Source organism: Maribacter sp. 1_MG-2023 (assembly GCF_030547005.1).
Classification (GTDB): domain Bacteria; phylum Bacteroidota; class Bacteroidia; order Flavobacteriales; family Flavobacteriaceae; genus Maribacter.
Map to the genome: position 1 here is coordinate 1 of NZ_JAUOPN010000006.1, position 230,686 is coordinate 230,686.

General features: G+C 34.6%; 198 protein-coding genes, 1 tRNA gene and 1 pseudogene (1 of these 200 cut by a window edge). 111 read left to right on the forward strand and 89 right to left on the reverse strand.

The features are described 5' to 3' along the window. Nucleotides 1–46: 46 nt before the first annotated feature. Nucleotides 47–607 carry a mechanosensitive ion channel family protein gene (locus Q4500_RS08345; protein ID WP_303599231.1) on the forward strand — a complete coding sequence of 187 codons (561 nt, stop codon included), beginning with the start codon at nt 47–49 and terminating at the stop codon, nt 605–607. A 92-nt stretch (nt 608–699) separates the two neighbouring features. On the opposite strand, the gene Q4500_RS08350 is transcribed toward Q4500_RS08345, so the two are convergent. Continuing rightward, the gene (locus tag Q4500_RS08350; protein WP_303599232.1) at nt 700–2,184 is read right to left on the reverse strand and encodes an IS1182 family transposase; all 1,485 of its coding nucleotides are present in this window, start codon (nt 2,182–2,184) and stop codon (nt 700–702) included. Between the two features lie 394 nt (nt 2,185–2,578). Between Q4500_RS08350 and Q4500_RS08355 the strand changes: the two genes are divergently transcribed. From Q4500_RS08355 to Q4500_RS08365, 3 genes are all read left to right on the forward strand, one after another. Then, complete coding sequence (locus Q4500_RS08355; RefSeq protein WP_303599234.1) at nt 2,579–2,977, forward strand: hypothetical protein; 399 nt, start codon at nt 2,579–2,581, stop codon at nt 2,975–2,977. A gap of 784 nt (nt 2,978–3,761) precedes the next feature. Continuing rightward, entirely contained in the window at nt 3,762–4,211 is a 450-nt protein-coding gene (locus tag Q4500_RS08360) for a hypothetical protein (RefSeq protein ID WP_303599235.1), read from the forward strand. Nucleotides 4,212–4,295: 84 nt separating this feature from the next. Continuing rightward, nucleotides 4,296–5,588 (forward strand): alginate export family protein, encoded by a 1,293-nt coding sequence (locus Q4500_RS08365; protein WP_303599236.1) that lies wholly within the window; start codon nt 4,296–4,298, stop codon nt 5,586–5,588. 246 nt (nt 5,589–5,834) lie between these two features. On the opposite strand, the gene Q4500_RS08370 is transcribed toward Q4500_RS08365, so the two are convergent. The 4 genes from Q4500_RS08370 to glp form a co-directional block, all read right to left on the reverse strand. Beyond that, a complete protein-coding gene (locus Q4500_RS08370) occupies nt 5,835–6,440 on the reverse strand; it encodes a radical SAM protein (RefSeq protein WP_303599421.1) in 606 nt (201 codons plus the stop codon). Between the two features lie 256 nt (nt 6,441–6,696). Continuing rightward, nucleotides 6,697–7,095 carry a molybdenum cofactor biosynthesis protein MoaE gene (locus Q4500_RS08375; protein ID WP_303599238.1) on the reverse strand — a complete coding sequence of 133 codons (399 nt, stop codon included), beginning with the start codon at nt 7,093–7,095 and terminating at the stop codon, nt 6,697–6,699. A gap of 18 nt (nt 7,096–7,113) precedes the next feature. After that, nucleotides 7,114–7,476, reverse strand: coding sequence for a winged helix-turn-helix domain-containing protein (locus Q4500_RS08380; protein ID WP_303599239.1), 363 nt, complete (start codon nt 7,474–7,476; stop codon nt 7,114–7,116). A gap of 10 nt (nt 7,477–7,486) precedes the next feature. Next, a complete protein-coding gene (gene glp / locus Q4500_RS08385) occupies nt 7,487–8,668 on the reverse strand; it encodes a gephyrin-like molybdotransferase Glp (protein ID WP_303599240.1) in 1,182 nt (393 codons plus the stop codon). Nucleotides 8,669–8,963: 295 nt separating this feature from the next. Between glp and Q4500_RS08390 the strand changes: the two genes are divergently transcribed. The 9 genes from Q4500_RS08390 to Q4500_RS08430 all read left to right on the forward strand — a co-directional run bounded on the left by Q4500_RS08390 (nt 8,964) and on the right by Q4500_RS08430 (nt 19,051). After that, nucleotides 8,964–9,197: a hypothetical protein gene (locus tag Q4500_RS08390; RefSeq protein ID WP_303599241.1), complete on the forward strand. Its 234-nt coding sequence runs from the start codon at nt 8,964–8,966 to the stop codon at nt 9,195–9,197. An 11-nt stretch (nt 9,198–9,208) separates the two neighbouring features. Next, on the forward strand, nt 9,209–11,536 hold the full coding sequence (locus tag Q4500_RS08395) for a molybdopterin-dependent oxidoreductase (RefSeq protein WP_303599242.1): 2,328 nt from the start codon (nt 9,209–9,211) through the stop codon (nt 11,534–11,536). Between the two features lie 3 nt (nt 11,537–11,539). Beyond that, nucleotides 11,540–12,256 carry a cytochrome C gene (locus Q4500_RS08400; RefSeq protein ID WP_303599243.1) on the forward strand — a complete coding sequence of 239 codons (717 nt, stop codon included), beginning with the start codon at nt 11,540–11,542 and terminating at the stop codon, nt 12,254–12,256. Then, nucleotides 12,246–12,878 carry a multiheme c-type cytochrome gene (locus Q4500_RS08405; RefSeq protein WP_303599244.1) on the forward strand — a complete coding sequence of 211 codons (633 nt, stop codon included), beginning with the start codon at nt 12,246–12,248 and terminating at the stop codon, nt 12,876–12,878. Before Q4500_RS08400 ends, Q4500_RS08405 begins: the two co-directional genes overlap by 11 nt. A gap of 10 nt (nt 12,879–12,888) precedes the next feature. Further along, entirely contained in the window at nt 12,889–14,016 is a 1,128-nt protein-coding gene (locus Q4500_RS08410) for a 4Fe-4S dicluster domain-containing protein (protein ID WP_303599245.1), read from the forward strand. Nucleotides 14,017–14,107: 91 nt separating this feature from the next. Further along, nucleotides 14,108–15,340 carry a sulfate reduction electron transfer complex DsrMKJOP subunit DsrP gene (gene dsrP / locus Q4500_RS08415; RefSeq protein ID WP_303599246.1) on the forward strand — a complete coding sequence of 411 codons (1,233 nt, stop codon included), beginning with the start codon at nt 14,108–14,110 and terminating at the stop codon, nt 15,338–15,340. A gap of 325 nt (nt 15,341–15,665) precedes the next feature. Then, nucleotides 15,666–17,246: an NAD(P)/FAD-dependent oxidoreductase gene (locus Q4500_RS08420; RefSeq protein ID WP_303599247.1), complete on the forward strand. Its 1,581-nt coding sequence runs from the start codon at nt 15,666–15,668 to the stop codon at nt 17,244–17,246. 79 nt (nt 17,247–17,325) lie between these two features. Then, entirely contained in the window at nt 17,326–17,679 is a 354-nt protein-coding gene (locus tag Q4500_RS08425) for a hypothetical protein (protein WP_303599248.1), read from the forward strand. A 226-nt stretch (nt 17,680–17,905) separates the two neighbouring features. Then, nucleotides 17,906–19,051, forward strand: coding sequence for an alpha/beta fold hydrolase (locus Q4500_RS08430; RefSeq protein ID WP_303599249.1), 1,146 nt, complete (start codon nt 17,906–17,908; stop codon nt 19,049–19,051). 121 nt (nt 19,052–19,172) lie between these two features. On the opposite strand, the gene Q4500_RS08435 is transcribed toward Q4500_RS08430, so the two are convergent. Beyond that, the gene (locus tag Q4500_RS08435; protein ID WP_303599250.1) at nt 19,173–19,829 is read right to left on the reverse strand and encodes a helix-hairpin-helix domain-containing protein; all 657 of its coding nucleotides are present in this window, start codon (nt 19,827–19,829) and stop codon (nt 19,173–19,175) included. Nucleotides 19,830–20,115: 286 nt separating this feature from the next. Here Q4500_RS08435 and Q4500_RS08440 point away from each other — a divergent pair, with 286 nt between their 5' ends. The 6 genes from Q4500_RS08440 (at nt 20,116) to Q4500_RS08465 (ending at nt 24,790) form a co-directional block, all read left to right on the forward strand. Beyond that, a complete protein-coding gene (locus Q4500_RS08440; RefSeq protein ID WP_303599251.1) occupies nt 20,116–20,445 on the forward strand; it encodes a helix-turn-helix transcriptional regulator in 330 nt (109 codons plus the stop codon). A gap of 73 nt (nt 20,446–20,518) precedes the next feature. After that, entirely contained in the window at nt 20,519–20,986 is a 468-nt protein-coding gene (locus Q4500_RS08445) for a DUF6428 family protein (protein WP_303599252.1), read from the forward strand. A 21-nt stretch (nt 20,987–21,007) separates the two neighbouring features. Continuing rightward, nucleotides 21,008–21,640: a low molecular weight phosphatase family protein gene (locus tag Q4500_RS08450; protein WP_303599253.1), complete on the forward strand. Its 633-nt coding sequence runs from the start codon at nt 21,008–21,010 to the stop codon at nt 21,638–21,640. A gap of 2 nt (nt 21,641–21,642) precedes the next feature. Further along, complete coding sequence (arsB, locus tag Q4500_RS08455) at nt 21,643–22,698, forward strand: ACR3 family arsenite efflux transporter (protein ID WP_303599254.1); 1,056 nt, start codon at nt 21,643–21,645, stop codon at nt 22,696–22,698. 253 nt (nt 22,699–22,951) lie between these two features. Further along, on the forward strand, nt 22,952–24,085 hold the full coding sequence (locus tag Q4500_RS08460) for an MBL fold metallo-hydrolase (RefSeq protein WP_303599255.1): 1,134 nt from the start codon (nt 22,952–22,954) through the stop codon (nt 24,083–24,085). A 42-nt stretch (nt 24,086–24,127) separates the two neighbouring features. Next, on the forward strand, nt 24,128–24,790 hold the full coding sequence (locus Q4500_RS08465; protein WP_303599256.1) for an SDR family NAD(P)-dependent oxidoreductase: 663 nt from the start codon (nt 24,128–24,130) through the stop codon (nt 24,788–24,790). Nucleotides 24,791–24,800: 10 nt separating this feature from the next. On the opposite strand, the gene Q4500_RS08470 is transcribed toward Q4500_RS08465, so the two are convergent. Further along, nucleotides 24,801–25,958, reverse strand: coding sequence for an integrase core domain-containing protein (locus Q4500_RS08470; protein ID WP_303599257.1), 1,158 nt, complete (start codon nt 25,956–25,958; stop codon nt 24,801–24,803). 220 nt (nt 25,959–26,178) lie between these two features. On the opposite strand from Q4500_RS08470, the gene Q4500_RS08475 reads away from it, so the two are divergent. The 3 genes from Q4500_RS08475 (at nt 26,179) to Q4500_RS08485 (ending at nt 30,396) form a co-directional block, all read left to right on the forward strand. After that, complete coding sequence (locus tag Q4500_RS08475) at nt 26,179–26,994, forward strand: DUF6503 family protein (protein ID WP_303599258.1); 816 nt, start codon at nt 26,179–26,181, stop codon at nt 26,992–26,994. Nucleotides 26,995–27,194: 200 nt separating this feature from the next. Continuing rightward, nucleotides 27,195–28,922: a cytosine permease gene (locus Q4500_RS08480; protein WP_303599259.1), complete on the forward strand. Its 1,728-nt coding sequence runs from the start codon at nt 27,195–27,197 to the stop codon at nt 28,920–28,922. Continuing rightward, complete coding sequence (locus tag Q4500_RS08485; protein ID WP_303599260.1) at nt 28,915–30,396, forward strand: mannitol dehydrogenase family protein; 1,482 nt, start codon at nt 28,915–28,917, stop codon at nt 30,394–30,396. The genes Q4500_RS08480 and Q4500_RS08485 overlap by 8 nt, the downstream gene beginning before the upstream one ends. Here Q4500_RS08485 and Q4500_RS08490 read toward each other — a convergent pair. Further along, the gene (locus Q4500_RS08490) at nt 30,393–30,794 is read right to left on the reverse strand and encodes a hypothetical protein (RefSeq protein ID WP_303599261.1); all 402 of its coding nucleotides are present in this window, start codon (nt 30,792–30,794) and stop codon (nt 30,393–30,395) included. The two genes, Q4500_RS08485 and Q4500_RS08490, sit on opposite strands and share 4 nt — an antisense overlap. Nucleotides 30,795–30,887: 93 nt before the next feature. On the opposite strand from Q4500_RS08490, the gene Q4500_RS08495 reads away from it, so the two are divergent. The 8 genes from Q4500_RS08495 (at nt 30,888) to Q4500_RS08530 (ending at nt 44,141) form a co-directional block, all read left to right on the forward strand. Beyond that, nucleotides 30,888–32,399: a PAS domain-containing sensor histidine kinase gene (locus Q4500_RS08495; protein ID WP_303599262.1), complete on the forward strand. Its 1,512-nt coding sequence runs from the start codon at nt 30,888–30,890 to the stop codon at nt 32,397–32,399. A gap of 3 nt (nt 32,400–32,402) precedes the next feature. Next, on the forward strand, nt 32,403–33,455 hold the full coding sequence (locus tag Q4500_RS08500) for a response regulator (protein ID WP_303599263.1): 1,053 nt from the start codon (nt 32,403–32,405) through the stop codon (nt 33,453–33,455). A gap of 68 nt (nt 33,456–33,523) precedes the next feature. Then, complete coding sequence (locus Q4500_RS08505) at nt 33,524–34,360, forward strand: universal stress protein (protein WP_303599265.1); 837 nt, start codon at nt 33,524–33,526, stop codon at nt 34,358–34,360. Between the two features lie 178 nt (nt 34,361–34,538). Then, entirely contained in the window at nt 34,539–37,370 is a 2,832-nt protein-coding gene (uvrA, locus tag Q4500_RS08510; protein ID WP_303599266.1) for an excinuclease ABC subunit UvrA, read from the forward strand. Between the two features lie 42 nt (nt 37,371–37,412). Continuing rightward, a complete protein-coding gene (locus tag Q4500_RS08515; protein ID WP_303599267.1) occupies nt 37,413–38,099 on the forward strand; it encodes a TIGR00730 family Rossman fold protein in 687 nt (228 codons plus the stop codon). An 8-nt stretch (nt 38,100–38,107) separates the two neighbouring features. Continuing rightward, nucleotides 38,108–40,957, forward strand: a complete 2,850-nt coding sequence (locus Q4500_RS08520) for a metalloprotease (protein WP_368389739.1) — start codon at nt 38,108–38,110, stop codon at nt 40,955–40,957. A gap of 157 nt (nt 40,958–41,114) precedes the next feature. After that, a complete protein-coding gene (locus Q4500_RS08525; RefSeq protein ID WP_303599268.1) occupies nt 41,115–43,526 on the forward strand; it encodes a thiamine pyrophosphate-dependent enzyme in 2,412 nt (803 codons plus the stop codon). Between the two features lie 237 nt (nt 43,527–43,763). Then, entirely contained in the window at nt 43,764–44,141 is a 378-nt protein-coding gene (locus tag Q4500_RS08530; protein WP_303599269.1) for a DoxX family protein, read from the forward strand. A 3-nt stretch (nt 44,142–44,144) separates the two neighbouring features. Here the strand turns inward: Q4500_RS08530 and holA are convergent, their stop codons facing one another. Then, entirely contained in the window at nt 44,145–45,146 is a 1,002-nt protein-coding gene (gene holA / locus Q4500_RS08535; RefSeq protein ID WP_303599423.1) for a DNA polymerase III subunit delta, read from the reverse strand. A 26-nt stretch (nt 45,147–45,172) separates the two neighbouring features. On the opposite strand from holA, the gene Q4500_RS08540 reads away from it, so the two are divergent. From Q4500_RS08540 to Q4500_RS08550, 3 genes are all read left to right on the forward strand, one after another. Then, a complete protein-coding gene (locus Q4500_RS08540) occupies nt 45,173–45,619 on the forward strand; it encodes a type I restriction enzyme HsdR N-terminal domain-containing protein (protein WP_303599270.1) in 447 nt (148 codons plus the stop codon). A 12-nt stretch (nt 45,620–45,631) separates the two neighbouring features. Beyond that, a complete protein-coding gene (locus Q4500_RS08545) occupies nt 45,632–46,633 on the forward strand; it encodes a glycosyltransferase family 2 protein (RefSeq protein WP_303599271.1) in 1,002 nt (333 codons plus the stop codon). Between the two features lie 100 nt (nt 46,634–46,733). Then, nucleotides 46,734–47,588, forward strand: a complete 855-nt coding sequence (locus Q4500_RS08550) for an OmpA family protein (RefSeq protein ID WP_303599273.1) — start codon at nt 46,734–46,736, stop codon at nt 47,586–47,588. A 76-nt stretch (nt 47,589–47,664) separates the two neighbouring features. Here the strand turns inward: Q4500_RS08550 and Q4500_RS08555 are convergent, their stop codons facing one another. Beyond that, on the reverse strand, nt 47,665–48,288 hold the full coding sequence (locus tag Q4500_RS08555; RefSeq protein ID WP_303599274.1) for an L-threonylcarbamoyladenylate synthase: 624 nt from the start codon (nt 48,286–48,288) through the stop codon (nt 47,665–47,667). A gap of 45 nt (nt 48,289–48,333) precedes the next feature. Next, nucleotides 48,334–50,661, reverse strand: a complete 2,328-nt coding sequence (locus Q4500_RS08560; RefSeq protein WP_303599275.1) for an ATP-dependent helicase — start codon at nt 50,659–50,661, stop codon at nt 48,334–48,336. Between the two features lie 208 nt (nt 50,662–50,869). Between Q4500_RS08560 and Q4500_RS08565 the strand changes: the two genes are divergently transcribed. From Q4500_RS08565 to Q4500_RS08580, 4 genes are all read left to right on the forward strand, one after another. Beyond that, on the forward strand, nt 50,870–52,180 hold the full coding sequence (locus tag Q4500_RS08565) for an amidohydrolase (RefSeq protein ID WP_303599276.1): 1,311 nt from the start codon (nt 50,870–50,872) through the stop codon (nt 52,178–52,180). A gap of 5 nt (nt 52,181–52,185) precedes the next feature. Then, nucleotides 52,186–53,742: an FMN-binding glutamate synthase family protein gene (locus Q4500_RS08570; protein ID WP_303599277.1), complete on the forward strand. Its 1,557-nt coding sequence runs from the start codon at nt 52,186–52,188 to the stop codon at nt 53,740–53,742. A gap of 25 nt (nt 53,743–53,767) precedes the next feature. After that, nucleotides 53,768–54,538 (forward strand): hypothetical protein, encoded by a 771-nt coding sequence (locus Q4500_RS08575; RefSeq protein WP_303599278.1) that lies wholly within the window; start codon nt 53,768–53,770, stop codon nt 54,536–54,538. Nucleotides 54,539–54,621: 83 nt separating this feature from the next. Beyond that, nucleotides 54,622–55,140: a hypothetical protein gene (locus Q4500_RS08580; RefSeq protein WP_303599279.1), complete on the forward strand. Its 519-nt coding sequence runs from the start codon at nt 54,622–54,624 to the stop codon at nt 55,138–55,140. Between the two features lie 94 nt (nt 55,141–55,234). Here Q4500_RS08580 and Q4500_RS08585 read toward each other — a convergent pair whose 3' ends face one another. Next, nucleotides 55,235–56,149, reverse strand: a complete 915-nt coding sequence (locus tag Q4500_RS08585) for a patatin family protein (RefSeq protein ID WP_303599280.1) — start codon at nt 56,147–56,149, stop codon at nt 55,235–55,237. 2 nt (nt 56,150–56,151) lie between these two features. After that, nucleotides 56,152–58,221: a M1 family metallopeptidase gene (locus tag Q4500_RS08590; RefSeq protein ID WP_303599282.1), complete on the reverse strand. Its 2,070-nt coding sequence runs from the start codon at nt 58,219–58,221 to the stop codon at nt 56,152–56,154. A gap of 78 nt (nt 58,222–58,299) precedes the next feature. On the opposite strand from Q4500_RS08590, the gene recG reads away from it, so the two are divergent. Continuing rightward, on the forward strand, nt 58,300–60,405 hold the full coding sequence (gene recG, locus Q4500_RS08595) for an ATP-dependent DNA helicase RecG (protein ID WP_303599283.1): 2,106 nt from the start codon (nt 58,300–58,302) through the stop codon (nt 60,403–60,405). Nucleotides 60,406–60,473: 68 nt separating this feature from the next. Here the strand turns inward: recG and Q4500_RS08600 are convergent, their stop codons facing one another. Then, nucleotides 60,474–60,911 carry a DUF3592 domain-containing protein gene (locus Q4500_RS08600; RefSeq protein WP_303599284.1) on the reverse strand — a complete coding sequence of 146 codons (438 nt, stop codon included), beginning with the start codon at nt 60,909–60,911 and terminating at the stop codon, nt 60,474–60,476. A 172-nt stretch (nt 60,912–61,083) separates the two neighbouring features. Here Q4500_RS08600 and leuC point away from each other — a divergent pair, with 172 nt between their 5' ends. The 4 genes from leuC to leuB all read left to right on the forward strand — a co-directional run bounded on the left by leuC (nt 61,084) and on the right by leuB (nt 65,905). Then, nucleotides 61,084–62,496: a 3-isopropylmalate dehydratase large subunit gene (gene leuC / locus Q4500_RS08605; protein ID WP_299325568.1), complete on the forward strand. Its 1,413-nt coding sequence runs from the start codon at nt 61,084–61,086 to the stop codon at nt 62,494–62,496. Between the two features lie 99 nt (nt 62,497–62,595). Further along, the gene (gene leuD / locus Q4500_RS08610; RefSeq protein WP_299799348.1) at nt 62,596–63,192 is read left to right on the forward strand and encodes a 3-isopropylmalate dehydratase small subunit; all 597 of its coding nucleotides are present in this window, start codon (nt 62,596–62,598) and stop codon (nt 63,190–63,192) included. 83 nt (nt 63,193–63,275) lie between these two features. After that, complete coding sequence (locus tag Q4500_RS08615) at nt 63,276–64,793, forward strand: alpha-isopropylmalate synthase regulatory domain-containing protein (RefSeq protein ID WP_299325564.1); 1,518 nt, start codon at nt 63,276–63,278, stop codon at nt 64,791–64,793. A gap of 56 nt (nt 64,794–64,849) precedes the next feature. After that, the gene (gene leuB, locus Q4500_RS08620) at nt 64,850–65,905 is read left to right on the forward strand and encodes a 3-isopropylmalate dehydrogenase (protein WP_299325562.1); all 1,056 of its coding nucleotides are present in this window, start codon (nt 64,850–64,852) and stop codon (nt 65,903–65,905) included. Between the two features lie 74 nt (nt 65,906–65,979). Here the strand turns inward: leuB and Q4500_RS08625 are convergent, their stop codons facing one another. Continuing rightward, the gene (locus Q4500_RS08625) at nt 65,980–67,248 is read right to left on the reverse strand and encodes a serine hydrolase (RefSeq protein WP_303599286.1); all 1,269 of its coding nucleotides are present in this window, start codon (nt 67,246–67,248) and stop codon (nt 65,980–65,982) included. 203 nt (nt 67,249–67,451) lie between these two features. Next, nucleotides 67,452–68,651, reverse strand: a complete 1,200-nt coding sequence (locus Q4500_RS08630) for an MFS transporter (protein WP_303599288.1) — start codon at nt 68,649–68,651, stop codon at nt 67,452–67,454. A 252-nt stretch (nt 68,652–68,903) separates the two neighbouring features. On the opposite strand from Q4500_RS08630, the gene Q4500_RS08635 reads away from it, so the two are divergent. Further along, entirely contained in the window at nt 68,904–71,057 is a 2,154-nt protein-coding gene (locus Q4500_RS08635; protein ID WP_303599290.1) for a TonB-dependent receptor, read from the forward strand. 110 nt (nt 71,058–71,167) lie between these two features. Beyond that, nucleotides 71,168–71,806 carry a M48 family metallopeptidase gene (locus Q4500_RS08640; RefSeq protein WP_303599291.1) on the forward strand — a complete coding sequence of 213 codons (639 nt, stop codon included), beginning with the start codon at nt 71,168–71,170 and terminating at the stop codon, nt 71,804–71,806. A gap of 36 nt (nt 71,807–71,842) precedes the next feature. Here Q4500_RS08640 and Q4500_RS08645 read toward each other — a convergent pair whose 3' ends face one another. The 11 genes from Q4500_RS08645 to Q4500_RS08695 form a co-directional block, all read right to left on the reverse strand. Further along, nucleotides 71,843–73,429, reverse strand: a complete 1,587-nt coding sequence (locus tag Q4500_RS08645) for an NADP-dependent glyceraldehyde-3-phosphate dehydrogenase (RefSeq protein WP_303599292.1) — start codon at nt 73,427–73,429, stop codon at nt 71,843–71,845. A gap of 92 nt (nt 73,430–73,521) precedes the next feature. After that, complete coding sequence (gene ilvA / locus Q4500_RS08650) at nt 73,522–74,787, reverse strand: threonine ammonia-lyase (RefSeq protein ID WP_303599293.1); 1,266 nt, start codon at nt 74,785–74,787, stop codon at nt 73,522–73,524. 156 nt (nt 74,788–74,943) lie between these two features. Continuing rightward, nucleotides 74,944–76,419 carry a ketol-acid reductoisomerase gene (ilvC, locus tag Q4500_RS08655; protein WP_303599294.1) on the reverse strand — a complete coding sequence of 492 codons (1,476 nt, stop codon included), beginning with the start codon at nt 76,417–76,419 and terminating at the stop codon, nt 74,944–74,946. Between the two features lie 39 nt (nt 76,420–76,458). After that, a complete protein-coding gene (gene ilvN, locus Q4500_RS08660; RefSeq protein WP_036153906.1) occupies nt 76,459–76,977 on the reverse strand; it encodes an acetolactate synthase small subunit in 519 nt (172 codons plus the stop codon). 63 nt (nt 76,978–77,040) lie between these two features. Further along, nucleotides 77,041–77,619: an O-methyltransferase gene (locus Q4500_RS08665; RefSeq protein WP_303599295.1), complete on the reverse strand. Its 579-nt coding sequence runs from the start codon at nt 77,617–77,619 to the stop codon at nt 77,041–77,043. 21 nt (nt 77,620–77,640) lie between these two features. Continuing rightward, entirely contained in the window at nt 77,641–79,374 is a 1,734-nt protein-coding gene (gene ilvB / locus Q4500_RS08670; RefSeq protein WP_303599296.1) for a biosynthetic-type acetolactate synthase large subunit, read from the reverse strand. Between the two features lie 93 nt (nt 79,375–79,467). Further along, complete coding sequence (gene ilvD, locus Q4500_RS08675) at nt 79,468–81,144, reverse strand: dihydroxy-acid dehydratase (RefSeq protein WP_303599297.1); 1,677 nt, start codon at nt 81,142–81,144, stop codon at nt 79,468–79,470. Nucleotides 81,145–81,534: 390 nt separating this feature from the next. Beyond that, nucleotides 81,535–82,374, reverse strand: a complete 840-nt coding sequence (locus Q4500_RS08680; RefSeq protein WP_303599298.1) for a biotin-dependent carboxyltransferase family protein — start codon at nt 82,372–82,374, stop codon at nt 81,535–81,537. After that, nucleotides 82,367–83,104, reverse strand: a complete 738-nt coding sequence (pxpB, locus tag Q4500_RS08685) for a 5-oxoprolinase subunit PxpB (RefSeq protein WP_303599299.1) — start codon at nt 83,102–83,104, stop codon at nt 82,367–82,369. The genes Q4500_RS08680 and pxpB overlap by 8 nt, the downstream gene beginning before the upstream one ends. Beyond that, a complete protein-coding gene (pxpA, locus tag Q4500_RS08690) occupies nt 83,101–83,844 on the reverse strand; it encodes a 5-oxoprolinase subunit PxpA (RefSeq protein ID WP_303599300.1) in 744 nt (247 codons plus the stop codon). Before pxpA ends, pxpB begins: the two co-directional genes overlap by 4 nt. After that, nucleotides 83,845–85,038 carry an Nramp family divalent metal transporter gene (locus Q4500_RS08695; protein ID WP_303599301.1) on the reverse strand — a complete coding sequence of 398 codons (1,194 nt, stop codon included), beginning with the start codon at nt 85,036–85,038 and terminating at the stop codon, nt 83,845–83,847. It abuts the gene before it with no gap. Between the two features lie 214 nt (nt 85,039–85,252). On the opposite strand from Q4500_RS08695, the gene Q4500_RS08700 reads away from it, so the two are divergent. After that, a complete protein-coding gene (locus tag Q4500_RS08700) occupies nt 85,253–85,699 on the forward strand; it encodes a hypothetical protein (protein WP_133687347.1) in 447 nt (148 codons plus the stop codon). Nucleotides 85,700–85,709: 10 nt separating this feature from the next. Then, a complete protein-coding gene (locus tag Q4500_RS08705; RefSeq protein ID WP_303599303.1) occupies nt 85,710–86,273 on the forward strand; it encodes a hypothetical protein in 564 nt (187 codons plus the stop codon). Between the two features lie 27 nt (nt 86,274–86,300). On the opposite strand, the gene Q4500_RS08710 is transcribed toward Q4500_RS08705, so the two are convergent. The 5 genes from Q4500_RS08710 to Q4500_RS08730 form a co-directional block, all read right to left on the reverse strand. Beyond that, nucleotides 86,301–87,836: a YifB family Mg chelatase-like AAA ATPase gene (locus Q4500_RS08710; RefSeq protein WP_303599304.1), complete on the reverse strand. Its 1,536-nt coding sequence runs from the start codon at nt 87,834–87,836 to the stop codon at nt 86,301–86,303. Nucleotides 87,837–87,838: 2 nt separating this feature from the next. Next, the gene (locus tag Q4500_RS08715) at nt 87,839–90,232 is read right to left on the reverse strand and encodes a penicillin acylase family protein (RefSeq protein ID WP_303599305.1); all 2,394 of its coding nucleotides are present in this window, start codon (nt 90,230–90,232) and stop codon (nt 87,839–87,841) included. 108 nt (nt 90,233–90,340) lie between these two features. Beyond that, nucleotides 90,341–92,305 (reverse strand): cytochrome c biogenesis protein CcdA, encoded by a 1,965-nt coding sequence (locus Q4500_RS08720; RefSeq protein WP_303599306.1) that lies wholly within the window; start codon nt 92,303–92,305, stop codon nt 90,341–90,343. Beyond that, nucleotides 92,302–93,612 carry a tRNA lysidine(34) synthetase TilS gene (gene tilS / locus Q4500_RS08725; RefSeq protein WP_303599308.1) on the reverse strand — a complete coding sequence of 437 codons (1,311 nt, stop codon included), beginning with the start codon at nt 93,610–93,612 and terminating at the stop codon, nt 92,302–92,304. The genes Q4500_RS08720 and tilS overlap by 4 nt, the downstream gene beginning before the upstream one ends. A 76-nt stretch (nt 93,613–93,688) precedes the next feature. Further along, nucleotides 93,689–94,225 (reverse strand): NADPH-dependent FMN reductase, encoded by a 537-nt coding sequence (locus tag Q4500_RS08730; RefSeq protein ID WP_303599309.1) that lies wholly within the window; start codon nt 94,223–94,225, stop codon nt 93,689–93,691. Nucleotides 94,226–94,354: 129 nt separating this feature from the next. On the opposite strand from Q4500_RS08730, the gene Q4500_RS08735 reads away from it, so the two are divergent. Continuing rightward, nucleotides 94,355–95,539 (forward strand): heparan-alpha-glucosaminide N-acetyltransferase domain-containing protein, encoded by a 1,185-nt coding sequence (locus Q4500_RS08735; RefSeq protein WP_303599311.1) that lies wholly within the window; start codon nt 94,355–94,357, stop codon nt 95,537–95,539. Between the two features lie 73 nt (nt 95,540–95,612). Here Q4500_RS08735 and lpdA read toward each other — a convergent pair whose 3' ends face one another. Next, entirely contained in the window at nt 95,613–97,019 is a 1,407-nt protein-coding gene (gene lpdA / locus Q4500_RS08740) for a dihydrolipoyl dehydrogenase (RefSeq protein ID WP_303599312.1), read from the reverse strand. 48 nt (nt 97,020–97,067) lie between these two features. Continuing rightward, nucleotides 97,068–97,526 carry an Lrp/AsnC family transcriptional regulator gene (locus Q4500_RS08745; protein ID WP_303599313.1) on the reverse strand — a complete coding sequence of 153 codons (459 nt, stop codon included), beginning with the start codon at nt 97,524–97,526 and terminating at the stop codon, nt 97,068–97,070. 150 nt (nt 97,527–97,676) lie between these two features. Here Q4500_RS08745 and Q4500_RS08750 point away from each other — a divergent pair, with 150 nt between their 5' ends. The 11 genes from Q4500_RS08750 to ribB all read left to right on the forward strand — a co-directional run bounded on the left by Q4500_RS08750 (nt 97,677) and on the right by ribB (nt 108,712). Further along, nucleotides 97,677–98,897: an aminotransferase class I/II-fold pyridoxal phosphate-dependent enzyme gene (locus tag Q4500_RS08750; RefSeq protein WP_303599315.1), complete on the forward strand. Its 1,221-nt coding sequence runs from the start codon at nt 97,677–97,679 to the stop codon at nt 98,895–98,897. Between the two features lie 75 nt (nt 98,898–98,972). Next, entirely contained in the window at nt 98,973–100,451 is a 1,479-nt protein-coding gene (nhaC, locus tag Q4500_RS08755) for a Na+/H+ antiporter NhaC (protein ID WP_303599316.1), read from the forward strand. Between the two features lie 222 nt (nt 100,452–100,673). Continuing rightward, a complete protein-coding gene (locus tag Q4500_RS08760) occupies nt 100,674–101,318 on the forward strand; it encodes a peroxiredoxin (protein ID WP_303599317.1) in 645 nt (214 codons plus the stop codon). A 69-nt stretch (nt 101,319–101,387) separates the two neighbouring features. Continuing rightward, entirely contained in the window at nt 101,388–101,702 is a 315-nt protein-coding gene (locus Q4500_RS08765; RefSeq protein WP_303599319.1) for a thioredoxin family protein, read from the forward strand. Then, nucleotides 101,683–101,940, forward strand: coding sequence for a hypothetical protein (locus tag Q4500_RS08770; RefSeq protein ID WP_303599320.1), 258 nt, complete (start codon nt 101,683–101,685; stop codon nt 101,938–101,940). The genes Q4500_RS08765 and Q4500_RS08770 overlap by 20 nt, the downstream gene beginning before the upstream one ends. Before the next feature lie 121 nt (nt 101,941–102,061). Beyond that, the gene (gene tpx / locus Q4500_RS08775; RefSeq protein ID WP_303599321.1) at nt 102,062–102,565 is read left to right on the forward strand and encodes a thiol peroxidase; all 504 of its coding nucleotides are present in this window, start codon (nt 102,062–102,064) and stop codon (nt 102,563–102,565) included. A gap of 15 nt (nt 102,566–102,580) precedes the next feature. Continuing rightward, nucleotides 102,581–102,946: a diacylglycerol kinase gene (locus tag Q4500_RS08780; RefSeq protein ID WP_303599322.1), complete on the forward strand. Its 366-nt coding sequence runs from the start codon at nt 102,581–102,583 to the stop codon at nt 102,944–102,946. A gap of 64 nt (nt 102,947–103,010) precedes the next feature. Next, nucleotides 103,011–105,401: a DNA translocase FtsK gene (locus tag Q4500_RS08785; protein WP_303599324.1), complete on the forward strand. Its 2,391-nt coding sequence runs from the start codon at nt 103,011–103,013 to the stop codon at nt 105,399–105,401. Nucleotides 105,402–105,414: 13 nt separating this feature from the next. Further along, complete coding sequence (locus Q4500_RS08790; protein ID WP_303599326.1) at nt 105,415–106,059, forward strand: outer membrane lipoprotein carrier protein LolA; 645 nt, start codon at nt 105,415–105,417, stop codon at nt 106,057–106,059. Between the two features lie 26 nt (nt 106,060–106,085). After that, nucleotides 106,086–107,573 (forward strand): LptF/LptG family permease, encoded by a 1,488-nt coding sequence (locus Q4500_RS08795; RefSeq protein WP_303599424.1) that lies wholly within the window; start codon nt 106,086–106,088, stop codon nt 107,571–107,573. Between the two features lie 2 nt (nt 107,574–107,575). Next, nucleotides 107,576–108,712: a 3,4-dihydroxy-2-butanone-4-phosphate synthase gene (gene ribB, locus Q4500_RS08800; protein WP_303599328.1), complete on the forward strand. Its 1,137-nt coding sequence runs from the start codon at nt 107,576–107,578 to the stop codon at nt 108,710–108,712. Between the two features lie 4 nt (nt 108,713–108,716). On the opposite strand, the gene Q4500_RS08805 is transcribed toward ribB, so the two are convergent. The 3 genes from Q4500_RS08805 to Q4500_RS08815 all read right to left on the reverse strand — a co-directional run bounded on the left by Q4500_RS08805 (nt 108,717) and on the right by Q4500_RS08815 (nt 112,898). Further along, nucleotides 108,717–109,910, reverse strand: coding sequence for a DegT/DnrJ/EryC1/StrS aminotransferase family protein (locus Q4500_RS08805; RefSeq protein ID WP_303599330.1), 1,194 nt, complete (start codon nt 109,908–109,910; stop codon nt 108,717–108,719). Between the two features lie 39 nt (nt 109,911–109,949). Next, on the reverse strand, nt 109,950–110,705 hold the full coding sequence (locus tag Q4500_RS08810; protein ID WP_303599331.1) for a sulfite exporter TauE/SafE family protein: 756 nt from the start codon (nt 110,703–110,705) through the stop codon (nt 109,950–109,952). Between the two features lie 66 nt (nt 110,706–110,771). Beyond that, nucleotides 110,772–112,898, reverse strand: coding sequence for a thioredoxin domain-containing protein (locus tag Q4500_RS08815; protein ID WP_303599332.1), 2,127 nt, complete (start codon nt 112,896–112,898; stop codon nt 110,772–110,774). A 232-nt stretch (nt 112,899–113,130) separates the two neighbouring features. Here Q4500_RS08815 and Q4500_RS08820 point away from each other — a divergent pair, with 232 nt between their 5' ends. The 3 genes from Q4500_RS08820 (at nt 113,131) to Q4500_RS08830 (ending at nt 116,926) form a co-directional block, all read left to right on the forward strand. Then, the gene (locus Q4500_RS08820) at nt 113,131–114,102 is read left to right on the forward strand and encodes a succinylglutamate desuccinylase/aspartoacylase family protein (protein WP_303599333.1); all 972 of its coding nucleotides are present in this window, start codon (nt 113,131–113,133) and stop codon (nt 114,100–114,102) included. A 395-nt stretch (nt 114,103–114,497) separates the two neighbouring features. Beyond that, complete coding sequence (locus Q4500_RS08825; protein ID WP_303599334.1) at nt 114,498–114,914, forward strand: Fur family transcriptional regulator; 417 nt, start codon at nt 114,498–114,500, stop codon at nt 114,912–114,914. 44 nt (nt 114,915–114,958) lie between these two features. After that, on the forward strand, nt 114,959–116,926 hold the full coding sequence (locus Q4500_RS08830; protein WP_303599335.1) for a heavy metal translocating P-type ATPase: 1,968 nt from the start codon (nt 114,959–114,961) through the stop codon (nt 116,924–116,926). 232 nt (nt 116,927–117,158) lie between these two features. Here Q4500_RS08830 and Q4500_RS08835 read toward each other — a convergent pair whose 3' ends face one another. From Q4500_RS08835 to Q4500_RS08850, 4 genes are all read right to left on the reverse strand, one after another. After that, nucleotides 117,159–119,354: a PepSY domain-containing protein gene (locus Q4500_RS08835; RefSeq protein ID WP_303599336.1), complete on the reverse strand. Its 2,196-nt coding sequence runs from the start codon at nt 119,352–119,354 to the stop codon at nt 117,159–117,161. 319 nt (nt 119,355–119,673) lie between these two features. Next, entirely contained in the window at nt 119,674–120,159 is a 486-nt protein-coding gene (locus Q4500_RS08840) for a DUF2271 domain-containing protein (protein ID WP_303599337.1), read from the reverse strand. 51 nt (nt 120,160–120,210) lie between these two features. Next, nucleotides 120,211–121,713: an ankyrin repeat domain-containing protein gene (locus Q4500_RS08845; protein WP_303599338.1), complete on the reverse strand. Its 1,503-nt coding sequence runs from the start codon at nt 121,711–121,713 to the stop codon at nt 120,211–120,213. Between the two features lie 4 nt (nt 121,714–121,717). Then, nucleotides 121,718–122,623, reverse strand: a complete 906-nt coding sequence (locus Q4500_RS08850) for a DUF6607 family protein (protein ID WP_303599339.1) — start codon at nt 122,621–122,623, stop codon at nt 121,718–121,720. A 115-nt stretch (nt 122,624–122,738) separates the two neighbouring features. On the opposite strand from Q4500_RS08850, the gene Q4500_RS08855 reads away from it, so the two are divergent. The 18 genes and pseudogenes from Q4500_RS08855 (at nt 122,739) to Q4500_RS08940 (ending at nt 142,907) form a co-directional block, all read left to right on the forward strand. Further along, the gene (locus Q4500_RS08855; protein ID WP_303599340.1) at nt 122,739–124,853 is read left to right on the forward strand and encodes a TonB-dependent siderophore receptor; all 2,115 of its coding nucleotides are present in this window, start codon (nt 122,739–122,741) and stop codon (nt 124,851–124,853) included. A 36-nt stretch (nt 124,854–124,889) separates the two neighbouring features. Continuing rightward, the gene (locus Q4500_RS08860; RefSeq protein ID WP_303599341.1) at nt 124,890–125,513 is read left to right on the forward strand and encodes an HmuY family protein; all 624 of its coding nucleotides are present in this window, start codon (nt 124,890–124,892) and stop codon (nt 125,511–125,513) included. A gap of 236 nt (nt 125,514–125,749) precedes the next feature. Beyond that, the gene (locus Q4500_RS08865) at nt 125,750–126,217 is read left to right on the forward strand and encodes a type II secretion system protein GspG (protein WP_303599342.1); all 468 of its coding nucleotides are present in this window, start codon (nt 125,750–125,752) and stop codon (nt 126,215–126,217) included. Between the two features lie 463 nt (nt 126,218–126,680). Beyond that, the gene (locus Q4500_RS08870; RefSeq protein WP_303599343.1) at nt 126,681–127,268 is read left to right on the forward strand and encodes a hypothetical protein; all 588 of its coding nucleotides are present in this window, start codon (nt 126,681–126,683) and stop codon (nt 127,266–127,268) included. Nucleotides 127,269–127,482: 214 nt separating this feature from the next. Next, on the forward strand, nt 127,483–128,082 hold the full coding sequence (locus Q4500_RS08875) for a GNAT family N-acetyltransferase (RefSeq protein WP_303599344.1): 600 nt from the start codon (nt 127,483–127,485) through the stop codon (nt 128,080–128,082). 346 nt (nt 128,083–128,428) lie between these two features. Further along, on the forward strand, nt 128,429–128,818 hold the full coding sequence (locus Q4500_RS08880; protein ID WP_303599345.1) for a hypothetical protein: 390 nt from the start codon (nt 128,429–128,431) through the stop codon (nt 128,816–128,818). 240 nt (nt 128,819–129,058) lie between these two features. Continuing rightward, nucleotides 129,059–129,952: pseudogene (locus tag Q4500_RS08885) on the forward strand (alpha/beta hydrolase fold domain-containing protein); the annotation flags it as partial. Nucleotides 129,953–130,020: 68 nt separating this feature from the next. Further along, nucleotides 130,021–130,812, forward strand: coding sequence for an SGNH/GDSL hydrolase family protein (locus tag Q4500_RS08890; protein ID WP_303599346.1), 792 nt, complete (start codon nt 130,021–130,023; stop codon nt 130,810–130,812). Between the two features lie 280 nt (nt 130,813–131,092). After that, nucleotides 131,093–132,439: an OsmC family protein gene (locus Q4500_RS08895; RefSeq protein WP_303599347.1), complete on the forward strand. Its 1,347-nt coding sequence runs from the start codon at nt 131,093–131,095 to the stop codon at nt 132,437–132,439. A 270-nt stretch (nt 132,440–132,709) separates the two neighbouring features. After that, nucleotides 132,710–135,028, forward strand: coding sequence for an aminotransferase class III-fold pyridoxal phosphate-dependent enzyme (locus Q4500_RS08900; protein WP_303599348.1), 2,319 nt, complete (start codon nt 132,710–132,712; stop codon nt 135,026–135,028). Between the two features lie 336 nt (nt 135,029–135,364). Further along, nucleotides 135,365–136,837: a sulfatase gene (locus Q4500_RS08905; RefSeq protein WP_303599425.1), complete on the forward strand. Its 1,473-nt coding sequence runs from the start codon at nt 135,365–135,367 to the stop codon at nt 136,835–136,837. Nucleotides 136,838–137,716: 879 nt separating this feature from the next. Beyond that, a complete protein-coding gene (locus tag Q4500_RS08910) occupies nt 137,717–138,292 on the forward strand; it encodes a YoaK family protein (RefSeq protein ID WP_368389740.1) in 576 nt (191 codons plus the stop codon). Nucleotides 138,293–138,454: 162 nt separating this feature from the next. Beyond that, a complete protein-coding gene (locus Q4500_RS08915) occupies nt 138,455–139,132 on the forward strand; it encodes a hypothetical protein (RefSeq protein WP_303599349.1) in 678 nt (225 codons plus the stop codon). Nucleotides 139,133–139,229: 97 nt separating this feature from the next. After that, entirely contained in the window at nt 139,230–139,499 is a 270-nt protein-coding gene (locus Q4500_RS08920) for a hypothetical protein (protein ID WP_303599350.1), read from the forward strand. 44 nt (nt 139,500–139,543) lie between these two features. Beyond that, nucleotides 139,544–140,323 carry a HipA family kinase gene (locus tag Q4500_RS08925; RefSeq protein WP_303599351.1) on the forward strand — a complete coding sequence of 260 codons (780 nt, stop codon included), beginning with the start codon at nt 139,544–139,546 and terminating at the stop codon, nt 140,321–140,323. Beyond that, nucleotides 140,313–140,696 carry a DUF3037 domain-containing protein gene (locus Q4500_RS08930; RefSeq protein ID WP_299799281.1) on the forward strand — a complete coding sequence of 128 codons (384 nt, stop codon included), beginning with the start codon at nt 140,313–140,315 and terminating at the stop codon, nt 140,694–140,696. The genes Q4500_RS08925 and Q4500_RS08930 overlap by 11 nt, the downstream gene beginning before the upstream one ends. Nucleotides 140,697–140,707: 11 nt before the next feature. Further along, nucleotides 140,708–141,748, forward strand: coding sequence for a M14 family metallopeptidase (locus Q4500_RS08935; RefSeq protein WP_303599352.1), 1,041 nt, complete (start codon nt 140,708–140,710; stop codon nt 141,746–141,748). A gap of 139 nt (nt 141,749–141,887) precedes the next feature. Then, entirely contained in the window at nt 141,888–142,907 is a 1,020-nt protein-coding gene (locus Q4500_RS08940; RefSeq protein WP_303599353.1) for an adenosine deaminase, read from the forward strand. On the opposite strand, the gene Q4500_RS08945 is transcribed toward Q4500_RS08940, so the two are convergent. The 3 genes from Q4500_RS08945 to Q4500_RS08955 form a co-directional block, all read right to left on the reverse strand. Beyond that, the gene (locus tag Q4500_RS08945; RefSeq protein ID WP_303599354.1) at nt 142,894–143,118 is read right to left on the reverse strand and encodes an ATP-binding protein; all 225 of its coding nucleotides are present in this window, start codon (nt 143,116–143,118) and stop codon (nt 142,894–142,896) included. The genes Q4500_RS08940 and Q4500_RS08945 overlap by 14 nt on opposite strands. After that, a complete protein-coding gene (locus tag Q4500_RS08950) occupies nt 143,108–144,238 on the reverse strand; it encodes a GAF domain-containing protein (protein WP_303599355.1) in 1,131 nt (376 codons plus the stop codon). The genes Q4500_RS08945 and Q4500_RS08950 overlap by 11 nt, the downstream gene beginning before the upstream one ends. 322 nt (nt 144,239–144,560) lie before the next feature. Further along, a tRNA-Ser gene (locus tag Q4500_RS08955) sits at nt 144,561–144,645 on the reverse strand. Between the two features lie 158 nt (nt 144,646–144,803). Here Q4500_RS08955 and Q4500_RS08960 point away from each other — a divergent pair. The 5 genes from Q4500_RS08960 (at nt 144,804) to Q4500_RS08980 (ending at nt 150,091) form a co-directional block, all read left to right on the forward strand. Then, nucleotides 144,804–145,811 (forward strand): glycosyltransferase family 2 protein, encoded by a 1,008-nt coding sequence (locus Q4500_RS08960; RefSeq protein ID WP_303599356.1) that lies wholly within the window; start codon nt 144,804–144,806, stop codon nt 145,809–145,811. A gap of 82 nt (nt 145,812–145,893) precedes the next feature. Further along, nucleotides 145,894–147,810, forward strand: a complete 1,917-nt coding sequence (locus tag Q4500_RS08965) for a BatA domain-containing protein (protein WP_303599357.1) — start codon at nt 145,894–145,896, stop codon at nt 147,808–147,810. Nucleotides 147,811–147,836: 26 nt separating this feature from the next. Beyond that, nucleotides 147,837–149,096: a dihydroorotase family protein gene (locus Q4500_RS08970; RefSeq protein ID WP_303599358.1), complete on the forward strand. Its 1,260-nt coding sequence runs from the start codon at nt 147,837–147,839 to the stop codon at nt 149,094–149,096. A 1-nt stretch (nt 149,097) separates the two neighbouring features. Beyond that, nucleotides 149,098–149,427: a hypothetical protein gene (locus Q4500_RS08975; RefSeq protein ID WP_299799266.1), complete on the forward strand. Its 330-nt coding sequence runs from the start codon at nt 149,098–149,100 to the stop codon at nt 149,425–149,427. Between the two features lie 4 nt (nt 149,428–149,431). Continuing rightward, a complete protein-coding gene (locus Q4500_RS08980; protein WP_303599359.1) occupies nt 149,432–150,091 on the forward strand; it encodes an alpha/beta hydrolase in 660 nt (219 codons plus the stop codon). Here the strand turns inward: Q4500_RS08980 and Q4500_RS08985 are convergent. Both Q4500_RS08985 and Q4500_RS08990 read right to left on the reverse strand, forming a co-directional pair. Next, nucleotides 150,088–150,582 (reverse strand): hydrolase, encoded by a 495-nt coding sequence (locus tag Q4500_RS08985; protein ID WP_299324839.1) that lies wholly within the window; start codon nt 150,580–150,582, stop codon nt 150,088–150,090. The genes Q4500_RS08980 and Q4500_RS08985 overlap by 4 nt on opposite strands. A gap of 2 nt (nt 150,583–150,584) precedes the next feature. Continuing rightward, entirely contained in the window at nt 150,585–151,361 is a 777-nt protein-coding gene (locus Q4500_RS08990; protein ID WP_303599360.1) for an MBL fold metallo-hydrolase, read from the reverse strand. Nucleotides 151,362–151,531: 170 nt separating this feature from the next. On the opposite strand from Q4500_RS08990, the gene Q4500_RS08995 reads away from it, so the two are divergent. Further along, nucleotides 151,532–152,986, forward strand: a complete 1,455-nt coding sequence (locus tag Q4500_RS08995) for a TonB-dependent receptor (RefSeq protein ID WP_303599361.1) — start codon at nt 151,532–151,534, stop codon at nt 152,984–152,986. A gap of 77 nt (nt 152,987–153,063) precedes the next feature. Here Q4500_RS08995 and bcp read toward each other — a convergent pair whose 3' ends face one another. Further along, nucleotides 153,064–153,516 (reverse strand): thioredoxin-dependent thiol peroxidase, encoded by a 453-nt coding sequence (bcp, locus tag Q4500_RS09000; RefSeq protein WP_303599362.1) that lies wholly within the window; start codon nt 153,514–153,516, stop codon nt 153,064–153,066. Nucleotides 153,517–153,571: 55 nt separating this feature from the next. Between bcp and nth the strand changes: the two genes are divergently transcribed. Next, a complete protein-coding gene (gene nth, locus Q4500_RS09005) occupies nt 153,572–154,234 on the forward strand; it encodes an endonuclease III (RefSeq protein WP_303599363.1) in 663 nt (220 codons plus the stop codon). Nucleotides 154,235–154,249: 15 nt separating this feature from the next. On the opposite strand, the gene Q4500_RS09010 is transcribed toward nth, so the two are convergent. From Q4500_RS09010 to Q4500_RS09025, 4 genes are all read right to left on the reverse strand, one after another. Continuing rightward, complete coding sequence (locus tag Q4500_RS09010) at nt 154,250–154,393, reverse strand: hypothetical protein (RefSeq protein ID WP_303599364.1); 144 nt, start codon at nt 154,391–154,393, stop codon at nt 154,250–154,252. Nucleotides 154,394–154,465: 72 nt separating this feature from the next. Further along, nucleotides 154,466–155,047 (reverse strand): RNA polymerase sigma factor, encoded by a 582-nt coding sequence (locus Q4500_RS09015; protein WP_133673739.1) that lies wholly within the window; start codon nt 155,045–155,047, stop codon nt 154,466–154,468. Between the two features lie 400 nt (nt 155,048–155,447). Continuing rightward, a complete protein-coding gene (locus Q4500_RS09020) occupies nt 155,448–155,591 on the reverse strand; it encodes a hypothetical protein (RefSeq protein ID WP_299324852.1) in 144 nt (47 codons plus the stop codon). A 74-nt stretch (nt 155,592–155,665) separates the two neighbouring features. Further along, nucleotides 155,666–156,247, reverse strand: coding sequence for an RNA polymerase sigma factor (locus tag Q4500_RS09025; RefSeq protein WP_073246503.1), 582 nt, complete (start codon nt 156,245–156,247; stop codon nt 155,666–155,668). 243 nt (nt 156,248–156,490) lie between these two features. Here Q4500_RS09025 and uvrA (Q4500_RS09030) point away from each other — a divergent pair, with 243 nt between their 5' ends. After that, a complete protein-coding gene (gene uvrA / locus Q4500_RS09030; protein WP_303599365.1) occupies nt 156,491–159,271 on the forward strand; it encodes an excinuclease ABC subunit UvrA in 2,781 nt (926 codons plus the stop codon). 162 nt (nt 159,272–159,433) lie between these two features. Then, entirely contained in the window at nt 159,434–160,642 is a 1,209-nt protein-coding gene (locus tag Q4500_RS09035; RefSeq protein ID WP_303599366.1) for a hypothetical protein, read from the forward strand. 69 nt (nt 160,643–160,711) lie between these two features. On the opposite strand, the gene Q4500_RS09040 is transcribed toward Q4500_RS09035, so the two are convergent. Next, a complete protein-coding gene (locus Q4500_RS09040; protein ID WP_303599367.1) occupies nt 160,712–161,584 on the reverse strand; it encodes an RluA family pseudouridine synthase in 873 nt (290 codons plus the stop codon). 190 nt (nt 161,585–161,774) lie between these two features. On the opposite strand from Q4500_RS09040, the gene Q4500_RS09045 reads away from it, so the two are divergent. After that, complete coding sequence (locus Q4500_RS09045; RefSeq protein ID WP_368389742.1) at nt 161,775–162,764, forward strand: AI-2E family transporter; 990 nt, start codon at nt 161,775–161,777, stop codon at nt 162,762–162,764. Here the strand turns inward: Q4500_RS09045 and Q4500_RS09050 are convergent, their stop codons facing one another. From Q4500_RS09050 to Q4500_RS09065, 4 genes are read right to left on the reverse strand one after another with little or no spacing between them, the layout of a single operon-like run. After that, entirely contained in the window at nt 162,765–164,195 is a 1,431-nt protein-coding gene (locus Q4500_RS09050) for an oligosaccharide flippase family protein (RefSeq protein WP_368389743.1), read from the reverse strand. Nucleotides 164,196–164,218: 23 nt separating this feature from the next. Continuing rightward, complete coding sequence (locus tag Q4500_RS09055; protein ID WP_303599369.1) at nt 164,219–165,490, reverse strand: glycosyltransferase family 4 protein; 1,272 nt, start codon at nt 165,488–165,490, stop codon at nt 164,219–164,221. Beyond that, nucleotides 165,490–167,925 carry a YfhO family protein gene (locus tag Q4500_RS09060; protein ID WP_303599370.1) on the reverse strand — a complete coding sequence of 812 codons (2,436 nt, stop codon included), beginning with the start codon at nt 167,923–167,925 and terminating at the stop codon, nt 165,490–165,492. The genes Q4500_RS09055 and Q4500_RS09060 overlap by 1 nt, the downstream gene beginning before the upstream one ends. A gap of 32 nt (nt 167,926–167,957) precedes the next feature. After that, nucleotides 167,958–168,212: a DUF4834 domain-containing protein gene (locus tag Q4500_RS09065; RefSeq protein ID WP_303599371.1), complete on the reverse strand. Its 255-nt coding sequence runs from the start codon at nt 168,210–168,212 to the stop codon at nt 167,958–167,960. A gap of 87 nt (nt 168,213–168,299) precedes the next feature. On the opposite strand from Q4500_RS09065, the gene Q4500_RS09070 reads away from it, so the two are divergent. Further along, complete coding sequence (locus tag Q4500_RS09070; protein WP_303599372.1) at nt 168,300–169,385, forward strand: transporter; 1,086 nt, start codon at nt 168,300–168,302, stop codon at nt 169,383–169,385. An 88-nt stretch (nt 169,386–169,473) separates the two neighbouring features. Continuing rightward, nucleotides 169,474–170,592 (forward strand): GTP cyclohydrolase, encoded by a 1,119-nt coding sequence (locus tag Q4500_RS09075; protein ID WP_303599373.1) that lies wholly within the window; start codon nt 169,474–169,476, stop codon nt 170,590–170,592. A 68-nt stretch (nt 170,593–170,660) separates the two neighbouring features. On the opposite strand, the gene Q4500_RS09080 is transcribed toward Q4500_RS09075, so the two are convergent. The 3 genes from Q4500_RS09080 to Q4500_RS09090 all read right to left on the reverse strand — a co-directional run bounded on the left by Q4500_RS09080 (nt 170,661) and on the right by Q4500_RS09090 (nt 175,217). Next, nucleotides 170,661–171,920 (reverse strand): aminotransferase class I/II-fold pyridoxal phosphate-dependent enzyme, encoded by a 1,260-nt coding sequence (locus Q4500_RS09080; protein WP_299799252.1) that lies wholly within the window; start codon nt 171,918–171,920, stop codon nt 170,661–170,663. Between the two features lie 119 nt (nt 171,921–172,039). Further along, nucleotides 172,040–173,080 (reverse strand): PLP-dependent cysteine synthase family protein, encoded by a 1,041-nt coding sequence (locus Q4500_RS09085; protein ID WP_299324888.1) that lies wholly within the window; start codon nt 173,078–173,080, stop codon nt 172,040–172,042. A 79-nt stretch (nt 173,081–173,159) separates the two neighbouring features. Next, nucleotides 173,160–175,217, reverse strand: coding sequence for a S9 family peptidase (locus Q4500_RS09090; protein ID WP_303599374.1), 2,058 nt, complete (start codon nt 175,215–175,217; stop codon nt 173,160–173,162). A gap of 126 nt (nt 175,218–175,343) precedes the next feature. Between Q4500_RS09090 and Q4500_RS09095 the strand changes: the two genes are divergently transcribed. Then, a complete protein-coding gene (locus Q4500_RS09095) occupies nt 175,344–175,670 on the forward strand; it encodes a YbaB/EbfC family nucleoid-associated protein (protein WP_299799249.1) in 327 nt (108 codons plus the stop codon). A gap of 41 nt (nt 175,671–175,711) precedes the next feature. Then, a complete protein-coding gene (locus tag Q4500_RS09100) occupies nt 175,712–176,164 on the forward strand; it encodes a thioredoxin family protein (protein WP_299799248.1) in 453 nt (150 codons plus the stop codon). Nucleotides 176,165–176,600: 436 nt separating this feature from the next. Here the strand turns inward: Q4500_RS09100 and Q4500_RS09105 are convergent, their stop codons facing one another. Further along, nucleotides 176,601–177,701 carry an OmpA family protein gene (locus Q4500_RS09105; RefSeq protein WP_303599375.1) on the reverse strand — a complete coding sequence of 367 codons (1,101 nt, stop codon included), beginning with the start codon at nt 177,699–177,701 and terminating at the stop codon, nt 176,601–176,603. 192 nt (nt 177,702–177,893) lie between these two features. Between Q4500_RS09105 and Q4500_RS09110 the strand changes: the two genes are divergently transcribed. Next, on the forward strand, nt 177,894–178,208 hold the full coding sequence (locus tag Q4500_RS09110) for a DUF1508 domain-containing protein (protein WP_303599376.1): 315 nt from the start codon (nt 177,894–177,896) through the stop codon (nt 178,206–178,208). On the opposite strand, the gene Q4500_RS09115 is transcribed toward Q4500_RS09110, so the two are convergent. Beyond that, nucleotides 178,201–179,223 carry a low specificity L-threonine aldolase gene (locus Q4500_RS09115; RefSeq protein ID WP_303599377.1) on the reverse strand — a complete coding sequence of 341 codons (1,023 nt, stop codon included), beginning with the start codon at nt 179,221–179,223 and terminating at the stop codon, nt 178,201–178,203. The genes Q4500_RS09110 and Q4500_RS09115 overlap by 8 nt on opposite strands. A gap of 18 nt (nt 179,224–179,241) precedes the next feature. Continuing rightward, nucleotides 179,242–181,650 carry a zinc-dependent metalloprotease gene (locus Q4500_RS09120; protein ID WP_303599378.1) on the reverse strand — a complete coding sequence of 803 codons (2,409 nt, stop codon included), beginning with the start codon at nt 181,648–181,650 and terminating at the stop codon, nt 179,242–179,244. Between the two features lie 194 nt (nt 181,651–181,844). On the opposite strand from Q4500_RS09120, the gene Q4500_RS09125 reads away from it, so the two are divergent. The 7 genes from Q4500_RS09125 (at nt 181,845) to Q4500_RS09155 (ending at nt 189,814) form a co-directional block, all read left to right on the forward strand. Next, nucleotides 181,845–183,308, forward strand: a complete 1,464-nt coding sequence (locus Q4500_RS09125; protein ID WP_303599379.1) for a circularly permuted type 2 ATP-grasp protein — start codon at nt 181,845–181,847, stop codon at nt 183,306–183,308. Nucleotides 183,309–183,317: 9 nt separating this feature from the next. Beyond that, a complete protein-coding gene (locus Q4500_RS09130; protein ID WP_282076027.1) occupies nt 183,318–184,265 on the forward strand; it encodes an alpha-E domain-containing protein in 948 nt (315 codons plus the stop codon). Nucleotides 184,266–184,293: 28 nt separating this feature from the next. Then, nucleotides 184,294–185,145 carry a transglutaminase family protein gene (locus Q4500_RS09135; protein WP_303599380.1) on the forward strand — a complete coding sequence of 284 codons (852 nt, stop codon included), beginning with the start codon at nt 184,294–184,296 and terminating at the stop codon, nt 185,143–185,145. A gap of 64 nt (nt 185,146–185,209) precedes the next feature. Continuing rightward, nucleotides 185,210–186,311, forward strand: a protein-coding gene (gene prfB / locus Q4500_RS09140) for a peptide chain release factor 2 (RefSeq protein ID WP_244534070.1) whose coding sequence is annotated in 2 segments (ribosomal slippage) — nt 185,210–185,275 and nt 185,277–186,311 — 1,101 coding nt in all. Because the reading frame shifts where the segments join, the coding sequence is not laid out codon by codon here. A 62-nt stretch (nt 186,312–186,373) separates the two neighbouring features. Then, entirely contained in the window at nt 186,374–186,718 is a 345-nt protein-coding gene (gene arsC / locus Q4500_RS09145) for an arsenate reductase (glutaredoxin) (protein WP_282050269.1), read from the forward strand. An 87-nt stretch (nt 186,719–186,805) separates the two neighbouring features. Beyond that, on the forward strand, nt 186,806–187,321 hold the full coding sequence (locus Q4500_RS09150; RefSeq protein ID WP_073246461.1) for a hypothetical protein: 516 nt from the start codon (nt 186,806–186,808) through the stop codon (nt 187,319–187,321). After that, nucleotides 187,322–189,814 (forward strand): TonB-dependent receptor, encoded by a 2,493-nt coding sequence (locus tag Q4500_RS09155; RefSeq protein ID WP_303599381.1) that lies wholly within the window; start codon nt 187,322–187,324, stop codon nt 189,812–189,814. A 64-nt stretch (nt 189,815–189,878) separates the two neighbouring features. Here Q4500_RS09155 and Q4500_RS09160 read toward each other — a convergent pair whose 3' ends face one another. Next, nucleotides 189,879–190,052 carry a hypothetical protein gene (locus Q4500_RS09160; protein ID WP_091904107.1) on the reverse strand — a complete coding sequence of 58 codons (174 nt, stop codon included), beginning with the start codon at nt 190,050–190,052 and terminating at the stop codon, nt 189,879–189,881. Nucleotides 190,053–190,222: 170 nt separating this feature from the next. On the opposite strand from Q4500_RS09160, the gene fumC reads away from it, so the two are divergent. Then, nucleotides 190,223–191,623, forward strand: coding sequence for a class II fumarate hydratase (gene fumC, locus Q4500_RS09165; protein ID WP_303599382.1), 1,401 nt, complete (start codon nt 190,223–190,225; stop codon nt 191,621–191,623). A 68-nt stretch (nt 191,624–191,691) separates the two neighbouring features. Here fumC and Q4500_RS09170 read toward each other — a convergent pair whose 3' ends face one another. After that, nucleotides 191,692–192,579, reverse strand: coding sequence for a hypothetical protein (locus Q4500_RS09170; RefSeq protein WP_303599383.1), 888 nt, complete (start codon nt 192,577–192,579; stop codon nt 191,692–191,694). A 153-nt stretch (nt 192,580–192,732) separates the two neighbouring features. Here Q4500_RS09170 and Q4500_RS09175 point away from each other — a divergent pair, with 153 nt between their 5' ends. Both Q4500_RS09175 and Q4500_RS09180 read left to right on the forward strand, forming a co-directional pair. After that, nucleotides 192,733–193,191, forward strand: coding sequence for a GNAT family N-acetyltransferase (locus Q4500_RS09175; protein ID WP_303599384.1), 459 nt, complete (start codon nt 192,733–192,735; stop codon nt 193,189–193,191). Nucleotides 193,192–193,201: 10 nt separating this feature from the next. Next, nucleotides 193,202–194,023 carry an MBL fold metallo-hydrolase gene (locus Q4500_RS09180; protein ID WP_303599385.1) on the forward strand — a complete coding sequence of 274 codons (822 nt, stop codon included), beginning with the start codon at nt 193,202–193,204 and terminating at the stop codon, nt 194,021–194,023. A gap of 131 nt (nt 194,024–194,154) precedes the next feature. On the opposite strand, the gene ettA is transcribed toward Q4500_RS09180, so the two are convergent. The 3 genes from ettA to Q4500_RS09195 form a co-directional block, all read right to left on the reverse strand. After that, nucleotides 194,155–195,846: an energy-dependent translational throttle protein EttA gene (gene ettA / locus Q4500_RS09185; protein WP_303599386.1), complete on the reverse strand. Its 1,692-nt coding sequence runs from the start codon at nt 195,844–195,846 to the stop codon at nt 194,155–194,157. Nucleotides 195,847–195,911: 65 nt separating this feature from the next. Continuing rightward, nucleotides 195,912–196,088 carry a CAL67264 family membrane protein gene (locus tag Q4500_RS09190; protein ID WP_299324942.1) on the reverse strand — a complete coding sequence of 59 codons (177 nt, stop codon included), beginning with the start codon at nt 196,086–196,088 and terminating at the stop codon, nt 195,912–195,914. 76 nt (nt 196,089–196,164) lie between these two features. Then, nucleotides 196,165–197,136 (reverse strand): Gfo/Idh/MocA family protein, encoded by a 972-nt coding sequence (locus Q4500_RS09195; RefSeq protein ID WP_303599387.1) that lies wholly within the window; start codon nt 197,134–197,136, stop codon nt 196,165–196,167. Nucleotides 197,137–197,208: 72 nt separating this feature from the next. On the opposite strand from Q4500_RS09195, the gene Q4500_RS09200 reads away from it, so the two are divergent. Continuing rightward, nucleotides 197,209–198,837 (forward strand): acyl-CoA carboxylase subunit beta, encoded by a 1,629-nt coding sequence (locus Q4500_RS09200; protein ID WP_303599427.1) that lies wholly within the window; start codon nt 197,209–197,211, stop codon nt 198,835–198,837. Between the two features lie 17 nt (nt 198,838–198,854). Here Q4500_RS09200 and Q4500_RS09205 read toward each other — a convergent pair whose 3' ends face one another. The 9 genes from Q4500_RS09205 to Q4500_RS09245 all read right to left on the reverse strand — a co-directional run bounded on the left by Q4500_RS09205 (nt 198,855) and on the right by Q4500_RS09245 (nt 210,849). Next, nucleotides 198,855–199,610, reverse strand: coding sequence for a hypothetical protein (locus tag Q4500_RS09205; protein ID WP_303599388.1), 756 nt, complete (start codon nt 199,608–199,610; stop codon nt 198,855–198,857). 112 nt (nt 199,611–199,722) lie between these two features. Further along, nucleotides 199,723–200,052, reverse strand: coding sequence for a carboxypeptidase-like regulatory domain-containing protein (locus tag Q4500_RS09210; RefSeq protein ID WP_303599389.1), 330 nt, complete (start codon nt 200,050–200,052; stop codon nt 199,723–199,725). Beyond that, nucleotides 200,053–201,798, reverse strand: coding sequence for a hypothetical protein (locus tag Q4500_RS09215; protein WP_303599390.1), 1,746 nt, complete (start codon nt 201,796–201,798; stop codon nt 200,053–200,055). It abuts the gene before it with no gap. 76 nt (nt 201,799–201,874) lie between these two features. Next, the gene (locus Q4500_RS09220) at nt 201,875–204,073 is read right to left on the reverse strand and encodes a YfaP family protein (RefSeq protein ID WP_303599391.1); all 2,199 of its coding nucleotides are present in this window, start codon (nt 204,071–204,073) and stop codon (nt 201,875–201,877) included. A 118-nt stretch (nt 204,074–204,191) separates the two neighbouring features. Continuing rightward, complete coding sequence (locus Q4500_RS09225) at nt 204,192–205,538, reverse strand: M24 family metallopeptidase (protein ID WP_303599392.1); 1,347 nt, start codon at nt 205,536–205,538, stop codon at nt 204,192–204,194. Between the two features lie 97 nt (nt 205,539–205,635). Beyond that, complete coding sequence (locus Q4500_RS09230; protein ID WP_303599393.1) at nt 205,636–207,717, reverse strand: von Willebrand factor type A domain-containing protein; 2,082 nt, start codon at nt 207,715–207,717, stop codon at nt 205,636–205,638. A 93-nt stretch (nt 207,718–207,810) separates the two neighbouring features. Beyond that, the gene (locus tag Q4500_RS09235) at nt 207,811–208,881 is read right to left on the reverse strand and encodes an AMP-binding protein (RefSeq protein ID WP_303599394.1); all 1,071 of its coding nucleotides are present in this window, start codon (nt 208,879–208,881) and stop codon (nt 207,811–207,813) included. A gap of 4 nt (nt 208,882–208,885) precedes the next feature. Continuing rightward, nucleotides 208,886–209,806 carry a CPBP family intramembrane glutamic endopeptidase gene (locus Q4500_RS09240; RefSeq protein ID WP_303599395.1) on the reverse strand — a complete coding sequence of 307 codons (921 nt, stop codon included), beginning with the start codon at nt 209,804–209,806 and terminating at the stop codon, nt 208,886–208,888. Beyond that, complete coding sequence (locus Q4500_RS09245; protein WP_303599396.1) at nt 209,797–210,849, reverse strand: o-succinylbenzoate synthase; 1,053 nt, start codon at nt 210,847–210,849, stop codon at nt 209,797–209,799. Before Q4500_RS09245 ends, Q4500_RS09240 begins: the two co-directional genes overlap by 10 nt. A 45-nt stretch (nt 210,850–210,894) precedes the next feature. On the opposite strand from Q4500_RS09245, the gene Q4500_RS09250 reads away from it, so the two are divergent. Next, a complete protein-coding gene (locus Q4500_RS09250) occupies nt 210,895–211,689 on the forward strand; it encodes an SDR family oxidoreductase (RefSeq protein ID WP_303599397.1) in 795 nt (264 codons plus the stop codon). Nucleotides 211,690–211,691: 2 nt separating this feature from the next. On the opposite strand, the gene Q4500_RS09255 is transcribed toward Q4500_RS09250, so the two are convergent. From Q4500_RS09255 to Q4500_RS09295, 9 genes are all read right to left on the reverse strand, one after another. Further along, nucleotides 211,692–213,662 (reverse strand): sensor histidine kinase, encoded by a 1,971-nt coding sequence (locus tag Q4500_RS09255; RefSeq protein WP_303599398.1) that lies wholly within the window; start codon nt 213,660–213,662, stop codon nt 211,692–211,694. Between the two features lie 402 nt (nt 213,663–214,064). Continuing rightward, nucleotides 214,065–214,829, reverse strand: a complete 765-nt coding sequence (locus tag Q4500_RS09260) for a LytTR family DNA-binding domain-containing protein (protein ID WP_303599399.1) — start codon at nt 214,827–214,829, stop codon at nt 214,065–214,067. Nucleotides 214,830–214,861: 32 nt separating this feature from the next. Next, complete coding sequence (gene menA, locus Q4500_RS09265; RefSeq protein WP_303599400.1) at nt 214,862–215,770, reverse strand: 1,4-dihydroxy-2-naphthoate octaprenyltransferase; 909 nt, start codon at nt 215,768–215,770, stop codon at nt 214,862–214,864. Continuing rightward, on the reverse strand, nt 215,770–216,378 hold the full coding sequence (locus Q4500_RS09270; protein ID WP_073246421.1) for an SPOR domain-containing protein: 609 nt from the start codon (nt 216,376–216,378) through the stop codon (nt 215,770–215,772). The genes menA and Q4500_RS09270 overlap by 1 nt, the downstream gene beginning before the upstream one ends. A 169-nt stretch (nt 216,379–216,547) precedes the next feature. Next, nucleotides 216,548–217,384: a S1 RNA-binding domain-containing protein gene (locus tag Q4500_RS09275; RefSeq protein WP_303599401.1), complete on the reverse strand. Its 837-nt coding sequence runs from the start codon at nt 217,382–217,384 to the stop codon at nt 216,548–216,550. Nucleotides 217,385–217,476: 92 nt separating this feature from the next. Then, on the reverse strand, nt 217,477–217,821 hold the full coding sequence (locus Q4500_RS09280; protein ID WP_303599402.1) for a DUF2853 family protein: 345 nt from the start codon (nt 217,819–217,821) through the stop codon (nt 217,477–217,479). Nucleotides 217,822–217,855: 34 nt separating this feature from the next. Then, a complete protein-coding gene (menD, locus tag Q4500_RS09285) occupies nt 217,856–219,607 on the reverse strand; it encodes a 2-succinyl-5-enolpyruvyl-6-hydroxy-3-cyclohexene-1-carboxylic-acid synthase (protein WP_303599403.1) in 1,752 nt (583 codons plus the stop codon). 49 nt (nt 219,608–219,656) lie between these two features. Further along, nucleotides 219,657–220,769, reverse strand: a complete 1,113-nt coding sequence (locus Q4500_RS09290) for a chorismate-binding protein (protein WP_303599404.1) — start codon at nt 220,767–220,769, stop codon at nt 219,657–219,659. Between the two features lies 1 nt (nt 220,770). Next, nucleotides 220,771–221,193: a PaaI family thioesterase gene (locus Q4500_RS09295; protein WP_303599405.1), complete on the reverse strand. Its 423-nt coding sequence runs from the start codon at nt 221,191–221,193 to the stop codon at nt 220,771–220,773. Nucleotides 221,194–221,257: 64 nt separating this feature from the next. Between Q4500_RS09295 and Q4500_RS09300 the strand changes: the two genes are divergently transcribed. Both Q4500_RS09300 and Q4500_RS09305 read left to right on the forward strand, forming a co-directional pair. Continuing rightward, nucleotides 221,258–221,902, forward strand: a complete 645-nt coding sequence (locus tag Q4500_RS09300; RefSeq protein ID WP_303599406.1) for an alpha/beta hydrolase — start codon at nt 221,258–221,260, stop codon at nt 221,900–221,902. Beyond that, nucleotides 221,899–222,456, forward strand: a complete 558-nt coding sequence (locus Q4500_RS09305; RefSeq protein ID WP_303599407.1) for a GNAT family N-acetyltransferase — start codon at nt 221,899–221,901, stop codon at nt 222,454–222,456. Before Q4500_RS09300 ends, Q4500_RS09305 begins: the two co-directional genes overlap by 4 nt. Before the next feature lie 2 nt (nt 222,457–222,458). Here Q4500_RS09305 and Q4500_RS09310 read toward each other — a convergent pair whose 3' ends face one another. Both Q4500_RS09310 and dnaK read right to left on the reverse strand, forming a co-directional pair. Continuing rightward, nucleotides 222,459–223,388, reverse strand: coding sequence for a hypothetical protein (locus Q4500_RS09310; RefSeq protein WP_303599408.1), 930 nt, complete (start codon nt 223,386–223,388; stop codon nt 222,459–222,461). Nucleotides 223,389–223,490: 102 nt separating this feature from the next. Continuing rightward, entirely contained in the window at nt 223,491–225,395 is a 1,905-nt protein-coding gene (dnaK, locus tag Q4500_RS09315; protein WP_303599409.1) for a molecular chaperone DnaK, read from the reverse strand. 186 nt (nt 225,396–225,581) lie between these two features. On the opposite strand from dnaK, the gene Q4500_RS09320 reads away from it, so the two are divergent. The 3 genes from Q4500_RS09320 (at nt 225,582) to Q4500_RS09330 (ending at nt 229,677) form a co-directional block, all read left to right on the forward strand. After that, complete coding sequence (locus tag Q4500_RS09320; protein WP_303599428.1) at nt 225,582–227,006, forward strand: L-serine ammonia-lyase; 1,425 nt, start codon at nt 225,582–225,584, stop codon at nt 227,004–227,006. Between the two features lie 89 nt (nt 227,007–227,095). Then, nucleotides 227,096–229,021: a DUF294 nucleotidyltransferase-like domain-containing protein gene (locus tag Q4500_RS09325; RefSeq protein ID WP_303599410.1), complete on the forward strand. Its 1,926-nt coding sequence runs from the start codon at nt 227,096–227,098 to the stop codon at nt 229,019–229,021. Next, nucleotides 229,021–229,677, forward strand: coding sequence for a PolC-type DNA polymerase III (locus Q4500_RS09330; RefSeq protein WP_303599411.1), 657 nt, complete (start codon nt 229,021–229,023; stop codon nt 229,675–229,677). The genes Q4500_RS09325 and Q4500_RS09330 overlap by 1 nt, the downstream gene beginning before the upstream one ends. Before the next feature lie 2 nt (nt 229,678–229,679). Here Q4500_RS09330 and Q4500_RS09335 read toward each other — a convergent pair whose 3' ends face one another. Beyond that, nucleotides 229,680–230,636, reverse strand: coding sequence for a phosphoribosylaminoimidazolesuccinocarboxamide synthase (locus tag Q4500_RS09335; RefSeq protein WP_303599412.1), 957 nt, complete (start codon nt 230,634–230,636; stop codon nt 229,680–229,682). Nucleotides 230,637–230,644: 8 nt separating this feature from the next. Then, nucleotides 230,645–230,686: the final stretch of a PhoH family protein gene (locus Q4500_RS09340; protein WP_299799211.1), read on the reverse strand. 912 nt of this gene lie beyond the right edge of the window; 42 of the gene's 954 nt are visible here — the last part of the coding sequence; its start codon lies off the right edge, out of view; the stop codon is at nt 230,645–230,647.

Sequence of the window (230,686 nt, forward strand, 5' to 3'; positions counted from 1 at the left end):
GTTTTTCATCGTGACAGTTTGAATTTAAAGTTAGTAAATTCGAATTATGAACTGTCCTATTTTTAGGGAAGCCTACAATAGGGTTAAGGTTCTAAATTATAATGGCACCATTGAATCTATTGGAATTAGGTCTACACAAATAAGATTGCTTACAGGTCCATTAGTCTCTATTCCAAATGAAAAAATGGCATCTGTTGAAATTGAAAATATTCAAGCCAGACGATTTATCAGAAGAGATTTTGATATCAGATTGAAACATGATTCGCCATATGAAGAAGTCGATAAAATTGTTGGGATGATACGAGATATATTATCAATTCCCGATAGTGAAGAAAATCATCCTAATCAAGCTATTAATGATCCTGATTATCCACCCAAGGTATTTTTTAATAACATCAATGAAGATTCCTTTAATATCTTCATACTATATTGGCATTTTCCACCTAATCATTGGGAGTATATGGAGCATGCACAATATATTATTATTAAGATCATTCAAGAATTGAATGAATCGGGAATTGAGTTTGCATTTCCTACTCAGATGTTACATTTAACTGATGGTGTTAACATACCTAAAGATCAAGATAAGCATAAAATAAAAAATTAATACTGGCTACAACAACAGTAACCGTTGCACAAGTCATTAATCCCTAAAAAAACGGATTTATACAAGCATCTTTACGGGGCTTTTTTTTTCGCTCAGAAAGGGAAAGTTAATTTTGGACGCTTTAAGGAAGGACCGAACAGTAATTCAAAGGCACTTTTGACAAGTGTTGCAAAAGCGAATGTTCCTACCCCACTTTCCACAAGTTTTTGGTCGAATTTCAGGTACTTTTTCATATTATAGGCAATGGCCGATAGGTGCATTACCTTGTTCGCCTGTTTGATCCCGATGGTATTTATCTTGCGCATGCCCATGAACTGGGTCAAGGTGCCAAATACCGGTTCTACCGTGCTCTGGCGTTTGCCCTTCATATACCTGCCTTGTTTACTGTTGACCCTGACTATGTTTCTCTGATACTCAGCTCTATAATACGTAACACTAAACTTCTTCTCTTGTGCGCTTTTACCTAAGCAACTGCTACGCATTGGGAAATCGATACAAACCTGTTTTCTAGCACGATACTCTTTCTTCTTAGTCTTAGTGCGGTAATCTAAAAATTCCTTGGTAAAGGGGATAACCTTACCCTTTGGGCATATATAATGATCTGCTGTTTCATTATAAATGAAGTCCGTTGGCCCGCCTTTGTAAGTACCGTGGGGAGGAATGAAACTCTTTAACCCCTGGTTTTCTAAAAATGCATAATTCTCCCCGCTACTATAACCTGTATCGGCTACGCAGTTTTCAAACACTAAACCTTGTTTCCATAATCTCCTTTGTAAGCGTTGTACTATATCTTGTAATTGCTGGTTGTCTTTGCCATCGGCATGGTACGCTTTAATATCCGTTATCACATGATGTGTCGTATCTACACTCAATTGTGAAAGGTAGTTCAGCTTTCTGGCCTTACCGGGTTTTACACTTATCCTGGCATCGGGATCCGTTGGGCTATAATGTGTTTTGTTACTGGTATACTTGGCTCCCTTGTTGCCGGCACAAGGCCTTTGGTCCTGGTCCTTCGCCCATTTCCTGTTACGGCCCTTTATCACGGAGAGCCCATTATCGTTGGCGGTAACACTTCGTTGTCCTTTATCCGACTTATCGTCTTTACTCTTACGGTGGGGCGCTTCTTTATCCATCGAACTAAGGGCACGTACCTTTCTAAGGTGCTCGTCAAGTTCATCTTCCGGTACCTTGAGCTCCAAGGTATCCATAGAAGCGTTCGCTTTCACGGGCGCACTGTCGATTGCCTGGGTATCACCGCTGACCATTCCCTTTTCAACACACAACTCTAAAACATTCGTGAACACTTCCTCGAATACCGACTCGGAGAACAGTTGGCGGGTACGGCTTATGGTAGAATGCCATGGCAGCTCCTCGTCGATATCGTAGCCTATGAAATATAGAATATCCAAGCGCATGGAACAATGGTCGATAAGCTTACGGTCGCTGATGATGTTCTCCAAGTAGCCTACCAGACATATCTTGAAGAATACAACGGGGTCAATGCTCTTCTGGCCGCTCTCACCATAATAGGGACGAGTAAGCATATAAAGAAATTCCAAATCCAGGACGCCTTTCAAACGCCTTTAAAAATTGTTCTTGGGAATGCGTTCGCTCAGTTGAAATTGTGCAAAAAGCTTTTCCTGATACTCCTTCTTTCCCTGCACACCTAAAATTACGATCGTTCTCCCTATTGGCAATGATCACAACCCGTTTTTTTCCTAACTTGTGCAACAGGCACAACATGTATAATTAATTGCTAGGTCACCGCCGACTTACGAACATTACTTCGGAATATTCTATCTGTGATTTATGTGCTAACTTTCGTTCATAACTACGTAACTTAACATACACAACAAAGTAAAAGACAGATTATTTTTTTTTAGAATTCAGAAAGAGCAATAAGAAAAAATCAATCAATTTTCATATAGGGTTTTTCCATTCTTAGTTATTATATAATCAAAACATGATCTTATGAAAAAACTAATGGTATTGACTTTGACAATGATTTTGATATTCAGCTGCGATCCTGTATCTGATATGGAAGCTAATATTGAAAATTTGACTTCTGAAAACCTAACGATAGAATTTATATCCTTTGATGTAAGTTCAAGTATAATATTACAAATTGCTCCAAATGAAATTCAACTCTTCCAAGAAAGTTTTGATATTGGAAGTACATTTCTTGAACCTTCACTTGTGGAATACGACTCTGTAGTTATTAAAAATCAGTTGGATGAGGTTCTAAAGGTGTACAAACCAAATGACACCAATAGAAATATTTATAACATAGATAGCTATTGGATAGCTAGTGAACCATCAAAAAGATTTTTCAAATACGAATTTGAAATAAATGACCAGGATATCGAATAAACTCTTTTACCAACAAAAAACCTGGGTAAGAAACAAACAAATGCTATACTTAACTGAGACACTATTCTTCTAAGCTCATAGATTCTAAAATCAGATTCTAAGGCTTTTTTTATTATTATATTATCTGTTTATGTAGTTAATCAATGCAACGAAATAAATATACTTGAAATTACCTCTAACCTTCATTATCTCTCCTTTAATATCGCTTTGGTTTATATAATTATCCTATCATAAAACAAAGTAACAAACATATTTTAATAGTTTTTGGGAATCTAATTATGAAAATTAGATTTGAAAAATGGAAAGTACGAATGGCGAACAAGCACTTATGAATATTGAATTTTAATTAACACCAAGTGATTTTGATGTCTTGAAAATAGGCGAAAAATATCTATACTTTGTAAGGAGTTTAAAAAACATAAACAGCAGGTACATGAATAGAATATTCAGATTGAGACTAGTTAAAGTTAAAAGATTAATGCAGGATATTTCACTTCTTAGATTGCGGAATGCAAATGTTATTAAATTCTGTCACAACACTAGCTCTTCCTCACCGCAGACCAATACCCCATACCATTTCAAAAGTTCTTTGTAGCCCTTCATTTTATTGAAAATATCGACACAGAACCAATATTACTTAACTAGCTTTTTATTTTGAAAACACCATGATAGAGATAATTTAAATTTTGAAACATCGAAGCCCAAACTATGTTTACATACTTTTTCGGTTATAATAAATTACAAATTACCTGCGATAATCCAAAAAATAAATAACTTGCAGAATATGGGAATATTCGACTTTAGGGATGCTAGTAAACGAAAGAAGAAAAGTGATAAGATTACTTTGGAATGTAGCCCAAAAGAGATACATCTTAATAATGTACTCATTAGTTTCCCTACCAACTACACAGTTCTAAAAAGTATATTGGGAGAGGCATCACGTATTGAACCTATTAAACAAACAAAAAACAACGTCTATTTATGGGATGACCTTGGCATCTACTGCTCAACTCCTAATCCTGAGAAAATGCTGATGTTACTCTTAGTAGAAGATAACAGATATGGGCTAGGTCATCAGCCCTTAACTAATTTTAAGGGTATAGTTACAATCGACGGTGAACCTATTGCTGAAAGCATACAAAATGTTGATGTAGACAGGCCCTATATGTTACGCTCAATTATAAAAGAGGATAAACAAGTAGCTATTGCTCTTGGCTGGAATCCAGGTGTTTAGAATATATTTTAAAAGTGACAAATGTCATTTTTATTAAAGTTCAAATAGCGAACCTTTGTTGCCAAATATGTTAAATCAACTATTATGACCATACAAAGATCTCATATAGGTATTCTATTTCTACTTATTTTCAACGTTATCCCTATAACAGCACAAACCCTAGAAGTAGATGCAGATTTAAGAGCACGCTTTGAATATCGCCACGGATTTAACAACCTCTTCCCTAATGATGCCGATCCAGCTGCATTTGTAAACCAACGTACGCGTCTTAATATTGGGTATACTGAGGAAAAATTAAAGCTATTTATTGCTGTACAAGATGTGAGTACTTGGGGAGATACCCGACAGGTATTATCGGTAGATGGTAATGATTCTTTCTTTTTGTTTCAAGCTTGGGCCCAATTAAAGTTCAATGAAAATTGGGCCACCAAATTAGGTAGACAAGTAATTTCTTATGATGATCAACGTATTTTTGGTGGCCTGGACTGGGCAATGCAAGGACGCTTTCACGATGCTGCAATCATAAGCTATAAGAAAGATGAATTCATGCTTGACCTAGGTGGAGCCTTCAGCCAAGAATCCACTCAAAACGAAGGAACAGCATATAATATTCAAGGTTTTTTTACTTATAAATCTATGCAGTATGCCTATCTAAAGCAATCATGGCAGAAAAGTTCTGTGAGTTTTCTTTTTCTAAACACAGGTTTTCAAGATTTTACAGGTGATGCTAATGATATTGCAGACGGCGTTTCTTATAGACAAACTACAGGTTCTTACTTTAAATTTCCTATTCAAAACATAGATTTAGCTGGTAGTGCCTATTATCAATTTGGAAAAGCAAATGCAACAACAGATTTAGCTGCCTATCAATTGGCTTTAGAGGCTACTTATAAATCTAATAAAATTCTTTACGGATTAGGTATTGAACTTTTAAGCGGAACAGACCAAAACGGTGACTCAAAAAATAAATCGTTTTTTCCTCTTTATGGCACAAATCACAAGTTTAATGGATTCATGGATTATTTTTATGTAGGTAACCATGCTAACAATGTTGGACTTAATGATGTGTACGGAAAAGTTGTTTTTACCACAGGACAAAAATCAAACCTATTGCTCAAAGGTCATTATTTTAGCGCCAACGCAGATCTTACCGGTGATGCAGATGCTTATCTGGGAACAGAATTAGATTTGGTATTTACACAGGTCTTAATGAAAAATGTAAAATTAAATGTAGGTTATTCTCAAATGTTTGCTTCAAATAGTATGTCGCTAATAAAAGGCGGTAGACCAAGTGATAATACCAACAACTGGGGCTGGGTTCAGCTAACCATCAACCCAAATCTTGTTAAAACAAATTTGAGTAAAGCATCAAACTAAGCATACAACTACCTCAACATGGTAAAGCTGCAATCCAAAAGATTGCAGCATATTTTATCCACCATTAGCAACCATACCCCGATTGTAATGAGAATCTGAATTCTTAAATTTTTCTAGAGTATCCATACCGTTACGCATTTTTTGCTTTGCCTGTTACGCTTTCCCAATTATTGTAGTTATTGATTTTCCTTCACGAAGAGGTGTAAGTAATTCAAATTCCGTGGCAGAGAACAAACAATTCTTAAGTTACCCGTTTACAGTTAAGCGTATTCTATTACAACTATCGCAAAAAGGATTGGTTACAACAGAGCCTATGACTGCAAAAGTGCCCTTATAACCCCTTATTTGAATATTTTTGGCAGTATCATTAGGTACATCATTAAGTCTTGAATAACTGCTAGTATCATACTTATTGTACACTTGTTGCCATACCTCTTCAGTTGAAACAAGTTTTTCCAAATTCCTGTTATTACCATCAAATGACGTAAACTCAATAAAACGAATCTGCACCGCGCAATTTTTGATAAGTACTATAAAATAGATAATCTCGTGTTCATTAAAATCTTTTATTAAAACACAGCTTATTTTTACCTCAAAGCCCTCATTTACCAATATATATTGTATAGACCTTTTTAAAATAGTGCCTACGGGTTCTAAAAGTATGTGAACATTGTTCAAAATATCTAGGCTTACATTAATTTTTTTAAGTTCTATTTTCTTAAAAGTATCAATAAATTTATCTACGATTACACCATTGGTGGTTATTGCCAATTCTATAGGAAGAGAAGCCAATTTCTCGATGATCAAAGCTGCATCCTTTCGTACTAAAGGCTCGCCACCCGTAAAGCTTATTTTGGTAACTTAATTATTCACAAACTCTTTTGCAATAACGTAGATATCCTCATACGTCATAATATGAGATTTTGGAGAAAGTGGAATACCAGTTGCAAGCAGGCAATACGAACAGCGTAAATTACAACGTTACGTAAGCGAGATGCGTAAGTAGGTATATATTCTACCAAAATTATTGGTAAGTATGGTTTTAAATGCGGTGTCTAACATATGATTAATTATTTACTTTCCATTGAAAGGATTGATCTTCAAAAATTTATTTTCCAAAAACAGGCACTTCTACTTTTATAGCTTCCACCACATATTCTAATGCTTTAAAGACTTCTTTTCTTCTAGGAGACGAGACAAAAACAAACAGACATATTTCTCCTGATTTTACCTCTCCCATACTGTGGTATATATGCATACATGTAAGGTTGAATTTATCAAAAGTAGCTTCTCGTATGTCATGAAATTTCTTATTTGCCATATCTTCATATGCCGTATACTCAATAGCTGCAACTTTTTTATCATCTACAACATCTGCCCGCACTTGGCCTAGAAAAATATTATGCGCACCAATAGAAGTTTTAGATTGATGTTTGGCAATAGATTCCGCTATAAATGACGAAGAAATTGCGCCTGGTTTAAATACGTTTTTATAAATAGTGCTCATGGGTCTAATTCTAGTTCTTTACTCTAATTTTGTATCTTTTAAAATTTCGTTTAGCATTTCAAATTCTTGATCCAAAAATTCCCAACACTTTTTGTTAATTATATCAAAGGCTACTATTAGTTTTTTGCCATAGGGTGTAATAACCGTCCCTCCTCCTTTTTGTCCACCAACTGATGTTGTTACGACAGCTTGCTTTGCAGATCTGTTTACAGCATCTACCAAAGTCCACGCTTTCTTATAAGACATGCCAATAGACTTTGCTGCTTTTGATAATGAGCCCAGTGTTTCAATTTCCTTTAATAGTCGAACTCTTCCCTCTCCTACTAAAACATTATCCCCTACTTCTATCCAAATCCTACTTTTAATTTTATAATCGCTCATAACAAACAGTTTATTTAGTGGGCAGTAATATGGTTTTTACATTTTGACCTTTTTTAATTTCTGTAGAGTTTTTAGGTAAACAAACCAGTGCATTGGCATCTCCAAAAGCACGTATCATAGCAGAACTCTGTCCTCCTAAAATCATAATTCCGGCATCTTCTATTCGCGCTTTTAGAAATTGTGCTTGAGTTCCTTTTACCGAATAGTCAGATAACAAAGGCAAAAAAATACTTGGTAGTTTCATATGTTCTGCACCTTCGTACTTCTTTAAAAGAGGATACACATAAATATAGAAACAACTAAGCGCAGCGGCAGGATTACCGGGGAGTCCAAATATTGATGTTCCTTCCTTCATTCCAAAAAATAGTGGTTTTCCGGGCTTTTGTTTCACCTTATAAAAAATCTCTTGTACGCCAATAGCATTAAATGCTTTTCCAACATAGTCATAATCTCCTACTGATACACCACCTGTAACAATTACAATATCATGTCTTTTGATGGCAGCTTTTAATACATTTTTTGTTTTATCATAATCGTCCTTAATAATGAGAACCAAGGTATTTTTATAACCTAATTCTTTTAACACAGCGGTTAGCATAGCGCCATTAGATTCGTAGATCTCACCATAACACAACTTAGCACCTGGACTTACAAGTTCGTTACCCGTAACTAAAATGGCTATTGACGGCTTTTCACAAACCGTAATTTTAGTAACACCCAAACTGGCCAAAAATCCTATATGAACTCCCTTAATTGTAGTTCCTTTGTTCATGGCAATACCACCTGCTTTAATTTGCTCTCCTTGGGGCCTGATGTTCGTATTCACAATTAGAGATTCTTCAATGGTAATTTTACTGCCATCTACGATTACCTTTTCTTGCATTACAACCGTGTTTGCTGTAACGGGCACTGGAGCTCCCGTAAAAATGCGCACAGCTTCTCCCTTATTTAAAGTTAGATTGTTATTATCACCTGCCTTTACTTCACCTACGATAGTGTAAAAAACATCATCTCCTATATGTAAAGCATAACCGTCCATAGCAGATTGCCTAAAAGGAGGCATATCTATTTCTGAAATTACATCTTTGGCCAGAACATAATCTAGTCCATCACTAAGGTCAACTTCAAGAAATTTCGTATTAATGGAGCCATGTAATAAAACCAATTCTATGGCTGTAGTGGTATCTATCATTAGACTTGTGTTATACTTGCTTTAAATCTTATTATGTAAACATTTAAAACCTAATTCAATTTTAAAATCAATATTTTTTCTAAAAAAATATTAGTTGTGCCCTTGTAATAAGTATCAATTTCAAGAAATGATGAACACAAAAATCGTTATTTCCATTCAAATATAACGAGTGATTTATTACGATTTCTATGATATTAATCATCTTTTTAAACACTATGCTTTACTATTTTTATTAAATTGTTAAACAACTGTTAAAGAAAATTAATAGTTCTCACCCTTAAATGACCGACCAAAAATGCCCATTAAAAGTTATCTAGCTCACCCTATCGCAGGAAGAAAAGAAGAATTAATGACCGCATTAGTTACTCTTGGACAATGCGAAGTTATTCCTGCTGAGAACCAAAACATTTTGGCATTGGTTACCGATACCCAAAACGAAAAAGAAGACGAAATACTAAAAGAAAAAATTGAAGCCCTAAGCAGTCTAAAATTACTTGCCTTAGTTTCTGGTTTTAACACCTCTCAATAATTTATATAGCTATGTACGATTCTGTAACAAATAGAAGGAGTTTTATAAAAAAAATGGCAATGTTGTCTGCAATTACAGCGGCTGCATCTATGTTTCCAGGTATTGTATTTGCCAGGGAACAAGAAAAAGGAATTCCTGAAAATGCAAAACTAGATTGGAAAAAAGGTCCGTGTAGATTCTGCGGCGTAGGTTGTGGCATACTTGTAGGTACTGAAAACGGAAAAGCTGTTGCGGTAAAAGGTGATCCAAACTCGGCAGTGAATAAAGGGTTATTATGTGTAAAAGGATACCACCAGATTATGTGTATTCAATCTAAAGACAGACTTGAAACAGCCTTAGTAAAGAAAAATGGAAAATACGTAGAAACCCCATTAAGTGAAGCTTTAGATCTAGTTGCCTCTAAGATGAAAGAATCAATTTCGCAGAACGGTAAAGATTCTGTAGCCATGTATACTTCCGGCCAGTCTACCATACCAGAAGGCTATATTGCTTCTAAATTTATGAAAGGAGCTATTGGAACCAATAATCTAGATTGTAATGCACGCCTTTGTATGGCAAGTGCCGTTACAGGGTTCTTAACCTCTTTTGGGGCAGATGAGCCTATGGGTTGTTATGAAGATATTGATCACGCAGATTATTTTGTTACCTGGGGTAATAATATGGCAGAAATGCACCCGGTGTTATTCTCTAGAATGTTGGAACAAAAAACGAAACGTGGTGCTAAAATTATAGATTTTGCTACACGAACTACACGTTCTAGTACGGCATCTGATAGGTCTATCTTATTTGAACCGCAGACAGACTTAGCGGTGGCTAATGCTATTTGTTATGAGATCATAAAAAACGGTTGGGTAAATAAATCCTTTGTTGAGAAGCATTGTAGCTTTAGTAAAGGTCTTACCAATATTGGTTACGGTTTAGAAGACAAGTTTAAGTTTACTGATAAGCCAGAGAAAATAGATTTTGAATCTTATAAAGAATTTCTAAAAGATTATAGTCCAGAGAAAGTATCTAAATATTCTAAGGTATCGGTTAAGGACATTAAATATCTAGCGGCTATTTATGGTGACCCCAATAAAAAAGTAGTATCCTACTGGTGTATGGGAATGAACCAACACACTAGAGGAACATGGATGAACAATCTTGTTTACAACATTCATTTACTTACAGGTAAAATTTCACAACCTGGCAACGGGCCCTTTTCATTAACAGGGCAGCCATCTGCTTGCGGTACCGCTCGTGAGGTGGGAACCTTTACACACAAACTACCACACGGTTTAGTAGTGAATAAGAAAGATAGAGAAATGGCAGCTAAAATTTGGAAAGTTCCTGTAGAGCGTATTCCATCTAAACCTACCTATCATGCCACTGAAATGTTCCGAGCTGTAGATCGTGGAGATATTAATTTTATATGGGTACAAGCTACCAACCCTTTAGTTTCATTACCTAAGACCAGCCGTTACCGACCAGCAATGGAAAAGAAATCTTGTTTTGTTGTTGTTTCAGATGTATTCCCTACACCTACTACAGATGTAGCAGATGTTATTTTGCCGGCCGCTTGGCACATAGAAAAAGGTGGACTTTATGGTAATTCTGAGCGAAGAACACAGTATTGGCAGAAAATGGTTGATGCTCCAGGAGATGCAACACCAGATACTTGGATGTTTATTGAAGTAGCAAGACGAATGGGGTTTGAGGGCCTATTCCCTTATAGCAAAGAAAATCACGTAGAAGAAATATATTACGAATACAGACAATTTCATGAAGGTGCAGAACACAGTATGGCACCACTTGAAGTTTTAAAGAAAGAGTCTGGGGTTATATGGCCTTATGTAAACGGCAAGTCTACTCAATGGCGTTATAATGCAAAATATGACCCCGCTTGTTCAAATGATGAAGACTTCCATTTTTATGGTAAACCAGATGGTAGAGCCGTAATCTGGCAACGTCCTTTTGAAGATGCACCAGAGAAACCAAATCAAGAATATCCATTCTGGTTAAATACAGGGCGAGTTGTAGAACACTGGCATACAGGATCTATGACACGTAGAATTCCAGTACTACATCAAGCAATGCCTAATGCTTATGTAGAGTTTCACCCAGATGATGCGAAAGCTTTAGGAATTAGGAACGGAGAAAACATTAAAGTAAGCTCTCGCCGTGGTTCTTGCACCTTACCAGCATCTATTAATGAGAGAGGTTTACCAACCAAAGGGCAAGTATTCGTTCCTTTCTTTGATGAAAATATGTTAATTAATGATGTAACCTTAGACTCGTTCTGCCCTATTTCTAAAGAACCAGACTATAAAAAATGCGCGGTTAAAGTAGAAAGAGCATAGATTATGAAAAAGAGACTTGGAATCATATCGTTTTTTGTCATAATCTTCATAGCGTTTATCGTTGTTTGGAACTATAGCTATGAACAAGGGTTAGAAGAAGCTTATATACCCATTATCGAAACACCAACAGGAAATTTCATTCCCTCAGAAAGTGGTGTTTTTAGACGATTTGATGATGCAGGTATAGATTATCTAAATATGCCTGTAGATGAAAATCATCAACGAACGTTAGATACATATTATGATAATAGAGCATATCCAGGTGCTCCACCTAGTATTCCTCACCCGGTAATAAAAGAGCGAAGTTTTGGAGGCAATACCTGTATACAATGTCATCAAAATGGCGGATTTGTAGAAAAATTTAATGCCTATGCCCCTGTTACACCGCATCCAGAGATGATAAACTGTCGACAGTGCCACGTTACTAAGAACACAACTAGTAATTTTATAGAAAATGGCTTTGAAAAACCAGAACCACCAAAAGTAGGTGAAGGAGCAAACAATGCATTAGTAGGAAGCCCGCCAATGATACCACATCAATTACAGATGAGAGAAAGTTGTATTTCTTGTCACGGAGGACCAAGTGCCCCTAAAGAAATAAGAGTTTCGCACCCAGACCGGATCAATTGTAGACAATGCCATTTACCAAAGCAAACTGAGCAACCAAATATTGATACGAATACATTTTTAAGACAATTCGAAAAATTAAATGAAAAATAGAACGCTAATATATCTTGTAGTATTACTTCTAGGGGGTACCTTAATTTCTTGCAAAGAAAAAGAAGGAGAATACCACTCCATATCCGATAAAATAGAAGCAGAAAGTAAACCATACCACGGTAACCTGACCTCAGATGAGTTATTAGTTGATACAGAACTAATAAAAATTACCGAAGGGGAAAATACCTTTCTAATTCCAGAACGAAAAAGTCAAATAAAATCATTTGCCTGTATCGAATGTCATAGTAAACCGTTATCTGAAATGGCAGGTACAGACATACAAAAAGCACATTGGGATATTAAACTGAGCCATGCAAATGGCGATGCCATGAACTGTGCAACCTGTCATAACGGTTCGAATATGAACAATCTAAACAGTTTAACAGGTAAAGACATTGATTTCAACTTAAGTTATAAAATTTGTTCGCAATGCCATTCTAATCAGTTTGAAGATTGGAAAGGTGGCGCTCACGGTAAAAAAGTAGCTGGATGGGCTCCGCCCCGAGCATCTAATACCTGTGTAAACTGTCATAATCCACACAGTCCAAGTTTTGAAAAAAGATGGCCCGTACAATTCAATACAAAAACGGCTATAGAACGTAACGAAGGTTTAGATCATTAAACATAAAGGTATGAGTGATAATAAAAAGTGGTACTCTCTAGACCTAGGTCTAAACAATAAAAAAGAATCATCAGGTACTTGTGGTTGCGGTAAAACAGAAGGTAGCTGTAACAGCAGTCCTAAAGAAGAAGAACTAAGCGCCGATGAGTTTTACGAGGCTGCCATTAATGCATCTATTGGTGAAGAACGCCACCGAGATGGTTTTGAGCAGGTTTTTGATGTAAAAATGGACAGAAGAAGTGCCTTCAAAAAACTAACTGCTAGCCTTTTAATTGGCGCTGGCGCAGTTACTACTTCATGTAGCGTAACCACCGGAAGCGATACCAAAGAAAAAGCTCAGATAGATTGGGAAGAGCAGTTTAAAGGAAACTATAAACTAATGACCGATGAGGAGAAGCAAGGCACCATAAATAGACTTATGCGTTCATATGAATTAAGAACGCATAAGAAAATAAACATGACAGCAGAAAATGCGGCAGAAGATGTACTCTTTGGCTATGCTTTCAATATTTCAAAGTGCCAAGGGTATATGAATTGTGTAAGCGCCTGTGTAGAAGAGAACAACCAAGACCGAAATTCTGAAATGCAATACATCCGTATTCATGAGATGAAAGATGGTGAAGGTTTTAAATTCAATAAAGCTGATGATAACTATTATCACGAGGTACCTGCAGAAGGCCATTTTTATATGGGAACGCAGTGTTTTCATTGTGATAACCCGCCTTGTGTAGAAGTTTGCCCCGTTCAGGCTACGTGGAAAGAAGAAGACGGTCTTGTGGTTATAGATTATGACTGGTGTGTTGGCTGCCGTTATTGTATGGCTGCTTGCCCTTACGATGGCAGAAGATTTAACTGGAGCAAACCTGAAGTTCCTGAACAAGAAGTTAACAAAAATCAACATTACTTAGGGAACAGAATGCGTAAAAAAGGTGTCATGGAAAAGTGTACATTCTGTGTGCAACGCACGCGTAAAGGTAAAAATCCTGCTTGTGTAGAAGCATGCCCTACAGGTGCCCGTATTTTTGGTAACCTATTAGATCCTGATAGTACCATACGTTGGGTATTAGAAAATAAGAAAGTATTTAGGTTGAAAGAAGATTTAGGTACAGAACCTAAATTCTGGTATTTTATGGACTAACACGTATAGTGTTTATTAAAAGAAAGCACATAAATCGAAACGTTCAGAATATATTAAAAATTCTGTAGCGGTTGGTTTAAAATAATATAAAATGGGAACATTTAAAGTTTTTAAAAGTTTGGTTATAGATAGTTTAGATACTATAACTAAGGGATCTAAACGATATCACTTATGGATGGGTTTTTTAACCTTGGTAATGCTTATTGGTATGTATTGTTATTCTATACAATTAGAGGAAGGACTTAGCGCTACGGGAATGTCTGACCGCGTTAGTTGGGGGTTATACATTTCTAACTTTACCTTTTTAGTGGGTGTTGCGGCAGCGGCAGTTATGCTAGTAATGCCAACCTATGTTTTAAAAGACCTTGATTTTAAACAAGCCGTCTTAATTGGTGAGGGCCTAGCAGTAGCTGCACTAATTATGTGCCTAGCGTTTGTTGTCGCCGACATGGGCGAACCCTCTGTACTATGGCATATGATTCCTGGAATAGGGGTTTTTAACTTCCCTAACTCCATGTTAACTTGGGATGTTATTGTTCTAAACGGCTATCTATTTATAAATATTAGTATTCCCTTTTATATTCTATTTAAGCATTATCAAAACAAAGAAGCTAAGAAAAGTGTCTATGTTCCCGGTGCTATTTTATCTGTATTTTGGGCTGTGGGAATACATCTTGTAACCGCATTTTTATACCAAGGTTTACAGGCTCGTCCATTTTGGAACAATGCTCTATTAGGACCTCGTTTTTTAGCTTCGGCATTTGCTGCAGGCCCTTCACTAATTATTTTAATTCTAGCAATTATTCGTTCGTTTACCGCCTTCAAAATAGAGGATAAAACAATCAAAAAAATAGCGATGATCGTAACCGTGGCGGCTCAAATAAATTTGATTATGCTTATTTCAGAGTTGTTTAAAGAATTTTATGCTCCTACGCATCATAGCGAAAGTGCCTATTACCTATTCTTTGGCCTACACGGCAAAAACGCACTTTTACCTTGGATCTGGACTGCCATTCCCTTGAACGTTCTTGCAACGGTTCTGCTTACTTTTAACAAGCTAAGAAATAACCTCAAAGTTTTGTACTTCTGTTGTTTTATACTCTTTGTAGCTATATGGATAGAAAAAGGCTTCGGTTTAATAGTTCCTGGTTTTATACCTGGACCTTATGGAAAAATAGTAGAATATTTACCTACGGGTGTAGAAATTGGCGTAACCATTGGCATATGGGCTCTAGGCGCATTTGTTTTTACTATTCTTGCCAAAACGGCTATTGGTATTGAGTTAGGTGAGCTTTATTACAAAGACAAAAATACTTCGACATAATAAAGCTTGATAAATATTTTAGTTTTTTAGTAAAAAATAAAATGGTTGAAATAGAGATAAGTTTAACAATCGTATACTACAGTGAAAATTTATCATAATAAAATGCCCTGACCAGAGATTCTTTTTCCAATTCACAAAACATGATTATGAAGATTTTAATAAATTGGTGTATGCAATGAAATAATTAAAAATTAATGTAAATATCAAAAAGATTGATAATAATATAAACTTCTTACCTCAAAACCTTTCTCGCATATATTCAGGGGAAAATAAAAAGTTGGCTTCCCTTTCATAATTGCAATAACTAAACCATTGAAAAAGTCATATGATTCAATCCTATAAAAAGAAGCCGAAATTACAAGAAAAATATGATAGTATTGTTATAGGATCCGGAATGGGAGGTCTCGCTACTGCCGCAATTTTAGCTAAAGAGGGTCATAAAGTACTTGTTCTAGAAAGGCACTATACCGCTGGTGGTTTTACACATGTTTTTAAACGTAAAGGTTACGAGTGGGATGTTGGCATACATTATATAGGAGAAATGCAGCGTGAAACCAGTCTTTTAAAGAAGTTGTTTGACTACATCACAGACGGCGAATTAAAGTGGGCAGATATGGGTAATGTTTACGACCGCATTATCATCGGAAATAAACATTATGATCTTGTAAAAGGAGCTAAAAATTTTAAAAAGCAGATGATTGCTTATTTCCCTGAAGAAGAAAAAGCAATAAACAGCTATGTAGATTTAGTTTTTAAGGCTGTAAAAACAAGTAAAAACTATTATATAAGTAAAGGCATAGCACCTATTTGGAATACCTTATTTGGTAAATATCTTAAAAAACCATTTTACAAATTTTCAGACAGAACAACCTATGAGGTTATAAGTTCATTAACGAGCAACGAAACGCTAATAAAGGTCTTAACCGCGCAATATGGCGATTATGGTTTACCGCCAAAACAAAGTAGCTTTTCTATGCATGCTTCTGTAGTGCGTCATTATTTTGATGGTGGTAGTTTTCCGGTTGGTGGATCTTCTCAAATTGCAAGAAAAGTCGATCCAGTAATTACAGCTTCTGGTGGCACCATTTTGGTAAGTGCCGAAGTAGCAGAAGTAATTGTTGAAAATAACAAGGCTGTTGGTGTCCGTATGAAAGATGGAAAAGTATTTCATGCAGATAATGTAATTAGCAATGCCGGTGTAATGACAACCTATAACAAGTTATTACCATCAACTACAGTACAAAAACATCGACTAACCAAACAATTACAAAAGGTAAATAGATCGGTAGCACACGCCAGTTTATATATTGGTTTAGAAGGGACACCTGCAGAACTAGGTTTACCAAAAACCAATTATTGGGTATACCCAGAAAACGGAGATCATGACACCTGCATAAATAACTATTTAAAAGATATGTCTCAACCTTTTCCGTTAGTATATCTTTCTTTTCCTTCAGCGAAAGATCCAGATTGGTCGAATCGCTATCCTACAAAAAGTACTATTGATGTTATTACTTTGGTGCCCTATGAAGCTTTCGAAGAATGGGAAGGCACACCATGGAAAAAAAGAGGCGCAGAATATGAAGCCAAAAAAGAAGAATTTGCACAACGGTTATTAAAAGAAGTTTATAAACAACTACCACAAGTTGAGGGTAAGGTAAATTGCTACGAATTATCTACTCCCCTAACTACACAACATTTTATAAATTATAAGAAAGGGGAGATTTACGGTCTAGACCACACTCCTGCTCGATATAGACAGTCATTTTTAAAACCAAAAACCCCTGTCAAGAATTTTTATTTAACGGGACAAGATATTGTAACCGCAGGCATTGGTGGCGCACTTTTCTCTGGCGTACTAACTACCATGGCAATTACCGGTAAAAATATTTTAAAAAAGGTTTAAGATTTACATCAAATAGAACCACACGAATTAAATTTAGATATAGGTTAACTTTTTGTATTGCCTATTTAAATTAATTAGAATGAAAATAGATGTTGATACGACGGTATTGTTATCGGATAAAAGATTTCAATTTGGTCGCTTAGAAGTAACTGAAAAACTTAAAGAACTCAAGAAAGAAGGTTTGATTGACGAAAATCAAATTGAGAAAATATTGAGTGAAGATATTTTGTTAAAGATGAAATACAGAACTTATAAAAAATGTATTCGACAAGTATTCATCGCTATGCTTTTAATAGGTATTGGTTTAGGACTTATACATAATTCCCCACTATTCTACTCAATTATCGTTGGTGGAATAATTTTATTTATAAGCTCATTTTTTGGGATTCTATCTAATAAATTGACGAAAAATCAAAAGTTATATTTGAACTAAAAAGTACATTCTAAATTTGAAAACATAATTATCTCTAAGTGTTTTTTCGCAAAAGCCGTAAAATATTTAATTCTCAAATCATAACAATATGCGCCGATAGTCTATTCACCATAAATAGTCAATACCTCATTACAGCACTTTTAAAACTTCATGTAGTCTTTACATACCGCCACCCTACTATATTGCTGAAATATTGTAAATTACTAGAACTAAACACAAACCAAAAATGAAAAAGTTCTACTTTGCTTTCTTAGCAATTTTCTCTTTATCGCTCTCCGCCCATTCTCAAACGATAGATACGCTAGTAAATGTGGGCGGTCTCAACATGCATTTTAATATCATTAAAGGAGAAGGAACTCCGATTCTTTTTGAAGCCGGTGGCGGAGATGATAGTTCTGTTTGGACTCCTATTTTAGAAAGGATACATCAAGTTACCGGCACTACATTAATAACCTATGACCGATCAGGTTTCGGACAAAGTGAATTGAATCCGGCATTGAAGAACGATTCAGATTTCGATATTGAAAACGGAATAAAGGAATTAGAAACCGGACTTGCAAAATTAGGATACGATGATGATATCATTTTGGTTTCACATTCCTATGGCGGTCTCTATAATCTATTATACGCGAATAAACATCCTAAGAAAGTAAAATCGATTGTTTTAATAGATGCTACGCTAAGTGATTTTTGGAATGATGATTTCTTAGCTATGAGAGATATGTTTGTTGACATAAACACCATACCAAAGGGTACCGGCGATTATTACCTGAATTTTAATTACAATGAAATTATGCGTTCATTACGAAACACGCAGTTTCCTGAAAATATTCCTGTTACAAATATTTTTCCAGATAAATCCGCTCCAGTATATCCAGAAGAATATGCTAATAGATGGAAAAAAGTACATGTAGATTTAGGCAATAAAAACAACAATGTAACCAATATTATAGCTGAAAGCAGTGGTCATGCTATTTTTAATGATAATCCTGGTTTAGTTATCAACGCTATAGTTAAAGTCTATGTAAAAACACTAGACGAAAATCAACAAAATGTAGTCTTACAAAAGGCTTTGGACAATGCAATTGACTTAACAATTGTAACTAAGGTCCATAATCGTTCAGAACACGACTTAAATACATTGGGCTACTCCTTTTTACAAACCCAAAAATTGGACAAAGCGCTAGACGTATTTAAAACAACCACCATATTATTTCCAGAAAGTGCCAATGCTTATGATAGTTATGGTGAAGCTTTGTTGATAGCAGATAAAAAGACTGAAGCTATTGAAATGTATGAAAAATCTATAACCTTAAACCCTAATAATGAACACGGAAAAGAGATGTTGTTGAAATTGAAAAAAAATAATTGAGCAAATAAGCTTTAATCAAAAATCACACATAAATCATTTAAAATCAGACCAATGTACATACAGCAAACAAAAAGCCTTAAGATCTATTCTTAGGGCTTTTTGTTATGAATAATTTTTGTAATTATTTACCACCGTCCAATTTATCTTGTAAAGTTTTTAATTTATCCCAATCTCCAGAAGTAGCTAATTTAGCTTGCTTTGGCCATGAACCGGGTTTATGCATGGTATAACGTGGACCAGCTTCTTTTAGAATTTGTTCAAGTGTCTTTACAGACGCCCCAGCTAATTTTTCAAAAGTTCCGATACCCTTATCAGTTAAAATAGATGCAATTTTTGGTCCAATACCTTCAATCTTTTTTAAATCATCTTTCTTAGCCTTAGCCGTAGATTTTTTTGCCACTGGTTTTTTAACTGCTGGTTTCTTAGCCGTTGCTTTTTTAACCGGTTTCTTTTTCGCCGGCAAAACAGTTAAATCTACAACGCTATTATCTATACCTGAATACGGTGATGGCACGTATGCATCAGCTGCATAATCATTAAACCAGCCTTTATCTTCGCTCAAGTATCTAAACTCGTAACGTTTACCAGTTTCTAGTTTTATGCTTTTTACATAAGACCCATTCTTTTTTTCCATTCGGTAAGAACTATCATTAGTTTGCCAATCATTGAAATCTCCCAATAATATAACATTTGCTGCGCTAGGGGCTTCATTCTCCCCAACAGTAAACGTAACGGTAGTATGCGTACCCTTTCCTTTTGTCTCTTTTGTTAATGCCATTTTTCTGTAGTGTTTTAATTCTAGATAAAAGTTACATAGAAATTACTCATTTTCAAAAGTTTGCATAAAGTAATTAGAATATTTTACCAATAAGGTAAGATTTTAACTGATCCTAAATCTTTTTATTAAAGGAATGGAAACATATTATTAATTCTCTGTTATGATTGTAGTTACTTTGAGATAATGAATTAAAAAATGTTGGTGCGATTCCAGAAAAAAAACAATTTATTTACTTCATTATATTTTATATATCGTAATATTGCAATGAAACAATTAAGTTAAAAAAATGGGATTAGCAAAGACAGAGATGTTTACCAATGAGCAGAACAAGATTTCTATGTTCGCAAAAGCCTTTGGTCACCCTGCACGTGTTGCTATATTACAGCATTTGTTCAAGATAGACACTTGTATTTGTGGCGATTTGGTCAGCGAAATAGGCTTGGCACAACCTACCATATCTCAACATCTTAAAGAATTGAAGAATTTAGGATTAATAAAAGGTAATGTAGAAGGTACTAGCGTTTGTTATTGTATAGATAAAGACAACTGGTCTAGCATGAAAGATATTATGGCGCAATTTCTAGATCAAGATATCTCTAGCAACAGTTGCTGCTAAAAAAAAATTAACATGATTAATCGTTTTATTGCGATAAATAAATAATAGAAATTAAAATTTAAAACATAGCATTATGAGACTATCAGAAATTAAAGAGCTTTTAGGACAGTTAGACACCATAGGGTTTCAATTACCAAATGGTGAATTGGTACCCAATCATTTTCACGTAACCGAAGTTGGTAAGATCACCAAGAATTTTATTGACTGCGGTGGTACTGTTCGTAATGAAGAAGTTGCCAACTTCCAATTATGGAATGCCAATGATTATGATCACAGGCTTCACCCAGAAAAACTGATCAATATTATTAAACTATCGGAAAAGGTTTTAGGGATAGATGATTTGGAAATTGAGGTGGAATACCAAGGACAGACCATTGAAAAATTTGGGCTTGATTTTGACGGTACTTATTTTACATTGACTTCTAAACAAACAGACTGTTTGGCTAAAGATAATTGTGGCATTCCTGAAGAAAAGCAAAAAGTAAAACTTTCGGATATTAATAATGAACCATGTTGTGCACCTGATGGCAATTGCTGTTAACCTTTAAATAAACCAAAGAAAATGATTACTACAAAAACGAATATGTTACCTGAAATTGAGAGTTTAATAAAAGAATTAAATACCGATGCTATTACAGCAGATCGTAAAGTTGTTTTACAACCATTGGTAGATTACATTCAAGAGAAAACAAACGCCAGTGAAGAAATCAGAATAAATTTCATCTGTACTCACAATTCCAGAAGAAGTCATTTATCTCAAGTTTGGGCACAGACTATGGCAAACTATTACAGTATTAAAAATGTGTTTTGCTATTCTGGTGGTACAGAAGCTACTGCCCTATTTCCAATGGTGGCGGAAACATTAAAGAATCAAGGTTTTCAGGTTCAAAAATTATCAGAAACCACTAATCCGGTTTATGCTATTAAGTATTCTGAGAACGAGCATCCGGTAATTGGTTTTTCTAAATCTTATGAAGATTCTTTTAATCCGTCAGCACAATTTGCAGCAGTCATGACATGCTCTCAAGCAGATGGCGGCTGCCCTTTTATTGCAGGAGCAGAAAAAAGAGTTCCTATAACTTTTGAAGACCCTAAGGCATTTGATAACACTCCGCAGCAGGCAGAGAAATATACTGAAAGAAGTATACAAATTGCAACGGAATTATTTTACATATTCTCACAAATCAATAAGTAAAAATGGCTTCTAAAAAATTAAGTTTTCTAGATAAAAACCTAACATGGTGGATTTTTGCCGCCATGGCGCTTGGTGTCGGTATAGGGTACTTCTTCCCTACCTTCCCTGATTTCATTAATTCATTTAGCAGTGGCAGTACAAATATTCCTATTGCTATTGGGTTGATATTAATGATGTATCCGCCACTGGCAAAGGTTAATTATGCATTGCTGCCTAAGGTGTTTAGAAATACCAAAATACTATCTATAAGCCTTATTTTAAACTGGATTATTGGTCCTGTTTTAATGTTTATTCTAGCCATTACCTTTTTATCAGATTACCCAGAATATATGGTTGGTCTTATTCTTATTGGTCTGGCGCGTTGTATTGCTATGGTATTGGTGTGGAACGACCTAGCGGAAGGTAGCAGCGAATATGGAGCTGGTTTAGTTGCCCTAAATAGCATCTTTCAAGTATTTGCATATAGTTTCTATGCTTGGCTGTTTATAACCGTGCTTCCGCCCTATTTCGGTTTTGAAGGTGCCATAGTAGATATATCTATTGGTACTATTGCGGAAAGTGTCGCCATCTATTTAGGACTACCATTTTTATTGGGAATCTTAAGCAGGCTAATATTAGTAAAATTAAAGGGAGAAGAATGGTATACTAATAAATTCATACCTGCAATTTCACCAATGACGCTGATTGCACTGTTATTCACCATTGTCATCATGTTCTCTTTAAAAGGAGAATTAATAGTTGAAATACCGATGGATGTGCTCATCATTGCAGTCCCGTTACTTATCTATTTCACCTTAATGTTCATTATCGGATTTTTCTTTACCAAAGCAACTGGTGCAGAATATGATAAAACAGCATCAGTAGCATTTACAGCAGCCGGAAACAATTTTGAATTAGCAATTGCTGTTGCCATTGCGGTATTCGGACTCAATTCTGGTCAGGCATTTGCAGGAGTAATCGGTCCGCTAGTTGAGGTCCCTGCACTTATATTTTTAGTTCGGGTATCCTTTTGGTTAAAGAAAAAATACTTTGATAATCCGAAACCTAAAACAGCATAATTTTTAAAAATTACATAACGAATTTAGATAAGGTCAGGTTTTAATACCTGACTTTGTTTTTTTGATTATTACCTGCATTGTGGATACAATTACTACTCATAACGTTAATGACATTATTTAACTTTCATAATCACTATTAAAACTCGTTTCTCTGAAAAATACAATTACATCGATGAACTATCTTTGCATAAATATATTTAGAAGTACGACATCAGGTTCAGGTACAAAATGAGCCGCGGTCAAATAACATTATATGATCAAAAGAATTATTAAAAAAATAATGATAACAACCTTATTAATAATTGCCGTACTGGCAATAGTTATTTTAGCATTCACCAGTTTTTACCCAAGCTTCGGTGGCGATAGTACCAAAGGTCAGAAATTAGCCTACGAGCAGTCTCAACAATTTAAAGAAGGTAAATTTCGTAATGTAAAACCGGTACCAGAAGATTTAGCCTTTTCTGACAAGCTTAGTTTAGCCTACAAGTTTTTCACTACCCAAGTGCCAAATGGTCGCCCTAAGGCAGATTTAGTTCCGCAAAAAATAGATTCTGTAAACATTGCAGATTACAGCGGAGAAGCAAGAATGATTTGGTTCGGACATTCTTCTTTCTTATTACAGATTAATGGAAAAAATATTCTAATTGATCCTATGTTCGGTGCAGTAGCAGCCCCTCACCCGCTTTTAGGCGAAAAACGATTTAATAAAGAATTCCCCATAGCAATTGAACAACTACCACAGATTGATGCAGTTATATTTTCTCATGATCATTATGACCATTTAGATTACGAGTCTGTTTTAAAAATTAAGGATAAAACCAATCATTTTTATACTCCGCTAGGTGTTGGTAATCATTTAACTGCATGGGGAGTTTCTTATGCTAAAATCACGGAGATGGATTGGTGGCAAGAAACACAATTCGGAAATCTAAAATTCGTCTGTACACCGGCACAACATTTCTCTGGTAGAGGATTAAACAATGCACAAAGTACATTATGGAGTTCTTGGGTAATCTCATCAGAACATGAGAATATCTTTTTTAGCGGCGATAGCGGTTATGCCGATCACTTTAAAGAAATAGGAGATAAATACGGACCTTTTGACCTGGCGCTAATGGAATGCGGTCAATACAATCAAATGTGGTCAGATATTCATATGATGCCCGAAGAAACCGCGCAAGCAGGTATCGATGTAAAAGCAAAAAAAATAATGCCAATTCACTGGGCAGGATTTAAACTTGCCTTACATGAATGGACAGATCCTATTAAAAGAGTTGAAGCAAAAGCAACTGAATTAAACCTACAGGTAATTTCTCCACAAATTGGGCAAGAGATTATTGTAAAAGATTCTATGAACAACTATGGTGATTGGTGGAAAGGACTGTAATTCACTAATTATTCAAATTACCTAATCAAAAAAAAAAGCGCAATGAAATTAGAAAATAAGGTAGTCAACGTAACAGGAGCCTCACGAGGTATCGGACAAGAAATTGCATTTCTATTAGCAGAAAATGGTGCTAAAATAGTAGTCAATCATTCAAATAGCACAAAAGATGCAAACGCTACTGTGGCTAAAATTAAAAGTAATGGCGGAAACGCTATTGCCATAAAAGCAGATGTAAGCGATAGAGATCAGGTAACTCAGCTATTTGACCAAACTATAGAAGAATTTGGTAAGGTAGACGTGTTGGTAAATAACGCTGGTGTCATGTTCAATAAAAAATTGAAAGACAATACTCAAGAAGACTTCAACAAACAGTTTGATGTAAATGTAAAGGGAGTCTTCAATATGTTACAAGAGGCTGACAGTAAGTTATCAGATAATGGCAATATCATAAATATATCGTCTACTACGGTAAAATTGATGTTCCCTACTTACGCTTTATACTCCGCCTCAAAAGCCGCGGTAGAGCAGATGACCAGAGTGTTTTCTAAAGAAATAGGAAGGGGAATACCTGTAAACGCCCTTGCACCCGGACCAACAGAAACAGAATTATTCTTAAATGGAAAATCAGAAAAATTCATTGATAAATTAAAGGGCATGAATGCTTTCGACAGATGTTCGTTAAGAGACATAGTTTACACAAGTTAAAGATTAGGGTTTACACTAAATTAGTTTCTAACCTTGTAGATTCTTGTTTGTTTCTTAGGTTTCTTTGATCAAAGAAACCTAAAAATACATTTCTGTAAAAGACTTTCCAAATGCCGTTACCTATATCCTCTATAGCTACATATTTTCCTTTCAGAGCTGCCGATACATATACCCAATAATATGATTTCCATCTTACAGCACCACTTTCGGTTACTTTAAGAACTTTATACTTGGTATCATAGTCAAAGTTTGGTATTCTTTCCGGAAAAGGTCTGGTAGAAAAGTCATGTATATCAGCTGGTGTTTTCATCTCTAATGCTTCATGTGGCCTTATGTTATTATACTCTTTTACAAAATGATTTAATCGACGCTGTTGTGCCTTTAAATCAAATGCAGATGGTTTAGCGCAGGCCGCTTTCAGATCACGGTGCATACGTTCATGTCTTCCATTTTGTTGCGGACTGGCAGGGTCCGAAAACACAGGAGAAATACCAAGTTCAATAAACCAATAAGATAGTTGAGTAAATCTTTGAATGGCCCTGACCGAACCAAAAGGACTTCCATTGTCCGTATGTATTTGTTTAGGAATGCCATATATTCTAAAAACCCTTTTAAATTCAGCCTTGGCAGATTTTAGATTTTCTTTATAGTGACCTTTGGCTGTGAACAAGAATCGGCTTCTAGAGTCAGCAATAGTAAGTGGGTGACAATAGATTTTATTGCCCATTAAGAACTTACCTTTATAATCTGTACTCCACACTTCATTACAGGATTGAGGGTCAAAAATAGGGTGTACCGGTTTTACTCTTCTCATCCTTTTTTGAGGACATACTAAACCGTTCCTTTTAAGAATGTTATGAACCGTAACCACCGAAGGAACTTCTTGGGCTGTAAATTCTTTAAACAATAATTCTCTTATTTTCTTAGCTCCCCAAAGCTTGTATTTCTTTTTTAATTTTAAAATACTTTCAACGATATTCTCCTTGGTTGCATTTGGGTATTTTCCAGGAGCTCTAGAGTGTTGTTTTAGTCCTTCAAATCCTTGATTTTCAAATCTGCTTATTAATTTATAAGCAGTAGGTCGAGAGATTTTAAAACTTTTACATAATTCCGTTATGGTATACTTTCCTGTACGCCATTCACAAATAAATTCGATTTTTTGTTCCATTATTGTTGTTACTTTCCAAGGCATGATAATTTGATTTTCATCTCAAATTAACTCCTAAAAAAGTGTAAACGATGTGCCTTTAACGTACCCAGATTGGCACAACCGATAGATATCTCCAGAGTAGCACTATTTTTAGCAAGCGATGAATATAAATGGATTTCAGGTCAAGTTATCGCTGCAAATGGTGCATTAATTTAATCTCACATTTAAAGAACTATACATGAAATTTAAAATAGCTACCCTGCTGGTATTTAGTATTATAATAACTTCTTGCAAAGGCGAACAGATTGTTAAAAAAGAAACTATCAAAACTCCTGAATTTACAAACAAGGGGCAAGAATTGGTTTCAAAAATGCTTGAAAAAGTTGGCGACTATAAAACGCTTCGAACTAAAAAAGATGTCGTTTACACATATACTTACCAAACTCCCGATAGCAAAACAGATATCTCAACAGAGAAATACATTTTCGATGGTGAATTATCTTATGGAAAATACGAACAACATCAAAGAACCTTAAGTGACTTACAGGGCACAATTGAACAAGGTTATGATGGTAAAGAATTCTGGTTAAAACATAACGGTAAAATACTAAATGATAGCATTGCCTTAAAACGAGTTGCGTTTAACAGACCTACTAATTTTTATTGGTTTACCATGTTTCAAAAACTAATGGACCAAGGAGTTGCTTATGAGTACATTGGTGAAAAAATAATTGACAGTTTAACCTATGACGTGGTTAAAGTATCTTTCAATTTTGGAGACGCTAATCCTACAGATATTTATCAGCTTTACATTAATAAGAACACAGCTCTTGTTGATCAATTTCTATTCACTGTAGCAGACTTTGGTGCAATGGAAACTCCAAATTTAATGAGCTTAGAATATGAAGATGTTGACGGAATGCTTTTCCCTACTAAGCGAAAATATAAGAAATCTACTTGGGAAGCCGAAGTTAACGATGCACCATGGATAACTGTTAATTGGTCTAACATAAAATTCAATAACGGATTAAAAAGAACTGAATTTGAAAAATAAGTAACTATTTAAAACCACATCTGCATAAAACCTTAATTAATTGGCTTAGGTAAAGAATTTGAAGATTAACAAATTTTATTAAAAGGTTCTTAACAAAATTAAATACATTGCAGGTCTGTTTAAAAACCAACAAAGGCTTAAAACCCTTTAAACAGTACTCAACTTTGTCTTAATTAACAACCTAACTACCAACTCAACTTATGTCAGTAAACAAAGACTACTCCACGTTTGAAAACTTAAACGAAGAACAATTACCTGTTTCAAAACATAAGCTACATGATTGGACCCATTTTGCAGGCTTATATGCTGCAGAACACGTAGCAGCTACAGAGTTTGTGATTGGCGCTACGTTTGTAGCACTTGGTGCAAAAACAATGGACATTATTCTTGGTCTATTAATCGGTAATATTTTAGCAGTACTAAGCTGGACACTTATTACCTCTCCTATTGCTGTAGAAACAAGATTAAGTTTATATACTTACTTAAATAAAATTGCAGGAGATTCTATGACCAAGCTTTATAATTGGGCTAACGTCATTATTTTCTCTGTAATATCGGCAGCCATGATTACCGTTTCTTCAACTGCCGTTCGATTTGCTTTCGATATACCCGCACAATTAAACTGGTACCCCACAAATTTGTGGTTTGTACTCATTGTATTCTTAGTTGGTGTAGTTGTCGTATCAATTGCGTTATACGGATTTAATGCTGTATCAGAATTTTCAGGCATATGTGCCCCTTGGTTATTCGTAATGTTCACCAGTGGCGCAATGGTTTTACTACCTGCTCTTTCTTTAGATGTTTTAGGAACAACATTACCAAACGGTTGGAACGATTTAATATCGCTCGGAGATCAATCTATATGGACAGGAGTTGATAGTGCCGGCGAACCCGGCATTGGTCTTATAGAAGTCATAGGTTTTGCATGGGCGGCAAATTCAATAACACATTTTGGTTTGATCGATATGGCGTTATTACGTTTTGCCAAAAAGAAATCTTACGCTCTAGCGACTAGTACAGGTATGATGTTTGGGCATTATGTTGCATGGATTGCTGCAGGTATTATGGGAGCCGGTGCTGCTGTAATAATAGGCAAAACAATAGTTGAACTTGATCCGGGCGATGTTGCATTTTACGCGTTAGGTTGGTCTGGTTTCGTAATCGTAATCGTAGCAGGCTGGACAACAGCAATTACTAATTTATATAGAGCGGGCCTTGCAGCACAAGCCATTTTTTATAATCATTCACGTAAAAAGACAACTATTGTTGTTGGTTTAATCACTATTGCCATAGCCTGTTTCCCATTTGTTTTTTCACAGATTTTACCCTTATTAACCTATGCAGGTTTATTGGTAGTACCCGTTGGTGCAATTGTATTTGCAGAGCATCAAATATTCCCAAGGATCGGATACACACGCTATTGGTCTCAATACCGAAATTTAACGTTTAGTACACCCGCTATTGTTTCATGGGGGTTAGGATTGGTTTTCGGTTTTGGACTAAATGCTTTTAATGTAATGTCTTTCTTCTATTTGTTTATTCCAACATGGATTTTCACTATCGGAGTTTATACTTTGTTAGCTGGTCGCTACGGAGCAAAAGAGAAATATCCTGAGGCGGAAGAACAAGAAAGAATACGCAATGAAAAAATTGTCGATTTTCAAGAAGAAAAAAGCAAATTAGAAACAACACCAAAGAAAGATACTACCGTATTCTCAAAGATTTTGAAGTTGGTATCTCTTGTTGCCCTTATAATTACGTTGATATTGGCAGGTATTGTTTTATTCGACAGCGCAAATGAGAATAGCTATATCAACAATAGAGAACTATTTTATACGTATGCATTTATTTGTACGATTGCTTATTTCGTTACTGCATACTGGGCATTATTACGTGTAAAATCAATAAACAAAGCTAAAAATGAATAAAGAAATCATGTTGAACAAAGAGAATTTAGCAACGTTAAGCAAGCAAGTTCCAATTCCTACATTTGATAGAAAATCTCTAAAGGCAGGAATTGTGCATGTTGGTGTTGGTGGTTTTCATAGAGCACACGAAGCATATTACACGCACCTCTTACAAGAAAAAGAAGGTGCATCTGATTGGGGAATTTGTGGTATTGGTCTAAGAAAAGGAGATCAAAAAATTCATGATGTTCTTCAAAAACAAGACGGACTTTACACACTCATTATAAAGCATCCTGATGGTAAAATAGATTCACAAATAATTGGCTCCATTATCGACTTTAAACTTGGTCATGACACTCCCGATGTAGTTATTGACCAAATGGCACATCCTGATACCAAAATAGTTTCCTTGACCATTACAGAAGGTGGTTATAATTTTAATTCGTCAACGGGTGAATTTGATTTTGAAAATACAGATGTACAGCACGAATTACAACATCCAAACAGCCCTAGAACCATTTACGGATTTTTAACTGCTGCCATTAAGAAAAGAAGAGCGTCAGGCTTATCTCCTTTTACTGTAATGTCTTGTGACAACATTGAACACAATGGTGATGTTACCAGAAAGATGCTACTTGCTTTCGCAAACAGACAAGATAAAGAACTGGCTGCATATATCGAAAAGGAAGTCTGTTTTCCAAATAGCATGGTAGATCGTATTACACCTGTCACCACACCTTCGGACATTGAATATTTAGAGAGTACATATGGTTTAAAAGACGAATGGCCTGTAACATGTGAGCCTTTTATTCAATGGGTAATTGAAGATAATTTTTCTAACGGCAGACCAGAATTTGAAAAAGTTGGCGTGCAGTTTGTTCCAGATGTTAAGCCGTATGAAAAAATGAAACTTCGTTTATTAAATGCAGGTCATTCTGTACTTGGGCTTTTAGGCGCTATTCATGGTCACCCAACGATAAATGCCTGTATGGAAGACGAGGTATTCGTTACCTATTTAAGAGCGTTCATGGATCAAGAAGCTACACCGGTTTTAGACCAATTAGAAGGCATAGATTTAACGGCATACAAAGACAGTTTACAAGAACGTTTTGCGAACCCTAATATTAAAGATAGCGTAAGCCGAATCTGCTCTGAGAGTTCTGCAAAATTGCCAAAATTCTTAATTGCTACCATTCAAGATAATATAGCGAATGGTGGAAGCATTACCTACGCAACTTTAGTTATTGCGGCATGGTGCTATTACAGTGACAAGGGAATTGATAAAAATGGAAACGCTATTGAAATCATTGATGCCATGCAAGATCAACTGCATGTGACAGCAAGCAAAACAGAAACTGATCCTTTAGCCTTTATTAGACTAGAATCATTATTTGGAAACTTAATAAATGAAGAAAAATTCACCAAACTGTATAGCAAAATGGTTCAGGAAATATACAAAGATACTGACATTAAGAAACTGATGAAACAAGCTTAATTTAATAGTAGTTCTATTTTAGCTAATAACATTAACTCAGACTTATTATTACCTGAGAATGAACTTGCAATAGCCTTGGCCGTCTTTTTGGTCAAGGTTTTTATTTTATCTGAAAATGCATGTGGGTGAATTTTGTAAAATTCCTTGAACTCATCAAAACACTCTTTGCTATCTTTTTCAGACTCCATTAAAACATCAAACACAATTTCAATTTGATTAGCTGCATCGGTACCATAACGGTCGGTAAAATCATCAATATACAGCCAATCTTCTTTTACATACTCCTTAACTTTTTCCCATTCATTGTTATGCACAGTACCATCACTTATGGCAACGGCATAGAACAGTTTTCCTAAATTTTCATAGAGTCCGTTCATTGTTTTCGCAGTATTTTCCATTTTATCTTGTTTTAGCTGAATACCTAGTAAAAATATGAAGTAGGATATAATTTTAATATGACAAAAATCAGTAGTAATCGATATATTTGATATATGCGGGATTTTCAAAAAAATAGTGACATATTCAATTTACTTTCGGAAGGTGTTTCAGAAGGTATTATCGTTGTAAATGCCGATCAAATTATTGTAGCTACAAATACCTCGTCTCTACAAATGTTTGGGTACGAAAAAGGCGAACTAATTGGCAAGCCTTTAGATATTCTAATTCCTAGTAGATACCATGCCGGTCATGATGCCCATGTAGATAATTTTATCGCAAAGAGCGATAAACGCCAAATGGGGCATGGAAGAAATCTATATGGCATATGTAAAGACGGAAAAGAGTTTCCTGTCGAGGCAGGTTTAAATCCGTTTGAATTCTATGGCGCTACCTATGTAATGGCATTGGTAATCAATATTACAGAACGTAAGAATAGAGAGGAAGAATTAAGCCACTGGGCACGTATTTTTGATGAATCGCTGAATGAAATTTTTATTTTCGATGCCGATACGTTTAAGTTTTTAAATATAAATAAAGAAGCGCAAAGAAATATAGGGTATTCATTTGAAGAGTTATACAGAATGACTCCGGTAGATATTAAACCAGATATGGATATTTCTGAATTTAATACATTGATAGCTCCATTAGTTAATGATGAAACCGCAAAAGTAAAGTTCGAAACCAGACATGGAAGAAAAGACGGAACTTCGTACCCAGTTGAAGTACATCTACAACTATCGAAACTGGGAAAAGAAAAAGTATTTGTTGCCTTTATTCTAGATATCACAGAGAGAAAAAATTATACAGAAAACTTAGAAAAAATAGTAGAAGAACGTACCCATCAACTAACAGAAGCGCTCGCTGTTGAAAAAGAACTGAACGAACTTAAAACGCGTTTCTTATCATTAGTATCACATGAATTTAAAACACCTTTAAGCAGTATACTAACGTCTATCACCTTACTCGGTAAATATACCGAAACAGACCAACAGCCAAAAAGAGATAAGCACGTAACCACTATTAAGAATAAGGTAAAATATTTAGATACCATACTTAATGATTTTCTATCTGTAGAACGATTAGAATCCGGTAAGGTGAATTATAAAATCGAAGAATTTCCGCTTAGTAAAACAGTTAATGAGGTTGTATATAACGCAAACATGTTACTTAAATCTGGTCAACAAATACGTTACCCAGAAAACATTGACGAATTAAATATACAATTCGATGAAAAGACCTTAGAATTGGCGCTATCCAATTTAATACATAATGCTATCAAGTACTCTCCAGAAGATTCCACCATTAATATAAAAGTTGACATAAAAGATACAGGTTATGCCATTAGCGTCATTGATGAAGGCATTGGTATACCAGAAGAAGAGCAAAAACACATATTTAATCGTTATTTTAGAGCAGAGAACGCTTTATTGACCCAAGGCACCGGCATTGGTTTAAATATTGCAAAACAACATATAGAAAACTTAGGTGGCAGTCTTGAGTTTTCAAGTGCAGAAAGTAAAGGGTCAACATTCACCCTAAGTATACCTAAACTAAAAATCAACTAGAAGATGAAAAGAATTTTATTGATTGAGGACGATAAAGCCTTACGAGAGAATACAGAAGAACTTTTAGAATTAGCGGGTTACACAGTTATGACGGCATCTAATGGAAAAATAGGTATTTCAGCTGCAATTGAAAATTTACCTAACATTATCATTTGCGATATTATGATGCCCGAGGTTGATGGTTATGGTGTACTTGAAAATCTTTCCAGTAATAAAAAAACGAAGCACATACCATTCATTTTTCTATCTGCAAAAACCGAGCATAAAGAAATTAGAAAAGGTATGGACCTTGGGGCAGATGACTACCTAACCAAGCCCTTTGATGAAGAAGATTTAATGAGTGCGGTAGAGAGTAGATTAGCCAAAGCTGAGCTTTTGTTACGTATGCAAGATGAAACTTCAAAAGAACACGGCGTTTCTGAAAATGAAATGCGAACCATTCATGAACTTAAAAACTTCTTTGATGATAATGGCGAGGTGGTAAATTTCAAGCAAGGAGAAAATATTTATGAAGAAGATAACCGTTCTAACAAAATTTATCTTGTTTTAAAAGGACTTGTAAAATGCTACAATATGGATCCCGACGGAAAAGAGCTGATTACATCTTTAGCTAAGGCAGATGACTTTTTAGGCTTCACCTCTTTTTTAAACAATGTACCCTATCAAGAATCTGCTACAGCATTAGAGGATGTTGAATTAGCGGGTATTTCGAAAGAAAACTTAAAAGAAATACTTAACGAAAACAAGACCATTTCTATGGAGCTTATGGAGCTTTTATCTGCAAATATTTCTAACATAAAAGCTCAGTTATTACAAATGGCCTATAGTTCTGTACGCAGAAAAACAGCACAAACCTTGTTACAATTTGCCGATGTTATGAATACAAAACCATATGAGCCCATTAGAATTTCACGTAATGATCTTGCCAGTGTGGCAGGTATAGCGACCGAAAGTTTAATACGCACATTATCTGGTTTTAAAAAAGAAGGCCTCATTACTATCGAAGGTCGCAACATTCAAATCATTGAAATAAAAGCATTACAATATGTAAATTAGACGATATCTGATAAATATCATTTATCACGTTTCATCAACCATTTACTTTTGCATAGTAAGTCGATTGAATGAAACATATTTTAATTCCCACAGATTTCTCTAGCAATTCATGGAATGCGCTTGAATATGCAGCAAATCTGTTCACTAATGAGCAGTGCATATTTTATATACTACACGTAGATGAATTAAGCAATTCAGATATTCATGGTAATTCTTTATTGGTGCTGACTAAACCAAATAGAATCTCAGCTAAAGAAAAATTACAAGTACTTTTCAAAAAAATATCAAGTTTATACCCTAACCCGTTGCATCAATTTATTGCGTTAGAAGAATATGGCATTTTAATTGACCATGTCAAAAAAACGGTAGAAGCCAAAAATATTGATGTAATAGTAATGGGTACAAAAGGAGCCACAGGGTTGAAGACTTCAGTTATAGGTGCTAATACGGGTAATGTAATAACTAAGGTAGCTTGTAATGTATTAGTAATACCTGAAAATACGATTATAAAAAAACCAAGTAAAATTGGTTTTCCAACAGATTTTAACCTGTTCTACACCTACCCTATTTTAAATTCTATTACAGAGATTCTTGAAATTTCGAAAGCCAATTTAGATGTTATTCACATGACACAATCAAAACCAAATTTTTCAAATTCTCAGGTAATTAACCAGGCTTATTTACATGATTATTTAAAAGAGCTATTTATTGACCACCATAGCTTTAATCATATTCTAGGTAAAAATGTTAGAGACTCAATATTAGATTATATCACAGAAAATAAAATTGAAATGCTGACAATGGTTGCAAAAAATTTAAACTTGTTTCAGCAGATTTTCTTTAACAACTCAATTGAAGAACTAAGCTACCAAACTTCAGTACCATTATTTGTAATGCATGAATAAAAGCTTGTGAACTTTACTATTATTTTTATTCCATTTGTAATTTGATGGCTATAAAATACTATTACACCTCAATAAAGCCATTGCATGAATAATTTAAGACATTCTGTCTTTTCAAAGAACTTAAGAACATATGTAATTAGCACTCAAAATCGTACTTTTGCAACTTTGCTATGAATACATGATTAATTTTGAAGAAAATATAGAAGTTAAGGGCGCACGCGTTCATAACCTTAAGAATATAGATGTTACCATACCCCGAGACAAACTGGTTGTTATAACTGGCTTATCTGGTAGTGGTAAATCTTCATTGGCTTTTGACACTATTTACGCAGAAGGGCAAAGACGTTATATCGAAACTTTTTCTGCATATGCCAGACAATTTTTAGGAGGTTTAGAACGACCAGATGTTGATAAAATTGATGGTTTATCTCCTGTAATTGCCATTGAACAAAAGACGACCTCTAAATCGCCAAGATCTACGGTTGGTACAATTACAGAAATATATGATTTCTTAAGACTACTTTTTGCCCGTGCAGCAGACGCACATAGCTATAACACAGGCGAAAAAATGGTGAGTTATAGCGATGAACAAATTAAGAATTTGATCATTGAATCGTATAACGGAAAAAAAATAAACATACTTGCACCGGTAATTAAATCTAGAAAAGGGCACTATCGAGAACTATTTGAACAAATTGCGAAGCAAGGTTTTGTAAAGGTTCGGGTTGATGGTGAAGTAAAGGATATCGTCAAAGGCATGAAAGTGGATCGTTATAAGGTTCATGATATAGAGATTGTCATTGACCGATTGAAAGTTGTTGAAAGCGAAGATTTTCATAAACGTTTATCAGAAACTATAAATACAGCCATGTATAGTGGCGACAATGTATTAATGGTTTTAGAAGAAGGTACTGATCTACCGAGATATTTTAGTAGAGATTTAATGTGCCCTTCTACGGGCATCTCCTATCCTACCCCTGAACCTAATACATTTTCATTTAACTCGCCAAAAGGCATGTGCCCCTATTGCAGTGGCTTAGGTCATGTGTACGAAGTAAATGAAAAGAAAATATTCCCTAATAAGAAACTATCTATTAAAGGTGGCGGAATAGCCCCATTAGGAGATTATAAAAAATCTTGGGCATTTAAACAGATAGAGACTATTGCTGAACGCTATAATTTTCAAATAACCGATCCTATAAATTCTATTCCAGCTGAAGCTATTGAGATTCTTTTAAATGGCGGTAAAGAAAGTTTCGTAATAGACTCTAAAACTTTAGGTGTAAAACGCACTTATAAAATTGATTATGAAGGAATTTCTAATTTCATAAAAAATCAATTTGAAGAAGCTGCTTCCACTTCAATTAAAAGATGGGCTAAAGAATATATGGACAGAATTACGTGTCCGTCATGTACAGGTTTCCGTCTTAGAAAAGAATCGCTATACTTTAAAATAGAAGATAAAAATATTGCAGAGTTAGCTAATTTAGATATTGTAGAATTAGCAGCTTTCTTTAATGGTTTAGACAAAAAGCTTACTGGCAACCAGTTGAAGATTGCTGAAGAAATCATAAAAGAGATAAGTACTAGAATACAATTTCTACTAGATGTAGGTCTAGATTATTTATCATTGAACAGAAGCTCTAAATCGTTATCTGGTGGTGAAGCACAACGTATTCGACTAGCGACCCAAATTGGATCGCAATTGGTGGGTGTACTTTATATTCTAGATGAGCCAAGTATCGGTCTACACCAACGAGATAATGAACGATTGATCAAATCATTAGAATCTCTTAGAGACATTGGTAACTCCGTTATCGTAGTTGAACATGACCGCGATATGATAGAAAGAGCTGATCATGTAATTGATATTGGTCCGAAAGCAGGTAAAAACGGTGGCGAAATTATATCTCAAGGTACGCCTGAAGAATTAAAGAATGTACATACGCTTACTGCCGATTATATAACCGGTGTAAAAGAGATTGAAGTCCCGAAAAAGAGAAGACCCGGTAATGGCAATGAAATTGTATTATCTGGTTGTACTGGTAATAACTTAAAGAATGTAACCGTCAAATTTCCTTTAGGAAAAATGATTGGCGTTACTGGAGTATCCGGTAGTGGTAAATCAACTTTAATAAACGAGACGCTTTATCCAATAATGAACGCCCATTATTTCAATGGCGTTAAAAAACCAATGCCGTATAAGAAAATTAAGGGGCTAGAGCACATCGATAAAGTTATTGATATCAACCAATCGCCTATTGGCAGAACACCAAGATCAAACCCTGCGACATATACCGGTGTATTTAGCGAAATACGTTCACTGTTCGCAAAAACTACTGAAGCAGCTATTAGAGGTTACAAACCTGGCAGATTCAGTTTTAATGTAAAAGGTGGGCGGTGCGAAACGTGCCAGGGAGGCGGACTAAGAGTTATCGAAATGAATTTCTTACCAGATGTTTACGTAGAATGCGAAACCTGTAACGGCAAAAGATTTAATAGAGAAACATTAGAAATTCGTTACAAAGGCAAGTCCATTTCAGATGTTTTAGAAATGACTATTAACGAAGCTGTATCATTTTTTGAACTTATTCCGAAAATACATCGTAAGTTAAAGACCATTCAAGATGTGGGCTTAGGTTATATATCTTTAGGGCAACAATCCACTACCCTTTCAGGTGGTGAGGCGCAACGTATAAAATTGGCAACAGAACTTTCTAAGAGAGATACAGGTAATACCTTCTATATTTTAGATGAGCCTACAACCGGACTTCATTTTGAAGATATTAGGGTTTTAATGGATGTTTTGAATAAATTAGCTAATAAAGGAAATACTGTGTTAGTTATTGAACATAATATGGACGTAATTAAAATGGTAGATTATATCATAGATATCGGTTACGAAGGCGGACGCTCAGGTGGTCAGTTAGTAGCCAAAGGTACTCCCGAGCAAGTTGCAAAAGACAAAAAAAGCTACACGGCAAAGTTTTTAAAGAGAGAATTAAAATAATAGTTGGATAAAAATCCATCTAAATAGAATATAAAATAAAGAATGAGATCAGAAAAACATCATAAAGGCTGGAACGAAATAAAGACCAATGACTCTTGGGCCATTTTTAAAATAATGGGCGAGTTTGTAAATGGTTTTGAACGCATGAGTAAAATAGGACCATGTGTATCTATTTTTGGTTCTGCAAGAACAAAAGAAGAAGACCCATATTACAAACTAGCAGTATCGATTGCAAAATCTATTGCAGAAGCAGGTTATGGCGTAATTACTGGTGGTGGGCCAGGTATAATGGAAGCTGGTAACAGAGGTGCCAACCTTGCAGGTGGTACATCTGTAGGTCTAAACATCGACTTACCTTTTGAGCAACATGACAATCCGTATATCGATAATGACAAGAGTTTAGATTTCGATTACTTCTTCGTAAGAAAGGTAATGTTCGTAAAGTACTCTCAAGGTTTTGTAGTAATGCCAGGCGGATTCGGAACATTAGATGAGCTATTTGAAGCTATCACCCTTATTCAAACTCATAAAATTGGAAAGTTCCCAATTATATTGGTCGGTAGCGAATTTTGGACCGGACTAATGGATTGGATTAAAGGCACTATGCTTAAAATGGGAACTATTAGTCCTGAAGATTTAAATCTTATTAAAATTGTAGATACAGAAGAAGAGGTTGTTGAAATTATAGATTCATTTTACAAAGGGCACAGCATGAGTCCTAATTTTTAATTCAGGACTTGACACACAATTTAAAATTACTTTTCTACCTGTGCATAGCAACATTAGTCGCTAATGTAGCTAATTGCTATGCACAGTATGATACAGACCTTACCGTTAACCTAAACGAGTATACCAATGAATTGGATATTCGTCAAGAATTCACCTATTACAATAAATCTAACTACAACTTAGGTGTCATTTATTTTAATGATTGGGCAAATGCCTATTCAGATAAAAACACAGGACTAGCAAAGAGGTTTGCCCAAGAATTTAAAAAATCTCTTCATTTAGCAAAAGCAGATGAACGTGGTAAGACCACTATTATTAGTGTTGTCGATGATTCTTATAACGGACTAGAATGGAACCGAACAGAAGGCAAAGATATTTTAAAGGTTAAGCTAGACGATGTACTATCCCCAAATACATCAACCAAAATTTTCATCACCTATAAGGTGAAATTACCACCAAACAAGTACACTCCTTATGGTTACAGCAGTAGAGGAGATTACTACTTAAAAGATTGGTATTTAACTCCGGCTGTATACGACGGTAAATGGCATTTGTATTCAAATAAAAATCTTGAGGATCTTTATATGAACGAAACTAATACCACCATTAATTTCAAATACCCCGATAGCTTATACTTAGCCTCTAACTTTGATGTAAATACAGAATCAAAATTCCCTAACGGGCAGTTTACCCAATTAAAAGGAAACTTACAGCGTGGTGGAGAAATTATTCTGAATACACAAAAAAACTTCTATACGCACAGAACGCCATACATGACTTTCTTGACAGACTTTAGCGCTCCAAGATATAGCACAATTGGTCAAGGTTTGTCAATAAATAAGGTTGCCAATTTTATTCACTCAAATCTTGGCGACTATCCTCATGATAAAATATTAGTTAGTGAGCTTGATTATAATAAAGACCCCCTTTATGGCATAAATCAACTCCCTTCATTTATACGCCCTTACCGAGAACAATTTCAGTTTGAAATGAAATTCTTAAAAACGGCAATCAACAGTATTTTAAGAGAAACCATGTTCTTAAATCCGAGAAAAGAACAGTGGCTAAACAGCGCTATCGCAAATTATTTGATGATAGCATATATAGAAGAATATTACCCAAATCAAAAATTAATGGGGAAACTTTCTAAAATTTGGGGCTTTAGAAGTTTTGAGCTGGCAAAGATGGATTTTAATGACCAATATTCATTTCTATACAATTTAACGGCCCGTAAAAACTTAGACCAAGCGCTTAAAACATCAAACGATTCACTTATAAAATTCAATCAAAAAATAGCAAATAAATATAAAGCTGGTTTAGGCTTGGCATATTTAGCGGATTACATTGGTAAAGAACATGTAGACCAAAGTATTAAGACATTTTTTGAATACTATCAATTAAACACGGTAAAGGTTCATGATTTTGAATCTATTTTAAAACGTTCTACCGAACAAGATATTAATTGGTTTTTTAAAGACTATGTTTCAACGGATCGTAAAATTGACTTTAAGATCAAAAAAGTAAAGAAAGAAAAAGATTCATTACATGTAACTATTAAAAATAAAGAAGGCACTAACGTACCTATTTCTGTTTTTGGTCTTAAAAAAGATTCGGTAGTTTCTGAATATTGGTTTAAAGATATTGAGCTAGAAGAAACCTTCGCTATACCAAATAATGAAGAGGATAGACTGGTATTAAATTATGACCAAAAAATACCAGAATTCAATCAACGTGACAACTGGAAATCATTAAAAGGGTTTTTATCAAGTAACAAAAAACTAAAGTTCACTTTCTTCAAAGATGCTGAAAATCCATATTACAACCAGGTATTCTATGTTCCTGTCTTGAGTTTTAATGTTTATGATGGATGGACCCCAGGTATGCGTCTGTATAACAAAACCTTACTAGAAAGACCATTTGTGTATGATTTCTCTCCCTCCTACTCATTCAGAGAAAAAGCTTTTGTTGGTTCAGGTAAATTCAGTTATAGAAAATACTTAAGTAAAAGCGGATTATATGTCGCGCAATATAACATTAGCGCTGGTACATCACACTTTAATGAAAACTCTAGATATTCATCTATAACACCATCTTTGAGTTTTGGCTTTAGACCAGCAGATTTATTGTCGAATAAAAGAGAGTTTCTATCCTTTAGGTACGTAAACATTTTTAGAGATTTCGACCCAACACTTTTAAGTCTAGCGAATGATCCAGAAAACCCAGATTATAGTGTTTTTAATACACGCTATTCTAGCAGAAACAACGGTATAATAGATTACAAATCATGGTTCTTAGATTTTCAATTAGCAGGCAATTTTAGCAAGCTGTCGTTTGAATATGAATATCGAAAATTATTTGAGAACAATAGACAATTGAATCTTAGATTTTTTGCAGGTAAATTTCTTAGCAACAAAACAGAGACAGATTTCTTTAGCTTTGCCCTTGACCGCCCTACAGATTATCTTTTCGATTATGGCTATTTAGGTCGATCAGAAGATTCTGGTATTTACAGTCAACAGATTATTATAGCCGAAGGCGGATTTAAATCTTTCTTGGATCAACAATATAGATTCTCTAATGATTGGATTGCGACCGTCAACGGTAGTTTCAATCTATGGAAATGGATCGAATTATATGGTGATGCAGGTTTGGTTAAAAATAAAGGGCTTGATGGTAAGTTCGTTTATGATTCTGGCGTACGTTTAAATCTAGTAACCGATTACTTTGAACTATACCTACCAGTTCACTCTAATAATGGCTGGGAAGTTTCACAACCCAACTACGGTGAAAAAATACGTTTTATCATTACGGTGAGTCCGAAAACTTTGACAGGACTATTCACAAGAAAATGGTTTTAAACTATCAATTCTCAATACGGATAGTAGTTTTTTCAACTTAAATTCAGATATTTTCAATAAAATACCAAATTTGTTGAAAAATATGGAATAAATTAACGGGTAACAGCGTTGCTAAAAAGTACTTGATTCGGTAATTTTGTAAAAACACGTATACTACATGGATGTTTCTTCTAAAACCAGTAATGATATTTCTTTTGAAGATTTCAAAGAACAAATTATCAATGACTACGAAATTGCTTTCTTAAGTAGAACCTGTAGCTTACTAGGAAGAAAAGAAGTCCTAACGGGCAAAGCAAAATTCGGAATCTTTGGAGACGGAAAAGAGCTACCTCAATTAGCCATGGCGCGTTCTTTTAAAAATGGTGACTTTAGAAGTGGTTACTATAGAGACCAAACATTCATGATGGCATTAGGTCTTTTACAGCCAAAAGAATTCTTTCACGCATTGTATGCAACAACAGATATAGAAAAGGAACCTATGAGTGCCGGTAGGCAAATGGGCGGTCACTTTTTAACGCATAGCTTAAATGCAGATGGCAGTTGGAAAGATTTAACAAAACAAAAAAATAGTAGTGGAGACATTTCATGTACAGCAGGGCAAATGCCACGTCTTTTAGGACTGGCTCAAGCATCTAAAGTATATAGAAATCAACAAGGTTTAGATAGTGCAAAGTTTTCTGTAGATGGAAACGAAATTGCTTGGGGTACCATTGGTAACGCAAGTACTAGTGAAGGCATGTTTTTTGAGACTATAAATGCTGCAGGTGTTCTACAAGTACCTATGGTAATTAGTGTTTGGGACGATGAATATGGTATTTCTGTACCCGCAAAATTTCACACTACAAAAGAAAATATTTCAGAAATTCTATCTGGTTTTCAAAGAACTGAAACCGAAAAAGGATACGAAATCTTAAGAGTAAAAGGTTGGGACTATACTGCATTAATGCATGCCTATGAAAATGCTGCAGACATTGCAAGACAAGAGCATGTACCTGTATTAATTCATGTAAACGAATTAACACAGCCTCAAGGTCATTCTACATCTGGATCACACGAGCGTTATAAAGACAACCAACGTTTAGAATGGGAACGTGACCATGATTGTAACAAACGTTTTAAAGAATGGATTATAGAATCTGGCATTGCAACTACCGAAGAACTTGAGTCTATTGAAAAAAGAATTAAGCGTACCGTTAGAGAAGCTAAAAAACAGGCTTGGGATGAGTATTTGAAAGACAACCTAACTGAGAAGTCTGTATTAATCAAAATAATAGAAAAAGCGGCTTCTAAAAGTGCCAACAAGAATTTCATTAATAAATTAAAGAATGATCTAATTGCAGTTGAAGAACCACTTCGTAAAGATTTGGCAATTTCAGCAAGAAAATCTTTACGTTATTTACTAGGAGAAAATACGCAAGAAAAGCAAGATTTAATTCAATGGACTTCTACTTTTCTAAAAGAATCTCAGCATAAATTCAGCTCGTATCTTTATAGTGAGAATGATAAAAAAGCGACCAACGTTACCGCCATTACTCCTGTATATAATGACGATGAAGAGCAGGTAGATGGTAGAGTTATTCTAAGAGACAATTTTGACAAGCTCTTTGAAAAATACCCTAATACTTTAATTTTCGGAGAAGATACTGGTGCCATTGGTGATGTAAACCAAGGTCTTGAAGGCATGCAAGAGAAATATGGTAAAATACGCGTTGCAGATACCGGTATTCGCGAAACAACGATTATTGGTCAAGGAATAGGTATGGCGTTAAGAGGACTTAGACCTATTGCCGAAATTCAATATTTAGATTATATATTTTACGCGCTATCTACTCTTACAGATGATTTAGCAACTTTATTATATAGAACAGCTGGAAAACAAAAAGCACCGTTAATCATTAGAACAAGAGGTCACAGACTAGAAGGTATTTGGCATTCAGGATCAGAAATGGGCGGATTAATACATTTATTGAGAGGAATGTATATTTTAGCCCCAAGAAATATGACACAAGCTGCCGGTTTTTACAATACACTTTTAAAGAGTGATGAACCTGCATTGGTTATAGAAAGCTTAAACGGTTATAGATTAAAGGAAAAGAAACCTAAAAATCTAGGTGAGTTTTGCACTCCGATCGGTAGAGTTGAAACCATTAAAGAAGGTAGTGATATTACATTAGTTTCTTATGGATCAACATTACGTATCGTTGAAAAAGCAGCAAAAGAATTAATTGAGGTTGGTATTGATGCCGAAGTCATAGATGCACAAACGTTATTACCATTTGATATTGAAATGGAAGTACTAGAAAGTGTTAAAAAGACAAACCGTTTATTAGTAATAGATGAAGATGTACCTGGCGGATGTTCTGCATATCTTTTAAATGAAATAATAGAAAAACAAGGTGCATTTGAGTATTTAGATAGTAAACCGCAAACATTAAGCGCAAAAGCACATAGACCTGCTTACGGTACTGATGGTGATTATTTTTCTAAACCGAATAGAGAAGATATTTTTGAAAAAGTATATGCAATAATGCATGAAGTCAATCCTGATGACTATCCGAAATTACGCTAATAACGACAATTTTTAAGTAAGAAAAATCCCATATATACTGGGATTTTTTTATGCCATAATTTCTTGTTTAAAAATATTTAAATAATTTAATGAAAGCTCACAATCTCTTAACATGTTGAAAACTAAGCGAACTCAAAATTTCATTTTAAAAAACAAATGATTTAACACTATAGGAGCACAAACAAATCTCGAAAAAACAAAAAAAATCGATACTTTTAAAGGAAATAATGAGTATTCATGAAAAACACTTTATTAAAAGACATAGGTCTAGCTTTTTTTAGAATAGCAATTTCAGCCATGATGTTAACCCATGGTCTTCCAAAATTTCAAAAGCTTATTTCTGGAGATTTTAAATTTGCTGATCCTTTTGGTATTGGTGAAACTCCTTCATTATTTTTAGCTGTAATCGGTGAATTTATTTGTCCTATTTTAATAATTATAGGTTTTAAATCGCGTTTAGCAGCAATACCGGTAGCCATCACTATGGCAGTCGCAGCATTTATCACTCATGGTGCAGATGATTTTAGTACAAAAGAAAAGGCTTTATTTTACTTAGTAGCTTTTGTTACTATATCATTATTAGGTCCGGGTAAATTCGGAATAGACAAAAAGTAATCGCTATACTATTTTATAAAGTAGTTCTTTAAGTAAATCAGATTCCTTCATTGGTGTTGCCCCTACTCCTTTTCCTTTTAAATCCATTTCACGAAGACTAGAAATGATTCCGCTAACTTTCTTCATCGGGTAGTTACGTGCCGCAGTTTGTATTTCACTTACAAAATATGGGTTAATACGTAATGCACTAGCCACACTTTTAGGCGAATGATCTGAAAGTCCGTGATACTGTAATAACTGCGTAAAAAATGAATGTAGTAAGGTAATCGTTAAAATAAACGGATTGTCTTTCGGGTTTTGAGCAAAGTAGTTGATTATTTTAGTCGCTTTCACGATGTCTCTATCACCAATAGCCCTTTTCAATTCAAAATTATTATAATCTTTACTAATACCAATATGCTCTTCAATATGCTGAGGGTTTATCTCGGTCTGTTTGGGCAGAACTAATTTTAGCTTGTCAAGCTCTTTGCTAATTCTACCTAAATCGGTACCCAAATATTCTACCAGCAATAAAGCAGCCTTGTGAGATATGGTGTATCCACGGCTTACCAAATGCTTTCTTAGCCAATCGCTCACCTGATTCTCATATAATTTTTTACTTTCAAAAACTACTCCGTTCTTTTTAATAATCTTGTGTAGCTTTTTACGCTTATCTAACTTCTTGTATTTATAACAAATAACAAGTACAGTAGATTGCTGCGGATTCTCTGCATACGAACAAAGATTCTCTATAGTACGCGAAAGATGTTGTGCCTCTTTTACGATAACCACTTGCCGTTCGGCCATCATTGGGTAGCGTTTGGCATTACCAACAATATCTTCAATAGATATATCACGACCATAAAGTACCATTTGGTTGAAACCCTTCTCTTCTTCGGTCAACACATTAGCTGCTATATAATCAGAAATTTTATCAATGAAATACGCTTCTTCCCCATACAGGAAATAAATAGGACCAATCTGCCCTTTCTTAATTGCATTGACTATTTGTACGGCTTCATCCATTAAGAAAAAATCATCAACTTTGTATAATGCAGCCACTAAATTTCCCTAGCTACACTTTCAGGGTCAAAAATAGCGAAAATAGAACCTTGATCTTTGACGTTATACGTAAAAAATTTTTGGTTCTTACTCCCGAAGAGTGGGTAAGGCAACATGTCGTTCAGTTTCTTATACAAGAAAAGAACTATCCATTGAGCCATATTAACGTAGAAAAGCAAATAACACTTAATGGTTTAAAGAAAAGATATGATGTGGTCGTATTTAAACCTAATGGTGAATTGCACATACTAGTGGAGTGCAAAGCACCAGAAGTTTCAATATCTCAAATGACCTTCGATCAAATCGCTCAATACAATTTTAAATTGAACGCTACCTACTTGATGGTCACAAACGGACTCTCTCATTATTACTGTCAAACTGACTTTGTTGCGGAAAAATATGAATTTATGCAAGAGATTCCTGATTTTAGCCGTTAATTTGCGATCGTTTTGAAGATAGCCGTAGTCATATTAAACTGGAATGGTGAAGTGCTTTTAGAAAGGTACTTGCCTTCTGTTATCAATTATTCTGCTAATGCAGATATATACGTAGCAGATAATGCTTCAACAGACGGCTCTGTCGCATTTGTCAAAGCCAACTACCCAACAGTAAAAATCATTCAGAATACAGAAAATGGTGGTTTCACCAAGGGCTATAATGATGCTTTGGTACATGTAGACGCAGACATCTTTTGTTTATTGAATTCAGATGTAGAAGTTTCCCCTAATTGGCTTACTCCTATTAAAGAAACATTTAAGAATGTACCCGAAGCAGCTATCATTCAACCCAAAATTTTAGATTTACTTAAAAAAGATCATTTTGAATATGCCGGTGCCGCTGGCGGTTTTATTGACCAACTAGGATATCCGTTCTGTAGAGGTAGAGTTTTTCAGACTTTAGAAAAGGATGAAGGCCAATACAATGATATTCGAGAAATTTTCTGGGCAACAGGAGCCTGTATGTTTATCAAGAAAAAAGTTTTTCAAGAGTTAAAAGGATTCGATGAAGATTACTTCGCCCATCAAGAAGAAGTAGATTTATGCTGGCGTGCAAAAAACCATGGGTATAAAATATTTTATATAGGTACATCTAGAGTTTATCACTTGGGCGGTTCTACGTTAAGTAATATGAACCCGAAAAAGACCTATCTCAATTTCAGAAACACATTATTCTCCATCACCAAAAACCTTCCTAGAAGAAAAGCTTTCATCATTATTTTCTTAAGATTACTCTTAGATGGTATTGCGGCAATACGATTTCTTTTCCAGTTAAGATTCAAACACTTTTTCGCTATTTTTAGGGCACATTTAAGCTTTTACAGACAGTTTAGAAAAATGTATAAAAAGAGAGAAAAAACCCAATTTCTCAGAAATTATTACGCTACGAAGTCCATAGTATGGTCTTACTTCGTACATAAGATAAGTAATTTTAACATTTTAGTAAAAGATTAACTAACATGTCATGTAAATAACTTCGTAATTATATAATTTTGAAGTCGCTTAGATGCGAAAAATTGAGTAAACCACTAAATAATTATAATAGAATAGAATTATGAAAAAAGTATTATTAGGATGTCTTGCAGTAACGCTTTTACTTTCGTCGTGTGTATCTTCAAAAAAGTACGCTGATCTTGAAGCTAAGCACAAAAATGCACAAGATTTATTGAATTCAGCGACAGTAAAATTAAATGATTGTTTAGAAGAAAAAGCAACTGCTTCATCTAGACTACAAACTTTAGAAGATCAGAATTCGTTTTTGAAAGCAAACAATCAAGAGTTGATCAACAATATGGGTAACTTAACAACTTTGACTACCAAAGGTGCTGAGAACTTAGAAAAGTCGTTAGAGAGCTTACAAGAAAAAGATTTAACTATTCGTAAGTTAAATGATGCTATTACACGTAGAGATTCTGTAAACCTTTCTTTGGTACAGAGCTTAAAAGGTGTATTAGGAAACTTGGATGATGAGGATATCGAAATTAGCGTTGAAAAAGGTGTTGTTTTCGTTTCTATTTCAGACAAATTATTATTTAGCAGCGGTAGCTACAATGTTACTAACAGAGCTAAAGAAGTATTAGGTAAAGTTGCTAAAGTTGTAAACAACAAGCCTGATTTTGAATTCTTAGTAGAAGGTCATACTGACAACGTACCTTACAGAGGTAACGGTTCTTTATTAGACAACTGGGATTTAAGTGTTAAACGTGCTACTGCTGTTGTACGTATACTTCAAAATGATTTCAATGTAGATCCTAAGCGTATGACTGCTGCTGGAAGATCAGAATATGTTCCGATTTCTACAACTGAAAAATCTAAAAACAGAAGGACTCGTATCGTTGTTCTTCCAAAAATCGATCAGTTCTATAGCATGATTGAAGAAGGAATGAAAGATCCTGCAATTAACAAATAATACCTGATTAGTATATAAAATTAAAGCGGCTCAATTGAGCCGCTTTTTTTATGCTTATAATTTAGAAAAGAGAAATCTATATTATATCTAAACTTCCTTTACCCTCACGAAGAACTTCTGGTGATCCACCAGTAGAAACATCTATAATAGTAGAACCTACATTACCGCCATAACCACCATCTATTACAACATCTACAAGGTTATCCCATTTCTCATAAATCAATTCCGGATCAGTTGTATACTCTAATACATCATCTTCATCACGAATAGATGTAGATACTATTGGATTACCTAATTCTTCAACCAAAGCTTTAACAATACTATTATCTGGCACACGAATACCAACGGTCTTCTTCTTTTTAAATTCTTTAGGTAAATTATTATTACCAGGCAAAATGAACGTATAAGGTCCTGGCAAAGCCCTTTTCAATATTTTGAATGTTGCAGTATCAATTTGCCTAACATAATCTGAAAGATTACTAAGATCAGTACATATAAAAGACCAATTAGCTTTCGCCAATTTTATCCCTTTTATACGAGCAATTTTCTCCAATGCCTTGGTATTTGTAATGTCGCAACCTAAACCGTAAACCGTATCGGTTGGATAAATCACCAAGCCACCTTTACGCAATACCGCCACTACCCTTTTAATTTCTTTAGGGCTAGGGTTCTCTTCGTATATTTTAATGAATTCTGCCATTGTCTTTAGGTTTAAAAAACCTAGTTGATATTAAATATAATAAAACTATCCCAATACCTCTAACTTGGCAAAGCGTAGCAATAGTTTTTTAATATCTCCTTTATCGAACATTATTTCTGCCTTTCTATCATTACCTGAGCCTTCAATTTTCACCACCTTACCACGACCAAAACGGGTGTGATTAATTAGAGAACCCACAGTAAGGCTCGGATCAATTGTATTGGTATTACCAACAGGTTCTGACAATTGCGGTTTTAGTTTACGTAATTTTTTAAGTTGCCCTGTGTTAGGTTGACCAACAATTGGTGGTGTACCTCTTACCGGCTTATCTTGACGTAATCTACTCTTATCAACTTCTCCAAAAATATCAGCATTTATAAGCGGCTTATAACGGTAGCCGCCATCTACCGGAGTAAGATTTTCAACATATTTCTCATCTATCTCTTCTAAGAATCGACTAGGTTCTGCATCAATCAATTTACCCCAACGATATCTATTCTGGGTATATGTTAAATACGCTTGTTTCTCTGCCCTTGTCAAAGCAACATAGAACAACCTTCGCTCCTCTTCCAATTCACTACGTGTACTCATACTCATACCAGAAGGAAAAAGGTCTTCTTCCATACCTACAATATATACGTACGGAAATTCTAGCCCCTTTGCCAAGTGAATAGTCATCAATGCTACCCTATCGTCATCACCGGTATCATTATCTAAATCTGTCGCAAGCGCAACATCTTCTAAAAATTCACTAATGTTACCTGTTGCTCCATCTATTTCTCTTTGACCTTCTACGAAATCTTTTATACCATTTAAAAGCTCTTCTATATTCTCCATTTTACCAATACCTTCTGGAGTTCCATCTTTTTTAAACTCTAAAAGAACACCCGTTTTTTTGGCAACATGTTCAGACAACGCAAAAGCATCTGTAGTTTCATTCATGACCTGAAAACTTTTGATCATGGTAACGAAATCTTGAAGTTTTCGTTTTGTGCCAGAATTGATTTTTAGATCGATTCTGTCTATATTTTCCATTACTTCGAAAATAGAGCGATTGTAATGGTTGGCAGCAACCACTAACTTATCTAGCGTGGTACTACCAATACCCCTTGCAGGAAAATTGATTACCCTTTTTAGCGCTTCTTCATCTTTTTGGTTGATTACCAAACGTAAGTAAGAAAGCACATCTTTAATCTCTTTACGTTGGTAAAATGAGAGTCCGCCATAAATACGATACGGAATATCTCTTTTACGCAAGGCATCTTCCATAGCCCTAGATTGGGAGTTTGTTCTATATAATATACAAAATTGACCATTGGTCATTTGTTGCTGCATTCTATGTTCCCAAATAGAATTTGCTACAAACCTACCTTCTTCAGCATCTGTAGTACTTCTATGTATTTTTATAGCAGCACCATCGTCATTATCTGTCCAAACTACTTTTTCAATTTGGTTTTTATTTTTTCCGATTACGGAGTTCGCAGCGTTTACAATATTTCGGGTAGAACGGTAATTTTGCTCTAAACGATACATACCTACATTATCGTAATCTTTTTGAAAGTTCAAAATATTACTAATATTGGCTCCCCTAAAAGAATAAATACTTTGCGCATCATCCCCTACCACACATATATTCTGAAAACGATCAGCCAAAGCCTTTACGATTAAATATTGAGAGTGGTTAGTATCTTGATACTCATCTACCAATATGTATCTAAATCGATTTTGATACTTCGCCAACACATCAGGAAAACGTGTTAATAGCTCGTTGGTTCGTAGCAGTAAATCATCAAAGTCCATCGCACCTGCCTTATAACAACGTTCTACATAATTTTCGTATATATCACCTGTTCTAGGCTTTTTCGCCATAGCATCTTGCTCTACCAAATCTGGGTCATTACGATAAGCTTTAACAGTAATCAAGCTATTCTTGAAAGAAGAAATTCTATTTTGAATCTGCTTGTATTTATAAATATCCTTATCAAGCCCCATTTCCTTAATAATCGAAGCTAATAATCGCTGAGAATCTTGCGTATCATAAATGGTAAAATTGGCTGGATACCCCAGTTTATCTCCATCAATACGTAATAACTTTGCAAAAACGGAGTGAAAAGTTCCCATCCAAAGATTTTTTGCTTCAGCATTACCCACAATATTAGCAATACGTGCCTTCATTTCACGTGCTGCCTTATTGGTAAATGTTAATGATAAAATATTAAAAGAATCTACCCCCTGTGCCATAAGGTGTGCAATTCTATAAGTTAGTACACGAGTTTTACCCGATCCAGCACCAGCAATAACCATTAAAGGTCCGTCTTTATGTAAAACAGGAGCCTTTTGGGCATCGTTCAATTCATCTATAAATGAGCTCAAATTTTCTTTCTTTTAGTGACGTAAATTTAGCCATAATTGAGGGATAGTAAAAGTGAAGTGTTTTAGATTTGTAAACAATAGATGGTATTTCTTTTCATTTTGAATATATTTAAACTTTAATTCCGCAATAAAAGAATACCAGTTGATGCATTTAAGTCTTAAATGACCCACTGAAACATAGAGAACAATTTAATATTAAATACTGATTATGAGAAAACTAGGTTTATTGGCCCTCGTTCTTTTCGGTTTTACCGTTCAGGCACAGGGACCAAATCTTGAAAAAGACTATAAAGCTATAGAAAGCAAGGTGGTTGATTGGAGAAGAGAAATTCATCAGAATCCGGAATTAGGGAATCGTGAATTCAAAACAGCAGAAAAAATTTCCAAGCACCTAAAATCTTTAGGTATTGAAATTCAGACTGGCATTGCTCATACTGGCGTAGTTGGTATTTTAAAAGGAGATTTACCTGGTAAAGTGGTAGCATTGCGAGCAGATATTGATGCCTTACCTGTTACAGAACGAAATAATTTACCTTATAAATCTAATGTTACTTCAGAATTTATGGGTGAAAAAGTAGGTGTTATGCATGCTTGTGGGCATGATACGCATACTGCCATTTTAATGGGCGTTGCTGAAGTAATGTCTAAAAACAAAGATAAAATCAAAGGAACTATAAAATTCATCTTTCAACCAGCAGAAGAAGGGCCACCACCAGGAGAAGAAGGCGGAGCACTTTTAATGGTAAAAGAAGGCGTTATGAGTAATCCTAAGGTTGATGCCATATTCGGATTGCATATTAACTCTCAAACTCCTGTAGGAATTATAAAATACAAATCTGGAGGTACAATGGCAGCTGCGCAGAGCTTTACAATTAACGTAAAAGGAAAGCAATCTCACGGTTCTCAACCATGGTCGGGTGTTGATCCAATTTTGATCAGTGCTAAAATTATTGACGGGCTACAAACAATAATCAGTAGAGAAACTGACCTAACCAATGAAGCAGCAGTAATTACTGTTGGTAAAATTAAAAGTGGTGTTCGTTTTAATATTATACCAGAATCTGCAGAAATGATTGGTACTATTAGAACGTTAGACTATGACATGAAAGACAAACTTAACAAGCGTATGGTCGAAATGGTAAGCGATATTGCCAAAGCTTACGGTGGCGAAGCAACATGTGAAATTAAAGATGCTACAGATATTACATACAACAACCCAGAGTTGGTAGAACAAATGTTACCTACCATGAAAAGAGTAGCTGGCGATGCTAATGTACAATTTCAAAAAGCGGTTACGGGTGCTGAAGATTTCTCATATTTTCAAAGAGAAGCTCCAGGGTTTTTCTTTTTCTTAGGAGGAATGACCCCTGGTACTACAGAATCTTATCCACACCACACACCAGACTTTTTAATTGACGATAGTGGTTTACTTTTAGGAGTTCGTACACTGACAGAAATGAGCTTAGATTATTTAAACAGCGACCAAACACCGCTTTTAGATTTTAAAATAAAAGGATAATTTTGATGAACGGTTTTTTTAATACTTTTCCAAGTCCACCATGGTGGACTTGGATTTTTTTGTTTCTTTTCATAGTTGCCATTTGGGATATTTTTATTCAGAAACGGCACACCATAAAACATAACTTTCCAATTGTAGGGCACTTACGTTATTGGCTAGAAAGTATTGGTCCAGAGATGCGTCAATATTTTGTTGCTAACAATAGAGAAGAACTTCCTTTTAATAGAATAGAAAGAGGTTGGATCTATGCTTCGGCTAAAAAGGAAAACAATTATGAAGGGTTTGGTTCTGATCGAGATTTATATGCACACCAGCATATATTTATCAAAAACAGAATGATGGGTTACGAAGTACCTGCAGGACACCCAAATGCTGCAGAGCCTAACTTTATACCTTGTGCAAAGGTTATGGGTCAGCACAATAATCGCAGAAAACCATTTAGACCAGGTAGTGTTGTAAATGTATCTGCCATGAGTTTCGGTTCATTATCAGCTGCAGCTGTAGAAGCCATGAACAAAGGTGTTAAAAAAGCAGGAGCTTATCATAATACTGGCGAAGGCGGACTCTCACCTTATCATAAACATGGTGGTGATATTGTATTTCACTTTGGTACCGGTTATTTCGGTGTAAGAACCGAAGATGGCAATTTCTCTATGGAGAAAATGAAAAAATTGGTTGAAGACAATCCATGTATAAAAGCAATTGAAATAAAATTATCTCAAGGTGCGAAACCAGGAAAAGGAGGAGTTTTACCGGGAGCAAAAATCACTCCTGAACTTGCCGAAATTAGAGGTGTTGAAGTTGGTAAAGATGTATTATCACCAGCGACTCACAAAGCATTTTCTAATGTAAAGGAGTTAATGGCACTTATAGAAGATATTGCCAATGAAACAGGTTTACCCGTAGGAATTAAAGGAGCAATAGGAAAATTAGATCAGTGGGAAGAATTGGCTGATTTAATGGTTGAGACTGGTAAAGGTCCTGATTTCATTACTGTAGATGGTGGTGAAGGTGGTACCGGTGCCGCTCCCCCATCATTTGCCGATCATGTATCCTTACCATGGGTATACGGATTCTCTAGTTTATATAGAGTTTTCTTAAACAGACATCTTACTGAGCGTATTGTATTTATAGGTTCAGGTAAATTAGGTTTCCCTGCAAAAGCCGCCATGGCATTTGCAATGGGTGTAGATTGTATTAATGTTGCTCGCGAAGCAATGATGAGTATTGGTTGTATTCAAGCACAAGTTTGCCATACCAATACCTGCCCAACAGGTATAGCGACGCAAAGTAAATGGTTACAAAAAGGTATTAATGTGCCTTTAAAATCTGACAGATTAGCGCAATATTTTAATACGTTTAGAAAAGAGTTTTTAGAAATCACACATGCTGCAGGCTATGAACACCCTAGCCAATTTACGATGGACGATGTGCAAGTAAATGTAGATGATAACGACCTAAATAAAAGTTTAGCTTCTACTTACGGCTATAATAAAGCAAAAGTACCGTTCGGTGGAGTTCAACAATTAAAAGACTGTTCGTATCTTGGCAGCAAAATTTAGATTAACCTATTTAATGCATATTCATATGAAACGTTTTTTTATTTATTCAGCGATATTTCTTTTGGGACTAAGTACAATTCAAGCTCAGAAAAAAAGTGAACTGATCGAACAGAATCAAGAATTAAAATATAAACTAGATTCTATATCGCGAATGGTAAGTACATCTCAAAGAAATGAGAAGTTAGCTGACCAACGCTCAAATGAGTATCAATCTCAAGTGACAGAGTTGCAAGATGCAAACGCGACTTTAATGAAGAACTTAAATAGTTTTGCAGCCTTATCTAGTCAGAATTCAGAGAATATCAATAAGACCATGGCTGCTTTAGATAGAAAAGAAAAGCAACTAAAAGGAGTTACAGATGCTGTTGCCAGCAATGATTCAACTGCTGTTGTAATATTGACTAATGCTAAGCAAGTTTTAGGAGAAAATGCAAAAGTTGGTGTCGCTGATGGCTCTGTAATTATTTCTGAAAAATTAGGTTTTTTCTTTACCGACGGTGTTGGCGTTAATCCGTCAAGTGAATCAATCGGGTGGATAGAAAATGTGGCGAAGGTTGCAAACGCAAATCCTAATAGTGTTATTACTGTTGCTAGTTTAAATATCACTGGTGAAATGAATATTGCCATACAACAAGCGACAGCAATTGCTAGTATTTTAATAAAAGATTTTGGTGTAAAAGGTGAGCGAATTATAGCTGTTGCTCAAGATGGTGGCTTACGAGAATCACTACAAATTAAGTTTCAACCAGATTATAAAGCATTTTATGATATGGCTAAGGGAGACGCTAAAAATTAGATTACTTGTATTTCATCGATGAAACACTATACTAATTGAGAAATTTGGACGTTCTTATTTCATAATTAATAACTAATTAAAAAATGAACTCCGACCAAATTTTTCAACTTTTCGCTTATTTAATACCTTCAGTAGTTACTGGTGCCATAGCTTTCTATTTCTTTAGAATGCACACTAATAATGAAGAAGGAAGAAGACGTTTTCTTTTACATAAAGATTCTCAAAAAGATACGCTGCCAGTTCGCTTACAAGCTTACGAAAGAATGGCTTTATTTTTAGAACGTATTGCAATACCAAGCTTAGTTGTGCGTGTGGCACCACAAAGCGATGACAAAAATGCATACGAGAATTTATTGGTTAAAAGTATAGAAACTGAATTTGACCATAACCTTTCTCAGCAAATTTATCTGACCGATGAATGTTGGAATATTATTAAAGCAGCAAAAAGTGCAACGATTCAAATGATCAGAAAAGCAGCAATGAGCAACACAGAAACTGCAGATAAATTGAGAGAAGATATCTTAAATGAAACAATGGACAAAACTTCACCATCGGCAACTGCCCTAACTTTTGTAAAAAGGGAAATTGGCGATTTATGGTAGAAATTAAAATTATACTGAAATAAAAAAATGCTTTCCAGATGGAAAGCATTTTTTGTTTATAGCTATTACGTTAAAGCCTATTTCTCAAAGAACACTATTCATGCTCGTTGGGTTCTATTGGGTTTGTTTCTTCATTCTTATTTTTAGCATACAGATAACCTCTTTTCCACCATAAGGTCATTTTTGCCTTATCGAATATTAAAGAATTGGTTGTTAATATGGTAGGCGTATAAAAAAGATTGATAATGGCATTCTTTTGATTAGCAACCAACTTACCTATTCTAATGTTTTGGTTTTCAATTCTATCTAAGATAAAACTCATCATAGTAGTAATCAACTCGAACGGATTACGAGATGCCACCCTATTCATATAATTGACTTCAGTATGTAAAACAACAACATCTACTTCTGTTGCCCCCCTTTTAATTGCTTCTTCTATAGGCACAATACTACCTAAACCACCATCGGCATACTCACAGTAATTTTTACGAACCAAGCTCATAAACGGCGTGTAGTTGGCTGAAATCCAGATCCAATCGCAATAATCTTCGTAGGTACAATCTTTAATAGATTTGTACTCAACTTGATTTAATGATAAATTAGAGACTGTTATAATAACATCAGAATTACCATTTTTCAAAGTTTCAAACTCCTCTATAGTTAGACTGTTTTCAATTAGCTTACGCAAGTTTTCGCTTTCACCAAAAGTCTTTTTTCCTGTCATGAAGTTTCTAAAAACATTCCAATGATTTATGGAAATCTCTTCGTTACCACGTATATTCTTAACCAAAAACGGACAGTTATTAAAAATGCTCTTCTGATTTACATTAGAATATATTTCTTTGATTTTATCTAATTTACCCAGTGCTAAATGAGAAATTAGAAGACTTCCGGTAGAAGTACCCACAAAAATATCATACTTTCTTCCTTCTTCTTGTATTAGGTATTGGGCAACGCCACCTGCAAAGGCTCCTTTACTACCACCACCAGAAATAACCAATGCTTTCATTATTACTCTAATTTCGTTTTAAGATAACGCAAATCTGATGAATTTAGTTGATTTGCTACCTTTTCAATTTCTTTTTTCTGTTCTTCATCAATCCATAAGGCATCAAATAACTGTCTCGCATAGTTTCTAAACTGCCAAGAATGATGATTGGTTGCCTTTATCAAATTAATATAGGCATCGCCATTTAAGGCTTTAATTTCAAATAAATACTGAAACGCTGTTTGTCGAACTTCTGGATTATAAATAGCGCTCGTATAACCAACAAGCTCTCGATGATAATAAACACTTTCTGTAGGATTAAAATCGGGTGTAAACAATGCCAATGTTAGCCATAACAGTCGTACATTCTTATTTGGCAACCCAATAATATCTTTCGTCTTTTCTAAGAAAACACTTCTATCATAATCAAAACTGGACCATAGATTATAAAGCATTAATTCATTGGTAATATAACTATCATCTAATAACAACGGCTCTGAATACTCTTTTAAACCCTCTGGAATCTTGCTCATTTTCTGAGCTGCATATTGTCGTATTCTAATATCTTCACTAGCAATTAAAGGCAAAAGCTCTAATTCAGGAAAATCACCTTTTTGTTGAAGTAATTCTAACTTTAATTCAGTTGCTAAATCTTTGTCCTTAATAATGTCAGAATAAGTAAAGTTCTTCTCACCTTCTTCTTTTAAATCATAATACATTCTTAATGATGCACTATTTTTCATTAAATAATCCTTGGCATCATCCATTGGAAATACGTCTCCTTCTAACCAAATAGTTTTAAAATTACTTAAATCGTGATTACCAGCCTCCTCCATTTCAGTAATAAAATCAGCAACAGTCACATTTTGGAACTTATACGTATTTAGATATGTTTGAATTCCCGTTTTAAAATTTTCTTCACCTATTTCATCTTTAAGTATAGCCAATGCCCAAGCTCCTTTTTCATAGAAAGTAAGACTACTAGCTTTCGGGTTCAATAAACTCTCCCCTTCTCCCTTTTCAGATATCTCATTTAATATTGTAGCTGTATCAAACAATTTCCAATAAAAATAGTCGTCTCCAAAAATCTCCTTCTCAGCCAAATAAGCATAGTAAGTAGCAGAACCTTCATGTAACCAATGATGCTCGCTGTTCTTTTCGGTAACCAAATTACCAAACCATTGATGCGCCATTTCATGAGCATTAATGTTCACATAATTTCTATCAATAAACGAAGTGGAATCAATAACATAAGCATCAGAGAAAAAAGTAGCGCTTGTATTTTCCATACCGGCATATAAAAAATCATGTACAGGAACCTGCTTATAATCTTGCCAAGGATACCCCACGCCAATTTCATTTTCTAAAAAATCAAATATCCTTTTTGTATATCTATAAGTAGGTTCCACTTTTAGACTATCATTAGGGTAATAGTAATTTTCAATTGTTACTCCGCTATCAGATTTCAAAACTTGCTTATTGTAATTGCCCATAGCGAACGCCAACAAATAACTACTCATTGGTTTTTTCATATCAAATAACCAAATAGCATCTTCCTCATCATTATCAGTTTTTAAAAGTAGGTTACCATTCGCAATTACTTGATATTTTTTATCGGCTTCAATTGTAAAATCAAATTCTACCTTTTCTTCCATATCATCAAAACTAGGGAGCCAATGGCTGGTGTATTTTCCTTGCCCTTGCGTCCATATTTGTTCATTGCCTTCCACATCATCATCCCAACCAATGAAATAGACCGTTTGTTTGGGTTTCGCCACATATTCAAGAAACAGTTTATGCGATTCTCCCTTTTTGAATTTATGTTTAATGGAAATTGTCTTTTCTGTAGCAGTAAAAACTATCTTTTTCCCATCAAGTTCTACTTTTGAAAAATCCATATTCTTTGCATCAAAAAATACGGAATCAACATTTTGTAACACATTAAAACGATAGATCACTCCACCTTTTATCTTTTTCTCTTTAGGTAATGGACCTAAGTAAACCTTCCCTTTTATAAAATCTACTTTATCTTGATGTTGACCATAAGAACTGAAATAAAAACAAAGAATAAAGGCTAGAACTATTTTTTTCATACAAATTAATAAGCTAGTAGAAACTCAAATTTAATACTTTAGTTTGTCGCAATTCTACCTAAAGACTATTTTAGTGCCATGAACGCAAACTTCTTGCAAACCCCTGTTGTATACCTAAAAGGTGTTGGTCCAAATAGGGCTGAAACCTTAAAGTCTGAATTGGGGATTGAAACCTGTCAAGATTTGCTGAATCTTTTCCCAAATCGATATATCGATAAAACCCAATATTATAAAATAAGTCAGCTACAACGTAGCAGTGCCGATGTTCAAATTATTGGTAAAGTAGTTCACTTAAAAACAGTTGAGCAAAAGAAAGGTTCGCGCTTAGTAGCCCGTTTTAAAGATGATACCGGCGAAATAGAATTGGTTTGGTTTAGGGGACAAAAATGGTTGCGAGAAAATCTTAAGCTGAATATACCTTATGTCATCTTCGGAAAATGTAATTGGTACAATGGCACGTTTTCAATGTCACACCCAGAAATGGAACCTTTGTCTGCGCATGAACAAGGCACAAAAGTGTATATGCAACCCGTATATCCATCAACCGAAAAACTAAGTAATAAAGGTGTGACAAATAAGGTAATCAGTAAGATGTTGCAACAACTTTTTATAAAGATGAACGGCAAATTTTCTGAAAGCCTATCGGATAAATTGCTGTATGATTTAAAGTTGCTACCAAAACCGGCAGCATTATTCAATATACATTTCCCAAAAAGTCAAGAGTTGTTAGCGAAGGCGCAATTCCGCTTAAAGTTTGAAGAGTTATTTTATATTCAACTACAGCTGATAGGTAAAAATGTATCTCGAAAGAAAAAGATTAAGGGCTTCCCTTTCAATGAAGTGGGTGAATATTTTAAAGATTTTTACTCTAATAAATTACCTTTTGAACTTACCGGAGCACAGAAGCGAGTAATTAAAGAAATTCGTGCAGACCTTGGTAGTAATGCTCAAATGAACCGTTTACTACAGGGTGATGTAGGTTCGGGTAAAACCATCGTTGCCGTAATGACAATGCTTTTGGCAATTGATAACGGATTTCAAGCTTGCCTTATGGCACCCACAGAAATTCTAGCTAATCAGCATTATCAAGGTATTTCCGAATTGCTAGAAGGAACGGAGATTAACTGCGCATTATTAACAGGCTCTGTTAAAAAATCTGCACGTAAACCAATCCACGAACAACTTGAAAATGGAGAGTTGAATATTCTAATAGGTACTCATGCCCTTTTAGAAGATAAAGTAAAATACAAAAATTTAGGCATTGCCATCATTGATGAGCAACATAGATTCGGGGTTGCCCAACGTTCTAAGCTTTGGCATAAAAATGAGTTTCCGCCACACATATTGGTAATGACGGCAACGCCAATACCTAGAACATTGGCAATGAGTTTATATGGTGATTTAGATATCTCTGTCATAGATGAATTACCACCCGGGCGTAAACCTATAAAAACAGTACACCGTTATGATGCCAATAGATTAAAGGTTTTTCGTTTTATACGAGATGAAATTGAAAAAGGCAGACAGATATATGTGGTTTACCCATTAATTCAAGAGTCTGAAGCTATGGATTATAAGGATTTAATGGATGGTTATGAGAGTATAGCCCGCGATTTTCCACAACCGAAATATCAGATTTCTATTGTTCACGGACAAATGAAACCAGCGGACAAGGAGTTTGAAATGAACCGTTTTGTACAGGGCGAAACTCAAATTATGGTTGCAACCACCGTTATTGAAGTTGGGGTTAACGTACCTAATGCTTCAGTAATGATTATTGAAAGTGCGGAACGTTTTGGTCTTTCGCAATTACATCAGTTACGTGGTCGTGTTGGGCGTGGTGCCGATCAAAGCTTTTGTATTCTGATGACGAGTCATAAATTATCTAGCGAAGCTAAGACTAGACTAGAAACCATGGTAGCCACCAATGACGGATTTGAAATTGCAGAGGTTGATCTAAAACTACGAGGTCCCGGCGATATTATGGGAACCCAACAAAGCGGACTATTAAATCTAAAAATAGCCGATATCGTTAAGGATAACGATATCTTAAAATCTGCTCGTTACCACGCCTTGCAACTACTAAAAGAAGACCCATCTTTAAGTAAATCAGAGAATCTAATTATTAGACATATGTACGCCCAGTTGGTGAAGCATAAAAATATCTGGACATATATTAGTTAACAACAGTTTCATTAAAACAAACCCAATCGTTTGTTTCATAAAAGCTTAAAAAGAGACAATCATTTAGACTAATTATTAATTCGTGTGCGAAGTTCATAAATTGAAACAACAAACAATATAGAAGCTATTGTTATGAGCAATGAAGTAAATTTCCATAGATACTTGTTATCTATATAAACATTTTTTGGCTCATCAATATCATATTTCAAAAGCACACTTTCACCTATTTCATATGGTTTAAAATCTTGATAATTACCATTATTTAAGGTAAACTTAAAATTATCTTTTGTAACAAAAGAAAATGAAGGTGAGTATACTAGCTTTTTACTGCCAAATATTGCTTGTGAACTTTTTGTTTTTGAAAGATATTCAGTAATCACACCTTCTGTCTGAATTCCAGAATTTTCAACTTTTAACTTTCTATAAATTTGAGACCCTCCAAATATTAATAAAATCAAGCTACAAACTAGCATGATATAAACGAACAAAATACTATGATTTTTCATTATAATTATTAATGATATAAATTATTAAATTCACTTTGTTCAAAACGAAATAAAACCCTGAATATTTTAAAACTAACAGATAATTACATTTTGAACATCGTAATTTACAAGTGTGTTAATTTCTAAGAAACCCTTGTTTTTAATAGATTTGTGAACTTAGATTAGAAAGAATATGAGCGCAACAAAAACATTATTTGACAAAGTGTGGGATTCCCACGTAGTACATAAAATACAAGATGGTCCTGATGTACTGTTCATTGACAGACACATGGTTCATGAAGTAACAAGCCCTGTTGCTTTTCTAGGTATTAAGAATAGAAATATTCCTGTTATGCATCCTGAGAAAACATTTGCAACAGCTGACCATAACACTCCAACTATTAACCAACATTTACCGGTTGCAGATCCACTTTCTGCAAACCAGTTAAGAATGTTAGAAGAAAATGCTAATGAATATGGTATTTCTTATTGGGGATTAGGTCATGCAAAGAATGGTATTGTACACGTTGTAGGTCCTGAATATGGTATTACCCAACCAGGTGCTACTATTGTTTGTGGAGATTCACATACTTCTACACACGGTGCTTTTGGTGCAATTGCTTTTGGTATTGGTACATCTGAAGTTGAAATGGTATTGGCTACACAATGTATTATGCAGCCTAAGCCTAAGAGAATGCGTATTAATATTAACGGTAAAATGAGTAAAGGGGTTACACCTAAAGATGTAGCTTTATTTATCATTTCTCAATTAACGACTTCTGGTGCAACCGGGTATTTTGTAGAATATGCTGGAGAAATTTTCAGAGACATGAGTATGGAAGGTCGTATGACCGTTTGTAACTTAAGTATAGAAATGGGTGCCCGTGGAGGTATGATCGCTCCTGATGAAAAAACATTTGAATATGTAAAAGATCGCGAGTTTACTCCAAAAGGTGCAGATTGGGATAAAGCAATGGCATATTGGGAAACATTATATACCGATGAAGATGCCATTTTCGATAAAGAATTAACTTTTGATGGTTCTCTTATTGAACCTATGATTACGTACGGTACCAACCCAGGTATGGGAATGGGAATTTCAAATGATATTCCTATGGCAAATGACGTTCAAGGTGGTGCTACTACATACCAGAAATCATTGAAGTATATGGATTTCAATGAAGGCGATAGTATGATGGGCAAGCCTATTGATTTTGTTTTCCTAGGAAGTTGTACAAATGGTCGTATAGAAGATTTTAGAGCTTTTGCCTCTATCGTAAAAGGCAGAAAAAAAGCTGACAATGTTACGGCATGGTTAGTACCTGGATCTCATAAAGTTGAGGCTGCTATTAAAGATGAAGGAATTCTTGATATTTTGACCGAATCTGGTTTTGAACTTCGTGAGCCTGGTTGTTCTGCTTGTTTGGCAATGAACGATGACAAAGTACCTGCTGGTAAATTAGCGGTAAGTACATCGAACAGAAACTTTGAAGGTAGACAAGGACCTGGTTCAAGAACTTTATTAGCTAGTCCGTTAGTTGCTGCTGCAGCTGCCGTTACCGGTAAAGTAACTGACCCAAGAGAATTAATGGTAGAACTTGTGTAACAAGTTTACCTTTCGCTATTAGCCCTTGGCTTTTAGCACAATAACAATTATAATAATACAAGCTAATGGCTAACACCCATGAGCAAAAAGCTATAAAAAATGGCATACGATAAATTCGACATATTAACTTCAACTGCGGTTCCTTTACCTATAGAAAACGTAGATACAGATCAAATTATACCTGCACGATTTTTAAAGGCAACTGAGCGTGTTGGATTTGGGGACAACCTATTTAGAGATTGGCGTTACAATCAAGACAATACTTTGAAAGAAGATTTTGTTTTGAACCAAGATAAGTTCAGTGGTAAAATATTAGTAGGTGGTAAAAACTTTGGTTCGGGATCATCTCGTGAGCATGCTGCTTGGGCAGTTTATGATTACGGATTTAGATGTGTAGTTTCAAGTTTCTTCGCAGATATCTTTAGAGGTAACTGTCTTAACATCGGTGTATTACCTGTACAGGTAAGTGCCGAATTTTTACAGAAAATCTTTGATGCTACAGAAGCAGACCCAACTACAGAGTTAGAGGTTAATCTAAAAGAGCAAAAAATCACTTTACTATCAACAGGCGAAAGTGAGTCTTTTGATATTAACGGCTACAAGAAAAACAACATGCTTAACGGTTTTGATGATATCGATTATTTATTGAACATCAAAAAAGATATTGAAACATTCGCAGAGAGTACTCCGCTATAAACTCATATATCAAAACAATACAAAGCATTTACGTTAACTAACCCAATGCCATTTTTCAAATCGAAAAATGGCATTTAGAACACATGAAAAAAAGAAAGTTAGAAATAATGGATACCACCCTAAGGGATGGTGAACAAACTTCAGGCGTATCCTTTTCTGCATCAGAAAAACTGACCTTGGCAAAACTACTTTTAGAAGAACTGAAAGTAGACCGAATTGAAATCGCATCTGCTCGCGTTTCTGATGGAGAGCTTGAAGCTGTTCAGAAAATTACCGAATGGGCTGGTGAAAAAGGTTATTTAGAACGTGTAGAAGTACTAACTTTTGTAGATGGAGGTATTTCATTAGATTGGATGCAGAAATCTGGAGCGATTTCTCAAAATTTACTGACCAAAGGTTCCATGAACCATTTAAAGTATCAGTTAAAGAAAACTCCCGAGCAACATTTTTCTGAAATCGCCGAAATTTTTAAACAAGCCACAGAAAGAGGTATTATCAATAATATCTATTTGGAGGATTGGAGTAACGGAATGCGAAATTCAAAAGAATATGTTTTTGAGTTTCTAGATTTTCTATCCACTCAAAATGTAAAAAGAATATTACTGCCAGATACATTAGGTATTTTAACGCACACCGAAACATATGCGTATTTATCTGAAATAGTACAAAAGTATCCTAGTTTACATTTCGATTTCCACGGTCATAATGATTATGATTTGGGTGTTGCTAATATTATGGAAGCTGTAAAAGCTGGCTGCCATGGTTTACACCTTACCGTAAACGGTATGGGCGAAAGAGCTGGTAACGCACCTATGGCAAGTGCTGTAGCGGTTATCAATGATTTTTTGCCAGAAGTAGAAATTAGTGTAAACGAAACCTCTTTATATAAAGTAAGTAAGTTGGTATCTGCCTTTACAGGCTTTACCATACCGGCAAACAAGCCTATTGTTGGTGATAATGTGTTTACCCAAACTGCCGGTATACATGCCGATGGCGACAGCAAAAACAATTTATATTTCAGTGATCTAATGCCAGAACGTTTTGGCAGAAAAAGAAAATATGCATTAGGTAAAATGTCTGGTAAAGCCAACATTCAAAAAAACCTGCAAGAACTTGGTTTAACCTTAAACAATGAGGAATTAAAAAAAGTTACTGCACGTATTATTGAATTAGGAGATAAAAAAGAACGTGTTACTAAAGATGACCTTCCTTTTATTATTTCTGATGTTTTGGATACTGCAGATTACAAACAAAGAGTTTTTGTAAAATCTTACGTATTAACACATGCTAAAGGCTTAATGCCTTCCACTACCCTATCTGTAGAAGTAGATGGTAAAATATATGAAGCACATGCACAAGGAGACGGACAGTATGATGCTTTTATGAACGCTTTAAAAAAAGTATACATTGCAAAGAAGAAAATACTCCCAAAATTAACTGATTATGCTGTTAGAATACCACCAGGTAGTACTTCCGATGCATTGTGCGAAACAGTTATCACTTGGGAATTGGATGGAAAAGAATTTACGTCAAGAGGTTTAGATTCTGACCAAACGGTTAGTGCGATTAAAGCTACCGAAAAAATGTTGAATATAATTTAAACAGATTGCTTTACTACTTTTTATAAGTAGGTCTTAGCAACATACAAACACATCAAATGAAATTAGATATTGCCTTATTGGCCGGTGATGGTATCGGTCCTGAAGTTATTGATCAAGCAGTAAAAGTATGTGATGCCATTGCAAAAAAGTATGAGCACCATATTACTTGGAAACCTGCTCTTACAGGTGCAGCGGCCATTGATGCCGTTGGTGAGCCTTACCCAGATGAGACACATGAAATATGTGCAAATGCGGATGCAGTTCTTTTTGGCGCTATAGGCCACCCACGTTTTGATAATGACCCTTCTGCAAAAGTTCGTCCAGAGCAAGGGTTATTGAAGATGAGACAGAAATTAGGTTTGTTTGCCAATGTTAGACCAACCTTTACTTTTCCTTCTCTAATCGATAAATCTCCTTTAAAAAGAGAACGTATTGAAGGTACTGATTTAATAATCTTAAGAGAATTAACTGGTGGCATCTACTTTGGCGAACGAGGAAGAAAAGATGACAGTAATACCGCCTTTGATACTATGACCTACCAACGTTTTGAAATCGAAAGATTAGCTAAAAAAGGTTTTGATTTCGCTATGAAGCGTTCTAAAAAATTATGTTGTGTTGATAAAGCCAACGTATTGGAATCATCAAGACTTTGGAGAGAGACTGTACAGGCTATGGAAAAAGATTATCCAGAGGTGGAAGTTACTTATGAATTCATTGATGCGGTTGCAATGCGCTTAATTCAATGGCCAAAAGGATATGATGTAATCATTACAGCAAACTTGTTCGGTGATATTTTAACTGATGAGGCATCTGTAATTGCAGGTTCTATGGGACTTATGCCTTCATCATCTGTAGGTAGTAAAGTATCTTTATACGAACCTATTCATGGTTCGTATCCACAAGCAGCTGGTAAAGACATCGCTAACCCGTTAGCTACCGTACTTTCTGCAGCTATGCTTTTTGAAGATATGAATATGACAGAAGAAGCTGAAGAAATTAGACGCGTAGTCAACAAATCATTAGCAGAAGGTTACGTAACCGAAGATCTTGCCGATGGTGGCAAAAGTTATAAAACAAGTGAAGTTGGCGATTGGTTAGCTAGCAACATTTAAGAAATACACTATAAATAAAAATCCCTTTAATCTTTGATTAAAGGGATTTTTTATATCTGATAGCTACGGTTTACTTAAATACTTGTAGCTATTGCAATTTCTTGTTCATAAATACTTTTAACAATCGCACGTAAATCAGGAATTACGGTTTTAACCAATTTCGATGGTCCGTTGATTAGTACACAAATACCTAAATCCGAATCTGGAAAAAGTGCAATTTCATTTCTGTAGTTGTTAACACTACCACCATGATGCCAAATAGTTTCCTCAGGCGCATTCTCATTCTCTTTTACAGTGTGTATTCTCCAACCAAATCCATAACCTGAACTCACATGTCCTGGCCATTTTTGATAATATTTTCTATGACCATTTAATTCTACAAAAGGTTTAAATACCTGAGCCATATCTTCTCTAGACATTACATCAGGATTATGACCTAATAAGAAACGCATCCACTTAGCCATATCTTCAGAGTTTGCATTGATACCACCGGCAGCAATAGCATTATAGTAGTTATCTCTTGGCAAAACTGTTCTCAATCGATGACCTCTTCTAATATGTGGTAGCGCAATATTTTCATTTTGCATTAATGTCTTATGATCCATAGACACAGAAGTCATACCCAAGGGTCTAAAGAATTTTTCTTCTAAAAGCATTTGAATATCTTTTCCTGTTGCTTTCAACATCACTTCTTGTGAAACAGAAAACATGGCATTTTGATAGCTATATTGAGAACCGGGCTCGGCTATCGGATTTATTTTATCGAATTTTTCGCTAATCGAAGACATGGTGTAACCCGCCTCCACTAAATCTGTATAACTGTGGTATGGAGTTCCTGTAGTGTGAGAAAGTAAATGTGCTACTTCTATTTTTTGAGTATTCTGTTGATTACCAAAATGGAAATTTGGTAAATAATCTGCCACTTTATCATTTAGGTGTAATTTACCTTCGCTTTCTAAATTAGCAGCTAAAACACCGGTAAAGCCTTTTGAGATAGAACCTAATCTAAATAAGGTTTCCTCGTCTACCGTTTCACTACCATTAGAACTTCGCTTACCATATCCATCGGATAAGATAACGGAATCACCGTTTACTATACTTACACCTGCTCCTACGATATCACCAGCTGAAATAGCTTTATTGAAATAATCGGTTAAAGCATCTTTCAGTGCTTTTTGACGTATGTTATATAATTTGATTTCCCTTTTCTCCGCAAGAGTTTTTACGGCATTGGGGTTTGAAATAATAGCTTTAGAATGCTCTGGCTTAAATGAAGAAGCCGAAAGAACAAAAAGTAAAAGAACCATAATTATGGCTCCCAGAAATAGTTTGGTACGTGACACAGCATTGTAAGTTTTGGTACTCTAACAACGTGATAAAATGGATAAAATTACCGATGAACTACATAAAATGAAAAATTTAACAATCAAACCAACTGAGTACAAGGCAAGAAAATAAATTGAAAATAAGCATGCGGCTGAATATTTAGACAAAAAAAAGGAACCCCATTTTGAAGTTCCTTTTTTAAAATTTATAAAAATAAAGACTAACAGCTCATCGCCATTTTTCTATATTTAATTTCTTTTCTCTTTCTAGCTTTCAAAATAGCTACAGCGATTGCAACACCGGAAAAAGCTAAAATAGCGCCTACTAAACTAGAGTAAACAATTCCATACCCAAATGCTATTGGCAAGCCAGCTAAATAAGCCCCAGAAGCATTACCCATGTTAAACGCACTTTGGTTCATTGAAGAACCCAGCATTTCTGATCCTTTTGATGTTTTAATAATTGCCATTTGAATAGGTGTGGCTACAGTAAATGAAATTGCTCCAATAACAAAAGTCAATACCATTAATAAATATGGGTTAGTTGCAATAACCATATTCAACAATAAAATACCGCACATAACCGACAAGCTAATGATTACCGCTTTCAAGGGTGAGAATAACTCTGCCATCTTCGCACCTAAAAAATTACCAACTACCATACCTAAGCCAGCCAACATCATAGCGTAACCAACAAAATGGTTTGGCAAACCAGCGACATCTGTAATTAAAGGGGCTACGTAACTGTACCAAGCAAAGAATCCGCCTGTACCTATAGTGGTCAGTGCAATTAATGCCCAAAGTTCAGTATTCTTTAATCCTTTAGAAACACTTACTTTCTCTTCGGTTTCGTCTACTTCAATTTTTGGCATCCATAGGTAAATGCTTCCTAAAGCCAATAAACCAACAAAGCCTACTAGGTAGAAAGAAACACTCCAGCTGAACTGCTGCCCTAAATAAGTACCAATAGGCACTCCAATAACATTGGCTACAGTAAGACCGGAAAACATAATTGAAATAGCTTGCGCACCTTTGCCTTTTTTAGCCAATTTTGTAGCTACTACAGCACCGATACCAAAAAAAGCACCGTGCGGAATACCAGATAAAAATCTCATAAACAACAAACTGGTATAACCTGTGGCAAGTCCGGACAAGGTATTAAATACTGTAAACCATATCATTAATAAGAACAGCATTTTCTTAGGCGTAAGCTTAGAACCTAAGCCTGTTAATAATGGTGCACCTACTACAACGCCCAATGCATAAGCTGCAATAAAGTGACCTGCCTGCGGAATTGTTATTCCTAATGACCCAGAAACTTCTGTCAAAATTCCCATGATAACAAATTCGGTAAGTCCTATTCCAAAACCACCGATGGCTAAAGCAAATAATGCTTTCTTATTTGATTTTATAGCATCCATAACTTATAAATTTTAAGTTTAACATATATACTATAGGTTCTCAATCAATTTTAAAAAGACAAAGTTAAAACCAATATCCCGGTTAAAACACGCATGAATTACCATATTTATGTTAATAATTAACCGTGTGAATTGGCAACATATATTCAGTTTTTACAATTCAGTATAGAAATTCTACAACTGAGAAAATCAATTTATTCAAACCTTCAATTACGATTCATATTTGTGATATCAATCAAAATATAATCAACAATGAAGACGCTATTATTCTTATTACTTACAGTTTTATGTTCCAATGCATTCTCACAATCAACCATTTCGGGCAAAATTATTGATCAACAAGGCTTGCCAATTATGGGAGCAAGTGTCTATCTAAAAGGTACTTATGACGGTACTGCTACCAGTGAAGATGGCACATTTACATTTGAAACAACCGCAACCGGCTTACAAACATTAATTGCGTCTTCCATTTCATTTGAGACTTATTCTAAAGCAGATGATGTCACGAAGCTCAATACCATAACCATAAAACTCAAAGATGATGTGAATACCCTAGATGCCGTAACTGTAAATGCCGGAACATTCAATGCTGGCGACAACGCTAAGGTTACCGCATTAAAACCTTTAGATATTGTAACCACAGCAGGAGCTTTAGGGGATTTTGTTGGCGCTTTGCAAACATTACCAGGAACATCAAATGTTGCCGAAGACGGAAGGTTATTCGTTAGAGGTGGTGGCGCAGAAGAAACACAAATTTTTGTAGACGGTATGCGTGTATTTACACCCTACTCCCCTTCTGCAAACAACATACCCACAAGAGGTAGGCTATCTCCATTTCTATTTAAAGGAATTACATTTTCTACCGGAGGATATTCAGCTGAATACGGACAAGCCTTATCAAGTGTTTTACTTTTAAATAGTATAAACGAACCACAAGAAGAGAAAACTGAAATTTCTATTATGACCGTTGGCCTGGGACTTGGAAATACCCAAAAATGGAAGAAAAGTTCACTTAGCTTAAATACGTCCTACATTAATTTAGCTCCTTATCAAAAACTGTATCCTGATAATAATGAATGGCATAAACCTGTAGAATCTGTAGGTGGTGAAGCGGTATATAGATATAAATTCAATAACGACGGACTTTTAAAAGTTTATGGAGCATACAGTTCGGTAGACTTTGATCTAACACAAGAAGACATTAATGTAGCTGATGGTATTCGTTTCGGACTTAAAAATAGAAATCTGTACATCAACTCCTCTTACCAAGATTTCTTAGAAAAAGACTGGAGCATTGCAACAGGTATTAGTTTCGCCAATGACCGCTCTGAAATAAAATATAATAATTCTGACATCACAGATATTGAAAACTCGGCACATCTAAAAATCGCTTTTAAAAAGTTCTTTTCTAGTCGCTACAAATTGAACTTTGGGGCAGAATATTTCGCAACAAACTTCACAGAGAACTTCGAAGATTCTAATTTTGAAGACGATTATGAATTTGATAATAATATATTCAGCAGCTTTGTAGAAACAGATATTTTCTTTTCGAAAAAACTTGCTACTAAGATTGGAATTAGAGGAGAATATTCTGAGTTATTGCAAGAGTTTAATATTTCACCAAGATTATCATTAGCATATAAAGCCGGCTCAAACTCTCAATTCTCATTGGCATATGGTGAGTTCTTTCAAAATCCGAAAAACGACTATTTAAAGTATAATTCTGATTTTACTGCCGAGAACACAACTCATTATATTGCAAACTATCAGTATGTAAAAAACAAACAGATTTTTAGAGCTGAAGCATACTACAAAAATTACGGAAATTTAGTAAAGTATGATACTCCGTTCGCATTGCCAACTTCTACATATAATAACTCTGGAAGTGGATTTGCAAAAGGATTGGATATTTTCTGGAGGGATAATAAATCAATCAAAAATACAGAGTATTGGATGTCGTACTCTTACTTAGACACTGAAAGGGATTACCAGAATTACCCAACAAGTGCAACGCCTGATTTTGCATCAAAACACAATGCCTCTTTAGTAGTTAAACGCTGGATTGAAGATTGGAAAAGTCAAGTAGGTTTGAGTTATAATTATGCTTCTGGTCGCAGTTATACCGACCCTAACAAAGGAGGATTCTTAACGGAACAAGCAAAAAGCTTCAATTCGTTGAATGCCAACTATGCTTACTTAATCAGTCCGCAGAAAATATTATATCTATCTGTGAGTAACGTATTAGGAACTAAAAATGTAAACGGATATCAATACGCTGACCAAACCAATACAGATGGTTTATTTGACAGAAGAACCATTACCCCCGCTGCAGACCGCTTCTTTTTCATAGGTTTCTTTTGGACGATAAGTGACAATAAAGATGACAATCAACTAGATAACCTTTAAAAATTACAATTCAATACAAAGAACCTACAACTCGGTCATCTATTTTATCAAAAACAATGGAATAGAAAGATATTTGAATAACAATAAATAACATCAAAAAACTATACATTATGAAATCACTTCTATTAATTGCCTCGTTCATTTTTACACTTAGCTTAACTTCGCAAACGCCTTATGAAAAAGGGATGAATGAGGCATTTGCCTTATGGGAGCAACAAAAGAATACAGAAGCCGTACAACTATTTGAAAGAATAGCATCTGTAGAAACCGATAATTGGCTACCACCCTATTATGCCGGATTGATAGAAATAGTAAGCAGTTTTGGATTAAAAGACGAAGCGTTATTAAATACAAAGCTGACAAGGGCGAAAGAATTTTTAGATAACGCCTCGGAAATATCAGAAAACAATCCTGAAATAATGATTACATATGCGCTATTGAACACAGCCTACATTGCTTTTGATGGTGCAAAATACGGTATGACTTTGTCTGGAGAGAATGTAGCTATCTATCAAAAGGCACTAACAATTGCACCAAGCAATCCAAGAGTACTATTAGGTAAGACTGAATGGGATATGGGCGCAGCTAAATTCTTCGATAAATCTATAGCACCCTATTGTGAAGATGTTGAACGTGCCATTGTATTATTCAATGAAGAAGAACAAACGGTACCCTACTATCCATATTCCGGTTTAGAAAGAGCTAACGAGATCAGTGCTAATTGTAAAAAAGAAACCTCCCCTAATTAATAGGAGAGGTTTTTTTATAGTCTAAGTTAAAGACCTTTATAATATATAATCAGTACTCACAAAATTAGAAAGTTTGGCTTCCAATAAATTCTGAATAATTTCAGTATTTAACTCATTGTCTTTAAATGCAACAAAAGTTCTAATAGAGAACGAACGTAATGCATCATGAACACTTAAGGTTGCTTGTGCAGAATCTTTTCTTCCGGTAAATGGGTATACATCTGGTCCTCTTTGGCAAGAACTATTTAAATTTACACGACAAACCAAGTTTACCAAGGTATCTATTAATGGAGAAAGTGCATAAACATCCTTACCGAACAAGCTTACTTGTTGTCCGTAATTACTTTCTGCCATATCATCTAAAGGTTCTTCAATATCGGAGAATGGTACTATTGGAATTATTGGACCGAATTGCTCTTCTTGGTAAACACGCATATCTTTCGTTACAGGATATAGAACTGCAGGCCATATAAAATTATCAAAATGCTTACCTCCTTTTTTGTTGATGATTTTTGCACCTTTTGAAAGCGCATCATCAATTAAACCTTGAATATAGGCAGCCTTATCAGGTTCTGGTAACGGAGTTAATTTTACTTCGTCTTCCCACGGATTTCCAAATTTTAATTCATCTACTTTTTTAGCAAAGCTTTCATTGAATTTAGACCTAATCTCTTCATGAACATAAACTACTTTTAGTGCCGTACAACGTTGTCCATTAAAAGAAAGTGTACCGGCTAAACATTCATTTACTGTCAAATCTAAATCTGCATCTGGTAAAATAATTGCCGGGTTCTTAGCTTCTAGACCCAATACCAGTCGCAATCTATTACTTTTAGGATGTTGCTCTTGCAAGGCATTTGCAGATTTACTATTACCAATTAAAGCAAGTACATCTACTTTGCCTGTTTGCATAATTGGTGCAGCAACAGTTCTACCACGACCAAATAATATATTTACCACCCCTTTTGGAAAACTCGTTTGAAAAGCCTCTAAAAGCGGAGTAATCAATAAAACACCATGTTTTGCAGGTTTAAAAATTGTTGTGTTTCCCATAATGATTGCAGGAATCAACAAAGCAAAAGTTTCATTCAACGGATAGTTGTAAGGACCTAAACATAAAACAACACCTAAAGGTCCTCTTTTAATATGCGCATACACACCATCGTGTTTTGTAAACTTTGCAGCATCACGATCTAGCTGCTTATAATCTTCAATGGTATCTTGAATGTACTCAACTGTACGATCAAATTCTTTTTGAGAATCTGGTAACGATTTACCAATTTCCCACATGAGCAACTTAACAACTTCTTCTCTTTTAGTCTTCATTTTTGTAACGAAAACCTCCATGCATTCAATACGGTCTTTAACATGCATAGTTGGCCAAATTCCCTTTCCTTTATCATACGCCTTTAATGCTCCGTTTAAAGCATCTAAAGCTTCTGCTTCTTGTAAATCTGGAATGCTACCTAGTAAGGTTGGCTTGTATTCTTTTGTTGAAGAAATAGTAGAATATACTTCTGTAGTATCCCCTTTCCATTCTTTTAATTCTCCGTTGACCAAATAATGTTTTTGGTCTATAGTTGATGTAATTTTAAATTCTTCAGGAATTTTAATATCGCTCATTTCATTTTCTATTTTGCACTATGATTGATAATTGTATTATAGATTGATTTCTAAAAAATACTAGAAATTGAATCTGTTATATTAAAAGTAGTTTAAACCAAATATTCAAACAAGTCTGGTTTATCATTTATATATTCTCCATAGAAATTGTTAGATTTCATGCGTTCTATCAAAGGGTTCAAGTCCTCTGGGTTCTTTAATTCTATACCTACCACAGCCGGTGCATTTTCTCTACTCGATTTCTTTGAATACTCAAAATGGGTAATATCATCGTTTGGACCTAGAATGTCAACCACAAACTCTTTTAACGCACCTGGTCTTTGAGGGAATCTAATGATAAAGTAATGTTTTAGTTTTCCGTATAGTAATGCTCTTTCCTTAATTTCAGCCGTTCTGGTAATATCATTATTACTACCACCAATAATACACACTACATTTTTACCAGCAATTTCTTCTTTATAATCGTCTAAAGCTGCAATAGACAAAGCACCAGCAGGTTCAACCACAATAGCATCTCTATTATAGAGATCTAGAATAGTCTGACAAGCTTTCCCTTCATCTACCGTAATCATATTATCTAAATAATAGTTACAGATAGCATAGGTTAAGTTACCCACTTTTTTGACCGCTGCACCATCAATAAACTTATCTATATGATTAAGCGAAACTACCTCTCCGGAATCTATTGATGTTTTCATAGATGGAGCACCTTTTGGTTCTACCCCTATAATTTTGGTATTCGGCGAAAGTTCACTAAAAACACTAATAAGTCCAGATGCTAGACCACCACCGCCAATGCACACAAACAGATAGTCTATAGGTGTTTTTGATTGCGAAATCAACTCAAGACCAACAGTAGCTTGACCTTCTATAATTTTAGGATCATCGAATGGGTGTACAAATATCTTTTCATGTTTATCGCCATACGTTCTAGCAGCCAAAGAAGCATCATCAAAGGTGTCGCCTTCTAAAACTATTTCAACCCATTCAACACCAAACAATTTAGTTTGCTCTACTTTTTGCTTCGGTGTAACCGAGGGCATATAAATAGTACCCTTAATTTTTAAATGAAAGCAAGCAAATGCCACACCCTGGGCGTGATTACCTGCACTGGCACAAATGACACCTTTTGCTCGTTCTTCTTCGGTTAAAGAGCTTATTTTATTGAAGGCACCTCTAATTTTATAAGAACGTACACGTTGTAAATCCTCACGCTTTAAACGAACTTGACAGTTGTACTGTTTAGACAAACGTATACTTTCTGTTAGCGGAGTTACCTCTGAAATTTCAGAAATGGTTTGTGCAGCTTGTAAGACATCATCTAATTTTGGAAAATATGTCGGCTTAATCCCTTTCATATTATTTGCATTCTGTTATTAAAAAACTTATAACTCGAATAAAACCTAAATTGTCCGCTTGAGAACATTTCTTTTAAAACTACAACCTAATGGAGGGTGATAATTTTTAGAATGTACTCAAGCGGACAATCGGTATAGCTATAAAGGATTATAACTTTATACGATAGGCTTCATTGCCGTCATTGACTCACGTAAACGAGTACCAACTATTTCTACCGGATGCGTACGTAATGCCTTATTTATAGCAATTAACTGTGCATTATCAACGTCATTATCAATATCGCCAGAGAAATTAGTACCAATTACATCAGTATCTATTCCCTTCATGAAATCAGTCAATAATGGCTTACATGCATGATCAAAAAGATAACAACCATATTCTGCAGTATCAGATATAACACGGTTCATTTCAAATAATTTCTTACGAGCAATGGTGTTTGCAATTAATGGAGTTTCATGTAAAGACTCATAATATGCAGATTCAGCAATAATACCAGATTCTGTCATTGCCTCAAAAGCCAACTCAACACCAGCTCTTACCATAGCTACCATTAACACACCGTTATCATAAAACTCTTGCTCAGTAATCTCTAGACTACCTGCAGCTGTTTTCTCAAAAGCAGTTTCACCAGTTGCAGCTCTCCACGTCAATAAATTCTTATCATCATTTGCCCAATCTTCCATCATAGTTTTTGAGAAATGACCGGTCATGATATCATCCATATGCTTTTGGAACAACGGACGCATAATATCTTTTAATTCTTCTGATAATTCAAATGCCTTTACTTTAGCAGGATTAGAAAGACGGTCCATCATATGTGTAATACCACCATACTTCATTCCTTCAGTAATAGTTTCCCATCCGTATTGGATAAGTTTTGAAGCATAACCAGCATCAATTCCTTTCTCGATCATCTTATCGAAACAAAGAATAGAACCTGTTTGTAACAAACCACAAAGAATAGTTTGCTCTCCCATTAAATCTGATTTTACTTCAGCAACAAAAGAAGACATTAACACACCTGCTCTATCACCACCAGTACCAACAGCATACGCTTTCGCTTGCTCTAATCCTTTTCCTTGATGATCATTATCTGGGTGAACCGCAATTAATGTTGGTACACCAAAACCTCTTTTATATTCTTCACGTACTTCTGATCCCGGACATTTTGGCGCAACCATAATTACCGTAATATCTTCACGAATTTGCATACCTTCTTCGACGATATTAAAACCGTGAGAATACGAAAGTGTAGCATCTTTTTTCATTAAAGGCATAACCGCACTAACAACAGCAGTATGTTGCTTGTCTGGAGTAAGGTTAATTACAACATCGGCAGTAGGAATCAATTCTTGGTAGGTACCCACTGTGAATCCGTTTTCTGAGGCATTTACAAAAGATTGTCTTTTTTCTTTTATAGCAGCATCACGAAGTGCGTAAGAAATATCTAAACCAGAATCTCTCATGTTCAACCCTTGGTTCAACCCTTGAGCACCACAACCTACGATTACAATTTTTTTGCCTTTTAAAGCATTTACGCCATCTGCAAACTCAGCCGAATCCATGAAGCGGCATTTTCCAAGTTGCGTTAATTTATCTCTTAATGATAGCGTATTAAAATAATTGGCCATTTTGTATTTACTTTATTTGATTATTGTTATGATTCTTTATTAAAATTCTTTTAGTATCGCTGAAATTTTCATTTCATCTTTTGTAACCGAAATACGGCCAGAGCGTACAAACTGCATAATACCGTACGGTTTTAGTTGATCGTGCATTTCATCAATTTCATTTCTTCTACCGCTTTTAGCGATCACAAAAAAGTCTCTTGATACAGTGACAATCTGTGCATTATTATCTTTTATGATATTCTGAATTTGACGCTCGTCAAACAGAAGTCCTGATGCTATTTTGAACAAAGCAGATTCTTGATAAATAGTTTCATCATCAGTATGGTAATATGCTTTAATTACTTCAATTTGCTTCTCGATCTGACCGACAATATTATGCACCCATTTCTCAGTTGTATGAGCAACAATCGTAAATTTAGAAACATCATCAATCTCTGATTTAGAGACATTTAAACTCTCTATATTTATATGTCTCTTTAAAAATATACCTGATATTCTGTTCAGTAATCCAACATTATTTTCTGAATATACCGATATTGTAAACCATTTATTTTCCATAAGCTTTAATTACCTATTCCTTTCTTCAAAAGGATTTTATGGTGTCATTATAATTATTCTATACTATTTCTTTACGGCCATTATTAAGCCTGTAGACCAATTCATTTTGGTCAATTGTAAATCTTTACGTTGTTCTAAATACGCTGTCAGTTCAATCACATTATCTTCATGACCGGCTGGCCAATTTGGCTGTTTGGTCATATCATCTATAATGTAAAAGCCGCCAACATTTATCAAATTTAAAACCTCATCGATTTCACTGTACTTACCTGGCCAGGCATCTGCAAAAATCAAATCGAATTTTGCACCTGAATATTCCTTGATCCAATCAGCACCATCTTTGCAAACAACCTCAACTCTATCATCATCACCAAAATAACTAGAAGCGATAGAAATTAATTCTTGATCGTTATCTACGGATATCAATTTAGAATCAGCATCCATACCTTCAATCATCCAAGAAAGACTAAGACCAATACCAGTTCCAATTTCTAAAAAATTGCCATTTGGTTTAGAGGCTATTAAGGTTTTGAGAAAGCTACCAACGTACAGGTCTGAGGGCATCGTAAATCCGATTTCCTCAGATTTACGAGTTATCTCCGTATGTATTTTTGGAATGTCTTGTATGTTAGTATCGTTCATGAGATTATTCTTTTCTCTTATTTATTTCAATCTAACATCAGAAACCGAAGCTCCAGAAGGTATCATTGGAAATACATTATCTTCTTGTTCTACCTTAACCTCTAAGAAATAAGGTTCTTTAGAACCCATCATTTCTTGAATGGTAGATTTTAAATCTTTACGCTCAGAAATTCTTTTTGCCTCAATACTATAACCTTCAGCAATTTTTACAAAATCAGGATTCACCATAACCGTCGATGCATATCTTTTCTCAAAGAACAATTCTTGCCATTGGCGAACCATACCTAAATGCTCATTATTTAAAACAACAATCTTAACAGGTACTTTATGTTGAAAAATTACACCCAATTCTTGAATAGTCATTTGATAACCACCATCACCGATAATTGCAACCACTTCCCTATCCATGGCGCCCATTTTGGCACCAATAGCTGCTGGTAGCGCAAAGCCCATAGTACCTAGTCCGCCAGAAGTGATATTACTTTTAGACTGGGAGAATTTAGCATATCTACAAGCAATCATTTGATGTTGACCTACGTCAGAAACGATAACCGCTTTGTTATTTGATGCCAAATTAATTTCTTCAATCACCTCGCCCATAGTTAAACCTTCTTTGGTAGGATGAATATCATTTTTTATAATAGTATCGAACTCAATTTTATATTTCTCTTTGAAGATATTATGCCAAGCATCATGCTTATTTTCATTTACTAGTGGCAGTAACAACCCTAAAGTTTCTTTTGAGTTACCTAAAACCGCAACATCTGCATGCACATTCTTATTTATCTCAGCAGGGTCAATTTCAAAGTGAATTACTTTAGCTTGTTTTGCATAAAAATCTAAATTACCAGTTACACGATCATCAAAACGCATACCTATAGCAATTAGTAAATCGCATTCATTGGTCAAAACGTTAGGACCATAGTTACCATGCATACCTACCATACCCACATTTAATGGATGAGAAGTATCTAAAGCCGAAGCTCCCATGATAGTCCAAGCAGCAGGTATACCCGACTTTTCAACTAAAGATTTCAACTCTTGCTCAGCCTTACCAAGAATAACACCTTGCCCCCATACAATAAATGGTTTTTTGGCGCTGTTGATTAAATCTGCAGCTGCTTGAACAGCACTCATTTTTGGTTTTGGAACCGGCTTATAACTACGCACAGCAGTGCATTTCTCATAAGAGAAATCGAAAGCATCTATTTGTGCATTTTTAGTAATATCAATTAATACCGGACCTGGCCTACCAGATTTAGCAATGTAAAATGCTTTCGCCATTACTTCTGGTATTTCAGAAGCTTCGGTTATTTGATAGTTCCATTTCGTTACCGGAGTAGAAATACCAATAATATCAGTTTCTTGAAAAGCATCGGTACCAAGTAATTGTCTAGTAACCTGACCTGTAATACAAACCATTGGAGTTGAATCTATCTGCGCATCTGCAAGACCTGTTACCAAATTTGTTGCTCCAGGACCAGAGGTTGCTATTGCAACACCCACTCTACCTGAAACACGAGCATACCCTTGAGCAGCATGCGTAGCACCCTGTTCATGTCTAGTAAGAATATGAGTTAACTTATCTTGAAACTTATATAGTTCATCGTAGACCGGCATAATTGCGCCACCAGGGTAGCCATACATTGTTTCGACCCCTTCGGCCAACAAACAATGAATTATTGCCTCTGCTCCAGAAATCTTAATAGTTTTCTTGGAATCTGTACCTTTTTTCTTCTCTTTTACTGTTTCCATAATTAATAATCAAATTCAAGTATTGCATATAAGAGTTACAATAACCTGATATTAAAATCCTTCTAGAATTAATTAAAATCTAGCAGGTATTATTTAAAATTCATCGGTAACACAACCTTTAGATGCTGATGATACCATACGAGCATATTTGTATAAGCTTCCTCTTTTCACCTTTAACTCTGGCTGTTTCCAATTCTTTTTTCTTTCTGATAACTGCTCATCTGTTAGATTAACTGATATTTCGTTTTTCTCTGCATCAATGGTGATAATATCTCCATCTTCTAACAAACCGATTGCTCCACCTTCTTGTGCTTCAGGAGCAACATGACCTACAACAAAACCATGTGTACCACCAGAAAAACGACCATCTGTAATCAAAGCCACATCTTTACCAAGACCAGCACCCATTATGGCAGCAGTTGGCTTCAACATTTCTGGCATACCAGGACCTCCTTTTGGACCTTCGTAACGAATAACCACAACATCACCTTTTTTCACTTCACCTCTACCGATACCTGCATTCGCAAGAAACTCGTCGTTATATACTTTAGCCGGACCAGAAAAATACAATCCTTCTTTACCTGTAATTTTTGCCACAGCACCTTCAGTGGCAAGGTTACCATAAAGAATACGTAAGTGACCAGTTGCTTTTATAGGATTACTAAGTGGTTTTATAACTTGTTGGTGTTCTAATAAACCAGGAACATCAGCTAAGTTCTCAGCAATTGTTTTACCTGTAACTGTAAGACAATCTCCATGAAGCATATCATTTTCCAGCATAAACTTCATAACGGCAGGTACGCCACCTACACGGTGAACATCTTCCATTAAGAATTTACCACTTGGCTTTAAATCTGCCAAGAATGGCGTAGTATCACTAATTTTTTGAAAATCATCTAAGGTGAAATCTACATCAGCAGCTTTAGCTATTGCTAAAAAGTGAAGTACGGCATTAGTTGACCCTCCTAAAAGTGTCAGCAAACGAATAGCATTCTCCATAGATTTACGGGTAATGATATCGCTTGGCTTAATATCTTTTTCTAAAAGGCTTCTTAAAGCCTTACCAGAGTTTATAGCATCATATTGCTTATCTTTTCCAATAGCAGGGTTAGACGAGTTATAAGGCATTGCCATACCCAGGGCTTCTATAGCTGACGCCATTGTATTTGCGGTATACATACCACCACAAGCACCTGCACCAGGACATGCATTTTGAATTACACCTTTGTAATCCTCCTCATTCATAGTACCGGCAACCTTCTCTCCCCAAGCTTCAAAAGCTGAAACGATATCTAAGGTCTTATCTTTAAAACAACCCGAAGCAATAGTACCCCCGTATACCAATACAGATGGTCTATTTAAACGAATCATTGCCATTAGCGCACCTGGCATATTTTTATCGCAACCAACGACAGTAACCAAACCATCATAATTCATTGCTTGCACCACAGTCTCCATAGAATCTGCAATAATATCTCTCGAAGGTAAAGAATAACGCATACCGTATGTACCCATAGATATACCATCACTTACACCAATAGTATTAAATACAAGACCAACTAAGCCACTGCTGTTGACACCGACTTTGACCTCTTGAGCCAAGTCATTTAAGTGCATATTACAAGGGTTACCCTCATAACCTGTACTACCAATACCAATTAATGGTTTCTTTAAATCTTCTTCAGTTAAACCTATAGCGTAAAGCATTGCTTGTGCTGCAGGTTGTGTTGGATCTTGGGTTACATTCTTACTATGCTTGTTCAACTCCATAATATAATTCTCGTATGCTTATCTTGATTTTTAAATACTCCTTAATCAAAGATAAAAGTTTATAAAAATTTCTAATTTTAACAATAATTGACAATACAAATTCATTCAATCAAAAATGAACCTAAAAATTTGAATATCAAATACTTAAACAACAACTATATACCATATTCAATACTTTAAAACAGTGTATATTTATATGTAAAACATAAAAAAACCTGTATCAAATATATCTGATACAGGTTTTTCTAAAAATTAAAAAGCTATATCATCCCAGATTTGGAATGACAATGACTAGGTCAATATTTAGGTTTGATAATTTCATATTACAATAGTACTGATAATATAGATGATAAATAGCCCCTTAACAAAATCGGTTCAAAAAGTATCAAATTACACCAATTTAAAGCTAATAGCGTCTCCGCCCTTCTTTTGTGCTAGAATGCATATTGCCTTATCTGTTAATTGAACAGCTCTTAAATATCCGCCAGTTGTTTGTCCGTCTTTCATTAGCACAATTAATTTACCTGCAGGTGTTAATTGTACCGTACCAGGTATAGTTGCAGAGGTAAGCATTGAGAATGTATGTGGTGCTATCGTTTCTGTTAACTGATATGCCATTCTGTTATTCTCATGAGCGACAGTAAATGTTTTAGAGAAAATTTCTTCTAACTGTTTATCGCTCAATATATCGAATTCTGGTGCTTTGTTTACCTCTAGAACAGATTCATCTAAAAATGACGCCACCTTAATTTCTGATATTTTAGGTTGAAAATCTTCTACCACCGAAAAAGGAATAACATCATTATCAGTTAATCTATTGACTTTACTAATGGGTTTGTAAAATGATCTACTACCCAATATTTCTTTAGAAGTAAAACCACCCTTTACAGCAAGGTAAGATCTAAACCCTTTCTCTAAACGACCAAAAGAAAGGATATCACCTTTTTCTATCATATAGACTTTATAATTCTGAATAGGTAAATTATTAAGTGTAGCAGACATTTTTGCTCCACCAAGTGCCATAAAGGTTTCTTTTTCGAAGATGAGCGTTGGTCCTGTCATGGTAATCTCCAATACAGCCGATGACTCTTTATTCTCTAACAAAGAATTCACCTTAAAGACCGTCATTTCATCCATTACTCCAGATACGGGTACCCCTTTATTTCTATAATGGAATCTACCTGCATCTTGTACTGTGGTGTAAAAACCTGCTTTTAATACTTTAAGCATTTATCTTAATTTTTTCAGGTTTATATATTCCCACTTCTGCTTCTATTCTGTGAAGGTCATGCTCTGCTTTAGATATTTTATAAAATTCAATTTTATCGCCAACACTTACAAAACATGGATTCTCTTTGGATGCGTCAAAAATGGGCACTGCACAATTTCCGATGATATTCCAACCTCCTGGTGATTCTTGTGGATAGATTCCTGCCTGTTTACCTGCAATACCAACAGCACCTTTAACCACTTTTGATCTTGGTGTTGCTTTTCTAGGCAATTCTAACTCTTTATTAATACCACCTAAATACATAAAGCCCGGTAAAAACCCAATTCCGAATACTGTATAAGTCGCCCCAGTATGCAAGGCTATAATCTCTTCTTTTGTTTTATGAAAGTGATTGGCGACCTCTTCAAGGTCTAAACCGAATTCCAAATCATAACAAACAGGTAATCGCCATAAGTACCTATCTGGTTTTGGAGATTCTTTTAATTGTACATACCAGTTGTTGATATCAGCAGACAATTTTTGAAAATCGATCTGTTTTGTCCTATTAATAATTAGAAGTGAATTATAAGAAGGTACTAACTCCCACTCCTTATTTGTAAACACCTCTTTATTTAAAAACCGTTCAAAGTGTAATATTTTTTCTAATATGATTTCACTAACCTCATTTGGCCATTCAATTAAAACGGAATGTACTCCAAATGGTTTGATATGTATTTTAGGGGAATTCACGATTTTATGAGTAGATTATGATGAGGTAATTCATCTGAAAGATAAGCCAAAATTTTCAATACCGAAGGTGTATCGCCATGAATACAATAGGTATTTGCTATTATAGAAATATTATCTCCACTAACCGTTTTAACCTCCTTTTCGTAATACATTCTTAATAGATGAGCCAATACCTCTTTACCGTCGGTTATTAAGGCATTGCTTTCTTTTCTAGAAACTAAACTTAAATCAGTATTATAATTTCTATCTGCGAAGGCTTCAACTAAGACTTTAAATCCGTATTCTAAAGCCAATCTTTGAATAACACTACCATACGGAACATATAATACTGCGCCTTTTTTGAATTCTTCTATACCAGTTAAAAACGTTTTCGCTAGATGTTCGTCTTTAGCGATATCATTATAAAGTGCCCCGTGGGGTTTAATGTGATGCAATTCAATATCCATCTGACTACATAAAGACACAAACAAGTGCATTTGTTGTTTTATACTAAGAATTAATTCATCTTCAGACAAAGTCATCGATACACGACCAAAGTTTTCTCTATCAGGATATGATGGATGCGCACCTACCTTTACATTAAACTTCTTTGCCAATTTTAAACAGAATACCATACTCTCTTTAGAACCCGCATGACCACCACAAGCAATATTGCAAGAACTAATGAGTGGAAACAGGGCTTCTTCATTACCTATACCTTCCCCTACATCACAATTAATATCAATAAAATGTTTTGTCATCTATAAAAAGCCTAAAACGGTTAAGATACTTTTAGCACCTAATAAAACAGAAAGCAGAATAATCAGTATACCAAATACATTTTGCAATACACTGTTTTTATATTTACCCATAACACCAGCTCTATTTACTACCCACAATAGAAATACTGCGATAATGGGCAAAAGCAATCCGTTAGTAATCTGTGCAAATTTTATAATTTCAATAGGTTTAATTCCGAAGGATAAAAAGAACACTCCTAAAATTAAAATTGTTATCCATATCATTCTAAACTTAGCATCTTTAAAGCCGGCTTTCCAACCAAAACAACTATTTGCAACATAGGCAGCAGCCAAAGGTGCAGTAATCGCAGAAGTAATACCTGCCGCACACATACCTATACCCAAAAAATACAATGCAGCAGAACCGTATAAAGGCTCTAAGGCTTTTGCCATATCCATAACATTGTTTACTTCTGCAGAGTTGATGGCTGCAGCAGATATAATTATACTAACAGAAACTAGTCCGCCTAAAATTATTGAAACTAGCGTGTCTCGCTTAGCTAAATTTAAATCGTCTTTTGATTTCCACTTCTCACTTACCAATGCTGCATGCAGAAAAAGATTATAAGGCACTACGGTAGTACCAACCAAAGCAATTATAGTAAGAGTACCCTTTTCTGGTATTGTGGGAATAAACAATCCTTTAATAAGCTCCCATATATCTGGCTTGGTCAAAATTGCCGTCATTACAAACGATAAACTCATAATAAGCACAAGTACTATAAACACCTTCTCCAAAGATTTATAACTACCTAAGTACAATAATATAAAAGCCAAGCCACCTAATATAAAAGGATATAATTTACTATAAGTCATACCAAATAATGCCTCCATACCCAAGGTAGCGCCACCTATATTACCTGCTTCATAAGAGGCATTACCAATAATAATGGCAGAAAAGATTAATGCTATAACACTATTGCGTATCCAAGGATTATGAAGTTCTTGTTTGATTACATCTGCCAAACCCTTCTGAGTTACGATACCTAAACGGGCAGACATCTCTTGAAGAACGTAGGTTGCTATAATAGATAACAACATGGCCCACAGTAAACTAAACCCAAAATTGACTCCTGCCAAGGTACATGCCGTAACCGTACCAGGACCAATAAACGCTGCGGCTACCAGTACACCAGGACCTAATTTCTTAAACATCTAGTAAATTTATCGTTCTTGTAAATATAATTGGTTAATCTGAATATTCTCACCATACGTAGCATCAATTTCACCACAATTTTAACATTTCAAAATGCAGTTTATCTAAAAAAATGCAGTTCATCTAAAACTTAGATGTCGTTCATCGAGATTACATACTAATCCAAAAATAACTGGGTTATAGCTATCCCCAAACCTTAAACTTAACCTATTAATGATTTGCTTAGAATGTAACAAAGAACTCGGTTATTTAGACCACAAAAATGCAATGGAGAGTGCTGGCGTAGAGCTTTGCATGAAGCACCATGAACGTATTAAGTTATTGATTAATAAACACAATACACCTTTAGAAGCTATTCAGCTATATTATGCGCTGAAAGAAGCTGGTGTAAACCCCATGTTAGAATGGTGGGATGGTAAAAAATCTATCGATATTGCCATTTCTCGTGTAAAACTTAATATTGAAATTGACTCTGAATACGATAAGCTGACCGAACACGAGGCTATCAACAATTTAGAAGAAGCGATGCACTCCTTTAAAAATGGATTTACAACCATTAGAATTCCGCATATCGTAGTACGGTATTACTTAAATGAGACCGTAAACAATATCATCGGAATAATGCAAGGTCTAAAAGCCAACATTAAAGTTATTAACTAAAAAACCAGATATGGAAAATTCTAAAAAAGCATTTAGAAATCCGATTAGAGCAGCAATAGCTACCCTTTTAATCGGTGTGGTAATGCGAATACTTCACTGGCCGTTTTCTGAAGGAATTATTTTTATCTCCTTTGCAGCGATTCTTATTCTATACGGATTGCGCTTTTTTAAAAAGGAAGAAAAAAAGACCGTCGATTTAATTAAAATGGCATTGGTACTTTTCTGGACGACCAACGGACTATTAACAATTTTAGATTTTACCCATACCTTATTTTTTCAAATCGGTACCGCATTTACCTTCATTGCATGGTTTGCGATGGAAGGTACCTCTTACTTCATGTCTAAAGAAGATGGTGTTAAGAATAGCACGACCGAAATCATATGGAATTTTGTCATGGTAATCGGTGTAATTACCCTAATCTGTGGTGGTCTCATGAAATTATTAAGTTGGGATTACGCAATACCGACCCTTACACTTGGTCTTACCATTGTAACGAGTTACATACTTAAAGATATTTTTACAGCACCCAATAACAACGAAGACGATATTAATAATGAAGAGTTATATTCTTAAATGAATAACTCTTTATGAAGTAAAATTTTACCCCAACCAACCCTCTCTGTCGAGTGAACGGTATTGAATGGCCTCTGAAATATGATTACCGTTCAATGCCTGCTCACCGGCTAAATCCGCAATAGTTCTTGCTACTTTCAAAATTCTATCATAAGCTCTAGCAGAAAGGTTCAATCTTTCCATAGCATTTTTTAATAAAGCTTTAGACTTATCATCCAACTTACAATATTCACGAATCTGTTTCGTATTCATTTGAGCATTATAATGCACATTTTCCAATCCTTCGAATCTTGCTGTTTGTATTTCTCTTCCTGCTGTTACACGCTTTCTAATTTCAACACTCCCCTCTCCTTTTCGTTCTTCAGATAACTTTTCGAACGGAACCGGAGTAACCTCAATATGTATATCGATACGATCTAAAAGCGGGCCAGAAATCTTACTTAAATACCGTTGCATTTCTGCAGGAGATGAAGTAACCGGAGCATCTGGATCATTAAAATACCCACCCGGACTTGGGTTCATACTAGCCACCAACATAAAACTACTTGGGTAAGTTACCGTAAAACGAGCACGAGAAATAGTTACCTCTCTATCTTCTAACGGTTGGCGCATAACTTCTAACACACCGCGTTTAAATTCTGGCAACTCATCTAAGAATAACACACCGTTGTGAGAAAGGGAAATTTCACCAGGTTGCGGGTATGAACCACCACCTACTAAAGCGACGTCTGAAATTGTATGATGGGGACTTCTAAAAGGTCTTTGACTCATTAACCCCATATTCTTAATTTTACCAACTACACTATGTATTTTAGTAGTTTCCAAAGCTTCATGCAAAGTCATTGGTGGCAAAATAGATGGTAACCGCTTGGCTAACATGGTCTTACCAGCACCAGGTGGACCAATTAATATGATATTATGTCCGCCTGCTGCTGCAATCTCCATACAGCGCTTAATACTTTCTTGACCCTTAACATCAGAAAAATCAAATTCTGGAAAATCTAAACTCTTATAAAACTCTTCTCTGGTATCTATTATCGTTTGCTCAAGTGGAGTACCTTGATCAAAGAAGTCTAAAACTTGCTTGATATTATCAATGCCGTATACTTTCAAATCTCCAACAATAGCAGCTTCTTTTGCATTTGCAGTTGGCAAAATGAAACCGGTAAATCCTTCTTGTTGTGCTTTTATAGCAATAGGCAATGCTCCCGTTATAGGTTGCAAACTACCATCTAAAGACAGTTCTCCCATGATGATATACTTCTCAATATCTTCAGATTTAATCTGACTTGATGCCGCTAAAATTCCGATAGCCAAGGTAAGGTCATACGCAGAACCTTCTTTACGAAGATCTGCAGGCGCCATATTTATGGTGATTTTTTTACCTGGAATTTTATAACCGTTGTTCTGTAATGCAGCTGCTATTCTATAATTACTTTCTTTAATAGCATTATCGGGTAGTCCTACTAAATGATAACCGATTCCTTTATCGATATTTACTTCAACAATAATTGTTGTGGCCTCTACACCAAACACTGCACTCCCATAAACTTTTGTAAGCATTTTTAATCCTTTGGCTTAAATGTAAGGATTTCTTTACTCTTTTGAATTTCAATCTTATTCATCATCATTTTACGGAACTCCCCATTAACGTACATTTCCGCTTGATCTCTGTAGTGTTTACTAAACGGGTTACCAGATTGTCCTGTAGGTAAAATACTAATGCTATTCTCTACATCAGAGAAATCTATAATTCTTCTAGTAGAAGGACCAGAAGTCGTTTTGTAAAAACCAGTAGCGTCATAAGAAAATGCCTGATTATTGATTACTTCTCTAGTACCGTTCACCGGAAAAGGACCTACATTAAAAAAGGAACGCAAGGCTGCTATTTGACCAATAGGATGTGGATGCTCAATGCTATGCACTCTCTCCCATTGCCAATAATCCATGTTTTTACCAAAATCTTTTTCTAAAGAAAATACTGCCTCCATAAAAGACATATTTACTATATCTGCCATGGTCTCTTGAACATCGGTTGTATTTACATTATCTAGCCAAACAGACTCTTCATCTTTAGATAATGGTGCTATTAATCTTTTTGTAAAATGGGTACCTAAAAACTGTTTAAATAACTCCGCTTCCAATTCATCTTCAAAAGTATTCTCTAAAAAGTAATACACCCATCTATTATAAATAGTAGCCTCTATTGATGAAAGCTCATAGCCACCCTTCCACATTTTTAGACTGTCAATAGCTTTCAATCCATTTTCACTTAATAATGATACATCTAAATATTTAGATAAATTGGTGACAATTTCTGGATCTACAGCTGAAATAACATCTGTAATCATTTCACTTGCCGCGTTTAAATCCCAATCATTCTTGGGTTCTAACAACTGTACTATTCGTTTTCCCCTGTTTTCCGGTAAATAGTAACCTGGATATAACATACCTGCAATAGAATCTGGTTGATTGTTAGCTGAGTATACATAATTGCTAGGCGGATTTATTGCCTGCGGATTCTCATTAAAACCAATAAATTCTTTTTCTACCGGAAGTCCTTCACCAACCTCAAATATCAACTTAGTATTAATTGAATCAGGAATTTTATAAAGCTGAGCTGTGGCAAACCACGCTACATTACCGTCGTCATCTCCGTACATGATATTTAAACCTGGTGCATGAATTTTTGGTAAAGCAGCCTTAAACTCCGTAAGATTATTAGAATGGCTTAAACCGAATAAAGCATCTATAACTTTATTATCCATTTGAGTATATAACCATGACATGGCAATTGGTCTTTCGCCTTGCACTTGATCTGCAATTCCGTTCAAAATTGGTCCGTGGTTCGATTTTTTATACGAAAAGTTAATTTCAGATGAATCTTTTACTTTGAACTTCTTTGTAATAATCTCATAATCTACATACCCATTTTCAGATAAGTATTGATTCTCATTTTCAGGATTGTTCTGCTCGTAATAGAAATCAACATCATCGTTCTCAAACATGGTAATACCGTAGGCCAATTTTCTATTATGCCCTAAAAGTGGAAATGGTATTCCTGCTATATGATACCCGTACTTTGAGTACGTTGGGGCTTCAACATGAGCTTCATACCAAACAGATGGCTGAGAAAAACCAATGTGAGGATCATTAGCTAAAATCACCTTGCCATTCTTCGTTTTTTCAGGTGCAATTACCCAGCTATTACTTCCTTCAAATAACGGAATATCTAATACTCCTAATGCTTTATTGACAGCAGTTGTTAGGTTATCCTGAATAGAGTCTGACTGCGATGGGTTATAATTCTTTATCCACTCTGTTTCTGTACTTGAGCCAACATATAAATCCTTCAAGTATTCAGTTCCTAGTTTGGTGTTTATGGTAGTCAAAAGAGGATCTGTCTTGTGTGCCATTGCAAAACTAAAAGCCATATAGCCAATAGTATTGTAGATATCTTCTAAAACAAATTCTTTCTTTTCAATACCGGTAAGATAAAACTCAACAGGTGTTGGTCCTTCATTTATAAATTGATTAATACCATCTAAGTATGCTTTTGACAATATAACTCCGGCATCACTATCATTAACATTAGAGGCTGATATTTTAGAAGCATCTGCTATACCAAGTGATAAAAAGAATTTATCTGTTCCAATTAAATCGGCACCAAAAACTTCAGATAAACCACCACTGGCAATTCTTCGCAAAAGTTCCATTTGCCACAGACGATCTTGCGCATGAACATAACCTAAAGTTCTAAAGGCATCTTTTTCATTTTCACCATAAATGTGCGGAATACCGTATTCATCGTAGTATACTGTGACCTCTTTTTGAAGATCAACTAATTCTTTTTCACCAGAATAATCTGGTTTTAAGGTGTATGCGAATACACCGACAATAATAATCAGAAGGGTAATGATAACCAACAGGAATGCTCCTATTTTTTTTAATGTTTTCATAGTTCAGTTTGGGGGAATCGTTCCCAAGTTAAAACTATTTTTTACATTAAACACCTCGCAGCTCTGCTTTTTATTGACAAGTAGTCATCATCCTACAAAAATAATTGATTAATTATTATTTTTCAACCCTTCTAACAACCAGTTTTTATAGGTTGGTATATCTGTATTTTGAATAGAAGTATTAAGAACTTTTAAATCCGGAGAAAGCAATACGTAAAATGGTTGAGAGATAGAGCTGAAGTTTACATCTTGAAAGGTTCCCCATTTTTGGGCAATGTTATTAATTTCTTTAACCCGACCGCTATCATACTGAAAATTGAATTGTTCAGCTTCTGGCAATTCTTCTCGGTCGTCGGTATATAAAGAAATTAGCACATAATTATCCTTTATGATCGGAAATACCTCTGCATCGCTCCAAACATTTTCTTCCATCTTTCTACAGTTGACACAAGCCCAACCCGTAAAATCTAATAGAATAGGTTTGTTCACTTCTTTCGCATAAGCAAGACCCTCATCAAAATCTTTAAAACAATCGATACCTAAGGGACAATCACTTTCTTGTTCAAAAACGCTATAAAACTCTGGCGGCGGAAAGCCGCTTAACAATTTTAGGTTCGTAATATTAGTCACTCCCAATATCATATAAATTGTAAAAGCTGCACTGATAAAGGCAGCAACTTTTCTACCAAGAGATAACTTTTTAATAGGACCATCATGCGGAAATTTATATAATCCGAATAAGTACAATGTCATTGCTATTCCTAAAACAATCCAAATACCCAAGAATATTTCTCGTTTCAGAATACCCCAGTGACCAACTAAATCTGCATTAGATAAGAATTTTAAAGCCAAACCTATTTCCAAAAAGCCCAGCACTACTTTTACAGTGGTCATCCATCCTCCAGATTTTGGCAATGAATTTAACCAAGCTGGGAATAATGCAAACAGAGCAAAAGGCAATGCCAATGCTACTCCAAAACCGGTCATACCTGCCGTAAGATTAGATGCTACTTCACCTTCAGCCAAGGTAGTACCACCTAATAATCCTCCTAAAATAGGACCTGTACAAGAGAAGGAAACAATAGCCAATGTAACGGCCATAAAAAAGACACCTAAAACACCGCCTACCTTAGACGAGGCATCATCCATTTTATTTGCCCATGAGCTTGGTAAGGTCAATTCGTAATATCCGAAAAAAGAAAAGGCGAAGAATATAAATATCACAAAGAATAATAAATTCAACCAGACATTCGTAGCGATAGAATTCAGAATTTGAGAATCTACAGAGTCGAACAAATGAAATGGTAAGCTCAATAAAAAATAAATTAGAATAATAAAAAAGCCATAAAGCAATGCATTTACAATCCCCTTCGATTTATTCTGAGAATGTTTGGTAAAGAATGATACCGTTAGCGGAATCATTGGAAACACGCAAGGAGTCAATAAAGCTATTAATCCGCCAAGAAAACCTAACCCGAAAATCATCCAAATATTAGTAGTCCTGGCAATGTTATCTTGACCCTGAGTTAGAAGTTCCCTATTCTTTAAATCTAATCGTAATTCTTGCCCTAAAGCCGAACTTCTATCATCAACAGTCGCTATAACTGCTTCAGCTACAGAACCATCTAAGGTAAAAATGAAGTTCTTATCCATAGGGATACAAACCTCTTCACATACTTGAAAAAACAAATCAACATCGATTTGATTTATTGCTGAATCTACTATTTTAATACGCTGTGTAAAGGTCGCATCATCTTTAAAGTAGGTTTCCTCAACCTCAAAAACCTCACTGTATTCTTTTATAGTTTCACTCTCTTTTGTACCATCAATAAGTTCATATAAAGTACCGTTGCCATTATAAGTAAACTCGCTTGGCAAGGAGCCGAATTCAGATGTAAATTGAGAATACATGTGCCAACCATCTAAGATTTTGGCTTGCATTACCAGCTCATATTCCGATTCAGATATTTTATTAATCTGCTGTTCCCAAACTACTGGCTCATCTTCTGTTTGTGCAAAAACACCCAACGGTAACACAACAATAAATAGTAATAATGCAAAAAATCTAATCATGTAAATTCTATTTTTATAATATCTTGAGCAGTATCTTCAACTCTAAAACGATGGTCTGCGCGCATACCAATAACCCAAACAATTTGCCCTTCCGAGCATAATAGCCAAGTTTTTTCTTTAGACAAAACATCTACTTTTTCGTCTTTAAAAAATTTTGACAATTTCTTTTTCCGGTTTAAACCAATCGGATAAAAATAGTCGCCAGTTTTCCATTTTCTTACCGTCAGCGGATACTTTAATGCACTCTTTTGTACAAAGATTACATTATCAATATTATTATATCGTTCTGGTACTACCGAAAATTTCAAGTTTAACGGAAGATTCAAAGGTACTTCTTCTTCCGTAATCAGATACTCCTGAGCATCCAATTTACTTTCCTCGTTTAGAGTTAAAATTAATACATCACGATTTTTAACTAGTACATGAGTACTAGAAGACAATTGCTTACCCGAAAGTCCGTCTAACAATACTTCAAGATTATCCAATTCTTTAAATCCATAAGCACCAAACAAGCCATGTAAATAAGTTGAAAGCGGATGTAATTCTTTTAATTTTTTAATTTCAATTTCAAACCTATCTCCTTTATCAACAAAAAGATTTTTCTTTAATTTCTCAAGGTATGCCGAAGCAATAGTTTCGGTTTGTATTAAATAATCTAGCGTATTTTTAAAATTATCTGAAAAAGTAGGATGTAATTCATTCAACTTTGGAATAATCTCTAATCGAATTTTGTTACGTAAATATTTTGCATCGGCATTACTGGCATCTTCACGCCATTCCATTTTTTCTACCTGCGCAAAAGATTCCAGTTCTTGCCTAGTAAAAGGCAACAAAGGCCTTCGTATATCATTTATTTTAGCAGGTATACCCGTTAAGCCATCAATACCTGTACCTCGCGATAAATTGATTAAAAAAGTTTCTAAATTATCGTTGGCATGATGAGCAGTTAATAGATAAGTACCCTTATTTTCTTTTAGTAATTGATCGAACCAAGCATAACGAAGTTCACGAGCCGCCATTTGTACAGAAACTTTATGCTGATGTACATAGCCAAGAGTATCAAACTGGGTTACAAAGACCTCTTTTTCTATCTTTTTGGCATAATCACGTACAAAAACTTCATCGCCGTAGCTGGCTTTGCCACGCAATCTAAAGTTACAATGTGCTATAGAAAATTTTAAATTGACTTGGTGACAGAGCTCCACAAGCGCAGTACTATCTAGACCGCCACTACATGCAATTATGAAGTGAGTATCTAACAATTCTGGAAAAGAATCTTCAATATGTTTTTTGAATGCCTCTAACACGCAATAAAGGTAAGAAAGTCCCCTAGTTTAATAGGGAAGCCTAAGGTTTATTTAACTTATGCTCTTTTTTATAATTTTAAGAAATAGACTTTACAAAAGAAGCTACTTTAGCAGCATGAATTTTAGCCAATTCGGCATTAGTAATTCCTTTTAATTCATCAAAATTCTCGTTATAATGAGGTAACGAAAAAGATTCAACAACGGTACCCTGAAATCTAGCAATCATTTTTTCTGCCACCTCTAAAGCACCAATAGCACCACGGCCACCACCGGAAGTTGCCATCAATAAAATCTTTTTATCTGCAAGAAATTTAGAATCTATACGAGATAACCAGTCCATCGTATTCTTAAAATATGCGGACGGATAACTATTATGCTCATTTACAGAGATGATTAATCCTTTAGAATTCGCAATTTCGTTATTGAATTCCACCAAAGAATTCGAAAATCCGTTTTCCTTTTCCGCATCTTGGCTATACATCGGAAATGGATATTTAGAAAGGTCTCTTAACCTCACTTCTTCCCCTTTTACTAAGGTAGCTGTATGCTTAACCAATTTATAATTAATGGAAACTGAAGAATTACTACCTGCAAATGCTAAAATATAACTCATAGACCTATTTTAATGTGTGATTGCTAATTTAATCGAATTACTACAAACCTTAGTTATATTTTATCTAATTTTGTCGCTTTAAACATCCAAACATACTGTTTTATAAGTATATAGGATATAATTGTTATAATGAGCAACTCTAAGTCCAGATTGTTTTTTTTAGACGCCATTAGGGCGTGGGCTATCTTAATGATGCTACAGGGTCATTTTATTGATGGTCTGCTTGATAATGCCTTTAGAGACAACTCTAATTTGTTGTTCAATACCTGGAAATATTTTAGAGGAATTACTGCACCAGTATTCTTTACCGTATCAGGATTCATTTTTACATTCTTATTAATTAGATCGAAGCAAACCGGTTGGGCAAACCCAAGAGTTAAAAAGGGTATTAAACGCGGATTTGAATTATTGGTCATCGCCTACCTTTTACGAATGAACATTTTTGGCTTGTTCAAAGGTGAAATTTATGATTCGTTCTACCTCGTAGATGTACTGCACTGTATTGGTCTTTCATTATTGTTCATTATCGGATTTTACATTTTAACCTTTGCTAAGCAAAAATGGATTTTCCCAACAATTTTGGTATCTACCACCCTTCTATTGTTCATTTTAGAACCCATATATAAAGCATCTAGTTTTGAGTTTTTACCACAAGTATTCGCAAACTATTTAACGAAAGCTAATGGCTCAGTTTTCACTATTATACCTTGGTTGGGCTACGCTACAATTGGTAGTTTTATGTCCGTTTTATTTTCAAAATATCAAGACAGTAAAAACTTATACAATTATATAGTACCAGCTTACATCGCAACAGGATTGATTCTTATATTCCTTTCTTCAGATTTTTTCCTATCGGTGTATGATATTACAGGCATACAATTGTTTCAAGCTATAAATGACAACAACTACCTATTCATTCGTTTGGGTGATGTACTTATTGTTTTCTCCATATTCATTTTACTACGAAAACTCTTAATGAATACAACATGGTTAAGAATAGGTCAAAGCACTTTATCTATCTATATTATTCATTTCATCATTTTATATGGCAGTTTTACCGGCGTAGGTCTGTATCGCTTTTTTCATCATTCATTAAATCCGTATTTGGTTGTACCTGGTGCGATTTTGTTTATGATTGCGAGCACCTATTTAGCTTTAAAATATGAAGACCATAAAGCGGAATTAAAAGTAAACGTACGTGCTATTTTATCTTCTACAAGAATCTACTTAGAGCAATTTGCAATTATCGCTTTTGAAGTTTTAAGAACAGCTACAGAAAAGGTATTACGTGTGCTAGGTTTAATTAAAAACTAAGTTCACATTTTATTAAAAACAAAAAAAGGCAGCCAATTGGCTGCCTTTTTTAATATAAAAAATCATATTCTGATTAAACATGCAATGCACGATTGTCTGTAGCCGCTAATGCTGCTTCTTTGACCGCTTCTGCATATGTTGGGTGAGCATGACTCATTCTAGAAATATCTTCAGCAGACGCTCTAAACTCCATCGCAGTTACTGCTTCAGCAATTAAATCTGCACAACGAGCACCAACCATATGTACACCTAAAACTTCATCTGTCTTTTTATCCGCTAGGATCTTTACAAATCCGTCAGTATCCATACTTGCCCTAGCACGACCCAATGCACGCATTGGGAATTGACCTACCTTATATTCAACACCTGCTTCTTTTAATTCTTCTTCTGTTTTACCAACAGCAGCAACCTCTGGCCAAGTATAAACTACACCAGGTATTAAGTTATAATCGATATGTGGTTTTTGACCTGCTAATATCTCAGCAACCAAAGCACCTTCTTCTTCAGCTTTGTGAGCTAACATAGCACCTTTAATCACATCACCAATAGCGTAAATATTATCTGCACTTGTTTTCAAATGTCCATCAACAATCACTTTACCTCTATCATCAAGCTTTACACCTGCAGCATCAGCATTTAATCCGTCAGTATATGGTTTTCTACCTACAGCAACTAAACAATAATCACCTTCAAAAACAACTTCTTCTCCTTTTTTGTTATCGGCCTTAACGATTACCTGATCACCTTTTCTTTCAACAGACTTTACTTTGTGCGATAAGGCAAATTTCACTTTTTGTTTCTTCATCACCTTGGTCAACTCCTTAGAAAGCGCAGCGTCCATACCAGGAATAATACGATCCATAAACTCAACTACAGTAACATCTGCACCAAGTCTTTTGTAAACCTGCCCTAATTCAAGACCAATTACACCACCACCAATAACAATCATATGTTTTGGCACCTCTTTAAGCTCTAAAGCCTCGGTAGAAGTAATGATACGTTCTTTATCTAATTTAATAAATGGTAAAGTCGAAGGTTTAGAACCTGTAGCGATAATTACATTTTTCGCTTCAATTTCCTCTGTTTTACCATCGTTCTTTTTAATGTTCACATGCGTGGCATCTTTAAAACTACCAACACCTTCGTAAACGGTAATTTTATTTTTGTCCATCAAGAACTCAATACCCTTAGTAGTTTGATCAACAACGCCTTGTTTACGTGCAATCATTTTTTCCAAGTTTACTTTAATCTCACCAGGAATTTCAATACCATGCTCATCAAAATGTTTAATGGCATCTTCATAATGATGAGAAGAATCTAACATCGCCTTAGAAGGAATACACCCAACATTTAAACATGTTCCGCCTAGGGTGGAATATTTTTCAATTATTGCTGTTCTCATTCCTAATTGAGCACAACGTATTGCTGCTACGTATCCTCCAGGTCCTGAGCCTATAATGGCTACATCATATTGATTCATAAAATTTTAATTTTCTAATGTCCTACAAAATTAATACTATTTTTAGTTTTAAAGGGGTATAGCCGTAGAATGCTTTACCTCTTTTATGGTAAAAGAGCTTTGAGTACTACCAATATGATTCATGGTCGTCAATTTATTGACCATGAAATTTCGGTATGCATCCATATCTTGAACGTGAATTTTCAATAAATAATCATAATCCCCACTTAAATGATGACATTCTACTACCTCTTGTAAACGCATAACTTGAGCTTCAAATTGTGCTATATTATCCTTTACATGTTGCACAAGCTTTACATGGCAAAACACCGTAAAGTTCCTATCTACAATAGCTTTATCGACTAAGGCAACGTAACTTCTAATGGCACCAACTCTTTCTAATCTTTTTATTCGTTCATAAATCGCAGTTGTTGAAAGTCCTAATTTTAATGCATATTCCTTAGTTGTCTTCTTACTATCTGCTTGCAATAAATCTAAAAGCTTATTATCAATTTTGTCTAGTTTCATAATGAATATAATTCTGTCTAGTTGTTATAAAATACACAATAATAGATTAAAAATCTATTATAAATTAATATATAGTTTTAAAAACTAATAAAACAACTTCGTGTTGACAATTTTACACTCAAACGGTATTTTTACTGAAAACAACAACCCATGAGCCACAAAAACAGCAATGACTTACAAGACCTACAATACTTCGGAGAATATGGCGGAGTAAATCCTTCAATTTCCGATTCATCAACTTATACCTTCATATCGGCAAAAACAATGTTCGATACATTTGAAGGAAATACCGAGGGTTGTTATTTGTACAGTAGACATTCTACACCTTCAAATTTATATTTAGGCGAGGCACTAGCTGCTTTAGAAGGTACCGAGAGTGCAAATGTAACCGCTAGCGGTATGGGCGCTATTACAGCTGTAATTTTACAATTATGTAATGCTGGCGATCATATTATTAGTAGCAGAACTATTTATGGCGGTACGTATGCGTTCATGAAAAACTTCTTAATCAAATTCGGAATTAAAACTACCTTCCTAGACATTACAGATCTTGATGCCGTAGCAGCAGCTATTACACCAAATACTAAAATGATATACTGCGAAAGTGTAAGTAATCCGCTTTTAGAGGTTGCAGATATCTCAGCACTATCACGCATTAGCAAAAAAAATGAATTACCACTAATAGTTGACAATACTTTTTCTCCATTAACCGTTTCACCAGCAAAATTAGGAGCGGACATCGTTATTCATAGTCTTACAAAATTCATTAACGGAACTAGCGATTGCGTTGCAGGTGTTGTTTGTGGTACTACAGATTTCTGCCTTAGCCTTAAAGATGTAAATAATGGTGCAGGAATGCTTTTAGGCAGCACTCTAGATAGCATGCGTGCAGCTTCGATTTTAAAGAACATGCGAACGTTACATATTCGTATGAAAAAGCATAGTGAAAATGCACAATTCTTAGCTAAGAATTTTGAAAAAGACGGATTAAAAGTTGTATACCCAGGACTTCCCTCTCACCCAGGGCATTTGATTATGGAAGATCAAATGAATCCTGAATACGGATATGGAGGATTAATTACAATGGATGTAGGTACTTTAGAAAATGCCAATGCACTGATGGAATTAATGCAAGAAAGAAAATTAGGCTATTTAGCAGTTAGTCTTGGGTTTTACAAGACATTATTCAGTGCACCCGGAAGCTCCACATCTTCTGAAATTCCGTTAGAGGAACAAGAAGAAATGGGACTTGGAAACGGTTTAATTCGATTTTCAATTGGCTTAGATGATGATATTCAAAGAACCTACACCTTAATGAAAAAATGCCTTGAAGACCTTAATATACTGGATGTCAAAAGCATAAAAGCATAATCTTTCAATTATACAATGTGTTTGCACAACCGTTGCAGAAATCGTAATATTACGTAGAAACCAAACAATCTTTTAATGTCAGACCAAAATACCAATGAACACAGGGAAAACGAGCATATCGTTGACAATAAAGAATTAAGCATATTTGCCGCCTTAATTCCCGTTATAGCCCTAGTTGCTATGTTAGCATATAATGTTTATGTATTTGGTGATGACGCCCTAAGTGGCTCAAATCAGTTCATACTTTTATTGGGTGGTGCAGTTGCTGCTATTGTTGGGTTTGCTAATAAAGTCTCATATCAACAAATGATCGCCGAAGTAGAAGAGAACATTCGATCCACCACTGGTGCATTATTAATATTACTTATGGTCGGTGCACTGGCAGGCACATGGCTTGTTAGCGGTATTATACCCGCAATGATTTATTACGGACTTCAAATTCTTAATCCCACTATATTTTTAGCGGCTTGTGTAATTATTTGCGCTGTAATTTCTGTTGCAACGGGTAGCAGCTGGACAACATCTGCCACCGTAGGTATTGCATTAATAGGTATCGGCGAAGCATTAGGTATTTCTTTAGGAATGACCGCTGGTGCCGTATTATCTGGCGCATATTTTGGAGACAAACTTTCTCCATTAAGTGATACTACAAATTTAGCACCGGCAATGGCAGGTGGCGAATTGTTTTCTCACATAAAATATATGTTATGGACCACAGTACCGACAATTTCTGTAACGCTAGTTGTATTTTTAATTATCGGTTTTAGTTTAGAAACTAGCGGAGACGCAGATGTAGATGCTATACTGGCATCTATAGACTCCTCTTTTGATATTAACGGTTGGCTATTTTTGGTACCTGTAGCGGTTATATTTTTAATCGTTAAAAAGACTCCGCCGTTAGCAGCCTTATTAATAGGTACTTTATTAGCCGCTCTTTTTGCGTTGATATTTCAACCTAACGTAGTCGCAGGCATCACGGGAGCTTCAGAATTAACTTTTCAATCTGGATATCAAGGAATACTAAAAGCTATAACCGTTAGCACAGATGTGCCAACAGAAAACAAAGCCTTAAGTGATTTATTCTCTTCTAAAGGAATGACAGGTATGCTAGGTACCATTTGGCTAATTATCTGCGCTATGTTTTTCGGGGGAATTATGGACGGTATTGGTGCACTATCAAGAATCACCAAGTCCTTGCTTAAAATGGCCAAATCAACATTCGGTCTATTCTTTAGCACAGGTATAAGCTGTATCGTTTTAAACGGTACCGCATCTGATCAGTACTTGGCAATTGTAGTACCAGGAAAAATGTTCGCAAAAGCATTTAAAGACAGAGGTCTAGCTCCTGAAAATTTAAGTAGAACATTAGAAGATACAGGTACGGTAACATCAGTACTAATACCTTACAACACGTGCGGAGCTTATCATAGTGGCGTTTTAGGTGTTGGTGTAGCAGAATACTTTGTGTATGCCATCTTCAATTGGTTAAGTCCGATAATGACTTTCATCTTCGCCGGCTTCAATATTAAGATTAAAAAATTAGCTGCTAAATAATTTAAAAAACCGTTCTATCTTATTATCACTTCAAACAATAAGTTTCTAATGATCTGATAATTTTTAAGGTCAAAAATTACGTCATTCTTATTGAAATAGCCCTTTCTCTTTAGCTATTCAAAATAGTTATTCTTGCATTGAAAATTCTAATTTAGAAAGTCTGTAAACGCCGTGTCATGTCTTAATTTTGCTCTATAATTAATTATAAAACGAAAACATATTATGACATTTGTAGGAAAAAAATTCCCAAATCTTAGTGTTAACGCAATGAACGACATGGGCGACACTTTTAAACTTAATGTATTAGAAGAAGCTCAAAAAAATAATAAAAAAGTGGTTCTTTTCTGGTACCCAAAAGATTTTACTTTTGTTTGCCCTACAGAATTACACGCTTTTCAAGCTGCTATTGGTGAATTCGAAAAAAGAAACACTATCGTAATCGGTGCTTCATGTGATACTCCAGAAGTACACTTCGCCTGGTTAAGTACTGAAAAGGACAATGGTGGTATTGAAGGTGTTACATACCCAATATTAGCAGATAGTAACCGTAACTTATCTAGTGTTTTAGGCATTTTAGATATTCAAAATGAAGTGTACGATGAAGAAACAGGTACAGTTCAAGTAGAAGGTGACAATGTTACTTACCGAGCTACTTATATTATTGACGAAGAAGGTGTTGTTCAACACGAAAGCATCAACAATATGCCTTTAGGCAGAAACGTTGGCGAGTATTTACGTTTAGTAGACGCTTTAACCCACGTACAGGAGAAAGGTGAAGTTTGCCCAGCAAACTGGGAAGAAGGTAAAGATGCCATGTCTGCAAATAGAGATGGTGTTGCTAGCTACCTTTCCGCACACGCAAACTAATAAAATTCTAAACGAACATGAAGCTCTTGGCTCCATGTTCGTTTTATTAATCCTTAGATAACTTCAATTATGTTATTAGAATTAGAACAAGATAATTTACAGGAAATCATAGATAACAATCCCAATGTTGTAGTACAGTACTCAGCAACTTGGTGTGGTAACTGTAGAATAATGAAGCCAAAATTTAAAAAAGAAGCTTCGCAAAATGAGAATATTACTTTTGTGTTGGCAGATGCAGAAAAATTTCCTGAATCTAGAAAACTGGCAGATGTAAGCAACTTACCTACTTTCGCTTCTTTCGAAAAAGGAAAAATTAAAAATCAGGTTCAGACAAATAAGTACGACCTATTAAAAGATTTGATCAGTGAGATTACCTCTAATTAAATTACTGACAGAGTTTATTGAAGAAAAAGATAGCGATTACATTCTAGAAACAATCGAAACTTTAGAAGCGTTAACAGAGTTACCTTCTTTAAAAGATGAAGAGCTTGATGTAATTGGCGAATTAATTTCTAATATGTACGGCGCCATAGAGGTTGCGAACAGCATAGAGCAAGGCACCCCAAAGAAAGATGCTATGAATCAATTTATGCAGCGAGTTTTAGGCTCTATAGACAAATAATACCTATTTAAAATATACAAAGTCCTTTCAATAATGAAAGGACTTTTTTTTATCATATTCCCGCTCATTTCAACTTTATATTTTATAATTTCACACTCTCAATTATAAAATGATAAAAGTTATGGCTTCGGTTACACTAAAAGGAAACGAAATACACACATTAGGAACTTTACCTGCAAACGGCGGAAAAGCTCCAGAATTTCAACTAACTAAGAATGACTTATCTACCGTAAAACTTTCAGATTACGAAGGTTCTAGAGTAGTATTAAATATATTCCCAAGTGTTGATACAGGCACTTGTGCACAGTCTGTACGTCAATTTAACAAAGAAGCTGCAGAACTTGACAACACCATAGTTTTATGTATCTCTAAAGATTTACCATTTGCACAAGCAAGATTTTGTGGCGCAGAAGGGATCGAAAATGTTGAAATGCTTTCTGATTTTAAAGATGGTAATTTCGGAAAAGGTTATAACGTAGCATTCTCTGACGGGCCATTAGCTCCATTACTTTCTAGAGCAGTTGTTGTTGTTGATGAAAAAGGTAATGTATTACATACAGAGCAGGTAGCAGAGACTACAGAAGAACCAAATTACAAAGCAGCTTTAGAGGCTTTAATGAACTAATAATAAAGGACACTCATGCCCAAAGAAACCTTTTTGGTAAATCGTATTAAAAGTGTGGGCTTTGCCCTTAAAGGCGCCTTCCTTTTAATACGAACCGAAGCTAGTATAAAAATTCAAGTGTTCATTGCCATAGTAATGACTGCCGCTGGCTTCTACCATGATATTTCGAGTACAGAATGGATACTTCAAATATTTGCAATTGCAATTGTTTTAGGAATTGAAGGCATGAATACCGCTGTTGAAAAAATTGCAGATTATATTCAACCCGAATTTGATGTCAAAATCGGATTCATAAAAGATATTTCTGCAGGTGCTGTAATGCTAGTTTCAATAGCTTCTGCCATTGTCGGACTCATTATCTACCTACCCAAGATTCTATAGGTTAGTTCTTAGTTTTCACGTAGCTCATCGTAAATTTGTAATTTAGCATCAGAATTAAGTTTTAATGGCAAAAAAGGCAACTAAATCAAAGCCGAAACCTACTAAAAAGCGAACACCGTTTAAATTATCCAAACAGAATAAAATCATTTTGGGTAGTTTATTGATGCTCTTTAGTATTGCATTGTTCTTTTCATTTATTTCATTTTACTTTAACTGGCAAGATGATCAAAGTCTATTGTCTGAATTTAAAGACCGCAATGAGCTTGCAAAAAACTTACTGAACAAATTCGGAGCAAGCATTAGCCACTTTTTTATGTATAAGGGCTTTGGTGTAGCTTCATTAATTATTCCGTTTCTAATATGTATTACAGGTATTTACCTCTTTTTGGGTCTACCTTTAAAAGCATTGTTCAAAAAATGGATTTGGGGTCTATTATTCATTATTTGGATTTCTATTACCCTAGGTTTCTTTGCAACCACAAGCCCACTCTTAGGCGGATTGGTTGGTTTTGAAATGAACGATTTCTTACAAGATTACGCCGGTAAAATTGGCGTATTACTTTTATTGGTATTCGGACTCATATTTATTCTAGTTCGATTATTTGAAGTTACACCTGAAGGTATTTCATCATTCTTTAATTCTAGAAAAGAAGCTATTTCTACTGAATTTAAAGCCAACCAAGAACGCAAGGCAACTAAAAAGAAAGAACAAAAAAAGCAAGAAGATATTCTTACCACTTCATTAAAAGAAGAAGAAGCTCCAGTTATTTTAGACACCTATACCCATAAGGCAGAAATTCCTCATTTAGAAAAAGAAGAAAAAGCTAACAATTTTGAAGTAACTATACCAGAACCTGAGTCAGAAGAAACATTAGCAATGGAGGTTGAATCGGTTGTTGAAGAACCCGAAGAAATTGATATTCTTGCCAATAAACTTGTAGATGATTTTGGGGAGTTCGACCCTACCCTAGAATTAGGCAACTACAAATTCCCTACACTTGATCTTTTAGATTCTCATGGGGCTACAGGTGGCATTACCATCAACCAAGAAGAATTAGAGGAAAACAAGAATAAAATTGTTGAAACTCTAAAAAATTATAAAATCGGAATTGCCCAAATTAAGGCAACCATTGGCCCCACAGTAACATTATACGAAATAGTACCAGAAGCAGGTGTAAGAATATCGAAGATTAAAAATCTTGAAGATGATATTGCACTATCATTAGCGGCTTTGGGTATTCGTATCATTGCCCCTATTCCTGGTAAAGGAACTATTGGTATTGAAGTACCAAACAAGAACTCTTCGATTGTTTCTATGCGTTCTGTAATTGCCTCTAGCAAATTTCAAAAGGCAGAAATGGAGTTACCAATTGCATTTGGTAAGACCATTAGTAACGAAACCTTTGTGGTAGATTTAGCCAAAATGCCTCACCTATTAATGGCAGGTGCAACCGGCCAAGGTAAATCGGTAGGTTTAAATGCAGTACTTACTTCGTTATTATATAAAAAGCATCCGGCAGAGGTAAAATTCATTTTGGTCGATCCAAAGAAAGTTGAACTTACGCTTTACAATAAAATTGAACGTCATTTCTTAGCTAAACTTCCAGATTCTGAAGAAGCTATTATCACAGACAACACAAAAGTAATTCACACCCTAAATTCTCTTTGTATTGAAATGGATAATAGATACGAGCTGTTGAAATTAGCGATGGTTCGTAACCTTAAAGAATACAACACGAAGTTTAAGGCTAGAAAACTGAATCCGAATGACGGACACAAATTCTTACCATACATAGTTCTAGTTATTGATGAGTTTGCCGATTTGATTATGACAGCCGGTAAAGAGGTAGAAACGCCCGTAGCTAGACTTGCACAATTGGCGAGAGCAATTGGTATACATTTAATCATTGCGACACAAAGACCTTCTGTAAACGTTATTACAGGTATCATCAAAGCAAACTTCCCTGCAAGGTTAGCATTTAGAGTAACTTCTAAAATAGATTCAAGAACCATTTTAGATACTGCAGGTGCAGATCAATTAATTGGTAGAGGAGATATGTTATTTACACAAGGTAACGATGTCACCCGTATTCAATGTGCATTTGTTGATACTCCTGAGGTTGCTAAAATAACGGAATTCATTGGTAGTCAGCGTGCTTACCCAGAAGCACATGAACTACCAGAGTATGTTGGCGAAGATTCTGGCACAAGTCTTGATAATAATGTATCTGAAAGGGATGCAAAGTTCAGAGAAGCTGCTGAAGTTATCGTAATCGCCCAACAAGGTTCTGCCTCATTAATTCAACGTAAATTGAAACTAGGGTATAATAGAGCCGGAAGGATTATTGATCAACTAGAAGCAGCGGGAATTGTTGGTCCGTTTGAAGGTAGCAAAGCAAGACAGGTTTACGTAGCCGACATGATTGCCCTTCAACAAATATTAGATAATGAATAATATCATAAAAAAGATGAAGAAAATTATTATTGTATTTACGATTATACTTACAGCAACTTTTGCAAATGCACAAGGTTCTGATAAAGCCAAAAGTTTGTTAGATGAAGTATACAAGAAGGTTCAGAGTTATGACAATATCTTTGTGGACTTCAAATTCGATTTAAAAAATGCCGAAGCAGGCATCAATCAAGAAACTAGAGGCGATGTTACCCTTGCAGGCAATAAATACATGTTCAATTACTTAGGTTCTCAACAAATTTTTGACGGTAACAAAGTATACACCATCGTACCAGAAAATGAAGAGGTTACAATCGAAGATAAATCTGAGGATGAAAATGCAATGACCCCTTCTAAAATGTTGACCTTTTACAAAGAAGGACATAACTATGCTTGGGATATTCTACAGGATATTCAAGGAAGAAAAATACAATATGTAAAATTGACTCCTATTGATTCTGACAACGAAATAAAATCAAGATTATTAGGTATTGATATGGGCACAAAGCACATTTACAACTTAATTGAAACAGGTAAGAACGGTACAAAAACAACGATCACTGTTAATTCTTTTAAAACAGACCAAACTTTGTCCAAAACCTTATTTACTTTTGATGAAGCTAAATATAAGGATGAAGGTTATTTCATTCTAAGAAATTAGAACTATTGAGAATACTAGACCGATATATCCTATCAAGGTTCGTTTTTAATTTTGTCAGTTCGTTTGTAATATTGATGTTTATCTTCATATTTCAAACGATTTGGCTTTTTATTGATGATCTGGCGGGTAAAGGTTTAGATATTGTCATTATCGGTAAGTTCTTGTTTTATTTAATGCCAGATCTTACTGAAAAAGTACTCCCACTTACCGTACTTTTATCTTCCATTTTAACCTTTGGCTCTATTGCAGAAAATTATGAATTCGCTGCAATGAAGGCATCTGGTATTTCTCTGCAGCGTTCTATGTTGAGTTTAATCATATTTGTGACCATTTTAGGCGGAGTTACTTTTTTCTTTGCTAACAACGTTATTCCCCTATCACAACGAAAAATATACAACCTCCGCAGAAATATTGCCAAAGTAAAACCTGCAGCAGTAGTCTCTGAAGGCGTTTTTAGTGATTTTGAAGGAATGAATATTAAGGTGGATGAAAAATATGGTGATAATGATCGTTTTCTTAAAAACGTAATCATCCATAGAAAGTCTGCAAACAATCTGAACACTACCGTCATCAAATCTAAATCGGGCGAATTAATAAGTAGCGCAGACTCTGACGTTATCCAACTGGTATTAACAGACGGTCATTACTATGAAGACATCACTTCGAAAAGTAATGATAACAAAATGAAATTTCCTTTTGCTCAGGCAGATTTCGATACCTACACAATGAATATCGAAATTCCTGAAATTAATAATGATGATTTAGAAGAAGAGCGCGATATCAGTACTGATAAAATGAAGAATATATCGCGGCTTTCAAAAGATATCGATTCTTTACGTGGCGATAACTACCGTATTGTTCGTGCATTTTCTAAAAACATAGAAGGCAGAACTGGTATGTTTTCTCCTTTGGTTGCCAATAAAAATGATTCGACCAAAACGGATATGATCCGTAAAAAAGATTCTGCTTTAAATGCGAAGGCCAGTATAGCTATGAAAAATATAGCGCTGCAAGATTCTATAAACGATAATTTTCTTGTCCTTTTTCCAGACTGGCAACAGATTCAGATATTAAGTAGTGCAAAAAATGCCACGACTAGTATTTTAGGTACTGTAAGTGGTAAAAAAGAAGAAATGCAGAAGAGATATAAAATCTACAATATGCACATTCTTTCGCTTCATAATAAATATGCATTAGCGTTCTCATGTATCATTCTATTCTTTGTAGGCGCTCCATTAGGTGCTATTATTAGAAAAGGAGGATTAGGGTTACCTATGGTAATTGCCATAGTACTTTTCCTAATTTATTATTTCATAGGAGTTTTTGCAGGCAACTATGCAAAAGAAGGTAATATACACCCAATGTTAGGTGCATGGTTAGCAACGCTGATTATGCTGCCCCTAGGTGTTGTATTAACCAAAAGAGCAACAGAAGATAAAGGATTGATGGATTTCGGATTTATAGCCGATTTCTTTAAAAAATTATTTAAGAAAAAAGATAAAGCTGATTCTTAACCATGACAGATCTTAGTACAATACAATTGAATAGTATAGAAGAAGCGATTGAAGATATTCGCGCCGGTAAAGTAATTATCGTTGTTGATGATGAAAATCGTGAAAATGAAGGAGATTTTTTGGCAGCCGCTGAACTTGCTACACCTGAGACGGTCAATTTTATGGCAACTCACGGTAGAGGTCTTATTTGCGCTCCATTAACTGAAGGTCGTTGTAAAGACCTAGGCTTACATATGATGGTAAGTACCAATACCGACCCTTTAGAAACTGCATTTACCGTATCTGTAGATTTAAGAGGAAAAGGAGTTACCACAGGTATTTCTGCCGGTGATAGGTCTAAAACTGTTATAGCATTAACCGAGAGTGACACCAAACCCCATGATTTAGCGAGACCGGGACATATATTTCCATTAGTAGCTAAAGAAGGTGGAGTCTTAAGAAGAACAGGTCACACAGAAGCCGCCATTGATTTTGCACGATTAGCAGGATTACAGCCTGCAGGAATCATTGTAGAGATCATGAATGAAGATGGTACCATGGCTCGCCTACCCCAATTGGTAGAAGTTGCCAAAAAATTCGATCTTAAAATTGTCTCAATCGAGTCTCTTGTTGCCTATAGAATGGAACACGATAGCTTAATAGACAAAGAAGTTGATTTTGATATTACCACTCGTTTTGGTGAATTTAGATTACGAGCTTATAAGCAAACTACAAACAACCATATCCATATTGCATTAACTAAAGGTTCTTGGTCTTCGGATGAAAAAATCTTAACCAGAATCAACTCTACCCTTATCAACAATGATATTTTAGGAACGTTGACACATAACCCTGACGAAAAACTCGAGGATATGTTCAATAAAATCAACGAAGAAGGTAAAGGAGCAATTGTTTTCATTAATCAAGATTCAGAATCACTAAATCTACTTTCAAGATTAAAAGAGTTGAAAGAATTGCAAAAACAGGGCGTTCACAAAGCACCTAAAATAGAAATGGATAATCGTGACTTCGGAATTGGAGCTCAAATACTACACGATTTAGGTATTCACAAAATGAAACTAATGACCAACAGTAACCAAGCGAAACGCGTAGGTATTGTCGGATACGGATTAGAAATTTTAGAATATGTGAAGTATTAATGTTTTAAACAAACTTTTCTAATACCTCTTTCATTTTAGTAGCTCGTTCAACAACCTGTTCATCTGTCCAGCTTAGTTTTACAAGACATGAGATGGTTCTACCAATCCACGCATCAGATTTTGAGAAGTCTGATTGTGAATAGTCAGGTAACTGATTCACAACTTCTTGCGGCAACTTACCTAAAGATCTTTTATGGGTTAAATGCTCCCATTTTTTGTAGTAATGCCAGTTATTATCAAACCAATAAAAACACGAATCAACACCAGCCTCACCTAAAGCTGTATGTGCTTTTTTAGCTAATTCTGTAGTTGGCAAAAAGATAGAGATAAACGAAAAATTCTCCACCCCCCCTTTTGGTACTTTTCTAAATGTAATATTAGAAAGCGGTGATAAGGCATTTCTTAAAACAGTATAATTTTTCTTTTGAATGGATAAGAAATCATCCAATCGCTCAATTTGCGCACAACCCACAGCTGCATGTAATTCTGATATTCTAAAATTATATCCTAAAAACGGATGTGTTTCCGTTCCGCGATTATTACCTACATGATCATGACCATGATCGGAGTAGTGATCGGCATTTATTTTATATTGTTCGTTGTTGGTAATGATTGCTCCGCCCTCGCCACAAGTAATGGTTTTTACATAATCGAACGAAAAACAGCCGATATCACCATAACTACCCAACGGCTTATCATCATAACTACCTCCTATTGCCTGGCAGGCATCTTCTAACAGCAATAAATTATGTTTATCACAAATAGTCTTCAATGCGCCCAGGTCTGCCATAGAACCGCACATATGAACCGGCATGACTACTTTAGTTTTATCGGTAATAGCATTTTCAACTGATTTAGGACTTAAGGTTAAAGTTTCATCAACATCAACAAGAATGGGTATGGCACCAATAGCCAAAATAGATTCAAAACTTGCAACAAATGTAAAAGTTGGCATAATCACCTCGTCACCTGCACCAACACCTGCACTTGCAAGCGCAACCGTTAAAGCAGCAGTACCACTACTTACCAATTGTGCATACTTAGATTCCATGCGTTTAGATAAAGCAGCCTCAAGCTCTAATGCTTTCCAATGATTATTTCGCATGCCGTCAAAGCCGTAACGCATTAAAACACCTGAATCTAAAACATCTTGAACTTGACTTTTCTCACTCTCTCCAAACAACTCGAAACCTGGCATGCTATCGTATTTTATATTGTATTACAAATTTTGGTTAAATTATTGGTAAAACCAAAGTTTTACGGCTAGTATCGATACCATAAATATCAAGAACTTTTTCACGAAGCCATCACCCATATTTACGGACACCCTGCTTGCCACCCACGCACCGCTACCATTACCAATAGCCAGTATTAAACCAATTTTCCAATTTACTTGATCGTTCCAGGCAAATACAATCAATGCGGAAACCATATACATAAAAACAACAGCAACTTTGGTCGCATTAGAACGTACTAAGGTCATTCTATTTACATAGTGCAAAAATAGTATGATTATAAAGCCAAGTCCCGCATTAATGAATCCGCCATAAATTCCGAAAAAGAAAAATGATATAATACCAAGCCACAAATATTTACCGGTAAGCCGCTCTTGAATCTCTTTCATTCCAATTTTAGGTCCGAACGCTACTATTAGTACCACACAAATCATAACAATGGCGAGAATTCTATTAAAAAGTGCCCCACTGATATCAACCGCTAATCGAGCTCCGAGAATAGAACCGAAAAAAGCAGCACATCCTAAGTATATGTTAAAAGGGAATGTAGAAACGCCTTTACTTTTAAACCCCGCGGTAGCTATAGCAGTTTGAAAAATTACCGCTACCCTATTTGTACCGTTTGCTAATGTAGAAGGTAACCCCAGAAATATCAATATAGGTAATGAAAGAAGAGAGCCACCGCCAGCAATTGTATTGATAAAACCAACAACAAAACCAACAAGAATCAATAAAGGGTAGGCGTACCATTCTTCCATACAAAAAGCGCTATATACTCAAATAAAATAGCAATAAAAGTTATTAAAGATCAACTAATCATACACCTACCTAAACCCTTGGTAACCAAAAGATTTCATCTGACCAAAAACATCAGAAACTGTTTTCACAGGTAGTTTACAGGTATTATTCTGACATACATAAATAAAGGTTTCGTCTTCATCAAAACGATCTTTAAAAAGGGAAATATCACTCTCAACAGTAGAGCCGACGATAATTGAATTGACTATGTAGGCTCCACTCATTTCTAACAGAATACTTTTCGCATCGCTACCAACAACCACTATTTCATAAAAAGGATATGCTTGTTGCAAAAGCAAAGATCCCCAAGCGCCATAGCTTACAGCATGATTTTCAAAATCACTTGTAATCAATGCACCCATTACCTCTGCCTTTTTTAAATAATCTGTATTGTATTCTAAATGACCAATTCGTAAAAAATTCTGTGCCATAATAGCATTCGCAGATGGCACCACTCCGTCAGAAGTATTAATTATACTTGGCACCAAATCATTAGAAACATTATAATAGAACAACTCAGAATTACTCTTATATTTTTCTGAACCTATATTCATTAGCTCTTTTGAAGTCTGTAGATACGAGACATCTAAAGTAACTTCGTACAAAGCAAAAGCACTTTTGGCTAGAAAAGCATAATCTTCTAAGAATACCTCTTTCTGCTTACTATCTTTTGTATAAGAATGTACCAATTGAGCATCTTTATAATTGTACTCCTTTAAATAGTTAAATACAGACACGGCCTCAGTTAAATATTTTTCATCACCAAAAGCCTTGTACGCTTCTAAAAGTCCGTCAATTAAAAGAGCGTTCCAAGATGTCAAAATTTTAAAATCTTTGGTGGGCTTTTCTCTTTTTTGTCGTGCTTGATATAAAGTCGATTTCCAATTCTTCTTTTTCTTATCAAAGGCTTCTTCACTCAAATCGAACTCCTTTAAAAATTTATCTTTAGAAATGGTGTTGTTCAACACATAGTTTCCATCTTCCCAAACCTGACTATCCTCTATATTGAAATACTTAGAGAACAATTCAAAATCTTCACCTAACAACGTCTGCAGTTCTTCCTTCTTCCAAACATAATAGACTCCTTCTTCCCCGTTAGTATCAGCATCCATCGCGCTAAAATAACCTCCATCTTCATTTCTCATTTCAACCTTCAAAAACTTAAGGGTTTCCTCCACCTTAGTTTTGTACTCCTTATTTTCAGTCAACTTATAGGCTTTTGAAAGTAAATACACGAGTTGTGCATTATCATACAACATCTTTTCAAAATGAGGTACTTTCCATGTATTATCAGTACTGTATCTAAAAAAACCACCATCTACGTGATCATAAATTCCACCATGTATCACTTTATCCAACGTATTAATAACATGATTTTCAGCTTCGCTATCTTGTTGCAGCACGGCATAATCTAACAACATAGTCAAATTAGCAGGTAGTATAAATTTCTGTTGACCCAGGTTACCACCCCATTGTTTGTCCCAAAGAGTAGCCCATTCCGTAATTCCGTTTACAAACTTATCTGGTGTAATGGCATTTGCCAATTGTTTTGCTGGCTGATCATAAACCTCTTGAACGCCATCTGCCAACATGGTGGCATACTCCGTCATTTTCTCAGGGTTCTTTTTATATTCAGAACTGAATTTGATTAGAATATTCTTCCATTCTTCTTTCTCAAAATATGTACCCAAAAATACCGGACTCCCATTAGGCATAATAATAGCGTTCATAGGCCAACCACCCGTTCCGTTTACCAATTGCAATGCAGTTTGGTAGACCATATCAAGATCTGGCCGTTCTTCTCGGTCTACCTTAACACTAACAAACTTATCGTTCATCAGTTTGGCTACTTCGGTATCTTCAAAAGATTCCTCTTCCATAACATGGCACCAGTGGCAGGTAGAATACCCCACACTTAAAACCACTAGTTTATTTTCATCGGATGCTTTTTTAAAAACATCGTCTGACCAAGCGTTCCAATCTACAGGGTTATGTGCATGTTGTAATAAGTACGGACTGGTTTCATGTATAAGATCATTGGTGAATTCATGACTGTCAATTGCTGCATCATTACTTATATTCTTATTTTGATTTTTACAAGAACTTAAAATAAGCACACCAATAAAAACAAAAAACAAGCTATTAAATTTCATAAGTCTAAAATCTGAATATCAAAGATATATTTAATTTTTACGAATTACCGAAGAGATATATTTGAACAAAATTTAAACTGAAAAATAAGCAATACTATCTCATACATAAGTCATTCTAGAAAATAACTTTTTGAATACTATATACATGATTAAACACTAATTTTACCGATTAGAATATACCAAACTGAAACCTTTTAGGTTATAGTAGAAATCTTAATGTAGGCAATACAAGATGTTTAATAAAAAATATACACTTTTAGGAGAAACCATTCAGAAAGGCAAAGGTGCCCAATTGAATTTAGATATCGCAAAACTACATACCAGAACCAAAATTGAAGTGCCGGTAATTGTACAGCGCGGTAAAAAAGATGGTCCTACCCTACTCATTACAGGTGGTATTCACGGTAATGAAATTAACGGTGTAGAAATAGTTAGACAAATTGTTTCCAAAAAGTTCAACCGTCCAGAATGCGGTATGGTTATTTGTATTCCGGTGGTAAACATATTCGGATTCCTGAACCAGGCACGTCAATTTCCTGACGGTCGAGATTTAAACAGAGTTTTTCCTGGTACCTTAAGAGGATCATTAGCAAGCCGCTTTGCCTATCATTTAGTGAAAGACATTGCGCCGGTTATAGATTACTGTATAGATTACCATACAGGCGCTGATAGTCGTTTTAACGCTCCACAAATTAGAATTGATAGTGATGATGTTGACGGGTTAGCGTTAGCTAAAGTATTCGGTGCAGAATTCATTGTAAAATCTGCCGGAAGAGAAAAATCGTTTCGAGAAACATTGCATCAACTTGATAAAAAGGTACTGTTATACGAAGGCGGAAAATCGCTTCATATTGATAGTGAAATAACCGATACTGGTATTGTTGGCGCACTGCGGATGATGCATCATCTAGGTATGCGAAATTTCGAAGAAGAACTTTCTCATTATGCATTAAAAGAAACCGTTCCTAAATTGGTTCATGCCTCTAAATGGGTTCGAGCAAAACATTCGGGTATGTTTCACCCAACAATCAAAATCGGACAAGCAGTAAAAAAAGGAGAAGAAATAGGAAGCATTTCTGGCCCGTTCGGTTATTTTGAAAAGAAAATAAAAGCAAAAGAAACCGGATATGTAATTTGCATTAACGAATCTCCGATTGTGAATCAAGGTGATGCAATTTTTCACATTGCTTACGATATTGAATAGACATCAAACGCTTTTTGAATTTTCAAAAACCAAAGACTTAAAAGTTAAAGATCATCTGTAATTAAAATCTGCTATCTTACTGACTGAAGGATCATTAACCGCTCAACAAAAACCTGGGCTACTAGCTCAAAAATTGAGGTAACTAAAGATAAAACATCACCATTTTTCAACTAAAGAAAGACCATAATTTACAGATTTTTTAATCGGTAATCGCCATTTTCAAAAAATCACTTTCAGACACGTTATTTATCAAATTTTCAGCACTTTACAACAAAATAAAAGCACTTTTTAATACATTAAATTGCATAATTTAAAGTTAAAGATCCTCTCAAGTTGAAATCTTTTAAAACATTGATTACATTAGTGTTAAGCGTATTTTTAAACTCCGTTTTTGCATGACTGAAATAGAAAAAACATTAGATAATAAAAGTGTGCGCCCCACTGCTATGCGTATACTTATTTACAAATTCATGGCAGGCAAACAAAATGCCGTAGCACTTACCGATATTGAAAACGCTTTCGAAAAAGCGGAGCGTACAACGTTGTATAGAACTTTAAAAACATTTGAAGAAAAAGGCATTGTTCATCAGATAGATGATGGTACAAATATTTCCAAATTCGCACTATGTGAGCCCGGTTGTAATTGTGAGATTGATCAAGACTTACACCTGCATTTTCACTGTGGACAATGTGACAAAACCGTTTGCTTAACCGAACATAAAATTCCGCATATCAATTTACCCGCAGGCTATATTGCCGAAGATGCCAATTTGGTTATTAAAGGTATATGCGATTCGTGTAGCGACCATTAAATGCACTTCTGTTGCACGATCTCTTTTCAGACCTTGCAGGCATTATGAAAAAGAAGAAAATAGATTTACAGTCACTTACACAACCCCAAAGTTCATGTGGTCATTGCTGTGGTGACGAATATACGCACGAAGCACCACAACATACATCAAACTTTAAAATATATCTACCAGCAATTATCAGTTTTATCATACTGGTTATTGGTATGATGTTAGATTATTTTAAGGCATTACCATTCTTTAAAGGTTACGTACGATTGGCATGGTACATTATCGCATACATTCCCGTTGGCTTACCCGTATTAAAAGAAGGATGGAAAAGCATTAAAAAAGGGAATTTCTTTACCGAATTCTTTTTAATGGGTGTTGCTACTATCGGGGCTTTTGGTATTGGCGAATATCCAGAAGGTGTTGCAGTAATGGTGTTCTACGCAGTGGGTGAACTTTTTCAAAGTGCTGCGGTTAAGCGCGCTAAAGGCAACATTAAAGCTTTACTTGATCTACAACCAGATCAAGCCTTGGTTTTCCGTAATCATCAATTTATTTCTATATCTCCAGAAGAGGTTAATGTGGGAGAAAAAATACAAGTTAGAGTTGGCGAGAAAGTCCCGTTAGATGGTATATTACTCTCGGAAAAGGGATCATTCAATACCGCAGCCTTAACAGGAGAAAGCAAACCTGATGCCCTTAAAAAAGGAGATGCCATATACGGCGGAAGCATCAATTTAGACGGAGTAATTGAAATTGAAACCACAAAGGTTTTCAAAGACAGTTCTATTGCTCGTATTCTAGATATGGTACAAAACGCCACCGCTAGAAAATCAAAGACAGAACTCTTTATTAGAAAATTCGCAAAAATTTACACCCCAATTGTCACCTACCTAGCTATTGCACTAACCTTTCTACCTTACTTTTTTGTCGAGAATTATGTTTTTCAAGATTGGCTGTATCGTGCATTAATATTCTTGGTTATTTCTTGTCCGTGTGCGTTGGTAATTTCTATTCCGTTAGGGTATTTTGGCGGATTAGGAGCAGCTTCACGTAACGGAATTCTATTTAAAGGCGCATCTTTTTTAGACACCATGACCAAAGTGAATACGGTGGTAATGGACAAAACAGGCACTATAACAAAAGGTGTTTTTAAGATCAAGGATCTTATTAAAGATCAGATCTTTACCGAAGACGAATTCATGAAGTACTTGATCGCCATTGAAGAACAATCTACACACCCTATTGCAAAGGCAATTTTGGAATACAAGGCAGGCGGAGACAAGTTTAAAGCTACGGATGTTATCGAAATTGCCGGTAAGGGATTACGAGGAACAATTAACCAAAAATCGGTCTTGGTCGGTAATAAGGCGTTGATGATCGCGAACCAAATTGAAGTGCCCGCAGCAATTGATAACATTGTAGAATCTATCGTAATGATGGCGATAGATGGAAAATTTACAGGTTATGTGACCGTAGCTGACGAATTAAAAGATGATGCATTCGAAGCCATTGCCAATATGCGTAAAGCAGGTATTAATAAAATTATCATGCTTTCTGGAGATAAGGATTCCATTACCCAACAAGTGGCGAAAGAATTAGGAATTGACTGGGCAAAAGGCGGATTATTACCTGAAGAAAAACTAGAAGAAGTAGAGAAACTTAAAAAACAATCGAATACCAAAATTGCTTTTGTAGGCGACGGAATTAACGATGCTCCTGTTCTTGCTATTAGTGATGTAGGCATTGCTATGGGCGGACTTGGTAGTGACGTCGCCATTGAAACTGCCGATGTTATTATACAAAACGATCAGCCTTCTAAGATTGCTACCACAATCAAAATCGGGAATTCTACACGAAAAATTGTATGGCAAAATATTGCCCTAGCTTTCGGAGTAAAATTTATTGTTTTAGCTATGGGTGCCGGCGGATTAGCTACTATGTGGGAAGCTGTTTTTGCCGATGTTGGTGTTGCGCTTTTAGCAATTTTGAATGCAGTGCGATTGCAGAGGATGCAATGGAAATAACCATCATTACGAACGTAGTGAAGTAATCTGTTTATTGGTAGCCGAGAACTCACTTGGTGTAGAAATTCGGCAGATTGCTTCGTTGCGAAAAAGCTCCTCGCAAAGACGACTTCAGTTTAAACCCAACGTGATTACGAACACAGTGAAGTAATCTATCTACTGCCGACCTAAAACTAAATTGGCTCAGAAATTCAACAGATTGCTTCGTCGCAAAAAGCTCCTCGCAATTCGTCTAATAACAATCTGTTTTTAGCTGACCGCTCTTTTCAAAAGCTTCAAAACTGATTGTTTGGTTGCCTTGCAATATTCTTTCTAACACATCAAGAACATCATGTTGCATAGCCAGTGATCCACAAATCATTATTGTGCCATTTTGGTTAATGGTTTTCAACACTAACTCTTTTTGCTCTAAAACGACATCTTGAACATATTGCTTTTCACCTTCCCGGGAGAATGAAGTAAATACATTGATACTTTCATGATTTGAGACTTCTTTTTCCAAAACGGAATTATAAATCTCCATAGAAGCCTTTTCACGTCCTCCCCAGAACATGGATATATTCTGAGTTGTATTTTCAGAAATCATTCCTAAGAATGGAGCTATACCGGTGCCATTTGAGATGAAAATTGATTTTTTTGCATTTTTCGAAAAATGGAAGTCTTCATTTCGGTCTATAGCAACTTTTATAGTTTCGCCAATTTTTAATCCGAAGAGGTAATTAGAACCTTTCCCTAACTCGTGTTTTTTAATGCTAAGTAAAATAGTATCGTCAATTCTGGCAATTGAATATTGACGAACGGTATCATCATCATTTGGAAATACTTCTAACAAATCTCCCGAAGTGAAATCAACTTTAGATTTTGGCAGTAGTTTTAACAAGAACGTATTATCGACATTCAAATCGGTTCGCTCCAAAACTTCAAACTCAACTTTCTTATACTTTTTCTTTTTTAAAAGTGGTCTTTCTACAGGAATTGTGAATCCGACTTTATTAGAGAATTGAATCATCCAAAGTTCAAAAGAATCGAAATCGGCTTTATTAATTTTAAACAATGGCAATTGCTGTTGAAAATTCTTTGCTGATGCTATTTGATCATCTATCTCAATAGCGAACTTACAATAATCTGGATAATCTAACGAACCAAAACCAATTACCGAAAAATCGATTTTGTTCGGTTGTTGTATCCTCGAAAACAACTCAGAAAATTTACGGGCATTTGTTGGTGGCTCACCTTCACCATAGGTAGAAGTAAATATAATAATGTTGGTCGCCTTTGCGTATTCAGTATAGTCATTAAGCTCTGATAAATAGACTTTCTTTCCAACCTTTGTTAATCCATTATAAAATCGCTGTGCAAAATCGAATGCCGTACCACTCTCCGACCCTACTAAGATTATATACTCACATTCATCTTTATCTGTTATTTGCGTTATCCGTTTTGCTTTCTTTCTACGCTTCAACGTCATTGCAAAACCTGAATACATAAAAAACAGAATAGAGGCACTTGCAAGCAACAATACAATTGACCAAATGACATTACCCTCACCCGTATGCAAAACCAAACTTAGCCTTGAAGCCAATGTTACAAATGGGTAATCTGCACTGCGCACTATAGCGCCCGTTTGCTGATTTACATCAACCTCTTTATTCTGTAAAGCAATAAGGTAATATTCTTCTGGATCACTAGAAAAAGGAAATTCTACCTGTCTAATATCTGACAAAGTAGTTTCCTTAAAAAATGGAACATCGGTAATATGTTCATACACTTTAGAGGATGTATCAAGAGCAAAATCTTGTTTCTCAGCAACATTATCCGGCAATAAATTAAACTTCTCGGCGGATAGGTAAACTCCGGTAGAAGCAAGAATTATAATAGGAATAAAGAACCATCTACTTAATAGTACATGGTATCGTAACTCAAAATAATCTTTCTGGACTTTCGAAAATAATTTTAAGAATCCGCCTTGGCGCTTAGCAAGCAGCACAAGCCCGGTAACTGCAATAATACATAAGAGTAAAGAAATAAGACCAACGAAAAATCTACCTATACTTTTTAGAAATAAAGAACGGTGTACGTTAGTCGCAAAAGTATACATGTACGGTCGTTCTTCAACCTCACCTAATTGTTCACCCGTAATAGGATTCACATATATGTCTAATGTTTCCATATCCATAGTCAAAACCGAAGCCTTTACGAATCCTGATGATTCTACTTCTAATTCTAAAACCTCATCATAAGAATTCTTTAATGCATCTATAGTAGTTACCAATGATACTTCTTCCCAATTTTCTACCGCATAGCCTTTTGCTTGGTGAGAAATGGGCTCTACCGCTAAAATGATTCCGGTCACAGAAGCCACTATCAAGAATAGTGAAGAAACCAGGGCAAGCGTAAGATGACTAAAGCGCCAAATAGAAATGGTCATAAATGGAAATGTAATTTTGTGATCTTATTATTTTAAAAATTCCAGAATGTCTGTACTAAGACATTCTGGAATTTATAATTGTGATTGTAAAAAATAAACGCACTAACTGTAAAACGTTATTACGAACATAATAAAGTAATCTGTTTATTTGTAGCCGAGAACTCATACACTACATAAATTTGACAGATTACTTCGTCGCAAAATGCTCCTCGCAAAGACGTCATTCTGATTCATGGTCACGCAAAACTCACATGCAACTATTATTCAGCAGATTGCTTCGTCTAGAAATGCTCTTCGCAAAAACAATAATTTAAAACAATTACTGAGGCAACATACGTACGTAACGAATGAAACCTTGACCCTCTACTTTAGTGGTCAAGTTTTCTGTGGTTAACGGAAACTGAATATCATCAGCATAATACCCTTGATCCTCTACAGAAGTTTCAAAACGAAGACTATACCCTTTATCTATTTTATCCGTAGGAATTTGTAAAACATTTAAAGCACGTTCTCCGCCACTGATAGTTTCACCAGAAATAGCATCTATATTCGGTCGATTTTTTCCGTAGAATTTCCACCATTCTGTAATTTCACTATACCATTCGCTGTCTTTACCTTGAACGTAAATCGTTTCTACATATTCATTATCGGCATCAACAATAGATACGATTAAATAAGCACCTTCACCTGAATAATTTGTTAATTGTATTAGACACTTTACAGGAGTCTTATCTACAGGATTGAATGCGGTCAATAAGGACCCGACCAATAGAATTGCCGGAATATATTTTAAAAAATTGTTCATGTATATAAAAATTTGTTCTCTATAAGAGATTTATAAATATGATTTAGGATTCTATTGCTTTAAGAAATTAAGAGACGTATTCTCTTTTTGCAACAATTCGTTTTCACTAGCCAAATCATATACCGTTTCTTCAAAATCAGTTGTACTCTTTGCATCCGCACCTTTAGCAAGTAAGAATTTAAGCAACTTATCATTCTCTGCTTTCATTGCCGCTACATGTAAAGCAGTTAAACCTTCATCGTTCTTAGCATTGACATCGATATTAAAATCGGACACTTTTTTCAATAACTCAAGGTTATTTTTCTTAGCAGCCACATGATATAACGTATTACCTTCACCTTGAACGGTATTGAATTTTAATCCTTTTGACTTCAATAAAGCTAACTTAGCATCAAAAGCCTTGGCGTTTCTTTTATTATACGAATCTGCCAAAAAGTAAGCAGCCGTATTACCGGCAGTATCTTGAGCATTGATATCCGCTCCCTTACTTATTAAAAACTCAACCACATCTGCCTTGTTACTATGAGTCGCTAGCATAAGTGCAGTTTCCCCACTCTTGTTGGCAGCATTGATATCCTTCACATTTTTGGCTAATAATTGAACTATAGAAAGCTGGTTTCTAGCAGCAGCGTTTAAAAACGGAGTATTCCCCTCTTCGTCTGCTTGGTTTACATCTGCACCAGCATTTAAGAAGAGCTCAATAATAGCAGCATCTTTAGTACCAAAAGCTAAACGGTGTAACGGTGTGCTCCCATTTTTCTCTACAATATTAGGTTCCAAACCAAGACCTTTTAAATAGGTATAGACGGGCAAGCCATTACTGAATCCGCGGCCACCTTGCGATGCGAACATAAAAGCATTACCTCCATTATCATTAAGTGACTTGTAATCAACTCCCTTTTTAATAAGAAGATTTAAAAAATCTATATTTCCTTTTTTAGAAGCGTAGTTGAAAATTCCGTTACCATCCTCATCGTTACTATCTAAAGACAAACCTTTATCTAAAAAGAAATTCAATTCTTTTTCTGTTTTAAGAGAAGGTGCAGCCAATAGTAAAACATTAGCACCATGTTCATTTTTCTCCTCCACTAAATTCACACCTTTCTTTTCAAAAGCATTATAAATTGCAGGGTTTGTAAGTCCGGCATTTACACCAAAAGCAAGCGGTGTATAACGGTGACTGTCCAAAGCCGTAACCGATGCACCATTATCTAATAAAAACTGAACCAACTCAGCATCGCCAGCATACGCTGCCCAGTGTAAATAAATACGACTATCATGAGTTTTCTTATCTACAGCGTTACCTTCAAGAGATAATAAATATTTAACTACCTCTGTATCTGCCTTACTGGTAATTGCCAAAGTAGTAGCATCAAAAGAATTGCTATCCATCTCAGCAGGGTCATTACCCTCAGCGATTTTTTGTTTTATGGTAGCAACATCTGGATTACTCTTCCAAAATTTACGATCTATCAACTCATTTTTCTGCTGTGCAATACCAGTGAAGCTTACAAACAATAGAGCGGTTAAGGCTATTTGTTTTACGGTTTTCATGTTCTTATTTTTTTACAAATGATTCAATTACTTCTTCTATCTCCCCTTTTTGATCATATTCATCATCAAAAAGATACTTATACAATACTTTATTATCTACTTTCTGTTCTAAAGAAAGGTCTTGATTACGACCATATACATCATCCCACTTGGTACGCACTAAAGCCCATTTATCTGTATTTGATTTCCACCAAGCAGCTGCTGCGGCACATTTACTATCATCAACTTTTACATACGTATTATATCCCTTTTCTTGAGCAAGAATAACATCTTCTTTACCATCTTCACGAATTACCTTAGTATTATCTTGGTCATGCAACCACCCATAATCCGTTACTTCATGACGGTTACCACGAACGGTTAAGTTGTAATCGCTTCTGGTAGTATACTCACGCCTAGCTAGTGGCGCATCTGCAGTATTTTCCCAATAACTTTTACCATCTACATGAACCCAAGTAGAAGAACCCTCGTACCGCGGACTATCATCTACTTGAAATACTTTTTGGGTCCATTGCCCTTTTACCTGATCAGCAGTCAGCTTCTTAAATGTCCAAGTATTATCAGCATTGTAGGAGTACAAATCTGTATTCTCAAACAACCAATCTTGTCTCCAGTGTTTTACAATATGCGGATCAGCAGGGTTACCTACTTGTAATAAATGTTGAATAGAGATTTTATCGTCCTCGTCTGTTATTAGTTCTGCCCACTCTAACCCTTTATCTACTTTGGTTTTAGATGGTTTATATAGCGAGTCTGTACTATAGTTAAAGGTTTCTGAGAAGTTAAAAGTTACTTCATAACAACCGCACATGCTTTTTATAGCCTCGCGGTCTTTCCTCATTTTATCTTTTTGTGAAAAGGCACTTACAGAAATAACCAGTGCTATGGCAATAGAAATGGGTGTTCTCATTAGATTATTATTTATTGTTTTCTGGTTCGATGACAAAAATAGTTATTTTTATTTATTCTAAATAAGAATTGTTTATATATTTGTCGAGTATTAAGAATAATTCTAAATAAGAATAATGCGATATAAGTTTGTTCCCTACTTACTGCTTATTACCTATCAACTGACACTTGCTCAAAGCCAGGTAGAAAATGCTAAAGACTCTATTTTATCGCAACAACTAGATGAAGTTATTGTTACCGCAACTAGAACCGAGCGTCAACTATCATCTCTTCCCCTACCCGCTACCTTGGTGGGCAAAAAGCAAATTATAAAATCTGGTACAGTTCGTTTAAATGAAATATTGAACGAGCAAACAGGTATAATAACCGTTGCTGATGAAAGCGGATTTCAAGGCGTACAAATACAAGGTATAGCATCAGACTATATCCTTATTCTAATAGATGGCGTACCTCTTGTTGGTAGAAGTGCAGGTAATTTTGATTTAAGCAGATTAACCGTAGGGAATATCAAACAGATTGAAGTCGTAAAAGGTCCGGCGAGCTCTTTATATGGTTCTGAGGCCTTAGGCGGTGTGATAAATATTATTACGGAAAAACCACAAACAGAAGCCTTAAGTGGTAATGCATCTTACAGAATAGGAAGTTTCACTCAACAGGATATTAATCTAGATTTGAAACAAGCATTTAAAAAGTTTCGTTATGGATTTTTCGCTAATAGATTTTCATCTAACGGGTATGATCTAAATGAAGATGTAGAAGGGCAAACCGTGAATCCGTTTACCAACTACACTTTAAATGGTCGTTTGTATTATGATTTCAACGATAAACTATCCCTATTCACCTCCGCACGTTTTTACGATCAAAACCAAGATGCAGGTTTTACACTAGACAGTATACAATATATAGGTGATACCAAAGAACGTGAATGGAATACTCACGCTAGATTAGACCATAAATGGACCCCAAATCTTACCATGGCCTACGAGCTTTATTATACAAATTATATGGCTACAGAATTATTGGCTGATCCTATTTCTACAGATGTATTGAGTGATAGTGATTTTAACCAAAAACTATTTCGCCCAGAGGTACGTGGCAGCTACACCTTTGCTTCTGAAAACGAAAATAATACTGGGTTACAAAACGGAACTTTAACTGCTGGTATGGGTTTACAATTAGATGAGCTAGACAGAACATATTTTGATGAAACAGTCAACTTCACCTCTCAATACCTTTATGCACAGTACGATTTTAATCCTATTGAAAAGTTGAATATTATAGCCGGTGCACGGTTTGATAATCACTCAGAATACAACAACCAGTTCAGCCCTAAATTGGCTTTGCGTTACCAATTAAATAACAATCTATCGATCAAGGGTTCTGTTGGCTACGGTTTTAAAGCACCCGATTTTAGGCAGCTGTATTTCGACTTTACCAATTCTGCCGTTGGGTACACCGTACTAGGCTATAATGTAGCTTTAGACAAACTACAAGAGTTAGTAGAACAAGAACAGATCCTTAGTGTATTGGTTACCGAAGATGAACTTGACAAACCTTTAGAAGCAGAAAGTTCTATCGGGTACAACCTAGGTTTTAATCTAAAGCACGGTCGTGGAAATACAGAGGTAAATTTCTTTAGAAACGATTTCAAAAACTTGATAGATACACGCATTATCGCCCGTAAAATAAATGGTCAAAATGTATTCAGTTACATGAATTTTGATGAAATATATACCACAGGCTTTGAAATCAATTCAAGCTACAAACTTACCAATGAACTGAACATTAGTGCCGGGTACCAATTGCTATATGCTTTTGACAAGCAGAAAAAACAAGATGTAGCAGATAATCAAGTATTTGTGCGGGATGCTGAAAGTGGGCAGTCGGTTGCACTAGCACAGTCAGACTATTTCGGCTTGGTGAATCGCTCTCGACACAATGCTAATTTTAAGGTGTATTATGATATACCGTCTGCCAGTACCAATGTAAATATGCGTGTACTGTATAGAAGTAAATATGCCCAGTATGACACCAATGGAAACGACCTCATAGATAATTATGATACCAGTTTTATAGATGGTTTCGTAACCTTAAATGCAGCGATAAGCAAAATATTTTATAAAAATCTCACATTACAGGTAGGTGCAAATAACCTTTTGGACTATACCGATAACAATATCCCGACAATGCCGGGAATTCAAGGATACCTAAAACTAAATTATCAATTCTAACCCACCTGACCACGCGCAGGTATTAATTACATGACCATGACGAAGAACATTTTAGCAGTAGCATTTTTAGCAGTGGCATTCGCCTCTTGTAGCAACGACGATGACAGTACCCAAACAGAACCCTTATTAACTGAAACGGTAAGCAACCTATACGCCCCACAAACAGGAGGACAAGGCGAACCCGTTGGTGGCGAATTCACCAAATTCGATTTTGAAACAGGCGCAGAAACTACAAGTGATACTGATTGGGACATTGCCTTTAGAGGAACAACAATTGCTGTAAACGGTGGCGTTGCAACAGGTACGACAGATGAACCAACAAGAAACGGAGATGTTAGCGCTGCAATAGTAACTGGAACATTTACCAGTGTAACCTCTGCCGCTGACCTTACTTTCAACCAAGACTCAGAAACATCATTTGCCATACCAACAGGAAGCGATAATGGCTGGTACAATTACAATTCTGAAAGCTTTACCGTTACCGCTATACCTGGTAAAGTGTTTGTTTTTAAAACTACAGAAGGTAATTACGTTAAAGTGGAATTTATAAGCTACTACGAAGATGCCCCAGCGGTGCCAGATCCATTTACCGATGCAACACCATATTACACTTTTAACTATGTATACAACCCTAACGTTGGGGAAACTTCTTTTGAATAGTTTGTTTTAATTTAAGTTGTTTATAAAAGCTCGTCTGTAAAGACGGGCTTTTTTTATTTAGTATAAAGCAGTTGTTCATACAGTTTAAACTAGTACGGGTTTTCTTCAAATGTAATTTGGTATATTGGTAGTATAATATATATATATAACATATGTTTTATATATCTCATATTGGAAGGATATATAACATATGTTATATATTTAATTGTTGTAGCACATTTACCAAAACCAACTAAATGATTGAATTAATACTTTCGACTTTAGCAGAATTTGGACTAATTCACGAGGATTACAAACATCGGAAACGAATTAGTAAAAAAGAAAAAGAAGATGGTGTTAAAAGACCTATTCAGAAATATTTTCTACAACCGAGTTCAATTATGGTCATTTCGCTTTTATTAGTTGGAAGTATAAGCGCATTTCTATTTTTCGGTTATCAAAGAACGTCTATCTATCCTGATAAAACTGAAAAAGAAATAGCTGAAATTAGTGAGAGAATGGAAAATTGGAATGAAAAGTTCGGAAAATATCCAACGGACCTTAATGAATTAATCGGAAATAGTCCTTTGAGACAAGATTGGAAAAAAGACGCTTGGAATCGAGAATATGAATTTAAGGTTACGGAAAATGGACAAAGGTTTTTAATCACTTCTGCTGGTTCGGATGGAAAATTTAAAACGGAAGATGACATTAAATCGGAATAAAAGAGGTTTAAAAATTATTGGACTTTATATAATTAGCTTAGTCTGTATATCTTTCTATTTTTTAATGGATTACCATAACGTCATCTTTGTACTCTATGAAAAATGGGATATGAATCCCGATGGCAAGTTTACTACACTTGTTTTTACTGGATTACTTCAATATGGATTATTAATAGTTGGTATATGTATTTTTTCAACGCTGAGTTTTATTCTAATCAGAGGGAAAATTAAAAGCGAATAAATAAAAACGTGCTACAACAATGGCTAAACGTAATGCGGACTTTAAGGCAAAACCGAAAGGTCTGTGTATATTTATGAGGTCGCTAAATCTTATGGATTTAGCTTTGGACAAGAAAAAATAAATCTAAACAATAAGCTTTAGCTTCGTGTGCAGACGGAAACGAAAAGTTTCCTTACCACCGCACTACGCTTAGCCTAGCCGTTGTCATTAATTTTATAGAATTTGAGTTACACAATTATCATATTATTAGGATTACTATTAATCGCACCGATATTCATTGCGTATTATTATGATTACAAAACTGACCCAAAACAGTTTTCTTTCTCGGTTAAAACTTTGGGAAAGGGGTTGGGAAAAGGGATAATTTATATGGCTATTTATTTTGGAATAAATAAAGCTTATGAATTACTTGTTCCTCTAAATAAAAATCACGGAATGGAATTCAATTCTGAACGTGAACAACTAGGAATTCCTACTTTGAAATCAGATTGGAAAGTTAGTGATTATGAGTCTGAACAATTCACAACTTATTGGTGGAAACCGGAACCGAGAAATGGACATTTTAAAAAAATAATTGAGTACGGAATTTTGGATTCAAAAACGGAAACGGATTATTATCACAACGAAAATAAGAAAGGAACTTTTGCTTGGTCAAAATATGACTTTGACAAAAGGGAATTTCAATATTTTATGGAATTACCAAATGAAAAATTAGTTTCTGTAACTGACAGAGGTCAATTAAGAGTGGAGAAGCCAACTGTTGTGAAAAATGTAAGTAAATCTGAATTTGAAAATTATATTACGGAATAAAAACTAATGACAACAAAACCTAAACGTAATGCGGAGTTTAGAAAAAAATCGAAAGGTCTGTGTATATTTATGGAGTCGTTAAGTCTTATGGATTTAGCTTTGGACAAAAAAAGAAAAAGCAAAACAATAAGCTTTAGCTTCGTGCTCAGACGGAAATGAAAAAATTTCTTTGCCTAAACAATACAAATAAATTAAACACTGTAAGTAATTAAAAATGAAGCCAAAATTATTAAAAACAAAAATACAGCTTGAAAACGATAGTGTATTATTGCTGCCTTTTGAGAACGAACGAAATGAAGAGCTCAAAGAAATAATTTTCGATAAAGAAATCTGGGAATTTATGGGAATGAGTGTAAACAACGAACAAGGTTTAAAGAATTATATTTCTAAGACGATTAAAGATAAAAATAGCGGCTTGTGCTATCCGTTTTTAGTTATAGACAAACTAACCAATAAAGTCGCAGGTTGTACCAGATACGGCAACTTAAATACCTCTAGCCAAAAATGTGAAATTGGATGGACCTGGTACGGTACAGAGTTTCAAGGCACAGGTTTAAACAAAGCCTGCAAATATGAACTATTGAAATTTGGCTTTGAAGAAATTGGATTTAGAAGAATACAGTTTAGTTCAGACAAAGCTAACTTAAGGTCATTAAAAGCAATTGAAAAATTAGGCGCGCAAAAAGAGGGTGTTTTTAGAAACAATTACATCGCATCAAATGGAGAAAGTAGAACTGACGTCTATTTTAGCATCATTAAAAATGAATGGAAAGAACTTAAAGATGAGCTCTTTTCTGAATTTGAAACCTACTAAGAGATTTGTACTTTAAAATAAAAACCGGGTACAGTAACCCATAAAATGCATTGCCTTAGAATTTATTGAACAGAAATGTCGTATAGAAACAGCTTTAGATTCTACTAAATTGATTCTATATATGAATTATAACAGCAAAAAAGAACTTAACCGCTATACCATAATTTACTATCATCAAAATTCAATTTAAAAAGCACTGAAAAGTGAATACTTATATTCCTTTTATTCTTTTTTTCAATATTCATTTTAACGCACATTTTTTGACATTTGCTTCTGTACATATTATAAAGGAATACAAAATTCATTAATTTGGTAATTTAAAGTTTTACTCATCAATATTTAATTTATGCCCTATCAAGATGAATTTCTTATTTTCTGGAAACAAGTAACAGAAAGTGTTGAAGAAGGTAACTTTGCGAAACTAACCATGGCAAAAACCATTGGTAAGCCTAATTTGAGAAATATATTCGTAAGACCCATCTATTCTGAAAATGGCTTTAAAGTCTTGCTTAAATTACGTTATAGATCTAGAGAGACCGAAGACCAAACCGAAGAGCTTACTTTAGACGAGGCTTTTATCATCTTAAAATCTCATCTTAAAACATCTTTCTTGACAGTTGTATTATTTACCACAACAAAAGATGTGCTTTTCAAAGTTAATAAAAAGGGTGTTGGAAGTTTTACAGAAAACCCTCCGACTTTTAGCGATATTACTCAAGCTAAAATGGACGATTAGAATAGCTGGATAACTAATAAAATAATAGAGAAGATAAATCTTTAGAATTTCGCTTTGACCAGAAAAATGAAAAAAAAAAAAACCCAAAATATCGAAAAGTCCGTTCGGGCAAAAAAAAAAGATATCGCTATGTAATTTGCAGGAAACAAATGCTAGTTTGCTCCTAAGCTATTCATAGTTAAAACGCAATAAAATTCAACATTCTATTTATGTTAACAATATGCACTAACGAACAGTAGCAAAATAATGAAGCAAAGCTTATCGTACTATATTACACTGTTTGTCATTAAGCTAAAAGGCTTGAAAAAGATTTTTAGTATAGCCCCTATAGACTTCAAAAGAATCAGAAAAGAAGATGTAAAATATCCGAAAGGCAAGTTTTACAAGCAAAACAAAATACGGACTTTTAAGGTTTTAGATTCTTTAATTACTGAAGTAGGACGATATAAAAATTCTAAAAACCTTTTGATATTTATTCACGGTGGTGCATTTATTTCTGGTCCGGCTAAACATCATTGGGATTCTTTTAAAAAAATAGCTTCACAAACAGATTATAAAATTTGGATGTGCGATTATCCAAAGTCACCTGAAAACAAGATATCAATAATTTCAGAAAACATAGACTCTATTTACAATACTGCCTTAGACCAATTTCAAGCAAATAACATTTATTTAATTGGAGATTCTGTTGGTGGAACATTAATCGTCAGTTTAACCCAACGGCTGATATTAAAGGGCATTAAACTACCAAAAAAAATCATTTTGATTACCCCTGTTATGGATTCAAGTATGTCTAATTCTGAAATTGACAAAGTAGATAGTATTGACCCAATGCTTTCAAAAATCGGAGTATTAAGTGCGAAAAAAATGTGTGCCGAGAATAATGATTTGAAAAATGCTATGATTTCACCTTTATACGGAAGTTTTGCTAAGTTCCCGTATACAATTTTATTTATAGCAGAAAATGACATTTTTAATCCGGACCAAAAGTTAGCTGTCAAAAAAATTATTGATGCTAATATAAATTTCGAATTAATCGAAGGAAAAAATATGCCCCATATTTGGCCCTTCTTACCAGTAATGAAAGAAGCTAAAATATCTTTGAATGAAATTATCAATATTATAAATAACTAGCTAGTACATTCTAAAAGGTAATTATCATTAAAGAAGAAAAAAATCAATAATGCCAGCAAAATAGAAACATGAATATAAAATATATTTTAGGATCAATCATTACTATTCCGCTATTACCTATAATGTATTTTCAAGGTAAAAATATCAAAAAAACTGTTCCACGATTACCCGAAGCTGAAGGTACCAAAGGCTTATCAACAATCTCTTCTAAAAAGGTACTACGTATGCTAACTATCGGCGAAAGTACTATTGCAGGTGTTGGAGTTAAAACTCACCAAGAGGGCTTTACTGGCTCCTTGGCAGACGAATTGGCTATGAAACTAAATACAAATGTCGATTGGAAAGTTTATGCTAAAAGCGGGTATACTGCAAAAAAAGTAAACGAAAAAATTATTGATCTCATTACAGAAGAAGCTGTCGATCTAATTGTTGTCGGCCTTGGTGGTAATGATGCTTTTGAATTGAACTCACCTAAAAAATGGAACCGAGACGTTCGTGAACTTATCAAAAGCATTAAAGCTAAATTCAACGATGTGCCGATTGTATTTACCAATATGCCACCCATAAAAGAATTTCCAGCTTTTACGCCCATCATAAAATTTACCATTGGCAATCTGGTTAACATACTAGGTGAAGAATTAATTAGTATTGTAAAAGATTTTGACAAGGTGTATTACTACGCATTAAAACCTTCTAGCGAAGATTATATTGAAAGATTCAATTTAGAAATAGAACCTTCTGAATTTTTCGTTGACGGAGTTCATCCTTCAAAACGAACGTATCATATTTGGGCAAAAGATATTTCAAACTACATTACAGAATCGAAAGAAATTAAAGCCGCCATAAAGCATAACCTATAAATAATATATTTCTAAAATGTAATTAGAGTTTAAAAACACCTTCGATTTATTAAATATCAATTACAGGTTTTCTAAAAGTAAAATCGATTTATTCGACACCTAACATCTTAACAAACAAATTTCTAACTAAAAAATTCATTCTAACTTTTTCTTCTTGATCATAGATTTTGAAAAAACTTTTGCATAATCACAGCTACTGATTTCAGTCATATTTTTTCAATAGACTACAAAGTAACTTGCGATACTATTTATTTGTTTTTCAAACAATTAAACTACAATTATGAAGAATAAGAAGAATTTTATCCTCAAAGCTTTAGTAGCCATTTTGTCTATTATAGGTGTTGTAGCTGTAGTAATTTGGTTTTCTATGCCTAAAGAGCAGCGTAACATGATTTCGTTCATGATGTCTAAAGGAGAAAGCTATGACAACTATAAAGAATATCAAGTTATTGAACGCAATGATAAAGCCTTAGTTCCGGCATCTTTTGAACCTAGCGTGGTCGATACTATTTCTAAAAATAGCTATACAGTCGCAATCACAGAAATGGTAAAAAATGAAAAGTCAAGCATGCTTAAAAAAGGTATGGTTCAAACTTTAGGTATAGATGATTACACAGGGTGGCAGGTACTTGCCGATGAAGGTGCAGAAGAAGGAACTTATCCGTTCGGTCCATCACCACTTAGTTATTACACTGCAGGTATCGCTTCAAATTTACATACACAACTGCTGAAAGCGGCAAAAGAGAAAGATGTAGCATTAAAAAACATAAAAGTAGAAGTATTAAATAAATTCCGTTGGAACAAAATGTCATCAAGTAATGGAGCAGGATTTTTAGATGTAACTACTACCAATATTATTATTGATAGCGATGTATCTCAAGATAAAGTTCAAGGTGCAATAAACCTTGCCCTCCAAGCATGGACAGCAGGAAATGCCTTAAAAAATGAAACGGTTATAGAACCACACTTAGTTATTAATGGAGATAATTTTGACACTTATAAGGCAACACCAGGCACATCTGGTTCAGAAATATCTTATGATGCAGATTTCTTATTGACCTCTGTTACCAGCAGCGCTACGTTACCAGAATTTTTAGAGTTAGAAGTACCTAAAAACCAAGCAGCTTTTGAAATGCTAAATACTATGGATAATTTGGAATTTGAAATATTCGCTATTTCTGAATCAGCAAATAATAGTGAAAGACCTTATCTAACTAAAATAACTATTTCAACACCTTCTGAAGAAACATGGGAAATATATGCAGATGAATTTAGCGACAAAAATGATAAGCCTCTAGCACCTACCTCGCTTGAATATTTCACTTTGGGTACTGCGCTTTGTTTAACTTCACAGACGACATTAACGAGTGCTATGATGAATTTACAATATACCGATTACCGAGTTGAAGACCAGATTGATTTTAAACAAGAAGCTATAGATTCTACTCAAATGGTTGATCACATTGGTACAGTTCATTCATACATTTTAGTTGAATCAAATGAAACGCAGGAAAGATTAGAGTATTTTTATAAGAAATCTTTAGCATTATGTTTTGCAGGCGAAGGATTAAAAAGTGCCACTAAAATGAACACTCACATCTATTTGAACGGACAACCAATTCACTAGATCTGATCAGTTTAGGAAACAGTTTGATTTATCAAACTGTTATCCCGCTTAGCAAGAGCTTCATGCTCTTGCTGCTTTTTTTTATTTCAAATTCCTCATCATAGACTACCCCTAGCCTATAATTTCAACATTTTTTAAAAGTTTAAATTATGATAAAGTACTATATAGGTTATCATATTAATTCATGAAATCAAATAAAATATTTCCATTTCAATGATAACCTTAGGGGTTGTATATTTATGAGGTAGTTATATCCTAGATGGAGGTTCAATGAGAATATATGTTGATAATATTTCTAATGTGAATAGTTTTTTAAAAAAGGAATTCGGACTTCAAGTTATTGATTGTAAACAACTCGATGGGTACGATAATTGGAATTACCGCATTGCCACTTCAGATTCCTCATATATTTATAAAACCTATCAATACTCAGAAGTATCATTTGATATGGTAAAAGCAGAGAATGATACACTCTTATTTCTACAAAACGATTTTGAGCATAAAGTTCCAAAACCCATTCCATTTAAAGATGGTTCTTATCTAGGTACTTTTTCTATAAACGAGAAACCTTCTATATGTCGAATGCTTTCATTTCTAGAAGGTGAGTTTTTAGGCGATGTTTCTTACACAGTGCAATTAATTGAATCTCTGGGTGCTTTTCTAGCAGAATTAGATTTGAAACTAAAAGGGTTTAAAAATTATACGATACAGAGCAGACAATGGGAATGGGACCTTCAGTACTTTGATTTAAATAGAAAGTATATAAATGATATTAAAAACGCCACAAATAGAAATATTGTCCGTTATTTTTATAGTCAGTTTGAAGAAAATGTAAGACCACTTTTTCCTGAATTAAGAAAGCAGATCATACATAATGATGCCAACGAATGGAATATCCTGGTTCAAGAAAACCAAGTATCTGGCATTATAGATTTCGGAGATCTAGCTCATTCTTTTCTTATTAACGAATTAGCTATTGCCATCACCTATACGAGCTACGATAAAGAAAATCCGTTAGAGTGGGCTGTAGTATTACTAAAATCTTACCATCAAAAGCTGCCTATAGAAGCTAAAGAAATAAGTATTTTATATTACCTAATCGCTGCCAGGTTATGCACCAGTGTTTGTAATTCTGCACATGCAAAAAAGGTGAATCCAGATAATAGCTACGCATCGGTAAGTGAGCAATCTGCCTGGAAAATGCTATACAGTTGGTTGGCTATAAACCCCATAAACGCAGAAAATGAATTTAGAAAAGCAGCTAATCTCCCTATTAAAAAACCTGCATCAACTTTAAGTCTACTAAGTAGAAGATTCAAACACATTAGCCCTATTTTATCTACCAGCTACAAGGAGCCTATACATATGGTTAAATCTGCATTTCAATATATGTATGATGCAGAAGGTAATACGTTTTTAGATGCCTATAATAACATTCCGCATGTTGGTCATTCGCACCCTAAAGTCGTGAAAGCAGCGCAACGACAAATGGCGAAACTAAATACCAATACACGCTATATTTATGACGAATTAGCAGATTATGCAGAGAAATTATTAGAACACTTTCCGCCGAATCTGAATAAAGTATTTTTTGTGAATTCAGGTAGCGCAGCGAGTGATTTAGCAGTACGAATGGCAAATAATCACACGAAAAGGAATACCATGATGGTTATGGAATCTGGTTACCACGGCAACACTCAAATAAGCATAGACATAAGTGATTACAAATTTAATAATCCTAAAGGGCAAGGTCAAAAAAATCATATAATAAAAGCGACGCTACCAGATACGTACCGAGGCAAATACACAGCTGATATTGCAAATGCAGGTACACTGTATGGTAAAGATGCAGGTGCTCAAATAGCACAAAGTAAACAACCTATATCCGCTTTTATAAGTGAACCAATTTTAGGATGCGCAGGTCAAGTTCCACTAGCAGATGGCTATTTAAAAGAGGTTTACCCTGCTATTCGAGCACAAGGCGGCATTTGCATAAGTGATGAAGTACAAACAGGTTTTGGTAGATTAGGAGATCATTTCTGGGGATATGAAGCCCATGGCGTCGAACCTGATATAGTAATTTTAGGAAAACCCATCGCAAATGGCCACCCAATGGGTGCGGTGGTTTGCACACAAGAAATTGCAGCATCTTTTGAAAAAGGCGTAGAGTTTTTTAGCTCTTTTGGTGGCAACCCAGTTTCTTGCGCCATTGCAATTGCAGTTCTTGATGTTATAGCAAATGAAAAACTACAAGAAAACGCAAAAGTTGTCGGCGATTATTATAGATCTCTTTTAAAAGATTTGATGCTAAAATATAGCTGCATTGGCGATGTACGAGGTTCTGGACTATTTATAGGTGTTGACATCGTTAAGGATAATACCAAAACACCAAATACTGCATTAGCAAGCCATATTAAAAATGAATTAAGAAACAGGCATATTTTGGTAAGTACAGATGGTCCTTTCGATAATGTAATTAAAACCAAACCTCCTTTGTGTTTTAGTAAAGAAAATGCAGCGAAAATGGTTACGACGGTCAGTGCAATTCTGGATGAATATTATAATAATGGAGCAGTTTTTGATGTTTAAATAAGTATGAATAAAGCTGTCTTTATAATAAAACATAGCATTTGAAAAAAATTGAAATCAACACAACTTCTTATCCGAATAACGCTCATTGAAGTCTCTATATTATAGGATTATCCACATTTATGGAGTAATTAGTGTTCTTATTTTTATGGAATAAAATCTACACAAGAACAAATATGGTTTCTAGGTCAAAGAAAATGGTCTATGTATATTTATTGATTCATAAATTTTTACGGCCATTTGAAAAATAAATACACCTATTAACAACTTATCTTAATATCTCTTTTTACCATATGTTTATCTTATGCCCAAAAGAGAGCCAATAACAAACCAAACATATTATTTATTTCTGTTGATGATCTTAGACCTACTTTAGGTGTTTATGGCGACACGGTGGCAGTTACTCCGAATATTGATCAATTAGCTGGTGAGGGCATGACCTTTAGGCAAACATTTTCACAAGTAGCTGTTTGTGCACCATCTAGAGCTAGCTTAATGACAGGGTTGCGACCAGACTCGACACGTGTTTGGCATTTAGGTGATAAGTTTCGAGAAATACATCCGACGACAGTAACCATGCCACAGCATTTTTCAAAGTATGGATATCATACAGTTAATCTTGGTAAAATTTTTCATAATTATATGCCCGATTCGATTTCATGGAACGAACCTGATCTTAGACCTTCTCAATATCTTCAAAAAGATTGGTTAAAAAGAGATGGAGAAACATTTTATATCGATGCCGAAGTAAATAAATCTCAAGCTATAAAAAGAGACTCCTTATTAAAATTAAAACCAATTAGATACGCTGATGGTTGGAATACGGGTCCGGCTTGGGAAGCTGCCGATGTTCATGACACTCTTTATTACGATGGCGCACAAGCAGAATTAGCAAAAAGAACACTTACCCGTTTAGCAAATTCAGAAACTCCATTTTACATGGGCTTAGGGTTTTTTCGACCACATCTACCGTTTACCGCTCCCAAAAAATATTGGGATTTATATGACGCCAAAAACATTCCATTAGCTGCAAACCCCAACGTGCCAGAAAACGCACCTGGTCATACCATGAACTCAATGTACGAATTAAGACATTATGAGGGTTTCAATGCTATTGGGCATCCAGAATCTAACTATAAAATGGATGAACAAACCTCCAGAACTTTAAAACATGGGTATTATGCAAGCGTAAGCTACATTGATGCTTTAATCGGTAATTTGATATCACATTTAAAAAAACTTGAAATATATGATAACACAATCATCATCATCTGGGGTGATCATGGATGGAAATTAGGCGACCATAATAGCTGGGGGAAAATGACAAACTATAATATCGATTTACAAGTACCGATGATTATAAGATATCCTAATCAAGAAAACAGAGGGGCACAAACTTATGCCATTACAGAACTTATTGATATGTTTCCTTCATTATGTGAAATTGCAGGTGTTGATATACCATACTATTTACAAGGAACTAGTTTTGTTCCATTAATAAAAGAACCTGATCGCTCATGGAAAAATGCCGCTTTTAGCCAGTTTCACAGAAGACCAAAACATGCTGCAAACGGTAAGCGGTTTATGGGTTATTCTATGAATACAAGTAAATATCATTATATAGAATGGTACACCTGGGACCCTAAATCAGGTACTAGGGGCAAATTGACAAATAAAGAGTTGTTCGACCGTATAAACGATCCGCACGAAACTGTCAATATCGCATATAACAGAGAACTAAGCGAGGTTACGATTGCCTTATCCAAACAACTTGAAAAAGGTTGGAGACAAGCAAAACCCAATCTTTAAAAGTGAATTGATTATAATAATCAAGAAAATAGCATTATGATGGTTTTCAATATTTATAAATTAATATTATAAGGATTATATATCTTAGGCTCATAATACTTTGCATACTTTTTACGGTATGCATATCATGCAGAACCTCGACCAAAAAAGGGCGATATAGTAAAGAACGTAGATGCCTCACTTTTTCTTAAAAGCAACAGTTTATCTATAGACTCGGTAGGTTGTACATTAAGTGATGGCACCAAGATCAAATGTCTTAAAATAGCCACTTTTAGTATTCGTAAAGATCATGAAATAGGTACGTGGTGCCAGCATACCATTAACGACAGTGCGGATAATGGCGTCATATGGTTCAAAGATGGATAAATGTATGATCGTGATTTCATCAAAGAATTACCAAAATTGTATCATAACGATTTCTGGAAATTATATGACATTAACGGAGATATATTTAGAACGAATAGCTAAGAAAATTGCATTAAATTAATGGGTACATGGCTTTAAAGATGAATTTATTAATTATTGCATTGAATGTTTGCCAGAATATGTAAGTAACTTATCTAGCACCTATTAAATAGCTATAACTCCTTCTATATACTAGTAAGAACAGCTTAATTATAAAAAGCATAAACTCTAATTAGTTAATAATTTAAATATCTTTGTATTCACAGAAATCTTGCTAATAAATATTACAGCTTCATCAAAAACTAGCTACTTGTATGAAGTTAAAAAGTAGTTTTTGTTTGTATTTTTTTCGAGCACCTATTTAATTTTAAACGCAATGCTTAGACATCAAGGCAAAAGCAGAAAATTAAAGTACAATCTGCAAATTGCCACAATTTATCTTTTGTACCAGGCATTGTAAATGTCACGGGTTTTTTGGGATACAACCAATTAACCACTAATGTTACAGGGCATTTTGCACTTTTCATGAACGATGTTGCTAATTTAGAATTCTGGAAAGGCACGATTTATTTGCTCTATATTTTCTCTTTCCTCTTTGGATCCTTCTTCTCTAGTTTTCTGATTGAAAAATTTAGAAAGAATAAAAAATTAAATGTTTTTGTATTACCAACCGCAATCGAATGTCTAATTCTAATAGCCATACCCCCTTATAGTGATGCTTTTGAGATTACTAATTCAGATTTAATTGTTTGCTCTCTTCTATTTGCCATTGGTTTGCAAAATTCTTTCGTTACAAGAATTTCAAATGCAGTGGTTAGAACAACACACCTAACGGGACTATTTACAGGTTTAGGAATTGAGTTTTCGCAATTATTTTTTCCAGAGAGGCATCCAAATAGAGAAAAATTAAAATCTACTATTAAACTCCGCCTTTACATAATCTGTTTCTTCTTTCACGGAGGAATAACTGGCGGATTTCTGTACCTGCAACTTAAAATGGAATACACTATTTGCTGGCGCACTAATTTTATTGGCAAGTTTGTTCTATGATGATTTTAGATATCAATTTATACGTACCAAAAGAAAATATACGCAGCGTTGAGTTTTAATTACCCTTTTGAAACATTCAGTTATATTTTATAAAAAAGGATTGCGTAATTTTAAAAGTATTCTATAATTCTTTGAATATTAAAAAAGCTTAAACTAAAAACCATGAAACATCTACTCTCTACATTCCTTTTCGCTGCACTTTTGGTTTCTTGTAATTCATCAGATAAATCTAAATCAACATCTGCAGAAAGTTCAGATACAGACACAACTACAGAAGCTGTTGCAAAAATTGAAAAGCAATTAAAAACCATTGAAACAGATGAAGACCTTATTGCTACTGCATTAATGGCTGCACCTGCAGAAAGTAGAGCTACAACTAAAGTAATTGGTTATAATATGGCTGGTGAGTTCGTAACTTTAAAAGAAGGTGATAGTGAGTATATCGTACTTGCAGATGACCCAAAGAAAGATGGTTTCAACGCTGCTTGTTACCATAAAGACCTCGATGTTTTTATGGCAAGAGGTAGGACTTTACGTGCCGAAGGCAAATCTGCAGATGAAATTTTCGCAATTCGAGAAGCTGAAGTAAAATCTGGTGAAATTAAAATTACTCCCGGTTCCACATTACACATTTACTACGGGCCAAATGCTGCTTATGATATAGAAACGTCAAAAGTAGATGGAGCTAGACTTCGTTATGTGATATATACTCCATTTGCTACATCGGCATCTATTGGCTTACCAGAAACTCCGTCTGCACCCAATCACCCTTGGGTTATGAATCCTGGTACGCACAGAGCACATATAATGATTTCTCCACTTGAAAATGAAGTAGAGTAATACAAAGCGAGTCAAAAAACGTTAACCACATATGGTAAAACGAATACTAAATTACCTCAGCTGGTTTTTTGTAGCCATGCTTTTAGGGTTTCTACATATGCGCATAGTTTTAGGTGCACCACCAGAATCTGACGATGACAAATTCTCGTTTGCAAGTATGATATATGAATGGGCGTTAGTACAAGTTGGCGCAATCGTTGGCTGTATTATTGCACTTATATTCATTTTATTCGATGTATTTTATTTGAGCAACAAACTTCAAGGTAATAGCAAAGCAACGTTATTTCGTTTTATTATTATAATTACCATTGCCATTATCGTTTGCTCTACACATTACTTTTTAGAAAAAATTGCCAACGTCATTTAAGAAGTTATGTCTAATGATCGTTACACAAATACTATCTTAGCATTATGAATACACTTGATATTAGAACAGTAGATGTTGTTCAATATTTACAGCCCTTACGCGAAGGTGGCTCTATGCCTGCCATTGTAAAAGCCGACGACGATTTTCTCTATGTATTAAAGTTTAGAGGCTCTGGGCAAGGTGAAAAATCACTCATCTCAGAGTTTATTGGTGGCGAATTGGCACGTGCCATCGGGTTAAAAGTACCTGAGTTGGTATTTATGAATTTAGAAGATTCATTTAGGCAGACCGAACCAGACGAAGAAATTCAAGATTTATTGAAGTTTAGCGTAGGGCTTAACCTCGGTTTACACTTTTTATCTGGTGCAATTACTTTCGATCCTTTAATTTCTAAAGCAGATGCTATGACAGCTTCAAAGGTTGTGGTGTTAGATAGTTTAATTAGCAATATAGACCGTACCGCTAAAAATGCAAATCTATTATATTGGCATAATGAATTATGGGTGATAGATAACGGGGCAAGTTTCTATTTTCATCATAATTGGGAGACTTGGGAGAGTCACCTTACCAGAACATTTCCGTTTATAAAAGACCATGTGCTTTTACAACAAGCCACTGCCCTACCTAAAGCTGCTGCAGAAATTCAAAAATTTATCACTTTAGAAAAAATTACAGAGATTGTAACTAAAATACCTGAAGATTGGTTGACGAGCGAATCTGATGTATTAAATGCGGATGAAAAAAGAGCAGCCTATATTAAATTTATAACCACTAAGCTATCTATGATCAATGTTTTAGTTAAAGAGGCAGAAGATGCAAGATAGACATACCTTCAAATTTGCTATAGTTAGGATTGTACCTAAAGTTGAACGAGAAGAGTTCTTTAATGTCGGAGTTATTTTATTCTGTAAACGAACAAAATTTTTAGATATTAAATATCATATTAATGAGGATAAGCTAAATGCTTTTTCTCCAGAAATAGAATATGAAATACTGAATGATTATCTAAAAGCCTGGAAATTAATCTGTGAAGGGAAAGAAGCTGGCGGACCAATAGGAAAGTTAGATTTACCTGATAGATTTGGATGGTTAACAGCATGCAGAAGCACAGTCATACAAAGCTCTACTACCCGATCCGGACTCAGTACCGATCCAGAAAAAGAGTTAGAAGACATATTTAATAAGTACGTATTGTAGAAATTTAAAAGATGAAGAAAGCGGCATTACTACTCGTTATAACTATTAGCAATTTTATTCACGCCCAAAACGCGTTTGAAGCGAACTTTAGCGACACTAACAGACCAAGTAACAAAAACTTTTACGTAACATTTACTGACGATAAAAACAACATAGATTCTATACCTATTGTTATACTAAAGGGCAAAAAGACTGGTCCGGTATTTACTATGGTGTCGGGAGTTCATGGGTATGAATATCCTCCTATTATAGCAGCACAAGAACTACTGCAGGAATTAGATACAGATAAACTTACAGGGACATTAATTATTCTTCCAATGGCGAACCCTTCCGCGTTTTTTGGTCGTACTCCGTTTTTAAATCCGACAGATGGTGTAAATCTAAATAGAACATTTCCGGGGAGTAAATCGGGTTCAATTACAGAGCAAATAGCTAATTTCATTTCTAATGAAATAATAGCAAAAACCGATGTATTCCTAGATATACATGGTGGTGATGCCAATGAAGATTTATTCCCGTTTGCATGTTATTACAACAATACAGACAACCCAAAAGAAACGGCTATGGCTAAAAAATTAGCCGAAGCAAGCGGATTTAGTCATGTAGTGTCCTACTCATATAACCTCAAAAAAACAGAACCTGCCAAATACGCTTTTAAACAAGCTGTACAAGATGGTAAAATTGCTTTAAGTCTAGAAAGTGGCAAACTAGGGCAAGTACAAACCGAAGCGGTAGATTTAATAAAAACAGGAGTATATAATATGCTATCAGAAATGAACATGTATAACTCCGAAAATAAAAGTACTACAGATTTTAAAAACATCACAGAACAATCGTATTTAAAATCTGAATACCAAGGTATATTTACAAGTGATTTTAAAGCTGGAGATACGGTAACCGAAGGAGAAATTATTGGTCACATAAAAGACATTTTCGGTGTAACCTTAGCAGTATTAAAAGCACCCAATACAGGTATAATACTATACAAAATAGGCACACCACCAGTAAATAAGGAAGAAACAGTAATGTGTATTGGTTATAGAATAAAGTAGAAATAAAAGTTTTACATATAAAAAATGGTCATTTATTAACGCTATTACAGATCGCTCGCTTAAATTTCAAATAGAATAAGTAAGTTTATCAAAATATACTGACCTACATACCTCATAAAATTATTTAAATATCAGATAAATGCAATCATCAGAACTAAAAAAAATAATTCAAGGCATTCCAAAAACGGAACTCCATTTGCATTTAGAAGGGAGTTTTGAGCCAGAATTAATGTTCGAAATTGCAAAGAGAAACAATATCACTTTACCTTACGATTCTATAGAATCGGTTAAAGAAGCATACAAATTCAATAACCTTCAAGAGTTTTTAGATATCTATTATGCTGGCGCGCAGGTACTATTACATGAGCAAGATTTCTTTGATTTGACCTGGGCATATATAACCAAAGTACACAGTGAAAATGTAAAGCATGTAGAGGTGTTTTTTGACCCACAGACACATACCGAAAGAGGTGTTGCTTTTGATGTTGTGATAAAAGGAATTCATCGCGCTCTAGAAAAGGGAAAAAATGAATTAAATATATCTTACAAACTCATCATGAGCTATTTGCGTCATTTGAGTGAAGAAGACGCTTTTAAAACCTTAGAAGAATCGTTACCGTTTAAAGACATAATCGATGGCGTTGGTTTAGATTCTTCAGAAATGGGAAACCCGCCAAGTAAATTTGAAAAAGTATTTAAAGCGTCTGCAGCACAAGGGTATAAACTTGTTGCTCATGCAGGGGAAGAAGGTCCGGCAGATTACATCTGGGAAGCTTTAGATATTTTAAATGTAGAACGTATAGACCATGGTAATCGTTGTTTAACAGACGAAGCATTAGTAAAAAGATTAGTAGATGATAAAATTGCGCTTACCCTCTGCCCTACTAGCAATGTTGCCTTAAAAGTGATACAGAAAATGGAAGAACATCCTGTCGCTAAAATGCTTGATAAAGGAATTGTTGCAACAATACACTCAGACGATCCTGCCTATTTTGGTGGGTATATGAACGAGAACTATTACCAAACTGCTAAAGCGCTAAACTTAAGTTTAGAACAAATAGAGCAATTAGCTATTAATGGTTTTGAAGCAAGTTGGTTGAACGATGAATCTAAAAAACAGCACATCCAAGAAGTAAAGGATTATTTTAAATCGCTTTAGCTGGGAGCGGAATAAATAGTTCAAAAACAGCACCATTTCCAAGAGAACTTTCTACTCTAACTTGACCGTTATGGGTAGTTACAATTCGTTTTACAATAGCAAGACCTATACCAGTACCTTGATATTCTTCATCGCTATGTAATCGTTGAAAAATTTCAAAAACCTTACTTTCATATTTTTGGTCAAAACCAATACCATTATCAGATACCATTATCAGATACCGTTATATGAGAATAACGTTTGTCTTCCGCTAAATCAATTTCAGGATAATCTGCACCATCAACAATTTTACCCGTTACCTTTATAACAGGTTTATCTTCTTTTTTGGTAAACTTAATTGCATTAGTAAATAGATTGAACAGCAGTTGTTTAAACTGTATTGGTCTAACCGTAATTTCACAATCTTTAGGTATTTTAAGGACTGTTTTATGCTGCTTAAGTTCTTCGCTTAAAACATCTTTTACATCTAATACCAACTTTTTTAAAGAGACCGTTGTTAAACTGTTATCTATTGTTTCGGTAGCGCCGTAAGTCAATAAGTCTTGAATAAGATCCCTCATACGAGCAGCAGACCGATCAATTCTTTCCAATTTATGTTTACCAGCCTCTGTAAGATTATTAAATTCAATATCACTAACCTGAGAAATAAACATCTGTATTTTTCGCAGCGGTTCTTGAAGGTCATGACTACAAATATGATTAAAAGACTCCAAATCATTAATCATCAACTCTAGCTTTATAGTTTTGATTTCTAATTGATTGGTGCGCTGATAAACCTTCTTCTCTAATTTTTTTGAGAATTTCTTCAGCTTTTTATGTACTCGTTCAAGTTCTAACTTATTCTTTCTAAGCTCCAACAAGTTAATAACTTGTTCAGACAAAATATTCAGAGATTCTTTTTGACTATCTGTTAATTTTCTAGGCTTGTTATCAATAACACACAAGGTACCTAAAGGCAAACCACTTGCATTCTTTAGAGGGATACCAGCATAAAAAACAATATTAGGATTACCCGTTACTAAAGGATTATCATGAAAACGTTCATCTTCACGAGCATCTTCAGTCGTAAAAATAGGGTCACTACCGGTAATAGCATGCGCACAAAAGGCATCTTCAATAGGTGTTTCAGAAACTCCTAGACCATAATTAGATTTAAACCACTGTCTTTTATCATCTAAAAGTGTAATTAATGAAATTGGTGTCTGACAAATTTCAGCCGCTAGTTTGGTAAGGTTATCATAATCTTTTTCAGGCAATGTGTCTAAAATGGAATATGAATTAAGAAGTGCAAGGCGTTCTTTTTCCCTATCATGAATTTTGGCCTTTGTCATATAAAATTATGAAGAGGTGGTTTTTAAAGAAAACAAATATAATATGCCTATTGTATTTGATATCTTAAATATAATATAATCCTGTTAATAATTTATCGCTTAGAATATAGTATTGAAGATTAAAACAGGGTTTATATATGCCATATACAAATAGAAAAGAATTCAATTCGTGCATCCCTAAATCTACGAATCTGATAATAAAGCCAAAGACTTCTAACGTGACCTTTTGAACTTTTTCTTTTTCCACCCTTACAAAAGCTCGCTTTTGACTTCCGTAAAAAGAAAAAACTCAATATCAAAAGATATTGAGCTTTGCTCTAAGCGGAGAAAGAGGGATTCGAACCCCCGGAGGTGTGACCCTCAACAGTTTTCAAGACTGCCGCATTCGACCACTCTGCCATTTCTCCTGAGTGCCTCATCAGGTATTCCCTGAATGCGGGTGCAAATATATAAAGGTTTTCTTATCTATTAAAGCCTTTTCTTAATTATTTTTCAACTCATTTATTTCTATACTTTTCAAAGGAAATGAAAAGGTTGAAATTCAGTTATTTATTACCTTGCCGCAATGGTAAATTCGCTAGTAAGCATATTGATTCCTTTTAAGAATGTTGAAGATTATTTTGAAGAATGTCTGAAATCCATCCAAAGTCAGACCTATAAAAATTGGGAAGCCATTGCAGTAAACGATAATTCTAGTGACAACAGCTTACAAATTGCAAACAGATTTGCTGCTGAAGATAATCGGTTTAAAATATTCTCTAATGAAGAATCAGGCATCATAACAGCCCTTAGAAAAGCATACAGACATAGCAGCGGCAATTTTATATCAAGAATGGATGCCGATGACCATATGACCGAAGACCGTATTAAAGTAATGGTCGATTCTTTATTAAATGAAGGTCAAGGAACGCTCGCCGTTGGCAAGGTGAAGTATTTTTCTAAAGCGGGCGTAAACGATGGTTACGATCGCTATGAGAAATGGCTCAACAAGCTTACCGCTAGCGGAGAAAATTTCAAAGAGATATATAAAGAGTGCGTAATACCATCGCCCTGTTGGATGGTACATATAGAAGACTTTGACAAATGCGGCGCGTTTACGCCAAACCGTTATCCTGAAGATTACGACCTTGCTTTTCGTTTCTATGAATACGGCTTAAAATGTATACCCTGCTCCACTACCCTGCACTATTGGCGAGATTACGATAACAGAACATCGCGAACTAGCGAACACTATGCACAGAATTACTTTTTAGATATAAAACTGCATTACTTTTTAAAATTAGAATTCAAATCAAATGACAATTTAGTGGTTTGGGGCGCTGGTAAAAAGGGAAAAACTATTGCCAACTCGCTCGTAGAAAAGAATATTCCCTTTCATTGGGTTTGCGATAATGAAAAGAAAATAGGTAAAGATATTTATGGCGTACGACTTGAACACTACTCAGTTCTTCAAAATACAGAAAAAACTAAGTGTATTGTTACCGTAGCCAATGAAGAAGACCAGATAAGCATCAACTCTTTTCTTAAGGAATTGAATTTAAAACCCGCTATAGATTATTTTTTGTTTTGCTAACAAATCTTCATAAAAATAATAGTTGCATTCTCACAGGCTTCTAATTTCAAAATAATTATCTTTGGCATAAGCAAAATCAGGAATGCAATTTAAATATCCAGAACTTCTTTGGGGTCTTTTACTACTACTCATTCCTATCATTATTCATCTTTTTCAATTACGCCGATTTAAGAAAACACCCTTTACCAACGTAAAGTTCTTAAAACAAGTAGTTTCTGAATCTAGAAAAAGCAGCACATTAAAAAAGTGGTTATTACTTTTTACTAGAATGGGATTATTAGCAGCTTTAGTAATAGCATTTGCTCAGCCGTTTATTGCCAACAATGCAGCACTTCAAGAAAAAGAAACTGTTTTCTACCTAGACGATTCTTTTAGTATGAATGGGCAAATTGAAAACGGCAATCTCTTAAAAAATACGATACAAGATTTCATAAAATTTATACCCAACGACCAACGGTTTACCTTATTCACCAACAAGCAGGTGTTTAAAGATGTTGAAGTAAAAGATATTCAAAACGAGTTATTGAATCTTACCGTGGCTGCCGACCAATTGGGTGTTGCCGAAATTATTTTAAAAGGAAATACTTATTTCAGCGATAATGCTGCTTCTCAAAAAAACCTAGTGGTTATTTCAGATTTCCAGCAACGTATGGGAGACCTTAGCAAGGCTGATTCTACAAAAAATATCAATATTCAGTACATAAAACCATCTAACGCATCAATTACTAATACGTCTATTGATTCTGTTTTTATTGCCGAACGTTCTAATGACAATATAACATTGGTAACCCAACTGTCTACCAATGCTAAAGATGAAACTATACCTGTTTCTTTATTCAACGATAACAACCTAATCGCTAAAACATCAGCAAAATTTGATATTAGTGGTACCGCTGAAGTCGCGTTTACCATCAACGCCAACGATATGGTTTTAGGAAAGGTAACCATCACAGATACCGGCTTGGATTATGACAATCAATTCTTCTTTAACATTGACAAGAAATCAAAAATTAAGGTATTGGCAATTGGCAGTTCTTCGGCAAACTTTTTATCTCGTATTTATACCGAAGATAATTTTGACTTTATTTCAAGTACTTTAGAAAGATTAAACTATAGTACTATAGAGAATCAAGATTTGGTGATACTAAACGAGATTCAAAAAATACCTAGCTCACTTATTACAGCGCTTAAATCATTGAGCGCTAATGGCGGTAGTTTTGTTTTAATTCCGTCAATTGATGGTGACATAGCTTCTTATAACGAATTAGCATCCGCATATTTTAATAGCAAATACTTGAACGCAGTATCACAAGAGATTGCAATTTCAGATGTAAAGACAGCACATCCATTGTTTATGAATGTGTTTGATAAGAAGGTTAACGATTTTCAATTTCCAACTGTAAAAAAATATTTTAAAATAAACTCCAAAGCACCAACAGCACTTTCTTTTCAAAATAAAGAACCATTTTTAATAGGTAATAAAAATGGCTATTTTTTTACAGCAGCAATCAGTAGCGATAATTCAAATTTTAAAAATTCACCGTTAATAGTACCTGCCTTCTACAATATGGGTATGAACAGTTTAAAGCTACCGCCACTGTATGCAACTATTGGCACTGACGTTGAAATAGAATTACCGATTACCCTACAACAAGATGATATCATTAAAATCGCCAACGAAACCAATGAGTTTATACCGCAACAGCGAGTACTACCCAAAAAAGTACAGGTCAACTTTATAGAGAACCCTAAAGAAGCTGGCATCTATAAAATTATGTACAATGAGAAAAATATTAGACACATCAGTTTTAATAATAACAGAAAAGAGAGTGCATTAATTTACACTCCTTTACCAGAAAATAACAGCGATACATCACTCTCAAATTTCTTTTTAGAAAGTCAAAAAAACAATACCATAAACGAGTTTTGGAAATGGTTTGCTATTTTAGCATTGGCATTTGTTTTAATAGAAACGCTACTTCAAAGATTCTTAAAATAAACTAGTAACGAATCAGCCACAACCCTATGAATATACTTTTAAAATCAGTTACGGTAGTAAATGGAAACACAAAGAGTCTTCATTTAAAGAAAAGCGATATTCTTATTAAAAACGGAGTTATTGATGCCATTGAAACTACTATTGAACCAAGTGGTAAAACAAGGGTTATCAATATAAAGAACTTACATGTTTCTTTAGGATGGTTTGATAGTGGCGTTAGTTTTGGTGAGCCTGGGTATGAAGAGAGAGAAACTATTGAAAACGGATTGTTAACCGCTGCCAAAAGCGGATTTACAGATGTCATCTTAAATACAAGTAGCTATCCTACACCAGATTCAGCTTCTGATATTGTGTATTTAAAGAGTGCAGCCAAAGATCAATTAACAGGTTTGCACCCTTTAGGCAACCTAACTGTTAAAGGTGATGGCGAAATACTCGCAGAGCTTTATGACATGAAGAATGCAGGTGCATTAGGCTTTTATGATTACAAGTACCCGATGAAAAATGCCAACCTATTAAAAATTGCATTGCAGTACGCTCAGAATTTTGACGGACTCGTATTTTCTTTTCCGTTAGATAAAAGCATATCTGGAAAAGGAATTGTAAATGAAGGTATTACCAGCACCAAATTAGGTTTAAAAGGGATACCCAACTTAGCAGAAGAATTACAGATAGCGAGAGATTTATTTATCTTGGAATATACGGGCGGTAAGTTATTTATACCAACCATTTCTACAGCAAGTTCTGTAAAACTGATAGCCGATGCCAAGAAAAAAGGATTACAGGTTTTTTGTAGTGTAGCAGCTCACAACCTTGTTATTACCGATAGTGCCTTAGAAGATTTTGACACACAATATAAAGTAATGCCGCCACTCAGAACGGCAGCAGATATAAAAGCACTTCAAAAAGGAGTAAAAAATGGTACTATAGATTTTGTAACATCTGATCACACACCATTGAATGTAGAATTGAAGCATGTGGAATTTGACAATGCTGATTTTGGCACTATAGGTCTAGAAAGCACCTTTGGTATGTTGAACGAACTATTAGGTGTCGAAAATTCTATTGAACTGCTAACAAAAGGAAGATCAGTTTTCGGAATGAAAGAACCAGAATTAAAAGTTGGACAACCAGCAAACCTTTCTCTTTTTACTACAGATGACGCTTATGAATTTTCAGAAGATCAGATCTTTAGCTCCAGTAAAAACTCCATCGCAATAGGCAAACCAATGAAAGGAAAAGTAATTGGGTCTATTGCAAATAACCAATTAGTATTAAATAAGTAACATGGAGAAAGTTCCCGAAATACCCGGAAAAAAAACCGCCATTGTGGCCTACCTTACAATTGTAGGAGCACTAATTGCGATTAGTATGAATTCCGAACCAAAACACAAATTTGCTCGTTTTCACACAAGACAGGCTTTCGGACTTCATATTATCTTTCTTGCTTTTGCCATATTAAACGCACAATGGGGTAATGAGTATGGCTTTTATGGACTTTATATATTCTATATCGTACTTTGGTTTTACGCCTTTTTAGGCCTGTTGGCTAACAAAGAACAAGCGGTTCCCGTTCTGGGACCTTACTTTCAAAAATGGTTTACTTTTATAAAATAATATAATGACAACAGCTCCCCTATCTTTAGAACACATTATTAGGCCTTCTAGCCTAACCGATAAAAAACCACCTGTACTTTTTATGCTGCATGGTTACGGTAGTAATGAAGAAGATTTATTTTCTTTCGCACCAGAATTACCAGAAGAACTATGTATTATAGCCGTTCGTGCTCCTTATATTTTACAGCCTTATGGTTATGCATGGTACGCTATTAATTTTGATGATGAAAAAGGAAAATGGAGCGATGATGATCAAGCTATTGAATCTCGTGACAAAATCAAAAATTTCATTGATGAAGCCTGTTCTACTTATGGGTTAGATGAAAATAATGTCAACCTTTTAGGCTTCAGTCAAGGTACCATTCTAAGTTATGCAGTAGCCTTATCATATCCTGAAAAAGTAGAGAATATCATCGCTTTAAGCGGATATATTAATGAAGATATATTAATTGATTCTTATAAGGATAATAATTTTGACAGCCTTAATTTCTATTGCTCCCATGGCGATATGGATCAAGTGATACCGGTAGATTGGGCAAGAAAAGCACCCGAGTTATTGACAACCTTAGGTATAAAACATGTCTATGAAGAATTTCCTGCAGGGCATGGTGTTGCACCACAGAACTTCTACGCTCTTAAAAAATGGATTTCAGATAAAATCTAGTTGCTTTGAGTATATAATAAGTGATCAATTAAGGTGAAATCAACACCTAGGTCATCTTTTAATTCATACTTGATCAATAGCTCACCCCAATATTTACCATCAGAAAAGTCGGTAAGTATCCATTTATGATTTAATACTTTGATTTTATTAATTTTAAAATCGTTCTGCATTCCTTCATAGGGAACTAAAGGATTGTCACCTTTTTGAGCATTGGTTTCCAATAATTTATCGGCAACATAAGCTGCAGGATCGTTCAAATTTAAATGCTCGAAATATGCAAGTGCATCGTCATTGTTCTCTAAAGAGAAATACTGCATATCAAGCACCTTCAAAGAAGATCTTTGAACAGAATCTTTCAAATTTTCAACCTTACTTTCTAGCCTTGTAATTGTTTCAGCATTTGCTTTAGTCATATTACCACTGCTAACCACTAGGTATAAACAGATTAAGGATACAAATAGAAATAAGTAAAGGTATATTTTGCTCTTCATAGTTAAATAGTGATTGTTAAATTATCGAATGCCAAATGTACATTTTTCGGCAGTATTTTTTCTACTTCTTCGTGAAAACCAAGTAAGTGGCTAATATGTGTTAAGTATGCTTTATCTGGGTTAACTTCTTTTATAAAATCAAGTGCCTCTTCTAAGTTAAAATGAGAAATATGAGGCTCTAGTCTTAATGCATTAACAACAATAACTTTAGAGCCTTTTATTTTCTCAACTTCTTTCAGTTCAATCGATTTCACATCAGTTAGGTACGTAAAATCTCCCAATCTAAAGCCGAAGACCTGAAGTTCGTTATGCAAGACATTAATAGGCGTAACCTCGCTATTACCAATCTTAAATGGCTCGTTATTGTTAACTAGATTGATATCAACTGTTGGTGCACCAGGATATTTGTTCTTTTCTTGAAATATATATGCAAAACGGGTTTTTAAAGACTCCACTACCCTTTTGTGCGCATAAATAGGAATATTACCTTGTCTAAAGAAAAAAGGACGGATATCATCTAGACCAGCAGTATGATCCGAATGTTCATGCGTGTATAAAATGCCATCAAGGTGCATCACATTATGTGTAAGCATTTGCTGACGAAAATCTGGACCACAATCAATAACATAGTTACAATCATCCCAAGAAAGTAAAACTGACACCCGTAGTCTTTTATCCTTTGGGTTATCACTCAAACAAACCGGATGCGTACTACCAATAATTGGAATACCTTGAGAAGTTCCCGTTCCTAAAAATGTTACACGTAATTTGTTCATCATGTGCTACAAATTTAATTCCTTTTTAATAAAATCGGTAGTTCTAAATTATAAGATCGCTGTATTTAAAAGGGAATAAAAACAATAACCGAAACTTATGCCTTTTTTTTACCGCTATTGTCCAATGTCACAACCATTCTTTATAACTTTGTGAAAAGATAAACAGGTAAAAAATGGCATCGGTATTAAAAAGAGATAGTGTTTTTGAAAATATTCCCTCAATAAAAGCAAAAACCCTACGTATAAATCTGAATCCGGATATATACGGAACCTTCGCAGAAATTGGCGCCGGACAAGAAACCGCACGTCATTTCTTTAGATCTGGTGGTGCCTCGGGTACTATTGCGAAAGCAATGAGTGCTTATGATAAAGATTTTAGTGATGCAATTTATGGTACTGAGACAGATGGGCGATATGTAACCCAAGCTAGATTAAAAACCATGCTTGATTATGAAATGCAATTGATGGAAGAGCGTATTAGTCGCGAAAACCACCCAGATAGATTGTTCTTTTCATATGCAAATACAGTAGCAACGATTGATTTCTCTAAACGCTACAAAGGTCATGGTTGGATCGGTATTAGATATCAATTAGACCCAACACAGAAAGAATTTGACGAAATTATTCTTCATATTCGTTTTAAGCAAAACGAAGCACGATTACAACAAGAAACTTTAGGTATTCTTGGTGTTAACTTAATATATGGTGCATTTTACAAGTACCATAAACCAAAGAAAATGTTGAAATATCTATATGACCATATAGATAAGGATACCCTAGAAATTGATATGATTAACTTCTCTGGACCTAATTTCAAAGATGTTGACAACCGCTTAATGAGTTTACAGCTTATTAAAAATGACATGACAGATGCCGTCATGTTCGGTCCTGACGGCAATAACTTACTACCTGCGGCTGTACTTTATAAAAAGAATATTTTAGCCTTACGTGGTAGTTTTAGACCTGTAACCAAAGTGAATTTAGATATGTTTGAAAAGTCTTATGACATTTTCATTCGTGATAAAGGTGTTGATCAAAACAATACAATCGTTATTTTTGAGATAACGCTTTCTAACTTAAAAGCATCTGGTGAAATCGATGAACAAGATTTTATGGATAGGGCAGAATTGCTTTGTTCTCTTGGTCATTCGGTAATGATTTCTAAATTTCAAGAATATTACAAATTAGTAGAGTACTTTAATAATTATACTAAAAACAGAATTGGTTTGACCATGGGTGTAAACAACCTGGTAGACATATTCGACGAAAAATACTACCGTCATTTAAGTGGTGGTATACTAGAAGCATTCGGTAAATTATTCTTTAAAGATTTACAGGTGTATCTATACCCAATGAAGAACCCAGATACTGGTCAGATTATGACAAGTAATAATGTTAAGGTTCACCCACGTATGAAAGAATTGTACAAGTTCTTTAAATACAATGGCAAGGTTATGGACATCATAGATTACGAACCAGAAGTAATGCATATTTTCTCTAGAGATGTTCTTAAGAAATTAATGAACAATGATGAAGGTTGGGAAAAAATGCTACCGGAAGGAATTGCAGAAATCATTAAAAAAAGGCAATTATTTACTAGAAAAACAGATGATCAAGAAACCGAATAAGTAGTTGGTTCTTAAAATAGCAGTAACACAAAACGCCCATTTTATATGGGCGTTTTTATTTTGCAAAATACTAAATATCAATCTAATAGCTGAGCTGCGTGATCTTTAGTCTTCACCTTATCGATTACTTTAGCAACAATACCATCACCATCTACAACAAATGTTTTTCTATGAATACCATCGTACTCACGCCCCATAAATTTCTTCAATCCCCACACACCAAAAGCATTGATAACGGTATGGTCTTCATCTGCCAATAATGGAAAAGGAAATTCATATTTCTCTTTAAATTTTGCTTGTCTCTTTTCAGAATCTGCACTAACTCCTATAAGTTCATAGCCCTCAGATTGTAATTCTTTATAATTATCCCTTAAATTACATGCTTCAGCCGTACAACCAGGTGTACTTGCTTTTGGATAGAAAAAAACAACTAGTTTTTTACCTGAATAATCTTCTAACTTAATAGTATTACCGTCTTGATCTTTAGCAGAAAACGAAGGAACTTTATCACCAACTTTTAACGTATTCATAAATGAAGTTTTATAAATTTGTGTTTAAATATTTTCAATCAAAATTAAACAATTAATGACGAAAGCCGAAAAAATAGCATTTACAATTTCTACGCTTCAAGAGCTTTATCCAGAAATTCCTGTGCCTTTAGATCACAAAGATCCTTATACTTTATTAATTGCAGTTTTGATGTCAGCACAAAGTACCGATGTGAGAGTAAATAAAATTACTCCCCTTCTATTTGCAAAGGCTGACAACCCGTATGACATGATAAAATTAAGCGTGGAAGAAATACGTGAAATTATAAAGCCTGTTGGTTTATCGCCCATGAAAGCAAAAGGTATTCATGGATTATCTCATATTTTAATTGATAAACATAATGGTAAAGTACCAAAAGAACTTGAATATTTAGAAGAATTACCGGCTGTAGGTCATAAAACGGCAAGTGTTGTAGTATCGCAAGCTTTCGGTATACCTGCATTTCCTGTAGATACGCATATTCATAGATTGCTATATCGTTGGGGATTCACAAACGGAAAAAATGTGGTACAGACAGAGAAAGATGCAAAACGATTATTCCCTGAAGAAATTTGGAACGATCTTCATTTACAAATAATATGGTATGGTCGTGAATATTCACCAGCAAGAGGTTGGGATATGGAAAAAGATATAATTACAAAGACAATTGGTAGAAAAACAGTACTAAATGACTATTATAAAAATAAAAAAGCCCGCTAATTGCGGGCTTTTTTATTAATTCAAAAATATTTCGAATTCTAAATCTTCGTATTCAAATTCAAATAAAGCTTGTGAATAGCTCAATAAGAAGTTGATTGTCTTCGGACAAACTTTGTTAAATCCGGTCTGTTCTTGGTAATTAGAGTAAATTTTTTCCATACTTCCTACGTTGTTACAATAAAATAACGCCGCAAATTTGGAAATATTGTTTATTCTAATTTCTACACCATCCTAATTGGTAAGAACTATATTGTTTTTTTCAATGATTTTTCTAAGGTTGATTAAAGCATAACGCATTCTACCAAGAGCAGTATTAATGCTAACCCCTGTGTTTTCAGAGATTTCTTTGAAACTCATATCTTTATAGATACGCATTAAAAGAACTTCTTTTTGATCATCTGGCAACTCTTCAACTAATTGTCTTAGGTCAGAATCTATTTGATTTTTTATTAATTGTTTTTCAGCATTTAACTTATCATCCCCAATTACAGAGAAAATATTGAAGTCATCGCTACCTTCAAACATTGGCATTCTTTTGTTTCTTCTAAAGTGATCGATAATAAGGTTGTGAGAAATTCTCATTACCCAAGGTAAAAATTTACCTTCTTCACTATACTTACCTCTTTTTAAAGTTTTAATAACCTTAATAAAAGTATCTTGAAAAATGTCTTCTGTGATATCCCTATCTAAAACCTTAGAATAGATAAAACTAGTAATACGTTGATTGTGTCTGTTAATTAAAATTTCAAGGGCACCTTCGTTACCGCTGATATAATCTTTAACTAATTCTGAGTCTTCAATTTGTAGTTTCATACGAGTTACTTTCTTTAATTGGTTAAGCGTGGGAAATCTTTTAGTTAATTGGTTTGTTTCTTATTTCTGATATAAAACTAGAGAAAAGGGTCGCTGTAGGAAAAAGTATGTTGTCAAAACACGTATTTATGATGTGAAACATCGAAAAAGTATATTTCTACACAATAAATACAATTTCAGATAGTTCGGCAGCGAAATGTAGGAAAGGTAAAAATGACCTAAAAGCCCTTTATTATTAGCCCGGCATTACTATACCTATATATAAGGTAGTATTGAAAAACTAGTTCTCTTACAAGTAATAAGTTGGCTACAAGCAGTAAATAGCAGTACTAAACCCATTTAAAATCAAAAACCCCCTTAGGCAATGCCTAAGGGGGTTATATATATTTCTAGGATTATTCTAGTTCAAATTACTTTCAAACTGCAATCCGTCTACTTCAGTAATATTTAAAGACTTAGAATAAGAAAGCAAAAACTGAATTGTTTCAGGCTTAGCTTTTACCAATTTGGTCTTATTCTGGTCTTTCGTGTATAATTTTTCCATGTTACGTGTTGTTTAGGTTCATCTATAGAACGACACATGTATGAAGATAGTAGATCCACTCGACCTGCGACCTATTAATTCGTTAAAACTATATTATTGGCCTCTACTAGCTTTCTAAGGTTAATTAATGCGTAGCGCATTCTACCTAGTGCAGTATTAATACTAACACCTGTATTATCAGAAATTTCTTTAAAGCTCATATCTTTATATATACGCATCTCTAAAACTTCTTGCTGATCTTCTGGCAACTCTTTGATCATACGAAGCAAATCGGAATCTATTTGTTCTTTGATCAATTGCTTTTCTGCATTCAACTTATCATCACCTAATAATGAAAATATATTATAGCTCTCTTTGCTATTATACATTGGCATTCTATTATGTTTTCTAAAATGATCGATAACAAGGTTATGCGCAATACGCATTACCCAAGGTAAAAATTTACCTTCTTCATTATATGCACCTCTTTTTAGGGTACGTATAACTTTCATAAATGTATCTTGAAAAATATCTTCGGTTAGTTCACGGTCACCTACTTTAGAATAGATAAAGCCCGTAAGACGAGAATTATGACGATTAATTAGAGCCTCGATAGCTCTTTCGTCTCCTTGAATGTATTTTTTTACTAATTGGGAATCTTCAATTTGTACTACCATAACGTTACTTGTAGGGTTAAAAAGCAGCCCCAGATTCTAATGAATAAGGGTCTAATGGTTAAATTCTAACTTTTAAAAGTAATGTTGCGTTATAGGCTAATTGAATTTTTATGAGATCCCAAAGATATAAAAAAATAAATACTCTTATAATAATGTAAAAATTTCTTCTACTATTTTTAGATAAACGGCATTTTTTAGTTCAGAAAAAAGGCAAAGCGTATCTTTGTATCCTTAGATATTTGTATGCCTACACTCACCGAAGTAAATCCGAAAGAAAACATCATAATTAAAGGTGCAAAACTGCATAACCTTAAAAATATTGATGTCGTTATCCCTAGAAATAAACTTGTTGTAATTACAGGTTTGTCTGGTTCTGGTAAATCTAGTTTAGCTTTTGACACCTTGTATGCCGAAGGTCAAAGACGATATGTAGAAAGTCTTTCTTCATACGCAAGACAGTTTTTAGGCAAATTAGACAAGCCAAAGGTCGATTATATAAAGGGTATAGCCCCTGCAATTGCCATAGAGCAAAAGGTAAACTCTACCAACCCAAGATCTACGGTAGGTACAACTACTGAGATTTATGATTACATAAAGCTATTATATGCACGTATTGGTAAGACCTTCTCTCCTATTTCAGGTAAAGAAGTAAAAAAGCATACCGTTACAGATGTCGTAAATCATGTTAAAACATATGATGAAGGAACCAAACTGTTATTATTAGCACCAATAGTTATTCGCGAAGACCGAGATGCTCTAAAATCTTTAGAGTTATTTTCTAAACAAGGTTATGCACGTATAAAGTATAATGATAAGGTTCTTCGTATTGACCAAGCTCCTGAAGATATCAGTAAAAAGTTCGACTTAGTAATTGATAGAATCATCACCAAAGACGACGAAGATTTTTATAATCGTTTGGCAAATGCTGTAGATACTGCTTTCTTTGAAGGTAAGGGCGAATGCATCATTGAAGAATTGGCAGATGGCAAACAAACGCCTTTCAGCAATAAGTTTGAGTTGGATGGCATGACTTTTCTTGAGCCTAATGTTCACCTTTTTAGTTTTAACAATCCCTATGGTGCATGTCCTAAATGTGAAGGCTATGGTGATGTTATAGGTATAGATGAAGATTTGGTTGTACCTAATACTGCTTTATCTGTTTTTGAAAATGCCATTTTCCCTTGGCGAGGTGAAAGCATGAGTTTTTATCGTGATCAATTGGTAAACTCTGCTTACAAGTATGATTTTCCTATTCATAAACCTTGGTTTGAGCTTTCTGAAGCGCAACAGCAATTAGTTTGGGATGGTAATGCACATTTTATAGGTCTTCATAAGTTCTTCGGAATGTTGGAAGAGAAAAGCTATAAAATTCAGAACAGGGTGATGCTCTCTAGATATAGAGGCAAAACAAAATGTAATATTTGTAACGGAAAACGTCTGCGCCAAGAAACCGATTACGTTAAAGTTGGCGGAGCATCTATTTCATCATTAGTAGGTTTGTCCATCGAAAAATTGATTGTTTTCTTTAACGAGCTTAAGCTAAATGAAAATGATGCTACAATAGCGAAGAGACTTTTAGTTGAAATAAATACAAGATTAGGATTTTTAGATAAAGTAGGATTAAACTACTTGACCATCAATAGAAAATCGAATACCCTATCTGGTGGCGAAAGTCAGCGAATAAACCTGGCAACCTCATTAGGTAGTAGTTTAGTGGGTTCTATGTACATATTAGATGAACCTAGTATTGGTTTACACCCAAGAGATACAGAAAATCTAATAGAAGTTTTAATATCGCTACGAAACTTAGGCAATACCGTAATTGTAGTAGAGCATGATGAAGATATCATGAAAGCTGCAGATATGGTCATTGATATAGGTCCGGAGGCTGGTACACATGGTGGTGAAGTTGTGGCGCAGGGAACATTGAAAGAAATTCTAAAATCTAAATCTCTTACCGCACAGTATTTGAATGGTAAGATGGAGATTAAAGTTCCTAAAGAACGTAGAACTTCTAAAAACCATATTACTATTAAAGGTGTTCGAGAACATAACCTTAAAAATATCAATGTCACTTTTCCGTTAGATATGCTTACCGTGGTTACTGGAGTATCTGGTAGTGGTAAAAGTACCTTGGTAAAGAAACTGCTGTATCCTATTATATTAAAAGAAACAGGAGGTTATGGTGAAAAGGCTGGTCAGCATACATCTGTAGAAGGTAAATTCAAACATATTAAGCATGTAGAATTTGTTGATCAAAACCCAATAGGTAGATCTTCGCGTTCTAATCCTGTTACTTATATTAAAGCATATGATGATATCAGAAGTTTATATGCTGGACAAAAACTAAGTAAAATTAGAAACTACCAACCAAAACATTTCTCTTTTAATGTAGATGGCGGTCGTTGTGAGAAATGTAAAGGTGAAGGTGAAATTACTGTAGAAATGCAGTTTATGGCCGACGTACACTTAGAGTGTGAAACTTGTGGTGGTAAAAGATTTAAGAAAGAAGTATTAGAAGTTACTTTCAATAATGCCAACATTGATGATGTTCTTAATATGACCATCGACGATGCTATTCAGTTTTTTGAAACCGGAGAACAGACTAAAATTGTTACCAAACTAAAACCATTGCAAGATGTAGGTTTAGGTTATGTAACCTTAGGGCAGTCATCTTCTACCCTATCTGGTGGTGAAGCACAACGTATTAAATTGGCATCGTTCTTAATAAAAGGTAGTACAAAAGATAAAGCACTCTTTATTTTTGATGAGCCAACCACCGGATTGCACTTTCATGATATTCAGAAATTATTGAAATCATTTAATGCCCTTATTAAAAAAGGACACTCTATTGTAGTCATCGAGCATAATATAGAATTAATAAAATGTGCCGATTACATTATTGATCTCGGTCCAGGTGGTGGTGAAAATGGCGGCCAGCTACTAGCCGAAGGCACACCAGAAGAGGTGGTAAAAAGCAAAAAATCATATACAGCTAGCTACCTAAAAGAAAAATTAAAATAAAACATTTCCATAAACGAAATATTTAACACATACATAAACCCTTGATTATCATTAGTATAATCAAGGGTTTCATTTTTTGGCACGCTGTTTGTAATACACTAAGAGAATGTAAATAATTACATTTAGAACAACTGCCTAAGGGGCAGATCTAAACCTTATATTATGAAAAACTTAGTACTACTATTAACAGCGGTTATTTTTAGCACCACAGGTGTATTCGCTACAGGTATTAATGAAGATAAGGTTGCAAACAGCAATACTTATAGATACGATAACTCATTTATTTTTATAGAAAACGGAATTACATTTTCTGTTTATCCTGATGGTGAATTTGATTTTTATATCGAAAACCAAGTATCAGGAAGAAAAAACGGAGTAACATTTAACTCTGGTTACGATTATAGTCCTTTTGCTCAATACGATGATTATGGTGCAGTAATTCAGGTAGAGAATGTGCCTATCTTTTATGACTACTATGGTCGTGTAAGCGAAATTGGTGATGTAAATATCAATTACTCAAACAACAGAGTTCGTAGTGTAGGTAACATGAATGTTTATTATAACAACCGTGGTTTCTATGATTACCACACAGGGTATATCAATATATATAACAGAAGTTATGTTTACCGTCCATTTCATAGATGGTTTGTAAGACCTGCAGTTGGTTTTAGCTTTGTATACAATAGCCCATACAGAAGATATTATACTCCTGTTAGATATTCTTACTATAGCCCTTATAGAAACAACTATAGAAAAGCTTATGTAAATGTTGGTAATCAACATAAATACAACAAGGCTAGAAATAACAGATCTACTGTTTATAGAAATGATAAGCGTGTTGCAGTAAGAAACAATAAATACAGAAGTAACAGAACTGTTGCTAAAAGAGATAATGGTTTAAGAACGAACAGAACGTTGGCATCTAATAATACAGCAAGAGCAAATAGAAGCTCAACTGTAAACAGATCAACTACTGTTAGACGTAACAATACAAATAGTGGTAGAACTACTCAAAGCAGAACTGCTACAAGAAGTTCATCTAATAATGGTACGGTAAAAAGAAGTAATAGTTCTGCAGTGCGTAAAACGCCAAATAGAACAGTTACCAAAAGAGAAGTTTCTCGTACACCTAGAAGTACAACTGTAAAAAGAAGTACTACTACGTATAAAAAACCTGTTAGCAGAAGTGTAAATACTAGAACTGCAACAAATACGAGAACTCAACGTAGTACTGTATCTAGAAAAGCGACTAATAGTCCGTCTAGAAGTTCTGTAAGTAGAAGCTCTAGTTCAAGATCAGTAAGTAAAGCTCCTGATAAAAGCTCAAGTTCAAGAACAAGTTCAGCGACTAGAAGTAGCAGAAGAAATTAAAATAAGTTTTTAGGTTGGTTAGTTGTAAAGCGCCGTAATGATTAATTCATTGCGGCGCTTTTTCTATTCCTATAAATTTAATTGACCAGGAAAAAGTTTAGTGAATTTTTTAGGCAGTTTAGATTCAATATACATTTCTTCATTAGTAACAGGATGCTGAAACCGAAGTGACTTCGCATGTAAATACAATCCTTTTCCTTTTAATTCGAGTCCGGTTGAAAAATAAGTGGTATCTCCTAAAATAGGATTCTCAATAGATAATAAATGTTTTCTTAATTGATGTCTTCTACCGGTATGTGGACTAAGTTTTACCAAGTTAAGATATGAAAATCGCTCAGAGACAATTGATTCTAAAACCTCAAAAGAAGACTTAGCCGGTTTATCATCTATATTACTATTTATACTTCCTACGGTAGCCATACCTCCAATAGTTACCGCAAAATATTCTTTTTCAATTTTCTTATGTTCAAATAACTGATTCAACTTCGTTATTGCACTACTTGTTTTGCCTACCAAAAGCAAACCTGTAGTAGCATAATCTAAACGATGACAAGGTTGCGGACTAACAGCATCTACACCTGAACTATTCTTTAAATTTTGGGCTAGTGCGTTAGCTACAGTTTTAAATCCGTTACCGCTTACTAAAATTCCTGCAGGTTTATTGATAACTGCCAAGTATTCATCTTCATAAACTACTTCTAGTTTTAAAATAAGCCGAGTATTTTTTTCATACTCTGGCGGATGTTGATATACAATAGTTTCTCCACCAACAATCATAGTTGCAGTAGAAGCAATTAGCCCATCAACCAAAATGAACTTTTTCTTAATGGCTTTCTTTAAAGCAGATTTTGTCGATATACTCTGAAACACCCCTACCCCATATTCTTGCAATCTCTTTGGAGTTACATTTTCATTTACAATATGTATTTCTTTTTGTTGCATAATACTCCTCAAAGTTAATTAGGTTTTAGGCAATTTCTACTACATAAACTTTTGGACTATTAATAAATTGAAGTGAGTTAATGTTCCTTGGTATATAAACCTAATTTTCAGTCGATTCCAATTTCCTTCAGAAACAACCATGATGAAAAAGATAAACCATAAAATCCTTAGACAGCTAATCATATTGGCCTTGATTATATTTCTAGGCGGATTGATTATAAAATACATGTTACCATATATCTCTGGTGTACTTGGTGCGCTCACACTATATGTAGTTCTAAGAAAGTGGATGTTGAAACTAATTAATAAGGGATTAAAAAGATCCTGGGCAGCCATGTTACTAATTTTCGCAGCTTTCATTGGCATTTTCATTCCATTAACCGGTGCAGGTTTTATGCTAAGTTCACAATTGGGAGACTTCGCAGATAAATCTGAACAAGTTACCAAAGCCTTTAAAAGTCAATTATCACAAATAGAAAAATATGTACAGTATGATGTTTCTTCAGCTATTGACCCAGAACAAGCTTCTGGTTGGCTAACAGATAATCTTTCTGGTTTTGCAAGTGGTACATTTAATATTATTATTTCATTTGGTATTCTACTGTTTCTACTTTATTACATGCTAAAGAGTCCTAAACAATTAAAAGAATCTTTATTAGAATATATTCCATTAAGTAATAAAAACCTGGTTGCGCTAGGTAAAGAAATAGATAGTGTGGTTCGATCTAATGCAATAGCGATACCTTTAGTCGCGATTGCTCAAGGAATTATAGCACTTATTGGTTTTTATATATTCGGAGTAGACAATCCTCTTTTTTGGTTTGTAATTGTAACTATAGGGTCTATGATTCCTTTTATAGGAACATTCATAGGTATTTTCCCCGTATTTGTTTTAACGCTGGCTAGTGGAGACGATTTTCAAGCTTGGGGAATTCTACTTTATGGAATTCTAGTAGTGGGTATGACCGAAAGTCTCATTCGACTATTTGTTCTTAAAAAATTAGATAGCACCCACCCTTTGGTAACCTTGATAGGAGTTTTAATTGGTATTCCGTTGTTCGGATTTGTTGGATTGATTTTTGGTCCCTTAATTATAAATCTATTCTTAATAATTGTGAAAATTTACAAGCAACAATATGGCATTCAAAAACCAAATAAACAAAGGGTAAGTCAAATGTAATTAACGACCTAGAAACTTATTTAAAAATCCGTAGACATCTTCAGATATTTTAAAACGATAAAGAACACCAACATAGAAAATAGTCATAAGAATACTTTTGAGCGCTATGTTAATTATAGGATGAAAAGAAAATGAAAAGGTTGAAAAAATAGCGCCAACTACTATTAATAAGGCAAGCACCTTTAAAGTTTCATTGGTAAACGGTAGCATTTTAAATTTCGATTTTACGTATCCTAATTTTAGGGTATTGTAAATAAAGAAAGCACTAAAGCTTGCAATGGCAGCACCGTCGATACCATATTTCGGAATTAACCAAAGATTGAATAGTATAGCCAATACCGCCAATAACACTCCGAAAAATAAAATAGAACGGTAGTAATCTGAATTGAATAAGATAGCATTATTATTACCTAAAAGCGCATCATAAACTTTTACCAAACCTACCCAAAAGACAATCATGAATCCACCAGCATACTTATCTGGCAGCAGCTCATACAGTTCATTTAAGTTTAATAATATCAGCAAAAAAAGAAGACCGGATACTATAAATAAGGTTAATGAACTTTTTTGATATAATTGCGAAAGTGCAGAAGTATCCTTATTATTCAAATATGTAGCTGTTAGTGGATACGTTATCTGATGCATAGATTTTGAAGGTACCGCAATAGTAGATGCTATAAAACCGGCAACAGCATAAAAAGCAACATTCTCCAACTCCAGAAAGTTGTTCAGCATTACCTTATCTACCTCCATAAGTACAATTGCAGTAGATCCGCCTAATATTATTAAGGCGCTGTATTTTACAATAGTTTTCCAATTTTGTAGCGGGGTAAAATTTAATTTTGGCTTACGTAAAGAATACGCATACAGTTTCATAATTAAGGTTCGCACTAAGTAAAAACCGACCAAGGCATTGATAAAAAATTCAATATCAATAAATTTAAAATATAACAGGAGCAACAAAATGGTTTGACCAATTCTACAAAAAATCTCTTTCATAAAATTGCCGAACATAGATTTCATTCTAATTCTCGCCCAAGCATAAAAAACCTCAAAGTATGCCATTGCCATACCCGTTAAAAAGATATGCCAAACATAATCTCGAACGATACCGTTCTGTCTTGAAAGTAAATTACCGATGGCGTCATTAGCTACATAGCTTATTAAAGCTACAGGTATAATTAATACCAAGGGCAGTAACAGCATTAAGCTTAAAAAGGAATCTTGAGTTTTTTCGCTTTTAAAACTAGAATAGAATTTAACTAAGCTATTGGGTACACCAAATGCCAATATGGGGGTTAGCACAGCTGATACAGATAAAATTACCTGTATTAATCCGTAATTACTTGGCTGCATAAAATTGGTATACAAAAACAAGGTATTCGCTGCCCCAATTGCAAAACCAAAATAGGTTACAATTGTATTATTCAACGATTGTTTTAGTACGATACCCATTAAATATATTCGACCAATTTTCGGGTGAGTTCCCTTCTACTGTATTGCTCAATACTACCAGAACTTATCTGTAATTCACCTTTCTGAAAATCTTGAAACCAACTTAAAAGTACATTTTTCAATGCAATATCATCAGCATAGTCAAATATTCTTCCTGTTTCGGTTTCATTAACGATACCAGCAACTTCCCAACTTATAGGTCCCACACCTAAAATAGGACGCTTTGCCGCCATATATTCAAATAACTTACCAGGTATGATACCAATGGTATCTTGAGAGTCTATTTCTACCAATAATAAAACCTGCGAAGACTTTTGGTAAGCCAGCGCTTCTTGATGCGAAACATAACCTACAATTTCAATAAAATCTTGCAAACCTAATTCAGCGAGTGACGCAAGTATTTCTTCACTGACTACACCTATAAAGCGTAATTGCAAAGCATTCTTGAAATCAATATTTTCATTAACTAAATCTGACAATACCTTCCAAAGGTTTTTAGGGTTTCTACCACTTAACAATGATCCTATGTGAGCAATGGTAAATTTGGTGTCTAGTGTATCACTTACTACTACATCACCGTCAAATCCGTTCGTAATGACCTTAATTGATTTATTTGTAAGTTGTTTAAATTCTTGTTTCGTAGTATTACTAGTTACAATAATTTTATCGGCTGTGATTAAAACATCAGACTCTAACTGCTTATGTTTCTTTTCTGCTGATGATGTCAATTTTAGTTTTTTATGATACCCTATAGTTGTCCATGGATCACGGAAATCTGCAATCCAATTTAATGTTATGGTTTGTTTTAAATAGTACCCAATTAGGTGTACACTATGCGGAGGACCCGTAGTAATTATAGTATCTATACCCTCTTTTTCTAAAACATCTTTTAAATAAGTAACAGAAGGTTTTACCCAAAATTTTCTTGCATCAGGTATAAACAGATTACCCCTAATCCACAAAAGGGCTTTCTCTAAAAAAGATTGATTTTTAGTTTGAATAATTCCAGAACTAATACGCTTTGTTTTCTTACTAGAAAATATGGCCGCAATACGATATGGCTCTTTTATAGGATGCTTATAGATTTTTAAATCATCGGGAATATCTTGTAAAAAAGATTCATCTAAAAGTGGATAATGAGGATTCTCAGGAATATATAGTACCGGCTCGACACCAAAGTCTCTAAAGTATTTTACAAACTTTAGCCAACGTTGAACTCCCGGTCCGCCAGCAGGTGGCCAATAATAAGTAATGACCAGCACCTTTCTCATTATGCTTCCTCTTCTTTTTTAGATTTCCAAAAAGAAAAACCAAATCCACCAACAATAACCAGTCCTAATAAAATAGTACTCGCTAAAGTGATTTTACTTCCTGTTACGACAACATCTGGCTCAAATTTAAATTCTACCTTATGTTCGCCAGAAGGAATCTTAAGTGCTCTTAATACGTAATCAACTTTGAAGTAATCACTTTCTTTTCCGTCGATATAAGCATTCCATCCGTTTTCATAATACATCTCAGAAAATACTGCAACACCTTCATTACTATTCTTAGATGTATATGTCAAATGATTAGGCTCATAATCAATTAAAGTAATTGACGCCGTAGAATCTACTTGATAAGTCAATGGATAAATGTCAGAAAACTTAGAAGAATTAACAACCGCCACATTCTTAGTATCTAAACTATCTAAAGCCATTATCTCTTCATTGGCATTTGCAACAGATTGTAATTGAGAAACAAACCAAGCATTACCATTAGCATTGGGGTTTTCAATAGGAAAAGCATTACCCTCTTGATCTTGCCTGATAACATATTTAATGTTCATCATATTTAAAACCGACAAGTTGCCATTGTACACATGAAAATTAAACAAGTCTTGCATACCGGCAGGTTTGGCTGCGTGGTAGCCCGTTATACTTTGGTGAAAATATGCTGTTTTCGCAGAATCGAATCCGTCGGTTTGATCAAAAACACGGAATACTCCGTCATCCTTAGCAATTATTTTATCTGCTGTAGTTTCTTTAAAAGGTTCTAACATTTTACGTTTAGACACAAAATTGTCATTATTTACGTATCGTAAATCAACACCTACTAAATCAACCACAACCAACAAACCAATGGCAATTATCAAGAGGTTCATTTTCAATTTCTCTTTTAAATACAACCAAATCAATAACGCTGTACCCAGTGCAAAACCTAATGAGCGTAACAAATCGCTCGTATAAACACTCTTACGATCTAAACAAAGCATTTCTGGCAACTCTTCTAGACCTGTCATTCTCAAATTATCATCATTGACACCTACAAAGTGGAAAGCACCTTTAAACATTAATAAAACAACGCCTAAACCTAAAACAATTGCTGCTGCAATAGTTAAAGATTTCATTTTATCCGCTTGCGGAACTTTGTCCTTAAATAATTTATTTAAAGCTAAAATTGCCAATACCGGAACACAAAGTTCTAATACGATTTGTATGGATGATACCGCCCTAAATTTATCATATAAAGGAAAATAATCTATCATGAAATCAGTTAACGAACTAAAGTTTTTACCCCATGATAATACTAAAGACATAAGTGAACCAAAAAGTAGCCACCATTTATGTTTCCCTTTAACCAAGAATAATCCTAAAATAAATAGAAAGAATATAACAGCACCTAAATATGCCGGACCCGATGTACCGGGTTGTTCACCCCAATACAATGGTAAACCACTAACAAAATCTAATGCACTTGATCTAGCCAAGCCCTTATCAATTAAATAATTATAAGATTTTGAGTTCTCACCCAAATTCTCTTGACTTGCGCCACCAAAAAGTCTTGGCACAAATAAGTTTAAAGATTCTGTAATACCATAACTCCAATTTGTAATATAGGCTTTGCTTAATCCGCCAGTATCTTCTTTTGGAGAACCATCTGGGTTTATAGTCAATTCACTTTTACCCCGTGTACTCCAATCGGCATACTCTTTAGTAGCCATTAACCCTGTAGCATTGGCAGCAATACCTAATGTAACTGCTAATACTAATAAACCAACAGATGCGAAGAAGTGTTTTAACTGCTTATCTCTTATCGCATACACCAAATACACTACTCCTAAAATAAGCACCAATAACATAAAATAATATGTCATTTGATAGTGGTTGGCAGTAATTTCAAGAGCCATAGCCAACGCTGTCAAAACAAAGCCCCAGAGATATTTTTTTCTGAACACTAAAACTATACCTGCTAATAACACAGGTAAATATGCAACAGCATGTGCCTTTGCATTATGCCCTGCACCTAATATAATAATGAGGTATGTTGAAAAACCAAAGGCCAAAGCACCTACAATAGCTAGTCTATAATCTACTTTTAAACAACAAAGAAGAATATAAAAACCTATAAAATACAGAAATAGGTAATCTGCAGGTCTTGGTAAAAACCGAATTAAACGGTCTAGTTTTTTAATGTAGTTGTGTGGATAATTTGCCCCTAGTTGGTATGTTGGCATACCACCGAATGCACTATTTGTCCAATACGGTTCTTGATCATTCGATTTTCTGAAATCGTTCTGTTCCTTTGCCATACCCGTATATTGGGCAATATCATGCTGGTACATAACTTTACCCTGTAGTACTGGGCTAAAATATGCTAATGCAGCAATTATAAAAAATACGACAACAAAAAAATGGATGAAAAAGAATTTTAAGCCTTGCTTCATTTGCTAAATAAGTAGTGTTTAGACAAAGATAACTAGTCTAGCACTTCAAAGTCAATGTATTCACCTACTTTTTCAGAATCGTTCTTTTTCCGAGATGGTTTTTTATTGATAATAACACTTTCTTCTTCCTCTTGATTAAAAGGGCGTTGATTATCAAAAGCTTCTCTAAAATGAGATTCGGTTTTCTTGGCGGCGTAGTTCAATATTTTCGGCGCAAATAACTTTGCCAAAAATTTCAGCAAGTAATACACCAAAAGAATAATTAATATAGTTTTTAAAAAAGCCATTTATTCTTACTTAAGATATATCAAAAATACAATTATCACGTTGTATATAAAGAATCATACTATTAAAATAATTATAAAATCGTGTTCATGAATAGTCTTTTTGCCTACTCTAAATCATATCAATACGTATTAACCTTATTATTTCTTCTACCACTGGTGGGTATTTCACAGTACACAGATGTAATAAATTCTAATAGACCTGGAGTTTCGGTAAGTACCTATGCTGTAGGTAAAAACGTGGTACAAGCAGAAATGGGCTTGTTTTACGAACAGAAAGACCATACACTATTAAATACGGAATCTAATATTTGGGGAACCGATATTTCTTTGAGATACGGATTACTATTTGAAAAACTAGAATTGAATTACGAAGGTACTTTTCAAGACCAGAACCTTACTTACTTAAATTTCGACTTGGTTGCTAAGCGTAGAGATTTTTCTAGAAATAGATTAGGATTAAAGTTTCTTGTTTATGATCCATTTAAAAACCCTGAAGCAAATAAGCCAAATCTGTATAGTTGGAGAGCAAATAACAAATTTCAATTAAAGAACCTTTTACCTGCTGTTTCACTTTACGGTGGTGTAAACTTCGTACTAGGCGACAATCCGTTTTACATCGGCGAACCAACAATATCTTACCGAGGTATGATAGCTACTCAAAGTAGATTAACACCTAGGTTTGTATTGATTACTAATACGGCATATGACCGTATCACCACCGATGATCCAGAATTAAGTTATACAATTTCATTATCGCACGCCTTTAGAAACCCTAAATGGAGCGTGTTTGTTGAGCACCAAGGTATAGATAGTGATCGTTATTCAGATCTATTGATCCGTGGTGGTATCGCACATTTACTTAAAGAAAATCTTCAGTTAGATTTTAATATGGGTGCTAGTTTAAAAAATACACCAACTCGCATATTCTTTGGAATAGGAGGTTCGTATAGAATGGATTTTCATAAAGACAAGCTTAAACCAATTGAAGATCAAGACGCTGACCAAAATGGGGGAGCTATTGATAAGAAGGCGATGAAAAAGAAAAAGAAGGAAAACAAAGAAAAAGGAAGCGGTGCAGAAGATATTGACCTTGGACCTTCTAAAAAGCAACTAAAAAAATTAAAGAAAGCAGAAAAGAAGAAAAAGAAAGATAGTAGCGAGATAGACTTTTAACGAACCACTACTCTGCCCCATTTTTCATTCTCAACCACTTTAATTTGTTAATTAATATCACTAATATTGGCACTTCTAAAGAAGTTCAATGATCACACTACATGAAGCTAAAACAAAACAAGACTTAAAACGCTTTGTAACCTTTCCGTTTTCGCTATATAAAAACAATACCTATTGGGTACCACCAATTATTAATGATGAGCTGGAAAGCTTTGATAAAGATAAAAATCCGGTTTTCAAAGATGCAGAAGCATGGTTTTTTCTTGCAAAGGACGGAGATAAAATTGTAGGTCGTGTAGCTGCAGTGATCAATCACCTAGAAATCAATCAACAAAACGTAAAGAAAATGCGTTTTGGATGGTTCGATTTTATTGATGACCCAGAAGTTTCAAAAGCACTTTTAGATAAAGTTGCGGAAATAGGAAATGAACACAACCTAGAATACATGGAAGGCCCTGTTGGATTTTCAAATCTAGATAAGGTTGGAGTTCTAGTAGAAGGTTTTGACCATATTGGCACCATGATTACTTGGTACAACCATTCTTACTATCAAAGTCATTACGAAAATTTAGGCTTTGTAAAAGAAAAGGAATACATGGAAAATAAGTTTCCCGCTAAAAATGCAGATCCGGCTTTGTTTACCAGACTGAATGACTTAGTAAAAAAACGCTACGGATTAAAAGAAGTAAATTTTACCAAGACAAAAGAGGTGATGCCTATGGCAGACGAAATGTTCGACCTCTTTAATGCAACGTACGCCAACCTTTCTTCATTTGTACCAATTACAGAAATACAGAAAGCATACTTCAAGAAAAAATACATCAGCTTTATAAATCCTGAATATATAAAATTTGTTAAAGATAAAGATGATAAATTAATTGCCTTTGCGATTGTAATGCCATCATTTTCAGAAGCACTACAAAAAGCGAAGGGAAAGTTATTTCCGTTTGGCTTAATCCACTTATTAAAGGCTAAGAAGAATAGTAAAGATGTTATTTTCTATTTGATAGGCATAGATCCCGAATATCAAAACAAAGGAGTAACAGCTGTTATATTCAACGAATATCACAAAACATTTAATGAGAAAGGTATTGATATGTGCTACAGAACTCCCGAATTGGAAGAAAACTTGGCTATCAAGCAAATGTGGAAACATTTTGACCCTAAAATCTATAAGCGCAGAAGAACGTATAGAAAATCACTCTAAAAAAAAGACGAAAGCAAAAAGCCCGAAATCAAATGATTTCGGGCTTTTTAATATACTTTAATGAGATATTATTCTCCCATTGCTGCAGCTACAGCTGCTGATAATCTTTTGTAAGTACCATTTTGCAAACGCTCACGTATTGCAGAGAAAGCTGTTAAAGTCTCCTCTACATCTTGCAATGTATGTGTAGCAGTAGGTATTAAACGTAAAAGAATTAATCCCTTAGGTATTACCGGGTACACAACGATAGAACAGAAAATTCCGTGATTTTCACGTAAATCTTTAACTAAAGCCATTGCCTCAGGAATACTACCGTTAAGGTATACTGGTGTTACACAACTTGTTGTTGTACCAATATCGAATCCTTTTTCTTTTAATCCGTTTTGCAATGCATTTGTATTCTCCCAAAGTTTAGCTTTAAGCTCTGGTTGCGTACGTAACATATCTAAACGTTTCAATGCTCCTTTTACATAAACCATTGGTAATGATTTAGCGAACATTTGAGAACGTAGGTTGTATTTTAAATAATCTATAATTTCTTGATCAGCAGCAACAAATGCACCAATACTAGCCATAGACTTAGCGAAAGTAGCCAAATAAACATCTATACCGTCTTGTACACCTTGTTCTTGACCTGCTCCTGCACCAGTTTCACCTAAAGTACCAAAACCGTGAGCATCATCAACTAAAAGTCTGAAGTTGAATTTTTCTTTTAGAGCAACGATTTCTTTTAAGATACCTTGCTCACCACGCATACCAAATACACCTTCAGAGATAACTAAGATACCTCCACCAGTCTGCTCAGCTAATTTAGTAGCGCGCTCTAAGTTCTTTTGTAAACTTTCTGGATTATTATGCACAAACGTAAATCGCTTACCCATATGTAAACGCACACCATCAATAATACAAGCGTGGCAATCTACATCGTAAACTATAATATCGTCTTTAGTAACAAGAGCGTCAATTACAGACATAAAACCTTGGTAACCAAAATTTAGTAAGTAAGAAGCTTCCTTTTGTACGAAAGCAGCACATTCTTGCTCTAGTTGCTCATGAAACTCAGTATGACCACTCATCATTCTTGCTCCCATTGGGTATGCAGAACCATATTCAGCTGCAGCCTCACCATCAACCTTCTTTATCTCTGGAAGATTTGCTAAACCTAAATAGTCATTTATACTCCAGGTGATAACATCTTTCCCCTGAAATTTCATTCTATTAGAAATAGGACCTTCCAACTTAGGGAACACAAAGTATCCCTCCGCTTGTGAAGCCCATTTACCTAAAGGGCCTTTATTCGCTAAAATTCTATCAAATAAGTCTTTCATTGTTTAATTTGGATCTGTCTGCAAAAGTAAATAATTTTGATAAAAATTCATAAATTATTTATAATGCAAAAAAGTGGGCTATAAACCCACTTTTTATTTAATACTCTATTGTATAAAATTTACTTTATATATTGAATCTCTTGTGCCTCTTCAACTGTTTCAGTATTCAAGAATCCTTGATCTTCCATCCACTGATCACTATATATTTTACTCATATAGCGAGAACCATGATCAGGAAAAATACAAACTACGTTGCTATTTTCGTCAAATGTATTTAGTTCATCAAGTTGCTTAATAGCTTGCATTACCGCACCGCTAGTATACCCTACAAAAATACCTTCTGTTCTAGAAATTTCTCTAGCCGTATGTGCACTTTCAGCATCGGTTACTTTAATAAATTCATCTATAGCAGTAAAATCTGTAGCACCAGGAATAAGATTTTTACCCAAACCTTCTATTCTATACGGATAGATTTCGTTAGTATCTAATTTACCTGTTTCGTGATATTTCTTTAATACAGAACCAAAAGCATCAACACCTATAACTTTGATATTCGGATTTTGTTCTTTTAAGAAACGAGCTGTACCAGAAATAGTACCACCTGTACCGCTACACGCAATAAGGTGCGTTATTTGTCCGCCAGTTTGTTCCCAAATCTCAGGACCAGTAGATTTATAATGCGCTTCCATATTCAGCTTATTGAAATACTGATTAATATATATGGAACCTTTAGTTTCTTTGTGTAATCTTTTAGCCACTTCGTAGTACGACCTTGGATCATCCGCACTAACGTGCGCTGGACATACATATACCTTTGCTCCCATAGAGCGAAGCATATCTATTTTATCTGGAGATGATTTAGAACTAACCGCTAGTATACAATCGTACCCTTTAATGATACTTGCCATTGCAATACTAAATCCTGTATTTCCTGAAGTTGTTTCTATTATTGTGCTGCCTTCGGTAAGTATACCTGCTTTCTCTGCCTGCTCAATAATATGAATCGCAATTCTATCTTTAGAAGAGTGTCCTGGATTGAATGCTTCTACCTTGGCGTAAAAATTACCAGTAAGGTTTTCTGCTATTCTATTTAATTTAACTAGTGGTGTATTACCTACTAGTTCTAAAATATTGTTGTAAGCCCTGATCTCATTTTTCATAAGGGGGATATCAATGTTTAATTATTATATGAACGAAATTTGTTAAAATTTCTGATGCAAATTTACTGATTTTTTTCCACTATGCGATTTTTCCTTCTAAATCTAAAAGAAATGCATATTCCTTAGCCACCTCACGTAAAGACTCAAACCTTCCTGAAGCACCGCCATGACCTGCTTCCATGTTGGTATTCATTAACAATATACGGTTATCAGTTTTTAACTCTCTTAGCTTAGCAACCCATTTTGCAGGTTCAAAATACTGAACTTGAGAATCGTGTAACCCTGTTGTCACCAACATATTCGGGTATTCTTGAGCAATAACGTTATCATAAGGAGAATACGATTTCATATAATCGTAATAGTCCTTTTCGTTCGGGTTACCCCATTCATCATATTCGCCCGTAGTAAGTGGTATAGAATCATCTAACATTGTTGTTACAACATCTACAAAAGGTACTGCAGCTATTACCCCGTTATAAATATCTGGTTGCATATTTATAATCGCCCCCATCAACAAGCCACCTGCCGAACCACCCATGGCATATAAATGACTGGCACTTGTCATTTTTTGTGCAATTAAAAATTTAGAACAATCGATAAAATCCGTGAACGTGTTTTTCTTTTTCAACAACTTCCCAGTCTCGTACCATCTGCGCCCTAAGTATTCCCCTCCTCTAATATGAGCAATGGCAAATACAAATCCGCGATCTAGCAAGCTCAACCTAACGGTAGAAAAATAGGGGTCAATTGTTGAGCCGTATGATCCATATGCATATTGCAAAATGGGTGTATTTTCAGTTAAGACAGTATCTTTTCTATACACAAGAGACATTGGCACTTTTACACCATCTCTTGCGGTAGCCCATCTACGTTCTTCTTTATAATTGTCTTTATCAAATAGACCACCAAGTACCTCTTGTTCTTTTTTGATTTCCTTCGCCTTAGTTCTCATATTAAAATCAATAACAGAACTAGGTGTTGACATAGAGTTATAAGAATACCTCAAAATCTCAGTATCAAAATCAGGATTACTACCTACATAAGCTGTGTATGTTTCGCTTTTAAAAGGCAAAAAGTACTCTCCGCTACCATCCCAACGAATAATTCTAATTTTATTAAGTCCGTTCTCACGTTCAGAAAGCACATAGTATTCTTTAAAAATATCGATATCCTCTAAGAGCACCTCTTCACGATGGGCAATAAATTCTTGCCAATGCTCAGAAGAAGTTTCCTCTTCAGAAGTACGCATTAGCTTAAAATTCTCTGCTTTATCCTTATTCGTTAAAATATAGAAGCTATCCTCATAATGAAAAATAGTATATTCTAACCCTCTTTCTCTAGGCGAGAATACTTCAAACTCCCCATCAGGATTATCCGTAGAAAGAATTTGAAATTCAGAAGTTAGCGTACTAAATGAGCCTATTACCAAATACTTTTTAGACTTGGTTCGGTATACGAATGTGCTAAACGTATCATCTTTTTCGTGAAAGATCAATACATCTTCAGACGTCGGTGTACCTAATTTATGCTTGTAAATTTTATCTGAACGCAGCGTTACAGGGTCTTTGCGCGTATAAAACAGCGTTTGGTTATCATTTGCCCAAACACCACCACCTGTTGTATTCTCTATTTTATCATCTAAAATCAGGCCTGTTTCAAGATTTTTTATTTGAAGTGTATATTGCCTTCTAGATACCGTATCTACCCCAAAGGCAGCCAACTTGTTATTTGGACTAATAGCTATACCGCCAAGACTAAAGTAGTCATGACCTTTAGCCATATCATTACAATTGAATATAATTTCTTCAGTAGCTTCTAAATTTTGCTTAAATCTAGAATACAAAGGGTACTCCCCTCCTATTATGTAACGGGTACTGTACCAATAACCATTTAGCTTATAAGGCACCGAAGAATCGTCTTCTTTAATTCTACCCTTCATTTCTTGAAATAGAGACTCTTGAAAATCTTTGGTATGCTTTGTTAAAGAATCGTAATACGTATTTTCTGCCTCTAAATATGAAATAACATCTTTATTCTCCTTATCATTTAGCCAATAATAATTATCTAAACGAACATCATCATGTTTAACTAATTCTTTGGAAATTTTTTTCGCCTTTGGCGGATGCTTAAGAGCCATATGAACTTCTTTATAAAATAAGATGGCAAAAATAAGACTAATTCATAGACCCCCGTTTTATTAGCTTGAAAAACTGAAATACTCCTATTTTTAGTACTTTTACAACCTAAATCTAAAAATGATATTATGTTTGGAGATATGATGGGTATGATGGGAAAACTTAAAGAGACCCAAAAAAAAGTAGAAGAAACTAAAAAAAGATTAGACACCGTAACATTAGAAGAAAAGTCCAATGACGGTACCATATCAGTTACCATAACTGCAAACCGAGAAATTAAGAAAATCGTAATAGATGACAGTCTTTTGCAAGATAAAGAGCAATTAGAAGATTATTTAATACTAACTTTAAACAAGGCTATAAAAAATGCAACTAACGTTAACGAAACCGAATTAGCAGCTGTTGCTAAGGACGGAATGCCCAATATTCCTGGCATGGATTCGTTATTTAAGTAAGATTGGCAAGTTATTTGTAGTTAACCTTTTAAATATTAATTATGAAGTATATAATATTATTATTCATGATTCCACTAGTGGCTTCTGCACAAGCAGATTTTAATAGTGTAGATGATTCTAAATGGCTTACCAATTATGATTCTGCTATTTCAAAAGCGAAAAAGCAACATAAAAATGTACTAGTATATTTTACAGGTAGCGACTGGTGTCCGCCTTGTAAAATGTTAAAGACCGATTTATTCGATACTAACGAGTTTCAAGAATTATCAAGCAATTATATACTTCTATATATAGATGTACCTAGAAACAGAGATTTAATTTCAGAGAAGCAAATGGTTCATAACAAAGAATTGTTGACGAAACTGAATAAGAAGAAGGTATTTCCGATGTTTAAGGTAATAGATTCTAAAGGAAATGAATTAGATAAATTATCTGGCTACAGCATGAACGGTGTTATAGATTCTCATCTTAAACTTTTAGAAAAGAATAAGTAATAAAAATAATTACCAATATATAAAAAGGGCTTACATCATGTAAGCCCTTTTTATTTTTATATACCTCTGTAAACAAGATTTAAAATAAAGCTTTGACAAATATTCAATTCTCTTTACCATAATAACATAGATAACCTCAACGCTTACAACTTCATTATAAAGCTTAAACTCACCTCCTATATCTTATATCTATAGTCTAATAACAATATATCCAACTACATATCTTGCTAACTAAACCAAATCTTCGTACTAAAGCCTTAATACCATTATTATTAACCATGAAGCTATTTACGAAGAATCTTTATGACCATAACCTATTGTGTATAGATTACAATAGACCGTAAGTAAAAAGCATTGTACATAAAGAATGGCAACTTTAACGCATAAAAAAAGGGCTTACTTTATGTAAGCCCTTTTTCAATGAATAACTTAATTACTAGTTATTAATTAATCTAAATTGAGTTCTTCTGTTTGCAGCGTGCTCTCTTGCAGTACAAGAAACACCGTCACTACATCTGTTTAATAATTTAGTTTCACCGTAACCGTTAGCTACTAAAAGGCTAGAGTTAACACCTTTTGAGATTAAGTAATCTGCAACCGCCTTAGCTCTTCTTTCAGAAAGGTTTTGGTTAGAAGCTGCACCACCTTGAGAATCTGTATGAGAAGCTAATTCAACTTTAACACCAGGGTTTTGAGCTAATACAGGTAATAATCTGTTATCGATAATGCTTTTTGCCGCAGAAGTTAATGTAGCGCTACCAGAATCCCAGTTAATAGGTAATGCTTGGTACTCAACTAATGCACATTCTACTTCTTTCCATGTAGTTAAACCACCTTTTTCTTTTAAAACTTCTTTAGTAAGTGTAGTAGTTTTAGCAGGAACTATTTCTTCAACAGTGTAAGCATCTTTATCTAATACAGTTTTAGTAATTTCTCTGTATTCAGCAGGAATAATTTTCTCAACAACCGCTGCAGGAGAAATCAATACTGATTTAGTGTACGATCCATTTTTAGAACCTAATGGAGAACTCGTGGTAGATGCATCATTTGCAAGAACTTGAGTTGAAACAGTTTCAAATTGTGCAGGATACCCTTTATAACACCAGTATCTACAATCATCTGGATTACCAGACTCACAATCAGGAGCGGCAACACCTAACTCCCATTGAGCATAAGCTGGCTTTATTTCTAATGTTTGTGTGCTAGGAGAAAAAGAAGCAGGGATCACCTGTAAAGAATTTCCACCTCCTTTAGATACGTACGTTACAGTTTCTGTTCCCCACTTAGCAGGAACTACTGTTAGTACTTTTTCTTCTTCTCTCACTAATACACGTTCTGTAATTGTCTTAAATGTAGCAGGAATCGTTTTTAAAATTTTGTACGACGGATTCGTTGTAACAGTAGTTGTTTCATTTACATAAACATCTGGAGTTGTACAACGAACGTAACATTTACCAGGTTCTGGATTCGATGGCAAATCTTGTGCCATTGCAAAAGAAGCTGAAAATGCAACTGCTAGGAATAATACTTTTTTCATTTTGATAAGGATTTTAATAGTTAATATTTGGCAATTTATGTTAATATTTTAACATTTGAATAAGAATTACCTTACTTTTTGTAATCTTTTTCTTAATCAAAAGTTAAACGGATTAACTTCTCAATAGTTTAGACACAGCATTATTTAAAAAGTCACTAAAAAGCAGAGAAAATATTATTTATCTTTAGTGATATGATTAAGATTGACAAAAAAGAAGATGGATTTTATCAGTTTATATTAAAGTCTGATAATGGTAACACATTATTAAAGAGTGTATCGTTTAATACTGAGAACGAAATAGATAGCACCTTAAAGGATATTAAACTACTGAAGAACACCAATGGTAAATTGTTTGAACGCAAAACAAATACAGATGGTAAATTTTTAGTCGAATTAAAAAATTCTAAAGGAAAAATAATTGGCTCCAGCGGACTTTATTCCTCTGAAGCCGGTATGGAAAATGGCATTTTAAACATATCTAACAGCTTAGATATAGGTGTTAAATAAATTTTAATTGATTTAATAATTCGTTATGCATGTCATCTGTATAATCTAAATGGGTAACCATTCTTAACTTTCCTTGCCCCATTCCTATAATCAAAATGTCTTTATCTTTTAAGGTATTTACAAATTGTTCACTGGTCATATAAGATTCATCTATTTCAAAAATGACAATATTGGTCTCTATAGGCTCTACCTTTTTTATAAAAGATTTTGAAACTAATGCCTTTCCAATTTCTTTTGCCTTCTTATGATCGTCTGCCAATCTATCGACATTATTATCTAAAGCATATATTGCTGCGGCAGCCAAAAAGCCAGACTGGCGCATACCACCACCAAAAATCTTACGAATACGTAGCGCTTTATCCATATGCTCTTTAGTTCCAATCAACAAAGAACCTACCGGGCAACCCAAACCTTTGCTTAAACAAACACTAATAGTATCGAAAAGTTGACCATATTGCAATGCAGTCTCATTCTTTTCTACCATGGCATTCCATAAACGGGCTCCGTCTAAGTGGTAACCTAATTTATGATCATCACAGACTTTTCTGATTTTCTGTAATTCTTGAAAATCCCAACAAGTACCACCTCCTTTATTCGCAGTATTCTCTACACATACTAGAGAAGACAACGGACTATGATAAAAATCCGGAGGATTAATTGCAGCTTCTACCTGTGTAGCGGTCATTGTACCCCTTTCACCATCTACCAACCTACAAGAGACTCCGCTATTAAAACTTACTCCCCCACCCTCATAATTATAGATATGCGCATATTTATCACAAATCAATTGTTCACCAGGCTGCGTATGTAATTTAATTGCTGTCTGGTTGGTCATAGTACCACTAGGGAAAAACAACGCAGATTCCATTCCAAAAAGTTTAGCCGCTTTTTCTTCCAAAGCATTTACTGTGGGGTCTTCTTTAAATACATCGTCACCAACCGCTGCAGACATCATAGCATCTAACATGCCTGGCGTAGGCTTTGTTACCGTATCACTGATAAGATTAATTAGCATAAAAACTGTAAAATTGAATTAATGAAAACAACTCATCCCTATTGGTGAACCATCAGGAATCTTTGGTGAAGGTATCACTTTGAATAATTCTGGATGCTCACTAAATGTTTTTATTCTTTTCACCATTTCTGCACTAATTGCATTTGAACCTGAATCCTTATTAAATTGAGTACGCAACTCTTTTAATTTTTGAGATGCTATAGCATTTACTTGTGGATGCACATTTGTATGACCCGCCAAATTCATAATATGAAATAACACTCTAAAATTAATGGTGGTCTGAGCTTCGCTCAAATAAGCATCTTTCTGCTTCTTATTAATAGTCGCTGCAATCAATTTATTTAAAACCTCATCTAAACCAACATTACCTGTAGCAATTGCTTTTTGCTGAATTAGTCTTGATGCTTTCTCTGGATGTAATAAAAAAGTCAATGTCATATCTGATGCAGTTTCAACAGCTGACAATGGATCAAAAGAAACACCCGTTTTTCCATTAATAGATTCTCTTGTTCTTGGCGTACCAAAGGCACGTGGTGGAAACAAGCTTAACTTATCTTTAGGTATCGCGATCTCACTAGCATCTAAAGTTTTTAAAACTACTTTTAATGCTTGCTCTTGTATTGCTTTATCTGCAATAGCAACAACTTCTTGTCCGTCACCTTTTATAGCATAGTTATATTCTAATCCTCCTATAATTTTTGCTACACCTTCCGTTTGGTATCTATGAAAAAAATATAACGGCACAAATACATCTTCTAAAACTGAATATGGAGTACCATCTTGAATATTATCCGCAGAAAAATTAGCTATAGCCACTTTTCGTAGCTTCAACATATCATCTAATTCTTTACTAACATCAGGTCCATTATCCCATAAATGAGCTAATACATGGGCACTACCTTGTGGTCGTGCATCTTGATCGGTAATATAACGGAGTCCGTCTGCCTTGGCTTTATCTAAAATTTTGTTTAGACCATCTTTTTCATTTTCACCTTCAATAAAGTTCTGATACGAATAAGCTACTGTTACCTTATCCCAATCACCTATTCCAACTTCATAGGCATTTGCAAAATCAACTTTACCATCAATTAGTGAAAACTGCGGATGCGGATAATCCATAACAGATGCCTTGTTAGTTGTACTTGCTGCATAGTTATGCGCAAAACCCAATGTATGTCCTATTTCATGAGCTGACAGCTGACGAATACGCGCAATTGCCATTTCTAACATTGGCTGGTAGTTATCATCTCTTTCAGCAAAAGGTTTGTTCATTAATGCTTGGGCAATTAAGAAATCTTGACGTATTCTCAAACTTCCTAAACTTACATGCCCTTTCATAATTTCGCCAGTTCTTGGATCTGTAATGCTACTTCCATAACTCCAACCTCTTGTAGAGCGGTGCACCCATTGAATTACATTGTAACGCACATCTAAGGGGTCTGCATCATCTGGCAACATTTTTAACTGAAAGGCATCTTTATAGCCTATTGCCTCAAAAGCTTGGTTCCACCAACGACCACCTTCTAAAAGAGCAGAACGTACAGGTTCTGGCGTACCATTATCTAAATAATAAATAATTGGTTCAACCGCTTCACTAACTGCTGCCGTAGGATCTTTTTTCTCTAATCGATGTCTTCTTATAAATTGCTTTAAAATATTTGACTCAACAGGAGTCGCATAATCATAATAATTAAAAGGAGAAGAACCTGATCTAGGGTCAAATACACGTTTTTCATATTTATCATCTGGCAACTCGATAAAAGAATGGTGTTCTGCAACGGTAACCAAATTAGCATTCGGCGCAACACTTCTAATATATCTTCCTTTTGCTTGTCCTTTAAAAGTCATGGTAACATCAAACTCTACATTTTTTGGAAATGCTTTGGTCCTATCCAAAGCAAATGCACTTTTAGATTTATCTAAGCTATAAGAACCCTGTTCTGTTCTTTTTAAACGGTTAGAAACACCGTGAGCATCTTGCATTAAAAAATCGGTAATATCAATAACATATGTACCACCCTTCTCCTCTACAATAGGAAAACCGAATAAAACTGATTTTGCAAAAGCCTGCTCAACAGATTTGCGCTCTAATTCATTATCGGTAATCGCCCTATATTTCATATTTGGCTGAACCAACAATAGCTTGTTCCCAGCTTTCTTAAAAAATACTACTTGCTCATCTCCTAATTGACCTCGATCTAAACCAATGTCATTGCTGCCAATTCCACTACTTAAAGAGTAGACATATAAAAACTCTTCATTTAAATTGTCAACCTCTAAAAAGATTTTATCAGTATCACCATCGTAATAAAAATCATAAAGCCCCTCGTACTTAGTAAAGTTCTTCTTTTGATCACTAAACTGTGCAGATAACATATTAACAGATAGTAATACCAGCCCAACCAGAAGTGCGTAATTCTTTCTCATTTTCTATAAGTTTTGCTTAAAAGTATAGAAAAACTAATGAATGTAAAACAGCTGTGGCTAACTAAATTATAAATACTATACTTGTTAAAAAAGCTATCGAATAATTACAGAATAAAGAAAAATGCTATCGATTATTATAAAAATGTCATTTGTTTATTGCTTTTTATCATGTACCTTTTAACAAAAGAAAATATATGACCAACATTGAAAATCAAATTTTTTCTTCTTACCAAAGAAATCCAGATTTATATGATGAAATCTATGATAAGAATGGAAAAATTAAGGAGGTATACCAAAAACTATTCAACCTTTATGGCGAACATTCAATTATTGATTATGTATCATTAAACAATAAAGCCAAATCTTCTTTTTTCAATCAAGGAATCACTTTTCAGGTATACGGTGACAATAACGTACAAGAGAAGATTTTTCCCTTCGACTTATTTCCTCGAATAATAGCCCCCGTCGAATGGGATATTATAGAGCGTGGATCTATACAACGAAGTAAAGCTTTGAATTTATTTCTATGGGATATTTATCATGACAAGAAAATTCTAAAAGATAAAGTCGTTCCTATAGACCTTATAACATCTTCTGCGAATTACTTGGATCAAATGAACGGTGTAAATCCACCGGGCGGAATATACAATCACATTTCAGGTACAGATGTTATTAAACATAACGACGGTAAATATTATGTTCTTGAAGATAATATAAGGTGCCCCTCTGGCGTAAGCTATGTTATATGTAACCGAACAGCACTTAAAAAAGCCCTGTTTGGAGTATTCAATCACTACCAAACACATACAGTTACCAATTACGCAGAAAACCTTTTAGAACTTTTAGAATCAGCTAAACCTAAAGGGGTAGATATACCTAATGTAGTTGTCATTACCCCTGGCATGTATAATTCGGCATTTTATGAGCATTCATACTTAGCTAAAACAATGGGTGTAGAATTAGTAGAAGGTCGCGATCTTTTTGTGGAAAACGATTTTGTATATATGAAAACTATCAAAGGACCAGAAAGAGTCGATGTTATATACCGCAGAATAGATGATCAATTTATTGACCCCTTAGAATTTAACCCAGATTCTGTACTTGGTGTACCAGGCTTGTTCGCCGCTTATAAAAAAGGTAATGTCACTTTAGCAAATGCTCCAGGTACAGGTGTGGCAGATGACAAAGCAGTGTACACGTATATGCCACAGATCATAAAGTACTATTTAGACGAAGAACCTATATTAAATAATGTACACACCTACCATTGTAGCAGACCCGATGAATTAAAATATGTTCTTGAACATATTCATGAACTTGTTATTAAACCAGTAGATGAAGCTGGCGGCTATGGTATTTCAATAGGAAACAAGCTTACCAAAGCAGAAATAGAAAAGGTTAAAGCTGAAGTTAAAGCTAGCCCTAGAAAATATGTTGCTCAACCTATTATGTCATTATCTGTTCACCCAACCTATATAGACGACACAGAATCTTTTGAACAACGACACGTAGATTTAAGAACGTTTACTGTTCTTGGAAAGGATAAGGAATTTGTTTTAAAAGGAGGATTAACCCGTGTTGCCTTAAAAAGAGGCAATTTAATTGTAAACTCATCTCAAGGTGGCGGATCTAAAGATACTTGGGTACTAAAAAAATAAAGAAACTATATGTTAGCAAGAGTAGCCAATAACTTATTTTGGATGGGACGTTATATTGAACGTTCAGAACACGTAGCAAGATATTTAAATGTAAATTATTTTTCATCGTTAGATGCACCAAATCTAAAATCTCAAGACAGGCAGTTTGTATTACGCTCTATGTTATTCATGGTAGGTGACCCTGAAAAGGATGCAGAAAAATTTTTAAAAGAAGAAGATGTACTTTATAAAATTGGGCTTGACCCAACGTATGGCGCCTCTATAATAAATAATATAAAGTTTGCTAGAGAAAACGCCAATAGTGCTCGAGATTTAATTTCTACAGAGCTATATGAGGCCATCAACAAATTTTATCATTTTGTAATAAACTACCCAAAAGAGATATTTGTTAAAAACGGACTACATGATTTTACAACACATGTAGCAGAAATGACAGATATATTAAGAGGTAAAATAAGAGGAACACTTTTACATGATGCCACGTATGCTGTTATTTCAATGGGGATAAACATCGAAAGAGCTACTCAAATAACTAGAATGATCAATGCAAAATATAACGATGCATTACTTTCTCAAGATGGTGAAAACGATAGATTCAGCAAAAGTTTTGAATGGACCACTTTATTAAAATGTGCAGAGTCTTATGATATGATGCGCAGGTTCTATAAAAAGACCCCAACAAGCATCTCTACATTAGAGTTTTTAATTTTAAATCCTAATTGCCCTAGGTCTGTAATGAACTCTTTAAACCAGGTTAATCAGCATGTAAAGATGCTTAACCCCGAAAAGCGATATAATAAAGATTCAACTGCTTTTTTAATTGGCAGAGTCAGGTCTGAATATGAGTTTAAATACATTGAAGAAATAGACAAGGATATTAAATCATTTATAGAGAATATTCTTAAAAGTCTTGTGGACATTAGTGACAAGGTAGATGAGGAATTTTTTAGCTATTAGACGGGTTAAATAAGGTATATTTGTTCTTATGCCGAGAGAATTTGAGATTACTTATAATGCAGAGAATATTTATGATGATTGGGTGCATGATGCGCATTGGCAATTTTTAATAATTCCGGTAGAAAACGAAAGTCAATACGAGGTTGAGTTTGAGTTCGAAAACTCCTTATATGCGCATACTGAAGAATCTATAAACGGATATGGTTTTAAAACCCTTCGCATACATCCAAAGAAAAAATTTAAGAAAATAACTTTTGAAGCTAAATTCAAGTTTAAAAAGGAAGAAGTTGACCCGTACAATTTTAATATAAATCCGGATATTTCAACAGCCTATAACGAACTGCAAAGTTTAGATTTTAAAATAACCCATGAACGATATTTAAGGTTCACTTCGTATACAACGTTAGATAGCGCACAACAGCAACTATTTAAATTCAATACTTCAATTTCTATTTTCGATAATCTTGAAGCATTAAATCATTGGATTTTTGAATATATTAAGTTCACCACCGGTGTAACTGAAGTAGGCACGCTGCTAAAAGATGTCATTTCTAAGAAAAAAGGAGTTTGTCAAGATTTTGCTCATTTATTCTCTGCACTGGCGCGAATTAACGGCGTACCAACCAGATATGTTTCTGGATATCTTGATCAAGAAAGCGGCTATATGGGCGATTCTCAAATGCACGCATGGACAGAAGCATTTGTACCAGAAATTGGATGGAAAGGTTTTGACCCTACAAACAATATTTTAGCCAATACAAACCATATAAAAGTTTGTCATGGCAAAGACTACAATGATTGCTCACCTTTAAAAGGCATAATCCACTCGCATGGCAAGCATAAGACAGCACATTCAGTAACTGTAGAAAGCCATCAATAGGTAATTTAAAAATATCTTCCATCCTTATTTAAAAGAGTATTATTTTTACCCAAAATAGAATTGTATGAATATTAGTATGGACCATTACAAAGGTCTTATAGATCGCCTTGGTGCGTTAAGGAGGTATCTTTGACATTGATGCCAAATTAATAGAAATAGAGAACGAGCAAGAGAAAACCTTAGCACCTGATTTTTGGAACAATCCTCAAGAAGCACAGGCACATATGAAATTTATCCAATCTAAAAAACAATGGGTAGACGATTATAACGCGGCAGAACTTTTGATTGCAGATTTAGAAGTACTCATTGAATTTCAACAAGAAGGAGAAGTTACAGAAGCTGAAGTTGAAAGCCAATACGAAAAGGCTTTGAACACCCTAGAGAAGATGGAATTCAAGAATATGCTTTCTGAAGAAGGTGATGAATTACCAGCCGTACTTCAAATTACCGCAGGAGCAGGTGGTACTGAAAGCTGCGATTGGGCAGCTATGCTTATGCGCATGTACATGATGTGGGCAGAAAAGAACGGTTATAAGATCAAAGAACTCAACTACCAAGAAGGTGATGTTGCCGGTATTAAAACGGTTACATTAGAAATTGACGGTGAATATGCCTTTGGATGGTTAAAAGGTGAAAACGGCGTACATAGATTAGTACGAATTTCTCCGTTTGATAGTAATGCCAAAAGGCACACATCTTTTGCATCGGTATACGTTTACCCACTTGTAGATGATAGTATAGAGGTAGATGTAAATCCTGCTGACATAACTATTACCACCGCTAGATCTAGCGGTGCTGGTGGACAGAATGTAAACAAGGTGGAAACCAAAGTGCAATTAACCCACCACCCTACAGGTATTCAGATTTCTTGTTCAGATAGTAGAAGTCAACATGACAATAGAGCTACGGCAATGAAAATGCTAAAGTCGCAATTGTATGAGATAGAACTGCGTAAGAAAATGGAAGCACGACAAGAAATTGAGTCTTCTAAAATGAAAATTGAATGGGGCTCACAGATTAGAAACTATGTAATGCATCCTTATAAATTAGTAAAAGATGTAAGAACAGGTGAAGAAACCGGTAATGTCGATAATGTAATGAACGGCGATATTGACCAGTTCCTTAAAGCCTTTCTAATGATGATGGGACAAAGAGATGAAGAATAACATAGAGTATCCCAATTCATTTATTTTATGAATTGGGATTTCTAGTATTAAAATTAAATAGTATGATTAAAATATATCATAATTCTAGATGTAGTAAATCTAGAGAAGGACTTAAAGTACTTGAAGATTCTGGCAAGAAATTTGAAGTAGTAAAATATTTAGAAGATATACCAACAAAAGAAGAACTAAGAAATGTTATTAGTTGCTTAGATATTAAGCCTATAAATCTAGTTAGAAAATCTGAAGCAATTTGGAAAGAGAATTTTAAAAACCTATCCTTATCAGATGAAGAATTAATAGACGCTATGATAACATATCCTAAATTAATAGAACGGCCAATTGTAATAAAAGGCAATAGAGCTGTTATTGGCAGACCAGCATCGAACATTGATGCATTGCTAAAATAGAATTCACTATAATTGCTTAGAGAATTTTCTTAACAAAGTATTAACCATTTTCAGTTAAACCATAGTATAACTTTATAATCTAATCATATGAAAAACGTAATAAAATGTAGCAATCTAAAAGTATTAGCATTGCTATTAATTCTATTAGGAAGTTCTGAAATTTACGCACAATACGGTTATGGCAATAACGGTTATGGATCACGTGGCGGCTATGGTTATGGTAACCAAAGAAGTTCAATACCTCAGGCACAAACACCTGCTGAACCACCAAAACCTAAAACTGCCGAAGAATTAGTAGATGATGAAATGCCAAGAATTTCTGAAGCGCTTGCATTAAATGAATTTGAACAGGCTGTATTAAGTTCTGTTTTAAAGAAATATGTACAAGAGCGTATAGAAGCTCAAATATTAAAGCTACCGCCAGAAAAAATGGCTGAGGTATATGAGAATATTACTAAAAGGCAAGACGAAGAATTAAAAGCAGGTTTGCCATTAGAAAAGTATGAAGCTTTTGTTGCACTACAAAAAGATGGTGTTTCAAAAACTATCAAGAAGAATAAAAAGAAGAAAAAAGACAAACGAAAAAAATCTAAAACCGACTAAATGAAACAACTTTTCCCTTTACTCCTACTCCTAGCACTATCATTCAATTACACATATAGTCAAAGACCGGGGGGAGACCGGGAAAGAGGTCCAATAGTTATTACAGGTAAGGTTGTAGACAAAGATGACAACCTACCTTTAGAATATGCTACACTAGTACTACAAAGTGTAAATAACCCAGATAAAATTACTGGCGGAATAACAGATATTGATGGAAACTTCAAGGTAGAAACTACGCCTGGAAAGTATAATGTTTCCATCGAATATATTTCATACAAAACGTATAAATTACCTAACCAAACATTAACAGCCTCAAAAGATTTAGGTACTGTTAAATTGGCTTTAGATGTCGCTCAACTAGAAGCTGTTGAGGTCGTGGGCGAAAAAACCACCGTAGAGGTTCGTTTAGACAAAAAGATTTACAATATTGGTAAAGACCTAACCAATAGTGGCGCTACCATTACCGACGCACTAAACAATGTACCATCTGTTGATGTTGATGTTGAAGGTGCTATTAGTTTACGAGGCAATGCAAATGTTAGAATATTAATAAACGGAAAGCCGTCTGCCCTTGCTGGTTTTGGTTCTACCGATGCCTTAACACAACTACCTGCAGATGCCATTGAAAAGGTTGAGGTCATTACGAGTCCGTCTGCAAGATATGACGCCGAAGGTACCGCTGGTATTTTGAACATTGTACTTAAAAAAGAAAAAACACTTGGCTTTAATGGATCGGTAAATACTACTATAGGCTACCCTGTTAATAGTGGTATTTCAGTAAATGCAAATTTACGTACAGATAAATTTAATTTGTTCAATACTACGGGTTACAATTATAGAGACGCGCCTGGTAATGCGTTTTATGACAACACCTACTCTTCTGGTACTTATGACAGAATTATTGAAGACAGAGAGTACAATAGGCTGCGCAAAGGTTTCAATACAAATTTAGGTTTAGAATATTTTTTAACCGAATCTTCCTCTCTTACCGGTAGCGTATTTTATAGAACATCTGATAGTGAAGATGAAACAGGTAATACCAATCAAAGGTTTATCAATAATGCTTTAAACAGTGAAACATTTAGAACTGAAGATGAAACTGAAGATGACGAAAACTACCAATTCTCATTAAATTATGTAAATGACCTTGATGAAGATGGTCAGAAATTAACGGTAGATCTTCAGTACTCTAAGGGTAATGAAGATAAATTTTCTATTATTCAAGAAAATAACACCTTACCAAATGATGATTTAATCGTTTTGGAAAATGTTTATGAAAAAGAAACTGATAATGAATATTTAGTCCAGGCAGATTACGTGCTACCTATGGGCGATGCTCAATTTGAGGTCGGCTATAGAGGTACTTTTGAAGAAACAGGTACTGACTATCGTTTAGACTCTTTAAATCAAGTAACAGGACAGTTTGACATCAATGAAGATCTTACCAACTTATTCACCTATACTGAAAATGTAAATGCATTATATACCCAGTACGGAAATAAATTTGGAAAGTTTTCTTTTCTATTAGGACTACGATTAGAGAACACGCAATTAAAAGGTGAACTCTCTTCTCTTTATGACACCAGCGAATTAGAAGATCAATTAGGTGTTGATGTAGATGCGAATTTTGATAAAAACTACTTAGGTCTTTTCCCTACCGTAAATTTGATTTACGAATTGGCAGAAAATGAAAATATCTCTTTGGGCTACAACAGAAGAATAAACAGACCAAGAGGTAGATATGTAAATCCTTTTCCTTCTAGATCAAGTAGAACTAATATTTTTCAAGGTAATCCTGATTTAAATCCAGCATTTTCAAATGCTTTTGATATGGGTTATTTAAAAAGATGGGATAAAATTACTTTAACCTCTTCCATTTACTACCAAAGAGAAACAGACTCTTTTGAGCGTGTTCAAGAAGAAACCGGACAAACAACCACTGATGGTATAGAAATCATTAGATCTATTCCTATAAACCTATCTACTAACGATAGAATAGGTGTTGAAGCTGGGGTATTATATAGTGCAGCAAAATGGTTACGTTTAAATTCTAGTTTTAATTTCTTTCAATTCTCTACAGAAGGTGACTTTAATGGTGTTGACTATGGTACTACAAATACTAGTTGGTTTGCAAGGTTTAGCTCTAAAGTCTCATTACCTGCAAAGGTAGATTGGCAAACGAATGCATTTTATAGAGGCCCATCTTCTACAGCTCAAACAGAAAATGGAGGAATATTCTCTTTGAATTTAGCCTTCAGTAAAGATATTTTGAATGATAACGGCACGCTATCTCTTAATGTAAGTGACTTATTGAATTCAAGAAAAAGAAGCTCTTATACCGAAACAGAGTTCTTTACCTCAGATAGTGAGTTTCAATATAGACAACGCCAAATAACAATGGGCTTTGTATATCGTTTCAACCAACCAAAAGAACGCAACAGAGGCTCTAGAGGAAATGGCGGCAATGAAGGTGGAGAAGAAATTGAAGGATAGAAAACAGACAAAACAAGATACAAAAAAAAGGAGCCAATAGGCTCCTTTTTTTATACTGTATTATTTATACTTCTCTTGCGGCTTTTTTCTTGTCGCGTCTTTCTTTCAATAACTCTATAATGTTACCTCCTAACCAGTAAGGAACAACGAATAATAACAAAAACATCATTAACCAAAAACCTATGGTTAATATGGTTAAAAAAGCTAAAAATCCTAAATATTGGTCAAAATCAAACATATCTTATTACTTATATATTGCAAAGATACCATAAACGAATTATTTTTTGCAAACGTTATGCAAAATTAATTTCAATAATCTCAACAATGTTGTCACAATAAAAATAAATGTAAACCTTATTTTTGAAGTTATAAAATAAGTTAACTTAAGATTCATTAAAATATACTATTATGAAATTTAGAATCGAGAAAGATACTATGGGTAATGTCGAAGTTCCCAAAGACAAATATTGGGGAGCACAAACAGAACGTTCTCGTAACAATTTTAAAATAGGTCCAGTAGCCTCAATGCCGTTAGACATTGTTTATGGTTTCGCCTATTTGAAGAAATCAGCAGCTTATGCTAATTGTGAGCTTGGCGTTTTAGCAGTGGAGAAAAGAGATTTAATTGCACAGGTTTGCGATGAAATTTTAGAAGGCAAGCTTGATGACCAATTTCCATTGGTAATATGGCAAACAGGTTCTGGCACACAAAGCAATATGAATGTTAATGAAGTAGTTGCAAATAGAGCTCATGAAATTGCAGGTAAAGTAATCGGTGAAGGCGAGAAAACAATTCAGCCAAATGATGATGTAAATAAATCGCAATCATCAAACGACACTTTCCCTACTGGTATGCATATTGCTGCTTACAAAAAGATTGTAGAAGTTACTATACCTAGTGTTACTCAATTAAGAGATACATTACATAAAAAGTCCATCGAATTTAAAAATGTAGTTAAGATAGGTCGTACCCACTTAATGGATGCCACTCCCCTAACCTTAGGTCAAGAATTTTCTGGCTATGTTTCTCAATTAGATCACGGCCTAAAAGCTTTAAACAATACACTTGCTCATTTAAGTGAATTAGCACTTGGCGGAACTGCAGTAGGTACCGGACTGAATACTCCAGAAGGGTATGATGTTTTAGTAGCAAAGTATATTGCAGAATTTACAGGCTTACCTTTTATTACTGCAGAAAATAAGTTTGAAGCACTTGCTGCACATGATGCAATAGTTGAAAGTCACGGTGCATTAAAACAATTGGCTGTTTCTTTAAATAAGATTGCCAATGATATTAGAATGATGGCATCAGGACCACGTTCAGGTATAGGTGAAATTATTATTCCTGCAAATGAACCAGGTAGTTCTATTATGCCAGGAAAAGTGAATCCTACGCAATGTGAGGCGCTTACCATGGTATGTGCTCAAGTTATGGGTAATGATGTCGCTATAAGCGTTGGAGGTACGCAGGGTCATTATGAACTAAATGTATTTAAACCAATGATGGCTGCCAACATTTTACAATCGGCACAGTTAATTGGTGATGCTTGTGCTAGTTTTGAGGAGCACTGTGCTGCTGGCATTGAACCAAACCATGAAGTAATCAAGCAATTATTGAACAACTCACTGATGCTGGTTACCGCTTTAAATACCAAAATAGGATACTATAAAGCTGCAGAAATCGCAAACACTGCACATAAGAACGGTACAACCTTAAAAGTAGAAGCAATCAATTTAGGTTATGTTTCTGCAGAAGATTATGACGAATGGGTAAAACCAGAAAATATGGTCGGTAGTTTAAAAGACTAAAACCAAACTAATAGAAATGAAAAGTGGCGACCAATTGGTCGCCATTTTTTATATGCAATAAGGTAATCTTACTTCAACATGAATTTAGAAGTACCCAATAATTTTAATTGATCGTCATAAACATTCACCATGTAGTTACCGTCTTTGAAATCACCAGAAGGCTTACTGATATAATCACATACATCTAAAGACTTGTTTTCAAAGTAAAAACCAGTTTGCTTACTATAAGTAATAGAAGCTCCATTATCGTTAGTCATAGAATTACTACCACCAAGAACATTGCCTTGAGGATCTAAAACCTCAATAAAAAATTCTCTATCTCCAGCTTGTGCAATTACGTTATCAGCAACAGTAAAACAGATTTTAAACTTGTCAGTTGCTTTAGCTCTTTGTGTAGAAACCAATTTACCACTGTTACGTTCTTTTACTGCATCAACATTGAATTTAGATAAGTTCAAAGCAGAACCTTTTTCAACTACTTGTGCCAAGTTTGTATTTTGTACTACTAAAGAGTCATTAAAAACAGTTTGTTTTTCCAATTCAACATACGTACTATCACGTTGCATAGCAATTGCAGTATTTGATCGTGTCAACGAATCAACTTGCTTTAATAATTGCTCTCTTTCAGCTTTAAGAACACCAACTTGTCTTCTGTATCTAGATAAAGATCCGATATCAGCTTTCATTGTTTTTACAGAGTCAATATACTTTGCAATATTATCTCTTGCACTTACCAACTCCTCGTTAGTTGCATTGCTTTCTAAAATAGCCTTATCATATTCAGATTTTAAGCTATTTAAATCTTCTACTACCAATTCTTTCTCTTTCGAAAGAACAACTTCGGTCTTCTTTTTATCTTGGTAAAGACTTACTGTGTAAATGATAGTTCCTAAAAGCACAACACCTAAAAGAGCGGTCAAAACTTTTAAGCCATTGTTGTTTTTTGTTTCAGTCATAATTGTAAATTTAATAAAGTGTCTGTTTGTTCAGTTTATATACGTGGTAATTCAAATTTTAGATTTTTTAATGTTAAAATAATTTCTAAACCTTGGCAAGGACCATAAAATATGAAATAACTTAGATGACATCTATAACATTAACTAGAAATCATGCTTAGCATAGTACCTTACGAGGCTAAATATACTCAAAAGTTTAAAGACTTGAATATCGCTTGGATTACTGAGTATTTCAAGGTTGAAGCGAAAGATAAGAAGTTATTAGAACATAGTCAATCTACTATTATTGATAAAGGCGGATATATCTTCATAGGATTATGGAATAATGAACCCGTAGGATGCTTTGCTTTAATAAAAAAGACCCATAATCGTTTTGAATTAGGTAAGATGGCGGTTGACAAAACACATCAAGGATTACAGATAGGGCAAAAAATGTTAACCCATGCTATTAATTTTTCTAAAAATAAAAACTGGGAAACACTTGAATTATACTCTAGCACTAAATTAGACACTGCGCTGCATATATATAAGAAATTCGGATTTATAAATGTTCCTCTAGAAGATAATTTAGAGTACCTTCGATCCGATATTAAAATGGAACTAACACTTTAAACATAACATAATGAGAATAAAAGAATTGCTTGTTTTACTATTCGTTGTAACAATGGCTTTTTCATGCAAAGAGGTGAAAAAATCTGATACCGTAATTGATACTTCTGAAGAATTGGAAGAAAATAAGTCAGTAACTGATATCATCAAAGAGCGCAAAGCTGATGAAATTGAGATAATACCTATAGAACATGCAACTGCAGTAATCGAATGGAACGATGTTGTTATATACATTGACCCTACCGGAGGAGCAGCCGCTTTTGAACGTCAAAAAATTCCGACTTTAATACTGATTACAGATATACACGGTGATCATTTAAATGTGGAAACGCTAGATGCTTTAGATACTTCAAATTGCACATTTGTAGTACCACAAGCCGTTGCCGATGAATTACCAGAAAAGTATGCTTCGCAATTAGAAATTATGGAAAACGGTATGAGCAAAAAATTAGCCAAAATTACTATTGAAGCTATACCTATGTATAACCTAAGAAAAGAAGCACTTAAATTTCACACAAAAGGTCGTGGCAATGGTTATGTTTTAAATATCGATAATGAGCGAATCTATTTTTCTGGTGATACCGAAGATATTCCGGAAATGCGTTCTTTAAAAAATATTGACAAAGCTTTTGTTTGTATGAACTTACCTTACACAATGACGGTTGAAAGCGCCGCCTCTGCAGTTTTAGACTTTAAACCGAAACAAGTATACCCATATCATTATAGAGGTAAACCAGATGTTAGCGATGTTGCAAAATTGAAACAACTTGTAGATGCCGGAAATCAAGATATTGAGGTTGTACAATTAGATTGGTACCCTAATGACGAATATTAATGTTAGCTGTTAGCTGTTAGCTGTTAGCTGTTAGCTGTTAGCTGTTAGCTGTTAGCTGTTAGCTGTTAGCTGTTAGCTGAAAATAAAAAAGCCCGCAATTGCGGGCTTTTTCTATATAAATACTTTATTAATTATCTAATTAATTTTTTATACTTGATTCGTTTCGGCATTAAATCTCCCCCTAGTCGTTTCTTCTTATTCTCTTCATAATCAGAGAAAGAACCTTCAAAGAAGTATACCTGAGAGTCACCCTCAAAAGCTAAAATATGTGTACAAATACGATCTAAGAACCATCTATCATGCGAAATTACCACTGCACAACCAGCAAAGTTCTCTAAACCTTCTTCTAGAGCTCTTAGCGTATTCACATCTAAGTCGTTGGTTGGCTCATCTAATAAAAGAACGTTTCCTTCTTCTTTTAATGTCATAGCTAGGTGCAAACGGTTACGCTCACCACCTGATAGCATATTTACTTTTTTATTTTGCTCACTACCCGTAAAATTAAATCTACTTAAGTATGCACGTGAATTCACCTGCTTACCACCCATCATAACCATCTCTTGCTCATCACTGAAATTCTGCCAAATGGTTTTTTCAGGATCAATATTAGAATGACTCTGATCTACATATGCAATTTTAGCAGTTTCACCAGTTTCAAATTCTCCTTTATCGGGAGTCTCTTCACCCATGATCATTCTAAAGATAGTAGTCTTACCAGCACCGTTAGGTCCAATAATACCAACGATACCTGCTTGTGGCAATTTAAAATTCAAGTCCTCATAAAGTAATTTATCATCAAAAGCCTTACTTACTCCCTTTGCCTCTATTACATTAGTACCCAAACGTGGTCCGTTCGGAATATAGATTTCTAGTTTTTCGTCAAGCTGTTTTTGATCCTGACTCATTAACTTATCGTAATTCTTAAGACGTGCTTTCTGCTTAGTCTGTCTTCCTTTTGCACCTTGACGTACCCATTCAAGCTCTCGCTCTAACGTTTTCTGCCTTTTAGAAGCCGTTTTACTCTCTTGAGCCATTCGTTTAGATTTCTGATCTAACCAAGAAGAATAGTTTCCTTTCCAAGGAATACCTTCTCCCCTGTCCAATTCAAGAATCCAACCGGCAACATTATCCAAGAAATATCTATCGTGGGTTACGGCAATTACAGTTCCTTTATATTGTGCTAAATGATGCTCTAACCAATGTACAGATTCTGCATCTAAGTGGTTGGTAGGTTCATCTAATAATAAAATTTCTGGTTCTTGAAGTAATAGTCTACACAATGCAACCCTTCTTCTTTCACCACCAGACAATACTGAAATTTTCTTGTCAGGATCTGGCGTACGAAGTGCATCCATCGCAATTTCTAATTTAGTATCTAATTCCCAGGCATTTGCAGCATCAATTTTATCTTGTAACACAGCTTGTTGATCCATCAACTTCTGCATTTTATCAGGATTCTCATAAACCTCTGGAAGGCCAAACATGTCGTTTATCTTATTGTACTCGTCAAGAATAGCTACAGTCTCTGCTACACCTTCCTTTACAATCTCTAAAACGGTTTTGTTTTCATCTAGTTCAGGTTCTTGCTCTAAGTACCCAACATTATACCCAGGGGAAAAAACAACATCTCCCTGAAAGTTTTTATCAACACCCGCAATGATTTTAAGTAAAGTAGATTTACCAGAACCGTTTAAACCTAAGATACCAATCTTGGCACCGTAGAAAAAACTTAGGTATATGTTCTTTAAAACTGGGGTATTCGCATTTTTATAGGTTTTCGTAACTCCTGACATGGAGAAGATTACCTTATTATCGTCTGACATAAAATTATAGTGTTTATTAAAAATTAAAGCCGAACAGAAGAATTCACTGCCGGTTCTAAAATATGTTATACTCTACCTTTTAAAGCATTAAACACCCAAGCAATAGCAAAAAAGCCAATACCTACAGATGCAAAACCCCAACCAGCAACATCATCATAGCGAAAAGCACCTAATGCAATTAGGGCAAGACCTACAAATATCATAATAATAGTAGCCCAAGAGAGCACAGTATTCTTATTCATTTTCGATTCAATTAAAATTTAAGCGAACGTCAAATATCGTAAATTTTAAGACATTTATCCAGTATAAACCTTGCTATTATTCAAACGGAAACACAATTCCCGTTAATTTACGAACAGAATCCATTATCTCAATTAAATCTAAACTATTTTGATGGCTCCATATTTCGCTCTCTTTCTTACCTGAATTTAAACAATTTTGTACCTCCTCAATTTCATGAACATAGCCTTTTCCCAACTTACCAATTTCATTAGAAGTTGATTCACTATCTTTTTCTATAGTATACCCGGTAGTTTCATGCCATCTTGGATGTATAAATATAGAACCCTTATTTCCTGCTATTTCAGCTTTCTTTTCAGAATCAGAATTGAGTCCGCTATATAGAATTGCCTGAGCATTATCATAATTAAAAATCATACTACACTGTATCTCTACACCTGTTTTATAAAAATTAGCAGAGGCCTTTATATCCTTTGGTATACCTAACATTAAATAAGCTAAAAATATGGGATAGATTCCGATATCCAACAAAGAACCACCTGCAAGATCCGGATTCAACAATCTTCCTTTTTCATCCCTATCTAAAGCATAAAAAGCAAAATCGGCATGTAAATAACCTACTTCACCTATAGCTCCATTATCAACTAATTCTTTTACCTTTTTAATAGTTGGGTTAAAACGTGTCCATAATGCTTCCATCAGAAAAACATTATTCTCTTTGGCTACAGCAACCATTTGCTCTACTTCGCTTTTATTGACACCCAGTGGCTTTTCACAAAGTACAGCATTACCAGCTTTCATTGCAGCAATACTTAAATCTGCATGAGAAGTGTGTGGTGTAGCTAAATAAATAACATCTACGGTATTACTATTAAACAACTCTTCATAACTGCCATATGCATTTGGCGCACCATATTCACCTGCAAAATCTTGTGCTTTTTCTATGCTTCTTGAAGCTACAGAAACCAATTTACCGCCATTTACCAAGGCTAAATCTTTTGAAAAACTATGAGCAATGTTTCCTGCCCCTACAATACCCCACTTAATCATACTTTTTGTTTTTGTTGCATGAACACCAAAATTAACTTCTTATCTTTATCAAAAGAAAAGAAATTATATAGAATGGATTTAAAATTCAATCAAAACGAAGATAGGAATAAGTTGTTATTATCAGACCTTAGAAGAAAGCTTAATGAGGTTTATTTAGGCGGAGGAAAAGCCAAAATAGCCAAGCAGCACGACCAAGGTAAAATGACAGCTAGAGAACGTGTTGATTATCTTTTAGACCCAAAATCTGAACAAATAGAAGTTGGTGCTTTTGTAGGTGACGGCATGTACAAAGAGCATGGCGGATGCCCTTCTGGCGGAGTAGTTGTAAAAATTGGATATGTACAAGGCAAGCAATGTATCGTTGTTGCCAATGATGCAACAGTAAAAGCCGGAGCATGGTTTCCTATTACCGCAAAGAAGAATTTAAGAGCACAGGAAATAGCTATTGAGAACAAACTTCCAATAATATACTTGGTAGATAGCGCAGGAGTGTATTTGCCTTTACAGGATGAGATTTTTCCTGATAAAGAGCATTTTGGTCGCATCTTTAGAAACAATGCCATCATGAGCAGTATGGGTATTACCCAAATATCTGCAGTTATGGGCAGTTGTGTTGCCGGTGGTGCTTACTTACCGATTATGAGCGATGAAGCGCTTATTGTAGATAAAACTGCTAGTATATTTTTAGCTGGTAGCTACTTAGTAAAAGCTGCCATTGGTGAAAGTATTGATAATGAAACGTTAGGCGGAGCAACCACTCATTGTGAAATTAGCGGAGTAACCGATTATAAAGCAAAAGATGATGCAGCGGCTTTAGATACCATAAAGAATATTATGGATAAGATTGGTGATTTCCCTAAAGCGGGATACAACCGTAAGAAAAGTTTGAAGCCAAAAGAAAATCCGGATGATATTTACGGAATACTACCGAGTTCTAGAGCTGAGCAATACGATATGATGGAAATCATTAAGCGATTGGTAGATGAATCTGATTTTGAAGAATATAAAGCTGGCTACGGTCAAACCATTCTTACTGGTTATGCACGTATTGATGGATGGGCAGTTGGTATCATTGCCAACCAAAGAAAAGTAGTAAAAACTGCAAAAGGTGAAATGCAATTTGGCGGAGTAATTTATTCTGACTCTGCGGATAAAGCAACCCGCTTTATCGCGAACTGTAATCAAAAGAAAATTCCGTTAGTATTTTTACAAGATGTTACCGGTTTTATGGTAGGTAGTAAAAGTGAACATGGTGGTATCATTAAAGATGGTGCAAAAATGGTAAATGCGGTAAGTAACTCCGTCGTACCAAAATTCACTATTATTATAGGTAATAGCTACGGAGCAGGAAATTATGCCATGTGCGGTAAAGCTTATGACCCAAGATTAATTGTTGCTTGGCCAAGTGCAGAACTTGCCGTAATGGGTGGTAACTCTGCTGCAAAGGTATTATTACAGATTGAAAAGGCATCTTTAAAAAAGAAGAGTGAAACCATTACCGAAGAAAAAGAGAAGGAGCTTTATGATAATATCAAGCAGCGATATGACGATCAAGTATCACCATATTACGCAGCCTCTAGATTATGGACCGATGCTATCATAGACCCAAAAGACACCCGTAAATGGATTTCTATGGGAATTGAAGCTGCAGACCATTCGCCTATAGAGAAGCCTTTTAATATGGGGGTTTTGCAGGTTTAGAAAAAAACATACTCTAATTAAAGTTGCATTAAAACATTCGAAGCTCTCTCTTTGCCTATTGTAAGAGATACCTTATTGTAACCTTGTCTTGTAAAAAATAAAACATCGTATTTTTTCGCATGTATTTGAAATTTACCATTTACATCCGAAACCGATGTTTCTTTTGTTCTGCTATTATAAATATTGACATTAGGAATTACCTCTCCCTTAAAAATTGTGAACCCTGAAACTATTCTTCGTTTCTCATGGTCCCTCTTTTCCTTATCCTCTATCTTCCTTGCTTTATCCTGTGAAACTAATTGTATGGTCTCTAAATAAAATGCCATATTAATATTTGAAACTTTAATCCATCTACCTTGACTAGCATACTTGCGATAAGTGCCTTTTGATTTTTCTGGATTAGTCATTCCTAATCCTATAGGTTTTTTACTCGTACGTTTTACATGCTCATCATCTTTATTTGTTGCCGCCAACACCAAACCGACAGGTTTTTTGTTGTAACGTTTAACAAGTTCCAAGGATATATAAAAACTATTACTAACTAGTATATTAAACGGTTCCAAATCTATTTTGACTATTACTTCATGCTTTTTTAAAGTGTAAAGAATATTCTTATTCGATTTATTTAAGTTTTGATTCGGACCTCCATTATTATTTCCAATATCATATACATTCACCCGAAGTAGTAAGCTATCCGACAAATTTTCTAATATTTCAAACTCTAAAGAACTTAATTTTCTTTTCTGGTTATTGACATCTATTTTAGTTGCCAATTCACCACCTAATGCCTCGTTATCCTTCCAATACCCAAAATTATTATTATCAGTACTGCGATACCCTACTGGCTTTATAATGGGTACTAATAGTGTATTGGAGACTACTACTTCATCTAAAAAGAATATTTTCAGACAGCATTTCTATTGTTGAATGTTCATGCAATATATATTTTGCGTTTGAAACACTCATTTCTATAGTTTGATACCCCAAAGATGAGAATTGAACGATATCAGTATTTTGAATTTTCATTTCATCCAAATACAAATAAAATAAACCATTTTCATCTGAAACTGTTCCCATTCCTTTACCAACCACACCAATATTTACAAAGGGTAAAGGCTGTTTTGTGGTTTTATCTACTACTAGACCTTTATAGGTGTCTTGACCAAGGACAGAGCTAATTATTAATAAAAAAATGAATTGAAAGACTATTCTCATTTAGTTAGATACAATACTGGTCGCGTTAGAAACAGAGAACAACTGTTGGTTTACATTTCTTATATTCATTTTAAATACCTTAACCTCTTTACGTTGAGAAGCACTACCATAATTATGGTAAATAGTAGCTTTTAAGTAGGTCGGTGTTAAGCTTTTATTACCAAGATACTTAGCATTTATTTGCCAAGTTCCCCGTAATGAATCATCAATAAGATATTCTTCTGTTGAAAATCCTGATATTTTTTCATTTTTTATACGGTTAGCATCGGCATATAGAGAATGTTCGCTCTTAAAATAATTACCCTCAGGATTAACAAATTCAAGCTCAAATTCAGCTTCACTATCGTTCCATTCAAAAACCAAACGAGTACCATCAAACTCATCATCTAAAACAATATTTTTTAATTCTTTGTTAGATAAAAGTTCTTCCCCTTTTAAGGCAATTAAGTTATTGAGTTCGCGCTCCATAATAACACCTAAGTCCCCCTCGGCTCTTAAGAAACCTTGCTCTAACAAATAACCATATCGAGCGTAAATACTGGCGGCTTTTTGGAATTCATTGATTTCTATATAACTTTCTGCCATATTTAAATAAGACTGTGCATAATTAGCTCTTAAAGTAAAAACCTCTTTATATATTTCATTAGCTCTTTCTAACCTACCTTCTGCTTGATAGATATAAGCTAAAGATTTTAATGCTAACGGATTTTCATTAAATAACCCCCTATTATCTTGAATGATTTCATCTGCAAAATCACTATTTTTCCAACGTTGAGAAAAATAGTCATAAGCATCTAAAACATAATTATAAGAGCTGCCATACATCTTTACTTGATCCTTATATAATTCAATAGCCTCACTTTCGATAGTACTACTTAACAATTTATTTAAATAAGTAGGCTTATCTAACTTAAGATCAGAACTGCTTAAAGCAGAATTATCATATTTATTATTTCTAAGCTTAGCTTGATCATACGGTTTATCTGAACCTGGTTCCGGAAAATAATTAGCTCCTTTCGTATTAATTACAATAACACCACCATTGGCAGCGCCGCCATATTTATTTACTGCACCTAAGCCAGGTATCACCGCTATCCTCTTAATATTTTCTACGGTAAGGTAGTAAGGAAAATCTTTCGTTATAAAACCATCTATATCATAAATGGCAGGAAAAAATCCAATACTAGCACCACGTAAAAAAATTACGGGTGTTGTTGGGTCTATGGTACGTCGTTCTACCTTAACTCCTGGAAGTTGATATTGGATACTAGAGGCAATATCCAAACCTATAGGATTCAATTCTTTACCATCAATAATTCTAACGGCGAAGTTGGTGATTTCCTTATCCAAAAGACCAAAGGCAGTATTTATAATGTTCGTATTTGTCGCATACTCACCGCGCAGTTGTTCTTGACTTTTAATAACGGTTTTTTCAACAGTTACCTCATCCAATAAATTTACCTTCGGAGTTAGTCCTACATTTAAAATACGGGTTACATCTTCCACAAAAATTTCCACATAATTCATAGCTGGGTAACTATAGGTAATAGTTTGACCGGGCAATGCTGTGATCTGATATGTACCGTTTACATCAGATTTTACAATTTCATTGGTTTCTACAACTTTGATTTCTGCATTAACTAATGGAGTTTCTAGATAGGTTATTTTACCTTTTATACTATTTTTCTTTTCTTGAGCGAAAGAAAAGGTACATGCTAAAACAAAAAGAACGATAATTTTTTTCATAAGAGTCCGGATTTATTTTCAATAATATTTTAAGAAAAATACTACAAATAATATGCCAAAAATGTTATTTACTCTATCAGATTTTTAACGAAACAATTCTTTTATTAGCATTTTCATTGGTAAGATGTAAAATAATTTTCTCTTCTGATTGTGATGGATATCCAAAATTGGTATATACGGTGCATAAAAGAGCAAGAGGCATAGTACTTTGCTGATCAAGATTACCAATGTATGTCGCATTTATAATCCACTCTCCCTTTATATCTTCATAAAGTTCAAATTCTTCCATAGAAAAACCAAGCTCCACTTCATCTTGTATTCTTTTGGCATCTGCAGAGGTAGTATGCTCCCAATTAAAAAAACGATTTTGAGGATTTACAAATTGTATTTGAAATTCAGATTTTGGGTTACTCCATTCCACTAAAAGCCTCACGTTCATTTTAGAATTGGAAAAATATTTTTCTTTTACTTTGGTAACATCTAACTGTAATCTATCTCTAAAAATTAAATTCTTCAACTCACGTTCTATTGATTTTTGAATCGGTTGAACATCTAAATTCCCATAGGCTCCGCCATTCTCTAAATTAGTTAGCATATCAAGTGCTTCTTGCTTTTCACTTTTTGCAAGTTTTAATTTAACTTCAGTAAAAAATGGTTGTAATGCTAAAGGCTTTAGCTCGTTCAATTGGCGATTTAATAAAGCTGACACCTCATCAAAACCTAAATATCGCATTGCTAATTCTGTAATTCTTAAATAAGCTTCATTCTTTGGGTCTTTCTCCCAAAAATTGGAAATAATCTTTGCAGCTATATCTTTATCAGTATCCTTAAAAAAAGAAAAAGCATCTAAATAAAATGAATCGTTGGTTTCATTGAAGTTTCGAAGTATTAAATATTGATCATACGCTTCTTCAATTGATGTTGTGTTTTGCAAAATACTTAAAATTGCAGAATCGGTTTTTTCTCTTTCATAGTCAGCATTATATATGTTATTTTGAAGAAGAGCTGAATTCACCTTGACGTCAGTACCGTTAGATGCCTGCGCAGTTTTTGTCGTAACCAATAAAACCCCTCCATTACCTAAGGTACCATACCTGTTTGTTGCCGCTAAACCTTTTAGGACGGTTATAGATGCAATATTTTCAGGATTTAAAAAAGATGCATCTGCTGTATAACCTTGCGTACCTGAATCTGGTGAAAAACCTTTTGGACCGGAAGAATTTGATTGTTCTATTGGCACACCATCCACTACTACTAATCCGTACCGGTTACCCAATATCGTAGCATTAGGCCTAGCACTAAATTCAGTTATATCTTGATCAGATTTAAGGTTAACATTTGAAAACTTACCTGCTACAGCCATACTTACATCTGTTGTTATAGGAGAAATATCTTCACTATCTAAAGATTGAACTGCATAACCAATACTTTCCTTTTCTTTTGAATCAATTGCGGTATTACCATAGTTTTCTATTCTTTTCTGAACAACCGTTACGCCTTCCAAATTGGTAACATCTGCCCCAAGAAATATATCCAATTCATTTTCATAATAACCAATAGGCAAAATTTTACTAATCCCGTAAACATCATCTGAAATCAGCAAAGAATCCCCTGGTATAGCCGGCAGCCAAAACTTTCCGTTCTTGTCTGTTAAATATACTTTTTCCTTCCCCAAAATTTGAACATTAATCCTATCTTTAGGCTCATTATCCAAATAAATTGTACCTCTGACAGATTTTAAATACTTTTTAGAATCATTAGTTGGCTTGACAGCATCATTTAGATTAAAAGACAAATCCATTAACCGCCCCTTACCGATCAAAACGGATTTCTCAAGCAATTCGAGGTTTCTGTTTCTAACAGAATTTATAACAATGTTCCCTTTCTTAACAGGTATGAAATCGTTTTGGACCAAAGAATTTCCGTCCGTAAAAAAATAACATTCGGAATTGAGAATATTATTATCTAATACCTCATACAATGTTGCGCCATCTGGTCTTGTGTTCACTAAAACTTCTCTTAGTTTGTTCCAATTGCCATCTTTAATTTCAAATTTCCGTTCTTCAACAATAGCATTAAAAAGTATTAATTGTACTTCAAAAGTTGGGTTTCTTTCAAATATTTTATCTAGAATACCAAATTCTTTTTCAATATCCCTTTCAATCATTGATAATGATGTATCCCAACATATGGTTACTTTCTTAGATTCTACCTGACTCAATGCACATTGACCAATTAAAATCAAGAGAACAACAAGACTATTAACCTTTAACATATTGTATTATTTAATTTTTATTTAAAATAAGAATAACAGCCAATTAAACCAAGTGCCTAATATTAAAAAAAATCAGAATTTTACTACATAACCAATTTTAAATCTTACAAATAGAAAATTAATTACCCTGATGCCCTTTTACTCTTGGTATCAACAAAAGTTCTGTCTGTCTACCATTAACATACCTAAAACCTTCTTCACCATAAAAGCCGGCTTCTTCAAGCATGATACGTATATCTCTATTCCATTCTGGTATGTTAACCGTGGTATTTAATTCAATAGCATACACCGTGTTTGGATTTAAACCATAATTTTCACCGTCGTCACGCATAACACCGCCTTGGGAATCCCACATACCAATTGTTGTACCTGCAGAATGACCATATAAGCCAAGTGGATGCGTATATATTGATGGTTTTAAGCCCGCTGTTTTAGCCTCCTTCAATGATTTTGCTAGAATATCATTCCCAGACCTACCCTTAACCATATTGTTGGTCAAAAAATCTTGTACCCTATTACCATCTTTTAATCCGTTCACCAAAAAGTCAGGCGCAGTAGTTTCTTCTGGCTTAAGCACATATGCCAATTCTTGACAGTCTGTATTTAAACGCAAATAAGTAATACCAAAATCGCAATGCAATAAATCTCCCGGTAGAATAACCATATCATCAGGCTTATTTGCAAAAGAATAGAATTCGCTTTTTTTACCCTTCTCACTTCTTTGAACGTCCACGGTTGGGTGAAACCAGGTTTCCAAGCCTAAATCCGTAACTTTTTGTCTCATCCACCACACCACATCTGAAGTAGTCGTTACGCCCGGAGTAATAACTTTCTCAGAAAATGCTTCAGCGATAATATCATGTGTAATATCTACTAATTGGTTATAAATAATCATTTCTCGTTCAGACCTTGTTTCAATCCAACGAACAGCTAGTTGTTCTGCTGAAGTCACTTTTGAAGTATATTTCTTAGGCAGGTTTGCCATGAACTCTTCATAATCTGTCTTTACCAAGCCATCTGCAATATTGTGGTCTGTAGAATAATTAAGTGCGATTTTCTTCGGATTTCTTTCCTCTATTAATTGCATTAACCGAGTCCACTGATTTGGTTCTTTCTCCTTATCCCAAGCAGAAACAATATTTTTACCAACGTTGTAACGGGCTACAGCCAACTTCTCTATAGTGTTCTTCGCCTTATCCCTATAAAACAAAAGTATAGTTCTTCTACGGGCATTTAACCACGTAGCCGGGAGCATAGTCTTAATTACGGGATCTTCATTGTATTCTCTTGAGATAACCACCCACATATCTAAGTCTGCGGCATCCATAAGTTCAGGCAACAAATTATTGAAACGGTCGTCTAATATTTCATCTATTACCTGTGCTCTTTCTTTTTTAGTTAGAATTTGCTGAGCGTAAATTTCCCCTATAAAAATTAGACATACAAAAAGGAATAGTTTTTTCATGAGTGCTGTTTGGTTTAAGCCTTGAAAATACAAAATAACACACATTCGAAATAAACTATTCCTCGAAAATCAATTGATTTTTATAACCTGAATAAAATCAATAGTTGTCTGTTACCAATTTCTCATCAATGCTTTTAACCAACCTAATAAATTCTGCTCTATATCCATTTTTATCTTCACCTCTACCGTTTTCTGCCAAAAAAATGACGTCATTAAAAGACGCTTCATTTATAAACGCGGACTTTCTTAATTGCTGACCGAATAAAGCAACGGCTGCAGAAAATTGAAAGTCTTTAGACATTTCTTGAGTATTCGAATTTTGAACATGAACCAGTTCAATACTTTTATTGCCATCTGGCTTTTTATATCTAAATTTTACCGTGAACAGCTCATCAGAAAACCTAGTATTGTCAGTAGCATTGGTATACTTTAATTCTGGAATTTCTTTATCATATTCTGATGTTACTCCTACCTCTATTATCTCATACAAAGCGGTCACCTTATGCCCACTTCCTAATTCACCGGCATCTTTAGTATCATCAATAAAATCTTCATCTGCCAATAATCTATTTTCATACCCTATTAATCTATACGATTTTACCTTAGCAGGATTAAATTCTACCTGTAATTTTACATCTTTTGCAATAGTAAATAAAGTACCGCCAAACTCCTTACCAAATAATTTTTGCGCTTCTTGCATAGTGTCTATGTAACCGTGATTGCCGTTCCCTTTATCTGCTAAAGTTTCCAACTTAGAATCCATATAATTACCCATTCCGAAACCTAGTACAGAAAGAAACACTCCCGATTCACGTTTTTCAACAATCAAATCTTCCATGTCTTTGTCGCTAGACAGCCCAACATTAAAATCGCCATCTGTTGCCAATATCACTCTATTGTTACAATTCTTCTTAAAATGTTTCTCTGCTAATTTGTAGGCTAATTGAATACCTTCTCCACCAGCTGTAGAACCGCCAGCCTCTAAATTATTTAAAGCGCTCATGATTTTCTCTTTATTGTTACCAGATGTTGGCTCTAATACAACACCGGCTGCACCAGCATAAACAACAATTGAAACCCTATCTTTTTCTCTTAACTGATTTACTAATAGTTTAAATGCGGATTTTAATAGTGGCAATTTGTTATCTAATGACATAGAGCCAGAAACATCTATTAGAAAAGTAAGATTAGATGCCGGTAATTCTTCATTCAAGTATTCTTTTCCTTGCAAACCAATACGCACTAATTTGGTGTCTACATTCCAAGGGGTCTGTGCTACCTCGGTGTTTACAGAAAAAGGATGTTCACTTGTAGGTTGTGGATAGTCATAATCAAAATAGTTAATCATTTCTTCAATCTTAACTGCATCTACAGGAACCGCTTTTCCATTATTTATGAACCTTCTAATGTTACTATACGCTGCTTTATCAACATCGATTGAAAAAGTAGACAAAGGATTAACACCTACATTCTGAAACTGATTTTCAGTAATTTGCGCATAATTCTCATCTTCTTCAATAACATAATTACCTTTTACGGTTTGTATTACAATACAACCGTGTTTAGCATTTTGACCATATAGATTCTTAGCTTCAGAAGCTTTAAGTTCTTTTCTACTATCAATATCTTCACTTTTTAAACTTTGAACAATTGAATTATATTGCTTTTGAATAGGTACGCCATCTACAATATATAGAGGGCTGTTTATTTTAGTTCCAACATTTTTATCTTCCGCAGAACCCAAACCACGAATATTTATACCACTAACTTTACCTTGTAAGGTTCTACTAATATTAGATTTGGGAGATTGCATATTAACCATTGCAACTGAGCCCGTAACATGACTACGCTTTTGGATACTATACCCAGTAACTACGACTTCTTCTAATGTCTGAAGATCTTCTTCAAGTGATACATTAACAACCACTGAATCTCTGATCTTTACAATCATATTTTTACATCCGATATAACTAAAAACCAGTTCATCATTTTTAGTGGCACTTATAGTATAAGCACCATCAAAATCGGTTTGAGTACCATTTGTGGTTCCTTTTACAATAACATTTACACCAGGCATAGGATTCCCTGCATGATCAGAAACAGTACCACTAATTTTAACTTGTTGTGAAGACAATAAGAAACTAGTAAATAGAAATAATAGGAAAGTTGCATTTTTCATAATAGCTGGTTTAAAGTTTATACGATAAACCTATTAAGAAGTCAGCCATATTAAAATAAAAAATGAGTGAATGGGCAGGTGTGGTGAGTGAAGTTATGACTTCAATAAGGTCATGGTTTCTTTCCGCTTAACTTTTCCGCTATCAGTACGTAAGAATACCGGAATAGTTTTAATTAGACGCGGCACTTCGTACTTAGATAAAAGAGCACTTGAAGTAATTTTTTTCAACACATCGTTTTCATTCACTACACCTTCAATAACCAGCACTAATTGCTCCCCTAGTTTTGCGTCTGGTAAAGAAGTTATAAAAAAAGGTTTGTCAATACTATTCGAAAGTTTAGCCTCTACCTGCTCAGGACTAAGTTTAATTCCGCCAGAATTAATTACATTATCAAATCTGCCTAACCACTTGAACTCAGTTTCCGAAACCAATTCAATAACATCATTAGTAATCACAGTTTCATCAGCAATCTTTGGAGCATTAATTACCAAACACCCTCTGTCATCTTTAGATATTTCAACGTCTGGTAAAATAGAAAAAGGTGCATCGTCTGCTACACCATTATTCAAAAACTTAATTGCAATATGTGTTATTGTCTCCGTCATACCATAAGTTTCATAACTAGCGTTGGCTATACTTTTTATTTCCTTTCTCAATGAAGTAGAGATTGGAGCACCACCAATAATCAACTTATGTAGCAATGAAAGCTTCGGTAATGAATTAGCAACTTGCAAAGGAACCATAGCGCCAAAATCAAAAGACATATTAATGCCTTCTAACGGATTTGAAGTAGGTTCCACAAAATAAATATCTAACCCTAACACCATAGCTCTAACTAACATCATTTTACCAGCAATATAAGTTGCAGGTAAGCACAACAATGCAGAAGACCTAGGTGATAAATTAAAATAGCTGCCTGTTGCCAAAGCACTATTCTCCATATGGTTCTTCTTTAAAACAATTGTTTTTGGAGTACCCGTAGAACCAGAGGTCCGTGCAGAAATGGTAGGTGAATCATCTATCCAATCTATAATGAATTCGCCAATGCGCTTTTCAAATTCTTCTCCCTCTTTAATTAGGCTATAACTTACCTCTGTTAAATCGGCAAAAGAAATAAATCTACCATGAATGGAAAAACTTGGGTGTACTGAAGCTTTATACATTTTACTAATTATCTAGTTTCAGAAATTCTTCTTCAGATAACACCTTTCCTGTTAATTTTTCTTTCCAGTTGGTCCAGCCATACTTTTTTGAAAAGATTATTAATAGAATAGGGAATACTATAAATACCGGCACCAAGACATCCCAACCCAAAATTGGATCAGAAACATCCCTATACAATGAATCAGTTTGAAAAGCAGTCCAATCAGCAGTCAACAATAACGCTCCAATTAAATTATTAGCGGCATGAAAACCTAAAGCAAGTTCTAGACCTTCATCCATTAGGGTTATAATACCAAGAAAAAAACCAGTACCTATATAGTATATCATTATACCATAACCCAGTTTCTCTACTTCAGGATTTCCCAAATGCATTAATCCAAATAATACAGAAGTAACAACTAAAGGTACCCATCTATTTTTTGCAGCAATACCCAATCCTTGCATCATATGACCTCTAAACAAATACTCCTCAAAGCTAGTTTGTAAAGGAATTAGGATTATTCCAATTAAAGCCAAACTTAAAAATGGCATCAACTTGAAATTAAACAGGTAATCTTCAGGAGATAAATAAATACCTATAAAAGTTAAAATTATTGTTATCAATCCCCAAACACCAAAGGAAAAAAATACTCTTTTCCAATCTATTTTTTTTCTGGATGTCGTCAAACTAGTAATGCTTTGTGAATGCACTAATTTTGTCCATCCCAGCACCACAAATAGACCAACAGCCAATGGAACTAGTAAAATAATCAATACTAAATTAGAGCCTAAACTAGCTATCATTTGCTCCATACTATCCTCTACACTAACTGGTGATAATATAATTGCGATATAGTTCAATATCATAAACCCAATAAAACAACCGGGAATAATTAAATATTTCCACAAACCTAAATCACCTTTATACCCCTGTTCTATATACATAAACTTTCAATTAAATTTGTATTCCATTTTTTAGAGCTGTTATAAAACAAACCTCCATTATTAACCTCTAACGGGCTCTCAATATTATTTGTGAATAGTGACCCAGTACCCAAACCTTGAGGCATTTCATTATTTAATGTTGCTGTCCATTGCGCAATAGCATTTAAGCCAATATTACTCTCTAAGGCACTTGTTACCCACCACCCTATATTATTCTTTTCTGCAATAGAAATCCATTCACTACTTCCTGCAACACCACCAACCAAACTTGGTTTCAAAATTATAAATTGTGGTTGTATTGTTTGTAGCAACGCTGCCTTTTTTGTTACATCAACCACACCAATTAATTCTTCATCTAAAGCAATTGGCAAAGGCGTATTACTACAAAGCCTTTTCATTTCTTCAGCTTGCCCTTGTTTAATAGGTTGTTCTATAGAGTGTAAATCTAATTTCGATAACGTTTCTAATTTAGGTAAAGCTTCTTGTGGTTTAAATGCTCCGTTAGCATCTACCCGTAATTCAATCGCTTCTTTTGAATAACGTTCTCTAATAGATTTTAGCAATGCTATTTCAATATCAAAATCAATTGCACCAATTTTCATTTTTATACAAGAAAAGCCATTCTTTAATTTTTCTTCTATTTGTTGATGCATAAACTCCTTATCACCCATCCAAACCAATCCGTTAATTGAAATCGGTTTTTGGTCATTTAAAAAACTAGATTCAAAAAGATGAAATGGATTTTCAGAACGTAACGACATAAATGCCTGCTCTACCCCGAATTGAATACTGGGGAAATTCTGTAACTGTTTTAGCAATTCGATTTCTCCCCCTTTTATGTTTTGTGCTACCCAAGCACATTTATCTTGATATTCAGGAACATCATCAAAACTAAGACCTCTAAAAAGTCCGCATTCACCAACACCCCATTTTCCTTCATCTTCTAAAAAGATAAACCAAGTTTCTTTGGTTCGAAGAATTCCTCTAGAGGTTCCGCTAGGGTTTTTGAAATTTAGGAAATACTTTTTAAATGTTACCTTCATAATATCGCACAAATTTAACTATATTTTGAGTTTAAATACGACGGTATGGCTAGTATAGAAAATAAGGTGATTTGGATAACAGGTGCATCTTCTGGAATTGGAGAGGCATTGGTATATCATTTAAACAAACTTGGAGCAAAAATTATACTATCAGCAAGAAGAGCAGATGTTCTTTTAGAAGTAAAAGGTAAATGTAAATTTCCTGAAAATGCAGCTATACTTCCTTTAGATTTAATAGCATTCGACTCACTAGAAAGCATAACCGAAACAGCTGTATCAATTTACGGTAAAATAGATATTTTAATTAATAATGGCGGACTAAGTCAACGTTCACTTATCATTGATACAAAATTTGAAGTGTATCAACAAATGGTAGATGTTAATTATCTGGGTACTATTAAGCTTACAAAACATCTACTACCCTATTTCACAGCTCAAAAAAGTGGTCATTTCGTTACTGTTACCAGCTTAATGGGTAAATTTTCTTCTCCGTATCGTTCCGGTTATTGTGGTGCAAAACATGCACTACACGGCTTCTTTGATGCCTTACGCATGGAACATGAGAAAGATAATGTAGACGTATCAATAATTTGCCCAGGATTCATACAAACAAATGTTGCAAAAAATGCATTAACCGGTGATGGGTCTGCTTTACAAAAAGAAGATAATGCCACAGAAAATGGAATGCCAGTTAATGATTGTGCAAAAGAAATTATCTCTGCAATTGAAAAGAAAAGATTTGAAACCTATGTCGGTGGAAAAGAGAAATTCGGAATTTATCTCAAAAGATTCTTCCCTAAACTACTACACAAAGTGATTATGAAAAGTAAGGTTAGATAGTCTTATTTAAAATTAAACCAAAAACGAACTCCGTCTTGTGTTTTATCCGTATTCATTGAAGTCTGAAGCTGATTAGCCAGTCGACTCATTAAGCGAATACCCATAGAAGAACTAGCGCGTTCATCTGAATCTTCAGGTAAACCAATACCATTATCGGTATACTCAAAGAAACCTTCTTGACCAGCTATTTTTCGTAGATGGATGTATATTTTACCATCGCTATCATCATTCGGAAAAGCATATTTAAATGAATTAGAAACCAACTCGTTTAATATAAGTCCGAACGGAATTGCTCTATCAATATCCAATTCTACACCTTCTGCATCTATGGTAATATTAATACTATGTCCGCCTTTTTTGTAAACTGACTGAATACTGTTAATTAAACTTTCAATATACCCTTGCATCTCAATAACCGATAGGTCATCATTTTGATACAATTTCTGGTGTATTAATGCCATCGCCTTAACTCTACTCTTACCTTCTTCTAATGCCGCAATTGCTGCCTTACTTCGAGTGTTTTTAGTTTGCAAACTCAACAAGCTAGAAACCATTTGCAGGTTGTTTTTAACCCTATGGTGAATTTCTTTAAGCAGAGAATCTTTCTCTACCAATGAATTTTCGATTATGAATTTTTGCTCGGCAATCAAGCGTTGGTTTTTGATACTCTTTAAGTAAGCGTATACTAAACCTGCAAAACCAATAAGGGTAAATATCAAGGATACAAACACCAAACTAATTTTATCATCTCTTGCCTTAATATCTTTTCTAGATTCTTCTAACTGCGCTTTCTGTTGCTCCATCGTTTTTCTAGAATTCTCTAAATCTTGCGCTACAACTGAAGTTAGTTGTTGATTTTTAATATTTGATGCCAGTGCATCAATAGAGTCTCTAATTCTAATATTCTTTTTAAGGTAAACAGTTGAATTTTTAAAATCACCAGTTTTAAAATAGTAATCGGCATAAATTCTATTACGCTTTAAAATATTATCTGATTTAATTGGGTTTAAGTCATCACTCAAGTAATCTGTAGCTTTGGCGTAATCATCTAATTTCAAATAACATTCAGCCAAGGCAAGCGTATTCTCAATAATATCTGAAGAAAATTTACTCTTATTATATTTCTTGATGATGTCTCTACTCTCTTCTAAAAAAGGAATAGCCTTTTCGTATTCACCTAGCTGCACGTGACTTTTACCAATATTACCTATAATCAATCCGTTTAGAATTCTGCCATCTGCAATCTCCTTATCTGAATGTTGGTTGGTAACATCACTTAAAAAAACCTTTATGAGTCCCTCTGCTTTCTTAAAATAACTCAATGCAGTTGATGTAGATTTATCTAACCTTAAATAATTACCAATGGTGTTGTTATAAATAGCCTGACCATAGTAATCGTCATCTTTAAGTACTTTTTTCTCTTCGGTCATGTAATCACGCATAGCCTTTCTATATTGACCTAAACTCGCGTAAATATCATAAAAGGCAACGTTATCGGTTAATCCTAATTCACGTTTTACCCTTCTAATTTCAATTTGCTTATCGTACAATTCTAGCATAGCATAATTATTATCCAATATGCTTAGAATATTCTGCTTAGACTCCAAATCTAACTTTAATAAATTATCATATAGTGGTCTGGCAATTGCTAGACTTCTCTCGTAGTTACCCAAATCATAATAGATTTGAGATTCTATAAGTTGGTAGTTTCGTATGGAAATTGAATCTTTTGTTTTTTCAGAACTGTTCAAATAAACTTTTACAGTATCTAACCAATCGTACGGAGAATTTTGATTGTAGCGGTTGGGAGTATTAAAAAAGAAGAACGAACGTAGTTCACCGTTTTCTAAATCTTGAAATTGTTTGTAATAATCTTCATTTTGAGTTTCTACATCGTCTTGCGCAAAACCAAGGCAAGTAAATACACTAAAAATCAAAGTGCACACTAATCTCAAAATAAAGGGTTTTTTCATATCTTAATAAAAGCAGAATCAAACTTATAACTTATACCCGATTCTACTAATTTTTTTTATGAGCCATCATTAAATGATTTTCAAATAACCTAAAGCTCAAAAAGCGTGTTCTACGTACTTTTTACTGTTTCATTAAAAATTGATGCTGATTTTGATTTCAAATTCAAGTTCTTGACAAAAAAACCATTCAATTTCTAATATTTCAAAATTATAAATAAGCCATACGTATCAGGATTATTTGTTGTGAAACCCTTAATTATTGTGGTGAAACGTACTTAGACCATATAACCATGTATTTCATCGGTAAAAAAACACACTTTATCGATGATAAATTACATTTCATCTGAGCTAAAAGCAAAAAAAACACCTTAAAAAGGTGTTTTTTTTATATAGTAACTCGGATTAGGAATTCATAGCCGAGATAATAAACTCTTTAAAATCTTTAGAGATTGGGATCAACGTATTATTGATCATAATATCTTTTGAATTGATAGCATCAATATGATCCACATTTACAATGTATGATTTATGCGCTCTGTAAAACTTATTCTGTGGTAACTTCTCTAAATAATCTTTTAATGGTGAACGTACCAAAAACTTTTTATCTACAGTATTTACTTCTAAATAGACATTGTCAGCTTTGATAAATTGAATATCACCAAATTGTATTCTGTAATAAAGATGCTGCTTCTTGACGAAGATAGAATCTTTTAAAATAGAATTAGACATTGCAACATCTTCGGTATTGGTATCATTAGCTGCTCCATTATTAGCCGTAGTCTGTTTACCGTAAATGAAGTTTGATAATGCAATTTCAATAGATGTATATAAATCTTGTTGCTCAAAAGGCTTCACCAAATAACCGTTAGGTTTTACTGTTTTAGCATTTTCAACTGTTGCACGATCCGAGTTAGATGTTACGAAAATGAAAGGAATATCATAATTCTCTCTAATGTGTTTACCCAAATCAATACCCGTTTTATCAGAAGCTAAAATGATATCAATTAGAACTAAATCTACCTGTTGGGTTTTTAAAACTTCAACAGCCTGTTCATAAACAATTACGTTGTCAACTATTTCATATCCTATTTCCTCTAGCATAGATTGCATATCATCAGCGATGATCACATTATCCTCAACAATTAGAATTTTTATGGGTTGTTCCAAGGTTTAAATTGGTTTGTGGGTTATACTCAAAATTACAAAAAATAATAATAACTAATAAAAAACAACAAGGCGATAAAAAAGGTACTTAATGCTAATTTTTTCAGCTCTGGATCAAGTTCTGCCTCGTTATTGGTGCTAGCTACTTTTCTTAGATGAATAAACACCAGAAGGTAGCCTGCAAGACATACATAACGTAATTGCGATCCATTTGTTGTAAGTAAAAAACAAAACAGACACATAAACGAAATAATTAACAGTGCGTAGTGATATTTTTTTGCCTTCGGTAAACCCATTTTAACCACCATGGTATTCTTACCAACTGCGGCATCAGATTTTATGTCTCTCATATTATTAAGGTTAAGAACACCTACACTCAATAACCCTATAGAAACTGCGGGCAATACTGTCATAAAAGAGATTGCTTTCAGGTATAAAAACATAGAACCTAAAACACTGACTAATCCAAAAAATATAAAAACAAAAATATCGCCAAGACCGTTATACCCATAAGCAGATTTACCTACGGTATATTTGATAGCTGCCCAAATTGCAAAGGCTCCCAATAATAAGAATAAAACAGGATATAGAATATCTTTTAAACCAAAAGAAGTAACGATTAACGCTACAATGAGAATTGCATTAATTACAATACTGATATAAATACCAGATTTTAATTGCGCTGCGGTTAAAAGTCCACTCTGCAGAGCTCTTTTTGGCCCTACCCTATCATCACCATCAGTACCTTTGACACCGTCACCGTAATCATTTGCAAAATTAGACGTTACCTGTAAACCAATAGTAGTTAAGATTGCCAGAATAAAAATACTGACATTCGTAACCCCATGATAAGCTGCCATAGCAGTACCTACAAGTATACCTGAAATTGATAAGGGAAGGGTTCTAAGTCTTGCTGCGTTGAGCCAAGCTTTAACTTTTGTCACTAAAAAGGATCTTCTATTTGAATTCTTTTACCGTCTTGATAAGAAGCTACGAAAGCATCACCAAAACCAATATCTACTAATTGTTTTCTAAAAGATTGTGCTTCTTCTAAAGTCTCAAAATTACCTAATGAATACGAGTAAAAAGGATTGGTTTTAACGAAGAGTGTATTTGTCAAAGCTTCAGAAGCTAGTGTTACATTATTATCTACGAAAGATTTTACTTGTACCGAATATATTTTTTCTTTCTGTAAGAACTCTTTAGCCAGGTAAAATTCTTTAACAAGGCTTAGTTCTTCATTTTGCTCTTTCAAACTTTCTAAACGAGTTCTTATTGCATCAACGCTATCTATAGAAGTTAGCACCAAATCATTAGAAGCTTTTCTATTAAAACCACCTGAACTTGACAAACCTGCAGTAAATGAGGTAAATGCCAAACCGCCAATTAAGAAAAGACCTGTAATTCCTGCCAAAATATTACGCTGAATCTTACTCTTCTTTAATTCTTTGTTTTTGAATTTTATTTGATCTAATAAACGCTCATTGATAATTTGTGCTTTATCGACGTCTTTATGTAATTCTAGTAAATCGCTTTCTTCTATAAAGGGCATATACAGGGGTAATTTTTACGCTTAAAACCTAAATGTAAGTTAAAAATTGTTAATAACTTTTTAATTGACACAAAAATAAAATTAAATGTAACTAATCACAATAAACACGATGATTATTTAAGATATTCTGTTGAAAATCAAATCGAAAAGAATTTTCCTACATTTATATTTAGTCATCTAAGAGACTGATACCGTCAGATTCAATTTTAATTTTTCTGTCTTTATATAAGGTACCTAGACCTTTTTTAAATGTTTTCTTACTCATTTGAAAAATATCTCTAATTTCTTCTGGTGCAGACTTATCATGTAACCCTAAAAAACCACCACTTTCAACTAACACTTCATATATTTTCTTAGCAGCAGGTTCTAAAACTTTAGCACCTAATGGCTGAAGAGAAATATCTAATTTATTGTCTTTTCTAATGATCTTGATACAACCAGGTATGACGTCGCCAATATTAATTGGTTTGAAAACTTCATTGAAGTAAACTAACCCCTTATGTTTTTCATTTACAATAACCTCCCAACCTAAATCGGTTTGTCTAGTAACGACTAAATCTACCTTCTCCCATTCTTTAAGATCGATAGTATCATTACTTAAAAATCTGTCGAGTTTATTTGAAGCAACCAATCTACCAGAACGTTCATCTAAATAACAGTGTACCACATACCACTGCCCTTCTTTCATCTTAACACGCTGCTCACGAAAAGGTACTAAAAGGTGTTTCTCAAGACCCCATTGCATAAACGCACCAAACTCATTCACCTCAGCTACTTGTAACAATCTAAATTCACCAAGCATAATATCTGGCTCTAAGGTAGTTGCAACTGGTCTTTCATCATAATCTAAATAACAGAAAACTTTAATTTTCTCTCCTATTTCATATTCAGTTGGCACATATTTATTTGGTAACAATACATCATTTCCTTCTTCATCACCCAAAAAGAGTCCAACACTAGTGTCTCTTAAAATCTCAAGGTTGTTTATATGTCCTAATTCTATCATGCTGCAAAATTACATTTTAAATATTAAAAACTTAGTCTAAAAAAAAGACCGTTACCAAAAAGGCAACGGTCTTTAATTTAATTGTCATCTGACTATTTATCGTAAACAGATGATTTTTTGAAATGTTGACAAAGCTTGTAATAGATAACTGCTCTATGCTTGTTTCTGTTAGAAGAACCGTATTTGTCCATAACAGATGCAAGTGCTTCATCTAATTTAGCATTATCAGGAAGACCTAACTTTTTGATCAAGTAATTGTTCTTTACAGTATCCAATTCTTTTTGATCACTACCAGATACTTTAGAAGCATCGATGTTGTAAATAGATGGTCCTAGACCAACAGTTACTTTTTTAAGCAAGTCCATATCTGCATTTTCACCAAATTTATCTTTGATGTCTGCAGCATACTTTTCGATTAAATCGTCTCTTTTACTCATGTTAAATGTGTTATAATTAATGGTTAATACACCACTAAGATATGAAACGAAAATAATCAATCAAAATTTTATCGTTTTTTAATGTAGGCGTAGTAATTTCCAGTAATTGCGGACGACCGGTTTCATCAAAAAATGTACTTAATTCTTCTTCAAGCTCTTCAGATGAATTTGCCGTTAAATAATTGAAACCATACATCGCACAAAGATGCGCTGCAGATAAGGTATGTCTGGTTTCGAAATAGGTTTCAAAAACATCAGAATTTTCCTTTCCCGGAAGTATTCTAAAAATTCCGCCGCCATTATTATTAACAACAATAATTCTAAAATTAGGCTTTAAGTAACTATTCCACAATGCATTACTATCATAGAAAAAGCTAAGATCGCCTGTTATAAAAAGTGTAGGTGAGCTAATTACCAAAGATGCACCAATTGCTGTAGATGTACTACCATCAATACCACTTGTACCTCTATTACAAAAGACTTTTAGTGTAGAATTTACGTTAAATAACTGTGTATATCTAATGGTAGAACTATTTGCTAACTGCAACATATAATCATTAGGCACAGCTGCTAAAATATGATTAAAGGCTAAAAAATCTGAAAACGGAATCTCTTTTAAATAATCATCTCTTTTGAGCTCATATTTCTCTTTTACCTTATTCCAATGAGAAAAATACTCACTTTTTAGATTCGTATTGTCTGAATACATTTCACTGAAAAAATCATTAACCGAAATTTTAATATGTTCTTCTAAACAGAAAAAAGTATCGTTTGCAAATTGACCTCCAATATGCCAATGATGTTCTGGCGCATAATTTCTTAAAAAGGCTTTTACTTTTTTAGAAACTATGAGTCCGCCAAAAGTTATCAATACCTCTGGCTTCAATTTTTCGAATTCCAATTCAGTATCGGCATACATTTCCATGGGTGCAACTAACGAATCTATACTATTAAAAAAATTAGGATGATGAATATTCGATGTAGTTTCTGTTAACACTATAACGCTAGGATCATTAGCTAGCTTTTCTAAAACCATATCTTTAATAGCATTAGATGTATTAACACCTACCAATACCATTTTACGAACAGAAGTTTTCCAAATATTTCTATGCTGCTCTAAATCTAAAACATTAGCAACCTTAGTTGGTATCGCACTAATTTGCGGCGATACCGTAGGCGCAGATACTGTTTCATACAAAGGCTCTTCAAAAGGTGCGTTTATATGAATAGGAGTATTAGACGTCAGTGAAATTTCAAGAGCAAGGTTCAATTCACCATCATTGAAATGCTGTACTTCTTGTTGAACTTCATTTACATCTCTATTAGAAAGCCACTCAGGTTTATATTGCAAAATCTTTTTAGTAGCATGATTGACATCTTGTTTTAGGTTGGCAGAATATCTTATATGATTTTCAAATACATTTCGCTGGTTAATGGTTTGTCCATCTCCTATTCCTAATTTATACACAGGTCTGTCAGCAGAAATAACAATTAACGGAACATTACTAAAATATGCCTCGGCAACCGCTGGGTAATAATTTAAAAGCGCACTACCAGATGTACAAAGCACTACCACTGGCTTTTGCAATTGTTGCGCCATACCTAAAGCAAAAAAAGCGGCACAACGTTCGTCTACTATGCTATAACAAGTAAAAAAAGGATTCTCTGCAAAGGCTATCGTAAGCGGCGCATTTCTAGACCCCGGCGATATCACTATTTTAGAAATATTCTTTGCCTGGCAATGTTGAACAATAGATTGTGCGGTAGGTATTGCGGAGTATTTCATGTAATTCAAAAATACGACCAAAGCGGGTTATTACCCAAAAGTTACTAATCTATTTACCGTCTAGAACACGAAACATGGTATTACTTTTTAAAGCCGTTTCTTCCCATTCTTTTTCAGGTATAGAATCACTTGTAATTCCACCACCTACATAAATCTCAGCTTTCTCTTTGAACAATTGCATGCAGCGTAGATTTACAAAAAGCTCTGAGGTTTTCATAACACTTCTATAAGCACTATTCTCTTGGTTACGACGGTTTCTATTTCTTGGCAGTTCTGTTTTTGTATTCAGCTCACCTAAAAATCCGGTATAAAAATTACGTTCATACAATTCGTTTTCTAAAATAAAACTCTTTGCATTTTCTAACGGGCTACCGCATACTGCTGGTGTTGGATGTAGTGCTTTTAATATATCACCAAATTTATTCGGCGCAATGGTGCCTTTCATTTCAGTACGAAGATGCCAAAGTTGACCTGCCTTAACAGACTCTCGTTCAGAACTATTTAAAGAAACAACATCATCTTTTAAAGTATCCAAAATATAATCGGTTACCAATTGCTGTTCATCTAATTCTTTTTCCGCCCAAATTGGTTCATTAGCACCTATTGCATTCTGTGTACCTGCCAAAGACATTGTAGTAAATTGAGTACCATTACTTTTTATCAAGATTTCTGGGGTAGCACCCATCCAAATTCCAATTTTTGGATGGTACCAAAAGTAGCAGAATGCTTTTTTATATACTTGAAGAATTCGTTGATACACTTCAAAGTAATTGTCTTTGACATCAACTTCTATTTTCCTAGACAGAACAACTTTATTGAAATCACCTTTACCAATTCTCTTAATGGCTTTAGATATTAAATTAAGATATCTTTCCTTTTCTGTAGCTTCGCTTTCCGGTATGTTTTTCTCACTGACCTGAAATTCATCATTTAAAATTAACGGAACCTTTTCTAAAGCATCCATTTTCATTAAAATAGCATCTGAATTCACATCGAACGGAGCAAAAACGAATCCTGTTTCCGTGAAATCTATAACCTTATGAACGTCATCGTTGTTTTGAAAAACACCCACCAATTCGGTTTCATTAGGTTTGCTATATAACACAAACGGCAACTGCTCTTTCAAGCAATTTTCAGCTCTATGAAAAAGTTCTTGTATCATACTACTTTCTAGGTAATGCGATAGTAGTTAATTTACAAAGAGAGACCAGTTGATCATCTTCGTTGGTCACCCTAATCTCCCATAATTGGGTAGTTCTACCTTTGTGTAAGATGGTTGCTCTGGCATAAACAAATCCTTCTTTTACACTTTTAACGTGATTTGCAGAAATCTCCAAACCTTTAACAAAAAATTTGTTACCATCTAAAAAAACATAAGATGCCGCACTACCAACACTCTCTGCCAATGCAGCGGTTGCCCCACCATGTAAAACTCCGTCCGGCTGATGCACTTTTGGAGTAACAGGCATTTTAGCCAACAAAAAATCTTCCCCTACATCTATGTATTCGATTTCTAAAGTCTGCATTAAGGTATCTTTAGAAGATTCGTTACAAATCTTTAGAATTTTCTCTTTGTAGTCGTTCATCCTTTTTTTTGTAAAATTAAGCATTACATTACCAACAGAAAAGCCGAACCGAAATGATAGATTAATGGAGAACCAAATAAAAAATGTCACTTATAAAACTACCAACACCTATGAGACTTTAAATGAATTAACTAACCAAACAAAACGAGTTTGGATTGTTTTTCATGGCATAGGTTTCTTAAGTAGATTTTTTCTTAAATATTTCAACGAGTTACCTAAAAATGAAAACTACATCATTGCCCCACAAGCTCCTTCTAAATATTATTTAAAAAATGAATATAAGCATGTAGGTGCAAGTTGGTTGACAAAAGAAAACACGGCACTTGAAACAACTAACCTTTACAATTATTTAGATGCTGTTATAGAGGATGAAAACCTACCTCTGGATTGTGAAATTGTTCTCTTCGGATTTTCGCAAGGCATTTCTATAGCATTAAGGTATTTGGCGTATTCTAAAATGACTTGCTCAAAATTGATTCTCTATGCTGGCGGAATACCCACAGAATTAAAAAAATCAGATTTTACCCATTTAAAAAAGGAGACCGAGATTATTTCAGTTTTTGGCAACAAGGATCAATACATTACTCCAGACAAATTAATAGAAGAGAATAACAAACTTAAAACACTTTTTGGAGACCGTATTAAAAACATCACCTTTGATGGTGGACACGAGGTAAAAAAGGAAATAATAAATCAATTGGCAAAATGAACTATACACCAACCTTAGAAAACGAACGGGTTATACTGAGTCCGTTAACCTTAGAAAATTACGAAAAGCTGATTCCCATAGCTTCACAGAAAAAATTGGTTCAATACTCCCCTTCTGACATTGCAACACCTGCAAGTTTAAAAAACTATGTAGAAATTGCATTAGAACAGCAAAAAGCTGGCACTAGCATACCCTTTGTTGTTTATGATAGAAAGAATAATGCATTTGCAGGGTGCACCCGTTTTATGCATATCAATTCAACAAATAAAGTCCTACATATTGGCTCTACTTGGATCGGTCGTGAATTTCAAGGTACCGGGTTAAACACCCAAATGAAAAAATTAATGCTTGAATATGCTTTTACTACCATGAATTTCGAAAAAGTAGAATTTCGTGTAGATGAAAGAAATATGGCATCAAGAAAAGCAGTTGAGAAACTAGGCTGCACCTTAGAGGGTATACTACGCAAAGATGTTTACCTACTTAATGGTTTTAAAAGAAATACCTGTTGCTATGGTCTTTTGCGAGAAGAATGGCAAAGTAATCAGAAATAGTACTACTCTTTAATAACTGTAGTTTCAGCTTGGTAATAGGTGATTTTTCTAGTAGTATAGGTATTGTCGGGCGTTACAATCTGCTTGATCCAATTACCAACTTCAGAATTGTCGTATTGATAAATGTATTCTTTCTTAATAATACCAGCACCTCTTTTTGCAATTTCAGAAACTAGCATTCCCTTTTCGTCATATTCGTAACTAGTACGTGTGGTTGGCTCAAATTTCTTCAATTGCGAATTGTATTCAAATTCTTGCTGTGCCATTAGTTTACCATCCATGCTATACACTTCTTCATAAGCATCATTCTCTTCACCATTTAAATACTCTTTTGTTAAAACAATTCTTTGAGCAGCTTTATTAATCGGTTTTAGCGTAGATGTGCGAATAGATTTTACTGGAGCATCGTTCAATAGATAGGTAACGGTATTCTCGCCTTTAAACTTCTTGTGTTCTATAAGCGTAACGTCTGTACCGTTATTATTGGTTCTTTGAATGCTTATTAAATCGCCAAACTCATCATATCCATATATGTACTCATCTAAAAACGCTTTTTCATAGGAGAAGATACGCTCTTGTATTTTTAAATTATCGGTAGAATCAATTTCGTAAAAATGTGCGATAGAAGTACTTGCATCAAAAACACCATTTCTATAAGATTCTGATCGTTTTTCCAAAAGGTCATCATTATTATACTTATAATAAACAGCATCATAGTCTTGTTCATTATATCTTGTAACTGACTTTGTTAAGAAACCCTTTTTATTAAAGTCATATTCTTCTTTACCATAATCGGTACTGACCAAGCAAGATTTCACATCTCCCATTAAGTCAAAATCCTCAAGAGTGAAGATTTGAATTTCTTGTCCTCTGACGGTAGAAAAAGCTGTTATAAAAACCGTTAAAAAAATAAAATGGTATTTCTTAGTCATACTGCGAAATTACTTTATTAATAATAGGGATAAAAGGATATCATATAAAAGTAAAAAGGGACGGTATAAACCGTCCCTTTTATATAACAACTTAAAGTTATATTACTTAACCTCTTCGAAATCTACGTCTTCAACGTTATCACCTTCAGAAGCACCACCGTCAGCAGTTGGCTCTCCTTGAGGAGCTCCACCACCTTGTGCATCAGCTTGCGCTTTGTACATTTCTTCAGATGCTACTTTCCAAGCTTCATTGATTTTATCTAAAGCTGGAGAAATAACTGCAAGGTCTTTACTTTCATAAGCAGCCTTTAACTCTGTCAAAGCATCTTCAATTGGTTTTTTCTTATCATCAGATAATTTATCACCAAATTCAATTAATTGCTTTTCAGTCTGGAAAATCATTCCATCTGCCTCATTCAACTTATCAGCAGTTTCTTTCGCTTTTTTGTCAGACTCAGCATTAGCTTCCGCCTCTGCTTTCATCTTCTTGATTTCCTCATCAGTTAAACCTGAAGAAGCTTCAATACGAATATCTTGCGTCTTGTTAGTTGCTTTATCTGTTGCAGATACTTTAATAATACCATTTGCATCAATATCAAAAGTAACTTCTATTTGAGGAGTACCTCTTTGTGATGGTGGAATACCATCTAAATGGAATCTACCAATAGTTTTATTATCATTTGCCATTGGTCTTTCTCCTTGCAATACGTGAATTTCAACCGATGGTTGGTTATCAGCAGCAGTAGAGAATACCTGAGACTTTTTAGTTGGTATTGTTGTGTTAGACTCTATTAATTTAGTCATTACACTACCCATAGTTTCAATACCTAAAGAAAGAGGTGTAACATCTAATAACAATACATCTTTTACATCTCCAGTTAATACACCACCTTGTATTGCAGCACCTATAGCTACAACCTCATCTGGGTTAACTCCTTTTGAAGGCTTTTTACCGAAAAATTTCTCAACAGCTTCTTGTACCGCTGGTATTCTAGTAGAACCACCAACCAAGATAATCTCATCAATATCACTATTTTTAAGACCTGCAGCTTTCATTGCACTTGCACATGGCTCTATTGTTCTTTTTACCAAATCAGCAATTAATTGCTCAAATTTTGATCTTGTCAAAGTTCTTACTAAGTGCTTTGGTCCAGAAGCAGTTGCAGTTACATACGGCAAGTTAATTTCTGTTTGAGCTGAAGATGACAATTCAATTTTGGCTTTTTCAGCAGCTTCACGTAAACGTTGCAGCGCCATAGCATCTTTTCTAAGATCCATATCTTCCTCAGACTTGAACTCATCAGCTAACCAATCAATAATTTTTTGATCAACATCATCACCACCTAAGTGAGTATCACCATCAGTAGCTAGTACTTCAAATACACCATCACCTAATTCTAAGATAGAAACATCATGTGTACCTCCACCAAAATCAAATACTACAATTTTTTGCTCGGTATCTTTCTTATCCATACCGTACGCCAAAGATGCAGATGTAGGCTCGTTGATAATACGCTCAACAGTTAAACCTGCAATCTCACCAGCTTCTTTAGTCGCTTGTCTTTGAGAATCATTAAAGTAAGCAGGTACAGTAATTACCGCACGAGTTACTTCTTGTCCTAAATAATCTTCAGCCGTTTTCTTCATTTTCTGAAGAATCATTGCTGATAATTCTTGTGGAGAATATAAACGACCATCAATATCTACTCTTGGTGTATCATTATCTCCTTTAACTACCTTATAAGGTACTCTATCTGCCTCTTTACTTGACTCAGAATACTTATTACCCATAAACCTTTTAATAGAATAAATGGTTTTTGTTGGGTTAGTAACCGCTTGCCTTTTTGCAGGGTCACCTACTTTGATCTCACCACCTTCAACGAAAGCAATCACTGATGGCGTTGTTCTTTTTCCTTCTGCATTCGGAATTACTACTGGCTCATTACCTTCCATTACGGAAACACAGGAGTTGGTAGTACCCAAATCTATTCCTATAATCTTACTCATTTTATATGTTTTAAATTAAGTGCTTTATTTTACAATCGATTAGTAATTGACAAACAATATGCCAAGCAAGAAAAACTGACATGATGTCATTAATCGTCATCTGCTCCTAAAAAATATGCCATTTTAGTATAGTTAATAGGTGTATGAAACATTGTACCTTAGCCTTAAAATAAGATTGATTTGGAAATAGAGAGTATCAGTGTTTTCGATATGCTTAAAATTGGTGTAGGCCCTTCAAGTTCCCACACGCTCGGTCCATGGCGCGCTGCCGAAAGGTGGTTAGCTCGTTTAAACTCGAAAGACAACCTCGAAAAAGTTGAAGAAGTTGAAGTACACCTATATGGTTCGTTATCGCTAACAGGTAAAGGTCATGCTACTGACTATGCCGTTATGTTAGGTTTATTAGGTGCCGATCCAGAATTAGTGCCAATTGACACTATTGACCCGTTAATTGATAAAATTAAAAAAGAACATGTTTTGCATTTAGATGGTAAGTACAGCATCAATTTCGATCCAAGCAAACATATTATATTCAATAGAGCGTTTCTACCATTTCATGCTAACGGATTAAAGTTTAAGGCAAAACTGAAATCTGGTAGAATCATTTCAAAAACATACTACTCTATAGGCGGCGGTTTCGTTGTTAGCGAAGAGCGAAAAAATGCCAAACGAAAAGTTGACATGTTCAATAAGTTTCCTTTTCCGGTGCAGAAAGGAACTGAGTTATTAGATTTTTGTAATACGGAAGGATTAAAAATTTCTGAACTGGTTTTACAAAATGAAAGATCCTTACGAGATAATGAGAAAATCGATCATGAATTAAATCGCATTTGGTCTACAATGTTAGAATGCATGTATACCGGATGCCATACAGAAGGAACTTTACCTGGCGGATTAAATGTAAAACGTCGTGCTTTTGAAATGCACACGAAGCTAAAAAGTGACCTGCCCTACTCCACGCCCGAAGAATGGTTACAGACCATACGCCAGACAGAAGTAAAATTTCGACAGATCTTACAATGGGTAAGTTGTTTTGCATTAAGCGTGAATGAGGTAAATGCATCTTTAGGTCGTGTTGTTACTGCACCTACAAATGGCAGCGCGGGAGTAATACCAGCTGTATTAATGTATTATATGGTCATTGAAAACCATGCAGGTAATTTTGAACATGTAAAACAATTTTTATTGGTTGCAGGCGAAATAGGTAGTATTTTCAAAAAAGGAGCTACCATATCGGCGGCTATGGGTGGTTGCCAAGCAGAAATAGGTGTATCGTCAGCCATGGCTGCAGGTGCACTTACAGAATTATTAGGCGGCACTCCCGAACAAGTACTTATGGCAGCAGAAATTGCAATGGAGCATCATTTAGGACTCACCTGCGATCCTATCGGAGGTTTGGTTCAAATACCATGTATAGAACGAAACTCTATGGGTGCCATAAAAGCTATTAATGCCGCAGAGCTTGCATTGGGTTCTGACCCTACAGCAGCAAAAGTTCCATTAGACAAAGTAGTACAGACCATGTGGGAAACCGCAAAAGATATGAGTTCTAAATACAAAGAAACCTCTGAAGGCGGATTAGCGGTTGGTGTTTTCTTGAGTGATTGTTAAATCTGTTTTAAAACAAAGTACCTCCTCATTTGTAGTTGTATAAATGAAGCCCCTTTTGTTATACGCGTTTATTCCGCTAAATTTAATGTATGAAAAACCTGATTTCTGAAAGGGTAGCCGATTTTATAAAAAACTACCCTCCTTTTAATGTTCTTGATAGCAAATCATTATTTCAGTTAGCTGAACAAGTGCTTATTGTTTATAAGGAGAAGAACAGTGTAATCTTTACGGTAGACGAACCTCAGCATTCACATTTTTATTTAGTTCATAAAGGCGCTGTTACTTTAAACAATCCTTCTACTTCTAATATTCTTGACTATTGCGATGAAGGAGACATATTTGGACTACGCCCTCTTTTTGCCAATGAAAATTATAAGCTTGAGGCTAGAGCTCATGAAGAATGTATTCTCTACGGAATTCCTATTGACATATTTAAACCTATTGCAAAGAGGAACGAACAAGTAACTATTTTTCTGATGGAGAGTTTTGCCTCCAACACTCGCAATCCTTATGCTAAAAGCCAAAAAGGACAGCTCTTTGATCATGAAGGTGAAAAGGAAGAAGAAATCAATAAAGAGGTTGTATTACCAGATTTACAATTAGCCAGCTATTCTAAAAAATTAGTGACCTGTTCTACAAGAACAACTATAAAAAAGGCCGCTGATATCATGTCTAAAAAGAAAATTGGTTCTATTCTAGTGATAAGCAAAGATTTACCCGTTGGTATTATAACTGATAAAGATTTTAGAAACAAAGTGATATCTGGCGAGCAACCTATAACTGCTTCGGTGAAATCAATAATGACCACCCCAGTTATAACGTATCCAAAGAACTTAACGATTACACAGGCACAAATGGCCATGATGAAGAGTAACATCAGCTATTTGATTATAACTGAAGACGGCACACCTAATACTTCTGCATTAGGAATTTTATCCAAACATGATGTAATGGTTTCCCTAGGTGATAACCCGGCAGTATTGGTAAAAGCCATAAAACGTACCTCACGAATTAAAAAAATAAAGCAGATTAGAAAAAGTGTAATGGTACTGTTATCTGGATATTTAGAACAAAATATTCCTTTAGGATTAATTGCTAAGATAATTTCTGAACTGAATGATACATGTATTAAACAGGTAGTGGAAATTTCTATCGCTAAGATGGATACTCCACCACCGGTAAAATTTGCATGGTTGGCTTTAGGAAGTCAAGGTAGAAGTGAGCAGCTCTTACATACAGACCAAGATAATGCCTTAGTATTTGAAGATGTACCTGAAGAAGATTTACCAAAAACTACCACTTACTTTCTAGAACTTTCAAAACTTATAACCAAAGGATTACATACTATAGGTTACGAATACTGCCCAGCAGATATGATGGCCTCTAACCCTAAATGGTGCTTAAGTCTAGAGGAATGGAAAAACAAATTATCATACTGGATCGGTAACCCTGGCCCGAATGAGGTACTGATGTCCTCCATATTTTTTGATTATAGTTTAGCATTTGGTGAGCGAAGTTTGCTAGATAACATGTCTGACCATATTTTTAGAACCGTTCAGAATTATCCTATTTTTTTAGTGCATTTAGCCAACGGCGCACTCCAAAGTCCTTCACCAACAGGGTTCTTTAGACAATTTGTTGTAGAACAAGACGGGCAGCACAAAGATTTTTTCGACCTAAAAAGTAGAGCATTAAGACCGTTGATAGATGCAGCTCGCGTTTTAATACTATCGCATTCTGTAAAAGCGATCAGCAATACTTGGGAACGTTATGAGAAATTAGCTGAACTTGAACCTAACAACCAAGAGTTATACTTGGCATGCTCTTATGCCACCAAGGCATTATTAAAATTCAGAACAAGACAAGGATTAGCTAATCATGATTCAGGTAGATTTATTAAACTAGATCAATTGAGCAAGCAAGAAAAAATGAAATTAAAGCGCACCTTTAAAGCAATTAAAGAAATTCAAGAATTGATTACACTTCGCTTTAAGGTCACTAACTTTTTAGGATAATGGGATTATTCAAAAGAACACCTAAAAATTTACCCGATTACTGGATAAAATATGCCGAACTTTTTAAAGAGTCTGCTAGTAAAAATTTCAATGATTTAGTATTTGTAGTATTAGATACAGAGACAACAGGTTTTAGTTTTGAGGATGATCGTATACTGTCAATTGGTGCCGTCAAAATCAAGAAAGAAACCATTTCAGTACAAGAAGTATTTGACATCTATTTAGAACAAGAAAAATTTAATAAAGAAACTGTTCATGTACACGGACTCCTAAAAAAAGGACAACGAGAATGTATTAGTGAAGTTTTAGCTTTAGAGAAATTTCTTGAATATGTTGGCAATGCTATCATTGTAGCACATCATGCTGGTTTTGATATGGGAATGCTCAACACCGCTTTGGAAAGAAGTGGTTTACCCAAACTAAAAAACACGGTATTAGATACGGGGATGATCTATAAAAAAACACTGATTAAATCTTACTTAGTGCAACCAAAATCTAATTATACATTAGATGAACTTGCCGAAAAATTTTCTATTTCAAGAAAAGACAGGCATACAGCATTAGGCGACGCCTATATTACAGCAGTCGCCTTTTTAAAAATTATTTCTCGTTTAAAGGAAAAGAAAAATTTCTCCCTTAAATATTTACTTAGATAGCCTTAAAGGCTCTCCAAATAATTTAATACATTTCTATTGATACGGTCATTAATATGGGTAGTATCAGCCTTTACAAATGACTCGCCTGTTATGTGTTCGTAAAGTTCAATGTAGCGCTCAGAAACTGATTCTATATACTCATCAGTCATCTCAGGTACAGTTTGCCCTTCTAAACCTTGAAAGTCATTAGCTATCAACCACTGCCTTACAAACTCTTTAGAAAGTTGCTTTTGAGGTTCGTCAGCATCTTGTCTTTGTTGATATCCGTCAGAATAAAAATATCTTGAAGAATCAGGAGTGTGTATTTCATCAATCAATACAATTTTGCCCTCTTTTGTTTTTCCGAATTCATATTTAGTATCTACTAAAATCAACCCTCTATCGGCAGCGATTTCTGTTCCTCTTTGAAATAGTGCATAAGTGTACTTTTCTAATACAGCATAATCATCCGCAGAAACTATTCCTTTACTTAAAATATCTTCTTTAGAAATATCTTCATCATGATCTCCCATTTCTGCCTTAGTTGCAGGGGTGATAATCGGACTCGGGAATTTATCATTCTCCTTCATACCGTCGGGCATTGCAACGCCACAAAGTATTCTTTTTCCTAATTTATACTCTCTTGCTGCATGACCCGATAAATACCCACGAATGACCATTTCAATTTTAAATGGTTCGCAAGCTACACCAACAGCCACATTAGGATCAGGAGTAGCAGTTAACCAATTAGGAACAATATCTTCGGTAGAAGCCATCATTTGAGTTGCAATTTGATTAAGGATTTGTCCTTTATAAGGTATACCTTTTGGCATCACTACATCAAAAGCAGACAACCTATCAGTCGCTACCATGACCAACATATCATTATCTAAGGTATATACAGATCTCACTTTGCCTTTATAGACATTCTTCTGACCTGGAAAATTGAATTCTGTTTCGTAAATAGTATTATTTGACATGTTTAATTTTAATTGTGGTGTTCAATAGTTTTATAAGCTTCAATCACTTT

Excerpts from the sequence above, each read along its gene's own strand:
- Q4500_RS08930 (WP_299799281.1), top strand. The coding sequence starts at position 140,313 with ATGCAAGATAGACATACCTTCAAATTTGCTATAGTTAGGATTGTACCT.
- Q4500_RS08980 (WP_303599359.1), top strand. The coding sequence starts at position 149,432 with ATGACAACAGCTCCCCTATCTTTAGAACACATTATTAGGCCTTCTAGC.
- Q4500_RS09190 (WP_299324942.1), bottom strand. The coding sequence starts at position 196,088 with ATGAATAAGAATACTGTGCTCTCTTGGGCTACTATTATTATGATATTT.
- Q4500_RS09135 (WP_303599380.1), top strand. The coding sequence starts at position 184,294 with ATGCCGAGAGAATTTGAGATTACTTATAATGCAGAGAATATTTATGAT.
- Q4500_RS09025 (WP_073246503.1), bottom strand. The coding sequence starts at position 156,247 with ATGGTAGTACAAATTGAAGATTCCCAATTAGTAAAAAAATACATTCAA.
- arsC (WP_282050269.1), top strand. The coding sequence starts at position 186,374 with ATGATTAAAATATATCATAATTCTAGATGTAGTAAATCTAGAGAAGGA.
- nhaC (WP_303599316.1), top strand. The coding sequence starts at position 98,973 with ATGTCAGACCAAAATACCAATGAACACAGGGAAAACGAGCATATCGTT.
- Q4500_RS08470 (WP_303599257.1), bottom strand. The coding sequence starts at position 25,958 with ATGGAACAAAAAATCGAATTTATTTGTGAATGGCGTACAGGAAAGTAT.
- Q4500_RS09170 (WP_303599383.1), bottom strand. The coding sequence starts at position 192,579 with ATGACTGAAACAAAAAACAACAATGGCTTAAAAGTTTTGACCGCTCTT.
- Q4500_RS08465 (WP_303599256.1), top strand. The coding sequence starts at position 24,128 with ATGAAATTAGAAAATAAGGTAGTCAACGTAACAGGAGCCTCACGAGGT.
- nth (WP_303599363.1), top strand. The coding sequence starts at position 153,572 with ATGACGAAAGCCGAAAAAATAGCATTTACAATTTCTACGCTTCAAGAG.
- Q4500_RS08360 (WP_303599235.1), top strand. The coding sequence starts at position 3,762 with ATGGGAATATTCGACTTTAGGGATGCTAGTAAACGAAAGAAGAAAAGT.
- Q4500_RS09325 (WP_303599410.1), top strand. The coding sequence starts at position 227,096 with ATGAAAAACCTGATTTCTGAAAGGGTAGCCGATTTTATAAAAAACTAC.
- Q4500_RS08895 (WP_303599347.1), top strand. The coding sequence starts at position 131,093 with ATGAAGAATAAGAAGAATTTTATCCTCAAAGCTTTAGTAGCCATTTTG.
- leuB (WP_299325562.1), top strand. The coding sequence starts at position 64,850 with ATGAAATTAGATATTGCCTTATTGGCCGGTGATGGTATCGGTCCTGAA.
- Q4500_RS09160 (WP_091904107.1), bottom strand. The coding sequence starts at position 190,052 with ATGTTTGATTTTGACCAATATTTAGGATTTTTAGCTTTTTTAACCATA.
- Q4500_RS09035 (WP_303599366.1), top strand. The coding sequence starts at position 159,434 with ATGAAAAACTTAGTACTACTATTAACAGCGGTTATTTTTAGCACCACA.
- Q4500_RS08630 (WP_303599288.1), bottom strand. The coding sequence starts at position 68,651 with ATGGATGCTATAAAATCAAATAAGAAAGCATTATTTGCTTTAGCCATC.
- Q4500_RS08805 (WP_303599330.1), bottom strand. The coding sequence starts at position 109,910 with ATGCCAGGTTTCGAGTTGTTTGGAGAGAGTGAGAAAAGTCAAGTTCAA.
- Q4500_RS08540 (WP_303599270.1), top strand. The coding sequence starts at position 45,173 with ATGCAGCCACTAAATTTCCCTAGCTACACTTTCAGGGTCAAAAATAGC.
- Q4500_RS09215 (WP_303599390.1), bottom strand. The coding sequence starts at position 201,798 with ATGAAAAAAATTATCGTTCTTTTTGTTTTAGCATGTACCTTTTCTTTC.
- Q4500_RS08920 (WP_303599350.1), top strand. The coding sequence starts at position 139,230 with ATGCGCATAGTTTTAGGTGCACCACCAGAATCTGACGATGACAAATTC.
- Q4500_RS08995 (WP_303599361.1), top strand. The coding sequence starts at position 151,532 with ATGGCATCGGTATTAAAAAGAGATAGTGTTTTTGAAAATATTCCCTCA.
- Q4500_RS08475 (WP_303599258.1), top strand. The coding sequence starts at position 26,179 with ATGAAATTTAAAATAGCTACCCTGCTGGTATTTAGTATTATAATAACT.
- Q4500_RS09330 (WP_303599411.1), top strand. The coding sequence starts at position 229,021 with ATGGGATTATTCAAAAGAACACCTAAAAATTTACCCGATTACTGGATA.
- Q4500_RS08880 (WP_303599345.1), top strand. The coding sequence starts at position 128,429 with ATGCCCTATCAAGATGAATTTCTTATTTTCTGGAAACAAGTAACAGAA.
- fumC (WP_303599382.1), top strand. The coding sequence starts at position 190,223 with ATGAAATTTAGAATCGAGAAAGATACTATGGGTAATGTCGAAGTTCCC.
- ilvD (WP_303599297.1), bottom strand. The coding sequence starts at position 81,144 with ATGGAGTTGAACAAGCATAGTAAGAATGTAACCCAAGATCCAACACAA.
- Q4500_RS08410 (WP_303599245.1), top strand. The coding sequence starts at position 12,889 with ATGAGTGATAATAAAAAGTGGTACTCTCTAGACCTAGGTCTAAACAAT.
- Q4500_RS08515 (WP_303599267.1), top strand. The coding sequence starts at position 37,413 with ATGAGATCAGAAAAACATCATAAAGGCTGGAACGAAATAAAGACCAAT.
- Q4500_RS08860 (WP_303599341.1), top strand. The coding sequence starts at position 124,890 with ATGACGAAGAACATTTTAGCAGTAGCATTTTTAGCAGTGGCATTCGCC.
- Q4500_RS09195 (WP_303599387.1), bottom strand. The coding sequence starts at position 197,136 with ATGATTAAGTGGGGTATTGTAGGGGCAGGAAACATTGCTCATAGTTTT.
- Q4500_RS08565 (WP_303599276.1), top strand. The coding sequence starts at position 50,870 with ATGAGAAAACTAGGTTTATTGGCCCTCGTTCTTTTCGGTTTTACCGTT.
- Q4500_RS09055 (WP_303599369.1), bottom strand. The coding sequence starts at position 165,490 with ATGAGAAAGGTGCTGGTCATTACTTATTATTGGCCACCTGCTGGCGGA.
- Q4500_RS08845 (WP_303599338.1), bottom strand. The coding sequence starts at position 121,713 with ATGAAAACCGTAAAACAAATAGCCTTAACCGCTCTATTGTTTGTAAGC.
- Q4500_RS08525 (WP_303599268.1), top strand. The coding sequence starts at position 41,115 with ATGGATGTTTCTTCTAAAACCAGTAATGATATTTCTTTTGAAGATTTC.
- Q4500_RS08440 (WP_303599251.1), top strand. The coding sequence starts at position 20,116 with ATGGGATTAGCAAAGACAGAGATGTTTACCAATGAGCAGAACAAGATT.
- Q4500_RS08825 (WP_303599334.1), top strand. The coding sequence starts at position 114,498 with ATGACTGAAATAGAAAAAACATTAGATAATAAAAGTGTGCGCCCCACT.
- Q4500_RS08495 (WP_303599262.1), top strand. The coding sequence starts at position 30,888 with ATGCGGGATTTTCAAAAAAATAGTGACATATTCAATTTACTTTCGGAA.
- Q4500_RS08460 (WP_303599255.1), top strand. The coding sequence starts at position 22,952 with ATGATCAAAAGAATTATTAAAAAAATAATGATAACAACCTTATTAATA.
- Q4500_RS09295 (WP_303599405.1), bottom strand. The coding sequence starts at position 221,193 with ATGAACGACTACAAAGAGAAAATTCTAAAGATTTGTAACGAATCTTCT.
- Q4500_RS08635 (WP_303599290.1), top strand. The coding sequence starts at position 68,904 with ATGAAGACGCTATTATTCTTATTACTTACAGTTTTATGTTCCAATGCA.
- Q4500_RS09105 (WP_303599375.1), bottom strand. The coding sequence starts at position 177,701 with ATGAAAAAAGTATTATTCCTAGCAGTTGCATTTTCAGCTTCTTTTGCA.
- Q4500_RS09115 (WP_303599377.1), bottom strand. The coding sequence starts at position 179,223 with ATGCTAATTAATCTTATCAGTGATACGGTAACAAAGCCTACGCCAGGC.
- uvrA (WP_303599266.1), top strand. The coding sequence starts at position 34,539 with ATGATTAATTTTGAAGAAAATATAGAAGTTAAGGGCGCACGCGTTCAT.
- ilvC (WP_303599294.1), bottom strand. The coding sequence starts at position 76,419 with ATGGCCAATTATTTTAATACGCTATCATTAAGAGATAAATTAACGCAA.
- Q4500_RS08835 (WP_303599336.1), bottom strand. The coding sequence starts at position 119,354 with ATGACCATTTCTATTTGGCGCTTTAGTCATCTTACGCTTGCCCTGGTT.
- Q4500_RS08555 (WP_303599274.1), bottom strand. The coding sequence starts at position 48,288 with ATGGCAGAATTCATTAAAATATACGAAGAGAACCCTAGCCCTAAAGAA.
- Q4500_RS08865 (WP_303599342.1), top strand. The coding sequence starts at position 125,750 with ATGATTGAATTAATACTTTCGACTTTAGCAGAATTTGGACTAATTCAC.
- Q4500_RS08950 (WP_303599355.1), bottom strand. The coding sequence starts at position 144,238 with ATGACAAAGGCCAAAATTCATGATAGGGAAAAAGAACGCCTTGCACTT.
- glp (WP_303599240.1), bottom strand. The coding sequence starts at position 8,668 with ATGATAGATACCACTACAGCCATAGAATTGGTTTTATTACATGGCTCC.
- Q4500_RS09085 (WP_299324888.1), bottom strand. The coding sequence starts at position 173,080 with ATGAAAAATGAGATCAGGGCTTACAACAATATTTTAGAACTAGTAGGT.
- Q4500_RS09240 (WP_303599395.1), bottom strand. The coding sequence starts at position 209,806 with ATGTATATAGAACAGGGGTATAAAGGTGATTTAGGTTTGTGGAAATAT.
- Q4500_RS08715 (WP_303599305.1), bottom strand. The coding sequence starts at position 90,232 with ATGAAAACATTAAAAAAAATAGGAGCATTCCTGTTGGTTATCATTACC.
- Q4500_RS09070 (WP_303599372.1), top strand. The coding sequence starts at position 168,300 with ATGAATAGTCTTTTTGCCTACTCTAAATCATATCAATACGTATTAACC.
- Q4500_RS08530 (WP_303599269.1), top strand. The coding sequence starts at position 43,764 with ATGAAAAACACTTTATTAAAAGACATAGGTCTAGCTTTTTTTAGAATA.
- Q4500_RS08940 (WP_303599353.1), top strand. The coding sequence starts at position 141,888 with ATGCAATCATCAGAACTAAAAAAAATAATTCAAGGCATTCCAAAAACG.
- Q4500_RS09270 (WP_073246421.1), bottom strand. The coding sequence starts at position 216,378 with ATGCCCTTTATAGAAGAAAGCGATTTACTAGAATTACATAAAGACGTC.
- Q4500_RS08815 (WP_303599332.1), bottom strand. The coding sequence starts at position 112,898 with ATGAAATTTAATAGCTTGTTTTTTGTTTTTATTGGTGTGCTTATTTTA.
- Q4500_RS08600 (WP_303599284.1), bottom strand. The coding sequence starts at position 60,911 with ATGAAAAATCATAGTATTTTGTTCGTTTATATCATGCTAGTTTGTAGC.
- Q4500_RS09130 (WP_282076027.1), top strand. The coding sequence starts at position 183,318 with ATGTTAGCAAGAGTAGCCAATAACTTATTTTGGATGGGACGTTATATT.
- Q4500_RS08960 (WP_303599356.1), top strand. The coding sequence starts at position 144,804 with ATGGTAAATTCGCTAGTAAGCATATTGATTCCTTTTAAGAATGTTGAA.
- Q4500_RS08490 (WP_303599261.1), bottom strand. The coding sequence starts at position 30,794 with ATGGAAAATACTGCGAAAACAATGAACGGACTCTATGAAAATTTAGGA.
- Q4500_RS08710 (WP_303599304.1), bottom strand. The coding sequence starts at position 87,836 with ATGCTTACAAAAGTTTATGGGAGTGCAGTGTTTGGTGTAGAGGCCACA.
- dsrP (WP_303599246.1), top strand. The coding sequence starts at position 14,108 with ATGGGAACATTTAAAGTTTTTAAAAGTTTGGTTATAGATAGTTTAGAT.
- Q4500_RS09200 (WP_303599427.1), top strand. The coding sequence starts at position 197,209 with ATGGATTTAAAATTCAATCAAAACGAAGATAGGAATAAGTTGTTATTA.
- Q4500_RS09250 (WP_303599397.1), top strand. The coding sequence starts at position 210,895 with ATGGCTAGTATAGAAAATAAGGTGATTTGGATAACAGGTGCATCTTCT.
- ilvA (WP_303599293.1), bottom strand. The coding sequence starts at position 74,787 with ATGAAAGGGATTAAGCCGACATATTTTCCAAAATTAGATGATGTCTTA.
- Q4500_RS09255 (WP_303599398.1), bottom strand. The coding sequence starts at position 213,662 with ATGAAAAAACCCTTTATTTTGAGATTAGTGTGCACTTTGATTTTTAGT.
- Q4500_RS08730 (WP_303599309.1), bottom strand. The coding sequence starts at position 94,225 with ATGAGTTATATTTTAGCATTTGCAGGTAGTAATTCTTCAGTTTCCATT.
- Q4500_RS08965 (WP_303599357.1), top strand. The coding sequence starts at position 145,894 with ATGCAATTTAAATATCCAGAACTTCTTTGGGGTCTTTTACTACTACTC.
- Q4500_RS08830 (WP_303599335.1), top strand. The coding sequence starts at position 114,959 with ATGAAAAAGAAGAAAATAGATTTACAGTCACTTACACAACCCCAAAGT.
- Q4500_RS08745 (WP_303599313.1), bottom strand. The coding sequence starts at position 97,526 with ATGAAACTAGACAAAATTGATAATAAGCTTTTAGATTTATTGCAAGCA.
- Q4500_RS09225 (WP_303599392.1), bottom strand. The coding sequence starts at position 205,538 with ATGAAAAAACTATTCCTTTTTGTATGTCTAATTTTTATAGGGGAAATT.
- Q4500_RS08570 (WP_303599277.1), top strand. The coding sequence starts at position 52,186 with ATGAACGGTTTTTTTAATACTTTTCCAAGTCCACCATGGTGGACTTGG.
- Q4500_RS09100 (WP_299799248.1), top strand. The coding sequence starts at position 175,712 with ATGAAGTATATAATATTATTATTCATGATTCCACTAGTGGCTTCTGCA.
- Q4500_RS08390 (WP_303599241.1), top strand. The coding sequence starts at position 8,964 with ATGCCCATTAAAAGTTATCTAGCTCACCCTATCGCAGGAAGAAAAGAA.
- Q4500_RS09310 (WP_303599408.1), bottom strand. The coding sequence starts at position 223,388 with ATGACTAAGAAATACCATTTTATTTTTTTAACGGTTTTTATAACAGCT.
- Q4500_RS09150 (WP_073246461.1), top strand. The coding sequence starts at position 186,806 with ATGAAAAACGTAATAAAATGTAGCAATCTAAAAGTATTAGCATTGCTA.
- Q4500_RS08700 (WP_133687347.1), top strand. The coding sequence starts at position 85,253 with ATGATTTGCTTAGAATGTAACAAAGAACTCGGTTATTTAGACCACAAA.
- Q4500_RS08990 (WP_303599360.1), bottom strand. The coding sequence starts at position 151,361 with ATGATGAACAAATTACGTGTAACATTTTTAGGAACGGGAACTTCTCAA.
- Q4500_RS08365 (WP_303599236.1), top strand. The coding sequence starts at position 4,296 with ATGACCATACAAAGATCTCATATAGGTATTCTATTTCTACTTATTTTC.
- Q4500_RS08645 (WP_303599292.1), bottom strand. The coding sequence starts at position 73,429 with ATGAGCGATATTAAAATTCCTGAAGAATTTAAAATTACATCAACTATA.
- Q4500_RS08925 (WP_303599351.1), top strand. The coding sequence starts at position 139,544 with ATGAATACACTTGATATTAGAACAGTAGATGTTGTTCAATATTTACAG.
- Q4500_RS09065 (WP_303599371.1), bottom strand. The coding sequence starts at position 168,212 with ATGGCTTTTTTAAAAACTATATTAATTATTCTTTTGGTGTATTACTTG.
- Q4500_RS09020 (WP_299324852.1), bottom strand. The coding sequence starts at position 155,591 with ATGGAAAAATTATACACGAAAGACCAGAATAAGACCAAATTGGTAAAA.
- Q4500_RS08760 (WP_303599317.1), top strand. The coding sequence starts at position 100,674 with ATGACATTTGTAGGAAAAAAATTCCCAAATCTTAGTGTTAACGCAATG.
- Q4500_RS09110 (WP_303599376.1), top strand. The coding sequence starts at position 177,894 with ATGATTAAGATTGACAAAAAAGAAGATGGATTTTATCAGTTTATATTA.
- ilvN (WP_036153906.1), bottom strand. The coding sequence starts at position 76,977 with ATGGAAAATAAATGGTTTACAATATCGGTATATTCAGAAAATAATGTT.
- Q4500_RS08765 (WP_303599319.1), top strand. The coding sequence starts at position 101,388 with ATGTTATTAGAATTAGAACAAGATAATTTACAGGAAATCATAGATAAC.
- Q4500_RS09040 (WP_303599367.1), bottom strand. The coding sequence starts at position 161,584 with ATGCAACAAAAAGAAATACATATTGTAAATGAAAATGTAACTCCAAAG.
- Q4500_RS08395 (WP_303599242.1), top strand. The coding sequence starts at position 9,209 with ATGTACGATTCTGTAACAAATAGAAGGAGTTTTATAAAAAAAATGGCA.
- Q4500_RS08695 (WP_303599301.1), bottom strand. The coding sequence starts at position 85,038 with ATGTTTAAGAAATTAGGTCCTGGTGTACTGGTAGCCGCAGCGTTTATT.
- menD (WP_303599403.1), bottom strand. The coding sequence starts at position 219,607 with ATGAAATACTCCGCAATACCTACCGCACAATCTATTGTTCAACATTGC.
- Q4500_RS08810 (WP_303599331.1), bottom strand. The coding sequence starts at position 110,705 with ATGGAAGAATGGTACGCCTACCCTTTATTGATTCTTGTTGGTTTTGTT.
- Q4500_RS08580 (WP_303599279.1), top strand. The coding sequence starts at position 54,622 with ATGAACTCCGACCAAATTTTTCAACTTTTCGCTTATTTAATACCTTCA.
- ilvB (WP_303599296.1), bottom strand. The coding sequence starts at position 79,374 with ATGGAAACAGTAAAAGAGAAGAAAAAAGGTACAGATTCCAAGAAAACT.
- Q4500_RS09305 (WP_303599407.1), top strand. The coding sequence starts at position 221,899 with ATGAACTATACACCAACCTTAGAAAACGAACGGGTTATACTGAGTCCG.
- tpx (WP_303599321.1), top strand. The coding sequence starts at position 102,062 with ATGGCTTCGGTTACACTAAAAGGAAACGAAATACACACATTAGGAACT.
- Q4500_RS09275 (WP_303599401.1), bottom strand. The coding sequence starts at position 217,384 with ATGATAGAATTAGGACATATAAACAACCTTGAGATTTTAAGAGACACT.
- pxpA (WP_303599300.1), bottom strand. The coding sequence starts at position 83,844 with ATGACAAAACATTTTATTGATATTAATTGTGATGTAGGGGAAGGTATA.
- Q4500_RS09280 (WP_303599402.1), bottom strand. The coding sequence starts at position 217,821 with ATGAGTAAAAGAGACGATTTAATCGAAAAGTATGCTGCAGACATCAAA.
- Q4500_RS09230 (WP_303599393.1), bottom strand. The coding sequence starts at position 207,717 with ATGAAAAATGCAACTTTCCTATTATTTCTATTTACTAGTTTCTTATTG.
- Q4500_RS09120 (WP_303599378.1), bottom strand. The coding sequence starts at position 181,650 with ATGAGAAAGAATTACGCACTTCTGGTTGGGCTGGTATTACTATCTGTT.
- Q4500_RS09015 (WP_133673739.1), bottom strand. The coding sequence starts at position 155,047 with ATGAAACTACAAATTGAAGACTCAGAATTAGTTAAAGATTATATCAGC.
- Q4500_RS08985 (WP_299324839.1), bottom strand. The coding sequence starts at position 150,582 with ATGAAGAGCAAAATATACCTTTACTTATTTCTATTTGTATCCTTAATC.
- Q4500_RS08420 (WP_303599247.1), top strand. The coding sequence starts at position 15,666 with ATGATTCAATCCTATAAAAAGAAGCCGAAATTACAAGAAAAATATGAT.
- Q4500_RS08425 (WP_303599248.1), top strand. The coding sequence starts at position 17,326 with ATGAAAATAGATGTTGATACGACGGTATTGTTATCGGATAAAAGATTT.
- ribB (WP_303599328.1), top strand. The coding sequence starts at position 107,576 with ATGACAGATCTTAGTACAATACAATTGAATAGTATAGAAGAAGCGATT.
- Q4500_RS08945 (WP_303599354.1), bottom strand. The coding sequence starts at position 143,118 with ATGGTATCTGATAATGGTATTGGTTTTGACCAAAAATATGAAAGTAAG.
- Q4500_RS08785 (WP_303599324.1), top strand. The coding sequence starts at position 103,011 with ATGGCAAAAAAGGCAACTAAATCAAAGCCGAAACCTACTAAAAAGCGA.
- uvrA (WP_303599365.1), top strand. The coding sequence starts at position 156,491 with ATGCCTACACTCACCGAAGTAAATCCGAAAGAAAACATCATAATTAAA.
- Q4500_RS08590 (WP_303599282.1), bottom strand. The coding sequence starts at position 58,221 with ATGAAAAAAATAGTTCTAGCCTTTATTCTTTGTTTTTATTTCAGTTCT.
- Q4500_RS08855 (WP_303599340.1), top strand. The coding sequence starts at position 122,739 with ATGCGATATAAGTTTGTTCCCTACTTACTGCTTATTACCTATCAACTG.
- Q4500_RS08430 (WP_303599249.1), top strand. The coding sequence starts at position 17,906 with ATGAAAAAGTTCTACTTTGCTTTCTTAGCAATTTTCTCTTTATCGCTC.
- Q4500_RS08720 (WP_303599306.1), bottom strand. The coding sequence starts at position 92,305 with ATGATTAGATTTTTTGCATTATTACTATTTATTGTTGTGTTACCGTTG.
- Q4500_RS09210 (WP_303599389.1), bottom strand. The coding sequence starts at position 200,052 with ATGAGAATAGTCTTTCAATTCATTTTTTTATTAATAATTAGCTCTGTC.
- leuD (WP_299799348.1), top strand. The coding sequence starts at position 62,596 with ATGGCATACGATAAATTCGACATATTAACTTCAACTGCGGTTCCTTTA.
- Q4500_RS09180 (WP_303599385.1), top strand. The coding sequence starts at position 193,202 with ATGAGAATAAAAGAATTGCTTGTTTTACTATTCGTTGTAACAATGGCT.
- Q4500_RS09080 (WP_299799252.1), bottom strand. The coding sequence starts at position 171,920 with ATGAAAGACTTATTTGATAGAATTTTAGCGAATAAAGGCCCTTTAGGT.
- Q4500_RS08345 (WP_303599231.1), top strand. The coding sequence starts at position 47 with ATGAACTGTCCTATTTTTAGGGAAGCCTACAATAGGGTTAAGGTTCTA.
- Q4500_RS09075 (WP_303599373.1), top strand. The coding sequence starts at position 169,474 with ATGATCACACTACATGAAGCTAAAACAAAACAAGACTTAAAACGCTTT.
- Q4500_RS08820 (WP_303599333.1), top strand. The coding sequence starts at position 113,131 with ATGTTTAATAAAAAATATACACTTTTAGGAGAAACCATTCAGAAAGGC.
- Q4500_RS09235 (WP_303599394.1), bottom strand. The coding sequence starts at position 208,881 with ATGTATAAAGCTTCAGTACACCCAAGTTTTTCCATTCATGGTAGATTT.
- Q4500_RS08850 (WP_303599339.1), bottom strand. The coding sequence starts at position 122,623 with ATGAGAACACCCATTTCTATTGCCATAGCACTGGTTATTTCTGTAAGT.
- Q4500_RS08505 (WP_303599265.1), top strand. The coding sequence starts at position 33,524 with ATGAAACATATTTTAATTCCCACAGATTTCTCTAGCAATTCATGGAAT.
- Q4500_RS08400 (WP_303599243.1), top strand. The coding sequence starts at position 11,540 with ATGAAAAAGAGACTTGGAATCATATCGTTTTTTGTCATAATCTTCATA.
- arsB (WP_303599254.1), top strand. The coding sequence starts at position 21,643 with ATGGCTTCTAAAAAATTAAGTTTTCTAGATAAAAACCTAACATGGTGG.
- Q4500_RS08615 (WP_299325564.1), top strand. The coding sequence starts at position 63,276 with ATGAAAAAAAGAAAGTTAGAAATAATGGATACCACCCTAAGGGATGGT.
- Q4500_RS08405 (WP_303599244.1), top strand. The coding sequence starts at position 12,246 with ATGAAAAATAGAACGCTAATATATCTTGTAGTATTACTTCTAGGGGGT.
- Q4500_RS09220 (WP_303599391.1), bottom strand. The coding sequence starts at position 204,073 with ATGTTAAAGGTTAATAGTCTTGTTGTTCTCTTGATTTTAATTGGTCAA.
- Q4500_RS08680 (WP_303599298.1), bottom strand. The coding sequence starts at position 82,374 with ATGCTTAAAGTATTAAAAGCAGGTTTTTACACCACAGTACAAGATGCA.
- Q4500_RS08500 (WP_303599263.1), top strand. The coding sequence starts at position 32,403 with ATGAAAAGAATTTTATTGATTGAGGACGATAAAGCCTTACGAGAGAAT.
- Q4500_RS08435 (WP_303599250.1), bottom strand. The coding sequence starts at position 19,829 with ATGGCATTAACAAAAGAGACAAAAGGAAAGGGTACGCATACTACCGTT.
- lpdA (WP_303599312.1), bottom strand. The coding sequence starts at position 97,019 with ATGAATCAATATGATGTAGCCATTATAGGCTCAGGACCTGGAGGATAC.
- dnaK (WP_303599409.1), bottom strand. The coding sequence starts at position 225,395 with ATGAGTAAGATTATAGGAATAGATTTGGGTACTACCAACTCCTGTGTT.
- Q4500_RS08380 (WP_303599239.1), bottom strand. The coding sequence starts at position 7,476 with ATGAGCGATTATAAAATTAAAAGTAGGATTTGGATAGAAGTAGGGGAT.
- Q4500_RS08780 (WP_303599322.1), top strand. The coding sequence starts at position 102,581 with ATGCCCAAAGAAACCTTTTTGGTAAATCGTATTAAAAGTGTGGGCTTT.
- Q4500_RS09245 (WP_303599396.1), bottom strand. The coding sequence starts at position 210,849 with ATGAAGGTAACATTTAAAAAGTATTTCCTAAATTTCAAAAACCCTAGC.
- Q4500_RS08750 (WP_303599315.1), top strand. The coding sequence starts at position 97,677 with ATGAGCCACAAAAACAGCAATGACTTACAAGACCTACAATACTTCGGA.
- Q4500_RS08900 (WP_303599348.1), top strand. The coding sequence starts at position 132,710 with ATGAGAATATATGTTGATAATATTTCTAATGTGAATAGTTTTTTAAAA.
- Q4500_RS09125 (WP_303599379.1), top strand. The coding sequence starts at position 181,845 with ATGACCAACATTGAAAATCAAATTTTTTCTTCTTACCAAAGAAATCCA.
- Q4500_RS08665 (WP_303599295.1), bottom strand. The coding sequence starts at position 77,619 with ATGAACGATACTAACATACAAGACATTCCAAAAATACATACGGAGATA.
- Q4500_RS08585 (WP_303599280.1), bottom strand. The coding sequence starts at position 56,149 with ATGAAAGCATTGGTTATTTCTGGTGGTGGTAGTAAAGGAGCCTTTGCA.
- Q4500_RS08450 (WP_303599253.1), top strand. The coding sequence starts at position 21,008 with ATGATTACTACAAAAACGAATATGTTACCTGAAATTGAGAGTTTAATA.
- Q4500_RS08705 (WP_303599303.1), top strand. The coding sequence starts at position 85,710 with ATGGAAAATTCTAAAAAAGCATTTAGAAATCCGATTAGAGCAGCAATA.
- Q4500_RS08355 (WP_303599234.1), top strand. The coding sequence starts at position 2,579 with ATGAAAAAACTAATGGTATTGACTTTGACAATGATTTTGATATTCAGC.
- Q4500_RS08935 (WP_303599352.1), top strand. The coding sequence starts at position 140,708 with ATGAAGAAAGCGGCATTACTACTCGTTATAACTATTAGCAATTTTATT.
- Q4500_RS08550 (WP_303599273.1), top strand. The coding sequence starts at position 46,734 with ATGAAAAAAGTATTATTAGGATGTCTTGCAGTAACGCTTTTACTTTCG.
- Q4500_RS08640 (WP_303599291.1), top strand. The coding sequence starts at position 71,168 with ATGAAATCACTTCTATTAATTGCCTCGTTCATTTTTACACTTAGCTTA.
- Q4500_RS08575 (WP_303599278.1), top strand. The coding sequence starts at position 53,768 with ATGAAACGTTTTTTTATTTATTCAGCGATATTTCTTTTGGGACTAAGT.
- ettA (WP_303599386.1), bottom strand. The coding sequence starts at position 195,846 with ATGTCAGACGATAATAAGGTAATCTTCTCCATGTCAGGAGTTACGAAA.
- Q4500_RS08790 (WP_303599326.1), top strand. The coding sequence starts at position 105,415 with ATGAAGAAAATTATTATTGTATTTACGATTATACTTACAGCAACTTTT.
- Q4500_RS08875 (WP_303599344.1), top strand. The coding sequence starts at position 127,483 with ATGAAGCCAAAATTATTAAAAACAAAAATACAGCTTGAAAACGATAGT.
- Q4500_RS09060 (WP_303599370.1), bottom strand. The coding sequence starts at position 167,925 with ATGAAGCAAGGCTTAAAATTCTTTTTCATCCATTTTTTTGTTGTCGTA.
- Q4500_RS08480 (WP_303599259.1), top strand. The coding sequence starts at position 27,195 with ATGTCAGTAAACAAAGACTACTCCACGTTTGAAAACTTAAACGAAGAA.
- holA (WP_303599423.1), bottom strand. The coding sequence starts at position 45,146 with ATGGATGAAGCCGTACAAATAGTCAATGCAATTAAGAAAGGGCAGATT.
- Q4500_RS08735 (WP_303599311.1), top strand. The coding sequence starts at position 94,355 with ATGAGCAACTCTAAGTCCAGATTGTTTTTTTTAGACGCCATTAGGGCG.
- Q4500_RS08975 (WP_299799266.1), top strand. The coding sequence starts at position 149,098 with ATGGAGAAAGTTCCCGAAATACCCGGAAAAAAAACCGCCATTGTGGCC.
- Q4500_RS09335 (WP_303599412.1), bottom strand. The coding sequence starts at position 230,636 with ATGTCAAATAATACTATTTACGAAACAGAATTCAATTTTCCAGGTCAG.
- Q4500_RS08840 (WP_303599337.1), bottom strand. The coding sequence starts at position 120,159 with ATGAACAATTTTTTAAAATATATTCCGGCAATTCTATTGGTCGGGTCC.
- Q4500_RS09155 (WP_303599381.1), top strand. The coding sequence starts at position 187,322 with ATGAAACAACTTTTCCCTTTACTCCTACTCCTAGCACTATCATTCAAT.
- Q4500_RS09090 (WP_303599374.1), bottom strand. The coding sequence starts at position 175,217 with ATGGCTCTTAAGCATCCGCCAAAGGCGAAAAAAATTTCCAAAGAATTA.
- Q4500_RS09300 (WP_303599406.1), top strand. The coding sequence starts at position 221,258 with ATGGAGAACCAAATAAAAAATGTCACTTATAAAACTACCAACACCTAT.
- recG (WP_303599283.1), top strand. The coding sequence starts at position 58,300 with ATGAACGCAAACTTCTTGCAAACCCCTGTTGTATACCTAAAAGGTGTT.
- Q4500_RS09175 (WP_303599384.1), top strand. The coding sequence starts at position 192,733 with ATGCTTAGCATAGTACCTTACGAGGCTAAATATACTCAAAAGTTTAAA.
- Q4500_RS09095 (WP_299799249.1), top strand. The coding sequence starts at position 175,344 with ATGTTTGGAGATATGATGGGTATGATGGGAAAACTTAAAGAGACCCAA.
- Q4500_RS08890 (WP_303599346.1), top strand. The coding sequence starts at position 130,021 with ATGAATATAAAATATATTTTAGGATCAATCATTACTATTCCGCTATTA.
- leuC (WP_299325568.1), top strand. The coding sequence starts at position 61,084 with ATGAGCGCAACAAAAACATTATTTGACAAAGTGTGGGATTCCCACGTA.
- Q4500_RS08915 (WP_303599349.1), top strand. The coding sequence starts at position 138,455 with ATGAAACATCTACTCTCTACATTCCTTTTCGCTGCACTTTTGGTTTCT.
- Q4500_RS08375 (WP_303599238.1), bottom strand. The coding sequence starts at position 7,095 with ATGAGCACTATTTATAAAAACGTATTTAAACCAGGCGCAATTTCTTCG.
- bcp (WP_303599362.1), bottom strand. The coding sequence starts at position 153,516 with ATGAATACGTTAAAAGTTGGTGATAAAGTTCCTTCGTTTTCTGCTAAA.
- Q4500_RS09010 (WP_303599364.1), bottom strand. The coding sequence starts at position 154,393 with ATGGAAAAAATTTACTCTAATTACCAAGAACAGACCGGATTTAACAAA.
- Q4500_RS08445 (WP_303599252.1), top strand. The coding sequence starts at position 20,519 with ATGAGACTATCAGAAATTAAAGAGCTTTTAGGACAGTTAGACACCATA.
- Q4500_RS08970 (WP_303599358.1), top strand. The coding sequence starts at position 147,837 with ATGAATATACTTTTAAAATCAGTTACGGTAGTAAATGGAAACACAAAG.
- Q4500_RS08485 (WP_303599260.1), top strand. The coding sequence starts at position 28,915 with ATGAATAAAGAAATCATGTTGAACAAAGAGAATTTAGCAACGTTAAGC.
- Q4500_RS09290 (WP_303599404.1), bottom strand. The coding sequence starts at position 220,769 with ATGATACAAGAACTTTTTCATAGAGCTGAAAATTGCTTGAAAGAGCAG.